The organism is Paraglaciecola sp. MB-3u-78, from assembly GCF_002835935.1.
Classification (GTDB): Bacteria; Pseudomonadota; Gammaproteobacteria; order Enterobacterales; family Alteromonadaceae; genus Paraglaciecola.
The window spans coordinates 403,701-634,386 of record NZ_PJCF01000003.1 but is presented as its reverse complement, the minus strand read 5'-3'; the positions used below and the strand labels follow the sequence as shown (position 1 = coordinate 634,386).

Here is a 230,686-nt window from a genome sequence, read left to right as displayed (position 1 = left end):
TGGCGAATGATGCGTGGCTCGCCTCAAAGGTAAAAACCAAACTGATTGCTGATAAACGTATAGATGGTCTACACATTGAGATCGAAGTCGAAAATGGCGAAGTATTTTTAATGGGATTGGTCAGCGAACAAGAATCCAATATTGCAGTAGAAATCACCCGCAATATTCAAGGTGTAAAACAAGTGATAAAGGCGTTTGAATATACTTAACTTGAATGCGAACAAACCCAGCACTTGGTCTAAATAAAAAAAGCGCCCAAGAGGCGCTTTTTGATTAATTATTTCTAGTTCGGTTACTTAACAACCGTCAATGTAGGCTTGCCTTTCTTAGGCTTTTGATTGGTCTCATCGGTCACTGTTTGCTCTTCTACTTCATCAGAACCAATGTTTTCCTCAACGGTAAATACCGTGCCAGCGCCATTTTCTTTGGCATAAATAGCTAAAACTGCAGGGCAAGGAACCACTATATTCCTTGGCACACCACCAAAACGTGCATCAAACATGATGTCTTGCAAACCTAACTGCAAATTACCAGTAGACGCTGGAGACATGTTCAGCACTATTTGGCCGTCTTGGACGAACTCTTGTGGTACTTGAGTACCTGCATAGTGTGCATCTACCACAATATATGGAGTGAGATTGTTATCTACAATCCACTCGTAAAATGCCCGTAATAAATATGGCTGATTAGGTGTCATATTACTTCTACCCGTTACAGTGGGTTGTGTATTTCACGTTCTTGATCGGTTAATGACGCTATAAAAGAAGGTCTTTCAAAAATCCGCTTCATATAAGCCTTAACGTCTTTACTACCAGTACCAGTCAATTCGATACCCAATGCAGGTAAACGCCACAATAATGGTGCTAGGTAACAATCAACTAAACTGAATTCTTCACTCATAAAATAAGGGGTTTCAGCGAATAATGGCGCTAATGATAAAAACGCTTCACGTAGTTCGTTACGGGTTGCTTCTAAATCGCCTTTTTTAGCCATGATTTTTTCAGCTAAGGTGTACCAATCATTTTGGATACGGTGCATGGTCAAACGGCTTTGGCCACGAGAAACGGGGTAAACAGGCATAAGAGGTGGATGCGGGAAACGCTCGTCCAAATATTCCATGATGATATGTGAATTATATAAAACCAACTCTCTATCAACAAGAGTTGGCACAGTACCATAGGGGTTTAGTTCAAGAAGATCTTCGGGTAATTCATCAGGAACCGTAAAGCTGATTTCTACGCCTACACCCTTCTCCGCTAACACTATGCGTGCTTGGTGACTGTATATATCTATCGTGTCTGAAAACAACGTCATAACTGAACGTTTATTGGCGGCTACAGCCATTTAAATTTCTCCTAAATGTCATACATAATCGCATAGTGTCTAAGATAGTGTCTTAGGCATCTCTGCTTTGTTCTTTTACTAGTGATTAACAGGTCAATCAGCTAATTAAAAACGGAAAAGAAGGGGCTTATAGCCCCTTCCAAAAAATTTTGCGGATTATACACCAAATTCCAAACAAAGTTTTGCTGAATTAGTGTACATCTCTCCAATAATCTTTCTTAAGTAAATAAACCAAAACTAACAATACCAATAGAAAAATCATTACCCAGCGGCCTATGCTCTCCGACTGTAAACGTGAAGGTTCACCGACATACACTAGGTAGTTGACCAAATCTAACACTGCTTTGTCGTACTCAGCTGCACTGAGTTCACCGCTACCGTCCGCTTTAATACCCACATCACGATCGACCATTTCGCCGTCAACTAGCATTTTCTCTGAGGTTTTGCTTGGTAAACCTTGAAGCTCTTGTAATACATGAGGCATACCGACTTCTGGGAATACTAAGTTATTCACACCAAAAGGACGGCTATCATCAGCATAAAAGGTTCTTAGGTAAGTATAAATCCAATCTGCACCACGCACCCGGGCCACCAAAGTTAAATCTGGAGGAGGCGCGCCGAACCACTTAGCGCCGGACTCACTTGGCATAGCATTTTTAATGTGCTCTCCAGGCTTTTCGCCAGTAAACTGCAAGTTTTCGTGCCCCAATTCAAGAGGAATACCTAAGTCATCAAAAGTACGTTGGTAACGCTGATATTGAGTTTGATGACAACCTAAACAGTAATTCATAAACAACTGCGCGCCAGTTTGCAAAGACGCTTTGTCAGTTAAGTCATACTCAGCTTTATCAAGATGCACATTGCCACCAGCGGCCATAACGCTCATAGGCAACAACAAGGACAATACAAAAATTATCTTTTTCATTCTGTGATCCTCGCTGGTACTGGCATAGTTCGTTCGTTTTTACTGTAGATAAACAACAATACAAAGAAACCGAAATACATGATGGTGGCTATTTGTGATGCAGTGATTTTCCAAGCTTCTTGAGGTGTACCACCTAAATAGCCAAGGAAGATAAATACCGCTGCAAAAGTAAGTAAGTTCCATGTATGTAAGCCACAACGGTAACGCCAAGACTTCACTTTACCGCGGTCAATCCAAGGTAGTAGAGCTAACATGATAATCGCCGCAAACATCGCAATAACACCACCTAGTTTATGGGGTACAGCTTTCAAAATCGCATAGAAGGGTGTGAAGTACCAAACAGGGAAGATATGTGTAGGTGTTTTCAACGGGTTAGCAATTTCAAAGTTTGGATGCTCAAGGAAGTATCCGCCCATTTCAGGATTAAAAAACATGATGTAGCAGAACGCGAGCAGGAAGAAGCAGAACCCAACTAAATCTTTCAACACTATGTGAGGGAAGAAAGGCACGACATCGCCAATGATGTCGTATTTTTTAGTGTAATATTCGTGAATTTTATATTTGGTTTTTTCGTCTTCTTTAAGGGAACCTTTCTTACGTTTAACGTCAGTTCCATCTGGGTTATTCGAGCCAACTTCATGCAATGCGACTATGTGTAAGAACACTAATATCACTATGACTAAAGGTAGTGCAATAACGTGCAGCGCAAAGAAGCGGTTAAGTGTCGCGCCAGAGATAACGTAGTCACCTTGGATCCAAATAACTAAATCTGGACCAATCACTGGAATAGCACTGAACAAAGATACAATGACCTGAGCTCCCCAGTAAGACATTTGTCCCCAAGGAAGTACATAACCCATAAAGGCTTCTGCCATAAGAGCCAAATAGATAAACATACCGAACAACCACAATAACTCACGAGGCTTTTGATAAGAGCCGTAAATCATGCCTCTGAACATATGCATGTAGATAACAATAAAGAACGCAGATGCACCTGTACTGTGCATATAACGGAGTATATAGCCGTATTCAACATCACGCATGATGTATTCCACTGAAGCAAATGCTTCTTCAGCAGTAGGTGTATAACTCATTGTCAACCAAACGCCTGTGACGATTTGGTTGACTAAGACTATGGTCGCCAAAAACCCAAACATGTACCAAAAGTTCATGTTTCGAGGGGCGGGATATTGAATGGCGTGCTGGTTAGCAACGCGCATTATGGGAAGACGATACTCAACCCAGTCCATCAAATTTTTCCACATGTTATGCTGCCCCTTCTTCGGAACCAATCAATATAGTATTGTCGTCAATAAACATGTAAGGCGGCACTACCAAATTCAAACCCGCTGGCACGTTTTCAAATACTCGACCGGCCATGTCAAACTTAGAGCCGTGACAAGGACAGAAAAAGCCTTCTGGTACACCTTCTACATATTCCTCAAAAGCACCATCTTTTAAATGCTGCGGAGAACAACCTAAATGCGTACAAATCCCTACCAACACTAGATATTCTTCTTTCAAAGAACGATAAGCATTTTTAGCAAAAGTGGGTTGTTGCTCTTCATCAGAGTTGGGATCTTTAAGTTGATCATCAAAATTAGATAATGAAGCAAGTAATTCAGGGGTTCTGCGAGCAATCCAGACTGGTTTACTCCGCCATATCACCCGGATTAACTGACCTGGTTGAATTTTACTGATATCCGCTTCAACATCCGCACCAGCAGCTCTTGCTTTGATACTTGGGTTCCATGATGCGATAAAAGGCACTGCAGCACCGACTACACCGAGACCACCAACAACAGAAGTAGCAACCGTTAAAAATCGGCGTCTATTACTGCTAACTGGCTGGTTTTCGGTTTCAGACGAATCATGCGCATCTAAAGATACATTGCTCATCCACTAATCTCCGAGGGTTAATTTGACTAACACTTTATTTTTTAAGTGACTTATGGACTGATACGAGACTTAAGAAATAAAGTTTTTCTATTAACCGAAAATGATAAAAGAAAACCCACATAAAAGACAAGGAAATCGTCAATAAAATGAAGAATTACTGAGACTTAACAGATTTTTAGGAGAATATTGATAGGATGGTGATTTATTGTACAAAACCTAGGCAATAAAAAACCCAGCAAAAGCTGGGTTTTTTTAAATGTCTTTTGTAAAAAGACTGTCGTCGGACAATTAACGTTTTGAGAATTGTGGACGTTTACGTGCTTTATGAAGACCCACTTTCTTACGTTCAACTTTACGTGCATCACGAGTAACAAATCCCGCTTTACGTAATGCTGGACGAAGAGTTTCGTCAAATTCCATCAAGGCACGTGTAATACCATGACGAATTGCACCAGCTTGACCACTAATACCACCACCAGCAACGGTGATATAAATGTCAAACTTTTCAGTCATCTCAACTAACTCTAGCGGTTGACGCACGATCATACGTGCAGTCTCACGACCAAAGAATATGTCAAGAGGACGTTTATTTACTACAATGTTGCCACTACCTGCACGAAGAAAAACACGAGCGGTGGAACTTTTGCGTCGGCCAGTGCCGTAATATTGATTATCTGCCATCTGTAATGCTCCTTAAAGGTCTAAGACTTGAGGCTGCTGAGCAGCATGATTATGCTCAGGGCCAGCGAAGACTTTCATTTTGCGGAACATATCGCGTCCAAGTGGACCTTTAGGCAACATACCTTTAACCGCTTTTTCAATGATCATCTCTGGTTTAAAAGCTTGTAACTTCTCAAAGGTAGTATCTTTAAGACCGCCTGGATAACCAGAATGAGAATAGTAAATTTTGTTCTTGGCTTTGTTGCCAGTAACAGTGACTTTCTCAGCGTTGATCACAACTATATAATCGCCAGTATCCACATGAGGTGTATACTCTGGCTTGTGCTTACCGCGTAAGCGGATAGCAATCTCAGTCGCTAAACGACCAAGAGTTTTGTCTGCGGCGTCAACCACATACCATTCACGTTTTACCGTTTCTGGCTTTGCAACAAAAGTTTTCATTTTAAAATACCCGAAATATATAAATAATCGTTACGTTGGTTTTGTGTTCGATATTTAACTACCGACTGCTACACAAAACCGCTAAAAATCAATACTTTGACCCCTTCGAGTCGTATGATTCATCCGCTTTCCCACAAGCGGGGGCAACTGGGCAGGGCGCGAATTATACAGATGTTAAGGGAAAACGCGAGTGTAAATATCGAGCTTTTGTTAATTAACAGTCATTTAACCGCGGTTTAACGCTTTGGGACTAAAAGAGCAGGGTCTAATCTTTCCTTAAACCAATTAATTCGCCAATCCAGATGCGGACCTGTGGCTCGGCCTGTGGCACCAATTTCGGCCACCAAATCACCTTGTTTCACTGTTGTTCCGGCTTCAACATGCCCTTTACTTAAATGTAAAAAAGTAGAAGACACACCATGGCCATGGTCGATGATCATAGTGCCACCAGAATAATACATATCGGGAACAAACAAAGTCACAATGCCATTTGCAGGTGCATACACTGCTGTGCCGGTTGCTGCAGCCACATCCACACCAAAATGCGGGCGTTTAGGGGTACCGTTAAACACACGTTGGCTGCCATACACGCCACTAATGGGCCCAGCAGCTGGCCAAATAAAGTCTTGATAAAAATCGGTGCGTTCATCGTCTAAAGTTCGCGCTTTACCGACCTGTCGATTATCTAGCTGTATGCGCTCACTCACTTCTTTAGGAGGGCTAACGTATTGACTAGGAATGCCTTCAATTTTTTGAATATCGTACGTTCTTGGCTGCAATTGTAGAGACTGAGCATGCTCAGCACCTTTATTATCTAACCACTTGAGTTGCTGGGTTAACTCGGCATCCCGGCCAAATCCAAAGGCAAAATAACCATCTGGTGATACTTTTAGTGGTTTATCGTTTAGCCAAACTAGATGACCCACAGGAACTTGACCACGGATCAAACTACCTTGGGTCATGTCGCCTTTGAGTTGAAGGCCTCTAGCGGGTTGAATGTCGCTGGCGATCACCGAGACTGGTAAAAAACAGAATATAAAAACAAAACGTACTAAAACGGACCTAAGCAAAAGCTATTGCTCCTTTACCTACTCCTTCATAAGCCAAAACCCTGAAGTCGCTATTACTATTCAAACGTTTATGTTCGTCTGCCATAAACTGCGCTAAACATTCTACTGTGGTATCAGTATCAATCATTTCTGATTCCGCTTTGGGGATAGCCAGTTCAAACCTGCCTTGTGAAGATTCATAGGCAAATACATTATGTTTTTCGGAATTAGCATTAGGCAAGCAGAAAACCGTTTCACTGGCCTCAACTATATCTTCAGTAGACCCAATATAGATATCACACCATCGTTTAGCCCAATATTCTTGCCACTTGATGCTTTCTTGCTGGTTTTCAAAGACAACCACCTTAGAACGGTGACCATGGGCGATACGTTGGCAATTACCATCATGTTTTTTAAGACCATGGGTGTAATGATAAAAAGGTGTATTGATGACTTCTGCCCGTAAATTGAGTTCAAGACCTGCCACGTTCTCTGGTAAGTGCGTCGCAATCACATCTTTAAGATAATTACTCACCGAAGGCATAGTGACATGTTGTGAATATACAAACGCGTAAGCTTCAGCAGGGCAATTTAAATGAATAGATTTATTATCGGGCCGAATAAAATCAACTTTTACTCTGTCTGATTTTTCATCATGTTCAACATGGCTGTATTCGTGTTCCACTGGAACTAACAGTTTGTGGTCAATGTATTCATCTATAAGTTGTTTCAGCTGTTTCTTAACTTTACCAAAGTCCAACACCATGCTTTCTTCATTCAAATCACCGCTTAGGATCACGTCTACTATCCAGCTTTCTCCGACCATGCCGCGCTCAGGGCAAAGGTAAGAAAAATCCATTACGGTCAAATCATTAACAAATAATTGCATAAAAAGTGTGTCTATCCTGTTTTGTGTAAAGTGTTTTGCGTTTTATTAGTGACATTATAAAGATAACGAGTCAGATGTCAGCTTTGTGATTTCAAAAGTTGATCTTTTAAGTTAGGTGGAATACCTCTGATCATCAAAGTATCAGAGCCAGCATCATAACTTACTCTGTCACCTAATAATTTACGCTCAAAACTGAGTGATACACCACCGCCTTGGCCACTAAACTTAGCTAATGTTTTTAACACGCCTCGGTCAGCTTGAAATTGCTCTTCGACCGGCAATTCTGCGCTTTGATTAAATTCCTCAAAGCTAACATGATCACTGGGTAGTTTGGCAGCCAGTTCTTGAATTTGGATATCCTCGCCCAGCTCGAGCTTTTCTTTGTAATAGTTCGAAACCGTTTCTCGTGCTTGGTGTTTTTCTTGTGGATCTAATTGCTCAGCTGATAAAAATGCATCCACGGTGGTTAATAACTGCTTATTTTGTTGCTTAACATCTACCAATTCTTCACAACCAATAAAGTGCATAAAGAAGTCAGACACTTTACGTCCCATGCGTCCTTTAATAAAACTGATATATCGCATCTGTTCTGCAGTCACGGCTAATTGGGTCAAATCAATCCTAACTGCCAATTGCATTTTAGCTAAATCTAAATGATCGCTGCTGGTCAGCTCTAAATCGCGATCTATTTCCACATGTTGCTTAGTGTTGATAATCGCTATCATCAAATAATCAGTGGCTAAAAACTGGTAATGGCTAAACACCACAAAACCGGTTTCAAGAGTGCCTGTATCAATTAAAGACTTTTTCAACAACTGGCTGGCTTGAATACTAAATTCAACAAAGTCGCTTTTTTCAGACTGCATATCTTCTAACAACGTTTTGAATGAAGTGGCGTGTGGCGTCAAAGTTTGAGGCTCATCAGCGTCTGACGGCTCTTGTTTAGCTGACGGCTCTTCATTAGCTAAAGGCTCTTGACTTACACTGACTATTTCTGCTTGTTCAGCCACAAACGCGCCCACCCCTTTACCGGGTTTAGTATTAAAAGCATGATTGATTTGTTGCGCCAAGTTTTCTATCTCAGGGCTTACATCAAAACAACTTGCTCTTGGCACTAGCGTAAGTTCTTGTTGCTGGTTAACGGCTAATTGGTGTACAACAAAGTGATGGATCAACGCACTCACATTTTTTCCTTAACAAAAATCAATTAAATTTGGTCGGTTACTAGGGCATATTGGTCTTTCGTATTTCGTCGACATACGAAAAATCAATATGCCCTTGATGGTTTATTCGCATTTTATCTAGACCATTGTTACTATCGCTTCAATATACATTGCTATTATTTTTGAGCTAAGCAACATGCCACAACAATCCAAATACTCTGATAGCCAATTTGAAGCCATCATGCATGACATCATTATTGCTTTAGAGAAGAATAAAGCTAACCGAAACCTCTCACTTATGGTGTTAGGAAATGTCATTACTAGTATTTTCCACCAGCAAGTTCCAAAGAACCAGCGCCAACAAATGGCCGAACAGTTTACACAAGTGCTACTAAAAAGTATCAATGGAAAATAAAAAAAGGTCGACCGGTTAATGATCCTAGCAGAAACACCCCGCAGAAAATTAGTCACCCAATTAGTTAACTGGGGCCACTGGTTTGCACTGCTTAATATTATTATCGCAGTCACTATTGCTGCCATTTACATTCTTAATTCTCCGGCTCCAGGCTCGGTAATCGGCACCTTTTACTTATTCACCAACTGGTTGAGTCATATAGGGTTTTTAACGTTTTTTGGGTTTGTCATACTCATTTTACCCCTGTGCTACTTAGTTCCCAATGCAAAAGCTGTAAAAGTGTTGAGTTCAGTGTTAGCGGCTTTGGGTTTGGCCTTGTTAGCTTTTGATGCATTACTGTATAACAAGTATGGCGTGCACCTTAGTCTTAATTCAGCAGAACTAATCCGCAGCGAAACACAAACCGCCTTTGCTCAGTTTGGCTGGCAACAGTGGGGCTTTCTGCTGTTATTATTTGTTGTTTGGTTGTCATTTCAATTAATTGTTGCGAATGCGTTATGGCAGCGTATCGACCGGTTACAAAAACGCAAATTAGGATTACCTATAAGTGGTTTTTTTGTAACCTGTTTTGTTGTCAGCCATTCCTTACATGTTTGGGCCGATGCCAACCTGTATCAGCCAATTGTGCAGCAAGACAATATGTTCCCCCTATCATACCCAGCAACGGCTAAAACGCTGATGGCTAGGTACAGTTTGCTTGATATAGAAGACTACCAACAACGCAAAGCGTTACAATTCAATCAAACCATCAAAGGTATTATTTATCCAGCAGAGCCAGTTTACTGCTCAGTGGATAGCAGCAAAAAAGTCTTGTTGTTATCACTAGTGGGTGGAGAGCTGCCGACTTCCATAGCAGGCTTGTCAAATTTTGAGCATCACTACCTGCTGGAATCCTCTATAAACAATGGCATCACAACTGTTTTGTACGGGTTGCCTGAGTTGTACCACTCTGCTTTAAAAAGTTACTCGCCATTATTACTGCAATTACCAAAATCAATGGGATTAAGCGTCTCTTTGTATCTTGAGAATACACAACATCAACGGCTTGCAACTTATCAACAAGATTGGCCGCAATTTAAACAAGGCGTATTCGATGCCTCGAGCAATTTATCTATTGGTTTTGTACAGACAGGACAATTAAATGAGCTTTTAACAGAAAATGTATTAGCTCAATATCAAGTTATAGTCACAACTCTGGTTGACCAAAACGCTTTAAAAAATTCACTATTGACCAACTTTACCATCAATAAATCCATGTCTAGTCTAGAAGATATTGCACCAACCGCATTAAATTTATTGGGCTGTGCAGCACAAGCTAAAGCATACAGCACTGGAAATACCCTCACCCAGAAAGGCAACCTCAATTACATTGTCAGCACACAAGGCAGCAAAGTGTTGTTATTGACCAACAATCAACGAATCGAAATCATGAAAAATGGCAATGTCCGTGTGTTTGACCTAAACACAGGCGACGAAGCCTTCAGCCAAGTTGACCCTAATATTCTTAGCCAAGGAATTAAACATCTAAGTCGCTTTTCGGCGAAACGTTCAATAAGGCCTTTGTAACTAGTTTTTTGTGACTAGTTTTTTGTGACTATAACTTTCTGCAGCAGGCTCTTGAGGTCAAGAGCTTAATTAACACAATGTGCGATCACTGCCTTTGTAGTACTTGTCGTAAACAAGGTTATCGCTATATAAAACGCCTATTGCCAGTGTTTTACAATATGTTAGACCATCGGCAATAACAGCAAAGCGATACTTTTTTTAGGCACTGCGTTTGAAACCGCTGAAATCATTTTTGATAAACGCTTAGAGTCGCCCCAACTCACTACCACCCTGACTTTGTTCGCTATTATGCTGGCACATACCTATTCCTCAACAAATCAAATCGATACAGCTAACGCCTTACTGCAACGTCTAAAGCGTAAAATAAAATAACAAACGTATTGTCTTTTACTGTGTAAATTTCAGGTTGGATAATGTAATTCTTTTCTAGATAGACATAAAATACCATACAATATTTAGTCGTTGTTTTGACACATTTGAAAGTTAATTTAGTGTCCTATGGTCTTTGGATATGTGCTCACATGTGAATAGTGCAAATGCAGTTTTTTAATCGCTAACATAAACTCTAGGATGCAGTTAGGTTGGCAAATTGAAAACTCAGTAACGTTATACCAACCATAATTAGTAATTGGTATTTCCTTTTGATTAAACACGTTTATTTACAGGACATTAAAAAATGAAAAAACTCACTGGTGTAGCAATGGCCATGATGGTGGCAGGATTCGCTGGCTGCGGAGCGACCGCTAATTCAAATTCATCAGATGTTGTAGCAGCACCCGTCCTAGGTGGCGCAACAACTGATTTAGTGCACTGTTATGATGCTAATATTTGCGGTGGTCACAACGATTGTAAAACTGCGGCTAATGCCTGTGCAGGCAAAGCTTCATGTAAAGGCGAAGGTTTTGTTGCTATGCCAGCCAAAGCTTGTGGCGACATTGGTGGCAGTGTTAAAGACAGCTGGGTAGGCACAGTCGCCAAAGCTGATTTAGTGCATTGTAACGATGTGAATATTTGTGGTGGCCATAACGACTGTAAAACAGCCACAAACTCGTGCGCTGGACACGCCTCATGTAAAGGCCAAGGTTTTGTATCCATGGCTGCGAAATCTTGTGCTGATGTTGGCGGAAATGTCGGCTAGAGTGTTTGTGAGCCAATCAACACAAGTTGCTTGGCTCACACCTTATTGTTTAAATCTAATCAGTTGCAATCTTATATGTCAGATAAATTTCTTGGTTTTGGCCTAGGTCTTAGAACACAACATTTTGCCAGCGTTATTAATGACAAACCCAAAGTAGATTGGTTTGAAATAATCTCTGAAAACTATATGGTCGCCGGCGGTAAGCCTCGTTACTACTTAGAGCAAATTCGTGCCAATTACCCCATTGTTATGCACGGTGTATCAATGTCTATCGGCAGTACTGACCCGCTTAATTTTAAGTATCTGGCGGAGCTTAAATTACTAGCAGAACAAGTCCAACCTGAATGGATGTCAGACCATTTATGTTTTACCACTGTGGGCGGCATTAACAGCCATGACTTGTTACCCATGCCTTATACCCAAGAATCCCTAGATCATTTAACTACACGTATCCATCAAGTTCAGGATTTCCTCGGCCGTAAGATGATTTTTGAAAATGTATCCAGTTACTTGACTTATCAACATGATGAAATGCAAGAATGGGAGTTTTTAGCGCAACTGGCTCAGCAATGCGATTGCAAATTTTTGTTTGATATCAACAATATATATGTCAGTGCTCGGAATCATAATTTTGATCCCTTAGATTACCTTAAACACATCAAACCTGAATGGGTGCAACAAATACATTTAGCGGGTCACAGTGATTTTGGAACGCACATTATTGATACCCATGACCATCCTGTGCCCAATCCTGTATGGCAATTATACGCTGAATACATCGCCACTTCTGGACCGAAAAGCACCATGATTGAACGGGACGATAATATTCCTGAATTAAACGAATTATTAGTAGAATTAGACCAAGCCAGAACGATTGGCGCAAAAGCCTGGCAGAAAACCCTAGAAACAACTCATGTCTAACAACAAACAACAGCTCGCCCCAAGTCTTGCTGAATTGCAGCAAGAATTTATGTCTTTACTACAAACCAATGACCGCCATATTGAACTACGGGTGATCCAGCAAGGTTTGTTAACCAATGTGCAACGCGTCGATATATACCGAACAGGCTATCGACTGAGATTGAGAGGGGTGATTGATTCCGACCATGAAATGTTAGGCATCTATCTTGGCGATGATTTGTATGCACAAATGGTTGAAGGTTATATTGACGCGGCACCGTCACAACATCCTTCGTTACGTTTTTTTGGCGACCGATTGCCCGAATATTTAGAAAACACTGCACCGTTCTCAGACCACCCAATCTTGGCAGAGATGGCTAGTTTTGAGCGCACTTTGCTTAATGCTTTTGATTCGGCCGACGCCGACACCTTAAGCCTGTCACTATTGCAGCAGATCCCAGCTGATAAATGGCCATTACTAACCTTTAGTTTTCACCCGAGTCTTACCTTTTATGAATGCCAATGGAATGCTGTTGAAAGTTGGCAATGCTTAAAAAATGCTGAACCCCCGCCAGCTCCAACAGCTACAGCACAATCCAAAATGTGGGCCGTATGGCGTGGATTAAGTAAGTTAACTGAATATAAATCAATGTTAGCTACGGAAAGAGAAGTGCTAAGGGTTATGCAACAAGGTAAAAACTTCGCAGAAGTATGTGAATCTCTTTTAGAACATGTTTGTGAAGAACAAATAGCCGCGACTTTATATGGCTTTATTGTTGAATGGTTGCAGCGTGGTTGGATTGTGGATGCCAACTGGGATGGTTAACCCAAGTTCAGGTTAAAAACAGCCCTTAACATTCATCCGTGTTGCTGTGTTTCACTCAAAATCAAGCTAACTTAGTCAACACTTTGATATCAAAATCGGTTGTGAACTGTTGTAAGTTTTCCACTAATTTTTGCTTTTTTTCTGCGGTTGCCGACCAATAATAAGGCGTCATCATCAACAGGTTTTCCCTCTGCTGAGGTTCGGGGAGCTGAATAACAAAACTTAGATTTAACTGCTGCGCCAATTCAAATCCTTCAGGGGTAACTTGACCTGCTTTGTGTTCAGTAGGTTTATCATACAAAGCTTGTTTGAATTCATATAAGTGATTGGCCGCAGGGTTAACAGTTATCCAAATGCCACTGGGTTTTAAGACACGATGAATTTCAATCTCACTGCTGGGCGCAAAAATTTGTAAGACTGCGTCCTGACTGCTGCTTTCCAATGGCAATTGAAAAGTGCTGGCTACAGCGAAATGATTATTAGGATACTTTTTAGCCGCTTTTTGCACCGCGAATTTAGAAATATCCAAACCACTAAACTCAATTTGACTATCTCCTTGGTTGCAAGACTGCCTCACTTGAGCCATGTAATAACCTTCACCACAACCAGCATCGAAAAAACCAACTTCAGCTTGGCCGTTAAGTGTTGCAAGATGTTGATTAAAAATATTGGAAATTGAATTTGCTAGAGGCTGATAAAACCCTTGTTCTAAAAATGCCCTGCGCCCATTCACCATCTGTTTGTTGTCGCCTGGCTGTTTACTATTTTTATGTTGGGCCAGTAATAGATTAACGTAACCCTCTTTCGCCACATCATAACTATGGCCATTTGAACATGTCCAGATTTGATTATTTAGTGACAGCACATTTGAGCAAGAGGGGCATTTCCACGAAGACATAAACTATAAATAAACCTTGTTAGACAGCACTATTTTAGAAACGAAATTGTAACACTAACCTGAGTGTGTTTAATTCTTTGTTATTAAATAACCTAAGCTCGAGATAAGCCATACCGTCCAGTACCACTATTATTGCGCCTATCTTACGTTGAACTTGCTCACAATAGCGGGCTACTCCCTCACAAGCTCGCCTCCATAAACGCAATAATAGCAGCACTGGATGCGCTCAATGTCAGTGCAAACCCATTAGCACCATCTAACATATTTTTTACTAAAATTGCTTTTAGGGACGCGGCACGTCTTAGCCCAAGTTCAGGTTCAATAACCTAAACTCTGGATAAATAGGCTTTCATCTCATGGTTTTGTAGGGATTATTTTGAATTTAAACTCGACTACACATCTATTAGGAACTGATAAATGCGCTCGTTTTTTAATATGTACTGCTGATGATATTGTAAATTAGACATTGGCAGTATTAACCCTAATGTGCAAAGCTAGCGTTAACTAAAAGGATAAGTGTCATGTTTAAATCCATCGCCGTATTAATTTTAATTTTAATTTTAATTAGCACCAATAGTTATGCCAACCAGTGCAAAGTTGATCAAGTTAAGTTACAAGTATTGGGCTCTGGTGGCCCTGAAATTGATGATGGGCGTAGTTCTAGCGGTTATTTGATTTGGTATAAGAATAAAGCGCGAGTACTTATCGATGCTGGCACAGGTTCGAGTGTTGAATTTGATAAAAGCGGGGCAAAGTTTGCAGACCTACAAGGTATTTTGCTTACCCATTTACATGTTGACCACAGTGCTGATTTACCGGGGTATATTAAAGGTAGTTATTTTACTTCGAGAAGTGCTGATATAGGTTTATATGGTCCTGCAGCAAACTATTTGATGCCATCCACTAGTGATTATTTGCAAAGATTACTGGGCGATAAAGGTGCATTTGCGTACCTAAATGACTATGTCAATAAACGAGATAATGCTGACTACAAGATTGTTGCAACAGATGTTCCGTTGATAAAAGGACAGACCTATGAATATACACTTGGTGAAAATATTAAGGCCAAGGCGACCTTCGTGCACCACGGTCCCGTAGCAGCTGTTGCTTGGCGAGTTGAAGTGGCCGGTTGTAGCATTGTGTTTTCTGGCGATATGAGTAATCAGTTTGATGTGTTTAGCACATTTGCAAATAAGGCCGATATATTGGTAGCAAGCAATGCGGTGCCTGATAACGCGATTGGCGCAGCACTTAATTTACATATGACGCCATCAACAATAGCTCAAATAGCTAAACGAGCTCAGGTAAAACAGCTGGTGTTATCACATTTTATGAAACGTACCTTACCCATTCAAAAAGTAACACAGGGCATTATTCGCCAAAAGTATCGAGGGCCAATAATCCTTGCTACCGATGGTCTGATTGTTAATTTGTAGGCTTTTATTGACTTCCTTACTTAACGATTAACGTTTCGGTGAGGGCTCTTAATCCTTTGCCTTTGTTACTGATTTTCCATGCTAAAAAAGACTCAGCGTTATCTTGTTGTTTAATGCCTAAAGGTAAAAGTACGCCTTTATCAAGATAACCTTGGATCCGATGTTTTGGCAAATTACCAATGCCTATGCCTGCTAAAATTGCTTGTATTTTTTGATCCATGTTTTGCACATAGAACATTTGGCCATCACTGCTTAAGCCTTCACTGCGTACGATGCCATTAAATGACGTATCGTGAATAACGATACGTCTTAGTTGCCCCATGACACTGTCTATGTTTTGCTTCTTAGCTAAAACATGAGCAGCTAATACATGTTTAGCCGCAATAACAGGTACTAACTCAACCCGACCAATAGCAACCGACCTGTAACCTTTTTGAGAAGGCACCGGGCCAGGTGAGCCTACTAACAAGTCAACTCTACCTTGCTCTAATGCCTCCCATCCGCCGTTTAACACACATTCAGATATATCAATTTCAATCGTTGGAAATGCCAGTAAAAATTCATTGAGCACATTAAAAAAATCTGGAAATGAGTACAACGACTCAAGCCCGATACTGATCCTAGGCTCCCAGCCGGTGGCAATCTCTTTGGCTTTATCTGCCAACCTGCGAGTAGTCTGTAAAATATCTCTGCCTTCGGCCAAGATTAAACGCCCAGCGGGTGTTAAGACTGAGCGACGACCCAAGCGCTGAAATAAAGCGATATCGAGTTGCTCTTCAAGTTTTTGCACTGCATAAGATATAGCCGAGGTTGCTTTGTTCAGCTCCTCCGCGGCTTTTGCAAAACTTCCACGTCTATCGATAGCATCTAGAGTTTCAAGCACCTCTATACTAATTGGATTTCTGGCCACAGCGTCAGCTTCCTATTGTTCTAAAAATTAGAACATATTAAACACATATCCCCCCTTATTCCAAATATTCAGTTCAGTACAATAGCGTCATCAGTTACCTAAACACATCGCAATACTTTATTGGAGCAGCAAAATGAAAACATTAATCAATGCATTAATCGCAACAAAACTTGGTCTAGATACCTTACCCCTTCGTGTCGGTGCAGGCGTTATATTTACTGCACACGGCGCGCAAAAACTGTTTGGTTGGTTTGGTGGCTATGGGCTAGAAGGCACAGCAGGTTGGATGGAATCTATTGGTCTTGCACCCGGCACGTTAATGGCTGCATTAGCTGGCGGTGCTGAATTTTTTGGTGGTTTGTTATTAATAGCAGGGTTATTGGTGCGACCAGCCGCGGTTGTTTTAGCTATCACTATGCTGGTGGCGATTGTCACAGTGCATTTTCAAAATGGCCTATTTATGTCCAACAACGGTTACGAGTTTGGGTTGGCACTATTAGTAATAAGTATGGGCTTAGCGCTTAGAGGTGCTGGCAGCCTAAGCATAGACAATCTATTACAAAATAAATTAACTAAATAACCATCATAACTTGATAGGAGAATACCATGAGCATTTTACATATAGACAGCAGCGCCCGTTTAACCGGCTCTAATACACGCCTTATTGGGCAATACCTTGTGAATACATTAAACACAACAGTGGTGCATCGTGATCTGGCCGTTCACCCCCTCCCCCAAATTAGCGCGCAAGATCTCATGGGTGTACATGGTTCATCTGATGATCAACGGGACAGTTTGCACACACATTTGGCGTTATCCGATCAATTGATTCAGGAACTAAAAGATGCCGACACATTAGTTATCGGTGCGGCAATGTACAATTTTGGTATACCCGCATCGTTAAAGCAGTGGATAGACGCCATATGCCGCGCGGGCGTCAGTTTTAAATATACCGCTCAAGGTCCAGTAGGACTATTGAATATTAAACGCGCATTCATTATTACTGCTACTGGCGGTACACCTGTTGGTAGCAGTATGGACTTTGCCAGTGGTTACTTGGCACACATCTGTGGTTTTTTAGGTGTCAAAGAGGTGTTGCATATCGATGCTAGTGGTTCGAAGGGGTCACCTGAACAAATCATTGAGTCGGGTAAACAACAAGTTGATAATCTATTATCAACCGCACAAACCACTGAAAATTTAGTTGTCGCGTAATGGGCTTACTACAGCAAGGTAAATGGGTCGATAAGTGGTACGACACCAAAAATAACGACGGCGAATTTCGTCGTCAAGACAGTCGTTTTAGAAGTTGGCTAACAGCCAACGGTGCAGCCGGCCCTAATGGCGAACAAGGCTTTAAAGCTGAAAAAGGCCGATATCACTTATATGTTTCCTTGGCTTGTCCTTGGGCACATAGAACCCTGATTTTCAGGGCGTTGAAAGGTTTACAAGATTACATTGATGTCACAGCTGTTGAACCCATCATGCTAGAAAATGGTTGGGAGCTCAGTGATCCACTGTATGGATTTGATTATGCCTACCAACTCTATTTAAAAGCAGACCCAAGTTATGAAGGCAGAGTCACAGTGCCCATTCTTTGGGATAAACAAACCCAAACGATTGTCAGCAACGAATCATCAGAAATTATTCGCATGTTTAACACCGCGTTTAATCATTTAACCGGTGACCAAACAGATTATTATCCTGAGAATTTGCGCAGCAAAATAGACTCTGTGAATACCCGAGTGTATGACACCATTAACAATGGAGTGTATCTCTGTGGTTTTGCCACCACCCAACCAGCCTATGAAAAAGCGTTCAAGGCGTTATTTGAGTCACTGGATTGGGTTGAAGATATTTTATCTAAACAACCTTATCTGGCAGGTGAGCAACTTACCGAAGCTGACTGGCGTCTGTTTACTACTTTAATACGTTTTGACGCGGTGTACTTCGGTCATTTTAAAACTAATCGTCAGCAAATTGCCGACTATCCGGCCATGAGCAACTTCTTGCGTCAGTTGTATCAAATTCAAGGCATTGCCGAATCCGTGAATTTTGAGCATATCAAAACCCACTACTATGGGAGTCACTTGACAATCAACCCCACGGGGATTGTACCTGTAGGCCCAGCGCAAGATTTTACCAAAGTACATAATCGTCAATCAATTTAAGGTTGGTTCTTTTTGGCGTTGTTATCGTCTTGGTAACAATGCCAAAGTTTAGTGGCATACGCCGAGGGATTGCGGGTGAGCGAAATGGTGGCCAAAGATGCTGAGATTGAAAAACGGGTGCCCATGTACACTTTAAGGCACAGTTTCGCGACTCACTTGCTAGAAACCAAAGTAGATATTCTGTACATACAGACCTTACTGCGCCTTCGTTCTCTTTATTCTTGAAATACTCTGACATAGTCAAATTCATATTTATCTGGATAACGCACTATGACTTGGGAAACCATCAGCAATGCCAGTTATTGCTAAATTAAGCAGCAGAATTAACAAGATGTTTATCATATCAGCGGGCAAAACAAGATGTTATTTTAATTCGTTAGCATGGATCTGGTGCTAAATAGATGGGGAGATTTATTGGTAAAAGTGGTGAAGCATTGGTGGTTGCAGACGATGTGCGCAGCAATAGCTGAATTAGCTACATGCTTAACACATGAAAAAGGGGAATTAAAAATTCCCCTTTTTGAATAACTAAAAACAGACTACGTATTAATAAAAGTAAATATTATCTAAGTAAACTGCATCACTGGTTGTACCCCATAAGCCGACACCTAACTGAGTTAAGGTCGCTTTCGAGATTTTATCCGAATTACTCATTTCGCTAAACGGTATGTCAACAACAATCCATTGCCCTGTTGCTGCAGGTTCGAAGTTGTATATCCCCGGACCGCCGTTAGAGACAACTTGTATTTGAAGCTCAGTGATACCGCTTGTGGCATACATATCAAATCGTATTCCTGTTGCAGTAGAAGCGTCCAGCGGACCATTTGAAATACCATACTGGATCCCGGTAATCCCACCCGCTACCCCATCCGGAGTAATCTGCAATTTAGCCACTTTATTACCAGAAAAATCACTTTCAGAAAAGCCTGGCGGATTGTACCAAGGATCAGACCAAAATGAGATAAATTTGTCTAATATTAAGGTATCACTGTAAATCGCTAGCGCGTCATCATCAGATATAATAGGGATAGGTGCTGCAACACTAGGTCCAGCGTTTAAAGGCACGACACTTATATCTACCGTGGCATCACCACCTAATACGGTTTTGTTAACGAGTGCAACGCCATACTCGGGTGCGTCAGCATAAACCTTATGTTCACCCTCCTGAAGGTTTAATGTTGCCACCCCATTTGCATCCGTCATAGCCGATACATCGCCCACTGAAACCGTTGTATTAGCGATGGGGGTATTGGTGTCATCGGTCACCGTTACCGATAAATCAAAGAACGATGCTTGACCAGAAAAATAGAGGTTATCAAGGTAGACTGCTTTATCCGCTGCGCCATAGAGTTGGATCCCAACAGCGGTTAAAGATCCTGAATTAAGCACCTGTGAACCAGCACCATCATTATCAGTCAATTCTGAGAATAAAGGTTCATAGCTTACCCATGTATCTGTTTGCGGGTTGTCAATGGCATAAGTAACGCTGCCATCTTCTGAAACAAGCTGTATCAACGCTTTGGTAATACCGCTCTCAATAAACAGGTCAAAATTCAAGGTTGTGGTTGTCGAGGCATCTAAGGGTCCGTTTTCAAATCCAAATTCCAAACCAACCACACCCCCTGCAATGCCCCCATCGGTTATCACATATTTAGCAAACTTATTGCCGGTAATATCACCCTCTGAATACACCGGAGCATTCCACCAATTTGCATTCCACACACCGATAAAGCTATCTTCAGTTAATGAATCGCTGTAAAGAACAATCACTTCGTCATCGGCGTATTGGGGTGGAACCGGCGCCGCTTGCAGCGGTCCAGTTACCGAATCCTCGGTTTGAGTAGTAAAATATACGTCCGCCAGTAATACGACCGTGCCGCTGTCACCGATGAAATTTAATACAAACCAGGACATTTGAGTATATCCAGGTAATAAGACTTCCATTTCCACCCAGCCATTTCCCAGGTCCGTTCCTCTTGATAAATTGTAAGCGACCGTTGAGTCAACTGCAGTGGGGCTTTGTACTCTAACTTCTACTTGTGTAAAGGTATCTGTTTTGACTTTAAATTTTGCATGGGTGTAGGCTGAGATATCCACCAGGTTTGCAGTTTCATCATTACCCCAGGCGATAAGGGTTCCCCAGCCACTGCTTTTTGTAAATTCAAGTATTTTTGCATAGGTAGTGTCCGCTGGTTGAACCGTAAATTCCGCTGGGTTGTCGGTATACTGGGTCTCTGAATCCCAAACATCACCCCAATATTGAAAGCCAAAAGTATCCGGATTAGATGACTCGAATATATAAGCATCACCCGTTATGACAACGGCGGCAGTTACCACAACGGTTCTGGTTGCCGTTACCGCATTACCCGCTGCATCAGAAACGCTATAGGTTAGGGTGTACGTGTCCGCAACAGAGGTGTCAACAGTACCTTCAATACCAGCCGTTAAATTAGCGTCAACATTGTCAGTTACCGTAGCGCCTGCTTCTGAATAAGTATCACCCACGGTCAAATTTATGTTCGCAGCACCAATTAAAGAAATCACCGGCGCTTGTGTATCAACAGCGTCAGCTACCTTAACGGTTCTGGTTGCCGTTGCCGCATTACCCGCCGCATCAGCAACGCTATAGGTTACGGTATAATTGCCCGCAACGGAGGTATCAACCGTACTGTCAATCACGGCTGTTAAATCAGCGTCAACATCGTCAGTTACCGTTGCGCCTGCTTCTATATATGTATCACCCACAGTCAAAATAATATTAGTCTCACCTGCTAAGGTGATAACAGGGGCTGATGTATCTGCTGGCTCAATAACATCGTCACTACTACTACCACAAGCCATTAAAGTAAGGCTGAGTGATGTCAAAATCACTAACGCTGTTTTTTTCACAATTTAAGTTCCTTATTTATTTGATATGGTTTTTTCAATAACATCATGAATTACGCCGGATATCGCTATCCAGCCCAAATAATCAGCCACGCTGTGTGGCTTTATCACAGATTTACACTTAGCTTCCGTGTCATCGAAGAACTGCTGGCAGCAAGCCCCCGCTTTCCGCAAAAAACCAAACGTTTAGTTTGCCATTATACTGACATTGTCAAAATAAGCGGTAACTTCACATTCGGCCACAGCGCCACATTCGGCCATCAGTGACAGTGACAGCCCTGCGTCACCGACAGTGACATCTTGGCTGTAGTATTGCCATTGTTCAGTGGGGGACGTAGTGGTGAGATGGACCCCACTTAGCACCACATGCGCCACACCACCTTCGCTTGATGTGCCTCTCATAGCATACGCAATAGTCACTTGTTGCCCTGTGGTGAACGTGCCTGCGCCGATACTTGATTGGCTGATAATTGCCGCTTGCGTATCTGCCGCAGTCAATTTTGCCGACCAATTACCAGCCATTTGTTCGGCTGTGGCAGTTCCACCAGGAACAGTATTAACTGACCAGCCTTCAAGATTTCCCGTTGCAAAGTCACCATTAACAATCTCAGTGTCAGTAGGAATAGTACCTACAGGTCCAGAGATTTCTTCTTTTACGTTTACCGTTCTAGTGACTTGGTTTGCTGCGTTGCCATCATTGCCCATCACATTGTAAGTAATGGTGTAAACGCCTACGGTGTCGACATCAACATCAGCATCACCAGTAGTAATGATATTTGCCGTTACATCACCTTCTAGATTATCAAGGGCCGTTGCGCCAGCATCCGTGTAGTCACCACCGACAGTAAGCGACACGGCTGAGTCACCAACTAAGGTAATCTCAGGCCCTATCTCTGCTGCTGTTATTTCCCTGATTGAGATATTGTCAAAAGTTACGTCCGTGGCCACACCTGCGCCTAAGGCAAAGATAAGGGACCCCGGATTTACCGCATTAGCGTTGGCAGTGAAAATCACTTTGTATGAATCCATACTGGTTGTTAACGCTACGGTTTTGTCATCCATGAATTCAGCAAACCAAGGGGCACTAGTAAACTGTTCACCCAGTTGCACTACGATACTTCTCTGCTCTGCGACCACTGCATCAAAATGGATTGCATAGGTAACACCAGGCATCAGATCCACGCCGGCCTGAACGAGTCTAGGCTGCCAATGTGCACCACCTGGAGTTAGATTAGTTACCGAAAGTTCATCGTTGACAATCTCTATATCGGCAGCCCCTTCTTGAACAATCCACTCTCCACCTAATGCCGTTGCAAAATCACCGTTGGTGAGAATATTTTGGCTTGGGTTTATCACATTAACTTGGCGGGTTACTTGTACCGACTCGTTCCCTGCCGCATCCATCACCATGTATGTAACCGTGTAAATACCCACTGCCGACGTATCAATATCTGACTCATCAATAATGATATCCGCGGTGATAGTACCATCAACGTTATCTGCTGCTGTTGCACCTTGTTCAAAGTATGCATCATTTAAGCTAAGCGTTACTGAAGGCAAGCCAACTAATGTAATAACCGGTGCAACCATATCTGTTGAGCTTACCGTAACGGTTCTTGTTACTTGAACAGCGTCATTGCCAGCGGCATCCGTTACATCATAAGTTGTGATGTAGTCGCCTTCTACTGCAGTAAGAATTTCATCGCCAGCTACGGTAGCAACTAAATTCGAATCTACATTATCTGTGATGGTCACGCCTGCATCTGTGTAGGTATCACCAGTTAAAACGTAGACAACGTCGTCACCCACTAAAGTGATTAGTGGTGCTTGGATATCATCAATTGTTTCCACCCATGCGCTAAGACGGATATTGTCGAAGTAGGCAGTCACTTCACAACCCTCTACTGCACCGCATACCGCGCCAAGAGAAAGATCAACACCCATGCCAGCGTCAGAGCCGAGAGTAATATCAACGCTATGCGTTTCCCATTCAGCGGTAGGTGCAGGAATAAGAATTTCATCCGTATCAACTACCGCGTTTGCAGAAGAGACAGTGTGAACAATACCGTTAACGACACCGCCATCTGTAAGAGAGCCTTTCAGATCAAAAGAAACAGTTACTACTTGGCCTGCCGTTAGCCTGCCTGCGCCTATGCCTGTTTGTTTAATACTTGATTGACCAGAAGAAGCTGCCAACATTTTAACGGCTCCCTCCTCAAGCGTAACAGCTCCAAAAGTGCTCCAAGGCGCAAAATCAGTGCCCGAGAACTCACCATTTTTGAGAATATCTACAAGTGAAGTATTTGGGTCTGTGCCCGGGTCCGTACCTGGATCAGTGCCTGGGTCCGTATCTGGATTAGTGCCTGAAGTAAGGACAATATTGTCGAAGTAAGCTTCAACTGCACAATCCTCTACTGCACCGCATACCGCGCCGAGAGAAAGATCAACGCCCATGCCAGCATCAGAGCCGATAGTAATTTCAACGCTATGTCTGACCCATTCGGCGGTAAGGGTAGGCATAGGAATTTCATCCGTATCCACGACCGCGTTTGCAGAAGAGACCGTGTGAATAATACCGTTAACGACACCGCCTACATTAGCAGAGCCTTTCACATCAAAAGAAACAGTCACTACCTGGCCTGCCGTTAGTATCCCGGCGCCTATGCCTGTTTGTTTAATACTTGATTGACCAGCAGAAGCGGCTAATAGCTTAACGGCTCCAGCCTCAAGAGTCACATCTCCAGCAGTGGCCCAAGACGCAAAACCGTCCTCGAAATCGCCATCACTGACTAAGTTTTCGCCAGTGGGTGGCTCAACAGGTGGCTCTGGGTCAGTACCTGGGTTAGTGCCTGAAGTAAGGACAATATTGTCGAAGTAAGCTTCAACAGCACAATCCTCTACTGCACCGCATACCGCGCCGAGAGAAAGATCCACGCCCATGCCAGCGTCAGAGCCGATAGTAATTTCAACGCTATGTCTGACCCATTCGGCGGTAAGGGTAGGCATAGGAATTTCATCCGTATCCACGACCGCGTTTGCAGAAGAGACCGTGTGAATAATACCGTTAACGACACCGCCTACATTAGCAGAGCCTTTCACATCAAAAGAAACGGTCACTACTTGGCCTGCAGTCAGGGTGCCTGCGCCTATGCCTGTTAGCTTAATACTTGATTGACCAGAAGAAGCTGCTAACAGTTTAACGGCACCATCCTCAATGGTCACATCTCCCACAGTGGCCCAAGACGCAAAACCGGCCTCGAAATCACCATCACTGACTAAGTTATCGCTTGTTGGTGGCTCAACAGGTGGCTCAACAGGTGGCTCTGGCTCTGATGTTGTGAAATATACATCGGCTAATAAAATCGTGGTGCCAGCATCTCCGATAAAGTTTAGAGCAAACCAAGTCATGTCGGTAAAGCCAGGTAAGGCAACCTCAATTTCAAGCCAGCCATTACCTAAATCAAGTCCTGATGAAAGATCATAACTGATCTTAGATTCGGACATTGTTGCACTTTGAACAAAGACTTCGACAGAAGTAAACGTGTCAGTTTTAACTTTAAATTTGGCATGGGTAAATGCAGAAATATCAATCGAATTTTCATCTTCATTTCCCCATGCTATAACAGTTCCCCAACCATCACTTTTTGAAATTTCCAATGCTCCAGGGTAATTTATGTCATCAGGTAGCTCAGTATATACGGTGCCTGTGTCCCAATTCTCTCCCCAATAAGCTATCTCATATGAGGCGTCATTGACTGAATGGAAAATATAACCATCAGCGCTTGGCGGGCTAATTATTTCTTCTGATGTAAGGCCAACATTGTCGAAGTAAGCTTCAACTTCACAATCCTCTACGTCACCGCATACCACGGCGAAAGAAAGATCAACTCCCAAGTCAGAATCAGAGTCTTTAATATTTGATTGACCACCCTGAAAAGCTAACAGTTTAAAGAGTCCAGTCCCAGGCGCAACATCTCCGATAGGAATCTCAAAGCTATGTGTGACCCATTCGGCGGTAAGGGTAGGCATAGGAATTTCATAGGTAGCCACTACCGCGTTTGCAGAAGAGACAGTCTGAATAATACCGTTAACGACACCGCCACCTGTAAGAGAGCCTTTCACATCAAAAGAAACGGTCACTACTTGGCCTGCAGTCAGGGTGCCTGCGCCAATGCCTGCTAGTTTAATACTTGATTGACCATCAGAAGCTGCTAATAGTTTAACGGCTCCAGCCTCAAGCGTAACATCTCCAACAGTGGTCCAAGACCCAAAACCGGCCTCGAAATCACCATCACTCACTAAGTTATCGCCTGTTGGTGGCTCAACAGGCGGCTCTGGCGCTGGGGCTTCTTCAACAATAACGGTTCTTGTGATGGTGGCTGTATTACCAGCAAGGTCAGATGTGGTATAAGTGATAATATATGTACCAGGCACTGAACTATCAACGTTTCCGGATTCACTGGCAATTAAACCTGTATCGATATTATCGGTAACTGTTGAACCAGGTTCTTGATAGGCCTCCCCGAGAGGTAAGGTTAAATTATTATCACCCATTAAAGTGATTGATGGCGCTATTGTGTCATCTTTTTGTTCTGTTAATTTACTACCATCATCTCCATCACAAGCTGTCAATACTAAAGCTAAGCTCGCCATTAACATTGTTTTTTTAAGATAATTTTTTTTGTTTCCTAAAATCATTTATATTTCTCACCGTGTTTTATGTTTGTAACCAGACGGGATTAGTTGAATTTATATGGATAATCTAAAAGGTGCTGCTAGGTGCGACTATAAGCGGTAATATTAATTTATTTCATCTGTAGATAAGTCAATTTCATCAAACCTTCAGAACATATAGTATGAACGAATGTTTATATATTCAAAAAAGATAAAACGGTCTTTATAAGAGATAAAGTGGATGTTGCACAAATATTACCACCCCCCTTGCCACACCGCGAAATTACATAGACACCGAAATTACATAGACATCACCCACTTTTCAAAAATAGCAAAATAGGCGTTATGTTCTAAACTTTAGGGTACTCAAACAACCACGGATGGTCTGTTATGCCTCAGCCACGTAAGAATCAAACAAGTTTAATCGATACGCCTTTTTGTCATTGTGTTTCCCGCTGTGTTCGGCGTTCTTTTTTGTGTGGTGCGGTGACCGCGTCAAGGATAAGTTTACAGGGCAGAGTTACGAACATCGCCGAGGTTGGGTAGAAGAGCGTTTATTATTTTTATCTTCGGTGTTTTCTATTGATAGCGCGGCTACCGTATTTGCGCTTATGCCAAAATAAAAAAGACAGCCATCCTTAAATACAACAAAAACACACCCCTAAATACAGGATTAAATCACACAAACCGGTGTGTTTTAGTGAAAGAAGTGCTGAGTTACTGCTGTTTCTGCGCTGGATGTGTATTGGCTATCAAAACCATTCCAAATACCGAAATATAAGACAAAAGGATTGAGCTGAGGATTATCAGAGACGCTGATTTATCCAATCATCAACGGCGGGTTTTGGCACGAACCACTATTCCCTGATCCATGGGTCTATGACAACTTTGGGCGGCTAGTATTATCCCTCTTTGATTTTACTGAGCTGACTATAGCTATAGTTACAAAGGTGGCTTTTTTTCTATAAGATTAGGTCGTATCTTAGGGTACTCAACAATAAAAATAACGACTCTAGTAGATAGATGGAGAAACCTTGAAGGTCTATCCTTTTGGCGCCCCCTCTGTGATCACCAAAATTTGACAGCACAAACAAGACCTTAGTTTTAAAAATCCCCTTAGCCTACCACTAATATACTGCGTAATTGATCGCCCAATAATCCAGGTAATATTCCTAGCAGCAATAAGCCCGCTGCAATGATGCCGATCCAGATCTTGGTAAAATAGGCGCCAGAAGCTTGGTGTATTTCGTTTTTTGAGGGGGCAAACAAGGTGAAAATAACCCGTAAGTAATAATATAAACCTACTGCACTGCCAACCAACATGGCGGCGACTAACCACCAGGCGGATAATTTAACCGCCAAGGTCAGCAGGTAAAATTTGCCTATAAAACCTATAGTGATGGGCATACCTGCCAAAGACAAAAAGCCTAAGGTCATGATGCTCGCAAGCCAAGGATGTTGCCAGAATAAACCCTGTAATTGTGGTAGCTGATCTAGGTCTTGTTGGTCATCTAGTTTAGATAACAAGCTTAATACCGCAAAAATCAAAATAGAGGCGACCAAATAAGCCAACAAGTAATAACTGACCCCTTCTAATACCAAACTGTGGTCGATTCCCATGGCAATAATACCCGCCACTAACACGTAGCCCATATGGGCGATGGCCGAGTACGCCATTAAACGTTTTAGACTTTGTTGTTGCAATGCCAACCAGTTACCAAGCAACATACTGGCTATAGCCATCCAACTGAGCATGCGTACCATGTCGGCTTCAAAATCCTCAGGTACCAGTAATATCAGTTTGATAAATAAAGCGAACACTGCCGCTTTGGATAAGGTGGTTAATAATAAAGTGGAGTTGACTGGCGCACCTTGATAAACATCTGGGGTCCAAAAATGTAAGGGCACCAATGATAGTTTAAAAGCCAATCCGGCGAGTAACAGTACAAAGCCACTTTTGGCTAACAAACCCATGGGAGATTGCAGCATATCCACTAACAACAATTGTCCGCTGGTAGCATAAAGTAGCGCAAAACCCATCAATAACACACTGGTCGCTGCACCCGATAGCAGCAGGTATTTCATCGCGCCTTCTAAGGCGACTTTACGCTCACGGTTATAGGCAAGCATGGCTAACATGGCCAAACTCATTAATTCAATGCTGAGGATAACACTGCCCACATGTCGCGACATCACTAACAACATACCACCCAAACAAGACAGCAGCAGTAGAATATAAAACTCTTCGGCTACTTCTTTGCTACTGTTCCCCTGATAAGAGCTACCCATGTAAGGACCTTGTAATAGGGCCACAGAAATACACGCCATCAAAATCAGTAAGCTGAAAAATCCACCTATGGGTTCATACTCAAACAATAGTGTGATGGTTTTAATATCGTTCGGGTATTGCCAGATTAACGCGGCTAACGCCAAGACTAGGGTCAGCACCGTTAAGCCTTGAGCAATAACACTATGACGTTTCCAAGACGCTTGCAGCATCACTAACAAAATCCCAGCACTGATAATTAATACCGGCAGTAATAACCATAATTCTTGCAAACTCATGGTTTTGCCTCCTTCGCGATGCTTAACAAACTGCTCAGGGTGTCGGCACTGAGGTCAAGTATGATGTGAGGTTGTAAACCAAAATAGAATAAGGCCACAACCAATAAGCTGGTATACACCAGTTCGCGCATCCGTAAATCGCTTATGTCGATGTTTGTCGGCCCCTGAAACGCTCGCTGGAAAAGATGCAAGCCATACACGGCCGAGCCAATAATGCCCAATGCGGCAATAATAGTGTGGGTGGGAAATACTTGATAACTTCCTAGTAAGGTAAACAACTCGCCATTAAAATTAGCCATACCCGGCATACCTATGCCAGCCATAACAAAGATCAAGGTGATGGTGGCCATTTTGGGCGCGCTGGCCCACATGCCACCCATGCTACCGATTTCGCGGCTATGGATCCTATGTTGAATCATACCTGCCATGCTAAACAAGGCAGCACTGCTGATACCGTGGGCGACTATGGTTAATATTGCACCTTGCAGCGCCACTTCCTGCCAACTAAAGAGCGCTAACAACACAAAACCCATATGACTGATACTAGAATAAGCCACCAAACGTTTGAAGTCAGTTTGGCTATAAGCCATTAACGCGCCATAAATAATACTCAACACACCTAAAGTCACTGCAATAGGGGCAAATTCCATAGTGGCGTTTGGGAATAGTGGTAGCACGATTCTAATTAGCCCATAAGCGCCGGTTTTTAATAAGATACCCGCCAACAAAACACTGCCGGCAGTGGGAGCTTGGGTATGGGCGTCAGGTAGCCAGCTATGTAAGGGCACCATAGGCAATTTCACCGCAAACGCGATAAAGAAACCGAGCATTAACCAGTATTCCGTTTTAGGCGCAAATCCCAAAATTTGTAACTCGGCCAAACTGAAACTCAAAAAGCCGGTTTGTGTCTGATGTTCCAAGGCCAGTGCGATGATCGCCACTAACATCAATAAACTACTGGCTTGGGTGAAGATGAAAAATTTAATTGCAGCGTAGCGGCGCTTTTCATGACCCCAGATTAATATAAGTGCGGTCATGGGTATTAACATCACTTCCCAAAACACAAAAAACAGGAATAGATCAGCAGCCAGGAATACACCAATAATACCCGCTACGCTGAACAGTAAATTGAAGTGAAAGAAACCTCTGTGTTGTTCGATTTCGCGCCAGGAAACCGCTACCGCTAATATGGCTAGAGCGAGGGTCAATACCACCATTAATAAGGCTAAACCGTCGAACAACAGGGCAAAATGAATATTAAAGCGCGCAAACCAAGACCAACTTAAACTGCTATCGCCTAAGCTACCTAAGTAAAAACTTAATAGCAGTAATCCAGTTAAACTGAACAAGGTGATCCAATTACCTGAACCCCTCAATTTTTTCTCGGCAAACCAGGCTACTGCACCACATAGAAGAGGTAAGAAAATCAGTAAACTTAAAAGCTCCATATTTACGACCACCATACCAGTCCTCCCAACATTAAGGCGCAGCCGGCAAGGGTGCCATATAAGTACCAGCGTACTTTGCCGTTTTGGCTAATCACCAACACCTCATTTAAACTGAAATTAAACCAGCCAACAAAATGATAAAAGTGGTCGACGACATCGCTTTTATTGACCCGCGCAAACAGCTGTAGTGGTTTTGTAAACACCCAGTCATATAGCCAATCAAAACCCAGTCCGTCTCGGCAAAAATTCTGCAACGCACCATGACTAGGCTGCGAGTGTAAATTGCTTCGAGGAAAGTAAAACACCCATGCCAGCGCAAAGCCGACAACCGCTACCGCTACAGGCATCCATTCAATCCATAGGGGCAAATGTGGATGGGTAGCGGGACCAAATACCTGGCTGAAATCTAAACTAATAAAGCCACCTAACGCCGCTAACGTGACTAAGGGCAATAACGCTACGACAAGTTGGCTAGACGGGGCATAATCACCTTCTTCAAGATGGTGATTCGCTGGGCCAAAACAGACAATAAACAATAAACGAAAACTGTATAAACTGGTCAAGAAGGCGCCTAAAACACCCATCCACCAAAGAAGAGGACCGGCAGTATGGGCCTCATAGGTTGCCACCAAAATAGCTTCTTTACTGAAAAACCCTGAACTACCGGGAAAGGCGACTAGGGCTAATAAACCAATCAGTAAAAAGGTCGAGGTCATCGGCAAACTACGAAACAAACCGCCCATCTTAAAGATGTCTTGTTGATGGTGCATTTTTAAGATAATGCTGCCGGCAGTTAAAAACAGTAGCGCCTTAAAAAAAGCATGGGTCATTAAATGGAAAATCGCACCGTCGAAGGCTAAAGCACCCAAACCAAGAAACATATAACCAATTTGGCTCATGGTGGAGTAGGCCAGAATACGTTTGATATCGGATTGCGCTAGCGCTGCCAAACCCGCTAATACTAGGGTTAAGGCGCCTATCCAAGCAACTATGTTTAGTATGCCTTCAACCTGCAAAAACAATGGATGCATTCTGGCAATTAAATACACCCCAGCGGTAACCATAGTGGCAGCATGGATCAACGCACTCACAGGTGTGGGGCCCGCCATCGCGTCTGGTAACCAAGTTTGCAATGGCAACTGGGCCGACTTACCCACGGCGCCACCCACCAGTAAAATACAGGCTAACCACAAGTTGCTTGGGTCAACAACCAAACTCGAAGTCACAATGGTATTGATATGTAGGGAGCCAAACTCGCTAAATAAGATCAACAACCCGAGCATCATTGCGGTGTCACCTACCCGGGTTACAATAAATGCTTTTTTTGCTGCGGCTACGTTATTGGGCTCATGTTGCCAAAAGCCAATCAGTAAGAAACTGCATAAACCCACGCCTTCCCAGCCCAAATACAGGAGAATTAGGCTGTCGCCTAACACCAGCATTAACATCGCAAAAACAAATAAATTCATGTACACAAAAAAACGCTGCACGTCTTTGTCGGTGTACATATAAGCGGCGGCGTACCAGTGGATCATCCAGCCTACACCGGTGATCACGCCCATCATCACTATGGACAGTTGATCTAAATGTAAACCTGCATTCAGACTTGCCCCAGCAATAGGTAGCCAGTTAAACAACACTTGTTGATAGGCTACGGCATCATTGGCAAAAAATTCTAGGCCAATGGCCAACGTTAACAGGGCAGCCAAGCCCATTGAACCGACGCCCAGCATGGCCACCATAATAGGTGACAATCGACCGGCAAATAACAACAATGTTATTGCCGAAGTAAGCGGTAGTAGCGGGACAACAAACAGCCAATCTTGCATGTTTAGCCTCTCAACTCGTCTAGTTTGTCGATATCTAAATCGCCAATATGTTCACGTAAACGTATCAGCAAGGCCAGTCCAAGTCCTACTTCGGCGGCGGCAACACTGAGGATAAGAATATAAATGACTTGTCCATCGGCTTGTTGCCATAAACTGCCGGCCAGAATAAAGGCCAGGGCACCTGCATTCAGCATAATTTCCATGGACATCAACATAAATAAGGTGTTTTTGCGGCTTAACAAACCGATAAGGCCAATGGCCCAAAGGATGGCAACCAGCACAAAACCATGTTCAATTGGCACTGTCATAATTTATGGTCCTGTTTGTTAATGGCTTTTTGGGGCAGTTCTTTGGCTAAGTGATAACCACCCACCAACCCTGCCAATAATAAGAAAGAGGCAATTTCAACGGCCAATAAATACGGGCCAAACAATAAGCTACCCACAGCTCTAGCATCCACTAATTGCACCTCACTAGGAGACCATGTCTGCTGGGATTGCAGCACCCACACCACTTCAGCCAGTAATATCATCACTAACACTGAGGGACCCACCCAGTATTGCCACTTCAGCCACTGACTTTCTCGGTCAATGTCTGATTGGTTGATGTTAAATATCATCACCGCAAACACAAACAACACCATAATTGCCCCGGCATAAACGATGATTTGTAGGGCCGCAGCAAAAGGCGCACCGAGTAAATAAAAACACATGGCCAAAGCCAACAAACTCACCACCAAATACAACAGGGCATGTACCGCGTTTTTATTGGTCACTACAAACAGGCTGGCGACGACTGCTATGCTGCCACTTACATAAAATAACAGTTCAGCATTCATGGCATTAAGCTCCTGATATCCACAGGAGGCTTTTCATTGTCGGCTTCACCTTTGTCTTTACCTTTAATACTTATTCCTGCTTTGTGGTAGAAGTTGTAATCGGGATATTTACCTGAGCCGTCTATCAGTAAATGTTCTTTTTCATACACCATGCTTTGCCGATCGTATTCTGCCATTTCAACATCGGGCGTAAGTTGGATCGCGTAGGTGGGGCAAGCTTCTTCACACAAACCACACATAATACAGCGGGAGAAATTAATCCGAAAAAAATCGGCAGACCAACGCCCTTGTTCATCTTCGGTTTTCTGTAAGGATATACAATCTACTGGGCAGGCCACTGCACATAAATTACAAGCCACGCACCTTTCTTCCCCATCAGGATCCCGGGTCAGCACAATACGCCCTCGATATCGCGGTGCTAAATAAGGTTTTTGTTCTGGATATTGCACCGTATCGGTTCGATCAAACAGATGTTTGAATACAGTCCACATGGTTCTAATTTGAGAATACATAGTTAAAAGTCTCCCCATAGTTGAACAACAGCGGTGCCCACTAAATTGAGCAAAGCAAGAGGTAACATCCATTTCCAACCAAATTCTAATAACTGGTCAAAACGTGGACGAGGCAGGGATGCACGCAGCAAAATAAAGAAACAGATTAAACCCATGGTTTTTAATACAAACCACACAAAAGGCGGTAACCAAGGGCCCAGCCAGCCACCTAAAAACAAGGTGGTGATCATCATCGAAATCAACATCATGCCCAGATATTCACCGAGGAAAAAAAGTGCAAATTTGATCCCCGAGTATTCGGTGTGAAAACCTGCTGCCAGCTCTGTTTCCGCTTCTGGTAAATCAAAAGGCAAGCGATGACTTTCCGCCACACCGGCAATGATAAAAATCACAAAACCAAGAAACTGAGGAATGACATACCACATGCCCTCTTGTGCTAACACAATGTCAGTGAGTTTGAAGCTACCACTTAAGATCACCACGCCAAGCAAAGACACCCCCATAAACACTTCATAACTAATGGTTTGAGCGGCTGCTCGCATTCCCCCCAATACCGCATATTTATTGTTAGACGCCCAACCAGCCAGCACCACCGAGTAGACTGCCATTGAGGTCATGGCGAGAAAAAACAACAAACCAATATTGCTGTCTGATACCACTAAACCTGGCGCCATGGGGATAACTGCAAAACTCATTAATATGGCCATTGCGCCAATCAGAGGTGCCAATACAAACACTGGTCTGTCGGCAAAAGGTGGGATCCAGTCGTGTTTAAAGAGGATTTTTATCAAGTCAGCCAAAGATTGTAAAATGCCAAAATAGCCAACCCGATTAGGTCCATAACGTTGCTGAAAGAAGCCCAGCAAACGTCTTTCAAACCAGACCAACATAGCAGCAGTTGGCACTAAAATGGCCACCATGGCGGCGATCAATAATATCAAATCTAACTCTGGCATCAGACCACTCCCTCAATAAAGTGAATGGGAATGGTTTGGTCTTGGGCTCGCAAATTCTGCAACTGAGTCTGCTTTTGGTTAGTCTGATTAACGAGGGCACGTTGTAATTGCTCTGTGTATTCCTGGGTTTGCTTTGCTGTGGCAAGTGTTAGCTGTTCGCAATGTTGCAACGGGAAATATTGGTCAGCTGGTACATATATCAACAGACTATTCACAGGCACTTGTGGGTTAACAACGACGTGAAAAAGTGTTGAGTTATCATCGCAATAGACTAATTGTCCTGCCGCTATTTCGAGTTTTTGTGCTTGTGCTTGGCTCATTACAACTTGTGCTTGCACCTTAAGTTGGGCGACAGGCAATGCATGTAAACTTAGATTGTCGCTGCCAAATACTTTTTGCAAGGGCAATAATTGCCATTTTGCTTTGTTGGACTTAGACCATTGTGGCGACCATTTAAACCACTGCTTATTTTGCACGGCAGTCACGCAGCGCACTCCGCCTTGGGCGGTGAGTGTGTCACTGCGATATTCGTCCCGAAACTTATGGTTGGATTGATTTGAATTCCAACCTGGTGACCAGCTATACGCTAATGGTTCGTCACTATATTGCCCCGCCTTAAACCCTTCCATGCTCTGTTTATACCCAGCACCTGCTTCAGAAAAAGGCTTTGGCTCATGCACTGTTTGGTTTGCTAACATGGCTGTTCGGCCACTGGCTCTGGGAGTTTGTAAGGCCAACTGTCCGTGATGATGTTGTAGCCAATGGGCCGTGAAATGTGGATACAATTGAGAGATTTTATCTCTTAATTGGCCTAAGTCACTAATACTCCCCAGTGTATGTTGGCGTAACTTGGCAATATTCACTAACCACTGCCAAGCTGGTAAACATTGCCCAGCAGGTTTGGTCGCTGGAATGTAAGATTGTAGCAGTCCCTGATAATTAAGTTGAGTACCGCTGCACTCGCTAAAACTTGATGCTGGCAGATTCACTTCATCTTTAGTTGGTTCACCTAGTTGGCTTATTCGCATTATATTTACTGAATTGGAGCGAAGTTCATCGAGTTGCGCGTTAAATTTAGAGCTGCTGTGATCGAGGACCAAAAGATTGGTTTGTGCGGCAGCTAGTTTTTCCTTTACTTGCTCAGCAGGCAAATAACCTTGTTGCATCAATAGCCCTAAAGTCAAGGTATTGGCTTCGGGCGGCACAATGCACAACATACTGTGGTCTTGCTCTTGCTCTAAACTAGCCAGCGCCTTGCGAATATTAGCGGCAGCAGCTAACAATGCCGGATTATTTGCCGACCAACCGGTCACTATCAAGGGGCGTTTGGCTGTTTTTAGAATGTCCACCAGCAACAGGGTTTGTGCATCAACTTTGCGAACTTTGGCTTTAGGGGCTTTTTCGTTTAACAAACCGGCTAATATAAAACCTTGTTCAGCCGCACGTTTATCGTCGCATATCAGATGTATTGTGGCTTGTTTGCTTAGATCAGATTGCCCATAACCTAAGTAAGCTAAAGGTACCGGGTGATGGGGTGCAATGCTGCGCACTGCCGCATCTTGCCAATCAGGCACACGCAATTTTACCGCTTGTTCACGGGCATTATTTAATAAGGCCTGACGGATGGATAGCGCAATACGCGGCGCGCTGTTATTCACATCCTCACCGAGTATGACTATGGCATCGGCCTGTTCCATTTCAGCCAAACTGGCACTCGGCCATTGCGCTAAAATATCCATGTGGGTGGCGAGTAAGTCTTCTTGATTGGAGTCCAGACCTAGGCTGAAATTATCCACACCAACAAGTTGTTGCAAAGCAAAGTTATCTTCCAGACTAGCTTGGCTGCTGCCAATGCCCAGCCAAGGTGCTGAGCCGGTTAATTTGGCACTAACGGCTGAGTCGGCCCAGTTTGCTGGTTCGCCCTTAGTTAAAATGTGTTTACGACGTAGATCACTGTTTACAAAACCAAAACCGAAGCGGCCACGATCACACAGGAAATAACCATTGAGATGTTCGTTCAAGCGGTTGGTGACTCTTCTAACCGAGCCATAACGCTCAGACAAACTGATGTTACAGCCCACTGAACAGTGTTGACAAACTGAAGGCGCAGCTTGTAGATCCCATTTACGGGCGTAGTGATCGCCAAAGGGTTTGTCAGTAAATACACCAGTGGGACAAACCTCTACCAAATTCCCGGCAAACTCACTTTGCAATACACCATCTCGCTGACGGCCAAAATACACATGATTTTTTGACGCTTGTGCAGCTAAATCACTGCCTCCGGCATAATCTTTATAGAAACGTTCACAGCGATAACAGGTAATGCAGCGATTCATTTCGTGTTTGATTAAAGGACCTAAATTTTGATTTTTAAAGGTGGTTTTTTTACCTTTGTAACTGCGTTCGTGATGTCCCGCCATAACGGTCATATCTTGTAAATGACATTCCCCACCCTCGGCACAAACCGGGCAATCATGGGGATGATGAGTCATCAGTGCAGCGATAACTTGATCGCGAAATTCTTTTTCAGCCGGTTGTTGCATACTCACGCGCATGCCCTCCGAGACCGGCGTCATGCAGGCTACAATTAATCGACCGCGAGTATCGTTTTCGTCTTGATATTGGGTCATGGCACATTGTCGACACGCACCTACCGAGCCCATTGCCGGATGCCAACAAAAATAGGGTAAGTCTAATTTTAGCGAAAGACTGGCCTGTAACAGGTTTTGTCCATCGTTGACTGTGTATTGTTGATTGTCGATAAATATTTTAGCCATAAATTAATGTCTGTGAGGACACTCCTTGTGATCAATATGCTGCTGAAAATCATCGGCAAAGTATTTCATACCACTGCGCAACGGCTCGACTGCTCCAGGTGCAAGGGCGCAAAAGGTTTTACCTAGCCACATAAAACCGCATAGTTGCAGCAAGGCGTCGATATCATCTTGACTGCCTTGGCCATTTTCTATGCGAGTTAAAATTTCTACCGCCCAGGGCAAACCATCACGACAAGGTGTGCACCAACCACAAGATTCTTGGGCAAAAAATTGTAATAAATTCAGCACCATACCCACCGGACAGTGTTTGTCATCTAAAGCGATAATCACACCTGTGCCCATACGACTCCCGGCTTTAGCAATGGCGTCATATTCCATGGGAATATCTAAATGTTCGGGCAATAAAAAGTCGGTTGAAGCGCCGCCGGGTAACCAGCCACGCAAGGTTAATCCTTGTTGCATACCGCCGGCTAATTTGAAAATTTCGCCTGCCGTTGTACCCATGGGCAGCTCCCATAAACCGGCGTTTTTGACTCGTCCGCTGATGCCATAAATTTTGCTGCCGGTGTCAGCGCCGCTGGATAATTGCTGGTACCAGTCTGAGCCGTTTTTAAGAATGCAAGGCAAGTTACACAGGGTTTCACAGTTATTGACTATGGTCGGACGGCCGAATAACCCCGCGACTTGTGGGAAAGGGGGTTTGGCCCGTGGGTTGGCGCGTTTGCCTTCTAATGCATTGATAAGCGCCGTTTCTTCACCGCAGATATAACGCCCTGCGCTGGTGTGAAGATGCAATTTGAGTGAGTAGTGGCTGCCATTAATATTGTCGCCAAGTAATCCGGCGCTTTGAGCTTCATCTATGGCTTGTTGCAAACGCGTGGCACACAGTCGGTATTCGCCCCGTAAAAATATGTAAGCCACATCCGCACCTATGGCGTAGGCCGCAATCATCATGCCTTCAATCAGTAAGTGGGGCGAGCCTTCCATCAGCCAGCGGTCTTTGAATGTGCCTGGCTCCATTTCATCGGCATTACACACCAGATATTTATGTTGTGGTGCACCTTCGCCCATTGGCACAAAACTCCACTTCATACCTGTCATAAAACCTGCGCCACCACGGCCTTTGAGCTTGGAATCTGAGACTTGCTGCTGCACATCCTGAGGCTGCATGTTTAGGGCATTGCTAAATCCTTGATAACCGCCGGTGCTTTGGTAAGCGATTAGATTTTGTGGGTTGTTGAGGTCCAGGTGTTGGCTTAATGGCTTAAACATTTTCGCCTCCTTTCATCCCATTCATCCCTTTCAGCCCTTGTAGCAGCTTGTCGATAGCGTTGATATCCAGACTTTCTACTAATTCACCGTCTAACATCAACGCGGGGGCTTTGTCACAGCAACCCAAACACACATTAGGCAGTAAAGTGATGTTGCCATCTGCCGTGGTTTGACCAAATTCAATGTTAAGGGTCTGGCGTAAATGCTCGGCAATACTTTGATAATCATGTAACCAGCACGTAATGCTATTGCACAAGTGGATAACGTGTTGTCCCACCGGCTGGCGGTAAATAAGATTGTAGAAAGTGGCAATGCCTTCTAATTCGGTGGCTGACATTCCCAACATGTCAGCAATAGCGTACAGGCTTTCGTCGCTTATCCAACGGCGCTCACGTTGCACTATTTGTAGGGCATCTATGGCGGCAGCGGGGCGACTTTCATATAAAGCACATTCGTGTTCTATAGCAGAAATTTCAACTTGACTGAGCACCTCGCGGTAGTCAACTGGTACTTCTGCCTGTGGGTCTATCAAGGTGATGGGAATGGTTTTGTTCATCGGTCTACGTCCGCCATAACAAAATCGATGCTGCCAATTGTTGCTATCAAGTCGGCGATCATTTGTCCTTTGGCCATCACTGGGATCATCTGTAAGTGAGGGAAGGATGGTGTTCGAATTCGGGTTCGATAACTCATAGTACCGGCATCACTGGTAAGATAATAAGCGTTGCTGCCTTTGGTTGCTTCCACTTCCATCATCACTTCGCCAGCAGGAATGACGGGCCCCCAACTGACACTTAAAAAATGCGGAATTAGGCTGTCAATATCTTGCATGGTGCGATCTTTAGGTGGTGGGGTGGTCAATGCATGGTCTGCTTTGTATGGCCCTGCTGGCATATTGTTCACACATTGACGAATGATACGCATGCTTTGGCGAATTTCTTCGACCCGCACTGCACATCGGTCATAAGAATCACCACGTGTGCCCAGAGGTACTTCAAAATCAAAATTTTCATATCCGCTGTAAGGGCGTTTTTTGCGGAGATCCCAGTCAAAGCCGGTGGCCCGTAAACCTGGACCTGTGACGCCCCAATCTATGGCAGTGGCGGTATCGTAAGCACCGATACCGACCGCGCGTTTTTTGATTAAGCTGTTTTGCATCACCATCTGATCGTAGTCAGCCATTCTGGCCGGCATATAATCAAGCCACTCGGTGACCATCTTGTCCCAACCTTTGGGTAAGTCAGCTGCCAGACCACCGATCCTGAACCAAGCAGGATGCATGCGTGCGCCGGTGATCGCTTCAACAATGCCAAACAGTTTTTCTCTATCAACAAACATATAAAAAATGGGCGATAACGAACCAATGTCTTGAGCAAAGGTGCCGTAAAACAACAGATGACTAAGAATACGGAACATTTCAGACATCATCACCCGGATGATTTTGACCCGCTCTGGCACTTCAATACCCGCGAGTTTTTCAAGGGCCATCACATAAGGCAGGTTATTCATGACCCCGCCTAGGTAATCGATGCGGTCAGTGTAGGGGATGTAGGAGTGCCAGCTTTGGCGTTCGCCCATCTTTTCTGCACCGCGATGGTGGTAACCAATATCAGGTATAGCCTCAACAATCTCTTCGCCATCAAGCTGTAACATGATCCTGAACACACCATGCACACTGGGGTGATTTGGCCCAAGGTTAAGCCACATAAATTCTTCAGGATTACCTTTTGGTTCAAGCCCCCAGTCTGCGGGGCTAAATTTTAAAGCTTCTTGCTCCAAGTCACGAATATCATCGGGCAAACTATATTTGCCCATTTCTGTGGCACGGGCTGGATGAGTTTTACACAAAGGATGGCCTTGCCATGTGGTCGGCATCATTATTCGGCGCAAACAAGGATGACCGGTAAATGTAATCCCAAATAAGTCCCAGACTTCACGCTCATACCAATTGGCGTTTGGCCAAATAGAAGTGACAGAGGCAAGTGATTTTGAATCTTGTGGCAGTGCGACTTTAAGACGTAAGTCCTGATTGCGTGCGTATGAGCGCAATAAGTAGACCACAGTAAAATCAAGGCGCTGTGCTATCACATTATGCTGCCGTGTGGTTTCGTCTATGGCAGTAAGATCAAACAAGAAATCAAAGGGTGCGGTGAGTTTAAAACGCAAAGCATCACACAAGACCACTATGTCATTTGGCTCTACCCACAGGGTTGGGATTTCATCGGCCGTGGTTTCTTCTTGTAAGTGAGAGCCTGCCAACAATAACTGAATTTCGTTGAGTAAACTTGCCTTCGAAGGTTGCCCCATACCTACACCCTATCCGGTGGAGTGAGATCACGAGCACGCATACGTTCGCTATTATGAATATCTCTTTGACTGGGCTTTTCAATGGTACTGACCTTGCTGTCTTCACCAATTACCCAACTGAGTGGGCGTTGCTCACGACCGATTGCATCTTGTAACAACATCAAACCTTGCATCAAGGCTTCGGGCCGTGGTGGACAGCCGGGTACATACACATCAACCGGTAAGATTTTGTCTACGCCCTGCACCACAGAATAGATGTCATACATGCCGCCCGAATTGGCACAACTGCCCATGGATATGACCCACTTAGGCTCGAGTAATTGATCATATAAGTGTTTTACAACAGGTGCCATTTTCCGAAATACGGTACCTGAAATGACAATTAAATCAGCTTCTCTTGGCGTAGCACGGATCACTTCAGCCCCAAAGCGGGCGATATCGTGTCGTGCAGTAAAACTGGTGGCCATTTCCACATAACAACAGGACAAACCAAAGTTAAAAGGCCAGATTGAGTTTTTACGACCCCAATTGACCATATTGTTCAAGGTGGTAAAGATAACGTTCTTTTTTATGTCCTCCCGAACCGATTCATCGATTACTGGCAGCTGTTTGGGCACCACGTTAGGGTCGCTGAGATTCCAATCCATTAATGTTGCTCCGGTAGCTGTCTTTTAAGAATATTGAGTGCGCCAATTCGCCATAAATACACCAAAGCGACGAGTAGAATAAGCATGAAAATTAACGCTTCGATAAAGCCTGTTACCCCAACCTGCTCAAAGGAAATAGCCCAAGCAAATAGAAACAAGGTTTCTAAGTCGAAAATGACAAAAAATATAGCGTATAAAAAGAAGTGATTAGCAAACTTAACGCGGGCATTGCCCAAGGAGAGAATGCCGGATTCATAGGGTAAATGCGTAGAATGACCACGGGTTCGGGGACCCAACAAAGACGATGCGAACATCACAGCGGCCAATAAAACCAATGTGAAAGTGAAATACAACAGAATTGGCCACAGTTCAATCAGCGCTTGTGTCATAAAACATTACCCCAAAAATTAATTAGTTCTTTCGATCATTATTGTCGAAATTACCTTTCTGGACTTATCACTTACAACGTCCGTAAGGCGCTACTAAAATTAACTACAAACTATCTTGTTTTTCAAAGTGACTAACGAATGGATTGACTAAGGTTTTAAGAAACATTTTGACCCTTTCGTCGTCAGATTCAGCCGAAAACTCGCCATAATATGTTGCGGTGCGAGCGTGTAATTGTTGATTATGTAGCAATAAATCCTGCACCTGAGAGAAGTGACTCATTGATGTATTTCCTATTTCATACTTAGTAATATTGATACTAGTAGACTGTTGAAAAATGCCACATACAATTTACATTTTTTTAACATAGCTCAAAATTCATACAGAAGATACTGAAAAATAAGTTGATTTTTTATATGCGCTGATTTTTTAATGAGAATCGTGGCAGGAATAGCGACGTAAAGCAGTGGATTTTTTGATTGTTATTTTTGCCTGTGCAGATCCCGTAAGTATGCAAGGTGATTACCCTGGAGGGGTTATAATTTTATTTACCTATTTCAACTTACATCCAGTTTTTGTTGAGACAATTGTTCCCACATATAATTATAGGGCACCATGTTTTTCTGGATGATTTGTGCAATGCGTGAAGGTAAGGGTTCTGTTTTTACGTCTCTTTTTGTATCAACAAATCCACTACTGTTAATAGCGTCAATATGCCAAGACTCCCTTTCTTTCCATTCGTCCCTCGAACCGGGATGCCAATCTAAAACATCTTTAGGCATTACATGTTTAATAGAATCAAAGTAGCGACCGACAGTTTTGATTGGGGACCTGATTAGTTGTTCAGCATCTACAATGAAAGGCTTGTTTCCCGTCAATGTATATATTCTTTTAAATAACGTGCTCTGGCCTGTAAATCCGGTCTCATTTTCATGGAAATTTTCACGCATTTTAAAAAGCGAAGGGATAGATAATTTAGGGTCTCTGATTAAAAAGGTATGTTGGGCTGATAATATCTGACTATCTGAAATAAAAGGGGTGACATGGTAAGCCATATCTTTCACAAAAACGGGCTGTAGCAGACTATTCTGGGAAAGCGAGTCAAAAACCTGATTGAAATTTCTCTGGGTTATTCGAACATCATGTGATGAGAGCATTCCTTGTTTATAAATATCAATAAATGGCTCCCCAATAACATTAAACTGGCCAGAATTGACCATCATTTTTTCGAATGCGGTACTTCTTGACCGAGGTACACACCAAAGAAAATGAAGTGAATGACGAACTGATTTTGTCAAAGTATTAAGCGACAATTAACTTGACCAGCTAGCGGCAACCATCTTGACCGGTCGTTCTGTTAAGGTTCGATACTGAAATTCGGAGGGAATTCAGTGTCGGGTAATCACATTACAGAAAGACAAATCAGGTTATATATGAAGTTACGAGAGAATTTCACACAGGAAGTCGCAGCGAGTAAATCTAGCATTTCCGTCAGCACTGCCGGTCGTATTGAAGGTAATCGACACCAACCTAAAAAGAATAAACGAGGGTGGCGAACCAGAGTAGATCCGCTTGAATCAATATGGGATACAGTTGTTTTACCGCTATTAAAGCAAGATGCAAACATAAGCCCTGTTGGTGTCTTCGACCACTTATGCGATGCCCATTCCGATAAATTCAGTTCATCATCCAGACGAACACTTGAGCGGCGTATCCGCAAGTGGCGACATTTACATGGTCCTGCTCAAGACGTGATGTTTATGCAGCACCATGAACCTGGAAAGCTCGGGATATGTGATTTTACCCACATCAAGAGTCCCGTAACCATTGATGGTAAGACGTTTAAACACATGCTGTTTAATTATCGTTTGCCCGCCAGCGGTTGGGTGTACTCACACGTTATTTATGGTGGAGAAAGCTTTGCTGCCTTCTCCGATGGCTTACAAAATGCGTTTGCTAAAAGCGAAGGTGTGCCTCAGGAAGTGCGTACAGATAGCTTAAGTGCCGCGTATAAAAACAACAGTTCCGTTGAGGATTTTACCGCCAGTTATCAAGAGTTGATCGCGCACTATGGGTTTATTGCAACGCGCAATAATACCGGCGTAGCGCATGAGAATGGCGCGATTGAATCAAGTAATCGCCATATTAAATCTCAGGTTGAGCAAGCCCTTAAAGTGCGAGGCTCATTCGATTTTAATTGCCGGGTAGAATATGAGTCCTTCGTTCAAAGCGTCACCAGTCGGCGCAATAAACGCATTGCCGCTAAGTTCGCGCAAGAGCAGCGACAATTACAAGACTTACCTGTGCATAAGAGCGTCAATTACTCACAAGAATACGTGCGAGTGACGCGCACCAGTACCATCAATGTGAAACGTGTCATGTACACGGTGCCCTCTCGATTAGTGGACAGTCAGGTAAAGGTGCATGTCTATGATGACCACTTAGACTTGTTCTTAGGCCACGAACTGACCTATCGCTTAGAGCGCGTTTATGCGTCAGGTGCAACACGCAAACGCAGCGTCAATTACAAACACGTAATCGACGCACTCGTGAAAAAGCCAAGGGCTTTTAGATGCTCACAATGGCGTGATGAGTTGTTGCCTAATGAGGATTACCGCACCATCTGGCAGTACGTTGAGGCTACCATGAAGGCAGATGATGCCAGCCGTTACATGGTCAGAATATTACATCTGGGCAGCAAGTTGGATAATGAAATGCGCTTAGGTCGCTTCATAACTAACCAACTCAATATCAGTCGATTACCGAGCTTATTTGATTGCCAGGAGCGCTTTGGCGCGAAGCCTAAGGACATCCCACAGGTAAATGTGATGCAGCATCAGTTGTCGCAATACCAGTCGTTACTGCAAGGCGGTCGTCATGAATAGTGCAACGGCTTCATTGCCTTTAATGCTCAAACAACTACGTTTAAGTGCCGTTACAGAGCAGTGGGAAGCTATTGCTGATAAAGCCTTGCACGACCAATGGCGACCCGAACAGTATCTCAGTGAACTATGCCATATTGAACTGGCCAGTCGCACTGACAAACGTCAAATGCGCTACATAAAAGAATCGCTGCTGCCGTCTGGCAAGCACTTAGGTGGCTTCGACTTCACGGCCATTGAAGGCCTTAACAAAGCGAGAATGTACGAGCTTGCGGACAATCACGACTGGGTAAGAAAGGGTGCTAATTTATTGTTGTTCGGAGCCAGTGGCGTAGGTAAAACACATCTGGCGAGTAGCTTAGGGTACAGCCTGATTGAAGCGGGTACCCGTGTGAAATTCTACTCAGCCAGCGCATTAGTCCAACAGCTACAAGAAGCCAAACAGTCACTCAAATTACAAGATGCACTCAACAAACTTGATAAATACCCAGCGCTTATCATTGACGACATTGGTTACGTTAAAAAGACCGAACAAGAAACCAACGTGCTGTTTGAACTGATTGCACATCGCTATGAAAGACATAGCTTGATCATAACCTCAAATCAATCGTTCGAAGACTGGGACGAGCTATTTACAGATACCACCATGACCGTCGCCGCTATAGACAGACTAGTTCATCATGCTCACATCATTCAATTAACAGGAGAAAGTTATCGCAGAAAAACAGCTATGAAAGAAGGGAAATAAAACGGTGGCAACTGGTCAAGATAATTGCCGCTGACCGGTCAAGATAGTTGACGCGCTATAGTCAAAGTGAATTTCCAAACGAGTTTTATTGTTGCGGCTCTTACTCATTAGCCTAATATTGAGCAAACTAATTAACCTGCGCTCTGGATAAATAGTAATAAAAATTCGGTATAGTCATAATATTTTGTGCGAGTTCGAATAACTGATTTTTATTGTATTGCTATACCCTATTGATTTTTAAGCATCAGGTAGTCTTACAAATATATGTTTGAGATTCAATGTTCCAAAGACTGCTTGCTCATTGCGTAGATTCAGATAAACCAGCAGGATAAAATCTAGACACCCAGTGTAATAAAGCACCCAATCACAGCTGATTTGTTATTTTGAAAAAATGGGGGGCTTTTTTAGTACTGCTGCAGCGATTCTGATAATTTTTTCATTGTTGACTCAATCTTCAAGTAGGGCGATATCTAGTAAGTAGAAAGTATAGTGATGCGAATAGGAATGACAATTTTTACTAAAAAAAACAGAAAGCTTGGCTTAATCGGGGCTGGCTTTCTTTTACTATCTTTTGGGGTTGATACAATGGCGGGAATTTTGGGGTCGAACACGTTATTTTCAGAAGTTGAGGGCGTTGTTACAATAAACGGCACACCTTGTGTGTCGGCGAAAATTGAACAACATATTTATAAATCAGATGGTAAAGAGCTCCTCGCCACAGTAAAGACAGATGAAAACGGTCGCTTCAAATTTAAAGGTATTTTAGAAAGCAGGGGAGTGTTTAGTTTTCTGCCTAGTGAGTTTGTTGTCACTCAACGCCTCGTTATTTATTACGAAGAAAAAGAATATCTTGGGTGGGCAAGCACAAAGCGGAGCCCAGAACCAAATGTTGAATCGAATGGAAAATAATTTTCTTTAGTTTGTGATCTCAGCAAACGCTCCGAAGAAGACGATAAATACACAGGTATTTGTCGATTAAAAAATTGATACAACTGAAAGTCATGGACGTTGTTTATTGGAGCCTTCTTTCTCTTCAAAGCTTTCGTAAGCACTTTCAAGAGCTGTTCTCATCTCATCGTGAAAGCGCCCTTCGCTTTGTTCTTTAAAAGTATCCGACCTAGCGAGCCACAGACTACCTGAGTCGAGCAACGACACGAATTTTGCTAGATCCGTATAGCGCCATAATCTCGTGTCTCTAGAAAGCAAATCTTCAACTTTAAGTTGCAGGTTGCGCAAATTACCTCCACAAAATTCTAACGCCTAATATACCGACGAAAAAAGCGCAGCAAGTTGGGGGCGGAATAATTGGTTTGTTAGGTGTGAGACATCCATTTTTTAGGTTCTCTTGCACAATGCATAATCGCAAAAACAATGACAATATCACCGTGAATCTTGTAAAAAATACCATAAGGGAATCTTTTAACTAATGCACGATGAAGTGCCTTGTGAATTTTTGGGAATTGCTCAGGATTTCTCGAAATTTTCGATAATGAATCTTCAACACAAAGAATTAAGTCCGCACCCAATCCACTCCTTCACTGTTCGAAATAAGAATAGGCTTCTTTTAGATCACCTTCAGCTTCAGGACGTATCCTTACATCATATGACACTAAGAATCCAAAATTTTAGATTTGACCGTGTTCCAATCCAAACCGATATTTTGATCTGATTCAAATTGTGACAGCCTACTATTTAACTCGGTTTTTTGTGCTGTCATAAGCTCAATTGCATTCTGTTCAACTGCGACTGAGTCCCAAAGCTGTTGAGCTAGAATCATCTTTTCACTCGGACTCAATTCATCTATTTTCATAATGTCAGCCTAACAATTTTTGATATGAAGAGTATAAAACTATTTGTGTAAAATGTAACTTTTGATATTCAAAGTGCGCCAACGCCCCGCTCACCTACACATACTGCGGAGCGTTTTTGTGTGAAAATAGAGCGCAGCGACTGACACTAAAACGAGCGTAGCAGTATGTGTCAGCGTGCAGCGGTTTATTAAGTGCGCAGTAATCGAGACACCCAAAGTAATAAAGTACTCAATCTCAACCGCTGTTTTTCTACTTTTTAAAAATGGGTGTCTTCTTTAGCTGTCTTCTTTAGCTGTGCCGATCTTCTACCGATTTATCTCGGCGCACTGGGTGTCTTCTTTAGCTTCTAACTGGATCAGTCCGCAGGGAAAGTGACGTTGATTTTCTCGAATAGTCAGCTGCTTTTAACACATCCAGATCGTTATAGAATTAACAAGACAGCCCTGTCAACGCTTAACTCGACACCTTACGATCAAAGCCCATAACTCGGGGCATTGGCGGTGTGCTTACCTTACCAAATAGAGGACTCACACCACCGATCTTCTACCGATTTATCTCGGCGCACTCGGCGTCTTGTTAATTGTAAGCGTCTAGATAACGGTTTGCTAAGTGCGTAGAAAAACACAACCTAACCACCTATTTTTATCGCCCTTAGTTAATGAACTATGCCCACATAAAAAACAGATGATGATTTAGTTTATACGTGTAAATCGTTCAACACCAAGGGGGTTTATACCGTAGACATCGATTGATGATAGTTCTCCATCAATCACTTTATAAGCAGCTATTCTGCCGCTAGATTGGAACTGTATTCTGAATTCATCAGGATATTTCCCCGCAGTAGCAACGGCTTTTAAATCTCCCAAACTGAACTTTAACTCGTTTGTTTTAAGTAACTCTACAATCAATTTTCCCCATAATGGATTACGAAAACTTCCCGCATAATTAGCTTTATCTTGAGTAAGTGTCATTGTTCTGGAAGCGTTTCGTTTTTTATGGCTATCAAAGGTTTCTTGAATATCAATTTCCATTGCTTTCCAGCTATTTTGCATACTTTTAAGGTGAGCATCAGCAATAGTGTTGGCATCCCCTTTATTGAGCAAAATACTATAAGCAATATCTGCGATACCATTTGTCATTTTACTGCCAACCGTAGACTCATTATTAAGCACAACTAGCCCAATATTATGCTCTATCATAAATGAAGTATGGGCATGGGTGCCTGCCACGCCACCAAAGTGATGGTACATTTTTTCTTCTTTATAAGGTCCCATGTACCAGCCCCAAGCGTAACCCTTGCGTATAAAGTCACGATATTTTAAGTCGTTTACCGCTAATTGTTGATGCGATTTTTTAATGACACTAGCAGGAAATACTTGTTTATCATCAACTCGTCCTTCGTTTAATTGGGCAATTAAAAACCTTGCCATATCACGTGCAGAAGAAACGGTTCCACCAGCGGCTTGCATGGTTTCATCACTTTTTTCAAAAGGAAGTATTTCTTCAGGGTCCTCAACATAAAATCCATACGGACGCGCAATTTCATATCCTTTTTTAGGGGCATCACTTGTATATGAAGAGGTATGCTGCATTGATAAAGGTTGATAAACCAATTCAGCAATTGTTTTCTGCCAATCTTGTTTAAAGCTATCTTCAGCCCAAAGACTCAGCAGGTTATAACCCAAGTTACTATATTGAAAATTGCCCAACTCAGTCGCTTTATCGATAGTTGTTGCTGCGGCTAATTTGTATCGTTGTAATTTATTATGTTGCCCTGTAAATGCAAGGGTATCTTCCAACGGACGATTAGCTAAAGCATGAGTATGAGATAATAAATGCTTAACCTGAATGTGACTTGTATCAAGGTGAGGAAAATTTATATCTGGAAACATTTCTGTCATTGACGTAGTGTCTTTAATCTTCCCGTTGTTTTCCATTAACAACGTAGACAATGCAAATAGGGGCTTAGTGACAGAAGCAAGATAAAAGGCGGTGTTCGACGTTACCTTTTTCTTTTCCTTTACATTGGCGTAACCAAAATAGCCTTCATAAACAATTTCACCATCCTTTACAATAGCGATCGCGGTACCTGACGGTAAACCGACTTCTTCTTTTACAGCATTAACATATCGATCAATCGCTGAAAAATCATTACCTGCAAAAGTAGCATTAGCTAACAGTGTCAGAGGCAGCAATAAGGTGATGAATTTTGTATTGATTTTCATTTTTATCCTGAGAATTTCTATGTTTTTTATTATAATTGTCGAAAACGGAATTTAAGTGATAGACAGGAATTACTGTGAAATTTTCGTCGAAAACTATGACCGCATTATTTGCATAACGCCCAAATAACAGGCTAAGTAATGGTTGGCTAAAATTGTGTAGCGAAGCGAAACGTAGCCAACTGTTACGTGTCCTTGTTGATTTTCTTGTTAGCTCTCATTACTCAAGGTTAATTTCTATTCTCATTTGTTTAATGATTTCTTCTTTTAACTCTTTGGCTTTAAGACCTTTTTGTGTCATCTCTTTGGCAATAGGTGCATCAAAGTCTGGCATGATGAAGGCTTGCTTCATTTCCTCAAGCCACTGAGATGATAATGTCATAATCTCTTGATTTAAGGATTCAAATTCATTTGTAAGCTTTAAAAGATGAGAAGATCCTAATATTTTTAGAACTGTCACCTCTTCCATTGCTTTTCTATGTGACTCTTGGATTTGGTGTGGGAATTTACCAACTGTTTCTTGAAACTTAATAAGCGCGTCAGGTGAGTTTTCTGCTTCAAGCAATTCTCGAAACTCTTCAACCAAAGTAACTTTTGAAAAATGCTCATAATCTGTACCTAGACCTTTTGCGATATCTTCAAATTTTTTGAAATACTCGGTATATGCTTTGGTTCGAATTTCTAGAATTTTATCTGATTTCTCTCTTTTACCCTTAAGTACATGAAGCAATAAAGGGATAACAACAGACGCAATGATCACGCATATCGCAGGAATGATTATTTTTGGATCTAACCATGTGGTTGTAGATACTAATTCTATTGCGTCCGATGCCACGGAATCTCCTTGAGAGCTAACGCCCAAATAAGGGGCTTATAACACGTTGGCTAAAATGTGTAGCGAAGCGGAACTCAGCCAACTGTTTGAAGTCCCGCTTAATTTGCTTGTTATATTTTGCTTACCGTTGAGTTGGTTTTGGCTGTGGGTTTTTTGGTGGAACTTGACCTTTTACACTTCTCGGGCCTGGTGCAGCTGGCGGCGGTGGCGGCTGTTTTTGATTTGACATACTTAAACTATCCTTTGTTTGATTTTCAGTGTTTACATTAAGATTATGTAGCGTGTGCGGTATTAGCGAAAAAAACGCAAATACTAGTGAAAAAGTTAAAGACACAGTGGTTTTGTATAGTTTAAAACTACGTTTGTCATTATTTGTAGCGTTTGTTGTTGCGTAATTCATAAAACTATTTTTTATGAATTCTTTAAACTCATTTTCGATATTCTTACTGGAGTTAGGATATTTAGAATAATGATTCAGAAGTGATACATAATAATTTTCAATAACATCTGCTGTTGGTATAAGTTGATCTGTATGTCCAAACCAACACTGTCTAAAATAGTAAAATGCAAAAAATATTGACGTTATTGAGGATAAGAAAAGCAGCCAGAATAAGTAACTCCAATTGGAATTTAATTCTAAAGGAGCACTTTTTATTAGATATGATAATAAACCGATTAAAGCAACACTTATAGCTAATGGTAAATTTAAGCGCGCATTAATTTTTTCTTTACGATCTAGTTCTTGATTGTACTGCTTTTCGTAAAACTTAGAACGCTCACTAGAATTCAAAGGTATGCTCCCTGCAAAATATAACGCCCGCTTAAATTGCGGAAAAAGTTGGCTTTGATTTTGCTCCGCAAAAAGCATGACAGCTTTTGGAGTCAAATTTAAAGCGCTTGTTAGGTTTCATGATGATTTAACCCAATAAACAAAGTCTGGCGACAGCAGAACCAAACCAAACATGATTACACCTACCATATACACTAAATTACTGGTAAATATTGACTTGAAACCAAGATATTTTTTTTCTAAATATTTAAGTGAAATTTTTATTTCTTCATTCTCAGGGTGCTCTTTAGCAAGCACTCTTAGCGTAATTATTGTTTCTGGCACATATTGAATGGCTTTATAAAAGAGAGGCAATAGTAGAGCTATGCAAACTACTGCTCCTCTAGTTGGATTTTCAAGACCAAGGCATGAAAAACCAAGTGTAAATAATAAAATACCTAAAAAAGTATTAAGGTAATCATTTTGTCTCTTGGCTTCTTTTTTTACTAAATTTTCGTCAAATAATTCCGTTTTCAAAATTCCCTCCTGAAACCTAACGCCACTGTAATGGGCATTTTTTGCGTAGTGGAGTTTTGCGGTAAAGTGGCGAAGCCACCGCAAAACGGAGCGAAGTAAAAAATGTCCCATTGACAGTTTTGTGTACGCCCAGCATGGGCACGAACTAATGAGGTGAAAGTCCTCTGTAGGAAGATCACCGTTTATATAACTTACCGTTATTAAACGTTAACTACTAGCGAATGGCAAGGGCTTAGCCGCGAGGCTTGGTCTGGAGGAAGCCGGACGCAAATTTGCGAGCTGATGAACAAGAACATCATATGAGGCGTAGGCTAGAGGTGAGTTGGCACAAGACGACGAAACCACGTGATCTAATGGCCACCGTAAATGATGCAGCAGTGCAAAGAAAGTTCATGCTTTTATCTGGGGAGATCTGCTTAACAAGCGATCGGTAACTAACCAGTGAGGCTCTGGTATACAAGTGCCTTGGCTTTTCAGTGTCATCGACTGGAAAGAGCAAATAGATGAAAACCGATAGCGCATAACGGTGTAAGCCGTCATGTGATTAAGCAGAAGTCAGCAGACGACATATTAGCCAAATGCCCATCGTAATGGTTGGGACACGGTGAAGGTCCGAACATTTAGAACAAAGGAGGAGCCTTGTCAGACTTGAATACACGAATGCCGTCCGGTAGTGACGTGACTCAGCGTACCGACAAGCAGCCAGCCTTTAGTGCAGATCTACTTGGGCTTATTCTTCGTCCAGCCAATATCTTGGCTGCATGGAAACGAGTTCGAGCCAACAAAGGGGCCGCTGGCATTGATGGGATGTCCATTGATGACTTCCCCGCTTGGGCAAAGGATGGAAACTGGAAACGTATTATGTCTGAGCTTTGCTCAGGTCAATACCAACCTTCACCCGTTCGGCGTGTGGAAATAGATAAACCAGATGGCGGTAAACGTCAGCTAGGTATCCCGACCATCGTTGACCGAGTGATCCAACAAGCCATTGCTCAAGTCCTTACGCCTATTTTCGACCCGACCTTCTCAGACAACAGTTTTGGGTTCAGGCCAAATCGAAATGGGCAACAAGCGGTGAAACAGGTACAAAGCATCATTAAAACGGGTCGCCGTTTTACAGTCGATGTTGATCTGTCTAAGTTCTTTGACCGCGTTAATCATGATTTACTTATGACGCTCCTTGGCTACAAAGTGAAGGACAAACGTCTACTTAAATTGATTAAACGTTATCTGCGAGCTGGGGTTATCGATAACCAGCTTTACGTGGAGAGCCGAGAAGGAGTACCACAAGGCGGGCCGTTGTCACCCTTGCTGTCCAACATCATGCTCGACCCTCTGGACAAAGAGCTTGAGAAACGAGGCCATCAGTTTGCCCGATACGCGGACGACTTTACCATTTTGGTAAAGACGCCGCGTTCGGGCAAGCGTGTGCTGAGTAGTATCAGCAGGTTCCTGTGTCACCGTTTGAAACTGGTCGTTAATACGACCAAAAGCCACGTCGTTAAAACCAGTGAAAGCAAATTCCTTGGATTCACATTCAACAGAGGACGCATTCAATGGCATCCGAAGACTTTGCTGAAGTTTAAACAGCAAGTTCGGCGGTTAACGAACCGTAACTGGGGCGTGTCTATGCATTATCAACTCTTTAAAATCAGTCAATATTTACGAGGCTGGATAAACTACTTTGGTATCGCTAATAGCTATCAACGATGTGTAGACTTAGATCATTGGATCAGGCGCAGAGTGAGAATGGCGTATTGGCGGCAGTGGCGAAGACCACGTACCAAAGTCAGAAGTTTAATGAGATTAGGTGTGCATGTACAAGCTGCGGTTGCGTGTGGCATTACCAGTAAAGGGCCATGGCGTAGTGCGAAAACTCCGGGGATCAATCAAGCCTTATCGCTTGATTACTTAAAATCCGAAGGGCTTTATTCGTTACGTGATGGTTGGATTGCGCTTCACTATCCTAAATGAAACGCCCTGTGCGGAGCCGCATGCAGGGTGTTGTGGGGGCTGAGGGTTAGAGACCCTTGGCTACCCGATTAGGCATGCTCACGGCTCCACAAAATGTACGTTTACAAATTTCCATTGATCGCCAATGCCTGCTAGCTGATAGTGGCGTATGCGCTCCGACATATTGTCCTTTGTCGATACGTAAACAGTACCATCAAACATCCTCCAGACGCGAAGAACGGACTCGTTCCCCATGTACCCTTCTGCCTTAATGTAGTAAGAGATCGACTCTCGTTCATTATCGGTAATCATTGGCTGGCCATAGTCTCCATAATCTATAGCTGGATTCAAATCCGCAGGAGATTGCCATTGAATATCGTATTGTTCATGCAGAATTGATTTTTTCTCATCCCAAAACCTATGAATAAAATCAACGTTACGTTTCACATTACCGACACGCCTCTCTGCTTTTTTGTCCACATCAGAAAATATTTTTTTGAACCTAGGATTAACTTCCTGTAAATCGAATTTTTCATTGACTGCGCGAGGCCTTTCATTTCGGACCTCTGTTTCTCGGTAAATAGGATCTGGCTGTATTGCGTACGTAAAGGTAGCTAACCACAGCAGAGATATTACAATAAACAGTCTGATCATATGTTTTTTGCCTAACGCCCCAAGCAGGGGATTTTATGAGTGTTTTTCAGCGAGTAAAATTCCCGCTGACTTGGCTTGTTAGGCATTTAGTGCCTCAATCCATTCTCCTGTTCTTAACTTCTTTTGTATCTTGAGTTCTATTTTTTGTTCAAACTCATGGTTCTCGATAGCGACAGGAGATACTTTATAACCACACTCCTCACAAGCATATATATACACAAATCCACCTTTCTGATAATCATGCTCGGCTCGGGGAATTATTTGATATTGGCATTTTGGACAAAGACAATGCAAGTTTGTAATTTGTTGCCCGTGATATCTCCACCCCCAACTTAACCCCTCGAAGTTATCTTTTACATAATCAGTAAAAGAACTGGTTTGATTTTTTTTGCCTTTCAAGGAAGAAAGTATAGCCATCACAAATAGAAAACAGGGTATTGCCATTATTGTAAGTAACCAATTAGGAGTGCTTGTACTGGAAGTAATAAAACCCCAAGTGAGTTTTATTAACGATAGGATATCAGGCCATAAATTTAATATATACGTCGCAACTGCAACGATCAGTGCGATGATTCCCGTAGCAATAACTTTGCTCCATACAGGATCTTTCCATAGTTTTTTTAATAGCTCCATAGATGGATACTTCCTTATATGCCTAACGCTTCGCATAAACAGCGGAGCAAATTGGACGCTTTTTTGCGCCGTGTATTTTGCAAAAAACTGGACTGTTTGCGGATTCAGGTTTGATGCGTTTGTTAGGCATTACAACCACCTTACTCATCAAGTCGTTGCTTGCACGAAACGCTTTTAAATAATGTAGAAATGCCTTCAGCAGTCTCATTTTTATACACAGAATCAACATCCTCACTTTTCTCAAATTGGTGCAGTTTTACCATAAGCCCCATAAGGTCATTATATAACTCAGGGGAGATAATATATTTTGAAGCCAATATTATATTTTGTTCTTCTGGGTAGTTTGAAAGTTTGAAGCTGCCCCAATCTTGCTGAAATTTTAAGTGTAAATCCCTTAGAGTTATAGCGAGTCGATGTTTGTCTCTTATGAATATATTCTTTCTATTTTCAATAATAGTCTTATAGGCAAAATATACTACAAAGGCCGCAGCTATTGAGGATATCACTGCAGCTATAGACTGAATACAATCACTATCCATTTAAGACCATCTCCATTTTTATGTCTAACGCCCCAATAAGCCGACACAAAGAGCGCAGCGAGTTGAGGTCGGATTAATTGGTTTGTTAGGTGACAAGCCCACGATCCTTAGCAACTATATAAGGTATATAATTAAAGTCCTCGAACTCTAATTCAAATTTAGTGTCACTTCTTTTCCCTTTCCAATATTTAACGTGTGTATTTTGACCTTGGAGGATTAAACATACAATATCTATAACTTGATCGGGGACATTTGAACCAAAATACACCCCTGTAAGAGCTTCACTTTCATAAGTCCACTTAGTCCCCACATGATGGTGTATACATCTCCACTCCGCCTCGTATTCCCAAGACGTAGATTTAGTACAATATAAATCAAAGAGCTGTTCAAAATTATTTTTGACGATAGCATCCGTAATACTGATTGATGGTATTTCTTCAGTGTACTTTACTTTTTTTGCTTTATTGAATGGCTCAAAGGAAGTGTCAAACTCCAGACAAAACCCTTTATTTTTGTCTCCATAATGAGACCACATAAGTAGGTCATTGTGTTTCTCAGAGAAGCAAGATACACCTTTGCCATCTATAGCTTTGTGAACAATATCGCTAATACTCCGATTGCCAACCCCATGTAACCAGCTTCTTAACTCGTCAGTTGATGCTTGGGCTAAAGCTTGCTTTGTTTGTTCTGGAAAATCGGGGATTTTTGAATATAGACCTCTGAATGATTCAACGTCTGAATCAGTTGGTTCTTTTATCCTTGCTGTGATTGCACAATCATAAGGATCATTAAAGTCTAACGGTGAACCGAAATATAGGATTTGAGATTTTAAGTTCGATAGGCTTTGAGTAGTAAAGCTTTCGTACTTATAAAGCTTTTTTGGAATACCCATATTCAAAATATCCTTTGTTCACCTAACGCTTTGCATATGGGGATTTTAGGAGCGCTTTTCCAGCGAGTAAAATTCCCACCATGATGCACTTGTTAGGTGCTTTTATGTAATTTGCTGTGCCACTAATCATCTCTCGACTGGCAGGCAACTTTCAACCACTTCATATTGAAAGCTTATTTAGAATTACCTTTAAATGAAGCTCGAAGGCTATCTTTTTCATTTGCTGGTTTAAAAACAAAATCTTCATAGCTTATCCCAAGATGACCACACAGTATTTTGTCCTTTTTCTTCTGCCATATATCAAACGGTAAAGCAGAAACAACGTAAGCGGCTAATCAACCCACGTATCAAACAGTCGTAATACTGCGCTTATAGTTCCACGGCAATAACGCTTCAAAATCTTCCACCGTTTCCGCATAGGGTATCGCTTTGAATATAGTATTGAGATATGCGTATGGCTCAATGCCATGTAACCGAGCGGTTTCAATCAAGCTGTAATGTGCGGCACTGGCGTTTGCGCCAGCAGGTGTGTCGGCGAATAACCATGCACGCCTCCCAACGGCAAAAGGGCGAATGGCGTTTTCAGCCATAATGTTACTGATGCGAAGCTGCCCATCTGTGCAATACACAGTGAGTTTATCCCACTGATTATGCAAGTAGGTCATGGCCTTGCCAGTTAAACTGTCGGTGGCCACGCGCGGTTTGTTTGCCGTGAGCCATGCCTGCAGTGTGTTTAATATCGGCATGCTCTTAGCTTGGCGAACGGCCAGTCTTTTCTCATTGCTAGCATGTTTGATGGTGCGCTCAATCCCATAGAGCTTGTTAATCAGGCTCAAGGCCATGTCGGCTTTGCTGGCTTTTATTTTTTTCCCTTTAGGTTGTGATTGCTGTGCCTCGATGAATTTGCGGCGAGCGTGATCCATACAGCCTAATTGAATGAGCTGGTTTTTGCGGCACACTTCGTTGTAACCTGCATAACCGTCGGTTTGCAGGTAGCCATGAGTAAATCCATGTAGCAAGCGCATAGGCACATGGCGAGCACGCGATGGGTCATAGTCAAACAGCACGCTTTGTTGGTCGGCTTTACCGCCGAGTGTCACCCACATAAATTTATCGCCCGTGGGCGCAAGCCCTGGCTCTTTTAATACCTGAATGCGGGTTTCATCCGCCATAATGAGTGAGCCGGCATGCTGAGTCTCCCTTAATAAGTTAATTAAGGGTTGGATTTGTTTGCCTAGCGCAATGACATAGTTGGCGAGTGTTGTTCTTGATATGCTGCCCCCGTATCGTTCGATAATCCCCTCTAATCGATAAAGCGGCATGCCATCGGCGTATTTAGCAATAATGATGTAGGTCATTAAGTTGATACTGCCCATGGCTTTGGGTACAGGGTGTTTAATGACCTCAGCCGCTTTCATGGTGGTTGTGCCTTGTTCGTCTTTAAACACCGCCTTTTCCTGCATGTACTCTAGTACCTGTACTTTGGCAGGGATAATATCTAGCTCTTCTCTGACTTTCACAAAGAAGGTATTGATTGCGCCTTCTTTTTCAGTATCTGACAAATACGCAAACACTTGGGTGCGTGGTAGGTTTTTAGCAAAGGGTTTGCGACCGGTTTTGGCTTTAGGCTCGCTTGTGGTCGGTAACTCAGGCTCAGTTTGTTCTGGCTCACTGGTCGCTTCGGCTTCGTTGAACAAGTTACCTTGCTCTGGCGGGGTTTGTTCAGAGCTGCTGCCAAAGCGTTTGCTATTAGATAAGCGTAAATACTCTTCGAGTAACTCAACGCGCTTTTTAAGTGAATCGATGACATCAGACTTCTTTTCGATGATGTCACTTTGCTCTGCAATCAGTGTTTCTTTTTCCCCAATCACCCCGTCTTTTTCAGACAGCATAGCTTGCAACCTTGACATGGTATCGGTGTCGCTAAAAGCCTTGTTTTTATGGGTGTTGGGCGGTAATTTCATGCCCGATATTATACTAAACTTGAGGCTAAAAAGCCCTAAAAAACACTGTCGAAATGCAACTTTTTATGGCCCTTCATGGCACTAATATCAAGACCATCAAGTAGCCAGTTTATTTGCTGGCCGTTGAGTGTTATCACCTCCTTTTCACACCTCGGCCAAATGAATCTATCTTCCTCTAGGCTTTTGTAATACAGCACGAAACCATTGTTTTCCCAGAACAGACATTTGATTTTAGTGCGCCGTTTATTGGTGAACACATACAAGTGACCCGAAAAAGGGTTGTGACCCAACTCACATTCGACAATGGCGCTAATGCCTCGAAATGACTTACGGAAGTCAATTGCCTGCGGATATAGATAAATATGCGTAAGCGACATGCACGGGCGCATCGCACTTGTCATGACAATGCCGCCGTTAGCTGTTTCACCACATCGATATTATTGGGCGCAATACCCGATAACGACAGGCCATTGGCGAAGTGCAGCGTTAATAATTCTGGCTTGGGTAAATACTCTGGAATAGGCAATGCAATGAAACCCGTTTTGACCGGTGCTGTTTCTTGCGTTTCTAATCTACGCTTATGGTGACTTAGTCGCTGCGGGTTTAGTTGATGCTTTTTACAATACTGCGTTTGTGTTAATGCTGAATCCTTCCATTGGCTTACGTGTTGCTGCCAAAAGATGATGGGTTGTTTTGACATGTCATTTCCTCACTTGATTTCAGTGACGAAATTATGCACCAGCGGTAATGGTAAAATAAGACCGTGGGTTTATTTGGCGCTTACGAAACAACGAAAACCAAAACTATTATGAATAACACCAATGCATACTGGTAGAGTGAAAATTGCTCAGACCTGATCTCATAAATAAAACCACCGATCGCTACACTCAAAGTTAAAGTCCAAAAAATCGAATAACTTCTAAGAAATAACTTCAACCTTTTTACACCGCCGCTATTTGTCATTTTTTCGTAACTCCGCCAACTAACCTAGCTATAGCACCTAACAGTTTAGTCGACGACATAATGTCGTGTTTAAACACCCCATTATGTCGTCTATAGTTCAGGCCATATTTTTACTCGGCCTCTACGTATCTCTTTTATAAACGTTTTCTTCCAACCAAGCAAAAGATAATTGCGGAAATCCCCCTAAATGTCCACGATCTGCTCTTATTGGACAAATTGGTAATAACTGCATATATGTGGCTATATAAGTGTTAATTAGTGGTACTAGCCACATCGATGTAACTGCCTGATAATTATTAGTAAATTTTTCGATATCGACGTTTGGTAATAAGACTTCAATTATTATAATTGTAAGGTGGTCAGCGACTAAGGCTTTGGGTAACGTCAGCAAAGAGCGAATTGCGGACATAGGGGACATTCGGTTTATGATTGAGCTATAGCTCTAAAGCAGACATTAACGCTCCGTTAACGGGCGAGCGCTTTTTGCGAGTCCGTGCCAGCTTGGTTTGCTGGCGTTTTTGTTAAACGGCTTGTTAGGTACTTGCATAGACAACCTTGTTAGAGTTTAGCCTTGCAGCTTACTGAATTATTTGCATGCATTTCACAAACGTGTTTTGTATCGCCACATGACAATTCCCAATCACGGCTTGTTAGAGAGTTACGTCTATGGACAACTGAAACATCTTCTTTTGGGCATTCGATCTGCTTGTGTGATAGTTCTATTATTCTGTCGTTTGACGGCATATTTAAAGCGCAGCCTGAAACAAACAGACTAAGAAATACAATTAAGAATATACGCAATTTACTGTCCTTTTCCATAAGTACCTAACGAGGCTGTAGAATTTCTCTTTATAGAAAAACAGCTTCAGAAATTATTTAAATTAAGCCTCAACACGCGTTTCTCCGTGAGACTTGATGCGATATCCTACCAAAAAATGACTTTTACAGGATCTACGAACATAAATTTCATCCGTTATTTCCCTCTTTTGAGAAATCCTACAGCCTCAACGCTTATATTAAGCGGCTAAGTACAATTTGCTAGACTGCGCGAAGCGCAAGCAAACTGTACGTGTCCGTTTGAATACCTTGTTAGCAGCCGACAGAAAAATATATTGAATCAAAAACTGAATCAATGGATACACCTAAAAATTTTACTTGGTCAGGCTTGAATCCAATATCTACTACTGAAAAATCAAACTCTTCTGTATGCTTAGTTTCACCAACATGATTAATAATGCTATCCATCTTGGATGATGGTGCAAGGGAAACACCTAAATCAAGATTTTCGTAGTAAATCATTGATGTGATTTTCTCTCCTAAGGAAAAAGCCATTCCAAGTGGTTCTGCTGTCTCGTCCTCGCTGTGCATAATTAGGGGTAAAATGTTCTTATTGGATTTGTCGTAGTAAAACAATATGGAAAAACTTTGTCCGTTTTTCGAACTTGAAAATGTTACTCTTGAGTTAGGATTCCATTCACTTTCATCATAAACTTTTGAAACGGAAGCCGTAAATCCCATATTACAGAAGTCATGGGGCAGATACTTTATTACTTCAGATGAAGGACCTTCTCGAGATGATATTTTGAATGATAAACCATCTCTGACATTGTCCTCTACTTTCTCAACTTGTAATGTTGTTGTGGAAGTACACCCTACAGCTAATAGACCCAATAATAATACGGCTATTTTCACTTTACATCTCACTTTATTTAGGCTGCTAACAATTTATTCGACGACATAAAGGGATCTTTCACCCTCCCATTTATGTCCAATATTATTCAGACCATTTTTTTATACGGCCCCTACTGCCATCTTTATAAACGATTTCAAGCAACCAAGCAAAACGTAATTGCGGAAATACCCCTAAATGTCCACGCTCTGCTGTTATTGGACAAATGACTGAGCACTGAAAACAAAACCAGTATAAATGGCCCTAATTAGGTATCAAAATCTTAGTCGGCAAAGCCGATGCTTTAGCTGCAGCGTTCCTATATCAATGTTTAGATATTAACTTAAGACCAGTAGAACAAAAAAGCGCCAACTAACTTAGCAGGTGCTTGCAAAAAGTGAAGACAATTTATGTCAATAATCCCTAAACCCTAGTCCCACCATCCAACTCTAACGTTCTGCCCGTAAAATAATCATTCTCAAAGATAAACTTAGCTGCATGAGCAAGCTCTTCCACTTCAGCAAGACGTTGTGCGGGGATGCTTTTGATAAACATTTCACGCATTTCAGGGCGCATTTGTGCGGCCATGGCAGTTTCGACTAAGCCAGGCGCGATACAACCAGTACGAATACCAAAACGAGCGAGTTCTTTAGCCCAAGAGACGGTCATGGTCGCCACTGCCGCTTTAGATGCAGAGTAGTTGGTTTGACCCGCATTACCAGCGCGAGACACAGAGGAGATATTCACTATTACACCTTTGCTTTTGGTCTCGACCATTTGTGCAGCCGCTTCACGGCTACACAAAAATGTGCCGGTGACATTCACATCTAAAACGGATTGGAATTGTTCTAGCGGCATTTTATTCACCACTTTGCCTTCTTTCACTTTGAGCAACATACCATCACGCATAATACCGGCACTATTGATCAAGCCATTGATTTGACCAAAATCTGCAGCGATCTTGGCAAAAGTGTCTTCGACTTGTTTCTCGTCTGTGACATTCACTGCATAACCGCAGGCTTTAACACCGAGTTTTTCAATTTCACTAGCAGCAGCTTCAACGGCTTCTGCCTGCATATCTAATAAAGCGATATGTGCACCTTGTTTGGCAAACTCTTCAGCCATGGCTTTACCCAAACCTTGGGCGGCACCGGTGATAACTATCACTTGATTTTGTAAATTCATTACGACTTCTCTTGCTTGGAAAATAAATTAAAAATACTGGAAAAATCCAGTTGTCCGTTACCTTGCATACTATGAATAGTATACAAACTTTGCGCCAGCGCGCCCATAGGGGTAGACGATTGGCTTTTAATACCGGTATCCATAGCGAGGCCTAAATCTTTCTTCATCAAATCCACCATAAAACCGCCTTGGTAGTCATTAGATGAAGGTACGTTGGGCATCACATCAGGACATGGGTTATATAATTCTAAAGTCCAATTTCTACCAGAGCTTTGCAGCATAATATCTGACATTACTTTAGGATCTAGGCCGTTATCAATCGCCATTTGTAGCGCTTCAGAGGTGCCTAACATCAATACTGACAACAACATATTGTTGCATATCTTGGCTACCTGCCCTGCCCCATGGTCGCCAGCATGGAAGATGTTTTTGCCCATAGCCTGCAAAATTGGCAGTGCTGTTGCATAATCCTGCTCTTTACCACCGACAATAAAAGTCAAAGTGCCCGCCGTGGCGCCGCTCACCCCACCAGATACCGGAGCATCAATAAAATGGATGTTTCTCTCTGCTAATTTGTTAGCAACCGCTTTTGAAGTCAAAGCATCAATGGTGCTCGAATCAATCACCAAGGTGCCTGCTTTTAACTGGTTAATTAACCCATTTTCAGCAATGTAAAGTGACTCAACATGTTTACCTGCCGGCAGCATCGATATGACAATATCTGCGTCTTGAACAACCTCAGATGCAGAATTAGCTTGGGTAGCACCCGCTTGTTCCAGGGTGTCCATAGTGGCTTGCACTAAGTCAAATACAGATACACTATAACCCGCTTTTAACAGATTGAGCGCCATAGGAGAGCCCATATTGCCCAAGCCAATAAAGGCTATCTTAGGGTGTTGTTTTTGCATTTTAGTTGCCTATTTTGATTGCTGGTTTTTCTTATTAATTTACGCCTAAATGCGCAAGAGGATGGGCGTTTTGTGACCAAACATTCTCAAAGAAATAATCAATAGTATCCTTGGGAACTTGGTCAACAGATTTAAAACGCCAATTGGGTTGATGATCTTTCTCAATCAACAGCGCTCTAACACCTTCCTGAAACTCACCAAACTCACCACATTTACAAGACAAACCTAATTCCATTTGAAAACATTCTGCCAAGGTCATGTCTTTGCCTCTTCGCAGTTGTTCGAAAACCAGATTTGCAGTGATAGGTGACCCAGCACTTAAGGTTTTTTGTGCCTTGCTTAACCATTTATTATCCTCAGCATTAACTGACATTATGTACTCAGCGGCTTGATATGCATCAGTTTTAGTCGCTAAACTTGTGAACCAATCCTGATATTCGATAAGGTTACCTTGGGGTAATTGCTCACTATGCAAAGTGTGAAAATCTTCGCAAATGCTCGACAAAGTTTGGTGTAATAAATCCTCTTGCCAATTTGCTGCTAACAGTCTGTCAAAGAGAGTCTGTTTAGCATCGTGAGGCACAAAGTAGTCGGCTAAATTGCTATATATCGCATCGGCTGCATTAATAAATGCCCCTGTCAGCCCTAAAAACAGACCACAGCCTGCTGGCATTTTATTTAAAAAGTAGCTACCGCCGACGTCTGGATATAAACCGATACTGATTTCAGGCATGGCAATACGCGAAGTTTCTGTGACAACTCTGTGACTACCGCCACTCATTAAGCCCAATCCTCCTCCCATAATAATACCGTTACCCCACACTAAAATTGGCTTGGAGAACATGTGGATCAGGTGATCGAGTTGATATTCTTGGGTGAAAAAGTTCTGTAATGCGTAGCTATCTTTAGCATCAGGATTTTCCTTTTTAGATGGCACTTCTTGCATCGATTTGTACATCGACACAATATCGCCGCCGGCACAAAAAGCCCGTTCACCACTTCCGTCTAAAATCACCATAGCAATCTTCGGATCTCGTTGCCATTTTTCTAGTTGCGGCGTGAGCAAGTTGATCATTGGCAAATCTAGGGCATTCAGCGAAGCGGGTTTAGTTAACGTGGCATGACCAATTTTAAAACCATTTTCGGTGGTTAATTCGTTAAACATAACCGGTGCATTTTCACTAGACATATTCTTCCTTTTTTAACAGTGGTACTGATCGAAACAAGACTTAAAGAATGTCACCAGCATGTTCCGCTAACAAACGTCTACCAATGATCATCCGCATAATTTCATTGGTGCCTTCTAAAATTTGATGTACTCGCACATCTCTTACGTATCTCTCTAAGGGATATTCTTTGATATACCCATATCCGCCATGAATTTGTAATGCTTCATTACACACATTAAAACCAACATCGGTGGCAAAGCGTTTTGCCATGGCGCAATAAGCACTGCATTCTGGGTCTTCATTGTCCAGCTTGAACGCAGCCAATCTAACCATTTGTCTGGCAGCCACTAACTCAGTCGCCATATCAGCCAGCTTAAATTGTAAGGCTTGAAACGCCGCCAGTGGTTTACCAAATTGAGTACGCTCTTGCATGTAAGATTTAGCGGTATTCAATGCCATTTGCGCAGTGCCAATCGAGCAAGTGGCAATGTTTATACGACCGCCATCTAAGCCTTTCATGGCAAAAGTAAATCCTTGCCCTTCTTCACCTAATAAACAATCTGACGGCACACGGACATCATCAAAAGTAATCAAACGCGTAGGCTGAGCGTTCCAGCCCATTTTTTCTTCTGCCTTGCCATAAATCACCCCTTCGGCATCAGCGGGCACTACAAAAGCAGATATCCCTTTAGGACCCGCTTCGCCGGTGCGCGCCATGACCACCAACACTTCGGTTTCACCTGCACCTGATATAAACATCTTGGAGCCGTTTAACAGGTAATCCCCACCGTCTTTTTTAGCTGAAGTGCGCATAGCTGCAGCGTCTGAACCTGAACCAGGCTCAGTTAAACAATAAGACGCTAATTTTTCACCCGTGACCAAACTAGGGCACCACTTATCTTTGGCCGCTCTTGTGCCCCACGTTGCCACCATCCATGTGGCCATATTATGAATGGTCATCATGGCTGTGGTGGTGGTACATCCCATAGCAAGTTGTTCAAAAATAATGGAGGAGTCCAAGCGACTTAAACCCAAACCACCTTCACTTTCTGGCGAATACAAGCTACAAAAACCTAACTCACCGGCTTTTTGAATCACCTCTTTTGGGAAAATATGCTCTCTATCCCACTTTGCTGCATGTGGCGCTAATTCTTGTTCGGCAAATTGCTTGGCCGTGTCGGCAAAAGCAAGTTGATCATCGGTTAAGTCAAAATTCATAACTCTTTCCTTATTTTCCTATTTCAACGAGATGGTCATATTAGGGCCAGACGGAATATCGTCTTCAAACCAGCGTGCTGTAATTGTTTTTGTTTCAGTATAAAAACGCACGGCTTGTTTGCCATAAGCATGTAAATCACCATAAAAAGAGTTTTTCCAACCTGTAAAAGAGAAAAATGGCAGTGGCACAGGAATAGGTACGTTGATACCCACTTGACCTACTTCTATTTCATGTTGGTATTTACGAGCTGCTGCACCGCTAGCAGTAAAGATAGACGTGCCGTTACCGTATGGGTTGCGATTCACTAGGGCAATGGCCTCTTCTAAGGTATCAACTGTCATGCAGCACAATACTGGACCAAAAATTTCTTCTTGGTAAATCACCATGTCTTCGCTCACGTCGGCAAAAACAGTAGGGCCAACCCAATTACCTTGTTGATAACCTTCTTTGTCTAAAACAAAACCTGAGCCATCGAGCAAACAAGTCGCCCCCTCGTCTTTACCTTGTTGAATTAATGACAGCACTTTTTGTTTCGCTTGAGGGCTAATTAACGGACCAAACCCTGCTGATTCATCGTCCCATAATCCTGGTTTAACGGCCTTTAAGAGTTCAGTTAATTCACCTATCCACTCTTTAGACTCGCCTACAAATACCGCCACAGAAATAGCCATACAACGCTGCCCTGCTGCGCCTACAGAAGCGCCAACTAGGTTATTTATGACTTGCTGTTTATTTGAATCAGGCATGATAACTGAATGATTTTTGGCCCCAGCAAAACACTGGGCGCGTTTCATGTTGTCGGTGGCTGTTTTATAGATATGTTGCCCTACAGGTACCGAGCCAACAAAAGACACAGCGCGAATGTCTGGGTCTTTCAGTAACGCGTTAACCTGATCTTTGCCGCCATGCACTACATTAAGTACACCTTTGGGCGCACCCGCTTGCACAAACAACTCAGCTAACTTCATTGGTGTCAGAGGGTCTTGCTCTGAGGGTTTGAGAATAAAAGTGTTACCGCAAGCAATCGCCATAGGAAACATCCATAGTGGGATCATCGCCGGAAAATTAAAGGGCGTAATGCCTAAACACACACCTAATGGTTGAATATAACTGTAAGTATCGATACCTCTAGCCACATTTTCTGCGGTTTCGCCCATCATCATTGACGGAATATTCATGGCTTGTTCTACCACCTCAATACCACGCCACACATCGCCTTTTGCATCTGCAAGGGTTTTACCCGTCTCACTGCTTAAAATGGTAGCAATTTCTTCATGATGCTCTTTCAGTAAATGTTGATAGCGCATCATCACTCGTGCTCTTTCTGAAGCAGGCACTTCTTTCCAATCTTCGAAAGCCGCTTTTGCACTAGCCACAGCTAACGCTAATTCAGCGTCAGTGGTGCAAGTCAACTCTGCAATCACTTTATTATTGGCGGGATTAGTTACTGCTATGTTTGGCAGTGAAGTCGATGTGACCAACTCGCCATTGATTAAAGACGGAACAAGATGCATAAGTAGTCCTAAATTGTTTATATTTTACGAGGCTAACAAATTTTTACCTTTACGTTAACGTAAAGTAAACAATTTTGTTTATAGCCAACTGTTTCGTTAGCTATACAGGCTGCAGCTATGTGTTTAAGTGGGGCCATGGATATAGACGCAAGAAATTGATTATTTTTATCTCTTGTGCCTGCTATGCTATTGATTGTTTGTAAAAAAATAGTCTACCCATATGTCACTTACTAAAGTTAAAGTCGCCGTTGTGGAAGACAATGGAATGGCCCGTACGAATATCCGTAATCATTTGTTGGATATGGGGTTTGGCCACATTAGCTGTTTTAGTAATGGCCGAGATCTGAAAGCCAACTTGAAAAAACAAAAGTTAGATCTTCTACTTATGGATTTTCATCTTGGCCAAAATAAAAACGGCGTAGAGGTGGTTCAAGACTTACAAAAGCAGAAACAAATCACTCACAAGACTTGTGTGATGTTTATTACCTACGACCGACTCCCGTTGATTATCGGTCAGATTGTTGATTTACATCCAGAAGCATTAGTCATCAAACCTTATACAATCCGTAATTTGGCTAAGAATATTTCTAACTGCCTTAATCTACATAAATATTTAATGCCTGTTTACGAAATGATGGATGATGAAAATTATCCACAAGCATTAGTGCTAATAGATCATTTGCTAGAAAAAAATGCCCTACCTAAGAAAAAAAGTGCGCTGATTAAATTACGTGCCAGACTGCTAACCAAACTAGGACGCTTTGCAGAAGCTGCCGATCTTTACCGTGTTATTTTGCAACGTTCAGACAAGGTCATATGGGCAAAATGGGGTTTGATTCAAAATTTATTTTTAGATGAGCACATAGAAGAAAGTGAAATTTTATTACGTGATTTGACGCGTTCGGAGCTCACCAGTGACAAAGCATGTGAATGGCTAGCACGCATTAGTGTAGGCAATAATCAATACAACAAAGCTGAAAACTACATGCATCAGATCCGGGAAGGCGAGTTATCTATTCCTGCCGCTCGTTTGAAAGCCTATATATATCAGGCGCAAGAAAGAGGCGCAGAAGCCATTTCGTTGTTAGAAAAGAAGCGTGAGTCTAACCGTTCTATTCGCGAACGTTACGATGAAATATCACTGGATCTTGCTCGCTGTTATATAGCTGAAGCAGAACTGAGGACTAAACCCGAACGTTCTTCAGATTTACAAGTCGCCAAATATTTGATTGGTGCTGCAGGTAGAAAATTATCTGATCCGAGTTTAACTATCAGAAAAGACTATATGTTTGCCATGATTGCTTTTATGGAAGGTAATGTGGTCAAAGCGAATGAAATTTTATCTCGGCCAGGGATGAGTGAACTACAAGATGCTGAAATATCCACGATTACCGATGCAGTTCAAGCTTGGCGTAAAACTGGCGATAATGAAAAAGCGAAAGCGTTTTTAAAACTGAGCCAAGAAAAGCTGAAAAACATTGAGGACGGTAATGAAAAAACGGTCTCAGGGATGTTAGTAGCCAAAAGCGAAGATGCGATTGGCGAAAAAAGGCCACAAGCCCTCGAGTTCAATAAAGTTGGATTGCAAAAATACACAAACAGGAAATATGCCGCAGCAACGGATGACTTCTATCAGGCGTATTTATTATTCCCTCGGGAACTGGCTTTCAGCCTCAATTTATTACAGGGCTTAGTCGATGCAGAGTTAATTTCCTACAAAAAAGTGAACACACTTGAATTTTTAACAGAATTACAAAACCGTGAACTCAATGAAGGTAATAAAAAACGTTTAGAAGAAATCGTCAGTCGTATCACCAATAAAAAAGATTTATATTTTATTACTAGTGACAATAAAGTACAGGGGTAATGAAGATAGTGCTTCAAAAGAAATCAATACACATCCTAACTCACATTAAACAATTACAATTCAACAATAAAAAGCGAGCAATGCTGAAAAAACATTTTAGTATTTTGGGGATTATTTTTTTATGTTTTCAGGCAACACACTGTTTAGCATCAGATAACAAAGAAGCACCTACATTATATTTTGATCTAGGAGAAAAGGGTGGCTGGGTGCCTTTTCGAAATGCAGCAAAAAACGGTGGAACGAGTATTTTCACTGAGTTATCAAAAGCCTTGGAAGCTGATTCAGGCATTCAATTTAAAACGGTACACTTCCCCCAAAAACGGGCGGCTAAAGCGCTCATAGATGGCATAGTCGATTTTGATTTTTCTTACCTTGAGTGGTTTAAAAATAATGATCCAGGACCGGGATTTGTCGCAACCGATCCCTTCTTTGAAATCACAGAATACATAGTCACATTAAGTAAAAACACTCATCTATTTCCCACTCCAGAGTCTATTTATGGGAAACATGTAGGTACTATTTCAGGTTACTTTTACTTTGACGATGACCAATTTATTCGCACAGACTTTCTCAACGAAAACCAACTGATTCAGGGGTTAAAAAACAATCGATTCAAAGCTATTATTTTAGAAAGAGAAACCGCTAAGTACTGGGCAAAACTGAATAACACTGAAATAGGTTTTGCTGCCCTACATACTAGCGGTAATCTGATAATCAGATTAAGAAAAGAACATAGCGCACTTATCCCCTCGTTAAACCGAGCCATTCAAAAGATGAAAACTTCGGGTAAACTTCAGGCAATATTATCTAGACAAGGTATTGATTCAAAAATTTACACTATGCAGATGAAATAGCAAAAAATGAGCACCGTAAAATGAAGTACTTTTTAATCTCAGCATGTTCGCCCATTCTTTTAGCGCTTTACCTTAAATTGTCAAAAGCATATCCTAATGCATCCGAATTAATTAAAAAAATTGATGCCTTTTTGGTATCGCAAGATACAATAAATCCCCCTTAAAATATTGTGATGATAGTTGCATATTCATTCACAGATGTGGCTTGCTAAACGCGTCTGAGATTAAGACTGCTCCTCAAAGAGCAGTCTTGTGCTAATAATCGATCATTTATGTTTCTTTTTTCGGCATAAAGACCTTAAAGCCACATAAAGCGGCAATTACAATAATGCCCACTAGTAGACCTAACCAAGGTTCAAATACGCTAAATGCCATTGCTGTAATAACCATCGCCCCACGCTCTGTGGCATCATTAACAAGTGACAAGGCTAACGTAGCACAAGCAAATGCTGTCAACACCAGAGTCACCGCTAATGCCAATGGCAATAAGGGCTCTAACAAAGTCACTAACGGCAGTAATATAAACAGAAAGGGTAAACCAAATGCATAAAAACTACCTATGCTGTCGAATATCGAATCTATCTTTTCACGTCCTTGTGACCAACGTTTGAGAAGGACAACTTGAATCCCGGTCCACAACACACCTTGAGTGGCAAAAAAAGGCGCAACAATAGCCATTAGAATATTTCTAATGCCCGTCGCCATATGTGCTCTGCTGGCGTTTAATTCGAGTTTTTCATCTGTGCGCGTGGTTTGTGCTTGTTCTATCATTTCATTACCCGTCACCACATCACCGAAAAACAAAATATAGGTTATTAGCGCCAATGGGAACGAAGCAAGAAAAGTCTCAATGGGCGGCCAACCGATCGCAAAAGGTGACGCTTTTTCCCATAGAGAAGCAGTCGAAGCACCCACATCAAGAATTTCCCAGCGAATATTGTATTGAAACTCACCAGTGAAAAATCCAACACTGCCCGCGATAACAAATCCGGGAAGTAAGCCAAACCCAAGAATAGTTGCCAACCATTTTTTATCTATCGCCAGAGCTTGTAAAGGCTTAGAAAAGGCAAAGACTAAACAAATCACCACCCCCAAGGTCCCGGCTATAGGTGCTGATTGAAATACATTCGCCGCATCGCCGTCTTTAGTAACCCGCAAAAAAGCGGCAATTGCAGCACCTAAAATAATGCCACCTTTGAACACATTGGGTACAATTTTAATTATCTTAGCGCCAAGCCCAGTCACCCCTAACACAATTAAAATAAACGCGAAGTTCAATGAAAGAGCGGTCATGGCTTGAAACTGAGAAGTATGGTCGCCTATATAAGCGGGGGCGGTAATAAACGCGACAACAAAAGGTATGGCTGGTGTTAACCACCCTGGCGCATAAGGGTCACCAAAAAACATCCAGGAAAAAGAAATAAGCATGCTATGAAACATCGCCATAGTCACCGCTTCTTCAAAATTCAATCCCAATAAAGCCATAAAATAAGGCACTAAGGCGAGTCCTGTAGCCCCAGCTACTGCAAATCCTTGTAGCATATCCGACAATGAAAAACGTAAATGAACTAACGGGATCCGCATAGTAAAAGGACCCCATTTAATACCAGGTTGAACTTCTCCCTCAGGTCTTGTCTTTAACATATGGTTATCTCAGTATTGGACTAAAAATTAAACGGGCACACTTACTAGTATGTCGCTACTTCACTGCTTATCTTATGGTTGATTATCAAATGGTTGATTATCAAATTTCGCAAAATATTATTACAGCATTTTTACATAAAAAGACCAAACGCTTTACATGTTCAATGAGCCTCTATCAAAAATAATGATGATCGACTTTGTTTCTGCAGCATGATAATTCCATATTGGTGATCTTCGCAGCTAATCCTTGTCCCATGCCGAGCAATGAAAAACGATGATGAATTAGTGGGGCCCGCATAGTAAAAGGGCCCCATTTATTCCTGAGTTGAACTCACCCATCAGACCTTATTTTTAGCATAGGGTTAATCTTCAGCCAAACTTAAAGTATTCGAATGATGAGATCTGTTTCGAAAACGCCAGTGTTTTTCTAATCCCACCAAAGCAAAGATGAGTAAACCACCACCGAACACACGCAACCATGCTTGTGCGCTGATTGGCGCACTGCTAAACCATGAGTTCATGATAGGGACGTAAGTGAAAAGCAACTGCAAAAACATCATTATGCCAATTCCAACCCATATCCAAGAATTGCTATTAATACCCACTGCAAAACAAGAACGCTTAAGTGAGCGGCAATTTAGTAAATAAAAGGCTTCTCCAACTACAAACATAGCGACTGCCACTGTGCGGGCTTCTTCCTGGCTTGCACCTAAGCTCAGTTCAAATTCATACAGACCAAACGAGGTAAGACAAAGCAACGTTGATACAAGGATTATTCGCCACACTAAGGTTGCATCAATAATGGGGGTATTGGGTTGATTTGGAGGACGTCGCATAATGCCCTCTTCTCTCGGTTCGAACGCTAACATTAAGCCCAAAAATATTGCGGTGGTCATATTAACCCACAAAATATGAATGGGTAGTAGCGGTAGTGACACACCTAACATAACAGCCAAGAGGATCACTAGACCTTCACCGCCATTGGTCGGTAAAGTCCAAACGATAAACTTTTTTAAATTGTCAAAAACACCGCGACCTTCCTCAATTGCATCTGGAATTGTTGCGAAGTTATCGTCAATAAGCATCATGTCCGCAGCTTCTCTGGCGACTTCTGTTCCATTCATGGCCATTGCCACCCCAATGTCTGCACGGCGCAAGGCAGGGGCATCGTTAACACCATCTCCCGTCATCGCCACCACATGCCCCTCGCTTTGCAGAGCTTTGACTAGTTGCAATTTATTCTCAGGGGTTACCCTGGCAAACACCTTATATTTGAGAGCTGCTGCAACAAATTCTGAGGGAGTCATGGTTGCGAGCTGTGCACCTGTGACTGATAGGCTAGTGCTATTGTCACCTACAATACCGAGTTGGCGGGCAATGGTACCGGCGGTTAACGCGTGATCACCGGTAATCATTTTAACGTCTATACCCGCCTGATGGCAGGCCGCGACGGCCTTAATAGCTTCAGGCCTCGGTGGGTCTATCATGGCTTGTAAGCCTAAAAACTCCATCTCTCCTTCAACATTACTGTGGTTGATTGTGTCAACATCATTAGCAACACGTTTGCGAGCAAAGGCCAGTACTCGTAATCCTCGGGCTGCCATTTGTTCAGCTTGTTGCTCGATAAGTGACATATCCATCTTTTGCGGGTTACCGCTCTCGTCAAGCATCGAAACACAACGTGGTAACAGACTTTCTAAAGAACCCTTAAGAAAAATCATATGCTGACTATCTCGAACATTCAGCGTCGCCATATACTGATATTCGGATTGAAAAGGTATGGTATCTAAGCGTTCACAACTAACAGCCTCCCGCTTAATGTCTGCCTTAATAGTGGCAGCAATCAGAGCAGCTTCAGTTGGATCACCCGTGATAGACCACTGCATATTACCGTCATTTAGTGAGTTTGGAGCGTGCAAGTTGGAGTCATTACACAGCAAACCTGCTGTCAATGTTTCGAGTACCGAAGGCATGTTGCTTATATTAGTAGGTTTTTCTTGTAAGAAAAAATCGCCTTCTGGATCATAACCGCTGCCTGTTGTTGTTAGGTGCTGTCCAGCACTCCAAAGCTCTCTGACTGTCATTTCGTTCTTAGTCAGTGTTCCGGTTTTATCTGAGCAAATGACGGTCGTACTGCCTAGTGTTTCAACCGCCGGTAAGTTACGAATTACAGCACGACGTTTTGCCATTCGAGAAACACCGATGGCTAACATGATCGTAACCGCAGCAGGTAAACCTTCTGGAATGGCCCCGACAGCTAATGCAACAGCTGCCATAAACGACTCAATCAGTGGTTGTCCGTGTAACCATCCAATAAAGATTGTTAATCCTGCCAAAATCAAAATTGCGTACAAAAGAATATGACTAAAGTGCGCAATACGCTTAGTTAGTGGAGTATCTAGGGTTTTTGTAGTCGTAATCAATGTGGAAATTTTACCAATTTCCGTTGCATCGCCGGTTTCTGTTACTAACCCTAAACCCGTACCATATGTAACCAAAGTAGAGGAATAGGCCATATTCTTTCTGTCACCCAAGACACTATCTTTTGGTAACAATGTACTATTCTTTTCAGTTGCCACTGATTCGCCTGTTAGAGCAGACTCATCTATCTTGAGGTCCTTAACTTTAATCAGCCTCATATCTGCTGATACTTTGTCACCCGGTTGTAAAACAACTAAATCGCCAGGAACAAGTTGCTCGGCAGAGATGGATATTTTATTGCCATCTCTGATAACGATCGCCGTGCTTTTAACGCTTTTAGATAATGCATTGATTGCTTGCAGTGCCTTCGATTCTTGCACAAATCCTATGATTGCATTTAATAAAACCACCATAAAAATGACCGCAGAATCAACCCATTCTCCTAGCGCCATGGTCACTGCTACAGCGGCTAGTAGGATGTACACTAGTGGTTGATGAAATTGGATCATGAAACGTTTGAACGGACCCGTTCCTTTATGCTCGGTAATATTGTTCATACCATATCGATGCAGCCGAATGGTCGCATCGTTTGAAGATAATCCTAACTTCACATCAGCATTTAGTCCTTCAGCAACAGTTTCTGAGGGTTGCGCATGCCACGCTTGTTGCAGTCCATCTTCAACTGTATCCGAAGGTTCGGCAAACCATGATTGTTTTTTATGTTCCATAAATATCTCCGATAATATAACCTTTAAAATAGTGTTTTCTTTTAATTAATAAAAGTCGAACTAATGCAGGTAAAACTTCGAAAAATACGATGTATTGAATAGCGATTGAAATTTCAAGGCAAGAGCCGTAAAAATGGCATTATTTTAGTGGCCACACTTTCCAGTTAAATAAAATTAACCACCGGCTCCCTGCTTAAACATTGCAGCTGATGATTTGCAATGGCTCATCATGCAGTCAATATTTACGAATATTAAGGGTCTTGGTAATCAGAATTATCTAACGTACTGGCGATAGAAAACCCGCAGGTTTTAAGGTGATCACTGACGAATTGATGCGTTGCAGAACTGTCTCTGAATTGTGTCCAATCAAAAACCCTGGGATCCCTGAACGGCTAAGAGTCCCCATCACCACGGTATCGATTTCATTACTGTTTGCATATTTTGGAATAAGTAATTTAGGAGAGCCTTTTTCCAAACATTGCTCAAAATTTGAATTCGCATACTCGCTAACCAAAATCTCAAGACTGTCTTTATATTCATTCTCTTCCACTTTTAATAACTCATCAATTTTATCTGTTGAAACTCTAGCGAATGCCCCATGTTTCAGCGCTTGTTCTCCGTATAGCTGCCAGCAAGAGAGTACAGTGAGCTTAGCTTTTTCAAATTTACTCAAAGACGAGGCTATATCCATAATCATTCGATTTTGAGCACGACCTTCGGCATGTTGTTCCATCGACAAGTCAACCGCAGCTAAAATTTTATTGATTGAATTGGATTGTGTAGTCTTGATTATCCAAACAGGGATTGCGCATTTACGCATTAAATGAAAATCATTACTATCGAAGCTCTGTTCGCAGTCGTTGGCGACTTTAATTAGTAAATCACTTTTTCTGTTGATGACTGCTTTAATAATTTCAATGAAATTTTTACCGATGCCTACTTGCGGAGTTACTTTCACATCTTTGCTCTGTAGTTGTTGCGCTAGCTCTGTGAGTTGATCGAGTCGCTGCTCAACTATAAATTCGGTTAGTTCTTCAGGACTGACGATATCGATATAACATCTCACTATACTTTCAAGTGGCTCTACCACATCAAATAGAGTGACTTTTGCTCCGGTACGTCTAGCTAATTCGATACCTCTTATAACCGCGATGTCGAGTTCAGGTTCTGTTTGTTTGTTCACTTTAATCAGTATATTTTTAAAACGTTTCATTGGTGTATCTCTTGCGGTGCATAACGCGCGATTGTTTAGCTAACAAAGGTATAAAAAAGTAGGACTAAAACGACAACCATCACAGTTCCCGGAGTCTCGATGACCCAGTGTTTACTTGAGTTGTTGAGTAAGGATTGCGACCGTTCTAATGTCTGGTAAAAATAACTGCTCAAACCTGTAGATTTTCTGGCAATGGAGTGTCCAAGATGTTGTCCGATTTTTTGGCATAATAGTCCGATTTTTTGATAGATAATTAATATATCACCGGCTGCAGGGGCAACTATTGCGGCACGTACTTTAAAACTGGCAATTAATATCATCAGTCCAATGAGTCCAGGCCATAACGCAGCCCAGCTCATTGTAGAAAAGACACTTTGGTGAATTTTAAATTCGAATGCGGGTGTGAAATATACATACCCTACACACAGCAAAGCACAAAGCGCAGTTGGCAAGATAAGCCCCCAACGTGGTACTGAATCTGAGGTTTTTTGCATAGATAGCAGTTGAGCAGATCGTTTTTGAGTAGATTGTGGTTGAGTAAAAGGCTGTTGCATTAACTGTATAAAACGCCCCATTAATAACGAAGTACCTACAGCACTCAAAACCAAAAAGGTCGAAAACAAAGGCCAACTTGAGGTGGCACTTTTGAGTGCTTCTTTTGCGAATGCTCCACTTGTTAACGGCAAACCTATCAAGGATAAAGCAGGAATTAGCGCAAGTAGCCATAGAAAGGGAGTCAATCGCGTTTTTTGTTCTAGTTCTTTTTTTAGTCCAACACATAGAAACAATGTAGATTTGGCAAACCCATGATGCATAGCGAAAAACACAATGGCCGGTAGTAAAGCCTCCCAACTGTTAGGAAATGCCAAGGCAAAACCAATACTGGCACTAATGATCCCAAGCTGACTGATTGTCGAGTAAGCCAACACTGTTTTTGGATTATTCTGGAACACACCGTAAATAGCACCAAGAAAGGCTGCTGAACAACCGAGCAGCATCATAGGCTGCGCTAGAACCAGAATAGACTCGTCACCTAATGGTAAAAAACGTATCCAACCCAACAAACCCACTTTTACCATTACAGCACTTAATAAAGCACTGGCAGGAACTGGCGCGACAGGATGCGCTTTAGGTAACCAAACATGCAACGTCGCTAGGCCCGCTTTAACCCCAAAACCTATCAGCAAAAATGCGGTTACCCAAATAACAGGCACTTCGTCTCTCGCAAAATTAGAATAATAAGTATTGCCAACCAAGGCAGCAAACAGGATAACTTCGCCAAACACTACCCATTTTATATAGGTTGATGCGGCTGAACGTGCCTCGTCGCTTTCAGAATGAAGTATCAATGGGTAGGCAGAAAAGCTCATCAGGGCAAAAAAGCCAATGAATGAGGATATTTCTTCAGATAACACAACACCTATATTGCCAATCATCGTGAGTAGAAAAAATAGGTAAAACCTGTTCCGTTTCTCGTCGTTAGCCAAATATGCTTGAGCATAGAGCGCCCCAACAAACCACAGCAGCGCAGTCAATGTCAGAAAAGCTTGTTTGGTTATGTCCCCATCCGCCATCAGAACAGCCGCGAGTAGTCCAGGAAGTGGAGCAAGTGGTATAAGCCTGATAACCAAGGCTCGACAATTTTTAATCGCCATCATCGCCAGTAAAGAAATAGGCAATACCAATACCCAGAAAGAGCTAGTGCGGTAGGTTAGCGCCATACTGGAAAGGTCTGGCAGTACTGACCGATATTCCTGGGTCGCAATCAATGTCGACCAAGATAAAGGGCTGACGGACACAGATGCTAATAGCCCAGCGAGTAAGGCACAAAACGCGGTAACCAATGGAGGCAAAAGTAGCATCCAGTGGGTTTCCAATTTCAAACGAGGTTGTTCTTTTGGCCAAGGCGAATCCTGCTCCTTAAACCAGACAGCGTTTATTATTGGCAAAAAATAGGCGGCATTCAAAATACTACTGATTGCCAGGACGCCTAAGACCCAGGGCGCCTGAGCCTCCAGGGCACCCACTCCCAAGTACCACTTTGAAACAAACCCCGCGATAGGAGGAATGCCGATCATTCCAAGCGCAGCAATGGTGAATGCCCCCATCGTCAAAGGCATGCGCTTACCTAAGCCGTTCATTTGACTTACTTTGTGAACGCCGAGGGTTTCCGCAATATTACCCGCGCAGAAAAACAGAGTGATTTTCATCAACCCTTGGTGTACCAAATGAACAAGGCCACCGATTGTCGCAATTGGCCCTGCGATTGCAGTACCTAGTGCAATATATGAAACTTGACTGACGGTCGAATAAGCTAAGCGTTTCTTCAAATCATCTTGGCTTAATGCCCGAATAGATCCATAGACAACCGTAAACGCCGCAAGCGCAGCCAAAAATATAGTTAGGCCCAAGTCTCTTGTAAATTCAACACCGTAGATATCGTAGACAACCCGTACAATCCCAAATGCGCCCGCTTTCACAACTGCTACTGCATGCAGCAATGAACTGACTGGCGCGGGCGCGGCCATTGAGACAGGCAACCAACCATGCAACGGGAACAGAGCGGCTTTGACACCGAGACCTGCGATCAGCAAGACAAAAATTATCTGCAAATGTGTTCTATCAAGATTAGGGATATCTACCAACAAACCGGCAGTAGTAAAATCAAGTGGGCCGGCTAATACTTTGAGCCACACTATACCTGCCAACAATAGCGCCCCACCGATCATCGTGTAGACAAGGTAAGTCTTTGCGGCTTTGATTGACGCAGCATTGCCCTTGTGAGCGATCAGCGGATAGGTGGTAAGAGTTAACAATTCATAAAAAATGAGAAACGTAACCAGATTGCCAGCAAGGGCTAATCCAATCGTTGCGCCAACACATAAGCTAAAAAAAGCGAAGAACCGGCTGCGGTTGGCCGTGCCTTTAAAATAACCAATGGCATAAATAGTGGTAAAAAACCATAGGAATCCTGACAGGCTCACGAATAGAAGTGAAAGAGAGTCAGCCCGAAGTACAAGGTCGATATTGGGTAGCAGGGGTAGACGTGTTTCGAAGTCTATACCGCTATCAACACTCGTAAGAAGCAGTCCGATTAGGCTTAATGTAATCAATGCACCAGTAATGTTAAGGATTCGACGCAGTGTCGCCTTGTGCTCAGGTGTCGCCATAATCGCAAGACCAGCAATAAAGGGTCCTAGAACAATCATTGCGGGTAACAGGACGTTAATGCTCATATGCCACTTACCCCAACTGGAGGATTACTAATATTCAGAATAAATTCAGCATTGAAACCCAAGGCCAGTGTAATCAGCGCAAGCACCAGTGCTGAACTTGTTAATAACTTGGAAGACAGTGCTTTTGGTTGACGTTGAACCGCGCCATCATCAAGCGTGTTATCAAATGCTAAGCTGAGTATCTTGAACAAATACATTGCCGCCAACAGCCCTCCACTTAGCACGACTAACACCCACCACCACTGACCACTCTCGATAGATGTTGTGAGGAGTAACCATTTTGCAATAAAACCTGCACTGGGTGGCAGACCAATTAAGCTGACTCCTGCGATGGTAAATATCAATACGTTAAGCGGCTCTCGTGTCGCGATCCCCTTGAGTTGGGCAATATCTCCACTGCCCTGGGATAAGATCAGGTTTCCTGCCGATAAGAACATCGCCGCTTTAGCGCAAGCGTGTGCCACTATAAAATAGATCGCAGCCTGTGATGCCGAGCCAGAAAAAGACGAGCCAGAAAAAGACGAGCCAGAAAAAGAGCTAGTGTTTGCAGCATGTTCGCTTAACGGAAAAAGTAAAAAGATGTAGCCGAGTTGTGCCACCGTAGAGTAGGCAATCAGTACTTTTAACTGCGTAGCACGAAAAGCCTTCCAAGATCCATAGACGATTGCTATACCGCCTAAAACCCCTAAAACCTGAGACGCACCGAAGGTAGTAGATCCACTTAGTACTTCAAACCAAAATTTTATTAATACGTAAAGTGAGGCTTTAACCACCAACGCTGAAAGGATCGCACTTACCGGTGTAGGCGCATTCGCATGAGCTTGGGGTAACCAAAAGTGCAATGGAAACAAGGCAATCTTAAGCAGAAGTCCAATCGTAATAAGTATCATCGCGACTTGGTCTGGAAGTCCGTTGCCGGAACTCGCCGCAATCTGCGCCAGATCGAGTGTGCCATGGCTACGGTAAAGAATAGCAATCGCCATCAAGTAGAAAAGCGAACCCAATAAACCAACCAGAAGATATCTTAGCGCCGCTTCCAATGACGCTCGTGTCGATTGCAAAGCAACCAGCGCTGCCGCAGACAATCCTATAATTTCCAAACATACATAAATATTAAAGGCATCGCCGGACACAAATAGCGCGTTTAATCCTGCGATTAATAACCACCATAATGGCCAAAAACGCAGACTTTTAGGATCATCAGCATAATACGCAGCACCGTAGATAGTTAATATCAGGGTGAGCAATCCGGTCAGCCCAATCATTAAAATCGAAAACCCGTCTACCACTAAGTCAATACCTAGCGGAGCTCCCCATGAACCGATTTGATAGACGGCGCTCTGATAGGATTGTTCGTCCAAAAACAGTATCGTCATCAATACAACAATCAGAAATTGCACAAATGCAAAACCAACATTGAGCTGACCTTGAAAGGTGTTTCGACTCAAAATAAAGCCGACTAAAGCCGCTATCAAAGGCAAAAACACAATGATAGGTAACAATAGCGATGAACTTAGACTGGTCATCACTTTGGTTTCCCCTGCTTAGGATCGCTCATTCTATGCAGTCGGACCATTAAGTTTAAGGCTAAAGCAGTGCCTGCAGCGGCGATAACAATCCCAGTTAAGACCATAGCATGTGGCACAGGGTCGACGAATGATCCATCCTGCTTAGCGATGGCAATCAATAACATAAATATCCCGATACCCATGATATTGAGGGCCAAGATTTTACGCATCACATGGCCTGCAACTACTATCCCAAGCAAACCGATAGCAAAAAGCCCTAATCCAGTAAGACTGTAAAGCAGCTCCGAACTCATGAGCCAGACTCAAAAGTAGCAGCGTGACCTGTACCAGGAATATCAATAAGGCTGCTGTAAAGGGACGCTAGGCATATAGCAATTGACAAAGTAGCGCCACTTTCTATCAGTAAAATCAGCACACCAGCGTAATCTTGGGGGTATTTGAGTAAACTACCTTCAAACCAAATGAGTGCTAAACCAACGGCAATAAACATAGCTAAACCACATGCCATTAAGCTTCTTGCCATAATTGATGTGTAGTTAACCCGGTAAACCCCAGTTTGAAACATTAACACACAAGCCCCCGCCAATAAGGCCCCAGCTTGAAACGCTCCGCCTGGCTGAGTCGCGCCAGCCCATAGTAAATAGCCAGCAAACATAAGCACAGCAGGCGCAAGCCAGCGCTGCAACGAGGTGAGAACAAGATCATGATTTGTGACCTCAATACATCTAACAAGCGATGTTTTAGAGTTGCGTAACGGCAACACAGCGATGACAACAATCAATAACACAGCAATTTCGAGTAAAGTATCGTAAGCGCGAAAGTTTAGTAGTACTGCGGTGACAGGGTTAGTTACGCCGCTGCTACTTAAACTGCCTTCAACATAGGGCCGCAATCCTGCATTGTGGGCATCATAGTTCAGCAGCACTAGAGTCAACACAATCAAAAAGCCCAAAACTGAACACAGGGTTATTAGCCACGATGCTTTTGGATCGTTAACGGGTCCGTTATATTCAAGATCTATTTGATTAAACATGCTATCGGGCTCCCCGATTATTGACTTCAGAAGCAGGCTGGGCTGGCTGTGCATCTTCGTCTTCAGGCTTAATACGATTCCATGCAGCTAGCAACAGCGCGCCGGTTATACCTGCCCCAATTGCAGCCTCGGCAATTGCCACGTCAAATGCCCCCATTTGTCCCCATGCAATGGTGACTAAAAGGCCCAAACATACAAAAAGCACGATGCAACGAAACAAAGATTTAGAGAAAATACTCATCCAAGCAAGGATCAAACAATTGAGCATAAGCATCACATCAAAGGCTATTTGAAGGTTCATCATTGGTCTCCGACTTCTTTTTGAATTTTAATAGTGATTTTGTATTTATAGATTTATCCCGTATTACCTGTGACGCAATGAGGTAGCTACAAGCCGCACTTGAAAAAATGATTAATAACCACACTAGCAGCAATCTAAACACGTCCAATAAAGAAGATAGGTGAGGTATTATGCCAATAATGATGAGCCCTAGACCCAAATTATCAGCTTTGGTGAGCGCGTGAAGGCGGCTCAGAGTGTCAGGAAATCTGATTAAACCCACCGTGCCAGCAAAGAAGAAAAATAGACCAGATGAACAAAATACCAGACTAAATACGTCAAAGGCATTCATTGAGCATTTCTTCGAAGTTGGGTGAAAGTCACGAGCATGATTGAAGTAAGTAGCGCGAGAACGAGGGAAACGTCTAATAGATAAGGTTCGCGCTTAATGACCGACAATATAATAAGCATGGCCACACCAATCGTTCCGACCAACTGAGTTGCCAATATGCAATCTGTATAACTAGGTGCGCGCAATACGCTCAATAGGCTTAGCGATAAGAGCAGTGCCAATACCAAAACAATCGCTAGAAAATAAGTTGTCATGAGTCTACTCTGCCTCCTAATAATGGTGTCCGACTGCCTAACAACTCACTAACGCGCAGTTGACAATCGTCTATTTCAGTTCTATCAAACGAATTTAGGTTAAGGACATGTATAGTAATCTCGCCATCTTGGCGATGGGCACTAACAGTGCCAGGCAATAAGCTGAGAATTTGCATCAAAGTAAAAATCTGAGATTCAGTGACTAAATCTGTATGGTAAGTGATAACCCCTGGTGACAACTTAGACTGGGGTATAAGAGCGAGTTTTGCTATATCCCATCCACCACGTAACGATTGCTCAAAAAAGTAGAATAAAAATGATATAGATTTTGTTGGGTTTATTATCCAATTTTTAGTTTGTTGTTGTTTGTCTGTCAGGAACAGGCTTAGTGAACTCGACATAATAACGAACACTGCGCCAACGCCCCAAGAGCTTGGTTGCCACCCTGTAAGCAGCATCCAAAAAACACTAAATAATGCTATCCGGATCCAGAAATTAATACTAAGCGTGAACCTTGAGGTTCGAAGGGTGCCTCTTTGATTATCCTCAGTTAATTTTCTCATTAATTACCCATGCTAGTTTCAGTTAGATTTCTGAGATTAGGATGTTAGCAATGGTGGTAAAGAAAAAAAGTCGAATAAAACGTGACATTGAATCGGGATTAACGAGAGACCTTAAAAATAAAGGCCTCGGATGGGCAGTGAAGGGAATTAACTAGAAAAAATGCAGGTTCGCGCAGTATTACAAATAGCCTCGATTGCAGGGTGACTGATTTTCCGTTCAGCCGAGATAGCATAAAACTTGTTTTGCACCTGCTCAGTTTGCCCGATAATTTGGACATCAAAACTGTGACAAACTTCATCTGCGATTGCTGTTGGCATAAAAAAAGCGCCAAGGCCCCTTTTTCCAAATGCCTTGATCAATCCGCTGTCGTCAAATTGTCCAATGACGTTGGGAAATATTTTTTGACGATGTACCCATTGGTCAAATAATTGCCTGATCCCAAACTGTGATGTTGGCAACAACATGGGTGCATGATGTAGTGAATGAGGGAAGTTAGGGGTGAGCAATTTCTTTAACTCAGGGGCAGCAAAAAAGGTTAAGCCTGACTCTCCAAGGTAATGATTAAAGGCTGTATTACCAAAAGTGTGATTAGTAGGCGAATCACTGATTACCATATCAAGTTTATGCACAGCTAAGTCAGCCAAAAGCTCTAAAACCGGGCCTTCGGTACTAATGAGATTAATAGGCTCAGATAAACTTAGCGCAGGTTCAATAATTTTGCATACGATAGTTTTCGGCAGAAAGCTGGCAGCTCCCACCATAAAATCAGTTTGATTACATTTGCTAGAACCTCGCATCACGCTACTTAACTCACGGCTTAGTCCAAAAATTTCATCTGCATATTTCTGAACAATTCTGCCCGACTCCGTCAGGATCAGTTTTCTACCCTCTTTTTCGAGGAGTGCGCACCCCATATTCGCTTCCAGCAATGATATCTGTCCGCTAATAGTATGGGGAGTAATGTGTAAGCTTTTACTTGCCTTAGCAATGCTGCCTTCATTTGCGACTGTCCAGAAATAATGTAAATGTTTATGATTAATAAGCCTCGACAAAATATTTACCTCCCACTTTCAAACATGTAAATAACGATTTTCAGCCAAATAAATTATTTATTAAGACGGCTAGTAATCCGAACCGTTGGTTTCTGGCCCTTGTTGGAAACACCTTTAGCCAAGCCAAGATAAAATCAATCCTTCAATTCCAAAATCACTGTAACGTTTAGCTTTCGCTTTTAGAAACTTCAGGATGTGCATTCAAACTAAGCTCTAACAGTTCTTTATGTGCATCTGTCATATGTTGCGCCAATTCATGTATGTCGGGCATCAGTTTTTGACATGAGATTAAACCAAAATCGAGCCAACCGTTGTAACTCTGCAATGTGATGTTCAATCCCATTCCATGATAAGGGATCGATACTGGGTAGGTACTGATCTGTTTGGCGCCTGCAAAGTACAGCGTAATATTAGGACCAGGAACATTAGAAATCAGCACGTTGGCAAACGGTGGTACCGAGTTTGCGACTCTGGTACGAGTTAACGTCGAGGCGATGCTACTCACTAACCAGGGAGCACCTATTGAGGGAAAATCAGTGGGCATAATGGCTTTTACATCAGACATCAGTGTTTTGGTGTGTGTGGAAGAAACATTGATGGCCTGGAGCCGCTCCAGAGGGTCTTTGATATTAGTTGCAAGACTCATTCGGGCCATAGACACTTGGTTACTGAGTTCGGTGTTGCCTTCAGGGCGCACACTGACTGGTATAGCAGCCAACAAAGGTTCTTCAGCGTAAAATCCCTCATCCTTGAAGTAGCGATTCATACCCTCCCCAGAGATTGCCATAACCACATCATTAAGACTGACATTATTGAGTTTAGCGATTTTTTTACTCTCGGCGTAAGGAATAGAAAAACGTGCAAAACTACGTTGATTAGTAATAGTAGCGTTAAGTGGTGTCTTGGGTGCAAGCCAGTTCATGCGATGTGCATTGCTTCCGTCAGGGGACTTAGTGGGTCTGAGCATGGCCAAAGCTTTGAGTGTTAGCTTTGGCACGTTTTTGGTCAATTTAATTGATTGGCTAATGTTATGCATAACACCTGACGCGGTAAGTTCAGCAATACCATAGTTGTCAGCCCTGGCAGATTCTCTAAGGCGCTTACGTTTGTTCGCTGCGCGTGGCACTGCCGACACGTCCATAATGGCTTCCATTAATACTTGCCCGCCCATACCATCTAGCGCAGCATGATGCATTTTAGAATAGAGTCCCACATAGCGGGTGCCCTCAGGAGAGTCTGACGGAACGGGTAAACCATCGAGTATATGCATCTCCCATAAAGGGCGGCTGCGATCAAGCAAGCTAGAATGCAATCGAGCTACCAGTTTATCCACACTCCCCCTAGTCGCAGGTGGCGGTACAATCACATGTCGAATATGGTAGTCAATATCGATAGCCTCGTCCATAACCCAAATCGGATTAGCGATATCGAATGGCATATTGATTAACTTGCGCTGAAAAATAGGTGCCATGTGCATGCGATTTTGAATGTGGGTTCGCACATCCTCCATAAAATCACCTTCATAATCTGCAGGCAGCTCTAATATGCTTAGGCCACCAACATGCATCGGAGTTTCAGGTGATTCTAAGTGTAAAAAGGCCGCATCTAAGCCGCTAAGGTGATCCATTGAGTTTCCTTTCTGGTTGATGAAAAACGTCTTTCTGTGGTCCCTTTCATATGGACTACATTACTTGCCTAAATACCAACAATAACCAAGCCTACATTTATTAATTATACACAAACGTTTTGCATAACTTGATTAACCTCATATCAGCATGAAGTGAGGGAGAATATTTAATACTGAATTTAAAGTACCGCTAATTTTTGTTTAAAGCAACGGCCGAATATGTAGGCTTTGCATCTAAAGAATATAAGAGGCATGTTCCATATTACTATGAAAAAATAATGGATTGAGCCAACTATTGTCTAAATAATCAATTTGTCGATTCGTTAAATCGTATTGGCAATGAGTTATGAAACAATCTGCCTTGCCTAGTTTTATAATGTAAGACTGACATTGTATTAAAAGATGATGATGAATGCCCTTATAAAACTTTACTACGCCCTAGTAATACTCTGGGTCTTAACTTTAAAATTTCGACTAATAATAGCTTCTCGGTGGATAGAGTCATTCTGTCAGCTATACCTAAAACTCTGTGCTCTATGGGCAGAAGTGCTGATAAGCGAGCCATATAAAACTGGTAAACCGCTTCTTTACCTGCGGCCAGAAGTGGACTGGCTAAAACAAACTTGCCTTGGATGAAGTATGTGTTGATGTCACCTAGCGAGAGCAAAATAGGTTTGGTACGGACTTTAAAGGGTTTTAACGTTTTTTTAGCACAAAACCTATTAATATTAAGCGCTGCATGAAGCCCCATGTCTAGGGCTATACTGGCTTGCTTAGGTAATGAGTTTGATAGCGTAGCAGAATCACCTGCAACAAAAACACTACTAAACTCTGTAGTTTGTAAGTACTCATTAACTGCTAATCCATTAGAAGTAATCGGTGTATTGATGTCGTTAAGATAATCAGGCAGCTTGGTGCCAGCAGACCAAATGGTTACGTCTGAATCGATAGATTTGTTGTCACTGAAATGGATACTAGATTGTTTAACTTCAATGATTTTTTGGTTGAAGTGAAAACTAACTTGGTAGCTTTTACATTGGCTTATAACGTCATCAGACAACTTTTCTGGCAAGGCTTGTACCAATCTTGAGGCACTGTCGATGACGTTAATGTGCAATTGCTTGTTTGATGCGTATTTGCGTAATAATTCACCCAAAACTTCTACGCCGGTAAAACCTGCGCCAACAATACTGATATTAAGGGGCTGTTTATTATTGTTAAGAACGGCCTCAATATCGTTGTGTATTTGTATTACATCATCAGCAGTACGAAATCCATATGCATATTCGCTAGCGCCTTTAATGCCATAGTTTGATCGTGAATGGCCAGATGCAATCAACAATACATCATAATTGAGTATTTGTTTGTCATCTAACGTGACGGTTTGCAAAGCGCCGTCAATGCTAGAGACAGTTTGGTTAATAAAGCGGTGCCCTAATCTTGTGATGATGGTGTCTAGATTTAAACTTAGGCTGGTTTCTTTTTTAACATCTGACAAAATCTCATGGATGTTAGGTGTCCACTGAAAATCCTGCTTCGCATCGATGACGGTTACGTCATGGCTTTTACATAGCTTGCTTACGGCAGTAAGACCAGCGAAATTAGCGCCAATAACTATAATGCGAGACTTTTTTCGATTGAGTGTCAAAAGGAATTTCCTGAATAGTGAAAGGCGGTAAATGAATAATGGTTAGATTAACATTTAAATGGGATTACTACACAGACAGCGATGTTAATTCAATTTAATGTTTAGGTACTTTTGAACATTTACAATGGTTGTCTGGGTAACAGTCTGGATAACAATTAAATAAATTTATCTAACCTCAATTAACATTTCATTGCGACGCCACATAGGTAACGTTAAAGGTCCATTGTAGCCAGCTTTTACTGGCTCACTGATAGCCTCGTAACCATTTTCAGTCATCCAAGTTTTAAGGATGCGGGTGTATTTTTCTACGTTACTGTCACTCAACGTTCCACTAAATTGAATGCTAGCCACTTTATAATCTTTGAGCTCACTCACATATACTTCAGGGTTAGTGGGTTTAGGCGTTGTGGCTAATGTGAAATCTTTTGGCATCACGAATGACATCATCGAGTTGTCGGCACTGTCCTTCATAAACACAGGTGCAGTCATCGATATTTCTGCGCCTTTTGTTGCGTCCTTTCTCACGTCTTTTTTCACGTCTTTTTTATCGTTCATAATGACGGGAGCCGTCATAGCAATTTCTGTTGCCCCTTCATTATCGCCGGTAATATAGCTGAACAATTTTCTAAATGCGCTGTTACCACTTTCACTGGACATACTAGTAGACACCAATACCATTGAATCATAGTTACGCACTTCAATTTTCTGAGCCTCGTCGGTTTTTAGAAGAGTATAGGGAGCTGTTTCCACATCACTTTGGACCACAACTGAACACCCAGTCACAAATATTGATGTCAATATTGATAATATAATTTTCATTTTACACCCTTCTGTTATATTTCTATTAAATTTATTTTTGGGTCGCGCATCTATAAGATGTAAACAGGTTACAAACCTTATTTACTGTCTAAATCACATATTTTAAATATCAATAGTTTAAAAAACAGCTTATAAACAATTAGCTTAAAAAGCGTAAAGTAACCCAAAAAAACCATTAACCGCACTGCTTCCATCCACAATTGGACTATTTTTCACATCACTAGGAAGAGATTGCCAGCGTAAATTTGCCACCATATTCCATTGCTTGTTTATTTGATAATAACCGCCCAACGTAACCCCTAGCGGAAGCACACTGCCTACTTGGTATTGTGAGTAAACAGAATTATTTTGCTCGTCTGCATCAACACCAAAATAATAGTCAGCATAATCAGCAGACAAATATTCCAATTCTGCTCCAAGGTTAATCATCCACTTACGTTTTGGGTGAGTAAAAAGTGTTCTTTGCAACCCAACAACTGCGCGCTGACCTTGATGCTTGTTAGAGATATCTGTTTCCAATGAAATAGATACGGTCGCAAAATCGAGGGGATGACTATAATTAACACCCAACATAAACGAAAAATCACGATCTTTTATACCGTTCAATCTATCGCTATCGTTAGTATCAAGCTCATTAGGTGCCAAATTTAAACTCAATGCAAATGACGGCTCTCCCCGCTCCAATCCGCTGAGTTTGTAGGCCAAAGAGGGGCCACGCCAACTGAACCTTTTTCCTTCGTAAGTGATGATGGGTAATACCTTTATTTCGGTATCTGTTCCTGCGTATGGATTAGACGGAAAGATGGTCGCCACTCCAGCAGACCATTGAGCCAATAACATCGGACTGAACAAGAGGCTAAAACTAAGTAAAACTAAATATTTCATCAATATTCCGGATAATAAATAATGCTAAAATCATGCCAAATTATACCCTGCAAGCAAAGATCAAGATCACTTCAACACAGCACCAACCTTTATTATTCCAATTTACCTTTGTTATTCGATATTACTTTCATCCCCAATGATTTTGTTACCTAACCTGAACTTGGGTTAAGACGTGCCGCGATCCTAAAAATATTTTTAATAAAAACAGTACGTTAGGACGTAACAACTGATTTGCTAAGGTATTTAATGCATCCAGTGCTGATATTACTGTGTTTATCGAGGCGAGCTTGTGAAGGAATAGCCAGCTATTGAGAGCAAGTGTACGAGCATATTAAAGTTTGAAACTGGGAATTAATGTTTGAAACTCGCACAACTAAATAAAACCCGCTGTCCGACGGGTTTGTGCCATAACCAGTCATTGAGCGTTGGTAATGTTTAAGGGACAAATGGATGGTAAACGAACAACCCCGCAGGCAAATTCTCTTGAATGGTGTGATTGACTAGAGTAATCTTGATTCATAATATGTGGATAAACCAAATGGAATTATGAGTAAATCAGAAGAACCACAATCTGATAAAGATACTACTGTGTCGAATAAAATCGATGCTAAAAAGAAACCTAGCGGACTCTACTTTGAGGCCAAACGTCGTCGCGTCTTGTCGACCGCTGTGGCTTATATTATCTCCTCTTGGATAGTGATTGAAGTCGCCAATGTCATCCTAACTGCATTTGAAGCCCCGGCGTGGATATTACAAGCACTCATCATTACCGTTTACGCTGCATCGCCAGTTGTAATGCTCATGGCATGGTTTTTTGATATCACTAGGGCGGGCATTTTCCTTACCAAAGATGCCGAACCTATACAGCAAATAGAAAAAACTGAACATTTATTGGACGAAAAAGAGCGGGAAGAAGTACCTGAGCCACTGCAAACAAGTGACCCAGAACGTCGGATGATAACCGTGGTCCAATGTGCTATTTCTCCAATTGATGCTCATGGCACTGAAGATCATCAGGAACAGTTTCGCAGAGTTTTGCCTGATATCGTTGCTGAATTTACAAATATTGTTGAGAAATATGAAGGCTATCTTGCCGCTAACGACACAGAGCTAGTTACTGCTTACTTTGGTGTACGAGTTGCTCATGAAGATGATGCTCTGCGAGCAGTAGTAGCTTCACAAGAGATGATGAAGTACCTGAAGGTTTTTAATAAAAGTCATGCCGAGAATAATGGAATTCAGATTCAACTTAATCTTGCCCTACATTGCGGCTTTGGTATTGTAGAAGAACTAGCAGACAAGACTGTCAATAAGTGGGTTAGCAACATTGGTTCGGTATTAAAATTAGTGTCTACGCTGCAACTTGGTAGTGCTGCTAATGAGACCAATCTGAGCCATGATGTTTTCCAAATGCTGAAAGGCAAGCTCGAATGTAAAATGGTCCAAACTATTCAGATGCCAGGTGGCTCAGAACCCATTCAGGTGTATAGACCCGAAGAAATAGGAATTCAAGGATCGAAGTTGACCCTAAATAGCCATCTGATGATTGGCCGCGAGCGCGAAATGGACTTGTTGGATGAAAGCTGGTTAATGGCGAAAGAAGGTAATGGCCAAGTAGTATTGTTGCGCGGCGATGCAGGCAACGGAAAGTCCACCTTAGTCAACGCGATTAGCTCAAAAATTGCGATCGAAGAAAATGTACGAACGTTAATTCTGCAATGCTCGTCTTACCACAACAACTCTACACTCTACCCTGTCGCTAATTTATTCTCACATAGTATTTTGCAGTTCGATGAAGCAGACGAACATGACAAAAAAATAGAGAAGCTTAGAGAGCTTTTAATAGCTAATGAGCTGTCTACACATCAATACCTGCCATTGATTGCACAAATGTTGTCAATAGAGTGCGAACAAGAAATTATTGGGGTTGAGCCCGGAAAACAAAAGCAATTATTGCTGCAAGCGTTGCTACAAATTATCATCAAGGAGGTAGCAACAACACCAACTTATATTTTGGTAGAAGACGTGCATTGGGCTGATTCCACAAGCGTTGAATTTTTAGACCTTCTGCTCGCACAATCGCCTACTGAGTCGTTGTTAGTGTTAATCACGTTCCGGCCGCAGTTCAAAACCGCATGGACAGATTATTCTCACGTTAGCTTATTGAATATAAAACGTCTGACTGCCGCTCAAGCAAATCAGTTGGCACTCTCTATAGATTCGACAGGTATTATTAATGATGACGTGCGGGAGGCAATTGTTGCGAAGTCAGATGGTGTACCTTTATTTATTGAGGAATATACAAAGTCGGTACTTCAAGCTCTAGAATCGAAGGGACCAGATGATAAAGTTTCACTGGTGATTCCAAACACATTACAGGAATCTTTAAGCGCACGGCTTCATCATTTAGGTGCTGCTAAGCAGTTGCTAAACCTAGGTTCTATTATTGGCCGGGAGTTTAGCTATACACTACTAAAGGCAAATACAGACTTAACCTCAGAGCAAATTCATGAACATCTCGGTGAGCTGGTAAAACTTGAATTGATTAGTTGTCGAGGTAGCGGAGAAACATCAAGCTATTTGTTTAAACACGCATTACTTCAGGAAGCGGCTTACGTGTCGATGCTCAAATCTACTCGCGAAAGCTATCACTTATGTGTGGCACATTCCTTAGAAAGTATATTTTCAGGTCTGTGGACACCTCATCCAGAGGTAGTCGCGCTGCACTATTCCAACGCTCCAGGAACTAGCGAGAATCAACATAAAGCTATTCATTATTGGTTGAAGGCTGCAGCGGTGGCACGCAGAGCTTCTGCAGATCAAGAATCGCACCAACTATGCACTAATGCGTTGCAGGTTTTATCCAAGTTGCCCGAAAATGGCGAGCGGAACAAATTAGAACTAGATATTCAGACTCAAAAAATCCCATCAATAATTGCTCTTTTTGGATATAGCTCTGATGAAATTGCAGAAGTAGGTCAGAGAGCCCTCACCTTGTGTGAGTCTGTCACTGATGTAGCGTCGCGCTTTTTAGCACTGTTTAGTGTCTGTACTTATTATATGGTCAACGGACAGCATGAAAAATCGCATAAAACTGCATTGGACATGCAGACACTAATAAACGATAACGCAGATCCTGTTTGCAATATGCAGGTGGAAGTAGAAATGTTACTAGGCTTAAGTAACTTCTATTTAGGACGCTTGGGTGAGGCAGAGAAAAACCTACTCAGATGCAGGGAAACTTATGAGCCTAATTTGCACGGCGACCATGCTTTTATCTATGGCCAAGACCCTAACGTGATGGCGCAAGTGTTCCTATTATGGACCTATTATTTGGTTGGCAATCAAGCCGCAGTAGAAGAGTATACTGAGGCATTGAGTCTAAGCAATACACAATTCAAGCATCCTCAAACAAGAGGTTTTTGCCTTGCAATGAAAGCATGGCAAGCAGTCTTTGCCGATGATTTTGTTACGGTAGCTAAACTCAGTCCTGAACTTAGATGTTTAGCGGAAGAATACGGTTTACTCGCATTCCAGATACAGAGCAATGCGATCGATGGTCTTATCCTTTGCAACAGTGGCGAATTGGAAATGGGCACAAAGCAAGTTGAACAAAGTATAGTAGCCTGGCAGAGCATTGGTTCGCAGGCCTATGTTCCATGTTGGCTAACGCTACTTGCTCAAGCATGCGTAAAGTCAGGTCAACTTGAAAAAGCTAAAACAGTTCTTGATCAGGCATTTAAGCTGGTGGAAGATACTAACGAACGTTGGGCAGAAAGCGAACTTTACCGATGTAAAGCGAAGCTTTGTGCAGCAAGTGGACAGGCAAAGGATGCTATAAAATACTGGTGTGAAAGTATTCACCTAGCTGAGACAAGAGGCATGTTTGGCTGGGGAATAAAGAGTTTGGCTGATTTGGTAGAATTTCAAGCTCTCACAGACAAAAGCGCGGCGCGAGAAACAATCGAGCAAGCCACGCAAGAACTGAGAGACGGCGATGGCACCATAGCGGCTGGCAAAGTTCATAAATTTTCCGAAGAATTCGTATAGGGAATAAGAGCAATAAATTTAGTCGTATTATTACTAGCGCACGGTTGCGCTAAAGCTATTAATCACAATAAGTATGATTCGCAAAAAGGCAGTTGAACTGACTGAAGATATTTAATTGAAGATCTAGCAATAAATAAAAGGGACAGAATAATGACTACTAACAACTTTTCTCACTTCTATGCACGTCAAAGACAAACTTTAGGTATGCAATACCGAACCGACGAATTTTTATACCCAAACAATGAACCATGGCCAGAAACGTCATTCGACTATCCCTATGGTCAGGCGCCTACCGTCTCAAACCTTCCTGATGAAGAACGGGCAGACTGGCAAGAAAATGTAGGTAACTACTACACGCAAAACGCACTAGGCACCGAAAAGCATCCATCGCCATTTGGGTTTAAAAGTGCGGAATTCGCACGCGATAGATTCGAGAAATATGGGATTGCAGGTTATGCACCATTAACTGATACACACTTCACAGAACTCATCACAGAGAGCCTATACAGCAAATATTTAGGGCTGCTTGATCCTGCTGATGAAGCTTTGTTTGGAGTAAAAGACGATGCTAATTATCAATACTTGAAATCTGACCAATCTTGTATGCGAGTAGTGGAAAAACCTTGGGAAGGTGAGTATGTTGCGCCCGCAATTGCGATTGTGCGTCGAAAACTGCCACTCACTGACGATACTAAATGGAACTACGAATTGGTCGCCATTGCACTTGCAGACAAGAACGACAAAGGTAAATATGAGTTCAACGAAAATCTTGTTTTTGACGCGAAGAAGCACCAGTCATCGTCTGCGTGGTGGTTGGCGAAATATTTTGTACTGCAAGGTGCAATCCACAGAATTAATCTAGTTGACCATATTAAGGTGCACTTTCCCTCCGATACCATAAACGCAATTACCAAGTCGGTATTTCCTCGCTGGCACCCTGTTCAGCAATTACTGATGCCGCATTTTCGTTTGACCTTACCCGTCGACAACGTGGTATTGGAAGGAGAACGCTCAATCATTAACCGTAATACCTGGTATCCATGGAGCCCGGTTGTTGCCAATGGTGAAGAAATTCGAAAACTAATTCCATTTAGTTGGGCTGGATCAAAATACTATTGGGACGGCAACAACACCTCTTACCCACGTTATGGTTTCAGCCTCGATCCTGATGAAATTATGGACCCCGATAATCTGGAAGGTGGCCCCATCAAGTCGTTTATTGGACTTGATGCGTCACGATACGGTGAGTATTTGAAAGACTATTACACGCCAATTTTGAGTTTTGTGAGAGATTTTGTAAACAAGTTACCAGATCCAACAAGCTCCCCAGAACAAGAAGATATTATTTGGCTTGAGATCCAACGTTGGGCACATGAGATATCAAAATATATGCCTTTGTTTCCAGATGAGATAGCGATCTGTGATAAAGAAGTGTTGACTAAAGTGCTAGCAATAGTGATCTGGAATGCTGCGATTGTTCATACCTCTGACCATAGCGTATTACATATGATGATCGACACAGACCCTGTGCCCTTTATTATTCGCGTAAGGCCACCGGCCTCAAACGATACAGTAGTGGAAGAAACGATAGCTGAAGCGCTTGGAGAAAAAGGGGTCAAATACCTAACTGGTGCCGTTAAAGGTATCGAAGATATAATTCAGCGATTGCTCAAGAAAGAAGGCGGGCCGATTGGCTTTATCATTGATAAACTTGGCGATAAGCTGATTTCAGAGATTGAAGAGGCTAAACTAACTGAAGGTAGCGTACCGCTTTGCTGGCCCACTGATTTGATCTACACTAAAATGGCAGATCTATTGTTTTATAGACCACACAGTACCACTTTAATCTATGATTGTGAGTACGAATTTTTAATCCCGGAAGACCAATTGCCTCCTAAAATGAAAGTATTGAGAGCAGAATGGGTGAAAGCAGGAAGACCGGTATTAACGGAAGCGCAGCGACTTGATTTACAAGGCCTGCGTGAAGAGTTTCAGTTAAGTCTGATGAAAGTTAACGCAAAGTACTATAATAAAAAAGGTGAGCCTGTACTTTATGGTTCACATAAGGAAAAAGACATTCCTGCAATTATGAATAAATACGGCTTTCCCAAGCTTATGCCAGGAACCGACGACAAGGATGTGGCGGAAACTAGAATGGAATGCTGTCTTACGGCCGGTATCCAGTATTAACGTAAACTAAGGCACAGCGTGCTCACCAATTAGGCTTCAGTAACGAGTCTTCTTGGTAGCTTAGTTGCGCCTTTTACGCTTCCTAATTATGCCAGCTTCTGCTCTTATTCCGGCAACAACCATGGTTCGTTTTGCACTCGCAACAATACAGCCATGCGGTTTGGTGCATTAAGTTTGGTTAAAAATCAAGTAACATGATGTTCAACCGTTCGTAGTGAGCGAGACAACTGAAGGGAAATTTCTTTGCTATTCTCGCCTTTTGCTAGTAACACCAAAACTTGCTGTTCTTTTTTAGTCAGGCCAAGTGGGTGTTGAGAAGCTTTAGTTTTGTAAGGACGGCGAATCGATAACTTCGAGATATCCCAGTTTTGTTGTTTGCCTTAATAGCACTACTGCACAAAGTGCTAAAAGCCGAAATTATTGCCCGAATAGCATTGATTTTCGTGGGTTCAGTTGGCAGCGTTTGGACAATAGAACGGATTGCTAGCTTTAAGAGTATAGGTAAAATAAAACGTCATTTTTCATAAAATCAAAATACATGGTGCCTCATATTTTCCGTATTTACCTCTCTTTTATATCCTTGAGGGAGTGAAACTCGGTTATTTTTCGTCTATTAATCAACTGTTTTTACATAATTCAGAATTAAAAAAAAGCGCCTCCCACTGTTGTGCTAACCAGTTTTGAATAATGCTTTTGTTTATGATGATGAACGGCTTTTATTCAAACAGACTTATCTGAGGTGGTGCTTGGGCTGAATGTCCGGAATTCATTGCCGTCAGTCAACGTTGATTAATCGTATGATGGTTTTTTTCGCTCAATATAGTCTGATGGTATAAAGAAGACAGACATCGTTAATGCTATTTAACAAGACATATATGGACGCTCCTAATCGATAGGGTCAGCAAATCGATAGGGTCAAGAGATGTTGATTCCTTGAACTGTCAGATTCGATTAAATTTGATAGTCAAAAATGTGCTTCGCACACCGGCATCCATGCCTTTCTTCAAACAACATCCATATTGTCTGACTGACTTCTTTTCAACAGCCAAAAGAAGTAAGCAAGAAAGGCCGCTCACTGCTAAAGTTTTTAACCGCAAAAAATCGTTTAAAAAAGCTCTTAACTTTTTCTTTTGCGGATTTTGTCGATTTCTTGAAGGCGATACACAGTTTAATATACCCTTCAACTGAAACAACTAAAACCAGAGAAAGACAGATAAACGACATAACCCAAAAAAAGAAAGATTGCGCAGTTACCTTCAGATAGTCAGATAATTCGTAAAAAAGAAAATAATCGAAGCCATAATGACTAAAACGTATGTTGTTAAACAAAACCCCAAGTTTAAACTTTGGCTTTTCCTAGTTACAAACATTACATAATTTGGGCAAAAACTAAATATACAAAATCGCGGGTTTCATGGGGTTTCAGTTTCAAACTTTAATATGCTTGTACAGCAAGTTCAACGAAGATTGGCGCAGTAATAGCGGTACTGAACGGTATGGCTTATCCCAAAATCAGGTTAGGTTACCTAGCTCAATCAATTAAAACACCGGCATTGTGAAGTTTTTGATGAGCTAAGGTTAACGCTTGGGTGCGGTCATATACAAAGTCAGCATCGGTCAGTAGGGTTTCAAAACCCAAGTGCATTAGTTTGTCTTTGGTGCGGGGCTTATTCACCAGCATCACCACTTGTTTATCAAGTTCTTGTGCATCTTTTATCAAATTTTCGATAGTCAGAGCGATAGTGTCATCTAAAAAAGAAACATCGCTTAAATCTACAATTAAAGCATGGTGATCACCCAAACTTCCAAGCTCTCTGGAGAGGGCTTTTGATACACCAAAAATCATAGTCCCACTTAAGTAAAAATACAGGATTTGTCCTTGGGCTTTATTCAGCAGCGAGCGTTGCTCTTTATTAAGGGGTAATCGACCGTCAACATCACTTATAGCTTTAATATTTTTGGCTTGTGAAGCACTGAGTTTTTCAATCGTAATAATATTCGCAATAAATACCCCAATCCCTACGGCAACAACCAAATCAACAAAGACTGTCAGCAGCAATACCGCGTACATGATGTAACTGGTTTGCTTGGATGTTTTATGGGCGCGTTTAATAAAACTCCAATCCAGAATATCTATGCCCACCTTGATAGCAATGCCCGCCAGCACAGCGATAGGAATAACCGAGATGAGGCCAGATGCACCAAATACAGCCACAATTAATATGAACACACGGATAAGACCTGACAAGGCCGATTTGGCCCCAGTTTGGATATTCACCACTGTACCCATGGTTGCCCCCGCACCTGGCAAACCACCAAACAAACCTGAGAACAAATTACCTAAACCTTGGCCAATCAGTTCTTTATCTGATTTGTGCTCACTGCGCGTGAGGTTGTCAGCAATGACTGAAGTTAACATCGAATCAATACAACCCAGCATACCCAGCACAATGCCATCTAGTATCATAGTTTGTAATAATTCAGGGGTAAAAGTAGGGAATACTAATGAAGGCAAACTGACGTCAATTTCGCCGATACGTTTTATATCTGGGTCGGTCAGTAAAAACACTGAGATTAACGAAATAACCACCAGCGCAATCAATTGTGGTGGCACCCACTGTTTCACTTTACGGGGTGTAAATAAGATTAAGAGCAGGGTGCCTAGGGCCATACCCAACTCCGTAATACTGATATGACGTAAGGTCTCTGGAAAAGCGATTATCGCTCCGGTAACGCCACCAGACGGAGCTGTCACTCCCACCGCAGGTGCAAACTGCATGATGATTAATATACAACCAATGCCTGACATAAAGCCGCTGATCACGCTATAGGGCATCAAGGTAATGTATTTACCTAACTTCAATACGCCAAATAATATTTGGGTGACCCCCGCAATCATAACTACGGTAAATGCCATGGCTAAACCCGTATCAGGATAGCGCGCGACCATAGCCGTCACCACAGCTGCCATGATCACTGTCATAGGACCTGTGGGCTCTGATATTAATGTAGGGGTACCGCCAAATAGTGCCGCAAAAAAGCCTATAATAATGGCTCCATACAGACCTGCTTCTGGCCCTGCTCCTGAGGCTAAACCGAATGCTAAAGCCAAAGGTAAGGACACGATAGCGGCAGTTAAGCCCCCTAAAATATCTCCCTTCAAACTGTTTCGATTAATAGTGTTAAAAATCTTCAAGGGATGCCCTTTTTAATACTCTAAGTTGAATGTGTGTTAATCGCGGTTATTGTATAGAGCAAAGGCAGTTTGTATATCATATTTGTTAAATATCGATGATGAATTCAGGCATGTTTTTTTTGGCAGACCTTAATATCAAACACAAAACTAAAGTGGGCGTAAAAACGAATATCAGATTTGCTATGCAATAGCCAAATTATCTAACTGAAAAATTATCAGGCAAACTTGAGGTTACTGAAGAGCGTTTGTTTATTTCCAGACTTCGTGTTTCACCCAGTCCACTTCCATGGTCCAGTTTTGGGTCATGGGAGAGTCATTAATCTTAGCAAAATTTAGGATAGCGAATAAGGGCTCCGGGAATTGATCTTCGTCCTTGTTATTACGATACACTTCTACTCCATCAAGGCGGAAAATAATGTCATTACCAAGCAACTCTACTGAATAATCATGGTACTCACCCAGAGTGGCGGCTTGCACCAACATGAGTGCCTGCCAATCACCACCATCACAATAACCCAGACTAGTAATTGCCCGGGCTGCATAGTGATCAGGGCCACCATCACTATGATGTTCAAAGATGTCGATTTCACCTGAGCCTGTCATGGGCCAACATACAATTTCATCGGCTTCTTGCACGGGGGGTTCATTGTTTAAAGCCCCTAACAACCACCACGCCGGAAACATCCCAGTTTGACCACTATTTTCCACTTTTAATCTGGCAGTCCATTTACCTTTAACAAACTCTTTAAGGTTTTTTGAGGCAATACGACCAGCCACATATTGTGTATCGTGATGTTGTTGACCTTGTTTATTGAGGTTGTCACAAGGACGTTTTTCACCAAGGTCAATCACTCGTATTTTTAGGGTCCCATTGCTGACTTCTCGAGTATTAAACTGATTATCAGGCACATAACATTGGTCTTCGTTATTCACCCATAACATTTGGTCTTGCCAGTTTTCTGGGTTAAAGGTGTCAAACTCATCTATGAAATTGACTTGCCAACCGCTAACAACAGCAACCTGCTTTGGTTGAACGGGATCTTCTAGAGCGGTTTGGGAGCAGCCAGAGACAAAAACCGCTAGTGTGATGATGGCCAAGATATTCTTCATATGAACTCCAAAAGTTGCATAGGTTACTAATCAGTGGGGTTGAAGCTGTGCATCTAAAACTTACAAACTTAAATAAGCGACATCAGTACCCGTATAAAGAAATTGAGAATTAAAGCGCCCCACAGAAAACATATCTTGTATAACACGTATCGATTTTTTTACCCTAAGGATTAAGTTAGCTTGGACCACAACTGCGACAGGTTGGAAAATGCTTCTGTATTAATAATCTAGAAGTAGGGTTTTTATCTGGGCTTAAGATAGGTTATTGAAGAGCTTATCAAATAACTCATCATACGAGCCTGGGTCTTGATACTAGGTAGATTTATTTTGGAAGATTTAGTGGATTAATAAGTAGTTGAAATTAAGTAACAAATATTTGAGGTGAGGTGAATTAAGTAAATGAGATGATCAAATTAAGATGACCATCTCATTAGAGCTTGGATTAACGTTTAGACATTTTTATCAAACTAAACACCTGATTAGTCAGAATAAGTTAGTCGGTTAAACTTTTTCTGTTGAAAATCGGCATCACCAAAAGTGGTGTTGATCATCATCAAACGCTTAACGAAATGACCTACATCAAGCTCGTCTGTCAAGCCCATGCCGCCGTGTAATTGAATGGCTTCATCGCCAATCAACTTACCGTTACGCCCAATCATCACTTTTAACGCTGCAATGTTTTTGGGCAAATCTTCTGCACCACTTTCTGCAGCACACACTGCACGGTACAAAATTGACTTCGCTTGTTCACCGGCCATAAACATATCAACCATGCGATGCTGCAATGCCTGAAAGCTACTAATAGCCACACCAAATTGTTGTCGTGTCTTGGTGTATTCAATCGTGGTGGTGTTGAGTTTTTGCATAATGCCCATGGCTTCTGCACACAAAGCGATAATGACGTCACCCACCACTGCCTCAATCAGTGTGTAGCCTTTATCAACATCCCCTAAAACGTGATCACCAACAACACGCACATCGGTGAGTTTGATGTTTGCAACTAATTGTCCGTCCATCAGGCGGTAAGAAGTTCGCTCTACACCCGGTGCGTCGGTATCAATCAGAAACAGTGTAATACCCGCTTCATCACACTGTTCACCTGAAGTTCTCGCAGACACCACCACTTTATTGGCGGCCATGCCGTTAGACACCACGGTCTTTTCGCCGTTAAGGACAAAATCAGCTCCGTCACGTTTAGCTTGGGTTTTCACGTCGGCCAATTCAAAACGGCTTTGACGTTCTAAGTAGGCAAATGAACCTTGCAGTGAGCCGTCGATGATTTTTTCAATATTGGCATCTTGTAAGGCAGCGTTACCGCTTTTATTTAGCAAACCACCAAACATTAATACGGTTGCAACAAAGGGCTCGACCACTAAACCTTTACCCATCTCTTCCATCACTGCCATCACTTCAGTGGCACCGCCGCCAAAACCGCCATGGGCTTCGTCGAAAGGAATAGAAAGCCAACCCAGTTCAGCAAACATTTGCCAGTTAGCAGGGTTAAAGCCTAACTCACTGGCGGCATTAGCGCGGCGGCTATCAAAGTCATATTCGTCTCGCACAAAGCGCGCGACACTGTCTTTGAGCATATTTTGTTCTTCGGATAAATTAAAATTCATAATTAAAGGCCCAATACGTATTTAGCGGTAATATTTTTCTGTACTTCGTTTGAACCACCGTAAATCGTGGCTGCTCGTCCGTACATATAAGCTTGTCTCGCTGAGTGTCCAAAAGCGTGGCCAATGGTTTCTGCAGTATCTTCGCCGTGGATCACACCACTGTAGTATCCGGCTAAATCCATATACATCTGCTGGATCCCTTGTTGAATTTCAGTACCTTTGATTTTTAGCAGTGAAGACTCAACGCCCGGCCCTTTGCCGTCTGCTGTTGAGGCCAACACTCGTAGCTCTGTATATTCTAGGGCCATCAGCTCAATTTCAGTATTAGAAAGACGATTCTGAAACTGGGTATCTTCGCTAAGAGGGCGTCCACCGCTCACTTCTTGAGCAAGTAAATCCCGAAGCTCGCGCAGCTTACGCTTAGAATCCGCAACGGCTGCTATAGAGGTACGTTCGTGAGCCAATAAAGCCTTGGCATAAGTCCAACCTTTGCCTTCCTCGCCAATGCGATTTGCAGTAGGAACACGCACATTGTCAAACACAACTTCATTAAGACTATGGTGATCGTCAATAGAAGAAATCTTATTAACCGAAACACCAGGAGTACTCATATCAATCAATAGGAAGGTAATACCGTCTTGGCGTTTGCCAGAAGAGTCGGTGCGAACCAAGCAGAAAATCCAATCAGAATACTGTGCGTAAGTCGTCCAAATTTTGGCCCCTGTTACGATGTAGTCATCGCCATCTAATTCTGCTTTGGTTTTTAATGCCGCTAGGTCTGAACCTGCACCAGGTTCTGAATAACCTTGACACCACCAATCTTGGTTTTTAAGAATGCGCGGTAAGAAACGCTTTTTCTGTTCGTCGTTACCAAAGTCATAAATAACCGGGGCCACCATTTTTAAGCCAAATGGCACCACATCAGGAATACCAGCTAGTGAACGTTCCGTTTCAAAAATAAAGTTTTCGGTCACCGACCAATCCACACCACCATGTTCAACAGGCCAACCCGGAGCAAGCCATCCTTTTGCACTGAGTTTATTCTGCCATTCAATTTGTGCTGCTTTGTAATCGCCACTACGACCGTTTATACGCGACGCTAAATCTTCAGTCCAAGACTCAGACAAAAATGCACGCACTTGGTCTCTAAAAGCCAATTCCTCAGCTGAAAATGTAATATCCACTTTGTATTTCCTCTATCGATTGTTCATCTCGGGACTGACCCCAAGTAGGCCACTACTTTACGCCCCTTCTTTTGCATTGTACTTAGGGTAAAGTGCCACTTAATACGGTATATGTGTCAAAATAGTTTAGTTAAAATAGAAAGTGCCCCGGAGAAAATTATTCAAGTGTCGAAAATCATGTCTGATGCAAAATGGCGAGTTGCCTTATTGATCTATAATGGTGCCTGGGCTTCTACAGTTTTTAGCTCATTGGAATTGTTTCACAGCGCTAATTTACGTCAACCCAAGGATCAGCAATTCCACTGTGATTTGCTCAGTTCAGACAAGCAACCAGTCCAGCTATATGGTGGCCATTCAATCAATGGCGATACGATGATAGGCGAGCAATCTTATGATCTTATTATACTTGCCCACTACTGGGGGGATTTCGAACAGGTCACTCAGCAACATCCTGACATTCCACCTTGGCTGGCGCAGCAATATGCTCAAGGTGCGCGCATCGCTGGAATTAACAGCGGTATTTTTTGGGCTGCAGAGGCCGGTATATTGAATGGAGGCCGAGCGACCACCTATTGGCGTCACCTGCGAGAATTTGAACAGCGTTATCCTGATATTCAATGGCAGGCTAACCAAGCAAGTGTAGAGCATGAAGGTATCTACAGCTCAAATGGCCAAAATGCCTCTATGGACCTAAGTATGCATCTGTTGGAAAAATTTTGTGGCCCCTCTCTAGCCGCAAGTTTGGCCAGAGACATTAGCTTTGATAGCCGTCGAACCAATGATGTAAACCTGATTAATATCGCAGGTTTTCGGCAACACAGAGATGTGGGCATTCATCGAGCGCAGGACTGGCTCGACGAACGTTATACCGAAAGCTTGGAGCTGCAGCATCTAGCCAAACAAATTGGTATGAGTAAACGCACCTTCATTCGCCGCTTTCAAAAAGCAACAGGTGAACTGCCGTCTCGCTATTTACAACGACTTCGGGTTGAAGCCGCAAAACACTGTTTAGCTAATACCCAAGACAGTATTAAAACAATTGGAATGGGGGTGGGTTATCGAGATGTCAGCTCGTTCTCAAAAGTATTTAAATCGCTGACCGATGTCACGCCTCGAGAATTTCGCTCACGCCTTCGCCCATCGCATACCCATACAACCTCAAAATGAGCGTGTCAGAACGACTGGGGATATATTAACTGTACTTCAAAAGCCGACTAAAAATACGTTCGATATCCTTCAAATTTCGGCAAGGTTCAACACTGCTACACCAAGGCGAATACTCAGACATGATAGAGTCGCCGCTATCCCAACTATTTCGTTGTTCGGGGTTCAGCCACAAAACGCGTTTACTCTGACGAAACACCTTTTCCCAAATGTCAGTTCGACCATCACCTTGATTATTTCGCGCATCGCCGAGCATGATAACCGTGGTTTTTTTATCGATACTCGCCAGCGCTTGTGACTGAAACCCTGCCAGCGCTTTGCCATAATCTGTAGACAAGCCACCCCAGCGTTTCATGATGTCTTCGAGCGCCAACTCAATACCTTGTTGCTTAAAGAGTTCCGTGACCTCGATCATCTCCGAGGCAAAAACAAAAGAACGCACTTTTGGCATAACGTCTTGCATAGAGTAGAGAAACAACAAAAGAAAACGCGCAACACGACTAACCGAACCGCTGACATCACAGATCGCCACAATTTTAGGTCGTTCAATACGCGTCGCTTTCCAGCGAGTGTGAAATAATGCTCCATCAAAAGCAGCATTGGCGGCGATAGTTTTGCGCACGTCCAACTGACCCCGTTTACGGGTTAAACGTTTACGACTATGTTGCGAAGCTAATTTCCGTGCGGCTCGCTGCACCAAACGTTGCATTAATTTATAATCGAGACGATCAAGCTGGCTTAATTTTGCCTGCTGTAGATATTCCTCACGGTACTTCAGGCCTTTATGTTGAGCAAAAATCCCATACTGCTGCTCTACATAATCTTTCACTTGATCAAGCAGACGTGCCCGGGATTTTATTAATTTCCGTTGCTTTCTTTTGTGCTCAGGGCTGTTTTTCTGTTCAAGACTGCTTTTATGCTCAGGGCTGTTGGCGTCGGCACGAATTTCAGTGCTTAAAGCTTCATCCCCAAGGCGTTGCATTATTTTATAAGCGAAGTGATTTTTTTGAGTAAACAAAACAATGGAAGACAGTTTCTCATCTATAGCAGCCTGTGTGATTGCCAAACTCATATCTTTATTTTTACCTAGAGCCTGCCCCAATGATGAACTTGGGCTAGTTTGCATCCCTTCCCCATCTGACATATCAGCTTGGCTTGAGCTCGAGTTACTCTTTGCATCTAGCGCATTCTCAGAGGACTCGCTCTCGCTTTTATCCGCCTCTTTATTTGACGCTTTATTCGACGTTTTAATCGCCTCTTTATTCGACGCTTTGGCTTTTTCAACACCCGCAAAATATAGGTCAAACAACTCCTCATAAATCACTTGATCAGCCTGTCGCTTAACCAAGGTCAAAGCTAAGACAGTTTTGGATGTTTCGCGACTCTCAAGTCCTAACAACTTGATAGCTTTGAGTGCATCCAAGGACTCGGCTGGCGACACCTGTAGACCCGCTTCACGCAGCGCACCTATAAAGTCGGCAACAAAACGCACCTAAGGTAAACTCTTCAACAAGGCTTTAATTTCTGGTTCGACTAATTCAATATCATCCTGAAATTTTAGTAATAAATTCAAGGTTTCTTTAACCCAATGAGAGTCTAGCTCTTCAACATTTAATAAAAGCAGCGCCCTTGCCCAATCGATGGTTTCACTGACTGCGGGTGATTTTTTCAAAGGCATGTCTCTAAGTTTGCCAATCAGTGCCACTATCTGCTCTCTTAGCTGTGAATCAAGACCTTCCACCTGAGTCGCTAAAATACGACTTTCTAAAGCGGCATCAGGAAAAGGAATATACAGATGTAAACAACGGCGCTTCAGTGCGTCTCCGAGCTCTCGCGTGTTATTACTGGTTAACATCACTATGGGGGTCGAAACGGCCTTCACCGTACCAATTTCTGGAATAGACACCTGATAATCCGATAACAGCTCCAGCAGAAAAGCTTCAAACTCTTGATCGGCCTTGTCAATTTCATCAATCAGTAAGACGGCACCATCTTGACTCTGTAGAGCTTGCAATAAAGGTCTGGGTTCCAAAAATTCTTGTGAATAGAATATGTCTCCAAAATCATGCAGTCTGGCGATAGACTCATCCAACCCCCGCGCACCTCTGAGCACATCGCCCAGTTGTTCTTTGAGTACTTGGGTGTAAAGCAATTGTTTACCATACTTCCATTCATACAGTGCCTTTGACTCGTCAAGCCCTTCATAACATTGCATGCGGATCAGCGGTGCGTTGAGATAAGTGGCAGTGACTTTGGCTAATTCGGTTTTTCCTACACCAGGAGGGCCTTCAATTAGAATCGGTTTTTGCAAATGACAAGCCAAGTATATGGCGGTGGCGACTGAATGACTGCATATGTAACCTAAGTCTTCGTAACGGCTTTGAATAATCTCTGGGGAAGCAATTTTTTCTTGGTGTTTGATGATCACTGAATCTGACACTCGAGGGTAAATATACGACATTATTCGCCTAAGGCTCTACAAAATGCAAACCCTTCGCACATGACAAGCGAGGACACGCATAAAAAAAGGTAGCATAATCTCTGTGTTAATAGGGTGGTGAGTTTGTGGCTTTTTTGACTAATGTATAATTAAAAACGCGTAATAATACCTATGTTTTATGCTTTAAAAGGTGTTTAGGCTAGATCAGTGACATTGTTTAATCAAATAATACTTGATTAGGTATCTGAATTTCAAAAGTGAGCTGCACTCACAAACGGTGAGCCACACAATAGAAACTGATTTAAAATGAAAACTGATGTATCAAAGACTACCCTTGACCTAAAAAAACCACCGAATATTTCGGCTAAAAAAATCAGCTATTATGCTAGTTTGATTGCCCTTCCAACGTTAATATTAATTGTTGGCATTAATTTTTGGTTTAGTAATAAAGCAGAAGAAGCGGAAAATTGGGTAGCCCATTCCCATCAAGTTAATGCATCCTTTTTTCAAATACTATTGGCGCTAAAAAGTGCAGAGACTGGACAGCGTGGATTCCTTCTGACCGAAAACACAACGTATCTTAAGCCTTATACTCAGTCCATTGAACAATTAGACAGCCTATTAACTTCGGTTCGTCTGTTAATCATGGACAATCCCAGTCAACAAAACAGATTGAAAAAAATCATTCCTTTGAAAGATGAAAAGTTAAAGGAATTAGCAAACACAATTTTTTTAATATCGACTCAAAACAGAGAAGCAGCAATGCGTATCGTTATTAATGGCGAAGGGAAAATGCTGATGGGCCGACTTAGCGTCCTCATTAATGAAATGATAAACGCGGAATACGCACTTGTGATAGAAAGACGTCACGCTTTATACCTAAGCAAAATGTTAGTCCTGAGCACGCAAGTAACTGGATTTCTTCTTATTATCCTCATTAGTCTGGTTACTTTCATCAAAATCCGGAAGTTACTTTTTTGGCAATTGAAGGCAGAAAAAGACCTCACCCATGCTAACGAAGCCCTTGCCATTCAAAACCAAGAAAAAGATAAACGTGCAAATGAATTAATGCTGGCCGCCAGTGTATTCACATATGCCCTAGAAGGTATTATGATAACCGACTCTGCGACGACTATTATTGACGTTAACAACACATTTACCGACATTACTGGTTACTCTCGGGAAGAGGTCATCGGTCAATCCTCTCGTTTCCTGGAAGCAGACCGTCATCCATCTGAGTTTTATAGCGCGATGCGGCAAGTAATTAGCACTACTGGTCAATGGGTGGGTGAAATTTCGAGTCGTCGTAAAAATGGCGAAAACTATGTTGCAAGTACAACCATCAGTACCGTAAAAGATGGGGTGGGTGAAGTCAGTCATTACGTCTTATTATTTAGTGATATTACTCAGCAAAGAGAACATCAATTTCAACTAGAACAGATAGCACATTACGATGCTTTAACCAAACTACCTAATCGGGCATTACTTGCTGACCGACTAAACCAAGCCATGCTGCAATGCGAGCGCCTCCATAACTCACTTGCCGTCGCTCTTATGGATATAGATGGCTTTAAATATATTAATGATACCTATGGCCATGTTGTAGGTGATGAACTCCTCATTATCGTGGCTGAGCGGATGAGCCACGTATTGTGTCAGGGGGATACACTCGCCCGTATTGGTGGTGATGAATTTGTCGTGATATTAACCGATTTAGCCAAGCCTGATGATTATAAGTCATCAATAGAAAAGTTATTACTGGCTGCGTCAGCGCCTATCTTGGTCGGTAATTTGACATTAAAAGTATCCGTTAGCATAGGTGTCACGCTCTACCCTCAAGATACTTCGAATTCAGATATACTGGTGCGTCATGCGGATCAAGCAATGTATGTGGCAAAACAATCAGGTAAAAATTTCTACCACTTATTTGATAGCGTACAAGATGATGCCGTTAACATTCGACAAGAAAGTATTGTTCATATCAGTGCAGCACTCCATACAGGTGAGCTCGTCTTGTATTATCAACCCAAAGTGAATATGTCTTCGGGTGAGGTGGTTGGCGTAGAAGCGTTGATCCGCTGGCAGCACCCAGTACGTGGTTTAGTTCCACCCTTGGATTTTTTACCTGACACAGAAAATCATACCATTAGCATCGATATAGGTGAATGGGTCATTGACACAGCACTGAGCCAAATAAGCCAATGGCAAAGCATGGGGATCACATTATCTATCAGCGTCAACATCAGTGCTTACCAACTCCAGCAAGCTGACTTCGTAGAACGCTTAGCAGCATTATTGGCAGTACATCCTGAAGTCCCACCCCGTTTATTGGAATTAGAAATATTAGAAACCAGCGCAGTGAGTGACATCAACCATGTTGTAGCGACTATCTATGCTTGCATTGACCTTGGTGTACACTTTGCTCTAGATGATTTTGGTACCGGGTATTCTTCCCTTACCTATCTCAGACGCCTACCAGCCAGTCTGATTAAAATAGACCAGAGTTTTATACGCTATATGTTAACGAATGAGGATGACTTAGCCATTGTTGTGGGCGTTGTCAGTTTAGCGAAAGCCTTTCAACTTAAGGTGATTGCTGAAGGAGTAGAAACGATTGAGCATGGTAATGCTCTATTACAACTAGGCTGTGAATTAGCACAAGGTTACGGTATTGCAAAGCCTATGCCTGCTAGTCATATTCCGCCATGGCTGCAAAACTGGAAGCCTGATATCGCTTGGCGGCCATAAATATTAGGGTTCATAATCTAAACTATCGACTTCGCATTCCCTCAAACGATCAAGTAACGCTCGTGACTTACTCCTTTTTAAGCGCCCTCGCTGCCAAGGCTCGCGGGTGTCTTTGTCCAGGGCTGGGCAGGTTTGCTCACACTCATGCAAAATATCGCGATAACATTGCCGGTAATACTGGACTTTATCAGCTGTCAACATCCTCATAGTATACCCTGCTACCTCGGCATTGAGACTCAACAAAAAGTATTGCATCGTTTTGCAACTGCGCCTTTGTTCGCTCTACTACTTCAGTAATATTAATGCCGCTTAGGTTCAGAGTCGAAGAGAATGAAGTGTCATGTCGATAGCATGACACTTCAGAATGATCGGGCAATAGGATCGCCAGATCAGTGCAAGTTTATTTTTTAACGGGCTGAATAGTTACATATCATTTACGTTATCAGCTTTGCAGATTCAACCACTGCAACAGTTTTGTGTAAATTTGTTCCTCATTTATCGGTTTCGTAATATGATCATTCATGCCTGCATCGATACACTTTTCGCGGTCGCCAACCATTGCATTGGCTGTCATAGCAATGATAGGAACCATTTGATTTTGTTTCCCTCCATTACCGAGACGAATTTGTCTTGTCGCCTCATATCCATCCATTTCTGGCATTTGGCAGTCCATTAAGATGAGCGTGTAGGGTAAGTGTTCAGTTGCATTTTTTAAACTTTCTATGGCTTCGATTCCGTTGGATACGGAGTCGGCGGACAATCCGATATTTTCAAGTAAACACTCTGCAACTACCTGGTTAATGTGATTATCTTCCACCAATAGTATTCTTGTATCGGAAGGCCAGTTATATACAGATTTTGAGGTAGCTAAACTGTTGTCTGCCGTTAAGAGAGATGGCAACTCTATTGCCTTTGCCTTTTCCATTCCAGATGCAACTGAAACAGCATAAAGCAGATCTTTTGAGGTGACAGGTTTAGGAAAGTCCGCACAGAATCCAGACTTTAAACGTTTTTCAGCATCTCCCTTTTGCCCCACAGGTCTCATCATCATTAGTTTCATTTTGGAAAATTCAGGAGTGCTACTCAGTAGTTTACCTAGCTCATCTCCATTCATACCAGGCATTTTCATATCCAAAATAGCAATATCAAAAAGAACATTTCCGTTTTCATCGACGTTTTTTCGGCATTGCTCCAATGCCATTTTCGCGTCTACAGCTTCTTCAATTAGCATTCCCCATTGCTCTAATTGCGCGCGCAAAAATCTTCGATTCGTCTCGTTATCATCCACTATCAGTATTCTTTTAATGGGCACATCTATATTCGATATATCACTTGTCTTGCAATGTCCTTTTTCAAGGAATAGCGTGAAGTGAAAACAACTACCACCTTTGGGATTACTGGACATTTGTATCTCTCCGCCCATTAATTCACACAATTTCTTGGTAATTGTCAGACCTAACCCTGTTCCTCCGTATTTTCTGGTCGTCGAGGCATCGACCTGACTAAATGAATTAAACAGATGATTTCGCTTATCTTTGGGTATTCCTATACCTGTATCGGTTACTGTACAATCCATTTTTAAACGTTCTTGATCCTCACTAATCGCGTTAGTCGATACGAAGACAATAACTTCACCTGTTTCGGTGAACTTAATCGCATTGCCTACAATATTGGTGAGAATTTGCCTAATACGACCTGGGTCAGATTTGACAACTTTATAATCAATAGCACTTGTATCTAAAATTAATTCTAAGCCTTTAATTTGAGCTGTTAACGCCATAGATTGGATGAACTCGCCGAGCATATCTTGTAAATTGAATTCGAGTATCTCAAGTTCCAACTTGTCCGCTTCAATTTTAGAGAAATCCAGTATTTCATTGATAATTGTCAATAATGATTCAGCACTAGTTTTCGCTATGCTGGCCCTATACCGCTGCTCTTCGGTTAGTTTGCTATGTAATATCAGTCCCAACATACCTAATACACCGTTCATTGGAGTACGTATTTCGTGGCTCATATTTGCCAAAAATTCTGACTTCAGGAGTGTCGATTCTTCGGCTTTCTTCAATGCTTCAACTAAGTCCTTAGCTTGCGTATTTAATGAAGCTGTTTTCTCAGTAACTTGCTCTTCAAGCATTAAAACAAACTGCTTCTGCCTCACTATTTCTGCCCGCTGTAAACGCGTTCTTAAATAAACTAAAATGGATAAGGCAAGCAAGGCTGCAAATGCATACAAGCTATATGCCCACCAGGTTTTCCAAGGCGGTGGTGATACATGCAAATTGATTGACAGTAACTCCGCCCCCAATTTGCCACTACTGTTAGTCGCTTTTACTAAGAATTTATAAGAGCCGCCCTCTAAGCTTGTAAAAGAAGCGGTATTTTGATTACCAATATCAATCCAACGGTCATCATATCCTTCTAGTTTATAAGCATACTGATTCTTGTTAGGAGCAATAAAATCTAATATAGAGAATTCAAAAGAAAAAAAGTAATCCAAATAAGACAACTGAATATCAGTGACATAAGAATAAGGTGTTTCAAACTTTACTGACTGCCCCATCTTATTGAATCCAGTTAGAACAAGCTTCAACTCACTAGAATTTGGTGCTACATATGCGGTGTTAAAATATTCAATACCCCTTTGGCTGCTGGTAAATAGCGTTTCATTACCGCCCTGTATCAGACTATTTGCGTAGAAGTTTGAACCCAACAAGCCATTACTACCGTCATAGTTGGTTACTTCTCCCAACACTGGGTTTAGCTTTGAAATTCCTTTATTCGTGGTTAACCACAAATGGCCATTTTTATCATCTGAAATCGCGCGTATCAAAGAAGTGGGTAATCCTGTTTTGGCGCTAAAATGTTTAAAACTTTTTGTTTTAGGGAGGTATTGATTAAGCCCTTTTTGAGTAGAAATCCAAATTTCTCCATCCCTAGATTGATGCACATCCTGAACTATGGCTCCCAATAAACTATCAACTATGTTTTTATCACTTTTAAATGAAATAAATCGTTGGCTGTCTTCCTGCCAAAGGTTGACTCCATCGCCGGTACCGACCCACATGTTTTGTTCGCTATCTTTAAAAATTTCTGACACTTCGGGATGAGATAATCCTACAGATTCATTTAAGTGAGTAAAGGTTTTAGTCTGAGGATCATAACGATGTAAACCATTTTTATAAGTACCAATCCAAAGGTTTCCGTATTGATCCATACTAAGGGCTCGTAACTCTCTAAACTCCTCATAGTTTGGATCTGATTTAGGGTATGTTAATAGCTCAACCTGCTTAGTTTCTAAGCTGAATTTAGCTAAACCTTCACCTTGTGCAATCCATAAACTATCAGTACCATCCGGAAATATAATGGGTTTTTCAAATAACCTACTTTCATCATCGCCATCTTTAAAAATGGGCCCAGATAATGTTTCTAGCGTTTGTGATGATACATCCCATCTATATAATTGTGATGATGACGATACAATTAACAAATCACCATTAGCGTCCGTTGCGATGCCATTTGGTGCTGTCAATGCAGGATTGTTAATTGACTTAAATTTTCGATTTGGCACTAACTTATATATACCGTGAGTTTCGCTGGTAACCCATATTGTTCTCGAATTATCTTCGAAAATCACTCTTAGACCATTGTTCTGCTCAAGGTTAAATTGTTCAATTTGGGGGCCTGAATTAGATTGTCGAAATAAACCTTTACTGGTAACAAACCAAATATAACCTTCCTGATCCTCAATCATAGAGTTCACTTGACCTAAGTATTCATCATCAAGAGTTTTTAATGGTGTAAAAAGGGCATTTCGTTTATCAAAGGTAAAAGGGCCTCGTTGTGTCCCAACATAAAGCTGTTTTTTTGACGTTTTCAAAATACTTCGAATTTCGTTTGCGCCTGAAGGGCTTTTATTCTTTGGGGCAGGTAGGAAGTGAGAAAAGGTTCCCTTCGTCTTATTATATAAGTTTAAGCCAAAGCTAGTGGCCACCCAAAGGCTATCGCTATCGCTGTCTTCAATGTCCCATATTCTATTATGAGATAAAGACGATGGTGCATCATCAATTTTTTCAATATGCTCAAAATTATTATTACCGAAATATCGACTTAACCCTTTGTCATATGATCCTAACCAAATAACCCCTTTTTGGTCGTGAAATAAGGACTGTATTCGGTTCGATGAAATCGATTTAACACGAAGTGGATCATGAACGAAATTCTTAAATATCCCTGTTTGAGGGTCATAAAAATTTGCGCCTCCTCCCCAAGTGCCAATCCATATTTTTCCGTTATGGTCTAGCATAAGGTTGCCTGCATCATTATGAGCCAAACCGTTTGAACTCAGGCTATCATATTCAAACAGGGTGACCTTTCTGCCATCATAACGCATGACGCCATTTTCGGCGGTCCCAAACCAGAGTAAACCTTGCTTATCCTGAATGATTGAATATATCTCAGAAGAAACGAATCCATCTTCCCCTGTTAGCCTTTTTACAGAATATTCGTTAATAAGCGTTGAAGGCTGCTCATTGCCATAGACTGGTACAAAAATCCCAACCAAGAAGATAAAAAATAAAAAAAAGCGAATAATAATCAACATGTTATATCCCAACAGCTTTAAGGTTGTTGTAAATCAAAGGAATAGCACGAAAAAAAGAAACTATTCAGTTTAGAATAAACGCTATCTCTGCTCTATACAACAGACTTAGTTTCAGAAAACGCCTACTTTAGTAAAGTGTATCTGAACGTTTGTATAAGATATGTATGATAATCCGCTGTTGGAGAGGAGAGCAGTGACCCAATGTTTTTTGAATCAATAGTGTATGCCTATAAATGGCACGAACTTAGTTGATGTTTGATGTTCCTAACGAGAGACATTATTGACAAGAATACACCAATATAATACCAAGGACTAAAAGACTATATTGTTGGAAAAAATGCCACTAGAGTAATAATAAATCATATAAATAAATCACGGTCTACTGTTTTATCTACGCTCAGACTTTGCTTGTCATGCCAAGTCAGAATGAATCAGACCCTACTATAAATAAGGCCTGTTCAACTTTAAGGTATGACGTTTTATCGGTTATCTAATTGAGTCAAATATTCGTGCACTTGCTCTCTGTCTGCTAATACAAATAACAACACTACATCACCGGGTTGCGCAAAATCCATTGCGATTTTTGCGCCTGCTAATGGATCCCCAGCATAGTGTATTTTTTCTGAAGGGATCGATTGTTGCTGCAGATACTTGCCCACAATTTGTGGGACGTCACCTATCTCGCGGCCCCGTAAATAATGTTCTAACTCAGTGACAACATATAAACTTGCATCTAACTCGGTGACGGCATCGGTGAGATGACGAATTTCGTCGTCACTTCTGTCCCCAGCATGACTGAACATGGCTATTTTACGTGTAGCGGGCAATTGATTAATGGTTTTGACCACAGCTCGCATACTGTGTTCATTGTGGGCAAAATCGACTAGTACCTTGATGCCGTTAATCTCATAGATATTGCCTCTTCCGGGGTTATCTTCTGCGTTACTACCGAAATCCTTTAAACCCGCTCTAATGGCCTCTGTTGATAAATTCAGGGCTTTAGATAATCCCACTACGCCTAAAGCATTTTGCACATTGTGCTGAGCAGCACCATTAAGCGTCATAGGGACTTGATCTAATGATGCGATGTTTTCTTCTACGTTACCCATGGCGTAAACAATATGTTGATGACGGATAAATACCGCTGCACCACCAGTTTTCAACTGGCTTTGGATCAAAGCATTAGACTCGTCTGTGCTGTACCAACAAATCTTATTTTCGAGCTTTAATCCTTGCTCAACGACAAGTGCATTATCGGCATTCAACACTAAGGTGCCCTGTGCATCTAGCCCCTTAGCGACCACAAACTTTGTAGCTGCTAATTCTGCCACTGTATTGATACCGTATTGACCCAAATGGTCGCTGGCAACATTGGTAATCAGTACGGCATCGACTGAATCAATGGGTAGACCTCTTCTTAATATTCCACCACGGGCGACCTCTAAAAATGCCAGTTCAGTACGTTGGTCTCTAAGTAACATTCTGGCACCACCCGGTCCGGAATAGTCACCCGTGTCAATAATATTGTCACCCACACGAATAAAATCGGTAGACGTGACCCCAGCAACAAAACCTGCGGCCTTAGCAATGTGCGAGGCTAAACGTACGCTGGTTGATTTACCATTTGTGCCTGTGATGAAAGCCCTTGGTATGTCTTGATAGTGTTGCCATTGAATATCTCTTAATACTGGCAATTCACGAACCGGCCAAGTGTGTGATGACTTACCCATACCTAGGCTGACATCGTCATCATCGGTTATGCAACTCACCCCATGTTTTTGTGCTTCATGCATAAAAGTCAAAAGTGCAGGATTGAGTTCTTCGGCAAGTTCACCATGCAATTCATTTAGCCGCTGTTGCCAATTGGGTGTTGTTTCACTTTTTAGCTCTGCAACACCACAATGCCAAGCTAATTCAGCAAGATCACAAGCACAATAAAGGGCATCCATAGGAGCGCTAAGGGCTAAATTTGCCCCGCCACTATGCAGCCGATAGGTAGTATGTTGCTGCCAACCAAACTCAGTTAGCAACTTTTCAACCCACTTCTGCCAAACATTCACCACTGTGCTTTTATCGATGCCTTCAATAAACACGTCAAGAATGGCACCGGGGTGATCCCACAATAGGTTAGGCCCGGTTAAGCGCCTTGCTTCTTCTAGTTCTAATCGCATTATTTGAATCTTCCTCAATCAGAATCTTCGTCATGTTCAACCACTAAACGCACACCACGCTCATCATGTACCAGCGACTCACCGGCGTTTAATTCGAACTTATGCTCTACATGTTCAAATAGTTTTTCAGGGAAATCTTGAGACGGAGTTTCATCTTGATTGTCTGAGTCTGTCGTGCCATTAAAATGCACAATTTGTTTCCAACAACGGGTGATGTTGTCTCCCAGAATAATCAGCAAGTCGCCATTTTTACAATCTTTAAGGGCTTGCTCAACGGCATCTTCTTCAGATGGGATAACTTGAATCTTAGCTTCATCGATACCTGCATCCAACAATGTTTGTTTGAGCAATTGCGGCACTTCATCATGACCGCGTCCTCGCCTATCGTCGTCAGCTTTGCAAATGAAATTATCGAAACCTTTGGCGGTAATATTTGCCACGGCTAATACATCTTCATCTCTTCTGTCTCCGGGCATCGCCAATACAATACGACGTTTCCCGTTCACATCTAAGCGTGTTGCTAAGTCGGTAATAGTCGCGATTGCAGCTGGATTGTGAGCGTAATCAAGTATGACTTTGAACGGCAATTCATCGTATATATTGAGTCGACCTGGCGCTTGATAGAATGAGGTATTAAAAATCCGTAATCCTTGGCGAATATCTTCCAGCGAGGTGTCAAAACTATAAGCAATAGCCGCGGCAAACATGGCATTTTGCACATTGTGCAACGCCTTACCTTCCACTGTAGCGGGAATTAAATGGGTCCATAGTAAAGGTATATGTGCGCCCTTATCATAAATGGTGATCATATCGCCGTTGATGCCCTTTTCGAGCACAGCTGCCATGCCACCGCTGCGAATATGTTCGCGCACTAAGCCATGACCCGAATCCATAGTAATATAACAAATACGCTCAGCGTCACAAAAATCGGCCATCTGTAAACACAAGTGATCATCGGCATTCAATACCACTACATCTTTTGCGACTTCAACTACCACACGTTTAATTTGCGCCAGTTGCTCGACTGTATTAATGCCCCTTTGCCCCAGGTGATCAGCTGTGACATTAAGACAAGCGCCAACATTACAAGTGTTATAGCCTAAACCACGCTTGAGAATACCACCGCGCGCGGTTTCCATAATGGCGAAATCAACGCTAGGGTCACGTAATACAATTTGTGCGGCTGTGGGACCGGTCATGTCGCCTTTAACCGTTAAATGTCCGTCGATATAGACCCCATCTGTAGAGGTCATACCCGTGGTAAATCCAGAAGACTTCATGATGCTGGCTAACATACGAGAGGTGGTGGTTTTACCATTAGTTCCCGTAATCGCGGCAATAGGAATGCGCGCATTAGTACCAACGGGAAATAACATATCGATGACTTTTCCAGCCACATCTCTGGGAGTACCTTCGCTTGGTGCCACATGCATTCTAAAACCAGGCGCAGCATTACATTCACAAATACCGCCGCCAATTTCTTTATAAGATTTACTGATATCGTCCGTTAAAAAATCCACCCCACCAATGTCAAGGCCGATGGCTTTGATTGAACGCACCGCCATATCTCTGTTGTCAGGGTGCACCATATCTGTGACATCTATGGCGGTTCCACCAGTGGATAGGTTTGCCGTAGAGCGCAAAAAGAAAACTTGGTCTTTGTCTAATATTGTTTGTTTGTTGTAGTTAGCCTCTTCCATTAACCGTTCGGCTTGACTGTCTAACTCCAATCTTGTGAGTACTTTTTCATGACCGATACCACGACGGGGATCGAGGTTAACTATGTCGATCAGCTCTTCAATACTACTGGTACCATCACCTACTACATGGCCGGGTACCCTTTTTGCTACTGCGACCAGTTCATTATTCACCACTAACATTCGGTGATCGTAACCCGTTAAAAAACTCTCTATTAAAATGGCTTTACTGGTGCCGTGTTTTTGCGCTTCATGGTAAGCGGTGATGACCTCTTCATCAGTGGTAAGGTTGATACTCACCCCTCGCCCGTGATTGGCATTTAAAGGTTTAACAACCACTGGAAAACCCATTCTATTGGCTGCTCTGGCCGCTTGTTTTTCACTATATACCATCATCTGTTGTGGCACGGGCAAACCTAAATCATTGAGTAGGTTATGGGTGTCTTCTTTGTCGCAAGAAATTTCTACTGCTATGTGTTTGGTTTCACTGGTGATGGTGGCTTGGATACGCTGCTGGTATTTACCGTGTCCAAACTGCACAAGACTGTATTCATTTAGTCTAAGCCAAGGAATATTACGCTGTTCAGCAGCCGCTACTAAAGAGCCGGTACTGGGGCCAAATTCTTTACGCTGAGCCATGCGCACAAAACTGCGAAGCTCATCGTTAAAATCAAAATCGTCCTCGATATCCGCCTGAATGACTTGCTGCACATTAGCAGGCATCAAGTGCGTTAATAAACGCAGACCTAAGGTGCCTGCTTCTAGCCCCACGTCTCTTTGATGATATTGATAAACAACATTGTAACAACCTTCTTTCTTCAAACTTCTGGTGCGACCAAAATTGACCGGTGAGCCTGCCAAGTTTTGTAATTCAAGGGCGACATGTTCCCAAATATGTCCTATCCACGTTCCCTCATCTTCTTTCAAGCGCTTGATAAAGCCGCCTTCTTCACCATATGAACAGCCGTGGCTTTGCAATGAAGGCAATGCCTCTATTAATCCATCAATAAATCCAACGCCTAATTTTACTGAAGGCCATTGCTCAAGCTCACCAATATCAATCTGATAACGAATGACAGGAAAATTAGCGTAGATGTTAGGGCCAACATACACATTTTTGCTAAGTATTTTCATAGACTAAGGTTTCCTGTTTAAGTTTGACTGAATTATGATTAGGTTGAGAATGCATCGATGTATTACGCATCGGACTAACTTATCGAAAAACGCTGATAAGCGCCAATGTTTTTAGTTTGTTAAGGAAAATTATTAATCTGAAATGGGCAGTAAAAAATCACCTGCCCATTTCATAAGAAGGGATTATTCGATAAAGGCTTTACGATCGTTAATATTGTAACGACTGCCGTTAGCCAATATATGCAGTTTTAAGTTCAGCAAGGTGAGTGCATCGCCACTGCGAGCTTCGGCCATAGATGAATGCTCGATATCCGAAGGGTCGATAACCGTAATTGCACCACTACCTACTACAGTAAATTCATTATCACCGTCGATAAAAGCGGCGGTATCTTCATCCAATCCAAGACCTAATAAAAACGGATTGTAAGACACAGCACTTAACAAACGTGACAATCTATTGCGTTCATTAAAGTGTTGGTCAACCACGATAGTATTAATCAGCCCCAAACCAGGTGCTAAGTTAACGCCATCTTCAGTAGGTACAATACCGGTATTACCACCAGTAATCATATGTTGCGACACAATAGCTGCACCCGCCGATGTACCCGCCACATGAATGCCTTGGGCATTTAGCTTACGAATAGTTTGGGCTATAGGAGTACCACCCAGAATAGTTGATAATCGTAGCTGATTACCACCAGTAATAAATATGCCCGTACAACCTTCAAGCTGTGTGACATATTCTTCTTTTTTAGCATCATTTCGATCACTAATAGGTAACCAATGGGTGTTGCCTGCCCCTAAATCTTTAAATAATTTTTGATATCGCTCGCCCGTATCTTCCAGCTGAGAAGCGGTAGGGACAATGCAAATGTCAGCTTCACTACCACCACATAACTCAACAAACTTCTTTAAAATTTCAGGATTATCTATTTTTTCTTCAGCACCACCGATGGGTATGACAAACCCACGTTGTTGCCCTTTAATATCTGGAGACGGCATTTTTATTCCTCAAAGGTACCTTTTTTAACAACATCTTTATTGTAGATATGCCAAACACCCTTTGCCATTACGTGGCTAATTCGGTTTTGTTTATCTAAAACGATTAAATCAGCGTCCATACCGAGTGCTATTCGACCTTTAGTTTTAAAGTTCATAAGCGTTGCAACATTGCTTGTAAAAAAGGCTAAGCAATCTTGTATTTTTGTTCCTTGGTCAAGCAACTGATAGAAAACATGGGTCATAGCAATAGAATTAGCAAAATCCATTTTAGTCATATGACCCTGTTTATCAAAATTAGGCAGACAACCACCGCCATCTGAGCTAATGGTTAATTTGTCTTGAGGAAAGTCGCTATTGATAAAGCGTAACAATGCGTCAGCAGGCTCATATCCCACATCGCCTGTTTCAAATGCGGTGACATCAATCCAGCAACCTTGCTTGGTTAACTCGCAAGCTTCTGCAAATAATTCTCTGCGCCGGTTCACATGAGTGGGATTAAAGGTTTTAGCAGGTATCTCGGACTGTGCTAACGCTTCACGCACTAACTCTAATCCACGTTCACCATCTCCTAAATGCAAATGTACTATTCCGGCTTTACCTGTCATCAAACGTGAAACATGGGCCTCGGATGCGACTTTAAGTAGCTCATTAAGAGTGGGTTGAGACGATCGGTGATCACTGATAGCCAATTCACCCACACCAACAATGGGCTCTATGAAAACAATATCCGTTCTGATGGAGCCAGTAAGAGTAGTAGGCGGAAGATGATAACCACCGGTGTAACAATAGGCTGACAACCCTTCCTCACGCAATGCGTAAACTTGTGCTAATAAGGACTCAGTACTGCGGGTGACGTCATCGGTACCCAACAAACCAACAGCAGTAGTCACACCCGCCTGAGTAAATTGACTGAGTGGCACTGCCGGGACACGGGTAGAAAAACCGGCCTCACCCCCTCCGCCAGTGATATGGGTATGAGCGTCGATAAAACCGGGGATCAGGGCTTGGCCTTGCAGGTCGAGTTCATCAACAGCCAGTAGCGAGTCCAATATAGGCAACTCATTACCTATATACAGAATTTCTCCACCACCAATAACAAGATGCTTAAGCCCAATCGAATCTGGAGCATAAACGTTAGCATTTTTGAGTAAAGTAATTGAACTAGATGAGACCACTATAAATGTACCGACATATAAAAAAGAAACACAACCGAGAGATCCTAAAGCACTCAAGGCTGCTTAGCAAAGGCTTTGTCTGCTTGATTGGAGTATAAAATAAAGATAAAGGGCTTTAAGAGACAGCAATTGCAGTAAATTACGTTTAGAGTAGATGTTTGTTCTTTTTTTATACAAATGGATCCTCAACATGATAAACATTATATCTCTCACATTATTGTTGTTAGCCTCTATGCCTACTCTCGCGGTTGGAGTAAAAGACTCACCCCATGCATTAAAGTCCCTAGAGATTTACAAAACCCTTATCGGCATGCCAACGGTAGCGGGGCGCGGTAAGGTACCAGAGATGGCTGCATACCTAGCCAGAGAGTTTCGTGAAGTCGGCTTTAAAGATGAAGATATAAACATTATTCCTATGGGTGAGACAGTCGGCATGATTGTGCGTTACAAAGGTGACGGCACTGCTGCCAAAAAACCCATTCTTTTATTGGGTCATATGGATGTAGTAGAAGCACTGGACAAAGACTGGGATCGCCCTCCTTTTGAGCTCACTCAAGATGATAAGTATTTTTACGGTCGCGGCACCATAGACAACAAACTTGGCATTACCATGCTCTCGTCGACCTTTATACGTTTGAAAAAAGAAGGTTTTATGCCTAACCGGGATATGTTCCTGGCTTTCACAGGTGATGAAGAAACCGGCATGTTAACCACAAAAATGCTGGCCAATGAACGCCCTGAACTGGCAAACGCAGAATATGCCCTTAACTCTGATGCCGGTGGTGGCGACTTAGATGCAAATGGCAAAGCCATAGCTTACCTAGTGCAAGCGGCAGAAAAAACCTATGTCAGTTTCGAACTCACCCTGCGCAACAAAGGCGGCCATAGTTCAAGACCCCGTCCCGACAATGCAATTTATGAATTATCAACGGCCTTACTTAACATCAGAGATTACCACTTTCCTGTGATGTGGAGCGACATGACCCGTGAGTTTTTCAAAGTATCGGGGACTCAATTGGGCGGCGAACTGGGTGAGGCTATGACGGCATTTGCTGCTGACCCAACCAACAAAAAGGCATCTGATCGACTGGAAACAGAATCGTCATACGTAGGCACCACTCGTACTACCTGTGTCACCACTATGTTAAAAGCAGGACACGCCGAAAATGCCTTACCACAATCAGCCACAGCCACAGTTAATTGCCGTATTTTCCCTGGTATAAGTGTTGATGACGTCAAACAAACACTGGCAAAAGTGGTTAAAAATGCTGCCATAGAAATTGTCACCTTAGACTCACCAGTAGAAAGCCCAATTTCAGAATTGCGGGATGACGTCATGGCAGCCGTTAAAAAAGCGGTACATGCACGTTATCCTAAGGTGGAAATCATTGCCTACATGGAATCAGGTGGCACCGATGGTATGCACTTTCGCAAAGCAGGTATCCCAACATGGGCGTTACCCAGTGTCTTTATGAACCCGGATGAAATGTTTGCCCATGGTCTAAATGAACGTTTACCCATCAAAACCTTCTATGATGGTCTTGATCACTGGAGTATTATTCTAAAAGACCTGACGGGTAAATAGCACTAAAATTGCAACAAGCACCTTATAATTTGTATTACTTACACTCTATGAGCAAGCAGGGAAAATCTTTTATCTCCGCTTATGCCGCCTTAACTGCTTAGTCAATTAGTGGCAGGTAATCTACAACGTCTCAGAGTATTGAATGACATTTTTTATGGTTAAAAGCTTACTAATATTTTCGGCACTTTTAGGTCTGTGGAAATAAAAACCTTGAAAGTATTCACACCCCATTTTTTGCAAGGCGATTAATTGTGATTTAGTTTCAATACCTTCAGCAATGGCGGTTAATTTAAGACTCTTTGCTAGGTTCACAATAGTCGCACATATTTCAGCATCCTCATTTTTCACATCACTTTCTGCAACAAAGGAGCGATCAATTTTTAGTATATCTAAGGGTAATATTTTTAAGTAACTTAACGACGAATAGCCCGTTCCAAAATCATCCACTGATACATTACAATTAAGTAACTTCAACTCATTCAGAATAGATACACAAGTATCAATATCTTCAATTAACATGCTTTCCGTAATTTCTATTTCTATGTACTTTCCGTCAATGTTGTAACGGGCTAATTGAGATTTTATAAAAGGTAAAAATTCTGGGCAAACAAGATGTCGCCCTGCAATATTGATGGATACAGGCAACATTTGATACCCTTGGTCAAACCACTGTTTGAGTGTCTTCAAGACGGAAACAATCACAAACTCACCAATAGCCACAATCAAATTACTTTGCTCCGCAATAGGAATAAATTCGGCAGGAGAAATATTCCCTAGGGTCGGATGGTGCCATCGTATCAACGCTTCTAATGAAACTAATGTGCCCTGTGCGGTTACTTTTGGCTGATACACCATACTTAGCTGATTGAGCTCTAAGGCAGCTTGTATCCTCCTTTCATATTCACCGTCTTCATGGGCTTGGTCTCCCAATAGTTGTGTATATAGTTGGAAATTATCTCTGCCTTTGGTTTTAGCATGGTACATAGCGATATCGGCGTGTTGTATGAGTTCATCGGGATTGACACTACCTGACTCAGAGATCGCAATGCCGATACTGGCAGGAATACGGTAATTTTTTTCTTTTATTGTAATGACATCCCGCAATACAGCTAACACTTGTTGTGCTTTTTCACCGATACTCTCGGACGTGAGGTCTCCACTTAATACGAGAATAAATTCATCTCCTCCTAAACGTGCAATAATATCATTTTCACCGCAGACCGCGTTTAACCGAGAAGCGACCTCCACAAGTAAAATGTCACCCGCTTTATGCCCTAAGGTATCGTTGATTTTTTTAAAGTTATCTAAATCCAAAAAAAACAAAGCTAAGACGTCATTATTGAGCTTTGCATCTTCGACCGCCAAATTAAGCTCGAGCATTAGATGAGTACGATTAGAGAGGTGAGTGAGTGGATTTTTATATGCTAAAAAATGTAACCTTGATTGAATTTTTTGCTCTTGGGTGACATCCCTAAGATGTAAAGTAAACTCCAGTCTTTTATCCATGCTTATTCTGGCGCTTGTGATGGTAATTTCAGCTGGGAAGGCTTGTCCTGAAGCTCGCATTAACTGTACTTTAGAACGCCGGTCTAACACTAACCCACTTGCATGGGAAAATTGGTGGGACAAGCTTACCATAAATGTTTTTTTGTCCTCATTTAAAGCAAAGTTTTCAAAAAAACAGTGTCCGCAAATTTGAGTTTTTAAAATGCCCAAAGTCCGCTCTGCAGCAGGATTAAACTCCAATATATGGCCTTGCCAGTTAATGGAAATGATGCAATCCATGGATGAGTCCAAAATGGCACTTTTACGTTTTTCACTCAACTTAAATTGCTTATGAACCTGCAAAATCCACAAAGCCTAAATTTTCAAGCCATCCTTCGTTACCGTCGGTAAATGCACCAGCCCATGCCCAATGGCCCACCAATGGATAAATAAAGGCACTAAGAATAATGGTGATATAGATATACCCAGAAAACCTCATGCGCTCTGCTACAGCGCCAGACATAAGGGTAGCGGCTGTACTACAAAACATCATTTGGAAAAGGAAAAACAAAATTTGATAAGGAGTGTTATTTTGACCAAATAGAAATTCACCGGTTCCTATCCATCCTCCAACGCTTGGCCCGAACATTAAGCCAAAACCAAACAGCCAAAAAACACAAGCAGAAACGATAAAATCGGTGACATTTTTAGCAGCTACATTAATATTATTTTTACTGCGAGTCCTGCCACTCTCTAAACATAAAAACCCTACCTGCATTAAAAAAACAAACATAGTAGAAATAAGCAGCCAAAGGTGTTCTAACATTTACTTCTGTACCCTAAAGTGATGATTATCTCTTTAGGGTTAAAGCAAATATTGTTCCCACTCAAATACCGTCCAATGACCATAAAAGGCACATTCCCTCCCTAATGTAGTGCAACTGAGGAGAGGTTATGCAGACCCGCACCAAAATAGGGACAGATTAAGTTTCTCTGAGACGGAGTTAATGCAATCTAATTCCGTGGATTTTTTTGTGACACCTACTAATTCAAGGCTGCACCTTATGAGTTCAAGATGACATTCAACTATTTGTACTTTATGGTTGCAGCATGACGACCTTAGATATAAAAAGCACCCGAAGATCTAGCTATAGCAAGGCTCAGAAAAAGCTTATTTAAGCCACCTTAGATTCCTTGATGCAAGAAGGAGTGGATGGCTGCTCGGTACGCAAAAATTGCGAAAAAGTGAATATGGCAATTGGCTTGATAAATTATCATTTCGGCACCCGCAACGATTTAGATTAGCAGCCGCAGATTTAGATTTGGCGTTTTCTATAATGAATAAGGCCATAGTAAAATCACAAAACACCAAACTGCCTAGACAAAGGCTGTCTGTTTTTATTAATGAAACCTTTAGCGATTCAGTGATGCAACGTAAGATCCTTCGGGCTTGGGTGGTTTTCTGGGGCATGATTGATAAAGCGCCCCAGATCAAAGAAGCTCATGATTCGTCGAATAAGGCATTTCGAGTGTTTCTCGAGCAAAGTTTTTCTGAGTTAGAGCAGCGCCACTGTGTCACACCTTCTCCGCGCCTTGCCGCCATTGGCCTGACGGAAATCATTGATGGTTTGTGGCTGGAATGGCGTTTCTCTAGCGACACCTTTTAGTGCCGAAGAAGCCGTATTATTGTGTGAACAATGGGTGGATACGACCTGTGAATAGGCAGGCTAATTAATCACAATCTGCAAATACCAATTTAAAAAACTCTGCTGAAAACTTTCCATGTCCGACAATCGCCCAGGTTGATAAAACCTAGAGTCCACGCCTTTTTGATTATTCATAATAATGGTTTTATCCGCTTGGGTGGTCACATCCCAAAGCCAAGTGAGCTGGTCCAGTTGATAGTCCTCACCTTTTACCGCTGACTCATTCACAAACCAAGACACATCACAAATACATTCATTCACAGAAACGGGCAAAAAGCGGTAACTAAGCATGTGGTCGTCGTAAATAAGAAAATAACTCAACGGGCCAATCATCAACTCAGACGCTCCACCATCGTAGCTCTGTAACGAACCAAGCAAAGGGGCGACTGGATTGCCCCCCAAACTTCCGCTAAGTGCATTACGAAGCAATGGGTTCCTGTCATATTGATACCCTTCTTGCCCTGCTTCAGCCAAGTCGAAATAACGATTTAGTTCGATAAATTTTGGGTTCCCTTGATTGGTCTGTGAAAAATGTTCTTTGGCTTTTTGAAACACCTTGGGAGACTTTGCCATGGCATGGATTTGTGCAAACTCTTGGTGGGATGGCGCACAGTGATAACACTCTTGATAGTTTTCAACCGCTAGCTTCCAGTTAGCAGGAATAAGGTACGACTTCTGTTCGGCAAGTTGCATACTATGCATACCAAATAAATCGAAGGTCTGCTTAAGATCTTGGCGAAGAGCAGCAAGGCTTGGCGGGTCTTCACTTAAACAGATAAAAATAAACCCGCCTAAAAGTGCTACATTGACCTTATGTAAACCGCTTTCAGAACGCAAGAAATCATCGGGCATATTACGTGCAGAAATAAGCTCCCCATCTAAGTTATAGCTCCAGGCGTGATAGGGGCAGGTCAACGATTTTTGTGAACCCGATTGCTCTAGGCAAATTCTCGAACCTCGATGCCGACACACATTCATATGAGCTTTAACCTCACCCGCATCTGTGCGTACAACAATCACCGACTCGGTATCAAACTCAAAAGTAAAGTAGTCGCCAATATTGGGGATTTGCGACACATGTCCAGCGTACAACCAATGCTTTAAGAATATTTTTTTTATCTCAGCCTGATACACATCAGAGTCTTTATAAAATGCCTGAGCAAGGGAATATCCCGTTTGCTGTGTGACCACCAGTTGCTTTATTTTATCTGATTGTGAAAGTGCCATATGTGAAGACCACCTGCTTAAGCAGCGAGATTGACAGTATTGAACGAGTGTTAAATACTGTCAATCATCACATAGCATAATGTTAGGAATATAGATGTTAGATGCAATCATTATAGGCGGAGGGCACAACGGGTTAGTATGTGCCAACTACCTTGCAATGGCAGGTAAAAATGTACGTATATTAGAACGCCGCAATGTGGTGGGCGGTGCTGCTGTTACTGAAGAATTTCATCCAGGCTTTAGAAATTCAGTGGCTGCTTATACGGTAAGTTTGCTAAACCCAAAGGTTATTGATGATTTACAGCTACACCAAAACGGCTTAAAGATTGTGCATAGAAAGGTCAACAATTTATGGCCACATGATGACAATGATTTTTTAGCCTTTGTTGTAGGCTCTGATAATTTAAAGGCCGAGATAGCGCGTTTTTCTAAGACTGATGCTGATGCACTAGACCGCTACTTTAGAGACACAGGCATGGTCGCCGATATTATCCGTGACTTTTTACTGGAAACACCGCCCAATGTTGGCGGCGGGATCAGAGACATTTTTAAAGCGGCAAAATTTGGTAATCGCCTGCGAAAATTACCCATAGAAGACGAACGTATTGTGTTGGATATCTTCACAAAAAGTGTCTCGGATTTTTTAGACTTATATTTTGAAAACGAATATGTCAAAGGCGCGTTTGCCTTCGATGGCATTGTTGGCAATTACGCCGATACCCAAACCCCTGGTTCCGCTTACGTTTTGATGCACCATGCCTTTGGTGAAGTCAACGGCGAAAAAGGGGTATGGGGTCATGCTATTGGGGGTATGGGTGCCATTACTCAGGCTATGGCGAAGTCGGCTATGGCCAAAGGTGTCGAAATCGAAACCAATGCCGCAGTCAAAAAAGTACTGGTCAGAGATGGCCAAGCTTACGGTGTATTGTTAGAAAATGGTGAAACGCTAGAAGCCAAAGTCATAGTCTCAAACCTCAACCCAAGCCTGCTATATAACCAATTAGTTGACGCAGAACAGTTGCCAGAAGATTTTGCACGGCGCATGAAACATTACAAAAACGGCTCAGGCACCTTTCGTATAAATGTGGCGTTAAGTGAACTACCTAAGTTTACCTGTTTAGCACAACAAGAGCGGGCAAGCGCCGATCACCTCACTGGTGGCATTATTGTAGGTGCTACATGTGATTACATAGACCAAGCCTACCGTGATTCAAAACAACATGGCTGGTCAAAAGCCCCCATTGTGGAAATGCTTATTCCTTCAACACTTGATGATACTTTGGCGCCTGAAGGACAACATGTGGCAAGTTTATTTTGCCAACAGTTCGACCCAGATATCGATTGGGATACACACCGTGAAACAGCGGCAGATTTAATTATTGAACAAGTCGAAAAATTCGCCCCGGGCTTTAAACAATCAGTGCTGGGTCGCCAAGTGCTGAGCCCCCTTGATCTCGAACGAGTATTCGGACTGACTAAAGGTGACATTATGCATGGCAATATGAGCTTGGATCAGATGTTTAGTTCTAGGCCCCTGTTAGGCCATGGCAACTACCGTTCCCCTATCAAAGGTTTGTATATGTGTGGCGCTGGCACCCATCCAGGTGGTGGAGTGACAGGTGCACCTGGGCACAACGCAGCACGGGAGATTATCCGCGATAACTAAAACCAATTAAATATTTAACCCTTGAGGTTAGACATGCCAAACACATTCTAGCCAATGTTAGGTAACCGGTCTTACAGCTCAGAGAACCCAGATACGCTTGCATGTGAGAGAACAATAAAGTGGTTAATAAGACAATACAGTTGTTTACTTTTCGAGTGACTGGATTGAGCGATCTCCGGACGTTCAGCCCAAGCGCCGCCTCAGATAAGTTTGTATGAATAAGAGCAGTTCATCATCATAAACAAAAGCAATATTTAAAACTGGTTTGCACAACAGTGGGCGGTGCTTTTTTTGAATTATGTAAAAACAGTTGAGTAATAGACGAGAAGTCGCCGACTTTCACTCCCTTAACGATATAAAAGAGAGGTAAATATTGAAAACATGAGGCATCAAGTACTGTCATTTTATGAAAAATGACGTTTTATTCTACCTATACTCAGATCTTATTTTTCTGACTTTAGAGCTTGCTAACTGGCGTACGGTGCAGGTTTATGTCGGGTGAAATTACATTGTGATGAAATATCAGACTGTTCAGATCCATGATATTGCAGATTTTTGCACCAGCGAGCATAGGTGCTCCTATCTTAATTAAAAGTATGTTCGTAATGACAAAGAGCCTTGGTGCTAAGCCCCAGTTAAAGGTGCAACCCAGTTGAAATTTTGCTGCGTTGTTTCGAATTCTGGACGGTCGCGCCGGTCACCGGCCTGTGCGCCCACGACATACTCCTGGTGTGATAGGGTTTATCAAGTTGCCTATCGCTAGAAGTTTCAGAGAGCATTGGCTCTTAGATGTTTAGCTAGGCTCGATGCCCAATCCACTTCATCGGTCTAATTTCCCACACTGCCGTATTTATCTTGAGTAATAGTATAAAAAAAAGTCATACTAACATTAACAATAATTTTACAATTTGTCAGCATAAGGCATCGCTAACAAAAGCCTTATGCGCAACAATCCGCCAGCGGTTTAAAAGGATAATGTTCATGAAAAATGGTAATTTCAAATTATGTTTATTGATATGTGCATCAATATTCGTGTTTGCCTGCTCAGGTGGTTCCGATACCCCCGAGTTAACACCGGTCATTCCTGTGTCGGCACCCTTGCCAGAACCTGAACTTGAACCTGAACCAGAGCCCGCACCAACCCCGCTTCCGCTTCCGCAGCCAACGCCTCAGGCTGCAGTAAGTGATAGCGAAGCGCCTTTATCTAAAGACGGTGAACAAATTTTAGGAAACGCAAGTTTACTGGCGATTTCTTATGGTCCTTTCCGTGAGGCCACACGCGAGGAAGCAACTGTCCCAAGTGTTACTCAGCTAAAAGAAGACATGCTTATTCTAGAAGCGATAGGAATTAAAGTACTGCGCACATACAACACTCGAGGATACAGTGACACGGCTAATCTATTGGTTGCTATTGAAGAGTTAAAAGCAGCTGACCCAGACTTTGAAATGTACGTCATGCTCGGTGTTTGGATTCAAGCGCAAGGGTCGTATACCAACTTTGTTAATAACGCGTTAGAAGACTCTGTTAACAATCGGGCTGAAATCGACAAAGCAATAGAAATGGTACAAAACTATTCAGATATAATAAAAGTAATAGCCATTGGTAATGAAGCAATGGTCGATTGGCAAGCCCATGATGTTCCGGTACGTGTCATTCTCAATTATGTCAATGAACTACAAGGCTTAAAAACCGATGGAACTATTCCAAACGACGTATGGATAACCAGTTCAGACAACCACGCAGTATGGTCTGGCACCGACCCGAGAGTATCTGGGCAGCTAGATGATCTAAACGCTTTGATAGCAGCGGTTGATTATATTTCTTTGCACACTTACCCATTTCACGACACCCATCACGCCTCTGATTTCTGGGAAGTCCCCCCGCAGGAATCTGATCTAAGTACAGTGGAAAAAATTGATGCTGCCATAACCCGCTCTCAGGCCCGTGTTGTTGAGCAATATATGGCGGCACAATCTTATATGCTGAACTTGGGCATTAACAAACCCATTCATATCGGCGAGACCGGCTGGGCAACCAAAGGGAGCCCTGGTGGTGAGGATTTTAGTCCATCTGGGTCCGCAGCGGCTGATGAATACAAGCAAAAACTAGCACACGATACACTGCGCGATTGGTCTAATCGCAGTGGGATTTCATTATTCTTTTTTGAAGCATTTGATGAGCAGTGGAAAGCGGGTACGCAAAACCCTGCCTCTCATCCTGAAAAGAACTTTGGTTTGATCAATTTAGCCGGTGAAGCTAAGTATTTATTATGGGATATGGTAGACGCCGGTGTGTTTGATGACTTACAACGAGGTGGCCTCCAAATTGTTAAGAGTTATGGTGGTAATCAAGCTGTAATGATGAATGACGTTTTCGCTCCACCAAGTGCGCCTGTCGTTAATGTACCTGTGGAAGGCCAGTTCACTATATTGGGGGAATCTTTATACGAAGGTGGCTTTGCTTACGGTTGGGAAGGATCAGCTTCCGCTAGCGTAAGCGATGAAACTGGTGTGTTAACGATAGGCACGAGCCCAAGTTCGGCAAAAACGTGGGGTTGGGGTGCAGGTGTCGGCATTGACCAAGACACTAGTAATTTGTCGAATTCGACGAAAATGACCTTTGAGATCAAAGGCAATGCTATGTTTGGCTTTTATTTGGGGTTTCAAACAACCGTAGGAAATGGCACCAGTCACTGGGTACGTTTTAATAACGGTAGCTACACACTTACAGATCAATGGAAAAGCTACACAATTGACCTGAGCGAATTTTCCAATTTTAGCAGTGCTAACTTAGAAACCGTGAATTCTCCGTTTACTATTGCAGACCTTTATGGAGAATCAGGCGGCAGTGCACCAACGGATAGCACAATTGAAGTAAGAAATATTGCATGGTTGGAATAAAACATTCAAAATCAAAGCAACAGATCTTATTTTTCTTGACTTTAGAGCTTGCTAACTGGCGTGTGGTGCAACCCAATTGAAATTTTGCTGCGTTGTTTCGAATTCTGGACGGTCGCGTCGGTCACCGGCTCGCATCAACGGTAATAAACTCCTTTAGTTTAGCCCAATGGCGAATTAGGTACTCCTAATCCAGTTACTGGCGTAGCACATCATCTACCAGCAATGCTGTACTTTTGGCCATTCGGCTGGCACCACAACTGGGGCAAAATCCTCTACGCTTGCAACTATATGCGATTAACTTCTCATGTTTACAGTCACCGCAGACGACTCGTAAGAAACAGTGCTCAAGTCGACCGCAACGCAGGAACTCATCAAATTCACGCTCAACATATTTGGGTAAGCACCTGCCTTGCTCTGCTAAGCTTGCTGTAAAGTCAGGGTAGTATCGTTCGACCAACTGATAGAGTAGCGTGGTTTCTGGGCGATGGCGTTTATATTGTGCGCTTCTCTCGATTGCCTGAATGGCCTGTATTGCCTGTGAACTCAATCGGTCAATGAAACGCTATACTTGAATAAAGTGGATGCGTTGTCATGAAACAGAGAAAAAGAATTTATTATAATCCACAGCAGCGGGCGATAATTTGGGCACGATATCAACTAGGTGATTCATTAAATGATATCGCTAAGTTCTTTGATAGATTTCATTCTAGCATTCAAGGAATATTAGCTAAAATGGGGGTATACAAGACCCCTGATAAAACAAGATCGGCTTGATGCCTAACGACTCAGGAGCGAGAGGAGATTTCTCGCGGGCTATCATCACAGTTTTCTATCCGTGAGCTTGCAAAATAACTCTATCGCTCTGCCTCGACGATTTCCAGAGGGGGCAATCGTAATGGTTGCTGCACACTATATAGGGCGAATAAGGCAGATATAGACGCATGGGAGCGAGCAAAACGGCCAAAACCATGTAAACTTACACTGAATAAAGGATTGGCAGAGTTAGTTGCGATGAAGTTGGTCACCATAGCAAATCGCCGGTTGGCTCATGCGAACCTGTGGCTACTGACCGATGATAGACTATATTCTGGACTTGTTACATCAAAGATTGGAAGCAGTACCAAAGCAGTATTTCTCGATTAGCAGAGTTTACCAAAAATAACCACATAAGTGCTTGCACCTATGGCAGAGCAAGGGCTTGCGTCAGGCCGTGTGCCGCAAATGTGGCAGGCTTAAGTCTCCATGCAGGTGTCATGAGCAATGCACAGGATAGGGGTAAACTCGAAAGGCTGTGCCGTTACTTATTTTGAAAAGAGTCCCGCTCTGGGGTATCAGAAAAAAGGTTGGCAATAACGAGTTACGGCAAGGTGCGCTACCCACTCAAAACACCCTACCGTGACGGCACCACCGGTGACCGGGACAGTCATGTAATCTTTGAGCCTCTGGATTTTATTGCCCGTTTAGCGGCACTGGTGCCCAAACCCAGAGTTAATCTGACGCGTTTAGATGAGAAACCTCCTTGTTTCTCACCCTTCGGGCAACCTATTGTTGTCAAAATTCATTCCCGGTGTATTTGTACGGGGTGGCCCTCCACCAAGCAGTGGGCACCGCGTGACAATAACGCCGTCCTTACGAAATAAGGCTAAACAAGCATTGCCGACAGGGCAGAAAAAAACACGGGCACAAAAGCACCAGTCGATGACCTGGGCGCAAAGACTTAAACGGGTTTTTAACATCGACATTGAAACCTGTGAGCAATGCGGTGTTGCGGTTAAAGTTATAGCGAGCATCTACAAATTGACAGGAAAGCCGATTTGCACAACAGTGGGAGGCCCTTGTCTTGAATTCTGAATTACGTGAAAACAGTTGAGTAATAGACGAAAAACAGCCGACTTTCACTCCCCTAAGAATGTAAAATAGATGTCAATATGGGAAATATAGGGCATCATGAATTTTTATTTTAGGAAAAATGACGTTTTATTTTACCTATACTCGCAGTTTGTGTGATTTATTGGTCAGTAGCTTAGTTTAGCAGTGCAATGGTGGAGTTTTTGTCGCGCAAGCTTGCATTGTCTCAGCAGTGGACAACCCTACCAGTAACAATGACCTTGATGAGACGGTCGACCCCTGCGCGCTTAATCTGAATCAAGATAGATTGAGAAAGAGATGGGCTTTTGTGCTTGCCGTTTCAGATACCAAGCAACCCCGTCTGGCAATTCGCCGGGTTGACATTGTGATGAATAAATTTTTGATTAAGGAATACTTGATGATACATGCTGTTCGTTTGGGTCTGGTAGTGCCCGTGATGTGCATTGGGCTGATGGCCTGTGGTGGTTCTGGTGGAGAAGCGGCGCCCGAACCAACTCCCACTCCGCCCCCAACCTCTGAACCGGTTTCAGCTCTGATTGTGCAAGCGGAAGATTACGTGGCTTTCAGTGATTCTGACGCTGGTAATACTGGAGGTGCTTACCGAAATGATGATGTTGACATAGAGGCGACAGACGATACAGGTGGCGGCTTCCACATCAGCTGGACCGCAGCGGGAGAATGGCTTGAGTATGACGTTAATCTTAGTGCAGGGGAATATACAGTAACAACTCGGGTAGCCTCTCAGGTATTAACTGGCAGCTATAATCTGGCACTTGATGGGCAAGTGATCAGCAGCGATAGCGTGTCCAATACTGGTGGATGGCAGGTTTTTGTCACAAATTCTATCGCTACTATTGTTGTTGAGCCAGGCGGGACTCAGACCCTTCGTTTGGATGTGATAGGTGGTGATTTCAATATCAATTGGATTGAGTTTGCAGCCGTTGATGCCGATGTTGAGCTTGTGTCTGTGTCTGTACCCTCCGATGAACCACGAGCAGGCAATATCGATGGCGTTACGGTATGGCAACTGCCTAATTCACCCAATGGTGATAGACCGGACCAATGTTGGTTAGCGGTAGGATCGGATGTTAATGGAGAGATTTATATTTTGGGTCATGATCACATAAACAACTCAATGCTATATCGCATGTATCAGGAAGATAACGTGTTGCGTTGGGTGGGTGATGCGCGAACAGCGTCTGAAGCTGCAGATAACTGGCTACCTAGAGAAACCGCCCGCTTCATCATGACGGACGGGTCTATCTGGCTACCCTTGATAGTTCTTCTATGGATTTTAATTTTTTGAATACCCGCGGGTTCCATTGGTATGGCTACGATATTATTGAAAACAAATTTTTAGATTTGAGTGCAGTAGAGCCTGATGGTGTTGGCGCCGCTACTGTGCAAATCGTCAGTATCCAAAAAGATGAAAAAAACAATCTGCTGTATGGCATGTCAGTTCCGGAGAACAGGTTGCTTCGTTACGATATTGCGGGCAGCGAAACTACCATTCTGGGCAGTCCCGTTGAGTGGTCTGATTTTGTTTACACCAATCGTTTCATGTGGGTAGATTCCCGTGGTCGTGTATATATCAGCGCTGGCTCGGCTCGTGCCCAGTGGAAACGTGGGGAGTCCCCCGATATATTTAACAATATCTGGTACTACGACCCAGAAAGTGGCTTTGGGCAGCTGGATGATTTTCCTTTACAAGGACCCAATGCCATGGAAGTCGGGCAGTGGGATAGAGCTAATGAGATACTTTATACGGCCGATGATCAAGGCAATATCTACCGCTTTGTCGACGCCGACGGGAGCTGGAGTTTTATCGGGAAGCCCAATTTCATAGGCGTTGAAGGCACTCCTAAAATTTGGGTTTTTCAATTATCCGCAGATGGCGAAAAAATCTATATGGGAGTCAGCGATACAAGTTCTCCAAACGCCATTTGGGAGTACGATATTGCCAGTGGCCAGGCCTCTGAATTAGCCAAAATCAGTGATTTGGATAACGTTTCGGCAACCCAGCAATTTATTACTGGATATGATTCATGGGATAGCCGTGGCAGTTTTTATATCTCCAGCTTTACCATGTACAACGACGTCAATGTGTACATGTTAGGTGTCGACCCCGTGCGTATTAAAGCCTCCAATGATCCTGATTTTATGCTGATAGAGGTGGGAGCGCAGACAAACGATGCCGGTGTTAGGCTTTCGCGCACAGGGACGACCACCGAATCATTGGAAGTCCTTTATGAAGTGTCGCTCTATGATGCGAACGATTCCCGTCTAAATAAACTGCTTGGAGAAAGCGTGATTGCTCAAGGGCAATCAAGCGTTGAGTTGACTTTGGAAAGTCTGACGCCCTCACTTTCGAGTGGTTTTTCCCGTGCTGAATTTTCGATAGTGCCAGATGGTAATGACTACGTCATTGGCAATGCTTATAAGTTTGATTTGACGATACCCTGACACCATTTTTTGTTTGAAGTAAAAATAAAAAAACGAATAAATACAGAGTTTCAACTGCCAGGCTTTAGTGGTAAACCACCTCGAGATGGTCGCCCCCCTCCAGATAGACAAAATCCTCTAGGTGCTGCTCAGCCAAAAGCGCCGGAGTTTCAAGCAAATGATAGAGACGCGAAGTTGTTTATGCACAAAGAGCCTTCACCTGCGGGGTAAGTTTGCTTTGTTAGACGAGACTTTAATGAACTGGCGACAACATTGGATCAAAAATGAACAAGCCAGAAAACGTTGGATAGCAGATATTTCCCATGAGTTACGCACCCCAGTGGCGGTATTAAAAGGTAAAATAGTAGCTATGTTAGATGGCGTAAGAGCTTTGTCTATAGAGCGTATTCAATCGGCTAATGAAGAAGTGAAAGAACTTGAACAGTTATTGGACAATTTATATGAGCTGACCAGAACGGATTTAGGCACCATGCATTATAGTAAGGGTCGGTTGAACTTATTTCACTACTCCATAATGAAGCCCAGCGGTATCATCCGCTGTTAGCTGAAAAAAATATTAACATTGAATTTGCGCCTTCGGTAGATACGGTTACGGTGTTTGCAGATGAAAAACGAATGAAGTAACTGTTCGATAACCTATTGACCAGTGTAGCTAAATACGCTGCGGATGGTGACCTAATCAAAATTTCTGTAAATCTCTAAGGTTCCTTAAAACTGACATTATGGCTCAATTATTATTAATAATCATGATATCGTTGTTTAATTCATCAATCGCAATTGTATAAAACAAACCACTGTCTTGTGGAACAAGTAATTAAAATTTACCCCTCTTTAAATATAGGATTTATAGGATTGAGGTTAAATAGAAAATTTGAGATTTGTTCTGTTCAATATCAGATGTAATTGAATAAACTTTATTATGCGTAATAAATATCCTACTAGCTACGTATTTATTTCACTTTATTGGTAAGGTACTGTTTTATGACACTACCAAAACTACGACTAACCATTAGCTGTTCACCACAGCCAAGATAAACAAAAAACTTTCCTTTTGAATGTTTGGTGACACGTTTTATTTTTGCTAAATTAATAATAGTAGAGCGATGAATTCGCTTAAACATTTGAGGATCAAGCTGTACAAGCAAATCCTTCATGGTGCTGCGCATCACATGCGTAATTCCATCACTATGAACACACATATAATCGCCTGCTGCATCGACCCAATCGATATCTTTCATACTAATTAAGGTTATGGTGTCGCCGTCTTTAATGAATAATTTTTCGGGGTAATGATGACTCTCATCCGGCACTAACTTACTTGGTATGTTGACTATTGGGGCAGGTGATGGTGAGTGTCCAATTTGCCCCAAAGCATCTAATAGGTGTTGTTTAATATCACCAAGGGCGCGTTTTGATGAATATTCTAGCACAGCCCTTTGGACCGCTCTTTCCACCTGCTTTTCATCTAGTGGTTTTAATAAATAATCTACTGCATTAATATCAAACGCTGATACCGCATATTGGTCATAAGCGGTAGTAAAAATAATCATAGGCATGTTGTTCACGGGTATCGCTTTTACTACTTCGATACCATTCATACCAGGCATTTGGATGTCCATAAAAATTAAATCTGGGTTATGGTTCGATACAGCCTCTAATACCTGACGGCCATTTTCACATTCCGCGACTAATTCGATTTCTGCTATGTCAGTTAAATTGGCTTTGAGCAAACGTCGAGCTAAATATTCATCATCCACAATAATAGTCTTTAACTTGAGCATGTTTTTTTACAACCTTTTACGAGTTGGTAAACACATTACAATTCGAAAACCATGAGGTACTACATTTTCCAATGAGAATGAATGTTTAGCACCGAATAATGTTTCTAAGCGCTGTTGGGTATTGCGTAACCCAATGCCAATCTTGCTAGTTAACTTGCCGTTAAATAAATCTGCACCGGGACCATCGTCACTGACAGTCAATATAAGCTGTTTTTTTCTAACTTTTCCAGTGATCGTAATAGTACCGCCATTTTCTTGTTTAGCCACTGCGTACTTAATCGCATTCTCAACCAGAGGTTGAAGTATTAAGCTAGGCACCAGAAATAAGCTAGCCACAGGCTCAATGTCGGTTTTAATGGTTAATCGATTACCAAAGCGTACTTTTTCAATATCTAAATACAAGTAAATTGCTTCCAATTCCTCAGATAAACTGACTAACTGATTGTTATCATTGTTGAGTGGGTAACGCAAAAACTTCCCAAGTTTAGAGACCATATCTTTAGCCTGGTCTTGATCACCCAATTTAATTAAGGCATAAATTGCATTAAGAGTATTAAACATAAAATGGGGGTTTAATTGATAACGTAGCATTTGTAACTGCGCTTCTTTTGCCGCTTCTGAAGCTTCTAGACTAAGCAGTTTAGCTTGTTGAGCTTGACCTGTTGCTTCATCTCTTTCGAGCTGGAATAACATTGCGTATTTGATACCATGATAGGAAGCTGCCCAACATAAAAAGATTAATAAGGAAGTAAAATACCATCCTCCAAAACCTTTCCAAAGTTCAGCATAACTTAAAGCTACATTATATGAATTGGCGGTATTAAAATCAAATATCATGGGCTCCCATGTATTAGATTTTGTTGTTTTTGTTTGAGTTTCTGCACTGTAACGGACATCATAATTATTTTCCAACTTCAAAAGTACAGGAATTCCTGCATCAGATGAATAAACCCAAACGGTTAAGGTACTGTTTGTTCTAGTGATAGGAATTGCGTTGGCGAAACCGCTGTTAGTACCTATAGTAGACCCCGCCCATAATTCACTAAATGCGTTTTTAGTAGTGATGGCTACATTACCTTTACGCCCACTCGGGTCGGCTCCGATTGTTGTATATGTTCCCCCGAAATCAGAGACTAAATAGTTAACGTTTTTCTGTTCAAAATTAATAGGTAAATCAATTTGTTGTAGCGCATTACCCTCAGTTTTATCGAAAATGTCTGCACTGGGACGTTTGGAATTTGAACCAAAACTCATGTCATCCCAATAATATTTTTTATCGCCAATATTGGCACCATCTACACCAAAATTGAAAAATATAGATGCTTTATTGAACACCCAATCTGGCTTCTTAAAGTACTCTGGAGATAGCGGTACAATCAATAGATATAACTGAATTCGTATTACAGTCCAAAGCAACGCGACAATGATGACGGATATGAAACCAATGATTGTTCTACTAATATATGGCTTCTCCCACTGGTATAAAAAAACTTGGCGAAGGATTAAGCTGAACAAGATACCGAGTGCTGATTGCAGCAAACCGTGAATATTATTTGGCCAGAAATTATAGGTGTCATACCACACCGTAAGTGCCAAATAGGTTAATATCGTAAGTGTTAACCAGCCAATGATTTGCAAGCCCCAAAAAAGCCTTCCTTTAGAAGGCCTCTTGTAACTGAAGAAAGATGACAAAAAAATAACGACTCACTCCCTTTTTCATTGTTGGTTTATATTTCCACCCTTTTCAGATGATAACAGTGTCCAAACTTATATTGCTATTAGTTACGTTTGATTAATAAACCCGAGAATACCTTTTAAGTGAATTATCATAAATCTTAGAATTGTTAACCTTGCAGGTAAAAAACATCTTACTCTCATCTACTGTGTAAAAAAAAGGGGAAATTATTTGGTGTATATAAAAGCCTATTTTTGTAGATATCAGCTATTGTAAATAATTCGAGCGGTAAAGTACTGGTTTAAGGTATTCGACTAAATGTTATTAAATTGAAATCAATGGTGTCCATTCTATCGTGCGATCGTAACAATTTAACGATAATTTTGAAAAAACGAGTGAACAGGGGCACCAATTTAAATATGAGCTGGATATCGTTAATCAGTGGAAAATGGTGGGTAGCAGCAACCTGATTTAGTTATGGGTACCAATATGGAATTTGAAATCAGTCTATTCCTGCTTAACCCTCCTGCCGGTGCCAGATTAAATTACATGCTTCTCCACTTTGCTCAGGCATGAACTAAACTGTATATGAAAATAAACAGTTTAAGGGAGTTCGAACATGAACACGCCAGAAGCCAGTTTTTTAACGTGGCAACAGCAATTCAGAACGAATAAAGATTGTCTCCAGTATCTGAAGGAAATGAAGTGGCCTAATGGGTTTATGTGTCCTCAATGTGGTCACGACAATGGGATTGACCTTCACTGCCGAGAATTAACCGAATGCAGCCATTGTCATAAGCAAACATCGGTGATGTCAGGTACTTTATTTCATGGTAGTCATCTACCGTTACTCAAATGGTTTTGGGCACTGTATTTTATAGGCTCAGACAAAGGCAGTATTTCAGCGTTAAGGCTAAGCAAGCTTATTGAAGTGAATTGGAAGACTGCTCGGCTTATGTTAACGAAAGTGAGAGCGGCTATGGGACACAGGGATAGCCTCTACCGATTGTCGGGCACAATAGAGTTAGATGATGCCTTTGTTGGCGGTAAGCACAAAGGCAAGCGTGGTCGTGGAGCAGAAGGGAAAACCCCCATTATCATAGCATGTGAAAACAAGCATAAAAAGGCAGGGTTTATCGCAATGAAAGCGGTTAAAAATGTGAATTTTAAAACAGTAAAAGAATTTGTATCACATCACCTTTTAGCTAATCAGCATGTCAGAACGGATGCTTATCCTGCGTTAAATATTATAGATAAAACACAGCAACATGAGCCAAGAGTCACGCCAAGTGAAAAGGTAGACGAATGGTTGCCTTGGGTTCATATCGCGATAGGTAATTTGAAAACGTTTTTGTTGGGCACGTTTCATGGCGTTACGGGTAATTACTTACAAGAATACTTGAATGAGTTTTGTTATCGGTATAATCGCCGTTTTGTGGAAAAACAAATACCTAATCGATTGTTAAACTTGGCAATTATTCATACTCCTTTAAAATCAACCTGAGTTAAATGGAGAAGCATGTTAAATTATTATGGTACACCTTTTGTCTATGTTATAAGTCAACCTGGTTTAGCCCCCCTTTGAGTGGCAAAGAGGCGTAGTTGATGATGGTGGCGGCTCTAATGATGGCACACCAATTCCTGAGAGTCAGGCCTGTTGGGCGGCGATACTACGTTGGGCTACAACTACAGTGAAGAGCCCGCCGGTCGTTTTATTAAGTCAAGGTAATGAACAACAGTTTGTGCAAGGGCGCAGAGTGCATCACACTAACTTTGACGATGGGACGCATCATGAACGCAATTATAATCCAGTCTGGACTGAACAAGTAGGTAAAATAGGCAAACATTATATTTATCATTCTTGCGCCGCCTGCCATGTTCGAAATGGTCTTGGTCTAGTTGAAGATGTAGGTCAACCTTTAGATAAATGGGTATTTAAAATTGCCGATGCATTAGGCCAGCCAGACCCGAATAGACATCGTATTTTACAACCTAAAAAAGAAGGAGCGGGTGAACCGGAAGATACGGTTTCATTAGGCTCTTGGACTGAATTAGCCAACGGTTTAAGACAACCTAACTATGTATTTAATCAAGGACAACCTGCTCTTTTTTCAGGCAGGGTAGCCCCACAATTGGTGGGAATGGGATCATTAGATGCCATAGATGATTCTACTATTTTACAATGTAAAGATGAATTCGATAGGGACAGCAACGGCATATCGGGTAAAGCGTCTCTGGACAATGATGTAAGCAGTGATGTAGTGCGTTTAGGGCGTTTTGGTTATAAAGTAGCCACTTACAGTGTTGAGCACCAAGTCGCTTCTACACTAAATACTGATATGGGGCCTGGCTTAGCTGATGACCTTGGTCAAGGCTCTGCCACAGGTGCTGAATGGCGCACTGCGCCATTATGGGGTTTAGGTCATACGGTTAGCGTAATGGTCGGTGATGATAGAGCCAATGATGAAATTTCATTATCACCATCCAATGACGATATTGACCGAATAGGTTATCTGCACGACAGACGTGCTCGAACCGTTGAAGAAGCGATACTATGGCACGGAGTTGAGGCACAACCTGCAAAAGAAGCCTATGAAGGTCTCACATCACAGCAAAAAGCCCAGTTATTGGAATTTTTGCAAAACTTGTACAATTTGATTCATAAACCTTGTAAAGGAAAAAAGCCAGCTATTTTAGCTGGCTTTTTTGTACCTTGTATCTAAAAAAGTAAGGTGTTGGGTTATTACCTGTTAATACAATAATTAGGTTTATATAAAAGTCTTTTTTTATCGGTATTGATTATGGTAAATAATTCAAACAGTAAAGTCTCACATTAAAAATATTAACAAATTGAAACTAGTAACGTCCATTTTGCCGCGCGAACGTAACAATTTATCGCTAATCCTTTCCACTTTATCGCGCAATTGCTAAGAGTGAACGCATTGTCATAAAAAAATTTTACATGAGTGCTACATTTGAAAAATCGTAATATGGCACACTATTATTATTATTGTGTTATGGAAAAGTTAAATTGTTTCTACCCGTAATAGTTATTCATTATTTTTCCTGCCAACTTATTTGCTCAAAGGATCTAATTTGATGCCTGAAAATCAAAATGTCTTTTTAGTCATTTTCACCATGTTGCTTCTACCAGAGTGCTGAAAACGTGCAGTAATGGACTTGGTATGCTTTCTCATACCAATGGATACTGACAATTGTGGAGCGTAAAAAGACATTGATCCAAACTATATTGAGTCAAATTTACTACGACCTATTTTATATGCTCACTTACTTAGCCAAACAAAAACCAAACATAAAAATAAGAAAACGAATAAATAGGCAGCATAATCCCTGCCTTAGCGCCGAAGCTTGATTGGTTTGATTGAAATACATATCAACAATACTCTAATTTATTTAAATGGAAATACATATGAAATTCACTCGTTTAGGCCTTTTAGTTCCACTGACGTGCGTTGGATTGACTGCCTGTAGCGGTTCCGGCGGTGAAGCTGCGCCCATAGCGCCCGCGGTGACAACGCCAACTCCGACGCCGACTCCAACTCCGACGCTGACTCCAACCCCGACTCCAACTCTAACTCCAACTTCGACTCCAACTCCGACTCCGACTCCGACTCCGACGCCAACCGCAGGTATGGTTGTGCAAGCGGAAGATTATGTGGCTTTCAGTGATTCCGATGCCGGAAATTCCGGGAATGCCTATCGAAGTGATGATGTCGATATCGAGGCGTCAAGCGATGAAGGTGGTGGCTTTAACGTGGGCTGGACAATTGCAGGAGAATGGCTTGAGTACAACGTTAATATAATCGAAGGCGGATATGCGGTAACTGCAAGGGTTGGATCTGATTTATCCAGTGGCAGCTATACCCTGCAGCTCGATGGACAAACAATCGGTAGCGACAGCGTTTCCAGTACGGGGGGGTGGCAGACCTTTGCTACACATTTTATCGGCAATATTGAGGTCAGCTCAGGGGAGACACTTACCCTACGTCTGAATGTGACTGGTAATGATTTCAATATCAATTGGATCGAATTCACACCCATTGTCGATAGCGATGCTGACGGCGTGACCGATAGTCTCGATCAATGTCCGGACACGCTTGCCGGCACCTCTGTTGATATGCTGGGTTGTGAAGTTGTGCAGGTCAATAACGAAGTATCCTTCGCGAATGAACGTCTGGTAGGCGGTTCGGATTCCCTTTTCCCCGGCTTTACCTTGTATGTTTTTGATAATGACCAGGCCACACCAGGCAGCAGTGTTTGTAACGATGCTTGTGCCACAACATGGCCACCGGTATTGGTCGAAGACATGGAGGCATCTGGTGTAAGCGGGTTAAGCACGATAGAGCTGGATGATGGCAGCATACAAGCCATCTATAACGGTCGACCCTTGTACTTCTATGCCGAAGACAGTGCAATTGATGATACCAGCGGTGAAGGTGTTGGTGGGGTATGGTGGCTGGTACCTTATGGTGTATTAGGTGAAGTAAGCGCACTGTATAACCAACTTACAGCACTCCAACCTGATACCCAATCTGAAACAGATGATGCGTTAGTCACCCGATTTTCTGATCGCCCGCGCACTCGTCATGCACGTGAAGACCAGTTTCAGTCCTACGATCATTACATTAAGTTCTACTTTGAAGACCGCTCAAGCAATATCGAGATTGTGGATTATGTTGCCAAAGGGGGGGGCACGATTGAAATGAATGTGCGTACCCTTTTCCCGTTGAGCACCAGTGAAGCGGAGAATCGTTGGTGGTATCAGGGTATCACCACCGTGGCTCAGTACGCCAGTAATGGCATCATGGACTATCAGGGCTTTGATGGTACCCATTATAACTATCAAAAAATCAGCAATGAAAACACCCGTTTAGGCCGGCCTATTCAACTGGGTGATCGCATGGAATTTGAAATTAGCCAGTTCAGTGCGGCCGGTATCCCCCGTGGCCAGGCCAACTATTATGGCACTACCTTTCTTTACATAGTGGGTGAGGGTATCGTGCCCTGGTATGCTGAAGCCGCCGGCTCCCCCTTCCCTGAAGACAGCCAGAAAATCCCTGAAGAATACTGGTTAGGCGGACATACCACTATTCATCATCAGTATTCGGATGAGCCTAACGACAATTTCTTGCAGATGGCCACCAATCTCGGCTACGACAACGGACAAACCTTTCTGCTCGGGCGCCGCGTCCACCATTCATCTGTTATTGATGGTACCCATGATGAAGATCCCGACAATGGCGTATTGGCGACCAGTGCCGGTTTGGCTGGTACAAAATATATTAATCAACGTTGTACCGGTTGTCATGAGCGCAATGGTGGTGCCGCGGTTGTCGATAATGGTGTCTCCCTTGATCGCTGGGTATTTAAGGTAGGCGATGTCAATGGCGCACCCGATCCGCTCATTGGTAGCGTATTGCAGCCTAGCGGCAGTGCTGGTGAAGGTGATGTTTCTATCGCTTCATGGACCGAGAGGGCGGATGGCCTGCGAAGCCCTAACTATCAATTTAGTGAAGGTGCACCAGCTACTTTCTCTGCGCGAATTGCACCCCGTCTTGTTGGCTTGGGTTTGCTGGAAGCGATACCCGAGAGCGCTATCCTGGCGTTGGAAGACCCGAATGATGCTAATGTCGATGGCATTTCTGGTCGTGCCAATAAAGTGGTCGACCCCGAAGACGAAGCGTTGACCCGCCTGGGACGTTTTGGCTGGAAGGCCGCGGCGTCAAGCTTAAGACATCAGGTGGCGGCAGCGTTGAATACGGATTTGGGTGTGTTGACTTCTGTTCTGCCTAACCCGGATTGTGGTTCGGCTCAAACCAACTGCGGTGAAAGTAGCCCGCTTATGCCAGAAGAAAACCTTAATAACCTTATTCTGTATATCTCTACCCTAGGGGTGCGTCCCCAGCGTGTCTGGAACAAGGGTGTGGAAAACCAGGAAGTACTGCAAGGCAAAGAGCACTTTAAAAGCATTGGTTGCGCAGGTTGTCATACGGAAACTTTTCAGACCAGTGAATTCCATCCTTTAGCTGAAGTGCGTGACCAAACCATTCATCCCTTTAGCGATATGCTGCTGCATGATATGGGTGAAGGGCTTGCAGATAACCTGGGGGAAGGTTTAGCCAGTGGTAGCGAGTGGCGAACTACCCCATTGTGGGGCCTTGGGCAGGCGGCATGTGTAACTGGCGGCGTGACTAATCCAACGGGAAGAGAGGGCGGAGAAATTTGTAGCCCTAAGCACGCCTATCTGCATGATGGCCGAGCGCGCTCTATCGAAGAGGCGATTTTATGGCATGGCGGTGAAAGTCAGGCCTCGAGTGATGAATACAAGGCTTTGTCAGAGGAAAATCAGCAATTGGTCTTACGTTTTCTGAAATCCTTGTAAACACACATTTAACGATTCCCATCCACTTTGCCCCGACTCAGGTCGGGGCTTAATTATGGCTCAATGCTCGAATGGACAAAAAATTAACATCTATATTAGTTCTTCTAAATTCAAAACGGGCACCTTGTTAAACCGATTAATTTTTTATAAATTGGCTAGTCATTGAAGAAACTATAACCAACACCTCAAACAAGTAACACCGTCACTTTACCTGGGTGATCGTCTTGAAAAAATAACCAAGGCACCCAAAGTAATAAAGTACCCAATCACAACCTAATCAACAAACATAAAGTGATGGGGATATTTCACTATTTGGTTTTAAGAAATAAGAAATTCAGGCCTATTATGGATTGGATGTCTTGAATGCAGCTAAATGCCCCATACAGCTCAAATTTCAGGCAACGCCATTGTGCACTGGTTGTGCAGGTAGCTTTGAAGATGTGATGCTGAATTGTTTAGGCGTGTTGAAGTAATACTCTGACTTGGCCATCCCTCGTATACGTTGATGGTCCGTGTGGTGTTTGAATTTTTGTGGCATGTATTCGCTGCTTACAGCGGTATGGAAGTGTTGTTCGAACTCTGTGGTCAAGGTTAACCATTGTTCAGTATCTAGACCAAGGCACTCTAGAATCGGGCTATGATGTTGCTCTATATACCCCGCTTTATCTACAAACGTTGATGGTAAATCGTGACTGTTTCTTCCAGGCTTATCACTTCACCTTTACTGAGCCTATCCCCTCTTTGGTACTTTTGACTCAACAGCGTACTTTGATAAAGTTGATGCCAACGCCTAATGACCTCTGTCATCGACCAGCTATCTGCTAAGTCTTTGTCTACACACAGCACCACATGGGTATGATTATTCATCACGAACCACACTAAATACCTTGCCGCTGGCGGCAAGGATATATTACCCATTTCATCCCTTCGCCTATCAGACGTTTAAAGTGTTTCATCGGTCTGGTGGGAAGCACAATCACCTCATCCTTGAGCTATCCTCTGGCGTAACATTAGCCGTGCCGCTGTGGATGCTAAAACAAGAAGCCAGTGAAATCTGTATTGGCTCCATCGTTGAACCACCACACACAATCTTGCTTGAAATTGTTGATTTGCTTGGTGCTTACTGCTTTGCTTTAGTCAACCCAATCGACGTTTTGGAGCACCTGGATGGAACAACGGAGCCTTGATTTAAATGATGACACCTCACATCAACATTTTCAAAACCTATCATCAAATCATCAGCGTGAAGTGATTGATTTGATGGCAAAACTCATCATGACTGTTTTTCAGTCAATACAGGAAGAAACGTATGACGACTCACAATCTAAGTAAAATTACTGGCGAGCATTTAGCCAGAAAGGCTATCGTTTACCTACGGCAATCATCCCTTAGTCAGGTAAAAAATAATATTGAAAACCAGAAACTACAATATGCTTTGGCTGGGCGGGCCAGTGACCTGGGATTTAAACAGGTAGACATTATTGATAAGGATTTAGGGGCTAGCGCGGCTTCTGGGGCACGTTTACGCCCCGGCTTTCAGGAGCTTCTTGCACGCGTTGCCCTAGGCGATATAGGTATCATTTTAAGCCGTGAGCTCTCCCGGCTTTTCCGTACGGATAAAGACTGGTGTCATTTGATGGAGGTATGTCAGATTTTTAATAAAACACAATAAAGAAGAAGCCTTTTATTATATCCAAGGCGCAATAGATGTAGGTTGGGTTAGGGCGTGGGAAATTGAATACACCCCTATTTTTGAATGGCTCAGCCAAGACATTCAATTTACTCAAATGATGGGCGGTATTAAAGCACGGCTGGCGACAATGCGTAATCGTATGCATGATGACGATGAATTTTTACTGGCGGAAGCTGAATACAATTGATGAAGCGTTTATAACAAAACGAGACAATCATTGTTGCTATGAATCACGCGCCTGTAAGTTGAATGGTTTTCGCTAAGACTTCAATTTCATCTTTTTGAATACCTTGTGACCAATCGTTTAATCACACTGTTATTAAGAACCCTGATTGGAAATGTTTGGCTTCAAAAACGCTTGATATTTTGAAATAGTGATCTTTATCTCCCGTTGCGAATAAAATAGACTAAGAGCAGGTCTGTTACACTCCCAAAGATACCTGTTGTTAATGACAAAGAGGAAATTATGAGTACATATCAAAAATCACAGGATGCAATTTCTGCCCTAACTGCAGAGCAGTTCCGAGTGACTCAAGAAAATGGTACTGAGCGTCCTGGTACCGGTGAATTATTAGACAATACTTTACCTGGTATCTACGTAGATGTTGTTTCTGGCGAGCCTTTGTTTGCCTCTTCTGCCAAGTACGAATCAGGATGTGGCTGGCCTAGCTTTACTAAGGCCATAGACCCAGTTAATGTTAATGAAATCACTGATAACACCCTTGGCATGTCGCGTACTGAGGTGCGATCTTCTCATGGTGACAGTCACCTAGGCCATGTGTTTCCTGATGGGCCCAAAGACCATGGTGGTCTGCGTTATTGCATTAATTCTGCTTCACTGCGTTTTATTCCTAAAGAAGAGATGGGCAGTAAAGGCTATGCAGCTTATTTAGATCAAGTAGAGGATATTTAGTCATGGCAAATGAACGTGCAGTATTAGCCGGTGGTTGTTTTTGGGGCATGCAGGATCTTATTCGTAAAATGCCTGGGGTGACATCAACTAGGGTGGGTTACACCGGTGGTGAAGTGCCAAATGCAACATATCGCAATCATGGTAACCATGCAGAGGGTATTGAAATATTGTTTGATAATGAAGTTATCAGCTATCGACAAATTTTAGAGTTTTTCTTTCAAATTCATGATCCCAGCACACCAGATAGACAAGGTAACGATACTGGAGCATCCTATCGTTCGGCTATTTATTATGAGTCTGACGAGCAACAAGCAGAAGCCCTAAGAACCATTGCTGACGTGGATGTCTGTGGATTATGGCCAGGAAAAGTAGTCACAGAAGTCGAACCTGTTAGTGATTTTTGGGAAGCTGAAGCTGAACACCAAGACTACCTAGAAACACGCCCCAATGGCTACACTTGCCACTTTGTAAGACCTGACTGGAAACTGCCTTCAGCATCGTGAGTTTGAATAGCTGTGATTTTTGTTAAACAAATCAGGTTATCCTGATGTGACAACTTCCCCAAATAAAATGGGTTTAGGGGGTGGTTGTCACTGGTGTACTGAGGGTGTTTGAATCACTTGTTGAGCTAACAGACTATTTGTATTCAGCACCTGACAGGCCGTTTTGCCAAACCTAGATTACACCCAAGCTCAAGTTACTATTCGCCCGTTTTAATCGCCATGTTGATCAACACAAAATGGCAGAAATCTGCTTGGAATTATGCAATATATCATTCAACTCATGACAGTTAGTTGCAATCCCCTCACTGAGGCAAACTTAACTATTTGTTTAATAGTTAGCTTGGCCAAACTTCGCTTGCGGTTCAAAGTGGTTCTTGTTTCCTAACCGCATGCGATTAAATCCAGGTAGTTTAGCGCGTATTTTTTCTTGAATTCTCGGTAGTAAACCAATATGTTTTTTATGAATAACGTGATTAATTGAGATTTTTTTAAGCTCTACTATTTGAAAATTTTCGGCAAAATGGTTTTTTATCACCTCATCTATCACATATATTCCATAATGATATCGGTCGGCCTTAAGCATACTAAGGACACTGGAGAATAATTCATTATCGACATGAATCGATTTAAACTCCCCATCATCAAGAAGCGCAAGCATCCTTTCATTTGCCAGTATGGATATATTTTTATCTGCTAATACACCTCGGTTACAAGGTACTCCCTTAGCGCAGATTAAAGATAGGCTGACACGTTTTAATTCCGGTGTGACCACTATCACATTGGGATATGTTTTTGCGATGACATTTATCCGCACTACGTCAGCGTTTACAACTCCGTCGTTAAGTAAAATTAATCCCCGTAATGAAGGCGTAGGAATTAGCTCCACTTTAAATCCCAATTCAGTATAAATCTCTACGAAAAGTTCAGAGTATTCATCAAGATCAGGGTACACAATATGCGTTAATAAAAAAGGTTTTGGAGGTTGAGCAGAGCTTATAAATGGATAAAAAATTAGTAAGTAAATAATGAATATACAAGTTTTCATTTGTTTCACCTGTTGTCGTGATTCTATTAAAATTCGACCTTCCACTTTCACACCATAACACTTTATTACACAAGTATTCGTATGATTAACCTCATCTGCTTCGGACTAATTTGATATTGAAATACGCCTTTGTATTCGTTACATAAATTGACTATTTCGTATTTTATCTGTTGCTGAATAGTTGTGAACTAAAAGCCAATAAAATGTTACGGTAATTTACAATAACTTAAAACGGATCCGTTCAATGAAGTTCATCCTGAAAATGCTTGTTTTTATTATTGCTGTTGTTGGCGCCGCCGGTGCTTGGTACATTTATAGCAAACAACCCGTGCGCAGTGGTGAGGTAAGTCTTACCAATCTGCAAGCACCCGTTAAGGTGCGTTATGATGAGCGTGGTGTACCACATATTCAAGCGCAGCACGAAACCGACATGTATCGTACTCTAGGATATGTGCATGCCCAAGACCGTCTGTTTCAGATGGAGATGGTGCGCCGCTTGGCGCGAGGTGAATTAGCGGCCATACTTGGGCCAAAACTCCTCGACAGCGACCGTTTATTTCGAACTCTGGGCATTCGCGCCCATGCCGATGCCTACGTTGCTAAGATGGACCTTAACACGCCTGCAAATAAAGCTCTGATCGCCTATCTAGATGGTATAAACCAATATCAGAACACTCACCCTGCCCCCATAGAATTCGATATTCTAGGCATTTCAAAGCGCCCTTTCACTGCTAAAGATACACTCAGCGTGGCTGGGTATATGGCTTACAGTTTTGCCGCTGCTTTTCGCACTGAGCCGGTGCTAACTTATGTTCGTGACAAGCTTGGTGTGGACTACCTTGATGTGTTTGATTTGGCTTGGCATCCCGAGGGAGTGGTATCGCCGCTCCTGACAAACAATGATTGGCATGACCTCAATCAACTTGCGCGTATCAGTCAACAAACACTCACAGATAGTGGTTTACCACTATTTGAAGGCAGTAATGCTTGGGCGGTATCCGGCAGTCGTACGACAAGTGGCAAGCCTCTATTAGCCGGCGACCCACACATAGGTTTTGCCGTACCGTCAGTCTGGTACGAAGCGCATTTGTCGTACCCAGGATTTGAACTATATGGCCATCATCAAGCCCTCAATCCAGTCGCTAGCCTTGGACACAATCTAGACTTTGGCTGGAGCATTACGATGTTTCAGAACGATGACATAGACCTTATTGCCGAAACACTCAATCCAAATAACGCAAATCAAGTTTGGTATCGGGGTCAATGGGTCGAGCTACAAAGTCGCAGTGAGAAAATTGAGGTTAAAGGTGAGGATCCGGTCATTCTGACCTTAAGGCGCTCGCCTCATGGCCCCATCATCAATGATGCTCTAGGCGAGCATTCAGGCAAAACACCTATCGCCATGTGGTGGGCGTTTCTTGAAACCGAGAACCCGATCCTTGATGCCTTTTATCAACTAAACCGTGCTGATACCTTAGCAAAAGCTCGCGCGGCCAGTGAAAAAATTCATGCGCCAGGACTCAACATAGTCTGGGCCAATGCCAGTGGCGATATTGGTTGGTGGGCAGCAGCTAAACTGCCTTTACGTCCTAATGGAGTCGATCCTACTTTCATCCTCGACGGAAGCAGTTCTGATGCGGATAAACTGGGTTTTGTGCCTTTTAATGATAACCCCCAAGAGGAAAACCCAGCTCGCGGCTACATCGTTTCGGCTAATTATCAGCCCGTTCCTGACAGCGGTATCAAGGTACCGGGTTATTACAATTTGCCCGCTCGTGGTATTCGACTTAATCAACGTTTAGCAGACAATACCGTGAAGTGGAACGTGCAAAATAGTCAGGCATTGCAACTGGATACAGGCAGCGGCTATGCACAGCGCTTGCTCAAACCATTGTTACCCATCATACAAGCGACCGCTAGCGACGATGAACAAGAATTAGTGAACTTACTCACTAACTGGAATGGGGAGCATAATCTTGACGACATAGCCCCCACGATTTTTAACCAGTTAGTTTACCAACTTGCATTTGAGGCCATGAGTGACGAAATGGGTGACAGTTTCTTCGCAACGTTAATTCGTACTCGTGTCATCGATTTTGCTTTACCACGCTTGGCAAATGAACCCGATTCGCCATGGTGGGATAATCGAGAGACCGCAGTCACCGAAGATCGCGCAGCAATAGTGGCGGTTGCATGGCAGGAAAGTCTAAAACACCTGCGCAGCACTCTGGGTGCCAACACAGCGAACTGGCAATGGGGCAAAGCGCATACTCTCACCCATGGACACCCTCTGGGTCAGCAAAATCCCCTAGACAAGTTGTTCAACGTTGGCCAGTTTAACGCGCCTGGTGGTCATGAAACCCCTAACAATCTGTCACATAAGATCAGTCCAGCGCCTTGGTCAGTGGTATACGGCCCGTCAACCCGCCGACTCATCGACTTTGCCGACCCAAGCCAATCACTCGGTATCAATCCTGTAGGCCAAAGTGGGGTGTTGTTTGATCAACATTATCAAGATCAAGCTGAGTCGTATATTAATGGTCAGTACATAAAGCAGCATTTTAGTGAAGCCGATGTCACAGCCAACACTATTAGTACCTTGCAACTAGTGCCAGTCAAATAATACTGTGGTCAGTTTAATTAACCTGAGTTCGGAATAAAAAAGAGACATTTTTAAAAAATGACAACATTACCCCCAACAGAGCTAACACATGCTCTGTTGGGGTAATGTTATTAATATTCTCAGCTAATGGATTGGATTCATTGTGTTTTGTCAGATAAACAGGTTATACCGAAGTTAACGTGGTTTTGCCCTCAATTTTACTGAATCCAATGGTTTCAATTATTTAAGGTCGTTAACATTTTAAATGGGGAGGTTACTAATACAGCCCTCCCCTTTATAAATAAAACTTAATCTAACAAGAAGCTAAATAAGCTCCTCATGCTCATGCATAACATCAAAACAATCCTTAAACGAATGTGCAGTGGCATTGATATACACTGGCACATTCAAAACTCGGCTAATATCTGTTGATGAGATTATCCCGCAAATTTTATTATTTTCATCAACGACCTGGATATGAGCTTCACCGAGTGACTCCATAGTTTTCTTGATATCACCAATACACGCTCTGTGAACATGACTTTTTCGCAATGCAGGCATTTTGTAGGCGTGACTCATTACATCTGACACCGTTAGATCCGCCCTCGCCACACCTTTGCGATTTGCAGTCATTAATACAACACGGCTGACCAAAGTAAAACCACTAATAACCCCCAATAATTTAAGATCTGTCCCAACATATAATTTAGACTTTCTATTGCTCAATCTCATTACTGTCAACGCTTCATCAATGCTGGTATCAGGCGCAATCATTTGCTCAATAATACAGTTGATATCCTTAACCACACACTCAGCTGAGCTATATACATCCAAATGAGACTGCGCTTCAACTAACACATTTGCACAAGCAATACTGCTATCCACAGTAGACATTATTTTAAAATCATTCATTTTAATTCACCAAAATATTCATTGATTTTCCTACAAAATCTCTCTGTTAAAAAAGGACTCTGTAGCGTTAAATTTATTTAACTCAATGCGTTTGGTGGTGCGCGGGTAAGAGGCCTTTGAAAGGCACAATTTAAGGAGGAAATGGCCTTAAATTGAACCGCAAGGATGTGGCAGGCGACGTCACAATTTTCAATAACGTCATAAGGGATACCGACACTATCATCACCTGAATCATATTCAGGCAGATTATCAGCTACGTATTCAAAATCAGCAAGGTATGTAACCTTTTCCTGTAATGAAAGGTCACGGACTTCGGCAACGTTGATAAACGATACAGACAAAAACAAAAACAACATCAAAGCGACATTGCATTTAATCATGCAATTTGTGAGCTTAAATTTTATTGATAGGGTAGCGTTCATGAAGTTTATAATATGGCCGTCAGAAAAAAACACAAGCAGGATCCGTCGTGAATTTATGTGGTTGCATCCTAATACATTTAGAATCAACAAGTTGCAGTATGCTTTATGAGCAAAGATAATTCATAATTACATTCACAACAGAAAACAACCCTAATTGGCCGTGACACAAGCTTAGACTCAGGATGATCACGGCATATATTAGTCGTTATTCAGCTAATTTGTGATGTTTTTATGACGCAAAAATCACAAACAAAAGCGCAAATAAAGCCCCCGCAATGGATATTTTCACACCATTTTTGAAAAAAGCTAACTTTGGCATAAACATCAAAAATGCAGACACAACAAACAACAGCAATGCAATAGCAAAACTTATATTAAGGAAAAACAGCGGACTATTGTTTGTGGCTTTATGTAACTTCACTAATTTAGCTAAAGGTGTAGGATAATCAAGTTGATTGATAACAGTCTCACCGGTATTTTTATTATATTCGCCTAGATTAAATATAATCATGGTGTTCGATTCAGACTCAACTTTAAACTTTTTAAGGTGCAGATTTTCTTCTAAAGATTCAATCTGTAACCCCGGCTCTAACTGACGTATTTCAGTTTGTGGAAACTTGAGAAAGTCTGTTGGTCTAAAAATCAGTAATATCCCACTGGTTGCATAAATGGCTATCATACCCGCCAAAAAAAAACCCATCCAACGATGGTACTTGCGAATACTATTATGAAACTTTGGTGACGCCATATCTTCCTCTGCAAATGTTAAATAGTCGTGTTGTTCACATCATTATCTTAATTAACCTGAGTTTGAACTAATTAATATAATTGCCGAACTCGTTTATGAGAATAACACTTCTCAAATGATAAAAAAAAGCCGATGACTGTAAAAAGCTGTAAAGCTTAAGTAATCCAATCTTGAGCACCCTAATTATGTTCAAATGTTCAACTTTAACTAACAAACAGTTAACACTATTAACATCGGAGACTACTTAGGGGGATAAAGACGTCACAGAAAGCCTAATCTGTGCAGTGATACTTGCAATGTAAGTATTAGGTTTTTAGCACTTCTTTCAAGGTTTTGCGCAACATTTCAAGTGAAACAGGTTTGGTAATGAAGTCACTCATGCCTGCATCGAGGCATAATTTTTGGTCACCGCTCATAGCGTTAGCCGTCAATGCAATGATTGGAATATTCTTGTTGTGTTGACCTGCCTGACCCTGACGAATTTTTTTGGTTGCAGTATAACCGTCCATTACCGGCATTTGGCAATCCATTAAAACACAGGAAAACTCGGTGTTATCTATTAACTGCTGTATTGCCTCTTGCCCATTATTAGCTGTAATTACGTCAATCTGGAGCTCTTGCAACATATACTGGGCAACCTGTTGATTGATCAAATTATCTTCCACTAATAACACACATGTTCTGTTCGAGATGTTTGCCATATTCTGTGGATTAACATAAGACTGATTCTGAACATGTTCCGTTGTGTTATGAGTGACGGCTTTGATAACATTAGACAGTTTGTTTGGTGTTATGGGTGCAGAGAAAATACCACTGACAACGTCATGGATTGTACTATCCAGCGCTTTTGTTTGTTGTTTGTGAACATAAATAACGTAGTCACCCTGAGCGATGGCCAACCTGCAACTATTCTTAAGGTTGTCGTTTATGACGTCTTCTACAAAAAAAATGAGATTGGGGTATGTCTTTTTACCAAACCCCTTAATTCGAGCATATTTAACCTCTAGCTCGGCAATATCTTTAACACTAACAATCTGGCCATTCCAGTGTTTGAGTTGTGATATGAGTAACTCACTTTGTGTATCGTTGCCTAACACCAAGATATAATGAAAAAGCGTGCTCAAGTCGGGTTCACTGGACTTATTTTCACTCACATTAAAGGTTGCTACCGCAGTAAAAGTGCTACCACTGCCAAGGGTACTTTGCACACTGATATCGCCGCCCATCAATTCACACAGTTTTTTAGATATAGTCAGACCCAGACCGGTTCCCCCATATTTCCTAGTGGTTGAGGCATCTGCTTGTGTAAATGGTTGAAATAACGACTCTAACTTGTCGGGCGCAATACCAATACCTTGATCTTCTACCCTAAGAGATACTTGGACCCGCCCATCAACATTTCTACTCTGCGCTGTCAGTATAATGTGACCCCTTTTAGTGAATTTGAGCGCATTACTCAGTAAATTTGTTAACACTTGACGTAATCGAGTAGGATCTCCTTGAAGCGAGTCCTGCTCAATTAAACTTGTATCCATCAGCATAGTGACATCATTACTCGTTATCATCATCGAATGGACTTCAACGATGTCACTGAGTAATTCAATTAAACTAAAATCCTGATTTTCAAATTCCACTTTCCCTGCATCAATTTTAGAGAAATCTAAAATATCGTTAATCAAAGAGAGTAGCGATTTTGCGCTAGAAGCGGCTATATCTAATTTGTATTTCTGTTCATTATCCAGATCACTGGTCTGCAACAGTTCAATCATACCAAGCACACCATTCATTGGTGTTCTGATTTCGTGGCTCATTGTGGCCAAAAACTCCGATTTTGCATTGTTAGCACTATTAGCAGAAATAACCGCTAGTTGCAGGTCTCTGGTTTTTTCTTCAACTAGGTTTGTCAGGTTACTGTTCACGCTTTCTAGTTCAAAATTGGCATTGTTGAGTGAGTGTATTGATTCTCTTAGTCGTCGAGAAAACTCTTGAATGACCGACGACATGCTATTTAATTCAACAAATAAGGTGGGTTTTAAAGCCAGATTAAGTGAATCAAAATTTCCCGTGCGACTAACAGCGAGTAATTCTTGATTTAATTCAGTTAAAGGTCGAGTGATCTTGTCCGCAAGCTTTGAGGCAATAAAAGCGCCGGCTCCAAGAAAAATGGCCAATAGGGACAGCGACCAGACCACATAACTGGATATTTGAGTTTCGTATACGTCTCTGGGAAGCAATACAATGGAGGTCCAACCAAAGTTGCCTATTTCCTGGGAGATGCCTAAATAATAGTCTCCTACATGGTTTATAAAATAGTAATTTTTAGGATGTTGTATATGGGCTAATACGGGTTTATCTCGTAAATCCTCTAACAGATCATAAGCCAGGCCATCAGAACGATAAATTACGCGATTATTGTTATCCAGTATGATAATGCTCTCTGTTTCATGTAATACCTTACGATCCAGAGTGCTAAACTTTGTTAAATCAAGTGAAGCTTCAACGATACCCGTAAAGTTTCCATCGATTAATAGAGGAGCAGACACCGCCACTATTATATCAGTGCCAAAGCCCCTTCCTTGGAAGACATCCGAAATATAGGGTTGATGAGTGGATTTTGGGGCCGTAAAATAGGGGCGCTTTGAAACGTTATAAAAGGGGTCTTGTTGTTTTACTTCTTGTAATCTTGAGGCCGGATGGGTAGCAATGAATTTTCCATCCACATCGGTAACCAGCATCGTCAATATATTAGGATATCGTTTAACAATTTTGTCTAGAACAAATAACCAATCTTGCTCTTTGATTTGAGATTGATCCAAAGAGGCAATAAGATCGAGTGTATTGAGGTGCTCGTTAAGGTAGGCATCTACTTTTTGAGCAATATATTGAGACTCCATAGTCAATTGTTTGTTGAGCTCAGATAACTTGTCTTTTTGCATATTATTAAGCCAAAAATAGCTATTAGCTAAAACGGCTATCGTCAACGAGTAGACAACGGCTAATGTGATAAATTGACTGAATTTTAATCTTTCACGCCAATTACTTTTGGTGATTGTCAATAAAATAAACGCCAACACATAGCCAAGCATGACATTTAATACGCCATTAATGACATATTTAATGGTTATCGCTATTTTGGTACTGTCTAGAAAGTCTGCTAAAAAATAATACTCTAACCCTACTATGATCCAACCTAGAGAAAACCAATACAGTACACCTGCAAATAGTGGGCTTTTTTGTTTAGAAATGGCGTAGTGAACCGATAAAACCTCAAGTGAAAAGGGTAAAAATATAAGTACATGTCCCCAGTTAAAATATGTAACCGCAGTTGAAATAACAGAACACGTTAAACCCGCCCTCCAACCAAATAGTATAGTAAGGGCAACGGCTATGATGTTGCCGAAAACAAATTGAGCGCCGGTGACAAAAGGTAATGGATAAAAATTTATGATGGTAGCTAATAGCGTACCAGCGATAACAATCAACCAAGGAGGGAATGTAACAGTAGTCTTCAAATTGCAAACAACCTTTAGCTGGATAAAACCGATATATATCGAAAAAACAAAGTGTATTCATAGCTGCAACGCAGGCAATATCTGAATAGTAATGTATCGCTTCAGACTTCTGAAGTGCACGTTACACCCTGTTAGTTTTAAAATAACTTTTTGTATATTAACATCAGACTTAACAAAAAAACTTCAACTATATTATTATCTTTGTTTGTAGTGTGCACTCTCAAATTAGCCTGAAAATCCTAAAACATTTGGTTTTCTATTAAGAGGAATTACGCCTAATAATCCTCTATATTTCAATGGAAACTATTGCAGTTCAAACGCTGTTCCATCAAGACTATGAATGCCCTTCACAATTGTTTCTGCAGATTGAATCTGATGGTTCACTGTAGCTTTTCCAGCATACAGACAGTGTATTTGTTTGTTCATAAAGGGCAAAGTGTCAATTTAAATGAATGAATTGAGATTGTGACAACTTCAGATCTTGAAACAACCCAAGCATTTTTAAATTAGAGTGAGTCACTGTTACTAATATTGCCGCTAAAGGACTCAATGGCGAAATACGCCACTGTATTTCGTCAGATAAATTGACTACAACACTATTTATTCCGGGTTTGCTTCATCTTCATCTTCTATGTCTTCATCATCGTCTTCACCCAACAAGCTTTCGCTAGAGGCATCATAGTTAAACGCCCCCAGAAAAGTGGTGTATTCATCCTGAGCAACACCACTAAGTTTTACGCTATATTCCTGTTCGAAAAGTAAAATAATCCAGGTCACTTGCTGCATCTTATTTTTTTTCGCTTTACTCATCAAATTGACAATAAAAGAACTTGAGCAAGAACAGCCACCAGCTGCTTCATGAATATCAATGGTGCCAGTGTGGGCACCATTAGTTTCCATCTGCTGCGGTGAAAAATAGCGAATTTTATAATTGTCTGACCAAGTGTTTCTTGCCCGAGTGCCTTTTTTGAAAAAGGTCTCCTCAAAATACTCATCAGGAATATCAGCGTAAGGATGTTGTGACGCCCAAACGGACACCTTGCCTTTGGTATTAAAAAGTAATCCTTTTTCAGGAATAGAGTTATTGTCTTGGTTCATGGAGAAAGTGACTGCCGGTGACTAAGTATTGGCACATTCTATTATAGTGGTAGGGGAATAGCGAAAAAGAGACAGTTTTGATATCGCTAGAGACAAGTTAACAGACTTAGTTTTGTGTGGAGTAAGGACGGGACCAATTAACAGTGTACGAGGTGGTAATAGAAATTCATTGTTTTAAGTCCCAAAGAGGTATGGGAGCATCACCACTGAGACTATGTCAGTTAAAAATATTTATTTCAGTATTGTGCTTATCTAAAATGGCTTGTAGTTCTCCTGAAGCTTTTATTTGTTTGATTGCCTGGTTTATCAAAGGTAAAAGGCCTTGATGTTTTTTTCTGATCCTCATTAGAAAATTTCCTTTGCTATGCAAAACAGCAAAACCTATATCCACATCATTCACTTTAGCCCAATGTTTAGCCGTTTCTTGTTCCAATATAATGACTTCAAATCTTTCGTGCTTTAAACCTAAAACCAAATGGTTTTCATCGAGAAAATCTGTACGGATAAAAGTATGATCATCAAAGTAAAAGTACCCAGCAATAGTGCCGACATGTTTATTATACAAAGACTCCCGTGTTGGGAATAAATGCACATTTTTCTTTAAGGTGATAAAACTTTCTTTGAGTTCAAAAAAAGGTTCGCTTATGACATATTCTGGGCCAACCTCTGGAGTCTTTAGCCATTCTAGACAGATAAAGTCAAAATCTACTGAACCTTCTTTTAGGGCGATTTCGGCTCGTTTTTGAGGAAGTTTTACAGGTATAAATTCAATATCTGAGTGGCGTTGTATGGCTTCGGTTATTTCAGTCATAATACCAGGGGTGCCTGGCTGGGCTGCGGTAAGGATAGGAACCCATCCACCAACAGAATCTATATCAAAAGATAGCTTGTGTTGTCCTTTCTCAGCGGCGCTGCTAAAGCTCGTTAGAATATAGATTAACGCTACTAATCGACATATTACCCGCAACAAAAAATTACCCTACATACTTTATTTAGTCATATTATTAAGGTTACTCGCTTTACCTAATAAGTATACATTTGATTTTTTAAAACATATTTGCCAAGCCCCTTATTGAAATTAACTCTTTTATCATTGGGGTTTTTACTCGACTTTTCTTATCTAACCTTCGTTTTGACGTTTTGCTACTTATTGCAAGTATATACTTCTTATTTAAAATTAACTTCTTCAAGCTCCAAATTTAATAACTTGATAAGCTAGTGTCTGACCTTAAATTATCAACAGACAAACTATGCGCCAAATCCTAATATATTTTTTTCTGAGTTTACCTATTTTAGTTATGATGACTTGGTTGTACTTGGATAAGCGCAGCATTAAACTCCGTGAATTAAAACGAATTCAATTAAGATCCCAGCCATTAGCACCCGAATACTTGCATATATTACAAACTGAATTTCCATTGTATTTACGTTTACCCAATGAATTGCAGTGCAAATTAGCTGGCCATATACAGGTATTTTTAGATGAAAAAGACATCATTGGGCGAAATGACCTCGACATAAACGATAAAATCAGAGTATTAATTGCCGCTCAAGCTTGTTTATTAATACTCAATCGGCCAGGCAATTATTATCCTGGTTTTCGCAGCATCTTGGTTTACCCCAATACCTATGTGGCCAGCAGTACACGAACAGAAGGCATGTTGCGTATTACGAGTAAGAGTACCAGAGCGGGGGAATCTTGGCATAGAGGTCCGGTAATCTTGGCTTGGGATCATGTGTTACAAGGGGCAAGAGATAGTCGTGATGGACACAATGTTGTGATGCATGAATTTGCCCATAAATTAGATGAAGAAAATGCGGCTATGGATGGTCTGCCCTTATTGCCGACTTTAGAGCAATATCAACAATGGTCACAGGTATTAAATGCCGAGTTCATAGTGCAACAACAAAAGCTAGCTGATGGTGTTGACGATGTTATTTACAGTTATGGTGCAACCTCCCCCGCTGAGTTTTTTGCCGTGGTGACTGAAACGTTTTTTGAGAAACCCCACCAGCTAGAACACCGACATCCCCAGCTATACGAACAATTTAAACAGTGTTACTTGCTCGACCCCAAACAATGGTCTAATGCCAAACTTCAATAGTTAATTTACAGTGAAGGTTGTGCATAGTTGTCCGCTATTTAAGCGCCTCATAAATAATGCACGGCTCGTTACCTTCGAGAAGACAAAGCCGGGCATATTGCCATCACCAGATCCTAAGACTTCAAAGGCATGGGTTATCAAGCGACCCATGCTTTATGTTAACCACAAAATTTGAACAACACTGTTGTTATGCCGCGGGAGCAAAACAAATGATACCTCAATTCAAATAGCTAGCAGCCCATCAACGAATGCGCGGTATGTTCAAGACAAAGAATTTCCTCAAACGCCTATGATTCAAAGCAAAGAACAGAACAGATATTTTTTGGTTGGGAGTCATTTAAATTATTCACTAAAACCGGTGTCATGGCATCAGTAGACTTATCGTCCAAGCATTTCAGCTCGTTGCAAGGGAACAGTGTTGCAGTTAGACTTCTCAACACACTGATATACATAATGGATAAAATATTAAAGATGAGAATTTATGCGGCGTGTTTATTGTTTTGCTTTTACTGTAGTCACTTACTGGCAGATCCATTAGTAGCAACACCTGAGCCAAACAAAGCTGACGTTATCGACCGTTTTGCGCAACTTGCTTTAGAGTGTGTGCATAAAGAGTACCCTAACATTGTTAAGCATAGGATGAATAGCGATGCGGATGTGAAAACGCCTAAGCAGTTATACCCCGCATTTTATGGGTGTTTCGATTGGCATTCTTCAGTGCATGGACATTGGTTGCTTACTCGAATTGCTAGCCAACATCCCAACAGCGCTCATTATCAAGAGATCATCAACAGTCTTAGCCAGAGTTTTACCCAAGCAAATATTGAAGGCGAATTGGCTTATTTTAATCGTGAAAATACCGGTACAAGTTTTGAGCGCCCTTATGGCTTAGCCTGGTTTTTACAACTCACCACAGAATTACGTGAGTGGGACAACCCACAAGCAAAAAAATGGTTAACCATTTTACTCCCTTTAGAAAATAAAATAGTGGCTAACATCAGTGATTGGTTGCCAAAACTAACATTTCCTATACGAGTTGGAGAACACAGCCAAACCGCATTTGCCTTTGGATTAATGTTAGATTGGAGTCTAACGGCAAATAATCAAGCCTTTAACGATTTACTGAAAAACAACATCACCCGGTTGTACAGTGATGATCGGAATTGTCCACTGGCCTATGAACCTTCAGGGCAAGATTTTCTATCCCCTTGCATAGCTGAAGCCGACCTTATGCGTCGAGTGTTATCAAAAACACTATACCCAAACTGGTTATCTGAGTTTTTACCGACAATCCCTTCCAATGTTGATGGCACTTGGTTAAGGGTAGCCACTGTGGTTGATAAAAGTGATGGTAAACTGGCGCATTTAGATGGCTTAAATTTAAGCCGTGCTTGGATGTTAGAAGGCATCGCTTCTGCTTTAAATGACCAAGATCCTCGTAAGAACGCCATTATGAATGCTGCCAAAGCCCATAAGCAAGCTGGAATAAATTCAGTGGTGCACGATATGCATTACATGGGTAGTCATTGGTTGGGAAGCTTTGCGACCTATTTAGAAACGCAACGAGGCTTACCCTAAAACGTGTAGGGGAAACACATGAAATGGGCGCAGTTTTCAGTTAACTTAACGGTAAAAGATTTTACGAAATCTCTCACCTTTTCTGAAGATTTGGGCTTTTCCATGCACTCAGCTAGCGGTGGTATAGAAAATAAATGGCTTAAGTGAAATTCACAATACATCCCTATCCATTTCACCATGGATACAGGTAAGCACTAGGCCTAAATGTACACTAAGTGCGAAGTGGGCTCTGTAAACGGTTCATAAATATTGCTAGCCGATGCAAGCCCTCTTCGAGTTCAGACTCTGCAGAAGCAAAAGACAAACGCACATACTGGTCGCCTTGATACTCACCAAAATCGTTACCAGGGGTCAATGCAACATGCACTTCTTGTAATACTCGCTCACAGAATGTCATGGCAGATAACCCCGTGCTACTGACATCGATATACACATAAAAAGCACCGTCAGGATGCACGGGAACATCCAACCCACATTTTTGTAATCCAGTCAGAATCAATTTTTTTCTGGCAATAAGCGTGGCGCGTCGTGACTCGCACACGGCAATAGAGCTTGGAGTAAAACATTGTAAAGCGGCTTTTTGCGCCAAAGTCGATGGACAAATATAATAATTTTGAGCCAACCTTTCCATAACCTCGACAGCACGCGCAGGCACCACACACCAACCCAAGCGCCACCCCGTCATGCCAAAATATTTTGAAAAGCTGTTAATCACTAAAGCCTCATCATCATAAGCTAAGACACTCATTGGCTGAGACTCGGCTTCGCTATGGTGCAAGTTAAGATAAATCTCATCAACAATGCGCCATGCCCCTTTGCTACGAGCAAATTGGCACATTGCGGCGAGTTCATCTGCCGCTATGGCTGTGCCTGTAGGGTTTGAGGGAGTGGCTAACATTAAGCCTCGAGTGCCAGATTGCCAGTGTTGTTCAAGTAACGGCATATTCAATTGAAAGCGGGAATCTGCTTGGGTCGGCACTAATTGCACCTTGCCACCAAAACTTTTTATAAATTGTTTATTACAGGGGTAGGAAGGATCAGCCATGATCACGTTGTCGCCCTCATCAACGAAGGCGGCCGACAGCAACATTAAGGCTGCCGATGCCCCTGCGGTCACCACAATACGTTGTGGATCGAGTTCGATTTGATGGGCTGTTTTGTAAAAGCCTGCAATTGCAGCACGCAGTTCGGGTAATCCTAATGCCGAGGTGTATGGCAGAGGCGCATTGACCGCAAGGTGTTGCATGGCAAGTAACACGTCAGGCGGCGCGCCAAAATCGGGCTCACCTATGTTCAATTTAACAACGTGCTTACCTTGGGCTTCTAACTGAGCCGCTTTTTCACCAAAAGCCATAGCAAAAAAGGGGGAAATGGCTTGCGCGCGCTGTGAATATTTCAAATGATACAACTCAATTTTTTATAAAAACAATGAAAACAACAGCCTACTATTTTGCCATTTGTGAATACGTAAAACACCCTTTAAATACTATGGAGCTAAACATTAAATTTGCCAAAACCCTCATCGCAATAAAATGCATAACAATGATTTCATTTCAGCAGAAATACGTAAAAACCAGGTGATTGTCTATTGAACTGATAAGAATATTTATTGAACAGTTTGCTGCCATTCTTTCAACGAAAAAGTAAAACCTTTATTGACTAGCCATTGCTCCACATCTTCGGTGCTTTGAGTATAAAACTGATGCTCTTCATCGTAATTAGATACATCTCCAATGAATCTTGTTTGCATCTCAAAGCGGCACAAAGTGACTTCGTGGGTTTGGTTGTTGGCTGCGCACCAATCATAAATAAGTTGAAAGCCTTCAAAAGCTTCAAAGGTAGGCATGATCCAATTTCGAATATCGACGACTGCAGCCCATGGTTGATGTTTAATGCCATCAACCAGTTCTTGAGTCTCTGCTAGTACTTTTTTGACAGTACCTTTTGACCACACATTATTCATCTCTACGTACAATACATTACCAAGCAAATGCAATTGATAAAGGTTTTGTTTTTTATCTCTGGGTGGCATAATGTATTCCTAATTTCATCGAGATAGATCATTGATATTACTAAAGAAAGAATACCATCTATAGCAAATATCAGCCATTGATGATAATCATTTAACCCACACATAAAAAACATGAGTTTATTTGAGCAAAACGGTCGTGAGAATGAAACTGTGAATAAAATCGTCGTTATCGTCATTTCTATTTAAAGAAGGATCCACTGGTTCGGCAATCAGGCTATACGCCAACGTTCTGCCCAATAACGCACGCTGGGCAAACGTCTCGACCGCAGCAGTTAACTTATCAGCTGCGGTTTTACCTTGTTCTATATCCTGCTCATCACATGCTTGAGTAACGGCCGCCACCTCACGCTCGGTGGCATAACGAAACACCTCAGCTACCCACTCCGATTTATTCGAAAAGTGACGATAAAGGTATGAATGTGCGCGACCTTTTAATGGATTTCTTTTTTATTGGTTTTAATAGTTACTCATCACTAAATTTTATCTTAACGGCAACAGCTGCTGTTATTGTACTGTTGTATTTAAGTCTTACATTAAACATAGGAAGCAACATGTCCATCGCGCAAATTCTTGAAGAACGTAGTTCAACCCGAGCATATTTAGACAAACCAGTAGCCACAGAAACGCTGGAAAGCATTTTTAGTCAGGCACAATTAGCAGCCTCTAACTGTAATGTTCAGCCTTGGCAAACATGTGTTGTATCAGGCAGCACCAAAGACAAACTAAAAGCAAAATTTATGGAAACCTTGATGTCTGGAGCGGCTCCAAACCCAGATTTTAATTGGCTTCCCAAGTATCAAGGTGTGCACCGTGAACGACAGTTTGGCTCTGCGAATGCACTTTATTCTTGCCTTGGTATTCCTAGAGAAGACAAAAAAGCCAGACAAATGGCAATGATACGTAATTGGCAGTTTTTTGATGCGCCTCATGCAGTGTTTTTCACCATGGACAAATACTTAGATATCATGGGTGCAGTAGATTTAGGGATTTATGCGCAATCCTTAGCCTTGCTCTTAAATGAGCATGGCCTTGCCAACTGTATGCAAGGTGCATTGGGGCAATTTCCTGATCCCGTCAGAGAAATATTACAATTGCCGGAAGAGCGTGGAGTATTGTTTGGTATGTCATTTGGGTATGCAGACGACTCTGCTGCTGCCAACAAAACCCGGACTGACCGAGCGGATCTTGATACGGCTGTTGCGTTTTATAACTAGGTAATTTAACAGGTGTGCCCTTTTCATTAGTATAAAAAAGTAGGTTGAACAACAAGGATGTCGTTTGAAAAACCTCATAGATGTAGGTAAGCGCAGCACATAAGGTAAATTAGCAGCACCGTGCCTACCCATCCCCGTCCAATTAAGGGCGCGACCATTACCCCCCGATTACTAGCATATATTGCAAATTGAATTTCCATTTACTTGACCCCAAACAATGGTCTAAAGCCAAGGACTGACTAGATCTCTAATTACGGTAATTTATACTTCCCAATCCGATCATTATGTAAACTACCTAAATACAAATAACCGCCATACTCCCGAGCCGAAGTGATTTCCTTTAGGTGTTCACCACTAGGATCATGGAGACTTTGGGTGATTTGCCCTTGTTCATTCAAAGCCAGAACTAAGCCGTAAGGCTCTGGTTTTGGCCATAAAGCCTTGGGCAGTTTCGACATTTGCGCCTTTAGAAAAGGAAAAGCATGGAGTGTATCCAAAACGTCATTACGAACCGTAAACAAAGCCAGCCAAAATGTGCCTTTACCATTACTGGAAATGTTATCCGGGAATCCTGGCAGATTATCAATAAAGATATCTTGTGTGCCTGCTTTGGGTCCCTGCAGCCAATATCTGACGATCCTGTAGCGGTAAGTCTCATTCACTAAGAGGAAGTCTTCTTGTTGAGATAAAGCGACCCCGTTTGCGAAATAAAGATCGCTCAATAACACTTTAATCTGGCCATTATCGGGGTTGTAACTTAGGAGTCTGCCATGGGCTTTTGATTCTAAAAGATCATAAAGGTATTCGCTTTGCCCATATTTAAAGCTCGCATCCGTAAAATAAATGATCCCATCGCTGGAAATATCTAACGCATCGGTTAACTTAAAGGGAAGGTTATTTGCCGACGTAGCCAAAACAGTTATCTTTCCTTGAGGATTAATCGACAGCAGCCCTTTATCTGCATCGCAGACGATCAAGTTCTCATTTTTATCAAATTGCATACCCAAAGGGCGACCATAGGTTTCAGCAAAAACATCCAGCTTGCCATCTGACGTGAGGATCATAATCTTCCCGTCTTGTGTGCCTCCATAGACTCGACCTTGGCTGTCCACCGCCACCTCTTCTGGTCCATCGATTTCACCTACGGCTAAAAGTTCAGACTTGTGTAATAGCTTGTTAGCTTTCAATACACCGGAAAGTTCAGGGGGGGCAAGCGGTGAATAAGCCACTGGCGAAATAGGCGCGGAGATGAACACAACCATAAGCATTAAAATGCCTAGTATTCCAATTAGGCCAAGAATCAATTTATTCATACCTACTCAACCCTCTTTCAATTAAATGTGCACCATGTTTAAAATAAAAGTCTATAAAAAATCATTTTAAAACGCTGGTGATATAGCGATTTTATTGAGCAAAGCCGCCGCAACGATGGTCTTATCAGCTGAGGGTTTGCTCAATTAATGTCACCGGGTATATTACTTAGGTTAGAGGTTTGGTCGGGAAACAAATACAAACCACTGGGACCCTAATTAACATGACTAATTAACATGACACCCATCGTAATTTTCGCTCGGCATCCAACTTTAACTAAAGACCATCTGAAACGTTAAAGGCGGAAACAGCCGCGGAGCCACCAAAGTTGATATCTGCAAAGTCGATTTAATTGCCCTCTTACGATGTCCATGTAATTGATTTTATATTTTTACTTAGTTTGCGTATTATCCGTTCCATGTTTCACGTCCCATTTCTGGGACGCAGAGAGAGTTGCGTTGGAACGATAATGGCGCTCGTGCGCTAATTTGATTACTCGGTCAGCGGATAAGTTGAATTGATCCTCACGACACCACGTAATCGATCACGAGTTTCTTGCTCGCAGGCCAGATCGAAATCTATTGCTAGGCTAACTATATTGTCAGCGTCATCATAGCTGAGTTCATAGATAGTAAAGTCGCTGAAGCTCTCATTACAGCCGCGGCCTTGACCTCCAAAGGCAAGGCCTGGAACGTTATCAGCTTGGAATGTGTAGCGGGTTGCGCCTGTATATTCGCCAACCGTTAGTTCTTGTCCTTTTGGGGCCGCGACTTGTAGCTTCCAATAGCTATCCATATCGAATGCAACCGAAATAAATGAGCGCCCTTGTGGCTCACCCTCATAAGGACTGGTGCTCACGATAAATGCCCCATCTTTTTCATTTAAAGGCCAAGTTTCAGCTTCGGCGATGTAGCTCTCATTTGAACCAATAATTAGCATATAGTCGCCACTGGTATCTAAAAACCTGAGTGGTTTTTGGACTAACGCAGAGTCCCCAAGTTCGTTACTCATATTGAGTTGCACTGTGATGTCTTGTTGCACATTGGCACCGACTGTAATCCCGGTTACAAGTTGATCTGCTTGATCGACGTTAACATCGACGGACTCAACAACTTGCCAAATATAGCTAAAATCTCGACCATCATTGAGTTGACTTTGCTGTGCAGATAATAAGGGTGTACTGAACTGGGTAAAGTAACCCTGCGATAGGGTGATCATTGGAATGATACTGTTTGATACTTGTATATAAGTATCTAAGTAGCTTGTCACTAAGCCGTCATTGGTAGTGAGGTCTTGTATACTAACCTGATATTCTGCACCAGGTAACAAGGGTTGCAAAGGTGTAATAATGAGTTGGGTGCCATTGACCGTAACGGAGGCTTCAGCTTGATGAGCGAAGACCACATTCTCCCTCAAGGATACGGGAGACAACACGGAAGCAATCGGACGCGATAACACAACGGTAAAAGCATCGTTCACTTCCAACTTGGGTTTGTTCAACAGAATACCTAACACACTTAATTCTTCTGCATTATATGGGCGCACCACCATTTTAGGTAAAGCCGATAATCGGTAGACCGCTAAACCACCATCTTGCTGCGAATTTATACTTATGCTGTTTGCGCTTGAATCAAGCACTTCAAAATAGAATCCCCAATTAACGTTGTGATCACTCAAACTGTCTAGGTAAAGTTGATCTTCGAGATTGTCGCTATTCGTAATTTCAATTCGACCTGAAGTTGGGTAGGCACCAAAATAATTTTGCAAGGGTGTTGTGGTGCGGATGTTATAGTTGGCATCGCCGGTACTGGCTTGGTATTCAAAATTTGCATTTGAACTAATTTCTATAAGTGCATTAGCATAGTCTTCTATTTTAACTAAGGATATGGCGCTTAATGTCAGTGTGGCGTCAGCGGGGGCAAAGGTTGTTTCGCCGATGCTCAACATCAGTTTTTCACTGGTTGTGGTTATCTGAGTCTGGTTGTCGCTCGACTGTCGCATCACCGCTAGATTGCCACTTATCAGATAGTCAGCGCTATTGAAGTCAGTAAAGGCTACTGAAAGATTAGAAAATCCGATCGCTATTGCCCGTATTGTTGACGCTGGATCAATGTCGCTTAGGGAAAGCGTCATGTTGCCGCTTATAACGCCTTCCATCGTCCTCAACATGCAGGCTTGAAAAACAATAATTAGTTCATCGCCAGTAGAAATTGTTTGACTGCCATCATTATCATTAAGGGTCATTACTCGGTTGCCCTGCGAATCACACGCCATACTGCGATTATCGATAGGAAAATCTAGGTCTTGGCTTAAATAAAAACCAGTGTTGGCTAAGTTAAGCAGCTGATTTTGCGCAAGCAAAACTTGCTCGGCAACTGCCCTTGGATTATTTTGCAGGCGATATTGATATTCAATAGCAATTTGAACTTCTCGAGATATCTGCTCGGTTTGGGTCGATGCCGTCACTTCCAATATAACAGTAGTATCTGCGCTGATACCATACCCATCGGGACTGAAACTGCAATCGGAGCCAGTGCCATGCCAAGTTTGTCTGTCTAGCGTCCATTGGCAGAAATATTCTACGCCAATTTTATTGGCTTGCACGCTGTAAACTATACTTTGCCAAGAATAGGCAGTGGCGGGTCCAGTAATCGTCATCGACAATGGACTTGATTGTTCGATTTTTTGTTCTTCCTTTTTGCCTGAACCACCCCCACAGGCCATGAGCGATGCTGACAGTGTCATCGTAGCGAGAAGTTTGAGCATATTCACAGTGATGTGCATAGATTCGTTAATCCTTATTAGTCTTATTTCTTACTCAAAAATATGAATACCGAAACCACTGGTGATAGCCAGTTTAGTATGATTTTCGGTTCGGGTAATTTTGGCATCATATACTTCACTGACAAAATAAGGGCTCTGCCAAATCGTATGACCAGTCAATTTGTCTTTATTGTAAATCACATTTTTTTCTGCAATTAGCAGATTTCGGCATAGTGGTTCATCGTTAGGACAATGGTTTAACTTGCGACCATAATAATACCAAGACCACGGACTTTCATCGCTATGCCAAGCGCGCATAATTTCTGGTAAGCCGGTGAGTCCATCAAAGACACCAATTTTGTTAATGTTGGATTCCTCATATTCAACAATAAACTCTGCTTGTGGATCATCGTCATATTGAATAGTGCCAATTTTCCCTACAGCGATAGTGCGGCCATCCCAAAATGTACCAGCATCATTACTAAGCCAATTGACGATAAGACCATTACCTGAGACCTCACGTAATTTTTGCAGACCGTGATCGAAGAACAGGTCACTGGTCGGGAATACACTAATCTGAGCATCGATGTTTCGTTGTTGCAGTGTTTCACCGCTGTTGGCGTCGATAAATAGGCTTTCACCATAGGTACTGAAATAGACTACATCATTCACGACTTTAAAGTCGTTGACATGAACAGTGGATAGCTTAGATTCGGATTGCCAGATCAAATTTCCGTTCCCATCGTATTTATTTATACCGATAGAGTTGTTGCCAGTTGTATAGTAGGAAATTTTGCCTTCTGCAGTCTCCGCGTGGAGCAAGGTCTGGTAATTAAACCCATCATCGTTTAATAATTGCGTGCCAGAGGCATTGTAAATAGCTACATTGCGGCTGTTGTAGGTGATTAGTTCACCATCTTCGCTTAAGTCCACTATTTTATTGATACCCGCGGGTATCGGTTCGGTAACACCCGCATAAACTTGCTGTAATTCATCATTAACTACTGCTATTGCCGCCACACCAGTTGGCAATCCAAATGTATTTGCTTCATCAACGTATACCACGATTTCATCTCGACCGTCGCCATCTAAGTCCACTACTCCGAGCACACCACCTAGAGCACTGGATCGATTCCAAATATCCACAAGCACATTGTCTGCCTGAGTCAAGATCGTACTCGATGGATTGCCATTACTATCAAATGTGTGCAGTTGCCATTGCGGACGGAAGTCGCTATCGACATTTGGTGCCGCACTGATCAATTCTTGACCGCCAAGACCATCAAAATTGCCAATTAGTACCGTACTACCAAGGTTAATATTTTGCTGAACAACTTGACTATTTTGCCATTTGTACAACGTTTCAGAGCCAAAATTTGATCCAATGACAAAGCAATGCTCTACACCTTGGATGACATAGGCGTTTCTGTAATTATCGATAAAATCAACAATGTTTGTATCATCAAGTAGACTAATGATGCCTGTTCCATTCACCATGTCTAGTTCACCGTCCTGATTAAAATCGCAGAAACCTTGGGTTTCTTCAAACGATTGGGGGTCATACAACAACTCGAAACTCGGTAGATCATAGATATCTGGTTGTCTTAGTGTCGAATCTCGATATAGTACTAAGACATCACGATTATCAATACCATACTTCACTACCTGCATTCGGTCAGGGGCATTGTAATCATCGAACGACATTACTAAAGTGCTTTGCTGGCTATCACCGTCGACCAACCAAATTTCCCAACGACGCTCACTTTCCTGTTGCGCAAGACGTTTATACAGATAATCAATACTGCCATCCCCATTGATATCGTGTTTGAGTTCTAAGCTCCCTTGGTCATTGATGAGTAAATTAAGCCACTCTGCTCGCACCACGTTAGTGTCGTCGAGATAGAATTGAAGGATATGTTTTGCATAGTCCGGCGCTATGCTTTCACCGATATATAAGGCTAAGCCTTGCTTGTCAGGCGATATATATTGAGTCTGTATTTTGCTAGCTAAAGGGCTAAACAGATTAAGCACTTCAACTAGGTTGCTGCTGTAACTGCTCACTAAACTGTTCGCCGCACTATTGACTTGCACGGAATATGGAATGACGACCTGTTTATCAGTATTACTCAAATAAACACCAAAATTGACATCAAGCGATTTACCGAAGTCAGGCACACTGATATACCAGTTTATTTCTCCATCGGCGCTGATCGTCATGTTTTCAGGCCCGTAAGCTAACAAAATCTGGATTGGGCCATCATATTGGTCGTTAAGTACATTGAGTTGTGCCTGATATGTTTGATTTACTTCTACAATGTTTGTGATTTTGTTCAATTCGGCGATTGGTATCGACTGTTCGACATAAACTTCAAACAGCGCGGTATCGAGTCCACCTTTACTATCACTTACTTGCAATTGCAGCACATAAGTACCAGGGAGATCGCTTATAAATTCAGTTTGTGGGCTTTGCGATAACTGAAAGTTCGCGCCAGTAGGGCCGCTCGCTAGCTGCCATTCAAAATTTAATACATCATAGTTTGGATCATTCGATGATAGTGCAGAAAGCACCATCGCTTTTTGACGCTCAGTGTTCGATCGGTCACTGGTTATTTGTGCAATCGGTGCCTGATTGATATCCGCATAAAGCGACTCTGGTAGGCTGGCAAGACTTGCGTTAACGGGTAAGGTCAGATTATCGAACATAATGGTCATGAAATCTTGAAGTAAAACATCAACATAGATGGTTTGATTAGCGATTACTTCAAGCACCAGACCATAGTCTGCATCGGATTTACGAGTCACGGTGGCGAAACTGAGCTTACCCAATTCGGAATAATAGACATTGCCGTTGTAGCTAAGGCCATAGTCATCCGCCCAGAAGCTACTAGACACAGTAAAATCGTCGAAGTAAATCTGTTCACCATCAGAATTACTGAATACTATTTGATAAGTGGCTTGCGCCTCTTCATTATTAGAACCAGCCCGTACTTGAATATAACCTGATATGGATAGTGTTTCATCGGAGCCGACAAGGGTAAATTCGAGTTCAGGGACAACGTTTAATTCAGGCATTGTTTCTGTAATTGCACCGACAACTTTTAGCGCTAAGGTACCGTTGATCAATAAGCCATCTATGACACAATTATTATACGTCGCTTCTATGATTTTCTCACTCGGAAATTCCTGAGTGGTAAGTGAACCCGCGGAACAGTCATCATCAGTAACTGCTCGACTAGCTTGGTAATTATCGTCAAAGATCAGAAAGGAATTATACTCGCCAAAAAAACTAAAGGTATTAAGCAGATCGAGATTATAAAAAAGCTCATAGATAAGTTTAGAGGCTTCACTGCTCGGTATTTTGGCGATCTCAACGCTTCCATTATAAGTTGGCTTGACTAACAATAGTTGACGAGTGGGTTCGGATAGTAAACCGCTGTCACCACCGTCATTAGCAGCGCCACCACAGCCTGCCAAAAGCGCAGAAATGAACAAAACGAAACCGAATCTAAACATGATTTTCACCTGAGTTACTAAACATAATTTTCACCTGATTTAAATATAGAAATCAGAAAGTTGCAACTCTAGAAGTGGAAGTGAGAGTAAATAGAATAAACAACATTCCTGACCTATTCAACAGGTGTTGATTATGCTGATTTGAAAGGTGATAAACTGCCCCTTTTTTCTTTTACAAGCATTACCGCTAATTTCGGTATGTAAAGAATTGCTAGCATAAATACATTTATCACAAGAAATGGTAGTGTTATGCAAAAAGATGGTTACTTAGGCTTGATCGACATTGATGATCACCAAATCATATGACATGTTAACTGCAAAAAGCTGTCGTTGGTTGTTCAAAGTCGTATGGGAAGTATGTACCCAGACTGTGTAAAAACTATTTTCAAACTATCATTTGAACAAAATAGATGTGGGTATGTGCTCTAAATTAAAATATGTCCACGTTTTCTAACCAATCAAACTTGCATTTTACGTAGCGTTTTGTAAATTGGTATTAAATCACCGTGGTATCACCAAATTCTTCAATTAACTCCGCAGCTATGCTTTCTTGAGCTTTGCGGGCGTCAAAGTTGGCACACTGATTATTGTTCCACGATTTGTAGCGGGGTATATCTCGGTCACCCACATTAACAAGCGTTTCCCAAACCATCATGCATTTTTCTAGTGTATCAGCATGCTTGTTCTCAGCAATTTTAGTCAACAGACTAGTGAGGGTCTCTGACTCAAAATCTAAAGCTAGTAGTTCATCTTTATCCAAATGTATATAGGCTTTTTGGTCGCTTTTGTAGGTTTGCCAATCAAAACCAAGAGACTTATCCGGTGTGCCGTTTGTCGCAAAATCCCCCCAAATATTCATAAAAGTGCGATTCATTTGTTCACGAGCATCCCCTTCAGGATAGATATAGCTAGAGATGGGCCCAAACTTATAGTCACCCGTAACGAAAGAAATATCCGTACCATGTGCAGCGCCAATGATGTTAGGGAAGTCAGCAAAAAATGAACTCGCTTGATGATCCCAATCAAATCGATAGGCGAATAAATTATCATAACCAGCTTGTTCTAGCGCATCAAAAGGTTCATCGACACCTCGTGCTTTCCATGCTTGTGAGCGCACTCGCACCCAAAAATTAAATAGTTGCGGATCTTTGATGGACACAATAGGCGGCAACAACTTGGTAAACACATAACTGGTGTTCATAAAATAGCGGTGTAGACCCAACCACAGCGTGACTTCGTCTTTATTTGCCCCAGCAATGACAGGCACATTTTTTGCGTAAAGCGGATTGCCCAATGCACTAGCAAGACCTTCTTTAGGTATAACAATGCCGTCATTAGTGGTCAGTGGTTGATAGTTGATGACACCGGGTTTGTTAATGTAAAGCTGCATTAATGCTTCGGGGCTGGCACTTTTAAGGATGGCGTGAAGTTGCTCAGGTGTATTAAGGGCTTGGTTTGGCATCTTTTGTGCGGCGAGTAAATCTTCAACAATGTGCCAAGAACCTTGGGTCACATAGGTATTTTCATTCTGATAATCGTAAGCATTTTCAACACTGTTGCTGATGGTGTAACCAGACTGCGCAATCGCTTTATGGAATAGTCCTTTGGATAAGGGAGAGGCCAGTAGGGTGTATACATTATGGCCACCGGCAGATTCACCAAAAATCGTGACATTATTGGGATTACCGCCAAAGGCTGCAATATTGCTTTGCACCCATTTTAAAGCCTCAATAATATCTAAACTGCCAAAATTTGAGGTTTTGTCGAGCCCTTCTTGCAAATTTTGAATAGCCGGATGACTAAACCAACCTAGTGCGCCAAGACGATAGTTAATCGATACCACTATGACATTTTTTGCAGCGACCAAATTAGTGTAATTATAATAATCTTTATGACCGTTGACATTGCCACCGCCATGGATCCAAAACATCACTGGATAACTTTTGTCAGCAAAATCTTTAGGAGCGCGAATATCCAAATACAAACAGTCTTCAGTGCCCACTATGCCTTCACCTGCCACACCAGTGTAATTCGAAGCCTCTTGCACACAAGATGTGGCTGTTTTTTCGACAATGACCTTATTTGGATTAATTAAAGGACGCGGAGCACGCCATCGTAAATAGCCCACTGGTGGTTGGGCATAGGGAATATCAAACCAACTGACTACTGATTCAGTGGCAGCAAAAGATTGCCCTTGAGTGATGCCCGAAGAGGTATTTATGTTGTGTTCTGTCAAACGTTTAATTGCTGACTCTGAACCACGGAATAAACCACAAGATGTGAGTGATAGGGTAATAAATACAAGGCTGCAAACATTGACTAGCTGTTTCATAATAAAATTCTTATTTTTAATACTGATGATGGGCGAATATCAGACGCAATGAATTGTTTAAAAACGCGCGCGGCAGCTTATTTGATCACAATCTGATAAACAATAACAATATGCAGAAAACGTTGCCAATGTTCAAAGTAAAAGCCTCTGAAATACTGCAAAAGAGAGTGGGTTATTGGATGAAGAGCATTGCCCTCGAGCGGCAATTTTTGCTTACTTTTTGCTGCTGTAGGCAAAAAGCAAGTCGTACAGCAAGCTGGTGCCGCGCGGGATGCGGTGTGAAAAAGGCAATGCGGACGCCGCGCGGGATGGCGGTAAGCGTTAGCGCATGCTTTATCTCTTTATAACCCGACTCTGAATTCTCTCCAAATTTCAGTATCGAACCTTAACAGACGACCGGTCAAGATAGTTGACGCGCTATAGTTCCTACCTGATGTGAACGCTTTAACCTAGTCAATCATACGTCCATGATAATCCACACCCAATCTCGACTTCTCGACAATTGCTCCTACATTGTTCTACCTTCCGCCGTCCATGGCGGTCGCTTGTCGAGCTGTTCAACTGGGCGAAGCCGTGCTTCTAAAAAAACCAGTTTCACCCATGTCATTTGCCCCTAAAATAAGCCTTTTTGTGCTGAAACTTTAAAGGCGGGAAAAGCAGTGGCGGGGCCACCAAAGATTGGAATTAGTTAGAGCAGTTAAGTTTAAAATTAAAGAATTATCGTGGCTGATGTCCTGTTAATTCTGCTGTTAATTCTGTTCGTCCTGTTAATTCTGTTCTGATTCACTTGGCAGTACCATTAATGACAATTTTCAACAATTCAAACCTGCATTTTGAAGATGCTTAGGTATATCGGTGTTGAGCCTGACGAAGCAAGCCAGTTTAAATACTCACGAGCATTGCGGAAATGATATATACGAGTCGACCTAGCGAGCCCTGCAACTTCACGTAGATAGCAGTCAAATTCCTCAACAAGTCAATTATTCGTTGATAATATCTTAACATCATTAGCTAAATACCGAAGCCAATGAGAAAGTGAGACTGCATAGGTGTTTTTGTTGTGCATGAACAAACCAGAAGAACTGGGATCACTCATACGATGCCGAACAAATTCACGTTTATCTCGAGCCGTTGCATCGCTACAACTTATCCCTCGCTTTGTCATCCAGTCAGCAAAGTGGATCACGGCGCACAAATAGCGGTGTATAGTCTTGTGAGCATATCCGTGATCTAGAAAATACTGAATAAACTCAGCTAACTCTGATTGCGGTAATCTTGCTGCCGCACGTCGAAACGATCGGGATTTTATATATGTTTGAAACATGAGTGGTTACCTTGCGGAATTAAAGGAACCACTATTATGTGCAGTCAAACTCCCAACGGTGCCAATGCGAGTGCGACGCTTTATTCTATTATTGAGTCCGCTAAAGCCAATGGCCTCGTGCCATATGATTACTTGTTGCATGTAATGAACCAAATAACAGCCGGAAATACCGACCCAGAAAAACTACTACCTTGGAACGTCAATCTCAGCTAGTGTGGTTCTAACGACGGACACTTTTGAATTCTGAATTACGTGTAAACAGTTGAGTAATAGACGAAAAACCGCCGGCTTTCACTCCCTTCTCTGCAGAGATAGTGTTCTAAGAATGGCGATGTTTATAATTCGATTTGAGTAATGTGATTGAATGCATTAACTTAAGGTAAATATGTATTTTAAAGTTTCAATATGATTACCCGATTAATGAGTGAAATAAGACGTAGAGGTGTGATAGCAATAGTATCCTCCTATACGATTCTCGGCTGGATTGTTGTTCAGATAATATCAGTTTTTTCTTCAGGTTTAGCCATACCACAATCGTTTATTACACTGGTTTCTGTCTTGGTCATTGCGGGCTTTCCTATCGCCGCATATGTTGCCTGGTTTTTTGAATTTACCGCCCACGGAATAAAACGAACGCCAAACAACGATAATCAAGAATTAGAACCTTTGTTAATGAGGCATTGGTTGGGTTTGTTTTTGGTTTCGGCTGTTGTGGCAATTTCAAGTTATCTTGTTTATAACAGCACGATGTCATCGTTTTCTAAAACACAAGACAACCTTGACCAATTAGTTGAGAGCCGAACGATAGGCATTTTGCCTTTTATTGATCGCAGTACAGATAGGGACCAAGCTTATCTTGCAAATGGTATCTCAAGAGAATTAATTAGCTTACTAGGCACCTTTAATAATTTACAGGTTTCTTCATCTTCTTCTTCATTCCGACTTGCTGAGCTATATGATGATCCTGTCGTTATTGGTAGATTGCTGAATGTATCAACTTTGCTTACCGGTACGATTAGAAGCAACGGTGACCAATTGAGAGTAGGTGTTGAGCTGGTGAATACTAAGGATGGGAACGTTATTTGGAGCAAAACCATTTCCCGAAAATTGGTTGATATATTTGTCGTTGAAGAAGAAATAAGCCGCGCCATCGTAAATTTAATACAAGATACCTATGTCCAGGAGGGACAAGTAACGAGTGTGTCAAAAACTGCCAGCAGCGATGCTCTGCTGCTCTATTTGCAAGCTCAAGAAGAACTATCTTATAGAACCACTGAAAGTATTACACAGGCACGTAAGTTATTTGAGCAATCCTTAGGGCTTGATCCCGAATATGCTTCGGCTCAAATTGGTTTGGCGAAAACACTGTTACTGCTCGCCGATGTTGATGAAAGCTATGGCACCCTTGATTTGGATGTTGCGACAACTTTGGCAAATAAAAACTTGCAAAAGGCTATCATCAGAAATCCCAACTTGTCCGAGGCTCAAGCTTTATTTGGTCGAAGCTATGCGATGAATGGTAAATATGAATTAGCACTCAGTTTTTATGAAAAATCTATCTCATTAAATCCTAGTTCAGCAGAAACATATTTATGGAAATATTTAGCGCTAAGAAAAATGCAAAGATACAACGATGCTTTGGATAGTTTACAAGACGCTTTTCTATTAGACCCTGCATCATCACTGGTACTTTACTCTGTTGCGCATGAAGCCAATCGCCGACGTGATTTTGAAGAGGCAAGGAGTTACTTTGAAAAACTTACCACGTTTTATCCTAATTCTGCTTTAGGTTATCGCGGACTAGCAGACGTTGCCGCCCGAACCGGAAATTTACCTGGTGCAGCAAATGCTTGGAGCCTAGCGTTGCAACAGTCGCCGGATAGCGAGCAGTACCGTACGTCTCTAATCAGTATATTACTACAAGTGGGCGCGGTAGATTTAGCTAAAAAATACATAAACAGTGACGACTGGCAGGTCAATTTATTGGTTGCACAGGGCAGATACACCAAAGTATTTGAGACTATGGACTTTTCATTGAAAGCATACCCAAATGAGAGATGGGTGCTATATGAGGCTGGTTGGTATCATTTCTTGTATGGTGACCATGACAAAGCTATGTCGTTAATGGGCAATGCTGCAACATTATTTTCTAAGGAAGAGCTATACAATGAGCCCTTGTGTATGCCGGCGATTGAAATCGCTTATCTTAAAAGACAAAATGGTTTGGTTGAAAAGGCACAATCAATAATCGAACAATGCCAGCAATTACTTGTTAATGCTCGAGCAGCAGCCTACCAACAGAGTGACTATGATTATTTAGAAGCAAGGATTGCCGCGTTCAATGGTAACTTGCCTGAAGCAAAGCAAGCTTTAGAGGTTGCATATAGCAAAGGCTGGCGCGAAAGATGGAGTCAATTTGACCCGTTATTTGCTCACATAAAAGACGAGCCGGGCATTAAATTAATTTTTGACAACATAAACCGTAATTTAAACGAGGCTCGAACGTTAATTGAAGATGACGTTTCACTTTAGAAGCGTCCAGCTTGACGCTTTTTACCCATATACATAAGGGCTATTAATAAACCACTCCATAAAAACAATAATCTGGGCTCAGGAACATCGACAGTTTGCTGAGCTTCTGTCACTTTAAGGTTATATATCGATGAGGTTTCAATGAAAACATTTCCATCAGTGTTTAATTGGTACTTCTCTGTGTCGGTAAGGTAAGTCAATGGTTGCCCATCGAGACCAAACACCTTAAAATGAGAATCGTTAGCAGCACTGTGTGTGGCTGTTACAGACACTTTATAGCTACCCACACCTAATAAGTCACGTTGAGATGTATTTAAAGGTACATTAAAAATATTATTGTCATCTCTTGTGGCGCTTAAATTAAACAACACATTGTCATTAGCATCTAAAATAGACCATACATAGTTCGATATGACGTGTTCACTTTCATCAATGGGATAGATCAAACCTTGCAGCATTAATGCTTCGTCAAGTGCGAATTCATAAAAACAATATACTGGACTGCACAAATCGTTTTGGCCAAAGTCGGGAGTACCCGTTTCCCCCGGAATTTGAAATTCTATTTCACTTAAAAGGGGAACTAAGCTAGCTGCATTTCCCAGGTCATGCACAGGAAAAGCTGTAATATATTCATCCATGTAATCAATGAACCTGAGTTTTTGAGGCTCCACAGAACTTTGTGGAGAGCTACCAGGCACCAAATATAGAAATTCGAGATCACCACCACCGGCACTTTTTGCCAAAGAGCCTCGAATTATCAATTTAGCATGAGATGAATTGGAAATTAGCAGTAAGGGAGTTAGTAACAGTAGGGTGAATGTGATTTTAGAGAAGAGCAAATTAAAATTCCAATTTTGATTAGACAATATGATTACAATTTTTGGCCGCACTTTAAATCACAAATTAATTTTTTCCGTGGATGCTCAGTGGGCTGAGATGAATGCCCCGAGTATTTGGAGTATAAATAGGATAAACATCATATATTATAAAGTGAAAATACACGTTACCTCATATTTCCCATATTTACATCTCTTTCATATCAATGAGGGAGCAAAGATCAGACATTTCTCGCCTATAACTTAACTGTTTTCACTAAATTGAATTAAAGAGACATCCAGTGCGCCGAGATAAATCGGTAGAATATCCAAGGTGAAAACTCTTTACTTGGTAAGGTAATTACACCACCAAAACCCCGAGTCATGGGCTTTGTATCCTAAGCTGTCGATCGTTGGCAGGGGAAGGCATAAGCCAAGTATTGAGCTGCGAAATCATCAATTAAGCGTATTAACCTTGTTGGGTGCTCTGGGCAAATATACGGGTAGTATTATCGCTGTTCTTAACGAGGCTGATGAGATGAGTCACCGACAGTGGTGGTCATGGAAGCCTGCAAGTAGCTAAGTAGACAGATATGGACGCTCCCGTGAAGTCAACGCAATACTTGCCCCTTTGTGCTGATTTTCAGCACAAATACCGTTGTAATATTCTCTTACCGCTAGTCTGTTGTGTTGAAGGCAGTCTTAAAAATGGCTTAGTTCTGACATATATTCAGGCTCTTTATTGAAATGGTTTTATCATTTCAGGCCTCTGATGAACTCCGAACCACATTATAATTATATCGACACCCATCGTAACAACTTCTTAGATAAAAGAAATACCCTCGAATTACATAACCCACCAAAATATAAAATCTAATAACCAGTTATCAAACGGCATATTGATCAACTTTGACTTGCGGGTATATTTAAACTCTTATTTTTAAATCACGGATTGATCATGAGTCGTAACAACCCTTCACTTCATGAAGAGTTTTCTTTCTAACCTGAACTAGGCTTAAGACGTGCCGCTTCCTCTGAAGTAACTCCAATAAAAACAATAGGTTAGAATCTTACTATTTATTAAGCCGCTGATTTAATGCATCCAGTGCTGATATTATTGTGTTTATCTAGGCGAGCTTGTGAAGGAATAGCCCGCTATTGCGAGCAAGTTCAACGAAGATAGGCGCAATAATAGCGGTGCTGGACGGTATGGCTTAGCGCTAGTTCAGGTTACTTACCTTGGTGGGTAAGTGTTTTTGCGGGCATCTGTGTGTATGTGGCGCTTAAGTTTGTGGTTCCTAATTTGGAAATTAGCAATCTATACATATCATCGTTTGCGACTGCTGCGCAAAACGTGGCTGAGTGGTTTGGTGGTATATTCTTGTTCCCTGCCATTTTATCAATTTTTAACCACCAAAAACGCAAACAACTGATTAAGAAACAAAGCAGTATCGACACCCTTCGAGAAACGTCTTGGAGTGATTTTGAGGTGTTGGTGGGTGAGGCTTTTCGCCGTAAGGGGTTTGCTGTACAAGAAAACATGGTGGGTGGTGCTGATGGTGGTATCGACCTTACTTTACGCAAAGACGGTAAATTACACATTGTGCAATGCAAACAATGGCGTAACGCTAAAGTGGGTGTGTCGATTGTGCGTGAAATGTTTGGTGTCTTGCAGGCGTCAAACGCTGTGAGTGTTTATGTGGTCAGTTCTGGTCACTTTATACCAAGGATGCAATTACGTTTGCACAAGACCTGCCCATTGAGCTGATTAACGGTGAGCAATTACTTAAATTGATTGCTGACGTGCAAACCACTAAGCCTCTGCAAACTTCAGTTAAACCAATCATTAAACCAATAGTTAAACTAACAAACACCACCACATGCCCAAAGTGTGCTTCGCCTATGGTGCAACGAATCGCTAAAAAAGGAGCGAACCTTGGTAATGCATTTATGGGCTGTAGTGGTTTTCCAAAATGTAGGTATATCGAACAACTTTAGTTTCTAGCAGAAATCAATAGGGTTGTTTCTGCAAGATCAGAACCGCTGATTGTCGGTGCACCAAAAATACCTTCTGGGTGCAGCACATGCTTAGGTATTACCTAAGCTTTATTGTGACCTCGATTCATTTTGATGTTACCTATAGAAGGTTATTTGACTAAAGCCAGTTCGTCTTTAAATATCTGTAATGTCGGACTATTTTGGTAAACACCATAACCAATAGTGCCTCTTTTCATTTGTGTTTTTGCAAGTACTTTTAAATCAACCAAGCGACTTATTGCATCCATCATTGAATTCTCAGCGGAAAACAAACTAGGATATTCACCTAGTATGTCCTTTTCTACTAGTGGAAATAAACCCAATAATAATTGTCGGTCCAAAAGCTTCTCTTTTTGAAAAAATATGTGACTAACACTTGGTATGGTTTCTGTTTTACTAATCCTTTGACAATTTCTTTAGCTGTTTGCTCTGCCGTTTGGGGCTTGATTTGTACCTCTTTATTTTTATCAAGAGCCTCTGATACCTGCCTTACAAGGTTATTAACTATTACTAAATTATCATCTTTTTTACCATTGCTACTCAGTTTGGTTTTAATATCATTTAAATTAGTTATTAAGCCAGCAATAGTTTTTTCACTTTCACCTAGTTTGGCTAACAAATTCTCATTTTCCACCTTTACTACTGCTAATGAATCTTGAAATGAGGCTTCGGTTTGATCATTTCCTTGCTCGATTTTAATCCCCAAATACTTTGCAGCGAAGTTCTCTCTAAATTCTGGTGAAAATGATAAAAAAATAATCACTATTGCAATGACAATTCCGAGACCAAAAAGAGAGCCTGACCAAGTGGTTGGAAAGCCAATTTCAAGGCCTGGTAACTTAATGCTATTGCTGTTCTGCTCTGGGGATGATGGACTGGGATTATTGGGTGAATGAGTTGTTTGCTGTCCTTTATTATCGAGAGTGTCTTGCAGTTTAATATTAGTTTCCATCTCTATGTCCTTTTCCTTGTTACTCTAAACTGATGTTTAAGTAGAAATGTTCTGCGCTATTAACGGCTATCTGAAATTAATAAACGGTCGAATAATTTTTTTAACTTACCCACAACATTACTGCTTGATTTTCGTACAACAAAAAGTAACTATAATATTTCACTCACTACAAAATCAAGGACAAATCATGGCTGAAGGTAAGGGATGGAACAATATTGCAGCATCAATTAGTGAAGCAGTTGGAGACTTAGCCACTTTGTCGGTAGAAACCTATACTGGCGAATTAGAGGTGGTTGTGGATGCAGATAATAAATTAAAATGGGATTCGATGCTGGCCACTGTGCGTAGTAACGAGCCTGAAGTAAAAGGTAAATTGAAACTAGCTTTGGCAACTCAGATTAAAATTGATGGAGATTCGGCCAATTTCATTGCTGAAACTGGCGTTACCGAAGCTCTTATTCAAACCCATGCTAGCGCAGTTAAAAATGGCTCTGAATTCAGATCTAAAGTGATTGGTCTAGCGCTGGGAAAGCTCACTTCTTAAGTAAAAGAGTAATAATTGAAGGGGTAATCGCAAAATGGAAATCAGCGAACTTGCGGATATGCCAACAGGATTTGATCAACTGGTCGGTTTTGAAACCATTTTGGGCAAAGTTGAACGACCGGGAAAGATAATTTCTGTTCCCACCAGCCAAACAAACTTCCGGGCATTACGCCAAGATAAACAGTTGTATCAACATGTCTGGAAGCGTTTTTATCAACTTGGCTATCTATCTACCGCAAAACCTAGCCGAATTAGAGGCCCACGCAGTTCCATTCAGCGACGCCCCAATAACCAAAAAAAATTAAAGTTGGCCTTAAGTCAATTCCAGAGTGACGCCAATATTAGTAATGACGGCTGGCTTGGATTACAAACATGGGAGGCCCTGCAACAGCTTTATACCTTTGACGAACCGACCCACTTAGCTCATTGGCTGATTGAGGGTCGCCGACCAGCACTCAATAAAAGTATTGAGTTAAGGTTGAGAGTACTGGGTATTGTAAAAGATCGTAATAACACCCTACGGGTACATAAGGTCAACCGAGCTTCTGGGCTACAGACTTGGAAAACATTTTTACGTTATCTAGATGCTGTACCCGAGTCGGTAGATGAACTTGAAATATTAACTTACCTCTACGATTTCGATAAATTGACTCCTCTGCTCTATGCCAACTATGACAAAATTTTACACTCGGATTTTGAGTTTAGGCATGATCTATTAAAAGGCGTATTAGCAATTGAGTTATGGCTACATGGTTTTGAGGGGCTTGCTCCTGGCTTAAGTGCCAACAAAAACCCTATTAGTTATAAGGGCGACAATCCCCTGTCTAAGGCAGCAACACTTCTTTGCTTTAGTGAAAACTTGCCCGTTGAACCAATAGTGAGTGCACAAGATTTAATCAAGATATGTTTAAAATATTTTGCTGAGTTTGAAATTGGCGAGTCAGACGCAACCCAATCGGAATTGGTGGTAGAGGCAATTCGTGATTTATCGAAAAATGAAGAAAATGCTAGAGCCTTATCTAAAAAAATTAATGAAAAAACATGGGGCGCTTGGTTATTTGATGGCATTAAAAGAGCATTTCGTTGGGCTTATCGACAACTAAAAAAAGGGGTTGAATGGTTTGCAGAAAAAATTGAATCTTTGGCTATCGCCATAAAAAAATTATCGCTACCTGTTATTAGTTTTTATCACCGAACAGTGAAGGTTTTAAACGATGGGTTATTTGTTTTTACTCATAAATTATTTAAAGGCTCTACAACCGAATATGCCATTTACCGTGATCTAGATTTTGACTTTAAAGTGTTTATTGCTGACTCCGCCGAACCAGCACAATTACAAAAGTTTCTAGATAGTTTTAATGCCATCTGGAAGCAAGTCTATAAAACTATGGCTATCGCCTTGATATTGTTGCAAATAATTAAAGAGGCAATCACTCTAGCTTCAACATCTGCAATCGGTTTACCCTTTATAATTGCACGGTTTTATAAATTTACCCGCTCTGCTGAATACAGCTTTATTAAAGACGCTTTTGCTGCCAAGTAAACAAACAGTCATTTAACCAAGGATGCAATTACGTTTGCACAAGACCTGCCCATTGAGCTGATTGAGCTGATTGAGAACAGTAGACCTGCATATAGAACGATTTATGTCGCTAAATTCGCTGGCAAAGTAGCTAATATAACTTATTGAACCAAACGAGTTTCACCCGTGCAGAAGCCGAGTTAAAAGCAGGTAACAAAACAGCAGGAACGTTATTACCAAACGCCTTGCGCGCGCCAGCATTGCTGGACACTACATTAAAATTTTTCCAATCTTAATGCACTTAAAGCACCATGGACACCTCGGGCACTGCTTATCTTGTCTGAGTCTTGGGTACCATTTGCTCGGTGATCGTTGGATCGGGCGGAAGTTTTTCCCGACTGAAGCTTAAATGAAACTCGGGCGAATTGTTCAGCCTCTGAGAATCGAGTGTCAACAGCAACCATTCCGCTACCAACCTCAGTTGATATCACTTTCATCTCCTCTTTAAAACGCTTCACGAATCCCATCACAAGCCCCCATTTATAGTCATTTCCGTTGGCAACGCTTGCATTGTTTAGCCGTCTCCAGTGGCTTACTTGAGCATTAATTTGCCGGGCAACAATTTCAATGAAATATTGCGTACTCTCAATGTCGCCCTTTAAACCAGTTAAGATCACCTGAGCCCTTTTCCCCGTGTCGCGATTGGCGGGTACTTTAAACATGAAAACCCCATGAGTAGCTGCAATCCCACTGATAAGCGCACCGTCCTGCCCGGACATATTGTGTTGGTAATGATCCTGCGTGACAGTCAGCAAATCCGTTTTGTTAATATCAGTTTGGGATAACTGGTATTTTTGCATCAAGGTGATCGCTTTGGATAGCGCACTGCTGGCTTCGTGCGGATTTGCACTCTCGCTCAAAGCTATCAGTTTTTTAATTTTATCTTTGATTTTGTCCATGTTACTTCTGATTTAGTTGTGTTTAGTCTGGCGCTATTTGATATTTTTTATCGCTGACCTAAGGCCTGTTGGCTTTATACACCACATCAAAAAGTGCGGTGTATTGGGACAATGTTATTGCGTACATCCTTGATTTTTATCTTATTTTACTACGTTGTCATATTCAAGACCGATAGCAAAACTAGCGGTGATTAAAACGTGTTACGCCCCAACAAGAATCAGTCCTAGCCAAGGCAGCCTTGATAAACATAAAATACACCTATCAAAAATCAAAGTAGTAAAGAATAAGTGCAAATCATCCATTTATTTTGGCAACAAATAAGCAACGACTTTAATAATACGGGTTGTTTGTATTTGTGGTTAGAGCAAGCCAAAAGCGCTAAGACTAAATCAGCGCTTAGCGGTGGCGACTCAAAAAACAACGAATTTTACCCTTTTCAGGCACCGGAGGCGACTCTAGTTAGATGGTTTGGTGAGTATTTCGATCGATTTTTACCGGTTAAAAAACGAACATTCACGAAGAAAACATCCCATGATGCCGTCATTGAGCACATCACCGTGCAACTGCCATGTGATCATGCCAAGCGGCCAATACCGTCGCCTATTATCGTCAACTTAAGCGTCGATGTGGATGGCCTGGACGATGGTACCTATGCAGGTATGGCGAGCTTTGTACTAAATGTGATAAAAATAGAGCAGCCACTGGCTTTTTTGAAAGAGCTTAATTTCCTGTCTTATTATTTTGAAGATGATCTGCAACTGGCTGATGATGCAAAATTTTGGCTAAAAATGGCAGTTGAATTAAGCACTGTTATCCAAAAAGACCAATATATTCCTTTTATGATCGCGCAAAAAATAAAAACTAAAGTCGAGTTTCATAATAAGTGGCAGCCATTGTCAGCAGACTATCAACAACGCATGCGGCAAATAGCTCCTTTCATGCCTTTTTCAGCTTGCTTGGTTGATGATGCCTTGTTTAAAAATATGAACTTAATGCCTATTGCTGTACTACAACATTTTTCTGAAGTGGTGTTAAATAATTTGATCAACAAGACTGTTTATCCCAATACGGTGCATAAACAGCTGCAAGACAGTTTTATTGGTAGTAGCTTCAACTATAAACAAGCACAAGCCACTGAACAGGAGTGGAAGTCGTGGCGATTGTGGCATAACAATTTAAATTACGACCAATTTGGCGCCCCTTTTCAATTATGTTTTAGGCTTAATGAAGCAACATCAAATCATGGTATTGACTGGGGTTTAGAAGTGCTGTTGCAAGCGAAAGTTGACCCTTCTTTTATGATTAATTTGGCTGAATTCTGGCAAGAAAAAGACCTTAAACACGCTTTTTTTAGCCAAATGTTAGGCACGTCAATTGAGCGAAACTTATTATTGCAACTTGGCTACGCTTGCAGAATATATCCCTTGTTGGAACAAGTATTCGCCCAGAATATGCAACAGCGTTTAATTATTTTGACTACCGATCAAGCCTTTGACTTTTTAAAAGAAGATGCCTGGGCCTTACATGCTTGCGGTTATAAAATTAGTGTTCCCTCATGGTGGACGGCATCAGGACGTTTAAAAGCCAAAATAAAAATGCGCGGTAGCCAAAAGCCTAGCGCTGGGGAAAACTCTGGTAATACCGCCGCGCCTGCTTATTTAAGTCAGGATGCGTTAATCGATTTTAATTATCGTTATGCCATTGGCGAAGACGAAGTGAGCGCCAAAGAATGGCAGCAGTTAATCGAGTCTAAGTCTGAGCTAGTGTATTTTCGGGGTCAGTGGATGCAACTTGATCCCCCTGAAATGGCCAAAATGCAGAAACTGATCGAGAGCTCTCAACGAGATAAAGACAGCGGTAATTTAAAAGACTTGTTAATCATGGCAGCCAATGAAGAGCAATATAGTATTGAGCTTGATGATGCCGTCAATAACATGTTGTTAAGTTTGAAGAATAAAGACCAGTTAGCCTTAATAGATCAGCCCAACAACTTAAGCGCTCAGTTAAGACCTTACCAATTAAGGGGCTTGTCTTGGCTGAGTTATTTAGAAAATTTAGGCATGAACCCCTGCTTGGCTGACGACATGGGCCTAGGTAAAACCATGCAAGTTATTGCTTTGTTATTGCACGCCCCTAAACAACAAGCGGCCCTATTAATTGCACCAACGTCGGTTATTGGGAATTGGCTTAAAGAATTAGAGAAATTTGCTCCGAGTATTCGAGCGACTATTCACCATGGTGCAAAGCGAACTAAAAAAGAAGATCTGAGTCAGATCATGGCGGATAACGATGTGGTGATCACCTCTTACGGATTGATACGACAAGATAAAGCTTTGTTTCACAGTGCGACATGGTCACGTTTGATCATTGACGAAGCGCAAAATATTAAAAATCCCTCAGCGGCGCAAACCAAGATTATTTATGCTATCCAAGCGAATAGTCGCATTGCCTTAACCGGTACACCGATTGAAAACAGATTGATGGACTTATGGTCTTTATTTAACTTTCTAAATCCAGGAATATTAGGCACTCGCGCGACCTTTAGAAAAGAGTATGAAATCCCGGTACAGCGAGATAACGACCTTAGAAAAACCAGTATTCTTAAAAATTTAGTCGAACCGTTTATTTTGCGCCGTTTGAAAACAGATAAAAACATAATTCAAGATCTGCCTGATAAAATTGAGCAAAAAGTCTATTGCGAGCTGACCAAAGAACAAGCGTCCTTATACCAGTCTATTGTGAATGAAGTTGAAGCAAGTATTAATGAGGCCCAAGAAACCAGCGAGCATAAAATAATTTTCTTGTCGGCGTTATTGCGTTTAAAGCAGTGCTGTAATCACCCCGCTCAATTGTTGCAAGACGGCAGTGAATTTAGTATTGAACGTTCGATAAAATTACAACGTCTCACCGAGCTAGCCAAAGAAGCGATTAATAATGGCGAAAGTCTTCTTATTTTCAGTCAATTTAAAGAGATATGTGATGCGCTGCAAACCTTGTTAAAAACTCACTTAGGTTTTAACACCCACTACCTTCATGGTGGGACATCCCGTAAAAAACGTGAAGAGATGATCGCGCAATTTCAAGAGCCAAATTCGCCCGCCAGTATTTTTGTATTGTCATTAAAAGCGGGCGGCGTGGGAATAACACTCACTAAGGCCAATCACGTTATACATTTTGATCGCTGGTGGAACCCTGCGGTAGAAAACCAAGCGACCGATCGCGCTTATCGAATTGGTCAACAAAAAACAGTATTTGCCCATAAATTTATCACCTTAGGCACGGTAGAAGAAAAGATCGATCAAATGCTAGTGGATAAACAAAAAGTAGCCGACTCAATAGTAGGTAACGACGAATCATGGCTAACGTCTTTGAACGCCAAGTCATTTATCAAGCTTATTCAACTCAGCAAACAAGACTAATAGGACGTAAACGATGGCAGCAAAACTAATACATAAAAGTTGGTGGGGTGGCGCATTTGTGCAAGCCCTAGAAACTTATATTGATCCCGGCCGACTGCAGCGCGGTAAAGCCTATAGAACAGATAGTCGCGTGTTGGACTTTGACATTAGCGCAAATGAAATAAAAGCCACTATACGAGGTAACGTTAATCATTATTTTAATGTAACAGAGGAGCCAAGGTATAAAGTGGTGCTTAAATTTGATCAAATAAAGCCATTACAGTGGCAAAGGATCATTAAAAACATAAGTGGCAATGCGCTGTGGTTGTCAAAACTGATGTTAAACGAAATACCAGCTAATATTGAGGACGCCTTCGAAAGTGACCGCTTACTACCTACATCATATGATGATGTAGAGGCCAGCTGCAGTTGTCCAGACTACAGCAATCCCTGTAAACACATTGCAGGGGTCTATTATCGTATTGCCAATATACTAGATTCACGTCCCATGTTGTTGTTTCAACTACGGGGACTGCCCCCAGAAGAACTACATACAGAACTAAAAAAAACGGAACTAGGTCAGGCCTTTTCTGAACACTTAAGCTTGCCTGAAAGTGTTGAAATGGAATATCAGCAGCATATGTATACGCCGACACATGTTAAGCGAGAAACAAACGCCTTAAACCAGAAATCCCCTCAGCCAATAGTGTATCCAACTGCCAAATTAAACCAATTTTGGTCGATGCCCTTGAATGTTAAAAGTACTGATGACGAAGGGGTAAATCTTGAAGGAGCTGAAGGTGTTGAAGGAGAGCAAAGAACTGCAGCAGCACCGGAAAACATTTGGCCTTTAGCTCATCCCGATAACGATAGCATTATTGAAATTTCAGCGGCACTGATAAAGAAACAAGGCGATTACCCCGAATTTTGGACAAACAACCATTCATTTATAGGTGCTATGGAGCTGTTCTATTCTCATACCCGAAAGAAAAACAACAAGGATTTACTGTAGCTACCCCATGTAAGCATCTGAGTGGGGGCTGACGTCTAAATAGTGTTCTGCCGCATAAAATTAAGTAGCTCGCTGCGTTTCAATTTCTTAATTACATGGACATCACCCATCCAAATTACTTTACCTCTGTTCTCTGTGGTTCATTTTTTTACGTTTTCTAGCTACTGCTTTTATCTGTTCCATGCAGCTGCAGTCTGCTTTTCACTAGCGTCAAAATAATTCGATGCACGGGCCTGACAATACTCTTGAGGAAAAACTAGCTAAATGTTTATGGTGAGTCGGTATGCTTCTTGGCCGCTTTTAAAAGATCATCCCATCCGTCAGAAGGAGTACCGGTTTTTAACATCTTTTCGAACACCCGATAAGCATCAACCTTACTGCCACAGGCTTGTTTGTTCTTCTCGTCGCTTACCCAAGCAAAAACAATTATTTTGGACTCTTGGTGATAGCGAAAAAACAATCGGTACTGCTGAAAAAACTTAGCTCTAAACCAATGTTTATTGCTTTCGCCTAAGGTATTTCCTTGACGAAATTCAGGGTGAGTTGGATCTTGTGGAATAAGTTGAAAGATTAGCCTTTGAATAGCCGCTAATCGTTTGGTCGCATTCTTTTTACGGTAAGCTTTTGGCTGTTTTTCTTTAAGGGCTTCAACGTGAGTTTTAAGGGTTAAATGCTGTTCAGCAAATAATGGATGTGTGTAAAGCGTCCAACCGTTTACAACCATTTTGATACTGTTAGACAAGGTCGTCCTGATCCGGTAATGGCGCATCTAAATCAATATCTACAACCTCTACCAGTGATTCCACGCTTTCACGCATACTTGCTGTAAGCGGTTTTAGTCTTTCAGGATGAGCCTGCATATCATTGGCAATAAACGACAAAAACTCCCCAAGAACAGGATCGCTTTGTTTTGCTTCAGCACGAGATATAACAACGCTACCGTCAGACTGAATAGCGTATTTGATCTTGGCTTTTTTACTTAAACGCAATGCCTTACGAACAGGGCTCGGCACAGTAGTTTGGAAACGGTCTGTTAGGGTTGATTCAGTTTCTAAAGCAATTTGAGCCATAAAGACCTCTATTAATAGAATAGGATTTAAGCGTAGTTTGAAAGAAATGGTAATGAAAATGCATTACCTCTTTGAGGTGGTACTAAAAGCAGACAATGTAATACCAAACAACCTTGCTTGAACTAAACCAAATATTAAGTTGTTCACTCAATATGACAAACAATCGAGACTCGTCAACTGGTAGGGAAAACGGAGGTGAGTCATGAACAACCAAGAATATTCAGCTTATTGTTATAGCCAATTGGTGCAGGTGTTCACCAACACCCACAAAGGGCAACCAGACGATGAGTTAAAGTATGTACCGAAGGATTGTTGCAAGCTGGGAAGTTACTTGGCTTTTTTAACTGGGCCGATGCCGCAAAACTGATGAACAATGCGCATATTGAAGTGTTTGGCCAAACCATTGAATACAAAAAAGCCCCGCTACATACTGTGATTTTGGCAACAGTTTGTCCGCTTGGGATTGTAAAATACATCCATGTATTTCATCGCTTCGCGACCATGCTAAACTTCGCATGTCCACAAAAAGTTGCAGGAGCAACTTAGAACAGCTTTAGCTGGCCTGCGAAGCAGGTGAACCACATGGACGTGGTGAATAAATTTGTTCCTGACAAATTTGTCGAACCGTGTGGGTACTCATTCCAACCAGCACCGCCAAACACAAAAAAACCCGCTTGATGCGGGTTCTTTTGTATTTGGCGGAGGGGGTGGGATTCGAACCCACGTTAGGTTTAACCCTAAACACACTTTCCAGGCGTGCGCCTTAAGCCACTCGGCCACCTCTCCAAAACTTTTAAACTTTTATGACCACTTTAAACTAGTCAAATACGGGGTATCCCATACACGTCCATGATGATATGCACCCAATCTCATCTTCCATGACTCGATGTTAATCCACGCGGAGCTGGGCTCCTAAAGACAGTGGTTTAACCCACCTCTCCAAAACTTTTAAAATCTTTACCTATTTACTTTAAGTTGATGTCATTCAACTTGGCGCTTGGCGTGCGCTTTGGTTCTTACTCTTTTGCAGTCTGTTGGCTATTGGCCACTTAAGCCACTCCTACAAAAGAGGCGCGTATGTTAGGGAAAACCGCTTGGCTGCGCAAGTAATAACTGCAACCAAAGGGGTGATGCGGTGATTTATTACTCAAATTCCCATTAATAACGTGCAAAAAGCTACTGACTGACGAAAATCAGCCTGTCTATTCTGGCAAGACTATCTTGCCGTTGATAACCATTATGCAGTCCATGCCGGCATTTTGGGCGGCTTGGCGACCTACTTCGGTGTCTTCAAACACCACACATTCACTTGGCTGTAACCCCATATTTGTGGCGACTGTTATAAAAGTTTCTCCGTGGGGTTTGCCATGTGTTACGTCGGATGCAGTAACAACAGTTTCAAGACGCTCTAGCAATCCGGTATCGGTCAGCATTTGGATGGCGTTATTACGCTCTGATCCGGTACCTACGCCCATTTTAAGTTTGCCTTGGTACCTAAGCATAACTTGGAATGTATCGTCGATAATACTTGGGCTATCATTAAGATCGATAAACGCTAGGCGTTTTGTTTCGGTGACTTCGTCTAGGTCATGGTTTAGGTCATGTTTTTCATTAAGTAGTTTAACAATGTCTCTGGTGGGCACGCCGCCAAGATTGTGTATGTAATCACTATCAAAAGGATAAGCATATTTTTCGCAGGTTTGTTGCCAAGCTATACCGTGTGCACCCATTGAATCAATCAGGGTTCCGTCCATATCAAACACTATGCCTTTGTAACGGCTTAAATCTGGCATTACACTCACTCCTAATATTAATACCAATCAGTATAAAGAATTGCTCTCTCAGAAAGCCTCAGTCGATTTTGGGCAAGGCGTCGCTACGTAGGAATGGCAATCCCCTTTCAAGTAGCGAGAACGCAGCACAAAATCGGCTGAGGCTTTCCCAAAGGGCGAGGTTTAAAGGAGCTTACTCTGCGTTGCATGAATTTGAAAGAGCACCACTATTCCTGCATTCACGCGCCTTGATCGGGCGCCGAGCGTTAAGCTCCTTTAAAACTCGCTGAGTAGTCACTTCCTTATACTCATTGGTATACAATACTACAGTGGTATGAGGGCTATAAATGAAAAAGCCAGCTAAGCTGGCTTTTATCTTGTTAATCTATCTTGCAAAAAACCCAAAACAATCGAACTAGGCGTTACCCGTCACTTGCATTTTTAATTCAGCAGAAAAGTCGAGCATACGATTTAAGGGTATTAATGCCCGTTGACGCACAGCTTCATCCACAAAAATTTCGTGACCACTGCTATCGGTTAATGATTGGTGGATAGCTTGCAAGCCGTTCATGGCCATCCATGGGCAGTGGGCGCAGCTTTTGCAGGTTGCGCCGTTGCCGCCTGTTGGGGCTTCTAACAATATTTTACCTGGTGCGGCTTGCTGCATTTTGTAAAAAATACCGCGATCGGTGGCCACTATAAAATGACTATTGGGCAAGTTTTTTGCTGCATTGATCAACTGAGTAGTTGAACCAACGGTATCAGCCATTGCGACCACACTGGCTGGCGATTCTGGATGCACTAAAACAGCCGCATCAGGATAGAGGTATTTCATATCTAACAGCGCTTTAGCTGAAAACTCGTCGTGTACGATACATTCACCTTGCCACATCAACATATCTGCGCTGGTCTGTTTGGAAATATACGCGCCTAAATGGCGATCCGGTGCCCAAATAATTTTCTCGCCCAGCGAGTCTAAATGCTCAACAATGTCTAAGGCAATACTTGAGGTCACCACCCAATCAGCACGGGCTTTTACCGCCGCTGAGGTATTGGCATACACCACCACTGTGTGATCGGGATGGGCATCACAAAAAGCTGAAAATTGATCCTCAGGACAGCCAAGATCTAGTGAACACGTGGCTTCTAAGTTGGGCATTAATACGGTTTTTTCAGGACTGAGAATTTTCGCGGTTTCGCCCATAAATCGTACGCCAGCAACAATCAAGGTATCGGCTTCGCAGTCACGTCCAAAACGGGCCATTTCTAATGAGTCAGAAATACAACCGCCGGTTTCTTCGGCTAAGGCTTGGATTTCTGGATCGGTATAATAATGCGCAACTAAGACAGCATTATTTTGTTTAAGCAGCGTTTTGATTTCCTGGACGTATTGTTGCTGTTGCAGATGACTCAATGCAACGGGCTTGGCCGGAAAAGGGTACGCAATGTTTTTTACAGAAAATAACTCAGACATATTTTTATGAGGCACTATATGAGGCACTAATGGTACTGTTAAAACGTCCGGGTATTATACCCATTTGTAATGCAATTAACATATTAGGAAGTTAAAGAATATTGATCTTATTTGTAGAAGCAGATAAGTACTGCTGGTATCTCGCTCGCCAAAACTGACTTTCTGATAGGTTATTAGACTGCTCATACAACTGAGCAAAATTAATATGAGCCGATGGTTGATTAGGTGTGGTGTGCAGTTGCCTTTGCCATGCGATTAAATAGCTATTAGGAATGAAGCCGGTATCGTGATATTCCATAAACGTTAGTTGCTTGGATGCTTTAAACGCTTGGGTAGAATGATTATCGCAAGTTCTAGCAGCAAATATGTCAGTGTTATTTTGCAGGCCTATTGACTGCCAATATTGTCTATCTACCTCCAATTGTTGTGCCTGTTTAAACACTATATTGGGCGCATCGACGCCAGCACATACACGTTTTGCGAGTCCTTGACTGAGTGGGTATTCATCGATAAAACCTGAGAAGTGGGCTAACTCGTGAATAAACACATCGTAGGTGTCTTGGCGATCAAGAAACATCACACCGTTGTGAACGTTGGCTTTGCCTTTGTTAGCAAACATCACTAAATGCGTAAAAGGTAAGCGTTTTAGTTTCTCGGCGAGTGACAATAGTTGACAGCCTAATCGGCCGCTTTGGTGCCAATTTTCTTCGCAGACAATGTCAACAGGATCAAACCAAGTCACGTCATAGATACAAATAGGCAAAGACTTCAGGCGTTGGTCTTGGGCAAAACGTGACCTAACACTTTCAGCTTGCACTAATGATTCTATATCGGCAGTCACAAACAATAATTTTTGTTTACAGTTATCAGGCAAACTAGATAGCTGCTGCATAAAGTCAGAGTTTCGATTTTTATTAAAGGCAGTAGCGTGATACTGATACAACCTAGTTAAAGATTGCAGATCCTCATTCAGATTTTGTGACCCAAGTGATGAAAATGCCTGTGCCGACTCTTGGTACTTTTTATTCCGCCATAGTGCAAGGCCATGGGCAAGTTGTTGTTCAGCCACTTTATTGGATAATGACTTCGAAGAAAGTAGATTTTGTTGTGTAGGGGAAATATCTAGAAAGTAATGATTAACCATAAGCCAAATAAGGACGAGCACACACACTAAGGCTATTCCCCATTTGGTCAATATAGTCATCTTTATTGGTTTTTTATCTCGTTTGTAGCGGTTTTATTGGCTTCATCACGTAATAAATTAAGTTCTAGGCGAGCGTATCGGTGTTCAACATACTCGAATACATTAGTACTTAACGCGAGTTTAAAATAGTTTGACGCAACACCTGTGTTGCCTCTTGCAGAGTGGTATTTACCTAAATAGAAATAGGCTTCACACAATCTGTCAGTCAATTGTTGCTGGCTGGTTACACCGCTAATCAGCGAGTTTAACAGTTCACTTTCGGTTATTGTTTCGAGATACAAATCCACCAACTGAGTAGCCCAGTTGTTTTCATCTAAATTTTTACGTTGCTGAGCTAACTCAATCATCGCTTTTGGTTTATCTATTTCGCTGGAAGCCAGATAGTTCCAAAGGGCACGATAAGGGTCTGATGCATTTCTGTTATAAAAGGTACCAAAATCACGCACTGCCAAGTCGGGGCGTCCACCGTAATATAAGGCAATACCGCGGTTTAAAAATGCAAATTCCATATCTGGATTAATATCTAAGGTGGCATCAAAGGCTTCGTAAGCTTGGATGAAATCCATTTGCTGAGTGTAATGTACCCCCATAGAATTATAGGCTTCAGCCAAATCAGGCTTGAAACTAATGGCTTGATTAAAATCGTATTGTGCCAAACCAGATAAACCCACGCTGTCATATAAAGTACCACGCTGATGCAACAGTTGTGCTTTTTGCTCATCTTCTAAATCGGTATTAGCCAAAATATGGCTATAACGAGCAATGGCTAATTGTGAGCGCGGATTCATTGGAGCAGGCTCGGCCAATAACAAGTTGCCCATTTGCCTGTTGCCTTGCATTGAACCGCTATTGTTTGCACAACCAAATAAGAATGCGCTAAGTAATATGATGGTACTGAGATGTTTATGCATATGAGTAGAGAAGTTTTACCTGAAAAAATAGATTATTTATATGACTCCAATTCTGAGCCTAGGTTTCACTACAACCCTTTAAAATAGTCAAAAACAATAAGAAGTGATGTGACTTAGAGTCGCTTATTTCCCTGTAAAAGTAAAGTTGCCCCAGTACCTGTAGTGTTAAAACGTGAATTAAACTTGAATCTCACGCCTAAAATAAAGCAAACTACTTGGCCGAGTTAAATTTGAAGTCTGATTTTTATGGCACTTGACCTAACAGCCGAACACAAAATACTTTTGGCACTAGCCACTAAAGCACAAAAAAATGCCCACGCGCCTTATTCAAATTTTTATGTGGGCGCAGCTATTCTTGATGAAAACGCGCAACACCATGCCAGTTGTAACGTAGAAAATGCTGCTTATCCATTGGGCCAATGCGCCGAAGCAGGCGCTATTTCGGCCATGATTGCTTCGGGTAGTAAACACATTAAACACATCCTAATCGCCAGCCCCAACGATAATTTCTGCCCACCTTGCGGGGGGTGTCGACAAAAAATAGCTGAGTTTGCGGATGCCCAGACAGAGGTACATATGGCAACTAAAAAGGGTGAACTAAAAACCGTTAAGTTTACAGAGTTACTGCCGTTGGCATTTGGGTTTGACAAAGAATAAGTGGATCGGACTAATATATTCCACAAAAAAAAGCCGCTATCTAAATAGCGGCTTTTCAATCAGTTAAGACCCAAACTTACACCGACATAGGTTTAAATGGCAAATCTCGGTAACGTTTACCCGAGGCGGCAAATACGGCATTGGCTAATGCTGGGGCAAAGGGCCCTAGACCGGGCTCACCTAAACCAGTGGGTTTAAAGTCATTTTCCACGAAGTGCACATTCACCTGAGGCATTTCGTTGATACGTAGCACAGGGTAATTATGATAGTTTGAGTTGACCACAGCGCCCTCTCTAAACACCACTTCGGTGCGTAATGATAACGACATACCCATAACCACTGCGCCTTCCATTTGCGCTGTGGCACTATCAAGGTTTAATACTTGACCGCAGTCTACAACTGCGTCCACTTCTAACACTTTGATGTCATCCCCGTTAACTTCTACCCGCACAGCCATAGCCACATAAGTATTAAAACTATAATGCACAGCTATACCTAATCCTTGATTGCTAGGTAGCTTACTCCGGTTAGCCCAGCCAGACTTTTCAGTTGCCATGGCTAACACACCTTTTGAGCGTGCGACTTGCTCAGCTTGTTCGGGATTTTTGTTATTGTCGTAAATGCTATTTAATAAGCTGAGGGTATCTTTTTTGGTTTTGTGAGCCAATTCATCGGCAGCACTACCAAAAGCAAACCCATAAAATATGGCGTAAACAGCACGGTACCAACCAATACGAGTATGGGCTTTTGCTTCACCTGTTTCACTGCGATAGTTGGCGATACCAAAAGGATGATTATCCACATCACCTAAATTATTGGCCGGTGCTCTATCAAGTGATGGGTCAAACAAAGATGCAATAGCGGGGAAGGCAGCGCGGTGTAACCAGCCTGTGACATTACCATCTTTGTCCACCGCCGCTTCAATATGCTGTGCGTTAATCGAATGATAATAGCCAGTGCGCATATCTTCTTCCCGAGACCAAATAAGTTGCACAGGCGCATTCACTGCTTGGGACAATACTGCGGCTTCGTGCACATAGTCACATTTAAACTTACGCCCGAACGCACCACCCGCCATAGTCACATTGACGTAGATATCTTTCGGGTCGCGATCTAAGTATTGCGCTAATACTTTTTGGATATCGCCGGGACTTTGTGTGGCGGCCCATACTTCACAGCTATCTTTTTGTACCCACACCACGGAAGCATTGGGCTCCATGGGTGCGTGAGACAAATGCCCACCTGTGTAAGTGGCTTTCATCACATGCTCGGCTTCTGCAAAAGCTTTAGCAAGATCGCCTCGTTCGGCCGCTAACTGAGCTGGGTTTTCTACATTTTTGACTAGCTGTGCTTTATAGGCCTTAGTGTCATAACTTTGGTGCTCGCCTAAATCCCATTCAATTTTTAATTTTTTAAGGGCTTGTTGCGCAGTCCAAGTATTGTCTGCCACGACTGCTACACCACCAAGGGATCCGAATGGCACTTCAAACCTTGGAATTTCGATGATATCCAGCACACCTTTGACTGCCATGGCTGCTGTTTTATCAACACTTTTTAGCTTACCGCCCATCACAGGGCAGTGGATCATAGCGGCATATTTTAACCCAGGCATTTTGGTATCCACGCCGTAGGTTAATTTGCCTACCACTATGTCGCCTTGATTATGCCTAGCGATATCTTTGCCGATATATTTGAAATCTTTCTTTTCTTTTAGGGTAACGCTAGCAGGAACTGACTCATTGGCGGCAAGGCTTGCCAAATCGCCATAACTGAGTTTTTGTTGATTGTTCTTATTGATAACATAGTGGTTTTCAGCCATACATTCTTCAGCTGATACGCCCCACACTTTAGCTGCTGCCGCCACTAACATAACTTTGGCTGCGGCGCCTGCTTCACGCATAGGAATGTACATAGTACGAATACTGGCCGAGCCACCTGTGGCTTGTGAGCCGTATTTCTCTTCGTTACCTTCACCTTGTTTAATGCTCACCCGAGTCCAGTCGGCTTCGAGTTCGTCCGCTACCGCAGCAGGTAAAGCCGTACTGATACCTTGGCCCATTTCACAGCGGCCACAGTAGATTAAGGTGTCGCCGTTGTCGGCGATGTGAATAAATGCATTGGGATTAAAGGTGCTGTCTTCGCCCATTTTAAAACCGGCGATAGTAGTTTGCGGCAAACTGATACCCAACACTAAACCACCTGTTGCTATACCTGATTGTTTAAGGAATTGACGTCGACTTTGATTAGATACCGTGTTTTTATTTAAAACAGAATTGGGGTTTGAAGCAGTCATGTTAAGCCTCCTTGTACATTTCGTCAGCAGCATCGGACACCGCTTGTTTGATCCGTTGATACGTACCGCAGCGGCAGATATTCCCTTGCATAGCATTGTCGATATCGTCGCTACTAGGGGTTTTATTGGTGGCTAAAAAGCTAGCAGCATTCATGATTTGTCCAGACTGACAATAACCACATTGTGGCACTTTATTGGTTAACCATGCTTTTTGCAGTGGATGATCACCCGTTGCAGACAATCCCTCAATAGTAGTGATACTTTTACCTGCCACAGAAGAAACGGGCATCACACAAGAGCGCACGGCTTGTCCATCTAAATGGACGGTACAGGCACCACATATTCCCATACCACAACCATATTTGGTGCCTGTTAGCTCGAGTTTATCCCGTAAAAACCACAACAAGGGCATGTCACCCTCTACATCGATAGGATAACTCTTATCGTTAATCTTAATACTTTGACTCATCACACTCTCCGCTTAACTTGTTGGTTGGGCAAATCGATGTTCTGAATCTGCCTGATTATTTTTCTACGCTGCTAAGCACTCATTTGTTTAATTTTGAATAGCCGGCGTTGAATATTTAGGTGGTGTTACCTGTTTAGTTTCAATCTGTTTTAACTGTTTCATCAATTCTTTCACCCCTGTGAGCAATTGTGGATCATCACCTTTTGCCAACGATTGAGCATCCTGATATACCTCAATATCTGGGGCAATACCGATATTTTCACCCACCCACTTGTTGTTCACTGGGTCAAACACCGCGTTATCTGGGGCAGTGAGGGCTCCACCGTCTACGAGCGCATAATGCACCGATGATTTCACCAGCCCACCCCAGGTACGAGCGCCAATTAGCTTGCCTACTTTTTGTTGACGAAACGCCCAAGGAAAATAATCACCACCAGAGCCAGCGAGCTCATTAATAAGTAACACTTTTGGCCCTTTAATCCCCGCAGGCAACAACAAGGGTTTGCCGTTAGGTACTTCATTAGTCAGCGCAGCACGAAGTTTTCGGTTCATTAAATCGACCATGTAATCATCCAACAAACCACCACCATTAAAGCGTTCATCAATTACCGCACCTAATTTATCTTGCTGGGCAAAGAAATACCGATTAAATGAAACAAACCCTGGCGAACTCGTATTGGGTACCCACACATAAGCTAACTTGCCATCAGATAACTTATCGACCAATCTGCGATTGTCTTCTACCCAAGCTCGTTGCCTTAATGCTGTTTCGTTACCCGTTGGTTTCACTGTAATTTGCCACGCTTCGCTAAAGCTGGGCTTATCGTTAATATGCAATACCGTTTGCTGATCGACTGTTCCGTCCAGAAATTTATAAGGATTATCTGCGCTAGTCAATTCTTTACCATTTACGCCAACCAAATATTGCCCTTGGGCTAGCTTTAAACCCGGCTGATCTAATGGGCCTTTTAATTTAGGATTCCAACTTTCGGCGGTAAATATTCGGTCGAGCTGCCAGCGCCCTTCTTTGACGATTAAATCTGCTCCGAGTAAAGCGGCACTGGCCTTTGGTGTTTTTGGATAATCGCCGCCAAACACAAAACTGTGGCCTACAGACAATTCACCGTTCACCATATCCAATAAATAGGTTAAATCAGCGCGATGTTTTATATGTTTCACTAAGGATTCGTAGCGACCAAACACCTCATCCCAATCACGTCCGTGCATATTTTTATCGTAAAAATAATCTCGCTGATAACGCCATGCCTCTACAAAAATTTGTCGCCATTCTTGTTGACGGTTAAGGTTCATCATCAATTTGGTCTCTAAAGGTTTGTCGGTTTTAGCGGTGGATTTATCAGCATCCACCACAAACCATTTAGGGCCTTTTTTGACTAACAATTTTTTATGATCGGCTGAAATACTCGCTAACTGAATACCTTCCATAAAAGATTCAGCTTTTCGTGATTTCAAGTCGAACTTAAGCAATGCTAGATCCCTGTTTTCACATTGCCTTTTGGCAAAAAACACCGTTCCTTGTGGCGCGGTCAGAGTAAAAGCATACTCTCCTGCTGGCATAGGCAGAGGTAAGATACGCCTTTCAATTTCTTTGAAGTCTATTTTGATTGCTTCGACCGTTTCTTTTTCTGTCGCCTTTGCGTCTTTGTCTTGGGTTTCATCTGCTACTTCTGAATCTTTCTCATCGTCATTTTTAGGTTCATCTTCTTCGGTGCCTTCTTCATCACTGCGTGGGGCAAATGGTGAGGTTTCATCTGCTAATAAGCTCACAATATATGGGGCATACTCCGAATCAGCTGCCATTGAGCTGGTATTGGCCCAGCCGCTATTCAAGCCATAATCGGTGCTGGCTAAGAAATACAAATATTTGCTATTTTGATCCCATGCCGGTGACATCGAGTTAGCAAATTTATTGGTCAAAAAGTGCGTGTCTTGAGAATTGACAGAATATATTTTGATTTGCTGAAAGCCATTATCAGCAGTTTTCACATAAGCTAAAGCATTAGAGTCTGGTGCCCAGGCCAAATCATTGCGACCACGCTCTAAATTGTTTCCACCCGTATCAACGGTGATGATGTTTTTAGTCGCTAATTCTAACAAACGTATACGCACATCATCATCTACAAATGCGATGTACTTGCCATCGGGAGACCATGTGGGTTCCCAGGCCATTTTTGACTCGCCTATTGCTATCGCTTGTAGTTCAGACAAACCGTCTTGAGACTTCAACAACAGCTGATAACCTTGTTCACCTTTGTCAGAAAACCAAGCAATTTGATCACCCTTAGGTGACCAAATGGGCGCTCGGTCTGCAGCATCAGAAGTTTGCGTGAGGTTACGCACGCTGCCATGTTCAATCGGAACTGTGAAAATCTCACCACGGGAGGCCATGATGGCGCGTTTTCCTGTAGGTGATAACGAAGCTGAGTCTGCCTTTTCTCCCACATCTTGCCATTGGGTTTCAGCCCAAGGAAAATCACCGGTCACTGCAATGGATAGTTTTTGAAGTTCTTCACTGGCTAAATCAAAGGTAAACAAATCACCATTTTGTTCAAATACTAACTGTTTACCATTGGTGGCTAATTGTTTGATATCAGCATTTTTGAATTCTGTGATTTGTTTAAGTTTTTTTCGTTTCACAGAATATGACCAAATATTAGATACCCAATCTCGGTCTGACAAAAAGTAAACCGTGTCATCGACCCAAACAGGCTCAATATCGATGGTGGAATCACTGTTGATCATGGTTTCTTCGAGGCTGGCCAAATCAACCACCACTAAAGGTGTATTTTGTCCACCTCGATAGTTACGCCATTCACCATCCCAACGAGACATACGGTCGATGACCATGTGTTTGCCATCCCCGGAGTACGCACCATTATATGCCCATTGATGGAGTACTAACTCAGCCGGTCCACCATCAACAGAGATGGTCCACAAACGATTAATAGGCCTAGGCGCAGTGTCACGACCGGAAGCAAAGAGTACTCGTTGACCATCGGGTGTCCATCCACGCACACTGCCACTGGCGGCATGCCATGACAATCTATTGGCCTGACCGCCGCTACTGGGCATAACATAAACCGAGTTAGTACCGGAACGATTAGATGAAAAAGCTAAACGTTGCCCATCAGGAGAAAAGTGTGGGTTGCTTTCTATTGCAGCGGTACTGGTCAACCTTTTGCTATTTTGCCCCAACAAGTCGGTTATCCATATATCACCTGCATAAACAAACGCTAAATGGCTATCGCTGATACTCGGTTGTCTTAACAAGCGGGTTTGCTGAGCAATAGACCTAGGCAATATAAACATGCTGGCCACAACCAGTAACCATGGTACAAACTTAATCATTCGGATTCCCTTTTATGATGGACCTATAAAGTCAAATTCACGGGCTAACTTAGGCTCTTACTGTACGTTTTTGTACCACAAAGGTCATTTCTAAATTGTACAAACAAACGGTTCTGGATTTATACCATTCCGTATATCAATCACTGTGTAAAGCATCAATAGGATTCAGTTGCGAGGCTTTGATAGCCGGATACACACCAAAACCAATGCCTACCGCCTTACAAATGCTCAAAGATAGTAAAATGGCGGTGATTGACCAACTTACCGCCCAACCAGAATAAAAGCCGATGACTTCGGATAAGATAAGACCAAATGCTATGCCTAACAGCCCACCTAATACTGAAATAGTGAAACTTTCAGCGATAAACTGCATTTTGATATTTTATTGAGTTGCACCGACAGCGCGAAGTAAGCCAATTTCTTTGGTTCGTTCAAGTACGTTGGCTAACATGATGTTCATGATCCCGATGCCGCCCACCAACAACGAAATACCTGCTACACAGGCCACAACGATGTTAAAGATTTGCTGAATTTGTTTTTGTTAAGCTAACAAAGCGGTAAGGATAACCAGCTGATAATCATCAGCCTCCCCATGGCGCAACTTGAATAAATCCGACACGGCTTTTGCTGCCACAATAGGATCGGTTTGATCTGATATTTTTAGCTTAATCACATCTCATTCACTGGCCAATATAGCCAATCCTAAACCGGAGGGTTCCAGCTTAGCATCACTGTTTCACAATATTTCTTTAGCTATCAATGTGACTAGGCGCTATGTTTAAAGCGATTGTCGCGCCTCAAAAGCAGCGGACTGCTCTGGTGTTGCAGGTTGTTGATGGTTAGCCTTCCATTCACTATAAGGCATACCGTAGACCGCTTCTCTGGCTTGGTCGTAATTTATCTCAACGCCTTGCTCTTGGGCCCCTGCCATATACCATTTTGATAAACAGTTACGGCAAAAGTCGGCTAATATCATCAGATCAATATTTTGTACGTCTTTGTTTTCATCTAAGTGTTTGAGTAAGCGTCTAAAAGCAGCGGCTTCGGCGGCGGTTTTTTGTGATTCGTTCATTTGGGATTACCTGTTTATTTGCGGGGGTCGGTGGCGGTCACTTCAATGCGTTGGGCATTGTCATCGTGGAATGCCAACAAGTCGGTTAAGCCCTGCATATTATGCAAATTCCTAAACTCGATCCAATCAATTAAACAATACAAACATACCGCAGGGTAGTTCCAACTGGTGAACTGTTGGCTCGCCACCATTTCATTTAAGTGCACTAATACCCCGTTGACTCGCTCTTTTTGCAGCTTAAAAAATAGCTTATCTTCGTCAGGCTGAATATCTGAATTAGTCAAAATAAACATTTGCACCAAAGAGTCGTTAGCTGCATCAATTAGGGTTAGTTGGTTTTCTTGCTCCCAGTTCAGTAACGGATCATCAAACTTATCGGTTAAATAACGATAGATGATCCTCGAATCAAAAATGACCTTCGTAGTGTCATCAGAGCTATCCTCTAACATGGGTATTTTCATAGTAGGATTTTTGGCCGCAAGCACCTGCCTGTCTTGTTCCGAAAAGATCTGCAGATTGACAAATTCATGTTCAGTATTCGCCAACCATATACGCAAACGGCGTACATAGGGAGAAGTAGTAGAACCGTATAATTTCAACATTAAATACTCCAGACTGATCAATGTCTAACAATGGTTTAGAGACTAAAGTGAACTGCACTATGCAGTAAATATAATAGTTTATTAACTGTATTTAGTGACTCGTTTACACAACCTTAAGCGCTTCTATACTCAGTGTATATAAAAATATTTGGCTGACTCAGATGGCAATAAAAAGCACGATTCTAAAAGCAAAAATCACCTTGTGTGAAGCATCTAAAATAAGTTTTCTCCAAAAGCAGACATTCAGCACCTTGCTGTAATCAAACGGTCAAGGTCAAACAAGCCCCCGAAGTGGCAACTTAAGGAAGATCGCTGGCAATTGATATGCTTACTGATAGCAGCTCCACTAAAAATGTTTAATAAATTTCTTAGGCTACCGTTTGGCAAGGGGAAATTAAACGCTTCAACACAGACATTACACAACCACATACGTCGATTAACGCAGCTTGATAAGCAAAAAAAGCATCAAATTGGAAGATGCTTCTTGATTATTGTTATGGCTGGCTTAAGGGGTATTTTAGGCATACTGTCGTTCATATTAGGTGTAGACACTAAAACGAATTATTTAAGCTTGTTTCTTAAATCGACGTGATGCCAAACCCCAAAAAAATCTAAGGATGACACCCAACTTAAAATAATAGTGTGAGATTAGGAATAAAAACTAAGTACTCTCTGCCTTCTTAGATTTATTATCGAGCTTTTCCATGCGTGTTAGAGTCCACAATCCGGCATACTTGTTGTAACTATTTTGTGCATAATTCATGGCAATCAAAAATCCAACTGAGCCATCAAGAACACCACCCCGAATAAAATAAACTAAATTAAAGGTCCAAAAACCTCGAAGTAAAGCACTGAATAAACTGTGGCAACGTTTACCCTTGGCAAAATACTTTTGGCTGCCTAACCAAGCATATTTCGTGTTTTTATCGTTAGCATGACCATAATTACGGTGTGTAAAGTGGAGTAAGCGGCCTTTTAAAGTGACCGTTTCACCAGCCCCATGAACTATCTTTTCATGCACAGCGTCATCTGTGAACGAAGCACCTTCACGCCAAACCATGCGAAGTGGCGAGCGCGCACTACGACCGTGATCCAAGCGTTTATTGTAAATAGTCACGGCCCAAGGCATTTTGATGGCGACTTTGTTGCCTCTGGGTTCATACAAAAGTTTTCGTACGCTTTCTTGCAGCTCTGGGTCAAGTGCTTCATCGGCGTCGATAGCTAACACCCAGTCATACTGAGCCTGTGCGAGCGCCCTTTGTTTTTGCACACCGTATCCAGGCCAGTCAGTCTGCCATATTTTATCTGTATATTGACGAACAATATCCAAAGTGGCATCAGTACTGCCACAATCAAACACAATAATTTCATCGGCAAGATCTTTAACAGATTCTAAACAACGTTCAATTCGGTCAGCTTCATTTAAAGTAATAATAGTGACAGATAAACGGTATAACTTATTCATCGGTGTGTCCTAAAAAAATTTAACTGTTTAGGTGCCCATATTAACATACTTATTCAGACCCACTTTGAATTTAAGCATCAAGTTCACTCCAATTTTCATCGACGCAATGGAGTGATATTTGCTCAACATATAAACTCAATCTAAGTCTGGCTGTTGCAATCCTGTGTGATTAGGTCCCTTTTAGATAACGATGATAGCGGGCATCAAAATTATATTCGGGAAGTGCAAAGCCACTTCGCATCTCAGGATTTTATGGCTCTTGATTGTGTCGACGGTTATACCCTGCAAGTAAAAGTCTCGGTGTGTTTGGCAAAACTCTCTCATGTACACAACCCTTTTTTAAGCCTGATAGAGTGTGGTCCCACGCACAAAAGTGGGCGGTACATTGAATGAGTAACTAACACTTTTTCAATAATGTCAGATTCGTTAACTTCATCTAATAGACATTATTTTATTCGTCTCGGTTTTCTAGATGGATATCATGCGAAATCACCAGATTGCGCCAGAGGCTTTATTGGAATTATTATATAATGCGGGCCTTTATCCATGGCACCTCAATCAAGGTGAACTAATTAAGTATAGTAAAAGCGATTTATTATCCATAAAGGGAGTGGTGGATGTCATATGGACACGTTAAGTAAATTAATCCCAATAAGACATGAACTTAGGATAAATAAGTTCATTCGCTCTACCGAAAATAGTCGACTCTTTTGTTTGAATAATTCACAAGGTCGGATTTCCCGTTCCCAAATGTTCCTGGCTTAAATGCTGGGGAAAACATCCATTGAGTCGATAAAAATGGTCGTAAAAAAGAAAAAAAGGTCAAGTTGCTTGCTTCACAACACGGTATACCAAACATCAGCGACTGCGAGGCATGGGCACGGCAAGAGTCTTACTCAAACGGGCTTAAGACAAACAACACAAGTCAATATAACGATTCAAAACCCCACCCTCCGATTAGGGTGGCGAGTCACATCTGCGAACTCAGCATACCAGTGAGTATCAAACCAAATCAGAACGTCATTTAGAAAATTAATTAATTTACCGCCTCATAAGCACTCAATTCGGTAACTCTAAGATTGGAGATTTGCCGTAATGAACAGGTATGTTATGTTGGATGCTCTGGTATTACTGTTACCTTCACGTCAGTTTTAAATGGAATAGATTATGGAAGTTACAGACTATATTGGCCCTCTGTCCTTAGTGCCTGCTGCTGTTGCGGTTATATTGGCATTTACCACTCGTAATACCGTGTTCTCGTTAGCAGTAGCCTGCCTTGTCGGCGTTCTTGTCGCAGGCGAGGGTCTGCTGGGATTTCCCAAATTGTTGGTAGGAGCACTAGGTACCGAGAGCTTTTCGTGGATTTTATTGTTGGAGTTTTTCATCGGCATACTTCTGGCATTTTTTCAGCGCACCGGTGCAATAGCCAATTTCTCCCTATTTATTGAACGCAGGAAGATGAATCGCAAGCGTGTCCAGTTAATCTCGTGGTTTATGGGGATGTTTGTGTATTTCAGTGATTATTTCAGCCCGCTGTTTGTGGGGTCTACCATGCGCGGTCTAGCGGATCGCTACAAAATCTCTCGAGAAAAGCTGGCCTATATTTGCGACTCTACTTCTGCCCCAATAAGTATTCTGGTGCCTTTTACGGGTTGGGCGGTGTTCGTTGCTGGGCTCACAATAGGCATGGGGCCGGTTGCTGATGCAGGTGATGGAATGCTGTTTTTCATGGCCGCCATTCCTTTCAATATTTACCCAATACTCACAGTGATTATGGTGGGTCTAATAGCTTCAGGCACAATACCGGATTTCGGTCCGATGAAAACCGCTGAACGTCGTGCTATGGAAGAGGGCAAGCCGGTGCGCGATGGCGGGCAGCCCCTTATGGCTGATGAGCTGACAGGCATAAAGCCGATAGAGGGGATCCGCACAAGCCTGTTTTGGAATTTTGTGTTCCCGGTGTTTCTGGTCATTGGCTTCGCCTTGATTTCGGTAATATTGACCTCCAGTGCTAAACCTCTGGAGGCTTTTATGTTGGCGGTCTTTGCTTTGGCAATCATTATGCGTATCCAAGGTGTTCCTCTGGAAGAGATCACCTCGACGGCGATGTCGGGCATTAAGGGCATCATGCCAGCAGTGGTGATCCTAGCTTTTGCCTATGCCCTTAACGATCTTTCTGCTGCACTGAATACTGCGGATTACATTGTTTCGGTGACTGAGACATGGCTAACACCCTCAGTTTTACCGGTACTGGTGTTTATTATTTCTGGCATTGTTGCCTTTTCCACCGGCAGCTCATGGGGTACTTACGCCATTATGATCCCTATATCCGTGCCACTGGCCTTCAGTTTTTCCGGAGGTGAGATGTCGACATTGGTCTATGCAACGCTGGGGGCCACCGCTGGCGGTGGCGTATTTGGGGATCACTGCTCCCCCTTGTCGGACACCTCAATTTTGGCATCCACTGGTGCCGCATCGGATCATATAGATCATGTAAAAACTCAACTCCCCTACTCGCTCTTGGTGGGTGTGATAAGTGTGCTGGCTTATCTGTGGCTGGGCATGAGTCTCTGAATAACTTAATGTTTACACACTTCCCTCCCGGAAATCCTTCTGGGGGGCATGCCAGAGCCAAAGGAGGAGCCGCCAACCGGGCTGATATTTCTGTGATGTTCCTGCCATCAATTTCACAATTTTTTAAAAAACTCAGCTTTGTTCTCAAAAGACACGTCTTCGTACCAATCATCCATATTGTCGTACATCTCGCCTTTCAGAATGTAGTACATAGACTTATGGTAAATTTTAATGTCGTGGAAGGGGTCTGTGGCAATTTTGCTAAACCAGACGAATCCAGATTGCACCCCCATTAGTACAAACAAATGTACGGTTCTGAAGACTATCGCGCCTAACCCCACCACTAACCATATCATCGCCATGTTATTCACAAATTCGCTGATATCGCTGATGTCGCTGATGTCGCTGATGTTAGTGTTAGCAGTAAATATGCCAAAAAATGTGGGTTCAAAAAATAGCACAATAGGCACTAATGCCCATATGGATAACAGCACCACTTTACGTTTTAGGTTGTAGCCCACTTTGACACTTTCTTTATAACTGTGAGTGGTCTGGCTCACTTCGTCATAGCTCTTTGGTTCAAAAAAGAAGTGTCCTGTTTGACGTAGCACCATGGCCAACAACCAGCCGACTAAAGCGGCAGCCGCGGGATAATAAAACACCAAAATATAGCTCGCAATAAAACAACTGGCGCTGAGTAAGTGTAAAAATTGGTTAATTCTATTGTGGTGATAATAGCGGTGGTCATCCCAACGTTGTTTTTGTAGTTCTTCAAAAAAGGTCATGTCGTTACCTATTAGTGGTTAGTCAGTTAAAATCATCGGTTAACTTGCACCGTATTAATATTATGGAAAACTGGTTAGATGCCCGGTCAGAAGTGGTTGCCCCATTTTTATCCCTTTACCCTTTTCAATGCCTTCGCAAAATTGATAATTACTGGTGGCAAATAAAATAATGGTAGAGCCATGCTGGAAATAGCCCATTTCATCACCTTTATCAAACTGAACATCACAAGGAATATCGTTCGGACCTTGGTATTTTAAATCTAAGGTTTGTGGCAAAAAGTTAAACTTCATACTCGCCACTAAAATAGCGGCCACTGGCACTAATGTAATACTGCTGCCTGGGTGATTGTTTTGTAATTCAACTACCGCTCGTTCGTTTTTACAAAATAGTTTTTCTATCCGTTTGAGCGCAACGGAATTGACGTTCCAAGTGTCCCCAGAAATATAGGTCACTTTACTCACCGAACATGCAATGGGTGCATGAAACCGATGATACATACTGGATTTCAAACGCAGAGTGACGTATTTACCATTACGATATTTATGGTTTAAATGAATATTTGGAATTAACTCGCTAATATCATATGGAAAACCTTTAGCTTGAAAAATTTGAGTGCCTTGAATATCGCCATATTCGCCAACAATGGCATCACATGGGCTCACCACTCGCTCTGGGTGTTTGGCTATTGGTCTTAATCCGTTTTTCAACTCACGGGTAAAACAGTCACCTAAACTCGTAAAATGTTGTTGTTTTGCATCTTGAAGCCTTAAGTCTTCGGCAAATAAAGACCATAGCCATATTGAAAACTTGGTTAATAGTGGACTTTGTATTTGGCTATACCAGCCCATAAAAAAGGTTAGCCATCGTCTTGGAATACGGTTAGTTAACAAAAAATTAAGCTGCTCACGTTTAGATAAGCTTTGCACACTGGTGGTCACGCTTAGGCCACCGTTCTTTGATTGTTGTACATAATAGGTATCTCCAAACCCATATCTTGCAAAAATTGCTGCATGATAGGTTCAGCCTGATATTCAGAGGCCCTTTGCAAGGCATTTTGCTGCATATTGTGTTGTATATTTGGATTTAAAAAGTATTCAATTATCTTTGAGCTCATACCGGCAATATCATCCACCAAATAGCCATTTTTATTATGCTGGATAATGTCTTTAGGTCCTTTGCAGTTATAAGCAACGGTAGGCATACCATGTACAAAGGCCTCTAAAATCACATTCCCAAACGTATCGAAACGTGACGGGAACACAAATAAATCTAAACCTAAATACAGGGCCGCTAGTTGCTTTTTGTTTTGCCAACCTAAAAATATGGCGTCTGGTAATATTTGCTTAAGTTGCTCTTGAGCAGGGCCTGAGCCCGCCACCACAATTCTAAGCTTAGGAATACGCTTTTTAGCCCGTTCAAGAATTTCAGGTAAGTCCAGAATTCCTTTCTCTTTGCTTATCCTACAGGCAATAAACAACACCGGAGTATCATCATTTGCACCAGGAATAATGCTGGCTTTGCTGATTTTGTGCAGACCTACATCTCTTGGCTGGGTGTGGTGAGCAGTCAAAAACACTTTTTCTTCTTCAAGTTGCATTTCGTGCCCTGTTAGCCAGTCTTTGTGTTCACTGTTGAGCACAAAGACACCATCGTATCGATTGTACAAGGCGCGCATTAAGCGTCTCACTCTGTCTCTTTCGTGTTGATTGAGGTCGGTGGTATGTTTAATAAAATCCACCCAATCGGTGTGCATAAAGAAGTAACTAGGCACGTTGAACATTTGTTGAATAAAGAGTGATACCGCTGCCATTGGCCCTTCTGTTGAACAAATAATTCTATCGTAACCGCCTGCATAAAAAATATTAGCGATTTCCATCAAGTCGGGTATGCGAATTTTTTGTTCGCCATAACGATGCACTTCAAATTCAGTGATCGGCCGTACCACATGTAAATGTGAGGCGGGCTTTGCATCTGCGTGACAGATCAAAAAATCCACTGGCAAGTCAGCTCGTTGAATTTCTTGGAGTTTGCCAGACAAGGAGGTAGAGACGCCGTTTTTGTCGAGCAAGGTATCAGTCAGGTAAAGGGCGCGGGTTGAGTGCTGATTTTTCCCTAAGTGCTGCGCGAATTGATTCAGCAGTTGACGATTTTGATACAACACTCGGGTTGATGCCAAGGTGGTGCCAGCCAAAATCAAACTAATTAGGATGGGAAAAGACAATTGATCTAATATGGTTTCAATTCGAATATTGCTCATATTATCTTGACGCTTTCCATCACCAAAAAATAACGCCGTTAGTTGACTAGGAATTTCAAACTTACGGGTGATCTCTTCAGTAGAAAAGCTGTCCAAGCGGATACCATTACTGTCTTTAATCGCACTTTCTACCCTTTGTGCAATCAGTCGATTGAGGTGAGTAAACAAGTCTCTTATGGCAAGGTTAGTGGTGTCGGTGAACGCTTCTAGTCCCTCTTTTCTGCTGTCAGCGATTTTTTCTAGCTGCTTAATACAAAATCTATAGTCTTTTGACACTTGCCATTTGAGCAATTTATTAGGTTTTTTACCTTGTAGGGATTCATGGACAAAAGAAAAAAACTTCATGGTTTTTTTATGCTTTTGCATTTCTAACAACAGGTTACTCACAACAAAACAGCCCATTTTGTCCCATGTTGAACCGCGGTGCAGCATGATTCTAAACAAGCCAGGATCTTTGATTTTGGTCGCCACTTGTGAAAAATAATCTAGTAACGCAATATTGAGCTTTTGATTCTCACCCACTTGACCAAAAGGTGCGACATCACCCTTTTTGAGGGCTTCTAATGCCAGTTCAGAAGAAGGTGTGGTTTTAAGACGCTCAGCCAAATTGTCGATGTATAAGTACGAACCACACTGCCCTGCAAAAATGCCAGTGTGATCATCAGAGCCTCCGGTTAACACTTTGGGTGTATATGGATCGACAGCAAAGTCGCCAGGGTTGAGGTTATGTTTTCTGGCGTAACTGAGAATTTTTTCGGGACTGAGATTTTGCACCCAGTTTAGTGTCAGCACACTCTGCCACAGATCTCTTTGCCCGTTTAACACTTCAAAACGTGTAAACATCAACGCCAGTTTTTCAAACAGACTTAAGTCAATTTTTCCGTTACGAGTATAAAAGTATAAAGGGTGCGGCATAATGACAGGCAGGTCTTCAGCCGCAGCATAACGCAAAAATTCATATACGTTTGGACGTTTGGTATTCAGTATCACTTCCTGCTCGGGGCTAAATCCATAGGTTAAAACGTGAATAAACAAATCGTACTCTGGGAAAAAACAGGTGAATTCTGCAGCAACCAGTACATCTATTCCTTTCGCCTTGAGATCCCAACAAGAACGCGCATTATTATGATTAGTAATGGTGATGACTTGGCTACCGTTGTCCTGGAGCAACTTGAGCAATTTTTTAGTTTTTAACCATGTTTCTGGCAACCTGAGGATACGCCCCCATAGTTCGTCGGGCACGTCACTATTGTGGTCATGGCAATGAAAATCAATTTTCAGGCAATTTTCTGGGGCAAACCTCTGGCTCTGCTGTTGTAAAAACACATCAAATTCAACGTTTAAAGACGGCCTAAAATTTTGCTCTTGTCGCTTATCTGTTTTGATTAACATATTCTACCTGGTTTGTGTTGTTATTAGACGGCGCTACAAATTCGGCTGCTGTTAAAGATTCATTAGTTGGATTGACTGGGGGTTTAAGTTTACTCAGCGGCGCAGGTAATAAGGGACGTAAAAGAGGACAGATCTTGGCTAACATATCCCCCAAGAATTGGCGTTTGATCGTTTTATTAGTCAAGCCAACACATGACCACCACCACCCATCTTGAGACATCTGTTGAGCCGCTTTTACAAAACAATCAATTACCTGTGCGAATTCTTCATCGGTGTAACTAAGACTCATGATAAACCGGCCTGTGCCTGTCCAACTGAGCTCTAAACCGGCGTGACGCAAATAAAATTGCAACATCCAGTTGTAACGACTTGGCTGAGTATAAATCACCGACAAAATAGAATGCATATTGGTAATTTTAAGGGGCAGTTTTTCGACTAATAATCGCTGATTAAAGCCGGCCACTCGTTGATTCCAAAGAGATTCAGAAGCTTGATATAAGGTTTGTATTTCAGGTTGTTGAATACGCCTGAGGAATTCATTCATGGCCCCCAACACATAAGGATGAGAATTAAAGGTGCCCCGCGCAAATGATACGTCTACTGGCTTGTCATCTTTAAAACGTTTCATTAACGAATGCGTACCTGCCAACACCCCTACCGGATAACCACCGCCTAAGGTTTTGCCGTAGGTCACCATGTCCGCCTGAACGTCAAAGAAACCTTGCGCCCCTCGGTAACTTAATCGAAACCCAGTGAACACTTCATCAAATATCAGTACGATATTTTTCTTGGTGCAGATTTTTCTGATCCTCGATAACCAATGGCTATAGGCAGCTTTATCAAAATGGGTATCACGGTCGCTAGCAATCAGTGACACATCAGATGCTGAATCGGCATTGGGGTGGAAGGCTTGTAATGGGTTGATCAAAATACAAGCTATATCTTTGCGGGTTTTAAGCACATGCAAAGTGTGTTCACTTAAATCAGCCAAGGTATACACATCGTGGGTTTTTCGATTATTACCAATGCCCGGCTGCACGCCATCCCACCAGCCGTGATAAGCACCACATAGTCTAACAAGGTGTGTTTTGCCTGTGTGATATCGAGCTAGCCGCACCGCTTGCATCACGGCTTCAGTACCCGACATATGAAAGGAGACTTCGTCTAAACCCGATATTTGTTTGATCAGTGCTACATTTTCACCAATAACAGGATGATATGCCCCAAGCACTGGCCCCAATAATTTGGTTTTCTGAGCACCGACTTCCATACACTCTTTATAAAAATCATAACCAAACACGTTTACACCATATGAGCCTGACAAGTCATAACGCCAGTTTCCATCCAAATCTTTTATTTGGCTGCCTTTGGTTTCATCTGCGATAGAGCCAAATTTAAATATTTTGCTTAAGCGATTTCGAAATGGAAAAGGGATACGGTAGTGGCTGGTAAAACGTACATCTGAAATACTCTTTTCTATCGACTCATAATAAGCCAAGGTTTTTGCAGATTGTTTGGCTAACTTATCCTGTAGCCTTTGCAAACCTGCTCGCCTGAGTTGAGCAATATTATTAGGTGCACCATCAGTACTAAAATACTCAGAGTCAGTATAAGTAAAAAATGGGATTTTTCTGGCTATACGCCGCGACCATTTACTGTGGCCTCGAAGCGAAGGGTGTTTAGCTCGAGAGAGTTGCAGGCGTATCAAAGCCTTTGATACTAGGTAACATCCCAACAGAATTAAAACAAAATAAACGATGTAATTGAATTGCATATGTTTAGCTTAAGCCAACAGGTTTAGCTTAAGCTAACATCGCAATTTGAATAAATTATTTCACTTTTGATACCGTTTGATGACAACTGCTTGAGTGGTCATTTAACCGTCTAATTTTGTCTCAATTATATTTCCTGCTGTCTATCGTAAAGGTTTAGCATGAGCCGCAGCCCTAAAGATACTGTTAGTTAACAATACATTTAATCCATCTAAATACGCACGTGTTGTAGGCTCTTGAGTAAAACTCACAAGCATGCCTTTTCCAAGGGGTTGATGAATAAGAAAAGGTTTATACGCTAGCTGTTCCTTGTTTTCTTGCCACAGGTATCCACTTGCTAAGACAGTTTCGGGGCCACTAAACCATGCAACGTTTTTACCTGACTTAAGGGTGATGGGTGCATAAATATCACTCCCTAATACCAAGGCCACAACATTTTTATTCACCCCAGCTGTCAACCAATGTTCTTGATCCACTTCAACATTGGCTAATATGCCTGCTACATTATCAGGACTTTGTTGTTTGACTTCGCTGGCATCAAGTAAATCTTGTTTCTTAGTGAACAACTGACCTTTTACTCTTGACTTGTTTTTCTCTGCTGATCCTTTATCTACTGACTTTTTGTCTTCTAATTTTTTGTTTTCTGATTTTTTGTTTTCTGATTTTTTATAAGCAAATTCTCGCTTCACATCCAATAATGCCACATCACTGGAGGCAACAAATTGTGTGGCTTTTCCAAAGGTCACCAACACCCCGCCATTTTGGACCCAGCTTTTTAAGTTTTTAACCGCAGATTTATCAAAGCTTTTTTGATAATCGCCAGAAGGTAAAATCAACACCTGATAATTGGCCAAATTAGACTGAGTTAACATGTTAATCCGAATGGCCGTCACCGGATAGTTTAGCTGCCTTTCAATCACAAAACGCGTATTGCCTGCGCTTTGTGGGTAAACTGGCTCGTCCCATGCCATAGCCACTTTGGGCGGGCTCATTGTAACTGTGTTGCTACTGCCAAAACTTGGGCCATCTATAACCCAACTGCTATCGACACCAATAACTGACGCGCCGCTTTGATTAGCAAGTGTTAACACTAAATCAGCGTAATCAGCTTTATTTACGCGCCTTTCAATAATCAGACTGCCTGCTGCAAAGGCCTGTTTGTCTTCTAATACAAAGGCCTTATCGGCACTTTTAACAACCAAACCTTGTTGCAATGCCCCAGTCAAGAACCTCACTGCAGCCATATCGCCCCAAGCAACAAGGAAGGCAACTGAGGCTTGAGGATTTAACACACTGCCAGGCAGTTTGTGGGTTTCGTCAATACTAATACTCTTAACCTTAATTACCTTGTTGCAAGCATCCGTTTCAATGTTAAACATCAAGGGTAATGACCAAGCCGTTACATCGTATATTTCATCGTCCAATAAACGTGCTCTGCGACGTTCTTGTTCTGTAATAAATTCGTCAGGCATATCCACTTGCTTAGTAAAGGTGGTTTTAACAAATTTGCCTCTCGGTTGCGCGGTATCTATCCAGTAGGTGCCCGCAGAATAATCTTTGCCGCAGGCTTTAAATGACTCCGTTGACTGGTTTACCTCTACACCATGACGTGCCATTAAAGTCGCAAGTTTATGGGCCCCAGCCCTATCTCGCTGGATTGGCAAAAGATACACTCGCTCTTTTTTGTCTGCTTTACCGCTGGCGATAGCATCGACTTGATACTGATAAAAATCTTTCAATAATTTTTCATGATTGTCAGCCACACCTTCAGCTGTGGAAATGGAGGCAACAAAGTGTTTATGTACCGTATCTTTATAGGTCAACAATTCACCGTTGTTTTTCTGGAATGCCTGCCCTCGCGCCGAGCCCACTTCGTAGGTCGAAGCAGATGCGCCATAAAATGTCGGCCAACTATCACCATATCCTGGGTAAAAAGCGTCGTAGACTTCTCGGGTAAAATAATCAAAACCAAAACGGTCAAAATGTTTGCCGTGATTTCGGCCGATCAAACCAATATTGTCTATTTGGTTTTGAGTCATATAAGGATTAAACGGCTGCGCAGACGGGGCGAAAAAATAACTGTTGTCTCCTCCCATCTCATGTAAATCAATCACCACTAACGGCCGGTAATGGTTAAGTATCTTTACTTTTTCAGCCGTCTCAGGTTGGGTAATCGCCAACCAGTCTCGGTTCATATCAAATAAATAATGGTTGGTGCGTCCTTTTGGCCAAGGTTCATTTTGCTCAGCACTGATTCGGTCGCTACTGTGCTGCAGGCCAACGGTGGCATAATATCGCTGGGTAAACCGCGTTCTGCCATCTGGATTTTGTAAGGGGTCAATGAACACTATCGTGTTACTTAAGATTTTTTTGTTGGTCGCTTCATCAGGAGCTGCAAGTAAATGATAAGCGGTCATCATAGCGGCATCGGTGCTGCTTATTTCATTACCGTGCACACCGTATTCTAACCAAACAGAACTGGGTAAAACTGATTGAAGTGCTTTAGCTTGTTGTTCATTTGTGATTCTGGGATCTGACAATTTTTGCATGTTTTTAGCAAAACCGTCGAGGTCTTTGATGAGTTCTGGGGCACCAATTGCGGCGTAAATCAGCTTTCTTCCTTCCCATGTTCTCCCGTATTCAAACAACTTGATACGCTCGGGAGCAGCCGACTCTAAGGCTTCAAAAAAACGTAACATATCGGCATAGCTGGTTATGCGCTCGCCCACTTTATAACCGAGTACCTGAGTATGAGTCGGAATGTTGGTGTTGTATTCGGTATTAGGCCAAAGATCATATTCTTCAGTCGCGACTTCAGTTGCCCCAAGGCTGCTTGCAAACACCAAGCAAACACTGCTGGCAAGCCACAATCTGACAATCACAGATAACCTGTTTTTCATCGGTGTTACAAAAGCAGATAAAGTATAAAAACGGTTCAAAATAAACTCCTAAAAAACAACGGCTGAATTGCGACTCATTATAAGTCGATAGTAAGTACCACTTAAAATACATTAGCATGACTTATTATTTATGTTTGTTTGTGTTTGAAGTCAGTCATAAAAAATCGCAAGTAACTGACTACATGACATCAAAAAACCACTTCAAAAAGTAAGTACACACTTACTCTTAATCACCAATAATAATCAGCATTACAATTTGAAACGACATATACATAATAATGTAATGTCGCAGCCATGAGTAACCTATGGTGAATATGCGGGATGTAGATTAGGCTTAACCAGTGATTTATCTTTACGTTCATCCCGCTTGGCTTTTAGGGCCAGCATACAAGGTGTCAGAACTAAAGTGAGCACTGTAGCAAAAGCTAATCCACCCGCCACTGCGGTAGCGAGTTGTGACCACCACTCTGTAGATGGGCCGCCTATATCTACATTACGGCCGATAAAGTCGATATTGATCTCTGCGACCATAGGCAATAAACCTAAAATAGTGGTGACTGTGGTCATCAGTACTGGACGCAAACGCTGTGCACCTGTACGTAAAATGGCTTCCATGGCTGGCACACCTTCTTTACGCAATATATTGTAAGTGTCGATAAGCACGATATTGTTATTCACCACTATGCCCGCTAAAGCGATCACCCCAATACCTGACATCACAATGCCGAAAGGTTTTTGAAAAATCAGTAAGCCAAGAAATACGCCTACAGTAGAAAACAACACTGCGCTTAAAATTAAGAACGCTTGATAAAAACTATTGAACTGGGTAACCAGAATAATCGCCATCACAAACAGTGCAATTAAAAATGCTTTCTCTAGGAACTGGGTCGATTCATCTTGTTGTTCATTTTGCCCTTTGACCGTTAGACTCACTCGAGGATCTAACCCCAAGGTGGGTAACAGTTCCTGTAATTTAGGTAGTTCAATACTTAATAACTCTCCGGGCACCATATTCGCTTGTACGGTAATCACTCTTTGACTGTCTATATGTCTGATAAGGTCGGTTTTAGGTTTGGCAGTGCGCTCTACAAAATTAGAGATGGGTACCATGCCACCAGCCGTTTTCATTCTAAGTTCATCAAGTTTTCCAATAAACCGCGACTCAAGAGGATAACGCACCCGAATATCTAACTCATCATCCACATCATCTGGGCGGTACTCGCCAATTTTTAAGCCATTAGTGATAAATTGCACTGTGCTACCCACCAACGTTGCATCGGCGCCAAAGCGCGCTGCATCGGCTCGATTCACTTTGAGCTGCCATTCAATACCGGGTTTAGACGCGGTGTCACTGATAGACGTAAACTTATCGTTATTATCTAAAGCTGTTCGTATTTTGTGAGCTGCCTCATCTAACAATTCGGGGAAACGTGATGACAACTGGATCTGTAAATCTTTACCGGACTGTGGACCACCTTGATCGGGGGAAATTTCTATATCCATTCCCGCCATACCCTTTAGCCGAGCCTGGACTTCTTTGAGTACCTCATCAGAATGCGGGCGTAAACGCCAGTCCACCAAATTCAGTCGCATATAACCTATTTGGTCTTGCCCACCCGTACGTACATATAAGGTTTCAATGGCTTGCATATCGAGCAAACGATTTTCAACTTTACGCACCACTTGGTCTTTTTCATAAATCGACATATCGCCAGCACTGCGCACTGTGACGTTGATCCCACGCACGTCAACATTAGGGAAAAACTGCGTACCTAAACCCGATAATCCATAAGCAGTAAAAGACACAAAGGCGACGACTATAGCGGCCAATAAAATCTTCCATGGGTGCTGAATAGCTATGGCGAGCACTCGAATATATTTACCCGTGAAACCCTGTAAGTTTCTAATGTCACCCTTTTCCGCTTCAAGCAATTGCTGTTTATCGAATTCAGAAATATACCTAGGTTTACCAAATACCCCCCCTAACACCGGCACAAAAATCAACGCCATCAACAATGATGCGGACAACACCGCAATCAGGGTAAAGGGCAAATATTTCATAAACTCACCCATCATGCCCGGCCAAAACATCAAGGGCGCAAAAGCAGCCAAGGTGGTGGCAGTAGAAGCAATAATAGGCCAAGCCATACGCTGTGCAGCTTTGCTGTAGGCCACTTTTTTGTCCATGCCTTCACTCATACAACGATCGGCGTATTCGGTTACCACTATGGCGCCATCCACCAACATACCCACTGCCATAATGAGTGAAAAAAGCACCACTGTATTTAAGGTGTAACCAAACAAAGAAATAATCAGAATGCCCGTCAAAAAAGAACCGGGAATAGACACGCCAACCAAAAGTGCGGTACGCAAACCTAAAATAGCCAAAATCACAATTGCCACTAAAATAACTGCGCTGGATACGTTGTTTTGTAGATCGTTTAGCATCATGTTGACATCAATAGTTTGATCGCCGGTGTAACTCACATTAATGCTGGCGGGCCAGATTGTTGACCCTTGGGCTGCTGTGACTAACGCTTTTACGTTAGCCACAGTTTCCAACATATTTTCACCGGGGCGTTTTTTGACTTCGAGTGAAACTGATGACGCGCCGTTTAAGCGGGCAAAACTAGTTGGATCTTTATAAGAGCGCCTGACTTGCGCCACATCCTGAAAGGTAATGACACTGTCACCTTGTACCTTAACAGGCTGTTCCATCACATCTTTCACTGATTCAAAAACAGAGGGGACTTTAACCGCAAAACTACCTTTGCCATTATCCATAGTACCGGCCGGAACCAGTCGGTTGTTGCTGGATAATAAATTAAAAATGTCAGTTTGATCGAGTCCATAAGATTCCATCAACAAGGGATCTACCACAATCTCGACGATGTCTTCACGATCGCCACCAATTTCCACTTCAAGCACTTCACTTATGCCTTCAAGCCGATTTTTTAGCTCACGTGCCACTGTTACAAGGGCTCTTTCTGAAACAGGTCCTGATAACACCACCGTCACAGCAGCTTGCTGCCCTGCCATGGTCACTTCGTGAATTGTTGGCTCTTCCGTTTCTGATGGCAGCTTTGCTCTGGCTACTGTGACTTTGTCTCGCACATCAGCAAGGGCCGCATCAGAATCAAGGCCAGCAATAAACTCTAACGTAATACTGGCAAATCCCTCACCGGCGGTGGCCCGCATTTCTTTTACCCCATCAATCGAACGCAACTCTCGCTCCATGGGTTTGACTAACATACGTTCAGCGTCTTCTGGGGAAATACCGTCATGTATGATTGACACATAAATCACGGGAATAGGCACGTCTGGGTTAGACTCTTTGGGAATATTTGAGTAAGTCACCACACCAGAAACCAGTAACAGTACAAATATCATTAGCACAGTTCGGCTATGGCTTAAGGCCCCATGAATCAAATTGTTCATTAGTTAGCCTTTGAAGAAAGGTTGTTTGAGGAACTGCTGCCTTCATCAGTGCGCACCACCTCAACCTTGTCACCATCTCGCACAAAACCATGTCCAAGGATAATAATATCTGCTTGTTGCCCCATGCCAGACAACCACACACCTTGACTATCACTCTTAACAATATCGATAGGCACAAATTTCACGAGTTCATCTACCACGATTTTCACCCCTAAATTTCCCTGTTCATCCAGAGACATCACAGCAGGCGAGATACGCATTGCCCAGGTTGTCTCTAGGGGTAAAGCTAACTCAGTACTCATGCCTGCCATTTGAGTGTAATTTGGATTAGGCACCTCCACCTCAATTTTAAAGGTGTTGGTGCCCAGCTCTGAAATGCTGGAGATATACCGAATCTTGCCTTGTAATATATCGCCTGACACCATACGCCCAGTTGCCTGTTGTTGTGTTTTTAGTGCTTGAACATTGACCTCTGTTACATTGGCAGTGATCACCAAAGGGTCTAAGTCAACTAAGATGGCGATATTGTCACCTTCTTTTAGAAAGTCACCTACTTCAACGAATCGTTGATTTATAATGCCATCAAAAGGCGCAATAATTTGTGATTTAAATACGGCTAATTGGTAGGACACCATATCCGCTTTTGCCATCTCCAAATTAGCAGTCGCTTGGGCCAAAGCTGATTGCGATTGATAACCTTGTGCTTTAAGAGATTGTGCGCCTTTAAGCTCCACTTCACGGAGTTTTAACGTCGCTTTTGCAGACTTTAAGCGGCTCACATAATCACTTTTTTCAAGGCTGATAATTTTTTGGCCTTTACTGACACGCTCGCCTTCTTGCACATACACTTCTTCAACTAAGCCTTTCACCTCAGAGCGTAACGTGGCGATTCGATCTGGTTCGGTCCTACCGTACAAACTGATTTCGCGGGTAACTTCATCAGCGGTAATATGTTCTACCGTCACTTTTACTAATGGTATTTCGGTGCTTTTGCGTTTTGAGGAATCATTTTCGTTTTGTGCTTTTAGCATACCTGAGGCAACCCATAAACAAAGAGCAATAAATATGATCAAAGCAATCCATGCTGGTTGCTGCCTTAGTTTGTTAATGGTGAACGCCATGATTTGTCCGAGAAAATTTAATTGCACGTAATTTACCTTTTTTTTGCAGCAATATCATGGCGAAAATCAGCAATTAGGCAGGGAAAGTGTTACTAAATGCTTTGATTGTTACAATACGCCATAAAGGTTAAGCCATTAAAATTGTATGCTAAAAACGACTTAATCTTAACCTGAATTATTTACTGCTCCAGCTGATAAATAGCATCGGTAAGTGAATCCATTCTGTCCACTAAAACGGCTTGGGCATCGTAAAGGCCCTGATTGTAATAAATGGCCCCCATTTCTTTAGAAATGAAGTCTAAAAGAAAGTCAGCATCAAATTGGCCTAATTCAACATCCAATTCTTTGCTCATGTACTTTTGTAGCTTTTGAATCAATTGTTCTTTCTGTTGTGCCGGAAATTCAATTTTTGACATCTATAGCTCCTCAAAATAAACGCCGAGTATGACATACTCGGCTTACAAGCTACGGCCTTAAACTAAGACAACATGTCACTAATTGAACCACCACTAGAGAAGTGTTGGTTGCTCACCCGCAAACAGGTTTGTAAATATAATTCGTCTATTTCAGGCGCTGACATAAATTGCTCGCTAAAACCCGGAATAACGGGGTCTATGTGCAACTTGGCGCTGTTGATAAAGTGGGCGATTAGTTCTCGTACATTGTCTGTACCCATGGCTATACGCATGGTTGTCAGATAGATACCACTTTTGGCTTGTGCCTCTGGGTCTAGCTCACTGTGAGAGGTTAATGCTGGGCATAGTACAATGGTATTGTGTTGACCAATGCTCACTTGATGGCTAAAAGCCGGCTCAAGGGCATCAAAAAAGCGTACAAAAGTGTCGCGACTCATGTCAGTGCCTTGCATGTCCACCGTAAATAATGCGCATGGCCAACCGTGGCGCATTTGTCCTTCCCGTAACGCCGCATTTGGGTGACCTTCTATCGCATGGCAATTAACATTAAAGCTTTGGTGTGAAGCTAAAAACTGGCTAAATACAAAAGTATTGATCACCTTTTGCATAATACGCATTTCAAGGGTTTTCATACCGGTTAATACATCAAAGGCTTTTTCAGAGTCTAAAAAAGCGCCCTTTATGTAATACACATCCCAGAACATGGTTTTTGACCAATCATATCCATTTACACAATCGCCTTTACCTTGGAACATGCGATAGGCTTCACCAATCACTACTCCCGCTGTGGTAGCCCCACTACCACAAATGTCTTTGGTATAACTATGCATCACATAATCGGGACGTTCTTCTTTATCTAGGCGCTGTAGAGGCTGATGCAATATAGGTGTGGCGAGTGTGGCATCTAACATCACAGTATGGCCGAATGCGTGGGCTATTTTACTGATCCCTGCAACATCGAGCACATAACCGTGTGGGTTACAGGGTGATTCCATATACACATGCAATGCATGGTTTGTGTCGAGGCGCTCTGAGTGTTTAGCTTTCGTTTCTTGTAAAAAGCTTGCGAACTCATCTGCCGAATATCCATCGAACCATTCAAGTTGCACGTTCATGCGATTTTCACGGGCAAAATAATCGTGCAATAACTGATACACACCACCATATACATTGCGCGAGACAATCAACACATCACCATGATTCAGTATATTTGATAACAAAGCATCGATAGCCGCCATGCCTGAGTTAAAGTTCCATGCTAAATAATCAGCAGCATAAGGCCCCGCTTCCAAGTCGACTATGGCGTTAGCCAATGAAATATTAGTGGGATTAAGTAAACGTGAATATATCTGATGGGTGGATTCTTTGCCTTGAAAGGCATCGTCCACCCATTCAGTACAGGCATAAACATAAGTAGCGGTTCGCACCACGACTGGTGTGGCTGAAAACAAGGCTGTGACATTATCAAACAAAGGGTAATGACTTTTACTCACTTGAGAACCAGATTGTTTACTTAAACTTTGATAGGTGGCACGAAACGGGTTTTGCAAGGTATCCAAAATTTTTGCAATCTGAAAAGACAAAAACTTTTTGGCGTTAAAATAGGCCACCTTGTTTTCTTTACTCAAACCTTCAAGGGTATCGCTGGTGATCTGCCAAAGCTGCTGCATATTGGCTTGGGTATAATACAAATGCTGAGCTGTGTTAAACAAAGCTTGCCCATATTCGCTATTTTTGTCGATACCAAAATGAGCCAATTGTTCGTCTGTTAATTCATCTATTGTGGTAGCTTGCGTGGTGTTTCTTTTTGGCGATAGAATTTTTGCCTGTTGCGTGACTTCAATGGCAGTTGTATTTTTGGCACTCATGTTAGTATCTCTTTGGATAAAAAGTTGCGATACCCAAGAATAACCGAATTTAATTCAAACTTAACACCATCTTAACAAATATAGTTTTCCAGAACGACAACTTAGTAATTTAATCTTTACATGGTATCTATTTAACTTATGTATAACGTAGCCATTTTGAGTCGTGATTCAGCGATCTACAACACACTTTTAAAAGCAGCACAGTTGCCACATATAACATTAGTATTAGTCGATAATAAAGCGGCTGTTTTTGATTATTCACAGGTAGACATTTTATTTGGCGATCCTGATTTAACCTCACAAATTGTTAGCCAATGTACGAGATTGAAATGGCTACAGTCTACTTGGGCTGGTAACGCGGCTCTTTTTTCATCAGATAAAACTGATTATCAACTGTGTGGGGTAAAAGGTGTATTTCAGCAAGCCATGCAAGAATACGTATTTGCTTACCTGCTGTATTTCTCCCGTAATTTGGCTGGATTCAATCAGTCACAGAAAAGCAAAATTTGGGCAGCACCAACTTATCGATCATTAGCGGGCAAAACCTTAGGCATAATGGGGGTAGGCAATATAGGTCAAGCGGTTGCCAAAATGGCCAAACACTTTTCAATGAACACCCGTGGCTATACCAGAAGCAGCCGTGACTGCGAATTTATTGATCAATATTACACTTACAACGACGAGCAAAGTTTTGCCACTGGCCTAGATTACCTAGTGTGCTTATTGCCCCAAAGCAAGGCAACTACAGGGCTAATCGACAGCGCGTTTTTATCTTATTTACCTGAACACTGTGTATTGATCAATGCGGGGCGAGGCACAACAATAGTGGATACCGCTTTAATCGGGGCCCTGAAAAACAACTCACTAAAAGCTGCGGTGTTGGACGTTTTTGAGAAAGAACCATTGCCTGAATATCACCCATACTGGGACTTAGACAACCTCTACGTGACACAACACACAGCGGCAGAATCCTTGCCTGAAGATATCTTTCCACTATTCAGTAGTAATTACTGTCGATATATCAAGGGGGAAACACTTCAAAACGTTTTAGATTTTGCCAAGGGATATTGACGAATTGCCTGCCAAGGACAAAATTTTTATGACTTAGATGCAATATTCGCAGCTCGAAATTTATGCTGTATTGCCACTTAGTGCCGCTCAACTAATCCAATAAGCTTGCTGAAAAATCTGCCATGTTTTGTGGCAACATAGGGTTAGTTAAGTTAAATCTCTGTCTATTTTGCAAATTTAATCGCTGGGCAACATCACCATGATGGTGACTAAACAGTGTTGCATGTTCGCCGTTGATGGCTATCAATTTCAGCCCCTTTTCTATACGTTCGGCTAAGACAGGATTACAAGGGTTGACATAAAACACCAACGGAAAGGGATAATAAAGCATAAGAGAAGGCTCAATGCTGATACCACCGATTGGCAAAGCGCGATGCTTAAATATTTCCTCGATTTCATTGACCCCCAAAGCGACGTAATCAAACGTACCATTTTTTAATAACAGAAATAAATTATCCAAGGTTCCCTGCTCAATCACCTTATATCGATTATGTCGAAACAGGTCAGCATCAGCCCAAGTTTCAGGAATGCCAATAGATAATTGTTGAAGCTGCCGTGGTTGTTTAATTTGCGAAAATTTGCTCAAAGACTGGTCTCTAACCAATAATAATCGATAACCCAATAACCCTTTAGTGAGTGGTTGCCCACTCACAATTTTTTGTTTGTTTTGAAATTTTACATTGCCGGCTACCGTCACCAGAATGTCTGCACCGCTAGCAAAGATATTGGCTTCATCTTCTGCACTGGGATAATCAGTGTTATCGACTCGAACGCACACTGAACCATATTCTTCATTAGTTGCTTTTAAACATGCTTGAAGCAGCGCTGTTTCGTAGCTCTGCCTTGCTGAGGACTTATTGCCATTCCAAAAAACTACGTTTTGCATCCGCTTGATCCTTTCAATAGCCCTATTGGCCGATTTAAATCTTGTTTATCTACGCAATGCTTGATGCGTAGAATACAATTTATTATGGGATTGAACCTAGCAATAATACTTAGCAAAAGCACTTAGTTATACTACTCAAGCAATTTATGGACACCAAATGCAATCTAATTTTTTTATGAGCTCACGTTTTCTTTTTTCAATATTATTTTTGGCCCTAAGCAACTTATTAGTCGCATGCACCAGTTCAACTCAAACACCGTCAGTGGTAAAAATAGTAAAACAGGGCAATCAATATTCTCTGACGGTGAATGGTCAGCCCTATGATCTAAGAGGTGCGGGCTTGGGTTATAAAAACGATGCAAACGTTGTAGCCTTAAAAGAAGCGGGAGGTAATACCTTTCGAACCTGGGATTTAGACTCTATCGAACAAGAACTAGCGATAGCTGAAAAAATGGGACTAATGATCGCAGTAGGTTTAGTAACAGGTAAAGAATTATTAGGCTTTGATTATAATGATGAAGCAGCGGTGGCTGAGCAGTTTAATCGTGTCACTGCTGCCATCGAAAAATACAAAAACCATCCAAACATACTGTTATGGATAATTAACAATGAACCCAATTTATTGTATGACGAGGCAGGAAATTTAACCGCGGTTAACCCTAAGGTCTATGCCGCTATGGGTGACATCATTGATCATATCCATAAAATTGATCCCAACCATCCTGTTACTTTCAGTCTAGCGGGTCACAATCCGAAAGATATCGCGCAGGTGCTAAAGTATGCACCCAACATCGATATTTTAGCGGTGCAGAGTTATGGCTCTTTAGTCACGTTACCCGCTAGTATTGCCGAAAGTAACGTTGATAAACCTTATATGGTGACCGAGTTTGGTCCCGTAGGACATTGGGAATTACCCTCCACCGATTGGGGCAGAGAGATTGAAGAACCCAGTGCAGTCAAGGCCGCAGGCATGGCCAAACGTATGCAAGACATCATCCTTGATGATAAAACAGGTAAAATTATTGGTAGCTTCGTATTTTTCTGGGGGCAAAAACAAGAACGTACACCGACCTGGTATGGCATGTTTAACGAAGCGGGTGAACAAACAGCACGCATCGACGAACTGACTCGTATGTGGACAGGAAAATACCCAGCTAACCGCGCACCGCAGTCTAAAGCTATCACCATCAATGAGACTCAAGCGGTTGACAACATTCGTTTAAAACCAGGTCAACCTGCCACAGTCAAAGTGCACGTTTCCGATCCGGAAGGCGATCTATTAACGCATAAATGGGTATTGATGCATGAAGTTGAAACGCGCAGCCAAGGGGGGCACTTTGAGGCAAAACCTGCAGTACTGGCATTACAAATAATGGCATCTGACATTCAACCAGATTACGTAGAAATGACCTTTAGCGCGCCTGATGAAGAAGGGGAATATCGTTTATTCAACTACGCTTATGACGGAAAAAACAAAGTAGGTAATGCAAATATTCCATTTATGGTTGAGAATTAGCATCACCTAAAGACTCAAACAAGTCATCGCTTGAGTCTTTTCTTTTTCACACTATCGATATTTGGATCATTCATGTCAGACACCCTAGACAATATTACGCAATTTACACCAGAACAACGTCTCTCTTATCTAGTAAAAGAATGCATCTCACATAAACAAGTATGGATACTGACCGACCAAGATGGGTGCGTGATGCTTAACACTGAAGATGAAGATTGCACCCCCGTCTGGCCAAGTGAAGCCTTTGCTCAAGCTTGGGCTACTGGAGAGTGGTCAGAATGCGAACCTAAAGCGATTGATTTAAAAACCTGGCACAGCCGCTGGACCCAGGGTTTAGAAGACGACGATGTCGCCATTGCGGTTTTCCCTAGCGAAGATGAAGAAGGGCTAGTGATTTCAGCCCAAGAGTTTGATTTTGAATTAAAGACCAAAGCGAGAAAATAAAGCATTTCTGGATTAATCCTCACTCGCTCTACCAATGCTTATGAATGGAACTTCATCGAGTTGACAGACTGCAATGAGCGAAAAGCGGACTTTAACTTCTGTCATTCTTAAGACAGCTGATCCGACAGGCTGTGTAAAAACTCGGATTACAACCGCCAAATCTTACCCTCTGTGATACTCAACCTTCCAAATGACTTAGTCACTGATTATTAGCGTTAGCGCGGAATTTTGGATTTGGAGTGTTAAGGCGGGTTGTTAATGATAAATGTGACGATTAGAGGCTGTTTTATCTCATGAATTCAGGCTAAATCTCCCCCTTATTGCCTGATGGCCTCCATCAAACCAGTTGTCCCCATTATTGTCATCATTCTCTTCAGGTTATAAGCCAGCACATGCAGGTTCATCTCGATACTGACATTCTTTTTACGTTTCATTAAGAAGTGCGTCGCGCCCATCCACATTTTAATCGTACCAAACGGATGCTCCACGGTTTGTCTTCTTAACACCGATATCTTTGGATTATCATCGAGCCGCTACTGCATCGCGTCTATCTCTTCTTCGTGAACCCAGCGTCTCATTTTCCTTGGCTCTTTTAATGACTTCGTGCATTTATCTCTAATACTACAACCGATCTTCCGCACCCACTTTAAGAATAAATTCTCCGGTATACATCACCAAGGCAATTAATGATGATGTGTTGTCGTTCTTTTAAGTTCATCACCAGCGGAATGTGTTCAGCTTGATACAGAACCGTAATATTTTCGAAGCATTGGAAAACCCATCGAGCAGTGGGTGTTTGGCTTGGCTTTTTTTTCTGGTCGGGGAAGTAACACGCCTTGTCTTTGAGTGTTTTGCGGATTTGATGCTCTAGACTGGCGTACACCATTAAACAACTGGTCATGACCATCAGTAAGGCTTCAATACGTTCTGGCTTCTTGAGGTAAATGGCACTGGTTAGGAAGTCGGGACTTTTTAAGAAACGAAAGCCTTTTTCAACATTTTGCTGGGCTTTGTAGCTGCTGAGTAAACTGGCCATATCCAAATCATCACTGACATCATTGGTGGCAATAATGAACAGTCCGAGTTGCTGTAAAGCGGTTTGGCGTGATATCAGAGGTGTGCATAATTCGCCCGTGATTTGATATTCAATGCGCGTGGGTAATTCGCCTCGTTTAGGTCGTCCTGCGTTTGCATATACCGCCACTTCAATTGCTCGGGCATTGACATCACACACGGTTTGTTTACTTCGCCATTTTACAATGGCGCTTTGTGCATCTTGGACGCAGGCAAAGCGTTGTTGGCTTAACTGTTTGAAGCTTTTTCGCGCTTGCTCGCCGGCTTTTAACATGCGCTTGTTTAAGTTGTGTTGCTCACGCTTGTAAGCCTGCTCACTGCGAATGAGTAACCATGTTTGTTTAACACCGCCATAT

178 protein-coding genes, 1 tRNA gene and 10 pseudogenes (2 of these 189 only partly in view) are annotated in these 230,686 nt (G+C 42.2%); 59 read left to right on the top strand and 130 right to left on the bottom strand.

Features of this window, described 5'->3' with window-relative positions:
* Positions 1–209, top strand: partial view of a BON domain-containing protein gene (locus CXF95_RS06675; protein WP_101197935.1) — the end only. The gene continues 370 nt to the left of window position 1, outside the view; 209 of the gene's 579 nt are visible here — the last part of the coding sequence; its start codon lies off the left edge, out of view; the stop codon is at positions 207–209.
* 83 nt (positions 210–292) lie between these two features.
* Here the strand turns inward: CXF95_RS06675 and CXF95_RS06670 are convergent, their stop codons facing one another.
* The 10 genes from CXF95_RS06670 to CXF95_RS06625 all read right to left on the bottom strand — a co-directional run bounded on the left by CXF95_RS06670 (position 293) and on the right by CXF95_RS06625 (position 8,412).
* Entirely contained in the window at positions 293–697 is a 405-nt protein-coding gene (locus CXF95_RS06670) for a ClpXP protease specificity-enhancing factor (RefSeq protein ID WP_101197934.1), read from the bottom strand.
* Positions 698–711: 14 nt separating this feature from the next.
* A complete protein-coding gene (gene sspA / locus CXF95_RS06665) occupies positions 712–1,344 on the bottom strand; it encodes a stringent starvation protein SspA (protein ID WP_101197933.1) in 633 nt (210 codons plus the stop codon).
* Between the two features lie 190 nt (positions 1,345–1,534).
* On the bottom strand, positions 1,535–2,269 hold the full coding sequence (locus CXF95_RS06660; protein ID WP_101197932.1) for a cytochrome c1: 735 nt from the start codon (positions 2,267–2,269) through the stop codon (positions 1,535–1,537).
* Positions 2,266–3,534, bottom strand: a complete 1,269-nt coding sequence (locus CXF95_RS06655) for a cytochrome b N-terminal domain-containing protein (protein ID WP_101197931.1) — start codon at positions 3,532–3,534, stop codon at positions 2,266–2,268. The genes CXF95_RS06660 and CXF95_RS06655 overlap by 4 nt, the downstream gene beginning before the upstream one ends.
* A 1-nt stretch (position 3,535) precedes the next feature.
* Entirely contained in the window at positions 3,536–4,168 is a 633-nt protein-coding gene (gene petA / locus CXF95_RS06650) for a ubiquinol-cytochrome c reductase iron-sulfur subunit (RefSeq protein ID WP_101197930.1), read from the bottom strand.
* 288 nt (positions 4,169–4,456) lie between these two features.
* On the bottom strand, positions 4,457–4,849 hold the full coding sequence (rpsI, locus tag CXF95_RS06645; RefSeq protein ID WP_007639878.1) for a 30S ribosomal protein S9: 393 nt from the start codon (positions 4,847–4,849) through the stop codon (positions 4,457–4,459).
* A 12-nt stretch (positions 4,850–4,861) separates the two neighbouring features.
* Positions 4,862–5,290, bottom strand: a complete 429-nt coding sequence (gene rplM, locus CXF95_RS06640) for a 50S ribosomal protein L13 (protein ID WP_101197929.1) — start codon at positions 5,288–5,290, stop codon at positions 4,862–4,864.
* 236 nt (positions 5,291–5,526) lie between these two features.
* Positions 5,527–6,327, bottom strand: a complete 801-nt coding sequence (locus CXF95_RS06635) for a M23 family metallopeptidase (RefSeq protein WP_232787691.1) — start codon at positions 6,325–6,327, stop codon at positions 5,527–5,529.
* Positions 6,328–6,352: 25 nt separating this feature from the next.
* On the bottom strand, positions 6,353–7,228 hold the full coding sequence (locus CXF95_RS06630) for a 6-carboxytetrahydropterin synthase (protein WP_101197928.1): 876 nt from the start codon (positions 7,226–7,228) through the stop codon (positions 6,353–6,355).
* Between the two features lie 77 nt (positions 7,229–7,305).
* Entirely contained in the window at positions 7,306–8,412 is a 1,107-nt protein-coding gene (locus CXF95_RS06625; protein ID WP_101197927.1) for a nucleoid-associated protein, read from the bottom strand.
* Between the two features lie 175 nt (positions 8,413–8,587).
* Between CXF95_RS06625 and CXF95_RS06620 the strand changes: the two genes are divergently transcribed.
* The 5 genes from CXF95_RS06620 (at position 8,588) to CXF95_RS06600 (ending at position 13,236) form a co-directional block, all read left to right on the top strand.
* On the top strand, positions 8,588–8,806 hold the full coding sequence (locus tag CXF95_RS06620) for a DUF1414 domain-containing protein (protein WP_101197926.1): 219 nt from the start codon (positions 8,588–8,590) through the stop codon (positions 8,804–8,806).
* A gap of 18 nt (positions 8,807–8,824) precedes the next feature.
* A complete protein-coding gene (locus tag CXF95_RS06615) occupies positions 8,825–10,372 on the top strand; it encodes a DUF3413 domain-containing protein (RefSeq protein ID WP_101197925.1) in 1,548 nt (515 codons plus the stop codon).
* 676 nt (positions 10,373–11,048) lie between these two features.
* Positions 11,049–11,510 carry a hypothetical protein gene (locus tag CXF95_RS06610; protein WP_101197924.1) on the top strand — a complete coding sequence of 154 codons (462 nt, stop codon included), beginning with the start codon at positions 11,049–11,051 and terminating at the stop codon, positions 11,508–11,510.
* A gap of 75 nt (positions 11,511–11,585) precedes the next feature.
* Complete coding sequence (locus CXF95_RS06605) at positions 11,586–12,431, top strand: DUF692 domain-containing protein (RefSeq protein ID WP_101197985.1); 846 nt, start codon at positions 11,586–11,588, stop codon at positions 12,429–12,431.
* On the top strand, positions 12,424–13,236 hold the full coding sequence (locus CXF95_RS06600; protein ID WP_101197923.1) for a DNA-binding domain-containing protein: 813 nt from the start codon (positions 12,424–12,426) through the stop codon (positions 13,234–13,236). The genes CXF95_RS06605 and CXF95_RS06600 overlap by 8 nt, the downstream gene beginning before the upstream one ends.
* Before the next feature lie 61 nt (positions 13,237–13,297).
* Here CXF95_RS06600 and CXF95_RS06595 read toward each other — a convergent pair whose 3' ends face one another.
* Positions 13,298–14,134: a putative RNA methyltransferase gene (locus CXF95_RS06595; protein WP_101197922.1), complete on the bottom strand. Its 837-nt coding sequence runs from the start codon at positions 14,132–14,134 to the stop codon at positions 13,298–13,300.
* A gap of 521 nt (positions 14,135–14,655) precedes the next feature.
* Here CXF95_RS06595 and CXF95_RS06590 point away from each other — a divergent pair.
* Positions 14,656–15,570: an MBL fold metallo-hydrolase gene (locus CXF95_RS06590; RefSeq protein WP_101197921.1), complete on the top strand. Its 915-nt coding sequence runs from the start codon at positions 14,656–14,658 to the stop codon at positions 15,568–15,570.
* A gap of 16 nt (positions 15,571–15,586) precedes the next feature.
* Here CXF95_RS06590 and CXF95_RS06585 read toward each other — a convergent pair whose 3' ends face one another.
* The gene (locus CXF95_RS06585; protein WP_101197920.1) at positions 15,587–16,480 is read right to left on the bottom strand and encodes a LysR family transcriptional regulator; all 894 of its coding nucleotides are present in this window, start codon (positions 16,478–16,480) and stop codon (positions 15,587–15,589) included.
* Between the two features lie 133 nt (positions 16,481–16,613).
* Between CXF95_RS06585 and CXF95_RS06580 the strand changes: the two genes are divergently transcribed.
* From CXF95_RS06580 to CXF95_RS06565, 4 genes are all read left to right on the top strand, one after another.
* On the top strand, positions 16,614–17,060 hold the full coding sequence (locus CXF95_RS06580) for a DoxX family protein (RefSeq protein WP_101197919.1): 447 nt from the start codon (positions 16,614–16,616) through the stop codon (positions 17,058–17,060).
* A gap of 26 nt (positions 17,061–17,086) precedes the next feature.
* A complete protein-coding gene (locus CXF95_RS06575) occupies positions 17,087–17,695 on the top strand; it encodes an FMN-dependent NADH-azoreductase (RefSeq protein WP_101197918.1) in 609 nt (202 codons plus the stop codon).
* A complete protein-coding gene (locus CXF95_RS06570) occupies positions 17,695–18,651 on the top strand; it encodes a glutathione S-transferase family protein (protein ID WP_101197917.1) in 957 nt (318 codons plus the stop codon). The genes CXF95_RS06575 and CXF95_RS06570 overlap by 1 nt, the downstream gene beginning before the upstream one ends.
* A gap of 75 nt (positions 18,652–18,726) precedes the next feature.
* Entirely contained in the window at positions 18,727–18,876 is a 150-nt protein-coding gene (locus CXF95_RS06565) for a tyrosine-type recombinase/integrase (protein ID WP_304528690.1), read from the top strand.
* Between the two features lie 321 nt (positions 18,877–19,197).
* Here the strand turns inward: CXF95_RS06565 and CXF95_RS06560 are convergent, their stop codons facing one another.
* Entirely contained in the window at positions 19,198–21,540 is a 2,343-nt protein-coding gene (locus CXF95_RS06560; protein WP_101197915.1) for an immunoglobulin-like domain-containing protein, read from the bottom strand.
* Between the two features lie 45 nt (positions 21,541–21,585).
* Here CXF95_RS06560 and CXF95_RS06555 point away from each other — a divergent pair.
* Positions 21,586–21,690, top strand: a pseudogene (locus CXF95_RS06555) (IS6 family transposase); the annotation flags it as partial.
* Positions 21,691–21,723: 33 nt separating this feature from the next.
* Here CXF95_RS06555 and CXF95_RS06550 read toward each other — a convergent pair.
* A complete protein-coding gene (locus CXF95_RS06550) occupies positions 21,724–26,235 on the bottom strand; it encodes an immunoglobulin-like domain-containing protein (RefSeq protein ID WP_101197914.1) in 4,512 nt (1,503 codons plus the stop codon).
* Positions 26,236–26,601: 366 nt separating this feature from the next.
* Between CXF95_RS06550 and CXF95_RS30445 the strand changes: the two are divergent.
* Positions 26,602–26,825: pseudogene (locus tag CXF95_RS30445) on the top strand (transposase); the annotation flags it as partial.
* Positions 26,826–27,327: 502 nt separating this feature from the next.
* On the opposite strand, the gene CXF95_RS06540 reads toward CXF95_RS30445, so the two are convergent.
* The 15 genes from CXF95_RS06540 to CXF95_RS06475 all read right to left on the bottom strand — a co-directional run bounded on the left by CXF95_RS06540 (position 27,328) and on the right by CXF95_RS06475 (position 43,047).
* Positions 27,328–28,776: an NADH-quinone oxidoreductase subunit N gene (locus CXF95_RS06540; RefSeq protein WP_101197913.1), complete on the bottom strand. Its 1,449-nt coding sequence runs from the start codon at positions 28,774–28,776 to the stop codon at positions 27,328–27,330.
* Positions 28,773–30,224 carry a NuoM family protein gene (locus tag CXF95_RS06535; protein ID WP_101197984.1) on the bottom strand — a complete coding sequence of 484 codons (1,452 nt, stop codon included), beginning with the start codon at positions 30,222–30,224 and terminating at the stop codon, positions 28,773–28,775. The genes CXF95_RS06540 and CXF95_RS06535 overlap by 4 nt, the downstream gene beginning before the upstream one ends.
* Positions 30,225–30,226: 2 nt before the next feature.
* Positions 30,227–32,053 (bottom strand): NADH-quinone oxidoreductase subunit L, encoded by a 1,827-nt coding sequence (gene nuoL / locus CXF95_RS06530; protein ID WP_101197912.1) that lies wholly within the window; start codon positions 32,051–32,053, stop codon positions 30,227–30,229.
* A 2-nt stretch (positions 32,054–32,055) separates the two neighbouring features.
* Positions 32,056–32,364, bottom strand: a complete 309-nt coding sequence (gene nuoK, locus CXF95_RS06525; protein ID WP_232787690.1) for an NADH-quinone oxidoreductase subunit NuoK — start codon at positions 32,362–32,364, stop codon at positions 32,056–32,058.
* Complete coding sequence (gene nuoJ / locus CXF95_RS06520) at positions 32,358–32,891, bottom strand: NADH-quinone oxidoreductase subunit J (protein ID WP_101197910.1); 534 nt, start codon at positions 32,889–32,891, stop codon at positions 32,358–32,360. Before nuoJ ends, nuoK begins: the two co-directional genes overlap by 7 nt.
* On the bottom strand, positions 32,888–33,403 hold the full coding sequence (gene nuoI / locus CXF95_RS06515) for an NADH-quinone oxidoreductase subunit NuoI (RefSeq protein WP_101197909.1): 516 nt from the start codon (positions 33,401–33,403) through the stop codon (positions 32,888–32,890). The genes nuoJ and nuoI overlap by 4 nt, the downstream gene beginning before the upstream one ends.
* A gap of 2 nt (positions 33,404–33,405) precedes the next feature.
* Positions 33,406–34,359, bottom strand: a complete 954-nt coding sequence (nuoH, locus tag CXF95_RS06510) for an NADH-quinone oxidoreductase subunit NuoH (RefSeq protein WP_101197908.1) — start codon at positions 34,357–34,359, stop codon at positions 33,406–33,408.
* Positions 34,359–37,136: an NADH-quinone oxidoreductase subunit NuoG gene (gene nuoG / locus CXF95_RS06505; RefSeq protein ID WP_101197907.1), complete on the bottom strand. Its 2,778-nt coding sequence runs from the start codon at positions 37,134–37,136 to the stop codon at positions 34,359–34,361. The genes nuoH and nuoG overlap by 1 nt, the downstream gene beginning before the upstream one ends.
* A 3-nt stretch (positions 37,137–37,139) precedes the next feature.
* Positions 37,140–38,408, bottom strand: coding sequence for an NADH-quinone oxidoreductase subunit NuoF (gene nuoF, locus CXF95_RS06500; protein WP_101197906.1), 1,269 nt, complete (start codon positions 38,406–38,408; stop codon positions 37,140–37,142).
* On the bottom strand, positions 38,401–38,964 hold the full coding sequence (gene nuoE, locus CXF95_RS06495) for an NADH-quinone oxidoreductase subunit NuoE (protein WP_101197905.1): 564 nt from the start codon (positions 38,962–38,964) through the stop codon (positions 38,401–38,403). Before nuoE ends, nuoF begins: the two co-directional genes overlap by 8 nt.
* On the bottom strand, positions 38,961–40,715 hold the full coding sequence (gene nuoC / locus CXF95_RS06490) for an NADH-quinone oxidoreductase subunit C/D (protein WP_101197904.1): 1,755 nt from the start codon (positions 40,713–40,715) through the stop codon (positions 38,961–38,963). Before nuoC ends, nuoE begins: the two co-directional genes overlap by 4 nt.
* Positions 40,716–40,717: 2 nt before the next feature.
* A complete protein-coding gene (locus tag CXF95_RS06485) occupies positions 40,718–41,362 on the bottom strand; it encodes an NADH-quinone oxidoreductase subunit B family protein (protein WP_101197903.1) in 645 nt (214 codons plus the stop codon).
* Positions 41,362–41,751, bottom strand: a complete 390-nt coding sequence (gene ndhC / locus CXF95_RS06480; protein WP_101197902.1) for an NADH-quinone oxidoreductase subunit A — start codon at positions 41,749–41,751, stop codon at positions 41,362–41,364. Before ndhC ends, CXF95_RS06485 begins: the two co-directional genes overlap by 1 nt.
* Positions 41,752–41,854: 103 nt before the next feature.
* Entirely contained in the window at positions 41,855–42,031 is a 177-nt protein-coding gene (locus tag CXF95_RS29525) for a hypothetical protein (protein WP_157828093.1), read from the bottom strand.
* Positions 42,032–42,306: 275 nt separating this feature from the next.
* The gene (locus CXF95_RS06475) at positions 42,307–43,047 is read right to left on the bottom strand and encodes a hypothetical protein (RefSeq protein ID WP_255418902.1); all 741 of its coding nucleotides are present in this window, start codon (positions 43,045–43,047) and stop codon (positions 42,307–42,309) included.
* Positions 43,048–43,140: 93 nt separating this feature from the next.
* Between CXF95_RS06475 and istA the strand changes: the two genes are divergently transcribed.
* The 3 genes from istA (at position 43,141) to CXF95_RS06460 (ending at position 46,288) form a co-directional block, all read left to right on the top strand.
* A complete protein-coding gene (istA, locus tag CXF95_RS06470) occupies positions 43,141–44,634 on the top strand; it encodes an IS21 family transposase (RefSeq protein WP_101197900.1) in 1,494 nt (497 codons plus the stop codon).
* Positions 44,627–45,379, top strand: a complete 753-nt coding sequence (gene istB, locus CXF95_RS06465; RefSeq protein ID WP_101197899.1) for an IS21-like element helper ATPase IstB — start codon at positions 44,627–44,629, stop codon at positions 45,377–45,379. The genes istA and istB overlap by 8 nt, the downstream gene beginning before the upstream one ends.
* Positions 45,380–45,883: 504 nt before the next feature.
* Positions 45,884–46,288: a DUF6795 domain-containing protein gene (locus CXF95_RS06460; RefSeq protein WP_101197898.1), complete on the top strand. Its 405-nt coding sequence runs from the start codon at positions 45,884–45,886 to the stop codon at positions 46,286–46,288.
* 90 nt (positions 46,289–46,378) lie between these two features.
* On the opposite strand, the gene CXF95_RS06455 is transcribed toward CXF95_RS06460, so the two are convergent.
* The 7 genes from CXF95_RS06455 to CXF95_RS06425 all read right to left on the bottom strand — a co-directional run bounded on the left by CXF95_RS06455 (position 46,379) and on the right by CXF95_RS06425 (position 51,553).
* On the bottom strand, positions 46,379–46,615 hold the full coding sequence (locus CXF95_RS06455) for a hypothetical protein (protein WP_101197897.1): 237 nt from the start codon (positions 46,613–46,615) through the stop codon (positions 46,379–46,381).
* Positions 46,616–46,692: 77 nt separating this feature from the next.
* Positions 46,693–46,905, bottom strand: a complete 213-nt coding sequence (locus CXF95_RS06450) for a type II toxin-antitoxin system RelE/ParE family toxin (RefSeq protein ID WP_101197896.1) — start codon at positions 46,903–46,905, stop codon at positions 46,693–46,695.
* A gap of 83 nt (positions 46,906–46,988) precedes the next feature.
* Complete coding sequence (locus CXF95_RS06445) at positions 46,989–47,189, bottom strand: addiction module protein (RefSeq protein ID WP_101197895.1); 201 nt, start codon at positions 47,187–47,189, stop codon at positions 46,989–46,991.
* A 693-nt stretch (positions 47,190–47,882) separates the two neighbouring features.
* Positions 47,883–49,415 carry a serine hydrolase gene (locus CXF95_RS06440; protein ID WP_101197894.1) on the bottom strand — a complete coding sequence of 511 codons (1,533 nt, stop codon included), beginning with the start codon at positions 49,413–49,415 and terminating at the stop codon, positions 47,883–47,885.
* Positions 49,416–49,632: 217 nt separating this feature from the next.
* Complete coding sequence (locus tag CXF95_RS06435; RefSeq protein ID WP_101197893.1) at positions 49,633–50,247, bottom strand: hypothetical protein; 615 nt, start codon at positions 50,245–50,247, stop codon at positions 49,633–49,635.
* Between the two features lie 121 nt (positions 50,248–50,368).
* Positions 50,369–51,133, bottom strand: coding sequence for a hypothetical protein (locus CXF95_RS06430; RefSeq protein WP_101197892.1), 765 nt, complete (start codon positions 51,131–51,133; stop codon positions 50,369–50,371).
* A 21-nt stretch (positions 51,134–51,154) separates the two neighbouring features.
* On the bottom strand, positions 51,155–51,553 hold the full coding sequence (locus CXF95_RS06425; RefSeq protein ID WP_101197891.1) for a hypothetical protein: 399 nt from the start codon (positions 51,551–51,553) through the stop codon (positions 51,155–51,157).
* Between the two features lie 639 nt (positions 51,554–52,192).
* Between CXF95_RS06425 and ltrA the strand changes: the two genes are divergently transcribed.
* Positions 52,193–53,527, top strand: coding sequence for a group II intron reverse transcriptase/maturase (gene ltrA, locus CXF95_RS06420; RefSeq protein ID WP_101197890.1), 1,335 nt, complete (start codon positions 52,193–52,195; stop codon positions 53,525–53,527).
* A 78-nt stretch (positions 53,528–53,605) separates the two neighbouring features.
* Here ltrA and CXF95_RS06415 read toward each other — a convergent pair whose 3' ends face one another.
* From CXF95_RS06415 to CXF95_RS06350, 13 genes are all read right to left on the bottom strand, one after another.
* Positions 53,606–54,160 (bottom strand): hypothetical protein, encoded by a 555-nt coding sequence (locus tag CXF95_RS06415; protein WP_101197889.1) that lies wholly within the window; start codon positions 54,158–54,160, stop codon positions 53,606–53,608.
* 78 nt (positions 54,161–54,238) lie between these two features.
* Positions 54,239–54,793, bottom strand: coding sequence for a hypothetical protein (locus CXF95_RS06410; RefSeq protein ID WP_101197888.1), 555 nt, complete (start codon positions 54,791–54,793; stop codon positions 54,239–54,241).
* Positions 54,794–54,933: 140 nt separating this feature from the next.
* Positions 54,934–55,332 carry a hypothetical protein gene (locus CXF95_RS06405; protein WP_101197887.1) on the bottom strand — a complete coding sequence of 133 codons (399 nt, stop codon included), beginning with the start codon at positions 55,330–55,332 and terminating at the stop codon, positions 54,934–54,936.
* A gap of 85 nt (positions 55,333–55,417) precedes the next feature.
* The gene (locus CXF95_RS06400) at positions 55,418–56,224 is read right to left on the bottom strand and encodes a DUF2971 domain-containing protein (RefSeq protein ID WP_101197886.1); all 807 of its coding nucleotides are present in this window, start codon (positions 56,222–56,224) and stop codon (positions 55,418–55,420) included.
* A gap of 347 nt (positions 56,225–56,571) precedes the next feature.
* Positions 56,572–58,188, bottom strand: a complete 1,617-nt coding sequence (locus CXF95_RS06395; RefSeq protein ID WP_101197785.1) for an IS66 family transposase — start codon at positions 58,186–58,188, stop codon at positions 56,572–56,574.
* Between the two features lie 35 nt (positions 58,189–58,223).
* A complete protein-coding gene (tnpB, locus tag CXF95_RS06390; RefSeq protein ID WP_101197784.1) occupies positions 58,224–58,589 on the bottom strand; it encodes an IS66 family insertion sequence element accessory protein TnpB in 366 nt (121 codons plus the stop codon).
* Entirely contained in the window at positions 58,586–58,888 is a 303-nt protein-coding gene (locus tag CXF95_RS06385; protein ID WP_101197783.1) for a hypothetical protein, read from the bottom strand. The genes tnpB and CXF95_RS06385 overlap by 4 nt, the downstream gene beginning before the upstream one ends.
* Before the next feature lie 1,352 nt (positions 58,889–60,240).
* Complete coding sequence (locus CXF95_RS06375; protein WP_101197884.1) at positions 60,241–60,843, bottom strand: hypothetical protein; 603 nt, start codon at positions 60,841–60,843, stop codon at positions 60,241–60,243.
* A 400-nt stretch (positions 60,844–61,243) separates the two neighbouring features.
* Complete coding sequence (locus CXF95_RS06370) at positions 61,244–62,005, bottom strand: SDR family oxidoreductase (RefSeq protein WP_101197883.1); 762 nt, start codon at positions 62,003–62,005, stop codon at positions 61,244–61,246.
* A complete protein-coding gene (gene mmsB / locus CXF95_RS06365) occupies positions 62,005–62,913 on the bottom strand; it encodes a 3-hydroxyisobutyrate dehydrogenase (RefSeq protein ID WP_101197882.1) in 909 nt (302 codons plus the stop codon). The genes CXF95_RS06370 and mmsB overlap by 1 nt, the downstream gene beginning before the upstream one ends.
* Positions 62,914–62,947: 34 nt before the next feature.
* The gene (locus tag CXF95_RS06360; RefSeq protein ID WP_101197881.1) at positions 62,948–64,102 is read right to left on the bottom strand and encodes an enoyl-CoA hydratase/isomerase family protein; all 1,155 of its coding nucleotides are present in this window, start codon (positions 64,100–64,102) and stop codon (positions 62,948–62,950) included.
* Between the two features lie 40 nt (positions 64,103–64,142).
* Positions 64,143–65,300 (bottom strand): acyl-CoA dehydrogenase family protein, encoded by a 1,158-nt coding sequence (locus CXF95_RS06355; RefSeq protein ID WP_101197880.1) that lies wholly within the window; start codon positions 65,298–65,300, stop codon positions 64,143–64,145.
* Positions 65,301–65,318: 18 nt separating this feature from the next.
* On the bottom strand, positions 65,319–66,815 hold the full coding sequence (locus CXF95_RS06350) for a CoA-acylating methylmalonate-semialdehyde dehydrogenase (RefSeq protein ID WP_101197879.1): 1,497 nt from the start codon (positions 66,813–66,815) through the stop codon (positions 65,319–65,321).
* A gap of 220 nt (positions 66,816–67,035) precedes the next feature.
* Between CXF95_RS06350 and CXF95_RS06345 the strand changes: the two genes are divergently transcribed.
* Together CXF95_RS06345 and CXF95_RS06340 are read left to right on the top strand one after the other, a co-directional pair.
* Positions 67,036–68,682, top strand: coding sequence for a response regulator (locus CXF95_RS06345; RefSeq protein WP_101197878.1), 1,647 nt, complete (start codon positions 67,036–67,038; stop codon positions 68,680–68,682).
* Between the two features lie 80 nt (positions 68,683–68,762).
* Positions 68,763–69,536: an ABC transporter substrate-binding protein gene (locus tag CXF95_RS06340; protein WP_101197983.1), complete on the top strand. Its 774-nt coding sequence runs from the start codon at positions 68,763–68,765 to the stop codon at positions 69,534–69,536.
* A 270-nt stretch (positions 69,537–69,806) separates the two neighbouring features.
* Here CXF95_RS06340 and CXF95_RS06335 read toward each other — a convergent pair whose 3' ends face one another.
* The 16 genes from CXF95_RS06335 to CXF95_RS06260 form a co-directional block, all read right to left on the bottom strand.
* The gene (locus CXF95_RS06335) at positions 69,807–71,180 is read right to left on the bottom strand and encodes a xanthine permease (RefSeq protein WP_232787680.1); all 1,374 of its coding nucleotides are present in this window, start codon (positions 71,178–71,180) and stop codon (positions 69,807–69,809) included.
* Positions 71,181–71,542: 362 nt separating this feature from the next.
* On the bottom strand, positions 71,543–74,329 hold the full coding sequence (locus CXF95_RS06330) for a cation-transporting P-type ATPase (protein ID WP_101197877.1): 2,787 nt from the start codon (positions 74,327–74,329) through the stop codon (positions 71,543–71,545).
* Between the two features lie 277 nt (positions 74,330–74,606).
* Complete coding sequence (locus CXF95_RS06325; RefSeq protein WP_101197876.1) at positions 74,607–75,542, bottom strand: universal stress protein; 936 nt, start codon at positions 75,540–75,542, stop codon at positions 74,607–74,609.
* A gap of 35 nt (positions 75,543–75,577) precedes the next feature.
* Positions 75,578–78,778, bottom strand: a complete 3,201-nt coding sequence (locus CXF95_RS06320) for a complex I subunit 5 family protein (RefSeq protein ID WP_101197875.1) — start codon at positions 78,776–78,778, stop codon at positions 75,578–75,580.
* Positions 78,775–80,304 (bottom strand): complex I subunit 5 family protein, encoded by a 1,530-nt coding sequence (locus CXF95_RS06315; RefSeq protein ID WP_101197874.1) that lies wholly within the window; start codon positions 80,302–80,304, stop codon positions 78,775–78,777. Before CXF95_RS06315 ends, CXF95_RS06320 begins: the two co-directional genes overlap by 4 nt.
* Positions 80,304–80,600 carry an NADH-quinone oxidoreductase subunit K gene (locus CXF95_RS06310; RefSeq protein WP_101197873.1) on the bottom strand — a complete coding sequence of 99 codons (297 nt, stop codon included), beginning with the start codon at positions 80,598–80,600 and terminating at the stop codon, positions 80,304–80,306. The genes CXF95_RS06315 and CXF95_RS06310 overlap by 1 nt, the downstream gene beginning before the upstream one ends.
* Positions 80,597–81,340: a hydrogen gas-evolving membrane-bound hydrogenase subunit E gene (mbhE, locus tag CXF95_RS06305; RefSeq protein WP_157828092.1), complete on the bottom strand. Its 744-nt coding sequence runs from the start codon at positions 81,338–81,340 to the stop codon at positions 80,597–80,599. The genes CXF95_RS06310 and mbhE overlap by 4 nt, the downstream gene beginning before the upstream one ends.
* A gap of 1 nt (position 81,341) precedes the next feature.
* Positions 81,342–81,644, bottom strand: coding sequence for a DUF4040 domain-containing protein (locus CXF95_RS06300; RefSeq protein ID WP_232787679.1), 303 nt, complete (start codon positions 81,642–81,644; stop codon positions 81,342–81,344).
* Positions 81,619–81,972, bottom strand: coding sequence for a monovalent cation/H(+) antiporter subunit G (locus tag CXF95_RS06295; protein ID WP_101197870.1), 354 nt, complete (start codon positions 81,970–81,972; stop codon positions 81,619–81,621). The genes CXF95_RS06300 and CXF95_RS06295 overlap by 26 nt, the downstream gene beginning before the upstream one ends.
* Positions 81,969–82,226: an MrpF/PhaF family protein gene (locus tag CXF95_RS06290; RefSeq protein WP_101197869.1), complete on the bottom strand. Its 258-nt coding sequence runs from the start codon at positions 82,224–82,226 to the stop codon at positions 81,969–81,971. Before CXF95_RS06290 ends, CXF95_RS06295 begins: the two co-directional genes overlap by 4 nt.
* Positions 82,223–82,789, bottom strand: coding sequence for a Na+/H+ antiporter subunit E (locus CXF95_RS06285; RefSeq protein WP_101197868.1), 567 nt, complete (start codon positions 82,787–82,789; stop codon positions 82,223–82,225). The genes CXF95_RS06290 and CXF95_RS06285 overlap by 4 nt, the downstream gene beginning before the upstream one ends.
* Before the next feature lie 147 nt (positions 82,790–82,936).
* Complete coding sequence (gene nhaR / locus CXF95_RS06280) at positions 82,937–83,842, bottom strand: transcriptional activator NhaR (protein WP_101197867.1); 906 nt, start codon at positions 83,840–83,842, stop codon at positions 82,937–82,939.
* Positions 83,843–84,008: 166 nt separating this feature from the next.
* On the bottom strand, positions 84,009–85,469 hold the full coding sequence (locus CXF95_RS06275; RefSeq protein WP_101197866.1) for a wax ester/triacylglycerol synthase family O-acyltransferase: 1,461 nt from the start codon (positions 85,467–85,469) through the stop codon (positions 84,009–84,011).
* Positions 85,470–85,887: 418 nt separating this feature from the next.
* Positions 85,888–87,117, bottom strand: coding sequence for an NAD(P)/FAD-dependent oxidoreductase (locus CXF95_RS06270; RefSeq protein ID WP_101197865.1), 1,230 nt, complete (start codon positions 87,115–87,117; stop codon positions 85,888–85,890).
* A gap of 165 nt (positions 87,118–87,282) precedes the next feature.
* Positions 87,283–87,936: a heme-binding protein gene (locus CXF95_RS06265; protein WP_198556510.1), complete on the bottom strand. Its 654-nt coding sequence runs from the start codon at positions 87,934–87,936 to the stop codon at positions 87,283–87,285.
* 144 nt (positions 87,937–88,080) lie between these two features.
* Entirely contained in the window at positions 88,081–88,821 is a 741-nt protein-coding gene (locus CXF95_RS06260; protein WP_101197864.1) for a MipA/OmpV family protein, read from the bottom strand.
* Between the two features lie 546 nt (positions 88,822–89,367).
* Between CXF95_RS06260 and CXF95_RS06255 the strand changes: the two genes are divergently transcribed.
* The gene (locus CXF95_RS06255; RefSeq protein ID WP_101197863.1) at positions 89,368–92,871 is read left to right on the top strand and encodes an AAA family ATPase; all 3,504 of its coding nucleotides are present in this window, start codon (positions 89,368–89,370) and stop codon (positions 92,869–92,871) included.
* Between the two features lie 150 nt (positions 92,872–93,021).
* A complete protein-coding gene (locus tag CXF95_RS06250) occupies positions 93,022–95,061 on the top strand; it encodes a lipoxygenase family protein (protein ID WP_101197862.1) in 2,040 nt (679 codons plus the stop codon).
* A gap of 185 nt (positions 95,062–95,246) precedes the next feature.
* On the opposite strand, the gene CXF95_RS30440 is transcribed toward CXF95_RS06250, so the two are convergent.
* The 5 genes from CXF95_RS30440 to CXF95_RS06220 form a co-directional block, all read right to left on the bottom strand.
* Complete coding sequence (locus CXF95_RS30440) at positions 95,247–95,360, bottom strand: LuxR C-terminal-related transcriptional regulator (RefSeq protein ID WP_255418901.1); 114 nt, start codon at positions 95,358–95,360, stop codon at positions 95,247–95,249.
* 1,232 nt (positions 95,361–96,592) lie between these two features.
* The gene (locus CXF95_RS06235; protein WP_101197859.1) at positions 96,593–98,257 is read right to left on the bottom strand and encodes a SulP family inorganic anion transporter; all 1,665 of its coding nucleotides are present in this window, start codon (positions 98,255–98,257) and stop codon (positions 96,593–96,595) included.
* A 249-nt stretch (positions 98,258–98,506) separates the two neighbouring features.
* Positions 98,507–99,367: a family 16 glycosylhydrolase gene (locus CXF95_RS06230; RefSeq protein WP_101197858.1), complete on the bottom strand. Its 861-nt coding sequence runs from the start codon at positions 99,365–99,367 to the stop codon at positions 98,507–98,509.
* A gap of 479 nt (positions 99,368–99,846) precedes the next feature.
* Positions 99,847–100,986 carry an acyl-CoA dehydrogenase family protein gene (locus CXF95_RS06225; protein WP_101197857.1) on the bottom strand — a complete coding sequence of 380 codons (1,140 nt, stop codon included), beginning with the start codon at positions 100,984–100,986 and terminating at the stop codon, positions 99,847–99,849.
* 2 nt (positions 100,987–100,988) lie between these two features.
* Positions 100,989–102,170, bottom strand: a complete 1,182-nt coding sequence (locus tag CXF95_RS06220; RefSeq protein ID WP_101197856.1) for an acyl-CoA dehydrogenase family protein — start codon at positions 102,168–102,170, stop codon at positions 100,989–100,991.
* 177 nt (positions 102,171–102,347) lie between these two features.
* On the opposite strand from CXF95_RS06220, the gene CXF95_RS06215 reads away from it, so the two are divergent.
* Positions 102,348–103,337: a GlxA family transcriptional regulator gene (locus CXF95_RS06215; RefSeq protein ID WP_101197980.1), complete on the top strand. Its 990-nt coding sequence runs from the start codon at positions 102,348–102,350 to the stop codon at positions 103,335–103,337.
* A gap of 25 nt (positions 103,338–103,362) precedes the next feature.
* On the opposite strand, the gene CXF95_RS06210 is transcribed toward CXF95_RS06215, so the two are convergent.
* On the bottom strand, positions 103,363–104,826 hold the full coding sequence (locus CXF95_RS06210; RefSeq protein ID WP_101197855.1) for a VWA domain-containing protein: 1,464 nt from the start codon (positions 104,824–104,826) through the stop codon (positions 103,363–103,365).
* Positions 104,827–105,762: a MoxR family ATPase gene (locus CXF95_RS06205; protein ID WP_101197979.1), complete on the bottom strand. Its 936-nt coding sequence runs from the start codon at positions 105,760–105,762 to the stop codon at positions 104,827–104,829. It lies immediately after the preceding gene.
* Positions 105,763–106,080: 318 nt separating this feature from the next.
* Here CXF95_RS06205 and CXF95_RS06200 point away from each other — a divergent pair, with 318 nt between their 5' ends.
* Positions 106,081–108,522 (top strand): EAL domain-containing protein, encoded by a 2,442-nt coding sequence (locus CXF95_RS06200; protein ID WP_198556509.1) that lies wholly within the window; start codon positions 106,081–106,083, stop codon positions 108,520–108,522.
* A 3-nt stretch (positions 108,523–108,525) separates the two neighbouring features.
* Here the strand turns inward: CXF95_RS06200 and CXF95_RS06195 are convergent, their stop codons facing one another.
* From CXF95_RS06195 to iadA, 6 genes are all read right to left on the bottom strand, one after another.
* Complete coding sequence (locus CXF95_RS06195) at positions 108,526–108,729, bottom strand: hypothetical protein (RefSeq protein WP_157828090.1); 204 nt, start codon at positions 108,727–108,729, stop codon at positions 108,526–108,528.
* A 235-nt stretch (positions 108,730–108,964) separates the two neighbouring features.
* Positions 108,965–113,125, bottom strand: coding sequence for a hybrid sensor histidine kinase/response regulator (locus tag CXF95_RS06190; protein WP_101197853.1), 4,161 nt, complete (start codon positions 113,123–113,125; stop codon positions 108,965–108,967).
* Between the two features lie 479 nt (positions 113,126–113,604).
* Positions 113,605–115,296: a Mur ligase family protein gene (locus CXF95_RS06185; RefSeq protein WP_101197852.1), complete on the bottom strand. Its 1,692-nt coding sequence runs from the start codon at positions 115,294–115,296 to the stop codon at positions 113,605–113,607.
* Between the two features lie 14 nt (positions 115,297–115,310).
* The gene (gene cphA / locus CXF95_RS06180) at positions 115,311–118,127 is read right to left on the bottom strand and encodes a cyanophycin synthetase (protein ID WP_101197851.1); all 2,817 of its coding nucleotides are present in this window, start codon (positions 118,125–118,127) and stop codon (positions 115,311–115,313) included.
* Positions 118,128–118,310: 183 nt separating this feature from the next.
* A complete protein-coding gene (locus CXF95_RS06175; RefSeq protein ID WP_101197850.1) occupies positions 118,311–119,129 on the bottom strand; it encodes a cyanophycinase in 819 nt (272 codons plus the stop codon).
* A 2-nt stretch (positions 119,130–119,131) separates the two neighbouring features.
* Positions 119,132–120,304 (bottom strand): beta-aspartyl-peptidase, encoded by a 1,173-nt coding sequence (gene iadA, locus CXF95_RS06170; RefSeq protein ID WP_101197849.1) that lies wholly within the window; start codon positions 120,302–120,304, stop codon positions 119,132–119,134.
* Between the two features lie 190 nt (positions 120,305–120,494).
* Here iadA and CXF95_RS06165 point away from each other — a divergent pair, with 190 nt between their 5' ends.
* Positions 120,495–121,889, top strand: a complete 1,395-nt coding sequence (locus tag CXF95_RS06165; protein WP_232787677.1) for a M20/M25/M40 family metallo-hydrolase — start codon at positions 120,495–120,497, stop codon at positions 121,887–121,889.
* Between the two features lie 120 nt (positions 121,890–122,009).
* On the opposite strand, the gene CXF95_RS06160 is transcribed toward CXF95_RS06165, so the two are convergent.
* Both CXF95_RS06160 and CXF95_RS30435 read right to left on the bottom strand, forming a co-directional pair.
* Positions 122,010–123,713 (bottom strand): EAL domain-containing protein, encoded by a 1,704-nt coding sequence (locus tag CXF95_RS06160; RefSeq protein WP_232787676.1) that lies wholly within the window; start codon positions 123,711–123,713, stop codon positions 122,010–122,012.
* 10 nt (positions 123,714–123,723) lie between these two features.
* On the bottom strand, positions 123,724–124,200 hold the full coding sequence (locus CXF95_RS30435) for an ammonium transporter (protein ID WP_232787675.1): 477 nt from the start codon (positions 124,198–124,200) through the stop codon (positions 123,724–123,726).
* A gap of 409 nt (positions 124,201–124,609) precedes the next feature.
* On the opposite strand from CXF95_RS30435, the gene CXF95_RS06155 reads away from it, so the two are divergent.
* Positions 124,610–125,041 carry a TetR family transcriptional regulator C-terminal domain-containing protein gene (locus tag CXF95_RS06155; RefSeq protein WP_101197848.1) on the top strand — a complete coding sequence of 144 codons (432 nt, stop codon included), beginning with the start codon at positions 124,610–124,612 and terminating at the stop codon, positions 125,039–125,041.
* Positions 125,042–125,101: 60 nt separating this feature from the next.
* Here CXF95_RS06155 and CXF95_RS06150 read toward each other — a convergent pair whose 3' ends face one another.
* On the bottom strand, positions 125,102–126,307 hold the full coding sequence (locus CXF95_RS06150; protein ID WP_101197847.1) for an aromatic ring-hydroxylating dioxygenase subunit alpha: 1,206 nt from the start codon (positions 126,305–126,307) through the stop codon (positions 125,102–125,104).
* A gap of 94 nt (positions 126,308–126,401) precedes the next feature.
* Between CXF95_RS06150 and CXF95_RS06145 the strand changes: the two genes are divergently transcribed.
* Both CXF95_RS06145 and CXF95_RS29515 read left to right on the top strand, forming a co-directional pair.
* Positions 126,402–127,973 carry an NAD(P)/FAD-dependent oxidoreductase gene (locus CXF95_RS06145; protein WP_101197846.1) on the top strand — a complete coding sequence of 524 codons (1,572 nt, stop codon included), beginning with the start codon at positions 126,402–126,404 and terminating at the stop codon, positions 127,971–127,973.
* 981 nt (positions 127,974–128,954) lie between these two features.
* Complete coding sequence (locus CXF95_RS29515) at positions 128,955–130,874, top strand: glycosyl hydrolase family 17 protein (RefSeq protein ID WP_157828089.1); 1,920 nt, start codon at positions 128,955–128,957, stop codon at positions 130,872–130,874.
* Positions 130,875–131,076: 202 nt separating this feature from the next.
* On the opposite strand, the pseudogene CXF95_RS06130 reads toward CXF95_RS29515, so the two are convergent.
* A pseudogene (locus tag CXF95_RS06130) lies at positions 131,077–131,421 on the bottom strand (transposase zinc-binding domain-containing protein); the annotation flags it as partial.
* A gap of 44 nt (positions 131,422–131,465) precedes the next feature.
* Between CXF95_RS06130 and CXF95_RS06125 the strand changes: the two are divergent.
* The 5 genes and pseudogenes from CXF95_RS06125 to CXF95_RS06105 all read left to right on the top strand — a co-directional run bounded on the left by CXF95_RS06125 (position 131,466) and on the right by CXF95_RS06105 (position 135,750).
* Positions 131,466–131,648, top strand: coding sequence for a hypothetical protein (locus CXF95_RS06125; RefSeq protein WP_101197845.1), 183 nt, complete (start codon positions 131,466–131,468; stop codon positions 131,646–131,648).
* Positions 131,649–132,097: 449 nt separating this feature from the next.
* A pseudogene (locus CXF95_RS06120) lies at positions 132,098–132,665 on the top strand (transposase); the annotation flags it as partial.
* Positions 132,666–133,110: 445 nt separating this feature from the next.
* Positions 133,111–134,049: a carbohydrate-binding protein gene (locus tag CXF95_RS06115; RefSeq protein ID WP_232787688.1), complete on the top strand. Its 939-nt coding sequence runs from the start codon at positions 133,111–133,113 to the stop codon at positions 134,047–134,049.
* Positions 134,046–135,206: a hypothetical protein gene (locus CXF95_RS06110; protein ID WP_157828087.1), complete on the top strand. Its 1,161-nt coding sequence runs from the start codon at positions 134,046–134,048 to the stop codon at positions 135,204–135,206. The genes CXF95_RS06115 and CXF95_RS06110 overlap by 4 nt, the downstream gene beginning before the upstream one ends.
* A 235-nt stretch (positions 135,207–135,441) precedes the next feature.
* The gene (locus CXF95_RS06105) at positions 135,442–135,750 is read left to right on the top strand and encodes a histidine kinase dimerization/phospho-acceptor domain-containing protein (RefSeq protein ID WP_157828086.1); all 309 of its coding nucleotides are present in this window, start codon (positions 135,442–135,444) and stop codon (positions 135,748–135,750) included.
* A gap of 406 nt (positions 135,751–136,156) precedes the next feature.
* Here CXF95_RS06105 and CXF95_RS06100 read toward each other — a convergent pair whose 3' ends face one another.
* On the bottom strand, positions 136,157–136,987 hold the full coding sequence (locus CXF95_RS06100; protein WP_101197841.1) for a LytTR family DNA-binding domain-containing protein: 831 nt from the start codon (positions 136,985–136,987) through the stop codon (positions 136,157–136,159).
* A 6-nt stretch (positions 136,988–136,993) separates the two neighbouring features.
* A complete protein-coding gene (locus CXF95_RS06095) occupies positions 136,994–138,625 on the bottom strand; it encodes a sensor histidine kinase (protein ID WP_101197840.1) in 1,632 nt (543 codons plus the stop codon).
* Positions 138,626–139,281: 656 nt separating this feature from the next.
* Between CXF95_RS06095 and CXF95_RS06090 the strand changes: the two genes are divergently transcribed.
* The 4 genes and pseudogenes from CXF95_RS06090 (at position 139,282) to CXF95_RS06080 (ending at position 145,065) form a co-directional block, all read left to right on the top strand.
* Entirely contained in the window at positions 139,282–140,166 is an 885-nt protein-coding gene (locus CXF95_RS06090; protein ID WP_101197018.1) for an IS1595 family transposase, read from the top strand.
* 187 nt (positions 140,167–140,353) lie between these two features.
* Positions 140,354–141,385, top strand: a complete 1,032-nt coding sequence (locus CXF95_RS06085; protein WP_101197839.1) for a di-heme oxidoredictase family protein — start codon at positions 140,354–140,356, stop codon at positions 141,383–141,385.
* 695 nt (positions 141,386–142,080) lie between these two features.
* Positions 142,081–142,707, top strand: a pseudogene (locus tag CXF95_RS31380) (carbohydrate-binding domain-containing protein); the annotation flags it as partial.
* Between the two features lie 111 nt (positions 142,708–142,818).
* A complete protein-coding gene (locus CXF95_RS06080; RefSeq protein ID WP_232787687.1) occupies positions 142,819–145,065 on the top strand; it encodes a di-heme oxidoredictase family protein in 2,247 nt (748 codons plus the stop codon).
* A 475-nt stretch (positions 145,066–145,540) separates the two neighbouring features.
* Here CXF95_RS06080 and CXF95_RS30425 read toward each other — a convergent pair.
* A pseudogene (locus CXF95_RS30425) lies at positions 145,541–145,983 on the bottom strand (hypothetical protein); the annotation flags it as partial.
* 249 nt (positions 145,984–146,232) lie between these two features.
* Between CXF95_RS30425 and CXF95_RS29510 the strand changes: the two are divergent.
* The 4 genes from CXF95_RS29510 to msrA all read left to right on the top strand — a co-directional run bounded on the left by CXF95_RS29510 (position 146,233) and on the right by msrA (position 148,174).
* Positions 146,233–146,397 carry a hypothetical protein gene (locus tag CXF95_RS29510; protein WP_157828085.1) on the top strand — a complete coding sequence of 55 codons (165 nt, stop codon included), beginning with the start codon at positions 146,233–146,235 and terminating at the stop codon, positions 146,395–146,397.
* On the top strand, positions 146,375–146,737 hold the full coding sequence (locus CXF95_RS06065; protein ID WP_101197836.1) for a recombinase family protein: 363 nt from the start codon (positions 146,375–146,377) through the stop codon (positions 146,735–146,737). Before CXF95_RS29510 ends, CXF95_RS06065 begins: the two co-directional genes overlap by 23 nt.
* 487 nt (positions 146,738–147,224) lie before the next feature.
* The gene (gene msrB, locus CXF95_RS06060; RefSeq protein WP_101197835.1) at positions 147,225–147,671 is read left to right on the top strand and encodes a peptide-methionine (R)-S-oxide reductase MsrB; all 447 of its coding nucleotides are present in this window, start codon (positions 147,225–147,227) and stop codon (positions 147,669–147,671) included.
* A gap of 2 nt (positions 147,672–147,673) precedes the next feature.
* Complete coding sequence (msrA, locus tag CXF95_RS06055) at positions 147,674–148,174, top strand: peptide-methionine (S)-S-oxide reductase MsrA (RefSeq protein WP_101197834.1); 501 nt, start codon at positions 147,674–147,676, stop codon at positions 148,172–148,174.
* Positions 148,175–148,502: 328 nt separating this feature from the next.
* Here msrA and CXF95_RS30420 read toward each other — a convergent pair whose 3' ends face one another.
* Positions 148,503–149,219 carry a hypothetical protein gene (locus CXF95_RS30420; protein ID WP_232787674.1) on the bottom strand — a complete coding sequence of 239 codons (717 nt, stop codon included), beginning with the start codon at positions 149,217–149,219 and terminating at the stop codon, positions 148,503–148,505.
* A 244-nt stretch (positions 149,220–149,463) separates the two neighbouring features.
* Between CXF95_RS30420 and CXF95_RS06035 the strand changes: the two genes are divergently transcribed.
* On the top strand, positions 149,464–151,842 hold the full coding sequence (locus CXF95_RS06035; protein WP_101197833.1) for a penicillin acylase family protein: 2,379 nt from the start codon (positions 149,464–149,466) through the stop codon (positions 151,840–151,842).
* Between the two features lie 303 nt (positions 151,843–152,145).
* Here the strand turns inward: CXF95_RS06035 and CXF95_RS06030 are convergent, their stop codons facing one another.
* The 6 genes from CXF95_RS06030 to CXF95_RS06005 form a co-directional block, all read right to left on the bottom strand.
* Positions 152,146–152,733, bottom strand: coding sequence for a CBS domain-containing protein (locus CXF95_RS06030; protein WP_101197832.1), 588 nt, complete (start codon positions 152,731–152,733; stop codon positions 152,146–152,148).
* Between the two features lie 77 nt (positions 152,734–152,810).
* Positions 152,811–153,113: a hypothetical protein gene (locus CXF95_RS06025; protein WP_232787673.1), complete on the bottom strand. Its 303-nt coding sequence runs from the start codon at positions 153,111–153,113 to the stop codon at positions 152,811–152,813.
* Between the two features lie 271 nt (positions 153,114–153,384).
* On the bottom strand, positions 153,385–153,903 hold the full coding sequence (locus tag CXF95_RS06020; protein ID WP_101197831.1) for a hypothetical protein: 519 nt from the start codon (positions 153,901–153,903) through the stop codon (positions 153,385–153,387).
* Positions 153,904–154,208: 305 nt separating this feature from the next.
* Positions 154,209–157,415 (bottom strand): ATP-binding protein, encoded by a 3,207-nt coding sequence (locus CXF95_RS06015; RefSeq protein WP_101197830.1) that lies wholly within the window; start codon positions 157,413–157,415, stop codon positions 154,209–154,211.
* 600 nt (positions 157,416–158,015) lie between these two features.
* Positions 158,016–158,513, bottom strand: coding sequence for an immunity 22 family protein (locus tag CXF95_RS06010; protein WP_101197829.1), 498 nt, complete (start codon positions 158,511–158,513; stop codon positions 158,016–158,018).
* Positions 158,514–158,730: 217 nt separating this feature from the next.
* Complete coding sequence (locus tag CXF95_RS06005) at positions 158,731–159,324, bottom strand: ABC transporter substrate-binding protein (protein ID WP_101197974.1); 594 nt, start codon at positions 159,322–159,324, stop codon at positions 158,731–158,733.
* A gap of 439 nt (positions 159,325–159,763) precedes the next feature.
* Between CXF95_RS06005 and CXF95_RS06000 the strand changes: the two genes are divergently transcribed.
* From CXF95_RS06000 to CXF95_RS31115, 3 genes are all read left to right on the top strand, one after another.
* Positions 159,764–160,618 carry a zinc-dependent peptidase gene (locus CXF95_RS06000; RefSeq protein WP_101197828.1) on the top strand — a complete coding sequence of 285 codons (855 nt, stop codon included), beginning with the start codon at positions 159,764–159,766 and terminating at the stop codon, positions 160,616–160,618.
* A 471-nt stretch (positions 160,619–161,089) separates the two neighbouring features.
* Positions 161,090–162,196 (top strand): DUF2891 domain-containing protein, encoded by a 1,107-nt coding sequence (locus CXF95_RS05995; protein ID WP_101197827.1) that lies wholly within the window; start codon positions 161,090–161,092, stop codon positions 162,194–162,196.
* Between the two features lie 18 nt (positions 162,197–162,214).
* Positions 162,215–162,343: a hypothetical protein gene (locus CXF95_RS31115; protein ID WP_255418893.1), complete on the top strand. Its 129-nt coding sequence runs from the start codon at positions 162,215–162,217 to the stop codon at positions 162,341–162,343.
* Between the two features lie 64 nt (positions 162,344–162,407).
* Here the strand turns inward: CXF95_RS31115 and CXF95_RS05990 are convergent, their stop codons facing one another.
* The 3 genes from CXF95_RS05990 to CXF95_RS05980 all read right to left on the bottom strand — a co-directional run bounded on the left by CXF95_RS05990 (position 162,408) and on the right by CXF95_RS05980 (position 164,597).
* Complete coding sequence (locus CXF95_RS05990) at positions 162,408–163,595, bottom strand: aminotransferase class I/II-fold pyridoxal phosphate-dependent enzyme (protein WP_101197973.1); 1,188 nt, start codon at positions 163,593–163,595, stop codon at positions 162,408–162,410.
* 207 nt (positions 163,596–163,802) lie between these two features.
* Positions 163,803–164,228 carry a hypothetical protein gene (locus tag CXF95_RS05985; protein WP_101197826.1) on the bottom strand — a complete coding sequence of 142 codons (426 nt, stop codon included), beginning with the start codon at positions 164,226–164,228 and terminating at the stop codon, positions 163,803–163,805.
* 117 nt (positions 164,229–164,345) lie between these two features.
* Positions 164,346–164,597, bottom strand: a complete 252-nt coding sequence (locus CXF95_RS05980) for a hypothetical protein (protein WP_101197825.1) — start codon at positions 164,595–164,597, stop codon at positions 164,346–164,348.
* A 182-nt stretch (positions 164,598–164,779) separates the two neighbouring features.
* On the opposite strand from CXF95_RS05980, the gene CXF95_RS05975 reads away from it, so the two are divergent.
* A complete protein-coding gene (locus CXF95_RS05975; RefSeq protein ID WP_101197972.1) occupies positions 164,780–165,442 on the top strand; it encodes a nitroreductase in 663 nt (220 codons plus the stop codon).
* 251 nt (positions 165,443–165,693) lie between these two features.
* Here CXF95_RS05975 and CXF95_RS05970 read toward each other — a convergent pair whose 3' ends face one another.
* The 5 genes from CXF95_RS05970 to CXF95_RS05950 all read right to left on the bottom strand — a co-directional run bounded on the left by CXF95_RS05970 (position 165,694) and on the right by CXF95_RS05950 (position 176,685).
* Positions 165,694–166,755: an SMP-30/gluconolactonase/LRE family protein gene (locus CXF95_RS05970; protein ID WP_101197824.1), complete on the bottom strand. Its 1,062-nt coding sequence runs from the start codon at positions 166,753–166,755 to the stop codon at positions 165,694–165,696.
* Positions 166,756–167,245: 490 nt separating this feature from the next.
* Positions 167,246–169,537, bottom strand: coding sequence for an Ig-like domain-containing protein (locus CXF95_RS05965; RefSeq protein ID WP_101197823.1), 2,292 nt, complete (start codon positions 169,535–169,537; stop codon positions 167,246–167,248).
* 30 nt (positions 169,538–169,567) lie between these two features.
* A complete protein-coding gene (locus CXF95_RS05960; protein WP_101197822.1) occupies positions 169,568–173,029 on the bottom strand; it encodes a hypothetical protein in 3,462 nt (1,153 codons plus the stop codon).
* Between the two features lie 496 nt (positions 173,030–173,525).
* Positions 173,526–175,361: a carboxylesterase family protein gene (locus CXF95_RS05955; RefSeq protein ID WP_101197821.1), complete on the bottom strand. Its 1,836-nt coding sequence runs from the start codon at positions 175,359–175,361 to the stop codon at positions 173,526–173,528.
* A gap of 976 nt (positions 175,362–176,337) precedes the next feature.
* Positions 176,338–176,685: a site-specific integrase gene (locus CXF95_RS05950; RefSeq protein ID WP_101197820.1), complete on the bottom strand. Its 348-nt coding sequence runs from the start codon at positions 176,683–176,685 to the stop codon at positions 176,338–176,340.
* 42 nt (positions 176,686–176,727) lie between these two features.
* On the opposite strand from CXF95_RS05950, the pseudogene CXF95_RS30415 reads away from it, so the two are divergent.
* Both CXF95_RS30415 and CXF95_RS05940 read left to right on the top strand, forming a co-directional pair.
* Positions 176,728–176,898, top strand: a pseudogene (locus tag CXF95_RS30415) (transposase domain-containing protein); the annotation flags it as partial.
* Between the two features lie 192 nt (positions 176,899–177,090).
* The gene (locus CXF95_RS05940; RefSeq protein ID WP_101197818.1) at positions 177,091–179,217 is read left to right on the top strand and encodes a tetratricopeptide repeat protein; all 2,127 of its coding nucleotides are present in this window, start codon (positions 177,091–177,093) and stop codon (positions 179,215–179,217) included.
* On the opposite strand, the gene CXF95_RS05935 is transcribed toward CXF95_RS05940, so the two are convergent.
* A complete protein-coding gene (locus CXF95_RS05935; protein WP_232787672.1) occupies positions 179,214–179,960 on the bottom strand; it encodes a hypothetical protein in 747 nt (248 codons plus the stop codon). The two genes, CXF95_RS05940 and CXF95_RS05935, sit on opposite strands and share 4 nt — an antisense overlap.
* A gap of 1,375 nt (positions 179,961–181,335) precedes the next feature.
* Here CXF95_RS05935 and CXF95_RS30410 point away from each other — a divergent pair.
* Together CXF95_RS30410 and CXF95_RS30405 are read left to right on the top strand one after the other, a co-directional pair.
* Positions 181,336–181,800 carry a restriction endonuclease gene (locus CXF95_RS30410; protein ID WP_232787671.1) on the top strand — a complete coding sequence of 155 codons (465 nt, stop codon included), beginning with the start codon at positions 181,336–181,338 and terminating at the stop codon, positions 181,798–181,800.
* 134 nt (positions 181,801–181,934) lie between these two features.
* Positions 181,935–182,030 (top strand): topoisomerase DNA-binding C4 zinc finger domain-containing protein, encoded by a 96-nt coding sequence (locus CXF95_RS30405; RefSeq protein ID WP_232787670.1) that lies wholly within the window; start codon positions 181,935–181,937, stop codon positions 182,028–182,030.
* A gap of 149 nt (positions 182,031–182,179) precedes the next feature.
* Here CXF95_RS30405 and CXF95_RS29505 read toward each other — a convergent pair whose 3' ends face one another.
* Complete coding sequence (locus CXF95_RS29505) at positions 182,180–182,410, bottom strand: hypothetical protein (RefSeq protein ID WP_157828084.1); 231 nt, start codon at positions 182,408–182,410, stop codon at positions 182,180–182,182.
* The gene (locus tag CXF95_RS05925; protein WP_101197816.1) at positions 182,374–183,021 is read right to left on the bottom strand and encodes a hypothetical protein; all 648 of its coding nucleotides are present in this window, start codon (positions 183,019–183,021) and stop codon (positions 182,374–182,376) included. Before CXF95_RS05925 ends, CXF95_RS29505 begins: the two co-directional genes overlap by 37 nt.
* Before the next feature lie 187 nt (positions 183,022–183,208).
* On the opposite strand from CXF95_RS05925, the gene CXF95_RS05920 reads away from it, so the two are divergent.
* Entirely contained in the window at positions 183,209–183,565 is a 357-nt protein-coding gene (locus tag CXF95_RS05920) for a hypothetical protein (protein WP_101197815.1), read from the top strand.
* Between the two features lie 34 nt (positions 183,566–183,599).
* Entirely contained in the window at positions 183,600–185,108 is a 1,509-nt protein-coding gene (locus tag CXF95_RS05915; protein ID WP_101197814.1) for a peptidoglycan-binding protein, read from the top strand.
* Between the two features lie 254 nt (positions 185,109–185,362).
* Here CXF95_RS05915 and CXF95_RS05910 read toward each other — a convergent pair whose 3' ends face one another.
* A complete protein-coding gene (locus CXF95_RS05910) occupies positions 185,363–186,046 on the bottom strand; it encodes a DUF2786 domain-containing protein (protein ID WP_101197813.1) in 684 nt (227 codons plus the stop codon).
* Positions 186,047–186,334: 288 nt separating this feature from the next.
* On the opposite strand from CXF95_RS05910, the gene CXF95_RS05905 reads away from it, so the two are divergent.
* Together CXF95_RS05905 and CXF95_RS30400 are read left to right on the top strand one after the other, a co-directional pair.
* A complete protein-coding gene (locus CXF95_RS05905) occupies positions 186,335–189,466 on the top strand; it encodes a DEAD/DEAH box helicase (protein ID WP_101197812.1) in 3,132 nt (1,043 codons plus the stop codon).
* Between the two features lie 13 nt (positions 189,467–189,479).
* Positions 189,480–190,457, top strand: coding sequence for an SWIM zinc finger family protein (locus tag CXF95_RS30400; protein WP_232787669.1), 978 nt, complete (start codon positions 189,480–189,482; stop codon positions 190,455–190,457).
* A 268-nt stretch (positions 190,458–190,725) separates the two neighbouring features.
* Here CXF95_RS30400 and CXF95_RS05895 read toward each other — a convergent pair whose 3' ends face one another.
* Together CXF95_RS05895 and CXF95_RS05890 are read right to left on the bottom strand one after the other, a co-directional pair.
* The gene (locus tag CXF95_RS05895) at positions 190,726–191,181 is read right to left on the bottom strand and encodes a type II toxin-antitoxin system YhaV family toxin (RefSeq protein ID WP_101197971.1); all 456 of its coding nucleotides are present in this window, start codon (positions 191,179–191,181) and stop codon (positions 190,726–190,728) included.
* 10 nt (positions 191,182–191,191) lie between these two features.
* Positions 191,192–191,527: a type II toxin-antitoxin system PrlF family antitoxin gene (locus tag CXF95_RS05890; protein WP_101197811.1), complete on the bottom strand. Its 336-nt coding sequence runs from the start codon at positions 191,525–191,527 to the stop codon at positions 191,192–191,194.
* 202 nt (positions 191,528–191,729) lie between these two features.
* Between CXF95_RS05890 and CXF95_RS29500 the strand changes: the two genes are divergently transcribed.
* The gene (locus CXF95_RS29500) at positions 191,730–191,894 is read left to right on the top strand and encodes a hypothetical protein (protein WP_157828083.1); all 165 of its coding nucleotides are present in this window, start codon (positions 191,730–191,732) and stop codon (positions 191,892–191,894) included.
* Positions 191,895–192,223: 329 nt separating this feature from the next.
* Here CXF95_RS29500 and CXF95_RS05880 read toward each other — a convergent pair.
* The 5 genes from CXF95_RS05880 to nlpI form a co-directional block, all read right to left on the bottom strand.
* A tRNA-Ser gene (locus tag CXF95_RS05880) sits at positions 192,224–192,313 on the bottom strand.
* 416 nt (positions 192,314–192,729) lie between these two features.
* Positions 192,730–193,320 carry a beta-phosphoglucomutase family hydrolase gene (locus tag CXF95_RS05875; protein WP_101197809.1) on the bottom strand — a complete coding sequence of 197 codons (591 nt, stop codon included), beginning with the start codon at positions 193,318–193,320 and terminating at the stop codon, positions 192,730–192,732.
* 394 nt (positions 193,321–193,714) lie between these two features.
* Positions 193,715–194,773, bottom strand: a complete 1,059-nt coding sequence (gene nadA / locus CXF95_RS05870; protein ID WP_101197970.1) for a quinolinate synthase NadA — start codon at positions 194,771–194,773, stop codon at positions 193,715–193,717.
* A 91-nt stretch (positions 194,774–194,864) separates the two neighbouring features.
* Complete coding sequence (locus CXF95_RS05865; RefSeq protein ID WP_101197808.1) at positions 194,865–195,977, bottom strand: hypothetical protein; 1,113 nt, start codon at positions 195,975–195,977, stop codon at positions 194,865–194,867.
* A 2-nt stretch (positions 195,978–195,979) separates the two neighbouring features.
* Positions 195,980–196,888 (bottom strand): lipoprotein NlpI, encoded by a 909-nt coding sequence (gene nlpI / locus CXF95_RS05860; RefSeq protein ID WP_101197807.1) that lies wholly within the window; start codon positions 196,886–196,888, stop codon positions 195,980–195,982.
* Positions 196,889–197,134: 246 nt separating this feature from the next.
* On the opposite strand from nlpI, the gene cdd reads away from it, so the two are divergent.
* Positions 197,135–197,545, top strand: a complete 411-nt coding sequence (gene cdd, locus CXF95_RS05855) for a cytidine deaminase (protein WP_101197806.1) — start codon at positions 197,135–197,137, stop codon at positions 197,543–197,545.
* 76 nt (positions 197,546–197,621) lie between these two features.
* On the opposite strand, the gene CXF95_RS05850 is transcribed toward cdd, so the two are convergent.
* The 7 genes and pseudogenes from CXF95_RS05850 to CXF95_RS05815 form a co-directional block, all read right to left on the bottom strand.
* On the bottom strand, positions 197,622–199,838 hold the full coding sequence (locus CXF95_RS05850) for a molybdopterin cofactor-binding domain-containing protein (protein WP_101197805.1): 2,217 nt from the start codon (positions 199,836–199,838) through the stop codon (positions 197,622–197,624).
* 1 nt (position 199,839) lies between these two features.
* Positions 199,840–200,307 (bottom strand): (2Fe-2S)-binding protein, encoded by a 468-nt coding sequence (locus CXF95_RS05845; RefSeq protein WP_101197804.1) that lies wholly within the window; start codon positions 200,305–200,307, stop codon positions 199,840–199,842.
* A gap of 87 nt (positions 200,308–200,394) precedes the next feature.
* The gene (locus CXF95_RS05840; RefSeq protein ID WP_101197803.1) at positions 200,395–203,676 is read right to left on the bottom strand and encodes a S41 family peptidase; all 3,282 of its coding nucleotides are present in this window, start codon (positions 203,674–203,676) and stop codon (positions 200,395–200,397) included.
* A gap of 136 nt (positions 203,677–203,812) precedes the next feature.
* Positions 203,813–204,346, bottom strand: a pseudogene (locus CXF95_RS05835) (ABC transporter permease); the annotation flags it as partial.
* Between the two features lie 108 nt (positions 204,347–204,454).
* A complete protein-coding gene (locus CXF95_RS05830) occupies positions 204,455–204,748 on the bottom strand; it encodes a DUF1244 domain-containing protein (RefSeq protein ID WP_101197802.1) in 294 nt (97 codons plus the stop codon).
* A 14-nt stretch (positions 204,749–204,762) separates the two neighbouring features.
* Entirely contained in the window at positions 204,763–205,350 is a 588-nt protein-coding gene (locus CXF95_RS05825) for a glutathione S-transferase family protein (RefSeq protein WP_101197801.1), read from the bottom strand.
* Positions 205,351–206,011: 661 nt separating this feature from the next.
* Entirely contained in the window at positions 206,012–206,815 is an 804-nt protein-coding gene (locus tag CXF95_RS05815; protein WP_101197799.1) for a glycosyltransferase family 2 protein, read from the bottom strand.
* A gap of 1,167 nt (positions 206,816–207,982) precedes the next feature.
* Between CXF95_RS05815 and CXF95_RS05805 the strand changes: the two genes are divergently transcribed.
* Complete coding sequence (locus CXF95_RS05805; RefSeq protein WP_101197798.1) at positions 207,983–209,389, top strand: Na+/H+ antiporter NhaC family protein; 1,407 nt, start codon at positions 207,983–207,985, stop codon at positions 209,387–209,389.
* 113 nt (positions 209,390–209,502) lie between these two features.
* On the opposite strand, the gene CXF95_RS05800 is transcribed toward CXF95_RS05805, so the two are convergent.
* The 9 genes from CXF95_RS05800 to CXF95_RS05760 all read right to left on the bottom strand — a co-directional run bounded on the left by CXF95_RS05800 (position 209,503) and on the right by CXF95_RS05760 (position 225,339).
* Positions 209,503–210,174: a hypothetical protein gene (locus CXF95_RS05800; protein ID WP_101197797.1), complete on the bottom strand. Its 672-nt coding sequence runs from the start codon at positions 210,172–210,174 to the stop codon at positions 209,503–209,505.
* A gap of 60 nt (positions 210,175–210,234) precedes the next feature.
* Positions 210,235–211,113: an archaetidylserine decarboxylase gene (asd, locus tag CXF95_RS05795; RefSeq protein WP_101197796.1), complete on the bottom strand. Its 879-nt coding sequence runs from the start codon at positions 211,111–211,113 to the stop codon at positions 210,235–210,237.
* Between the two features lie 2 nt (positions 211,114–211,115).
* Positions 211,116–213,824 (bottom strand): glycosyltransferase, encoded by a 2,709-nt coding sequence (locus tag CXF95_RS05790; RefSeq protein ID WP_101197795.1) that lies wholly within the window; start codon positions 213,822–213,824, stop codon positions 211,116–211,118.
* Positions 213,805–215,598 (bottom strand): aminotransferase class III-fold pyridoxal phosphate-dependent enzyme, encoded by a 1,794-nt coding sequence (locus CXF95_RS05785; RefSeq protein WP_101197794.1) that lies wholly within the window; start codon positions 215,596–215,598, stop codon positions 213,805–213,807. Before CXF95_RS05785 ends, CXF95_RS05790 begins: the two co-directional genes overlap by 20 nt.
* 141 nt (positions 215,599–215,739) lie before the next feature.
* The gene (locus CXF95_RS05780; RefSeq protein WP_101197793.1) at positions 215,740–218,535 is read right to left on the bottom strand and encodes a M14 metallopeptidase family protein; all 2,796 of its coding nucleotides are present in this window, start codon (positions 218,533–218,535) and stop codon (positions 215,740–215,742) included.
* A gap of 264 nt (positions 218,536–218,799) precedes the next feature.
* Positions 218,800–221,934, bottom strand: coding sequence for an efflux RND transporter permease subunit (locus CXF95_RS05775; protein WP_101197792.1), 3,135 nt, complete (start codon positions 221,932–221,934; stop codon positions 218,800–218,802).
* On the bottom strand, positions 221,934–223,055 hold the full coding sequence (locus CXF95_RS05770) for an efflux RND transporter periplasmic adaptor subunit (protein WP_101197969.1): 1,122 nt from the start codon (positions 223,053–223,055) through the stop codon (positions 221,934–221,936). The genes CXF95_RS05775 and CXF95_RS05770 overlap by 1 nt, the downstream gene beginning before the upstream one ends.
* A 179-nt stretch (positions 223,056–223,234) precedes the next feature.
* Positions 223,235–223,471, bottom strand: coding sequence for a DUF2164 domain-containing protein (locus tag CXF95_RS05765; protein WP_101197791.1), 237 nt, complete (start codon positions 223,469–223,471; stop codon positions 223,235–223,237).
* Between the two features lie 62 nt (positions 223,472–223,533).
* On the bottom strand, positions 223,534–225,339 hold the full coding sequence (locus CXF95_RS05760) for a PLP-dependent aspartate aminotransferase family protein (protein WP_101197790.1): 1,806 nt from the start codon (positions 225,337–225,339) through the stop codon (positions 223,534–223,536).
* Positions 225,340–225,495: 156 nt separating this feature from the next.
* Here CXF95_RS05760 and CXF95_RS05755 point away from each other — a divergent pair, with 156 nt between their 5' ends.
* Positions 225,496–226,410: a D-2-hydroxyacid dehydrogenase gene (locus tag CXF95_RS05755; protein WP_232787667.1), complete on the top strand. Its 915-nt coding sequence runs from the start codon at positions 225,496–225,498 to the stop codon at positions 226,408–226,410.
* A gap of 91 nt (positions 226,411–226,501) precedes the next feature.
* Here the strand turns inward: CXF95_RS05755 and CXF95_RS05750 are convergent, their stop codons facing one another.
* Complete coding sequence (locus CXF95_RS05750; RefSeq protein WP_101197788.1) at positions 226,502–227,296, bottom strand: hypothetical protein; 795 nt, start codon at positions 227,294–227,296, stop codon at positions 226,502–226,504.
* 157 nt (positions 227,297–227,453) lie between these two features.
* On the opposite strand from CXF95_RS05750, the gene CXF95_RS05745 reads away from it, so the two are divergent.
* On the top strand, positions 227,454–228,812 hold the full coding sequence (locus CXF95_RS05745; protein WP_101197787.1) for a glycoside hydrolase family 2 TIM barrel-domain containing protein: 1,359 nt from the start codon (positions 227,454–227,456) through the stop codon (positions 228,810–228,812).
* A 72-nt stretch (positions 228,813–228,884) separates the two neighbouring features.
* Complete coding sequence (locus CXF95_RS05740) at positions 228,885–229,256, top strand: DUF2750 domain-containing protein (RefSeq protein WP_101197786.1); 372 nt, start codon at positions 228,885–228,887, stop codon at positions 229,254–229,256.
* A gap of 317 nt (positions 229,257–229,573) precedes the next feature.
* On the opposite strand, the pseudogene CXF95_RS05735 reads toward CXF95_RS05740, so the two are convergent.
* Together CXF95_RS05735 and CXF95_RS05730 are read right to left on the bottom strand one after the other, a co-directional pair.
* Positions 229,574–229,882, bottom strand: a pseudogene (locus CXF95_RS05735) (transposase); the annotation flags it as partial.
* 20 nt (positions 229,883–229,902) lie between these two features.
* A pseudogene (locus CXF95_RS05730) lies at positions 229,903–230,686 on the bottom strand (IS1634 family transposase) (its annotated part continues 470 nt past the right edge of the window); the annotation flags it as partial.

Coding starts and splice junctions, on each gene's coding strand:
- CXF95_RS06670 (WP_101197934.1), bottom strand. CDS start 697: ATGACACCTAATCAGCCATATTTATTACGGGCATTTTACGAGTGGATT.
- sspA (WP_101197933.1), bottom strand. CDS start 1,344: ATGGCTGTAGCCGCCAATAAACGTTCAGTTATGACGTTGTTTTCAGAC.
- CXF95_RS06660 (WP_101197932.1), bottom strand. CDS start 2,269: ATGAAAAAGATAATTTTTGTATTGTCCTTGTTGTTGCCTATGAGCGTT.
- CXF95_RS06655 (WP_101197931.1), bottom strand. CDS start 3,534: ATGTGGAAAAATTTGATGGACTGGGTTGAGTATCGTCTTCCCATAATG.
- petA (WP_101197930.1), bottom strand. CDS start 4,168: ATGAGCAATGTATCTTTAGATGCGCATGATTCGTCTGAAACCGAAAAC.
- rpsI (WP_007639878.1), bottom strand. CDS start 4,849: ATGGCAGATAATCAATATTACGGCACTGGCCGACGCAAAAGTTCCACC.
- rplM (WP_101197929.1), bottom strand. CDS start 5,290: ATGAAAACTTTTGTTGCAAAGCCAGAAACGGTAAAACGTGAATGGTAT.
- CXF95_RS06630 (WP_101197928.1), bottom strand. CDS start 7,228: ATGCAATTATTTGTTAATGATTTGACCGTAATGGATTTTTCTTACCTT.
- CXF95_RS06620 (WP_101197926.1), top strand. CDS start 8,588: ATGCCACAACAATCCAAATACTCTGATAGCCAATTTGAAGCCATCATG.
- CXF95_RS06615 (WP_101197925.1), top strand. CDS start 8,825: ATGATCCTAGCAGAAACACCCCGCAGAAAATTAGTCACCCAATTAGTT.
- CXF95_RS06610 (WP_101197924.1), top strand. CDS start 11,049: ATGAAAAAACTCACTGGTGTAGCAATGGCCATGATGGTGGCAGGATTC.
- CXF95_RS06605 (WP_101197985.1), top strand. CDS start 11,586: ATGTCAGATAAATTTCTTGGTTTTGGCCTAGGTCTTAGAACACAACAT.
- CXF95_RS06600 (WP_101197923.1), top strand. CDS start 12,424: ATGTCTAACAACAAACAACAGCTCGCCCCAAGTCTTGCTGAATTGCAG.
- CXF95_RS06595 (WP_101197922.1), bottom strand. CDS start 14,134: ATGTCTTCGTGGAAATGCCCCTCTTGCTCAAATGTGCTGTCACTAAAT.
- CXF95_RS06590 (WP_101197921.1), top strand. CDS start 14,656: ATGTTTAAATCCATCGCCGTATTAATTTTAATTTTAATTTTAATTAGC.
- CXF95_RS06580 (WP_101197919.1), top strand. CDS start 16,614: ATGAAAACATTAATCAATGCATTAATCGCAACAAAACTTGGTCTAGAT.
- CXF95_RS06575 (WP_101197918.1), top strand. CDS start 17,087: ATGAGCATTTTACATATAGACAGCAGCGCCCGTTTAACCGGCTCTAAT.
- CXF95_RS06570 (WP_101197917.1), top strand. CDS start 17,695: ATGGGCTTACTACAGCAAGGTAAATGGGTCGATAAGTGGTACGACACC.
- CXF95_RS06550 (WP_101197914.1), bottom strand. CDS start 26,235: ATGATTTTAGGAAACAAAAAAAATTATCTTAAAAAAACAATGTTAATG.
- CXF95_RS06540 (WP_101197913.1), bottom strand. CDS start 28,776: ATGAGTTTGCAAGAATTATGGTTATTACTGCCGGTATTAATTATCAGT.
- CXF95_RS06535 (WP_101197984.1), bottom strand. CDS start 30,224: ATGGAGCTTTTAAGTTTACTGATTTTCTTACCTCTTCTATGTGGTGCA.
- nuoL (WP_101197912.1), bottom strand. CDS start 32,053: ATGCAAGATTGGCTGTTTGTTGTCCCGCTACTACCGCTTACTTCGGCA.
- nuoJ (WP_101197910.1), bottom strand. CDS start 32,891: ATGAATGCTGAACTGTTATTTTATGTAAGTGGCAGCATAGCAGTCGTC.
- nuoI (WP_101197909.1), bottom strand. CDS start 33,403: ATGTATTCTCAAATTAGAACCATGTGGACTGTATTCAAACATCTGTTT.
- nuoH (WP_101197908.1), bottom strand. CDS start 34,359: ATGCCAGAGTTAGATTTGATATTATTGATCGCCGCCATGGTGGCCATT.
- nuoG (WP_101197907.1), bottom strand. CDS start 37,136: ATGGCTAAAATATTTATCGACAATCAACAATACACAGTCAACGATGGA.
- nuoF (WP_101197906.1), bottom strand. CDS start 38,408: ATGTTTAAGCCATTAAGCCAACACCTGGACCTCAACAACCCACAAAAT.
- nuoE (WP_101197905.1), bottom strand. CDS start 38,964: ATGAACAAAACCATTCCCATCACCTTGATAGACCCACAGGCAGAAGTA.
- nuoC (WP_101197904.1), bottom strand. CDS start 40,715: ATGGGGCAACCTTCGAAGGCAAGTTTACTCAACGAAATTCAGTTATTG.
- CXF95_RS06485 (WP_101197903.1), bottom strand. CDS start 41,362: ATGGATTGGAATCTCAGCGACCCTAACGTGGTGCCCAAACAGCTGCCA.
- ndhC (WP_101197902.1), bottom strand. CDS start 41,751: ATGACACAAGCGCTGATTGAACTGTGGCCAATTCTGTTGTATTTCACT.
- CXF95_RS29525 (WP_157828093.1), bottom strand. CDS start 42,031: ATGAGTCACTTCTCTCAGGTGCAGGATTTATTGCTACATAATCAACAA.
- istB (WP_101197899.1), top strand. CDS start 44,627: ATGAATAGTGCAACGGCTTCATTGCCTTTAATGCTCAAACAACTACGT.
- CXF95_RS06460 (WP_101197898.1), top strand. CDS start 45,884: ATGACAATTTTTACTAAAAAAAACAGAAAGCTTGGCTTAATCGGGGCT.
- CXF95_RS06445 (WP_101197895.1), bottom strand. CDS start 47,189: ATGAAAATAGATGAATTGAGTCCGAGTGAAAAGATGATTCTAGCTCAA.
- CXF95_RS06440 (WP_101197894.1), bottom strand. CDS start 49,415: ATGAAAATCAATACAAAATTCATCACCTTATTGCTGCCTCTGACACTG.
- CXF95_RS06415 (WP_101197889.1), bottom strand. CDS start 54,160: ATGATCAGACTGTTTATTGTAATATCTCTGCTGTGGTTAGCTACCTTT.
- CXF95_RS06410 (WP_101197888.1), bottom strand. CDS start 54,793: ATGGAGCTATTAAAAAAACTATGGAAAGATCCTGTATGGAGCAAAGTT.
- CXF95_RS06405 (WP_101197887.1), bottom strand. CDS start 55,332: ATGGATAGTGATTGTATTCAGTCTATAGCTGCAGTGATATCCTCAATA.
- CXF95_RS06400 (WP_101197886.1), bottom strand. CDS start 56,224: ATGGGTATTCCAAAAAAGCTTTATAAGTACGAAAGCTTTACTACTCAA.
- CXF95_RS06395 (WP_101197785.1), bottom strand. CDS start 58,188: ATGAAATTACCGCCCAACACCCATAAAAACAAGGCTTTTAGCGACACC.
- tnpB (WP_101197784.1), bottom strand. CDS start 58,589: ATGACAAGTGCGATGCGCCCGTGCATGTCGCTTACGCATATTTATCTA.
- CXF95_RS06385 (WP_101197783.1), bottom strand. CDS start 58,888: ATGTCAAAACAACCCATCATCTTTTGGCAGCAACACGTAAGCCAATGG.
- CXF95_RS06370 (WP_101197883.1), bottom strand. CDS start 62,005: ATGAATTTACAAAATCAAGTGATAGTTATCACCGGTGCCGCCCAAGGT.
- mmsB (WP_101197882.1), bottom strand. CDS start 62,913: ATGCAAAAACAACACCCTAAGATAGCCTTTATTGGCTTGGGCAATATG.
- CXF95_RS06360 (WP_101197881.1), bottom strand. CDS start 64,102: ATGTCTAGTGAAAATGCACCGGTTATGTTTAACGAATTAACCACCGAA.
- CXF95_RS06355 (WP_101197880.1), bottom strand. CDS start 65,300: ATGAATTTTGACTTAACCGATGATCAACTTGCTTTTGCCGACACGGCC.
- CXF95_RS06350 (WP_101197879.1), bottom strand. CDS start 66,815: ATGCATCTTGTTCCGTCTTTAATCAATGGCGAGTTGGTCACATCGACT.
- CXF95_RS06345 (WP_101197878.1), top strand. CDS start 67,036: ATGTCACTTACTAAAGTTAAAGTCGCCGTTGTGGAAGACAATGGAATG.
- CXF95_RS06340 (WP_101197983.1), top strand. CDS start 68,763: ATGCTGAAAAAACATTTTAGTATTTTGGGGATTATTTTTTTATGTTTT.
- CXF95_RS06335 (WP_232787680.1), bottom strand. CDS start 71,180: ATGTTAAAGACAAGACCTGAGGGAGAAGTTCAACCTGGTATTAAATGG.
- CXF95_RS06330 (WP_101197877.1), bottom strand. CDS start 74,329: ATGGAACATAAAAAACAATCATGGTTTGCCGAACCTTCGGATACAGTT.
- CXF95_RS06325 (WP_101197876.1), bottom strand. CDS start 75,542: ATGAAACGTTTTAAAAATATACTGATTAAAGTGAACAAACAAACAGAA.
- CXF95_RS06320 (WP_101197875.1), bottom strand. CDS start 78,778: ATGAGCATTAACGTCCTGTTACCCGCAATGATTGTTCTAGGACCCTTT.
- CXF95_RS06315 (WP_101197874.1), bottom strand. CDS start 80,304: ATGACCAGTCTAAGTTCATCGCTATTGTTACCTATCATTGTGTTTTTG.
- CXF95_RS06310 (WP_101197873.1), bottom strand. CDS start 80,600: ATGAGTTCGGAGCTGCTTTACAGTCTTACTGGATTAGGGCTTTTTGCT.
- mbhE (WP_157828092.1), bottom strand. CDS start 81,340: ATGTTTAATCAAATAGATCTTGAATATAACGGACCCGTTAACGATCCA.
- CXF95_RS06300 (WP_232787679.1), bottom strand. CDS start 81,644: ATGATGAACCTTCAAATAGCCTTTGATGTGATGCTTATGCTCAATTGT.
- CXF95_RS06295 (WP_101197870.1), bottom strand. CDS start 81,972: ATGAATGCCTTTGACGTATTTAGTCTGGTATTTTGTTCATCTGGTCTA.
- CXF95_RS06290 (WP_101197869.1), bottom strand. CDS start 82,226: ATGACAACTTATTTTCTAGCGATTGTTTTGGTATTGGCACTGCTCTTA.
- CXF95_RS06285 (WP_101197868.1), bottom strand. CDS start 82,789: ATGAGAAAATTAACTGAGGATAATCAAAGAGGCACCCTTCGAACCTCA.
- CXF95_RS06275 (WP_101197866.1), bottom strand. CDS start 85,469: ATGGATCACCTTAGCGGCTTAGATGCGGCCTTTTTACACTTAGAATCA.
- CXF95_RS06265 (WP_198556510.1), bottom strand. CDS start 87,936: ATGAAAATTATATTATCAATATTGACATCAATATTTGTGACTGGGTGT.
- CXF95_RS06260 (WP_101197864.1), bottom strand. CDS start 88,821: ATGAAATATTTAGTTTTACTTAGTTTTAGCCTCTTGTTCAGTCCGATG.
- CXF95_RS06255 (WP_101197863.1), top strand. CDS start 89,368: ATGAGTAAATCAGAAGAACCACAATCTGATAAAGATACTACTGTGTCG.
- CXF95_RS06250 (WP_101197862.1), top strand. CDS start 93,022: ATGACTACTAACAACTTTTCTCACTTCTATGCACGTCAAAGACAAACT.
- CXF95_RS06230 (WP_101197858.1), bottom strand. CDS start 99,367: ATGAAGAATATCTTGGCCATCATCACACTAGCGGTTTTTGTCTCTGGC.
- CXF95_RS06225 (WP_101197857.1), bottom strand. CDS start 100,986: ATGAATTTTAATTTATCCGAAGAACAAAATATGCTCAAAGACAGTGTC.
- CXF95_RS06215 (WP_101197980.1), top strand. CDS start 102,348: ATGTCTGATGCAAAATGGCGAGTTGCCTTATTGATCTATAATGGTGCC.
- CXF95_RS06200 (WP_198556509.1), top strand. CDS start 106,081: ATGAAAACTGATGTATCAAAGACTACCCTTGACCTAAAAAAACCACCG.
- CXF95_RS06195 (WP_157828090.1), bottom strand. CDS start 108,729: ATGAGGATGTTGACAGCTGATAAAGTCCAGTATTACCGGCAATGTTAT.
- CXF95_RS06190 (WP_101197853.1), bottom strand. CDS start 113,125: ATGTTGATTATTATTCGCTTTTTTTTATTTTTTATCTTCTTGGTTGGG.
- CXF95_RS06185 (WP_101197852.1), bottom strand. CDS start 115,296: ATGCGATTAGAACTAGAAGAAGCAAGGCGCTTAACCGGGCCTAACCTA.
- cphA (WP_101197851.1), bottom strand. CDS start 118,127: ATGAAAATACTTAGCAAAAATGTGTATGTTGGCCCTAACATCTACGCT.
- CXF95_RS06175 (WP_101197850.1), bottom strand. CDS start 119,129: ATGCCGTCTCCAGATATTAAAGGGCAACAACGTGGGTTTGTCATACCC.
- CXF95_RS06165 (WP_232787677.1), top strand. CDS start 120,495: ATGATAAACATTATATCTCTCACATTATTGTTGTTAGCCTCTATGCCT.
- CXF95_RS30435 (WP_232787675.1), bottom strand. CDS start 124,200: ATGTTAGAACACCTTTGGCTGCTTATTTCTACTATGTTTGTTTTTTTA.
- CXF95_RS06150 (WP_101197847.1), bottom strand. CDS start 126,307: ATGGCACTTTCACAATCAGATAAAATAAAGCAACTGGTGGTCACACAG.
- CXF95_RS06145 (WP_101197846.1), top strand. CDS start 126,402: ATGTTAGATGCAATCATTATAGGCGGAGGGCACAACGGGTTAGTATGT.
- CXF95_RS29515 (WP_157828089.1), top strand. CDS start 128,955: ATGAAAAATGGTAATTTCAAATTATGTTTATTGATATGTGCATCAATA.
- CXF95_RS06125 (WP_101197845.1), top strand. CDS start 131,466: ATGAAACAGAGAAAAAGAATTTATTATAATCCACAGCAGCGGGCGATA.
- CXF95_RS06115 (WP_232787688.1), top strand. CDS start 133,111: ATGAATAAATTTTTGATTAAGGAATACTTGATGATACATGCTGTTCGT.
- CXF95_RS06105 (WP_157828086.1), top strand. CDS start 135,442: ATGAACTGGCGACAACATTGGATCAAAAATGAACAAGCCAGAAAACGT.
- CXF95_RS06100 (WP_101197841.1), bottom strand. CDS start 136,987: ATGCTCAAGTTAAAGACTATTATTGTGGATGATGAATATTTAGCTCGA.
- CXF95_RS06090 (WP_101197018.1), top strand. CDS start 139,282: ATGAACACGCCAGAAGCCAGTTTTTTAACGTGGCAACAGCAATTCAGA.
- CXF95_RS29510 (WP_157828085.1), top strand. CDS start 146,233: ATGGAACAACGGAGCCTTGATTTAAATGATGACACCTCACATCAACAT.
- CXF95_RS06065 (WP_101197836.1), top strand. CDS start 146,375: ATGACGACTCACAATCTAAGTAAAATTACTGGCGAGCATTTAGCCAGA.
- msrB (WP_101197835.1), top strand. CDS start 147,225: ATGAGTACATATCAAAAATCACAGGATGCAATTTCTGCCCTAACTGCA.
- msrA (WP_101197834.1), top strand. CDS start 147,674: ATGGCAAATGAACGTGCAGTATTAGCCGGTGGTTGTTTTTGGGGCATG.
- CXF95_RS30420 (WP_232787674.1), bottom strand. CDS start 149,219: ATGAAAACTTGTATATTCATTATTTACTTACTAATTTTTTATCCATTT.
- CXF95_RS06035 (WP_101197833.1), top strand. CDS start 149,464: ATGAAGTTCATCCTGAAAATGCTTGTTTTTATTATTGCTGTTGTTGGC.
- CXF95_RS06030 (WP_101197832.1), bottom strand. CDS start 152,733: ATGAATGATTTTAAAATAATGTCTACTGTGGATAGCAGTATTGCTTGT.
- CXF95_RS06025 (WP_232787673.1), bottom strand. CDS start 153,113: ATGATTAAATGCAATGTCGCTTTGATGTTGTTTTTGTTTTTGTCTGTA.
- CXF95_RS06020 (WP_101197831.1), bottom strand. CDS start 153,903: ATGGCGTCACCAAAGTTTCATAATAGTATTCGCAAGTACCATCGTTGG.
- CXF95_RS06010 (WP_101197829.1), bottom strand. CDS start 158,513: ATGAACCAAGACAATAACTCTATTCCTGAAAAAGGATTACTTTTTAAT.
- CXF95_RS06005 (WP_101197974.1), bottom strand. CDS start 159,324: ATGACTGAAATAACCGAAGCCATACAACGCCACTCAGATATTGAATTT.
- CXF95_RS06000 (WP_101197828.1), top strand. CDS start 159,764: ATGCGCCAAATCCTAATATATTTTTTTCTGAGTTTACCTATTTTAGTT.
- CXF95_RS05995 (WP_101197827.1), top strand. CDS start 161,090: ATGAGAATTTATGCGGCGTGTTTATTGTTTTGCTTTTACTGTAGTCAC.
- CXF95_RS31115 (WP_255418893.1), top strand. CDS start 162,215: ATGAAATGGGCGCAGTTTTCAGTTAACTTAACGGTAAAAGATTTTACG.
- CXF95_RS05985 (WP_101197826.1), bottom strand. CDS start 164,228: ATGCCACCCAGAGATAAAAAACAAAACCTTTATCAATTGCATTTGCTT.
- CXF95_RS05975 (WP_101197972.1), top strand. CDS start 164,780: ATGTCCATCGCGCAAATTCTTGAAGAACGTAGTTCAACCCGAGCATAT.
- CXF95_RS05970 (WP_101197824.1), bottom strand. CDS start 166,755: ATGAATAAATTGATTCTTGGCCTAATTGGAATACTAGGCATTTTAATG.
- CXF95_RS05965 (WP_101197823.1), bottom strand. CDS start 169,537: ATGCACATCACTGTGAATATGCTCAAACTTCTCGCTACGATGACACTG.
- CXF95_RS05960 (WP_101197822.1), bottom strand. CDS start 173,029: ATGTTTAGATTCGGTTTCGTTTTGTTCATTTCTGCGCTTTTGGCAGGC.
- CXF95_RS05955 (WP_101197821.1), bottom strand. CDS start 175,361: ATGAAACAGCTAGTCAATGTTTGCAGCCTTGTATTTATTACCCTATCA.
- CXF95_RS05950 (WP_101197820.1), bottom strand. CDS start 176,685: ATGTTTCAAACATATATAAAATCCCGATCGTTTCGACGTGCGGCAGCA.
- CXF95_RS05940 (WP_101197818.1), top strand. CDS start 177,091: ATGATTACCCGATTAATGAGTGAAATAAGACGTAGAGGTGTGATAGCA.
- CXF95_RS30405 (WP_232787670.1), top strand. CDS start 181,935: ATGGTGCAACGAATCGCTAAAAAAGGAGCGAACCTTGGTAATGCATTT.
- CXF95_RS05925 (WP_101197816.1), bottom strand. CDS start 183,021: ATGGAAACTAATATTAAACTGCAAGACACTCTCGATAATAAAGGACAG.
- CXF95_RS05920 (WP_101197815.1), top strand. CDS start 183,209: ATGGCTGAAGGTAAGGGATGGAACAATATTGCAGCATCAATTAGTGAA.
- CXF95_RS05915 (WP_101197814.1), top strand. CDS start 183,600: ATGGAAATCAGCGAACTTGCGGATATGCCAACAGGATTTGATCAACTG.
- CXF95_RS05910 (WP_101197813.1), bottom strand. CDS start 186,046: ATGGACAAAATCAAAGATAAAATTAAAAAACTGATAGCTTTGAGCGAG.
- CXF95_RS30400 (WP_232787669.1), top strand. CDS start 189,480: ATGGCAGCAAAACTAATACATAAAAGTTGGTGGGGTGGCGCATTTGTG.
- CXF95_RS05895 (WP_101197971.1), bottom strand. CDS start 191,181: ATGGTTGTAAACGGTTGGACGCTTTACACACATCCATTATTTGCTGAA.
- CXF95_RS05890 (WP_101197811.1), bottom strand. CDS start 191,527: ATGGCTCAAATTGCTTTAGAAACTGAATCAACCCTAACAGACCGTTTC.
- CXF95_RS29500 (WP_157828083.1), top strand. CDS start 191,730: ATGAACAACCAAGAATATTCAGCTTATTGTTATAGCCAATTGGTGCAG.
- CXF95_RS05875 (WP_101197809.1), bottom strand. CDS start 193,320: ATGCCAGATTTAAGCCGTTACAAAGGCATAGTGTTTGATATGGACGGA.
- nadA (WP_101197970.1), bottom strand. CDS start 194,773: ATGTCTGAGTTATTTTCTGTAAAAAACATTGCGTACCCTTTTCCGGCC.
- CXF95_RS05865 (WP_101197808.1), bottom strand. CDS start 195,977: ATGACTATATTGACCAAATGGGGAATAGCCTTAGTGTGTGTGCTCGTC.
- nlpI (WP_101197807.1), bottom strand. CDS start 196,888: ATGCATAAACATCTCAGTACCATCATATTACTTAGCGCATTCTTATTT.
- cdd (WP_101197806.1), top strand. CDS start 197,135: ATGGCACTTGACCTAACAGCCGAACACAAAATACTTTTGGCACTAGCC.
- CXF95_RS05850 (WP_101197805.1), bottom strand. CDS start 199,838: ATGACTGCTTCAAACCCCAATTCTGTTTTAAATAAAAACACGGTATCT.
- CXF95_RS05845 (WP_101197804.1), bottom strand. CDS start 200,307: ATGAGTCAAAGTATTAAGATTAACGATAAGAGTTATCCTATCGATGTA.
- CXF95_RS05840 (WP_101197803.1), bottom strand. CDS start 203,676: ATGATTAAGTTTGTACCATGGTTACTGGTTGTGGCCAGCATGTTTATA.
- CXF95_RS05830 (WP_101197802.1), bottom strand. CDS start 204,748: ATGAACGAATCACAAAAAACCGCCGCCGAAGCCGCTGCTTTTAGACGC.
- CXF95_RS05825 (WP_101197801.1), bottom strand. CDS start 205,350: ATGTTGAAATTATACGGTTCTACTACTTCTCCCTATGTACGCCGTTTG.
- CXF95_RS05815 (WP_101197799.1), bottom strand. CDS start 206,815: ATGAATAAGTTATACCGTTTATCTGTCACTATTATTACTTTAAATGAA.
- CXF95_RS05805 (WP_101197798.1), top strand. CDS start 207,983: ATGGAAGTTACAGACTATATTGGCCCTCTGTCCTTAGTGCCTGCTGCT.
- CXF95_RS05800 (WP_101197797.1), bottom strand. CDS start 210,174: ATGACCTTTTTTGAAGAACTACAAAAACAACGTTGGGATGACCACCGC.
- CXF95_RS05790 (WP_101197795.1), bottom strand. CDS start 213,824: ATGTTAATCAAAACAGATAAGCGACAAGAGCAAAATTTTAGGCCGTCT.
- CXF95_RS05785 (WP_101197794.1), bottom strand. CDS start 215,598: ATGCAATTCAATTACATCGTTTATTTTGTTTTAATTCTGTTGGGATGT.
- CXF95_RS05775 (WP_101197792.1), bottom strand. CDS start 221,934: ATGAACAATTTGATTCATGGGGCCTTAAGCCATAGCCGAACTGTGCTA.
- CXF95_RS05770 (WP_101197969.1), bottom strand. CDS start 223,055: ATGGCGTTCACCATTAACAAACTAAGGCAGCAACCAGCATGGATTGCT.
- CXF95_RS05765 (WP_101197791.1), bottom strand. CDS start 223,471: ATGTCAAAAATTGAATTTCCGGCACAACAGAAAGAACAATTGATTCAA.
- CXF95_RS05760 (WP_101197790.1), bottom strand. CDS start 225,339: ATGAGTGCCAAAAATACAACTGCCATTGAAGTCACGCAACAGGCAAAA.
- CXF95_RS05750 (WP_101197788.1), bottom strand. CDS start 227,296: ATGCAAAACGTAGTTTTTTGGAATGGCAATAAGTCCTCAGCAAGGCAG.
- CXF95_RS05745 (WP_101197787.1), top strand. CDS start 227,454: ATGCAATCTAATTTTTTTATGAGCTCACGTTTTCTTTTTTCAATATTA.
- CXF95_RS05740 (WP_101197786.1), top strand. CDS start 228,885: ATGTCAGACACCCTAGACAATATTACGCAATTTACACCAGAACAACGT.